Genomic DNA, 209,761 nt, shown 5'->3' with positions numbered 1-209,761 from the left:
GGGCCCTGCGCGCCCGGCGGCCGGCAGCACGGCGGCGGCGACCACGCCCCGCAGGTGCACCCGCAGGGCGGCAGGCAGCAGGGCCCGCAGCCGACGCAGCCGCCCGGCCTGCCCGGACAGGGCCAGGTCCCGGGGCAGGGTGCGCAGGGTCAGGTCGCTCAGGGACAGGGTCAGGGGCCCGGTTCGCGCGGGCAGGGCCAGGTCCCTGGGCAGGGTGCTCAGGGGCAGGGTGCTCAGGGTCAGGGGCCGCAGGGCGAGCCGACCACGACGGGCGGCGACCCGTGGCCGACGCGGCGCGTGAGCCCCGAGGAGCTGCGCCAGATGCGTGAGGAGGCCGCGTCGCACCCGTGGGACGCGCCGACCCGCGCGGCCACCGACCCGCCCGCCAGCCGTCCCTGGCCGGTGTCCGGCCAGCCCGACCATCACGCTTCGCCTCCCGGCCACGGAACGGCCCAGCCGCCCGCCGGCCAGGGCGGTGGCCACCCCGCGGGCGGCTTCCAGCAGGGAGCGGGGACGTTCCCGCCGGCCGGCGGCCAGGGCGCGCAGGGCGGCCGATCCGGCTACCAGGGCGTGCCCCCGCAGGCTCCGCCGTACCCGCACCGGGACGGCGACATCCCCACCCGCAGGGTCCGCACCGACTCGCCGGACTTCCCCTCCCCGTACGGCCAGCCGTACCAGGGGACGCCGCAGCAAGGCCACCAGCAGGGCCACCAGGCGCCGCAGGATCCGGAGACGTGGCGCGAGCCGCGCATCCCCGGCTCGCGTCCAGGAGCGGCGTTGCAGCGCTCCAAGGCGTACGGCGTCGCCGGCGGCATGCTGCTGGTCATCATGATCGTGCTGGCGGTCCTGGCTCCCGTGGTGATGACCGCGGTGGTGCTGCCGTGCGTCGTGCTGCTGCGCGCGGCCGACCTGGCCCAGCCGCAGCTCAACGCCAGACGGCCGACCAGCGCCGCGGCGGCCGACGTGATCAGGGTGTTCGGCCAGCCCGCCGCGCTGCTGAAGTCGATCGGCATCACGATCGCGCTCGTGCCGTACGCGCTCATCCTCGGCCTGCCCGTGACGCTGCTGCTGACCGTGCTGACCTGGATGCCGTTGCCCAACGCGCTGGCCTGGGGCGCGGCGATCGCGCTGTGGACCGTGTGCGCGGGTCCCGGGGTCGAGTCTCCCGGACGGCAGATGCGCAGGACGCTCGCGTCCCTGGTTCCGTCGCGTACGGTGGCCATGGGGGTCGCGGGCGTGCTCGCGGTCGGAGCCGCGCTCTCGCTGGTCCTGGCGCTCGGCACGGTGCCGAACTCAGGCAGGCAGGCGGTGTGGTCGCCGGTCGGCGTGAGTCCGGTCACGGACAGGCTTCAGGACCTCAGGGGGAAGGCGGAGCAAGGAGGGGGATGAGTAGATGAGCACCGGCAACACCCAGGCGCCCGAGCGTCTCGGACCCTACCGGCTCGTCAGGAAGATCGGCGAGGGGGGCATGGGGGTTGTCCACCTCGGGATCGACGAGGAGGGGCGCGAGGTCGCCATCAAGGTGCTGCACCCCCACGTGGCCGCCGACCTCAAGGCTCGCGACAGGCTGACCCGCGAGGTCGAGACCATGCGCAGGGTGCGCAGCAGGAACGTGGCCGAGGTGCTCGACGCCGAGCTGGTCGGGGGCCAGCCGTACGTCGTGACCAGGTTCGCGCCGGGGCGCACACTCGAGGAGACGGTGCTCACCGACGGGCCGCTGCCCGCCCAGGAGCTCATCAGGCTGGCCCAGGGGCTGTGCACGGCCCTGGTGGCCATCCACGCGGCCGACGTCATCCACCGCGACTTCAAGCCGTCCAACGTCATGCTGGTCGACGGCGAGCCGCTGGTCATCGACTTCGGCATCGCGCACCTGGTCAACGCGACCAGGCTCACGCAGACCGGGATGTTCGTCGGCACGCCCGGCTATCTCGCCCCCGAGATCATCCGCGACTCGGAGATCACCCAGGCCGCCGACGTGCACGCGCTGGCCTCCACGGTGTTCTTCGCGGCCGTGGGGGCGCCGCCGTTCGGCACCGGCACGTTCGAGGTCGTCTGCTTCAACATCATGGAAGGCAGGGCGCAGCTCGACAAGGCCCCGGCGTGGCTGCGCGGCTGGCTGTCCAGGGCGCTGTCGGTCGACCCGCAGGCGCGGCCGAGCGCGCAGGACCTGCTGCGGATGGCGCGGCAGCTCGACCCGACGGTGACCAGCTTCCACGAGACGCCGCCGAACGGCACGCGGACGCTGGAGCAGCCGCCCAGGACCAGGACGTTCGAGCGCGACGACAGCTACTCCGACCTGCTGCCGCCGGTGGAGTACGCCCAGCCGTCCAGGCCCGAGCCGAAGCCCCGCAAGGAGCCGAAGCCGCGCGACGAGCAGCGACGGCGCGAGCCGGCCACGCCGCCGCCGTACGTGCCCGCGAACGTGCCGCCGTACCGGCCGGCCGCGCCGTACCCCGACCAGCGTGTGGCCGGCTATCCACCACCGCCGGAGCAGGCGGCGGTCAGGCCGTACACGCCGCCGCCGCCGGCCGCCGCCCGCCCCTACACGCCGCCGCCCGCCGCGCGGCCGAAGTACCGCGTCGGGCACCCGCTCATCGCGGCGTTGCTGCTGACCCTGCTGGTCGCGCTCGCGGTCATGATGCCGGTGATGGTGGGGGCGGCCGCCGTGGTGATCGCGCTGGTGCTGCGCGTGGGCGAGTACCTGTTCGGCGACCACGTGGCCCGCCGCCAGCTGCGCGGCAGCAGCGCGGCCGACCCGGCGCTGATCCTGCTCGGCACCCCGTGGGCGCTGATCAAGTCGGCGTTGATGTCGCTGGTGCAGGTGCCGCTGTCGATCCTGTGGGGCGTGTGCGTGTGGGGCGTGCTGAACTACGGGCTGAAGGTCGAGAGCGACCAGGCGGTGGCCTACGCCGCGGGCGCCTTCGCCGCCGGCCTGTTCGTGCTGCCGGGCGGGGGAGCGCCGCGCAAGGCGGTCACCCGCACGCTGACCGGCGTCATCCGCAGCCCGGGGGCCGGGCTGGTGGTGGCCATCGCGGTCGGCACCGCGGCCCTGCTCGCGGTGATGTTCGCGATGGGCCAGGAGCCCACCTGGTATCCGTGGGAGCAGCCCTCCGACGTGGTCAGGGAACTGACCCGCAGCGCCCAGGAGAGCGTGACGGGGCTCATCACGGGGCTCATCGACTCGCTCATGACCAGCCTGGGGCTCGGCTTCCTGTCACCCTGGTCATAACGTGGTCTCCCGCCTCCGCGCGGGGCACTATGGAGACATGAGCGAGCCGGACGGTGAGCACCTTGGCCCCTACCGACTGCTGTCCACCCTGGGCTCCGGCGGCTTCGGGGAGGTGCATCTCGCGCTCGACCCCGAGGGGCGCACGGTCGCCGTCAAGCTCCTGCACCCGCATGTCGCCGCCGACGCCTCGGCGCTGACCAGGCTGGAGCGCGAGGTCGAGACCATGCGGCTGGTCGAGGGGCCGTGCGTGGCCGAGGTGCTCGACGCCTCGCTCGGCGGCGACCGGCCGTACCTGGTGACGCGGTACGTGCAGGGGCGGCCGCTCAGCGTCGTCCCGGTGCCCGTGGCCGACCTGCGGCGCCTGGCGAAGGGGCTGGCGCAGGCCCTGCTGGCCATGCACGAGGCGGGCGTGGTGCACCGCGATCTCAAACCGGCCAACGTGATGATGGCCGACGGCGACCCCGTCGTGATCGACTTCGGCATCGCCTCGGCGCTCGACTCCCTGTCGGTCACCGCCTCGGGCGCGGTCATCGGCACGCCCGGCTACCTGGCGCCCGAGGTGCTGGAGGGGCAGGAGGCGGGCGCGCCCGCCGACGTGTTCTCCTTCGCCGCCACGCTGGCCTACGCGGCCACGGGGCGCCAGCCGTACGGGACGGGGCCGCTGTCGGCCATCGCCTACCGGGTGGTCCACCACGAGCCGGACCTGGAGGGGGTGCCGGCCTGGCTGGAGCCGCTGCTGGGCGAGTGCCTGCAGCGCGATCCCGAGGCGCGGCCGACGGCCGCGCGGATCTGCGCGCTGCTGGGCGCGGACCTGCCCGCCCGGGGCCGGCACGGCGTCACCGGCGCCGGTACGGCACGCCGCCGTCCCGCGCTGAGCGAGAGCCAGGAGCCGGCGGCGCTGCTCGACGCGTCGGGCGGCGGCTTCTTCTCGCGGGGCAGGCGTCGGCAGGGGCCGGGGCCCGCCCGGCCGGTCGAGCCCGGCGTGCACGACCTGTCCACGCGCGAGTGGCGGCCGGGCGCCGACCGGCACCGCAGGCCGCCCGAGGAGGCCAGGTCCCTGCACAGGGAGAAGATCCGCAGGAGGTGGGTGATCGGGTCAGGGGTGTTCGCCGCGCTGCTCGCGGCGGCCGCGCGCACCCCGCTGCCCGAGGTCTCGCTGCTGTTGCTGGCCTCCTACGCGCTGGTCGTGGTCGCCGACGCGGGGGTGGCCCTGCTGTCGCGCGGGCTGTTCAGGACCAGGCGCATGGTGACGGACCTCACGTCCGTGGCCGGCGTGGCGGTTCTGTGGCTGGCGCTGAGCAGCTTCTTCAGCCCGGCGACGCTGGCCCTCTTCGCCGTGACCGCGCTGGTGGTGGGCGTGGTCTTCCTCCTCAACGCCTGATCGGTCCTTCGGGCGGGGGCCACGGCGGGCTTCCGGAACAAAGTTCGGTAGGGTGGGGCGAACTGCGGGTTTGCGTCAAAGCTACCCGTGGGTAACATGACCACCCGAGGGGCCGTGCAGCTGGCGCCCCGGGCAGTCTGGCAGTCTGGACAGCACCCATCCGAGCATGCGATTACGGGAGGTCGGCCACCGGCCATGAACATCGTCGTCTGCGTGAAGCAGGTCCCCGACACGGCGACCGAGCGCAAGCTCCGGTCTGATGACAAGACGCTCGACCGTGACGCCGCCGACGGCGTCGTCAACGAGCTTGACGAGTACGCGGTCGAGGAGGCCCTGAAGCTCAAGGAGGCCCACGGCGGTGAGGTGACCGTTCTCACCATGGGTCCCGGCAAGGCCACCGAGACCATCCGCAAGGCCCTGGCCATGGGCGCGGACAAGGCGGTTCATCTCAGCGACGACGCCCTGCACGGCTCGGACGCGCTCTCGACCTCCTACGCGATGGCCCAGACGCTGAAGAAGATCGGCTTCGACCTGGTCATCCTCGGCTCCGAGTCGACCGACGCCCGTACCGGCGTGCTCGCCGCCATGCTGGCCGAGCGCCTCGGTGTCGCCCAGCTCACGCTGGCCAACAAGGTGGACGTCGAGGGCTCCTCGATCTCCGTCCAGCGCCTGACCGACTACGGCTACGACAAGGTCGAGGCCACCCTGCCCGCCGTCGTCTCCGTGGTCGAGAAGATCAACGAGCCGCGCTACCCGTCCTTCAAGGGCATCATGGCGGCCAAGAAGAAGCCGGTCGCCGCGATGGGCGTGGCCGACGCCGAGATCGACCCGGCGCAGGTCGGGCTCGGTGCCGCCTGGTCCGAGGTCGTCGACTTCGCCGCCGCTCCTCCGCGCGCGGCCGGCACGATCGTCAAGGACGAGGGCGACGGTGGCGTGAAGGCCGCCGACTTCCTCGCGTCCAAGAAGTTCATCTGAGAACGGGGGTTTTGCTGATATGTCGGAGATTCTCGTTCTCGTCGAGCAGGTCGACGGCGAGGTCAAGAAGGTCACGCTGGAGCTGCTGACCCTGGCCCGCTCGCTCGGCGCCCCGTCGGCCGTCTGGGCCGGCCCCGGCTTCACCGCCGACGCCAAGGCCAAGCTGGCCGAGTACGGCGCGGAGAAGATCTACGTCGCGGGTTCCGCCGACGTGGTCGACTACGTCGTCGCGCCCAAGGCCGAGCTGCTCGCCCAGCTCGTCGGCGCGGCCTCGCCCGCCGCCGTCCTCGTCGCCGCCACGGCCGAGGGCAAGGAGGTCGCGGGCCGCCTGGCCGTCAAGACCGACTCGGGTGTCATCACCGACGCGGTCGGCGTCGGCGAGGGCCTCGTCGCCGACCAGTCCATCTTCGGTGGCGGCGTCAACGTCCAGTCGCGGGTCACCAAGGGCACGCCGATCATCGCGGTCCGCCCCAACTCCACCACGCCGTCCCCGGCCCCCGCCGCGGGTGCCGAGGAGGAGGTGTCCGTCACGCTCTCCGACGCCGCGAAGGCCTCGAAGATCGTCGACAGGGTCAAGCAGGAGAAGGGCGCCCGCCCCGAGCTGACCGAGGCGGCGATCGTCGTCTCCGGCGGCCGTGGCGTCGGCTCGGCGGAGAACTTCTCGGTCATCGAGAACCTCGCCGACGCCCTCGGTGCGGCCGTCGGCGCCTCCCGCGCCGCCACGGACGCCGGGTGGTACCCGCACCAGTTCCAGGTGGGCCAGACGGGCAAGACCGTCTCGCCGCAGCTGTACATCGCCGCCGGCATCTCCGGCGCGATCCAGCACCGGGCCGGCATGCAGACCGCGAAGACCATCATCGCGATCAACAAGGACCCGGAGGCGCCGATCTTCGAGCTGGCGGACTTCGGTGTCGTGGGCGACCTGCACCAGGTCGTCCCGCAGCTCGCCGACGAGATCGGCAAGCGCAAGTAGGTCCATGCCGAAGGCGGCGGCTCCCCTGGGGGGCCGCCGCCTTCGCGTTCCTATCGCAGGGCCGCCCTGATGCGGTCGGCCAGCTCCCTCGCCTGCTCCTGGCTCCACGGAATGAGGCCGTTCTCGCTCATGAGGGCGTGAAACTGCTGCTCGTGGTACGGCGTGCCGGGCGGGAGCGGCGCCACGTGCCAGTGCAGGTGCGCGTTGCCCTGCTGGCTGCCCAGCGTGAGCAGGTAGGTCCGCTCCGACGGCACGACCGCCTCGACGGCCAGCGCCACCCGGCGCACCACGGCCATCAGGGCCAGGTAGGCGGCCTCGTCCAGGTCGCGCACGGCGTGCTCGAGGTGCGCCTTGGGGGAGACGAGGGTGTAGCCCGGCATGGTCGGGTACCTGGCCAGGAAGGCCAGGTGCGCGTCGTCCTCGTAGAGGATCTCCTCCAGGGCGTGCGCGGGATCGCCGGCCACGATCGCGCAGATGAAGCAGGGGCCGGTTCTGGTGCGCTCGACGTAGGCGTCCAGGTCCATGCGCTCGGTGCGGTTCATGATCCTTTTTCCCCTGCCGGACGGCCCCGCGTCCAGCGGACGGCACCGCGCGCCTGGTTTCCGCGTGCGCGGGTTCTGCGGGCGGCGGTGGTGCGTGGCGGAGGGGGCATGGCGGGGAGCCCCGGGAGGCGGGGCGCACGCCGTTCGGGAGGACGGGCGGGCGCCCCGCCGGGAGGTCAGGCGGCGAGCTCGGCGGGCTCGCGTCGCTCGACCGGGGCGATCGTGATGACCTCGGGCTCGGCGCGGGGCAGGAGGCGGGCGGCCACCGTGATGAGCAGGCCGAGCGCCACGGCGATGCCCAGCGCGGTCCGCAGCGAGGTGATGTCGCTGAGGAAGCCGATCACCACGGGGCCGAGCAGCAGGCCCGCGTACCCCATGGCGCCGGCCTGGGCGATGGCGGGACCGGGGTTGTCGGTCGAGGTACCGGCCAGCGATAGCGTCATCGGGGAGATCGTCGCCACGCCGAGGCCCACGAAGAACATGGTGAGCACGGCGATCAGCGGCGTGGCGGCGGTCAGCACGATCGCGAACGTCGCGGCCGTGGCCAGGCCCGAGACGGTCATGATGCCCCGCACGCCGAAGCGGGTGCGCAGCCTGTCGCCGCCGAGCCTGGCGACCAGCATGCCGATCTCGAAGATCGGGTAGCCGAGCGCGGCGACCGCCTCGGTGGCGCCCAGCTCGTTACGCATGAACAGGCCGTTCCAGTCGGCGACCGTGCCCTCGACCATGAACGCGAAGAACATGATCGCGCCCAGCAGGTAGACGATCGGCGGCATCCGCCTGCGCGCCCTGGTGGCAGTCCCGGTCACGGGGGCCTCGGGCAGATAGGTGCGTCCGGTGATCATGATCAGCGGGAGCGAGACGAGGGCGACGAGGGCGAGGTTGGCGGTGAAGGACAGGCCCAGGGCGATCGACAGGCTGCCGACGCCGCCCGCGGAGATCGCGCCGACGCACCAGCCCGCGTGCATGCCGTTCATCAGCGGCCTGCCGTAGGCCTGCTCGACCGTGGAGCCCTGGGCGTTCATCGCGATGTCGACCGTGCCGAACGCCAGACCGAACACCGCGACCGCGACCAGCAGCGACGGCAGGTTGGGCGCGCAGGCGACGCCGAGGAGCGACAGTGCCGTGGCAGGGCCGCCGACCCGCAACACCGTCCTGCTGCCCACGCGGTTCATGATCCCGCGCATCGCCTGCATGGTGATGAGCGCGCCCAGACCCCACACGAGCAGGATCACGCCGATCGTCGCCTCGGACAGGCCGAGTTTGTCGGTCAGCGCCGGGATGCGCACCGTCATCGTGCCCACCATGAAGCCAGCAAGGACAAAAGTGAGGATCGACCCAAAACGGGCAGTCCTCAGGTCGCGGGTCATCGTCAACACCTCTCAGGGTCGTCACATCGCACGCCGGCGCGCACGCGGGCGTCGTGGGGAAAACGGGTTGGGAAATGGGGGGATGGGGAGAATGGGTGGCGCGACGGGGGCGCGCTACAGCAGGGCGAGCAGGCGGGCCTCGAGGGCCCGTAGGTCGCTCTCGGAGTTGAGGGCGGGGTCGTGGCTCGCCACGTCCCACAGGCCCTCACACGCCAGCCGTACGATCTGGGAAGCCACGGGGTCGGGCTCGTCGGCCAGCCCCTCGCGGTGCCACCTGGCCATGGCGTCGCGCAGCGGCGCGAGCAGGTACAGGTTGCCGGAGGCGCTCGTCACGACCGCCCATCGTCGCAGCCGGCCCGTGCGGACGGCCGCCAGCGTGGCACCCAGGTACCGTTTGGTGTAGGTGTCGTACGGCTGCGCCGCCACCAGGTCGTCGAACTCCGCGATGAGCCGCTCGACCATGCCCTTGATGAGGGCTTCCTTGCTGTTGAAGTGGTAGAGAAGTCCGCCCTTGCTCACGCCGGCCCGCTCGGCGACGGCGGAGAGGGTGAGCGCGGCCGAGCCCTGGTCGCAGAGGAGCTCCTCCGCGGCATCCAGCAACTCGTCACGCCTCATGGTTCTACTGTACCGTCCGGACGGTACAGTTGCAAACGAGATACCCTGAGCGGGTGAGCCCGGCCTACCTAGATCACGCGGCGACCACTCCGATGCTCCCCGAGGCCATCGAGGCGATGACCCGGCAGCTCGGCCGCGTGGGAAACGCTTCGTCGCTCCACGCGGCAGGACGGCAGGCCCGCCGGGTGGTCGAGGAGTCCCGCGAGGCGATCGCCGACGCCCTCGGCGCGCGTCCCAGCGAGGTCGTCTTCACCTCCGGCGGCACCGAGGCCGACAACCTCGCCGTCAAGGGCCTCTACTGGGCCCGCGAGCCGCGCCGGCGCATCTTGATGAGCTCGGTCGAGCACCACGCCGCGCTCGACCCGGCGACCTGGCTGGCCGACCGGCAGGGCGCCGAGGTCGAGCTGCTCGAGGTCGACGCCGACGGCAGGGTGCACCCCGACACGCTGCGCGCCGCCATCGAACGCGACCCCGCGGGCGTCGCCCTGGTCAGCGTGATGTGGGCCAACAACGAGGTCGGCACCGTCCAGCCGATCCACGTGCTGGCCGCGATCGCCCACGACCACGGCATCCCCTTCCACACCGACGCCGTCCAGGCGGTCGGCATGCTGCCCGTCTCCTTCGCCGACTCCGGCGCCGAGGCGCTCACGCTGAGCGGCCACAAGGTCGGCGGGCCGATGGGCGTCGGCGCCCTGCTGCTGGCCCGCGGCATCACGCCCGTCTCCGTCCTCCACGGCGGCGGCCAGGAACGCGACGTGCGCTCCGGCACCCTCGACGCCCCCGCCATCGCCGGGTTCGCCGCCGCCGTCACGGTGGCCGTCGGCAACCAGCAGGAGCAGGCGCGCCGCCTCGCCGCCCTCCGCGACGACCTCATCAAGCGGGTACGGCAGGCCGTCCCCGACGTGATCCTCAACGGCGACCCGGACGACCGGCTGCCGGGCAACGCCCACTTCTCCTTCCCCGGCTGCGAGGGCGACGCGCTGCTGATGCTCCTCGACGCCAAGGGCGTGGAATGCTCGACCGGATCGGCGTGCTCGGCCGGCGTGGCCCAGCCGTCCCACGTGCTGCTGGCGATGGGCGCGGACGCCGCGACCGCCCGGGGGTCGCTGCGGTTCACGCTCGGGCACACCTCGACGCAGGAGGACGTCGACCGGCTCGTCGAGGTGCTTCCCGCGGCGGTGGAGCGGGCCCGCCGGGCCGGCCTCAGCTGACGGGGGCACGGGCCTGGGGCCCGGCGCAGGTCCGGCGTGGGCATCAGGCGAGACGACCGGGCCCACGCCGGTTGGAACGGCGCCGAAAGGGCAGGTGAGAAGGTAAGCGAGCGGTGAAATGGCCACCTCATGAAGGAGGCCGTCGTGGAGCTTTCACAGCGCGAACGCCGGATCCTGATCGAGATCGAACTCGGCCTGCAGCGGGACCGGAGATACGCCCATCTCTTCGATGTGCTCGACGCCTCGCCGAGGGTGGGGCCGCAACGTTTCGCCTGCCAGGTCAGCGCCACCGAGCTGGCGGTCGTCGTCGTGGTGGCGCTCGCGCTCGCGGCACTGCCGATGCTGGCCGTCCTCGCCCTGTGACCCGCGCCGAGGCGGACCCGGCCGGCGCCCCGGGTCACCGCGGGTACGGCGCGTAGATCATCTGTGGCTGGGTCGCTGACCTGGGCTGACGTCCGAAGGCGGGCGTTGGGAGGCGCCGGCCGGTGGGTAGGGCGGTCGATACGCAACGTCAGGAGACATGATGTCGGACCGCGATCAGGCCGATGTGCGCTTCATCGGCAACGCCACCACACTCATCCGCTACGACGGCTTCACCGTGCTGACCGACCCCAACTTCCTGCATCGCGGCCAGCACGCCTATCTCGGTTACGGCCTCACCAGCAGGCGGCGCACCGAACCGGCGCTGGATGTCGACGAGCTGCCGCCGCTGGACGCGATCGTCCTGTCCCACATGCACGGCGACCACTGGGACCGGGTGGCGCGCAGGGGCCTGGACAGGAGCACGCCCGTCATCACCACCCGCCATGCCGCGCGCCGCCTGCGACGGCAGGGGTTCGGCGCGGCCGTGGGTCTCGACCTGTGGCGCGAGCACCGGCTGACGGCCGGCGACCGTACGCTCACGATCACGGCCCTGCCCGCCAAGCACGCGCCGGGCGTCGCGAACCTGCTGCTGCCTCCGGTCATGGGCAGCATGCTCGAGTTCGGCGACTCCTCGGGACGGACGGACCTGCGCCTGCACATCAGCGGCGACACGCTGATGGACCACCGGGTCCTGTCGGGCATCCCGATCCGGTTCCCGGCCATCGACCTGGCGATCGTGCATCTGGGCGGCACCAGGCTGCTCGGGACGCTCCTGGTGACCATGGACGGCGAGCAGGGCAGCCGTTGGGTCCGCCTGATCGACCCCCGAGAGGTGCTGCCGGTCCACTACGACGACTACACCGTCTTCACCTCGCCGCTGGACGACTTCCTGCGTCACATCGACAGGTCGGGGCTGTCCGAGCGGGTGCGCCGCCTCGCCCCGGGCCAGAGCCTCCCGCTGCCCCTGCGCCCGGCGAGCCGTGAGCGCAGGGGGCGCGCGTAAGCGAGGCTAGACCACGCTGGTCGGCGTCTGATGGCGTGAGCGGCTCAGCAACGTGTCCAGTGCCCACACTCCCGGGCCGAGGACCGCGATCAGCAGGAACGACCAGCTGTAGACCGCGGCCAGCTCGCCCTGGTTCTGCAGCGGCCACAACGCCTTCGGCTGGTGGACGAGGAAGTACGCGTAGGCCATCTCGCCGGAGCAGATCAGCGCCGCGATCCGGGTGAACAGGCCGACGATGAGCAGGCTCCCGCCGACGAGCTCGATGATGCCGGCGTACCACGCCGGCCAGCTACCGGCCGGGACCACTTCGCCGCCGAGCACGCCGAAAAGCTTGGCCGCGCCGTGGCAGGCGAACATCAGCCCCACGACGATACGGAACAGCGACAGGACGTACGGTCCGGCCGCGTCGATGTTTTTCATAATGGCTCTCCTCTACAGCAGTGCTCTGCCCGCGTGGTGAGGAGCGCCCGGCAACTCAAGACATTTTTGGTACGGATTTCACCTACCTGCGAAGCTCCCCGCGGGAGCCGCCCGTGGCAGGGCCGAGGACCGGGTCGAGCCGGGCGTCGTTCAGGCCGCGACTGCCTTCCGCAGCGAGCGCAGGCACAGCCCCAGCGCCTCGTGCTTGGAGGCGCCCGAGTCGCGGATGTGCTGCCACGCGCTGTAGAGCAGGGACCACACGACCTGCTGCATCCAGTCGGCGGGCAGCTCGGCGTCGATGGCGCCCTCGGCCTGCCCCCGCTCGATCAGCTCGATCAGCGCCCGGTCGGACGGGGTCTCCTCCTCCCACATGTCGCTGGCCACGAGCTGGGGTTCGGTGAAGGCGAGCATGAGCCCGTCGCCGAGTTCGAAGTACTCCTGGCAGAGCCGGTCGAGCGCCTGGAGCGCAGGCCCCTCGGTGGGTCTGGCCCGCGCGGTCGCCGCCGCGATCCTCTCCAGCACGTCGTTGCCGATGGCCGTGATCAGGTCGGACCGTTCGGGGAAGTAGCGGTGGATCGTGGTGCGACCCACGCCCGCGGCGGCGGCGACGTCGCTCAGCGACGCGCCGGGGTCCTTGGAGAGCGTGGCGACCGCCGCGTCGAGGATGGCGCGCCTGGTCCGTGCGCGCATGCCGGTCTCAACAGCAGTCATGTGTCCCACGGTAGCGCACCGTGCCCCATCGTGGAACAAGCTTGACCGCTATGGAACACATATGTTCCACTAGAGAGCATGCGTGTTCCCGTCTTTCCGCGGCTGCGTGTCCTGTGGTCTTTCGCCCGGCCCCACTGGGGCAAGCTGGCGATCGGCCTGCTGCTCGCGCTGATCGGCTCGGCGCTGGGCCTGGCGACCCCCATGGTGACCAAATGGGTGCTCGACTCGCTCGGCGCCGCCACCTCGCTCGCCGGACCGGTCGTGGCGCTCCTCGTGCTGCTGCTGATCGGCGCGTTGATCTGGTCGTGCCAGTGGATCGTGCTCGGCGCGCTCGGCGAACGCGTCGTGCTGGAGGCGCGCGAGTCGATGGTGCGCAGGCTCTTCAGGGCGAAGGTGCCCGAGGTGACCAGGCGGCCGACGGGCGAGTTCGTCACGCGCGTCACCTCCGACACCGTCCTGCTGCGCGAGGCCGCCTCCTCCAGCCTGATCGGGCTGATCAACGGCGTGGTCATGCTGGCCGGCACGCTCGTCCTCATGGGCGTGCTCGACCTTGTCCTACTCGGCACCACGGTCGCCGCCGTGGTCGTGGTCGGCGTGCTGTTCGCCGTGCTCATGCCGGCCATCGCGAAGGCGCAGGAGCAGGCGCAGGAACACGTGGGCAGGCTCGGCGGCGTGCTGGAAAGCGCGCTGCGCGCCATCAGGACCGTCAAGGTCAGCAGGGCCGAGGACCGCCAGGCCGAGCGGATCATCGCCGACGCCCGCGCGTCCACCCGGCACAGCGTCAGGGCCGTGCGCAGGGAGGCCGTCGCATGGACCCTCGCATGGTCGGGCATCCAGCTGGCGATCATCCTCATCCTCGGCATCGGCGCCTGGCGGGTCGCGGCCGGCCACCTGGAGGTCTCCAGCCTGATCGCGTTCCTGCTGTACGCTTTCGCGCTGATGGAGCCGGTCACCGAGCTGAGCCAGAACGTCACCGCGCTCCAGTCGGGCATCGCGGCGGCCGAGCGCATCCGCGCGGTCGACGACCTGGAGCTGGAGAGCGACGTGCCGGTGACACGGCATGGACCGCCCGCCACGCCCTCCGGGCCGGTCCTGGAGCTGCGCGGGGTCTCGGCCGCCTACGGGCCGGGCGCCGAGCCGGCCGTACGCGGCGTCGACCTGGTGATCCCGCGCACGGGCCACACGGCGATCGTCGGGCCGTCAGGCGCGGGCAAGACCACGCTGTTCTCGCTGCTGCTGCGCTTCCTGGAGCCGCAGGAGGGGCAGATCCTGCTGGACGGCGTGCCGTACACGGGGCTCACGCACGAGCAGGTGCGCGAGCGGCTCGCATACGTCGAACAGGACACGCCGATCGTGCCCGGCACGATCCGCGACAACCTGTTCTTCTCCCACCCCGACGCGACGGAGGAGGAGCTGGAGCGGGTCCTCGCCGAGGTACGGCTGGCCGGCATGGTCGACCGGCTCGGCGACGGGCTGGACACGCCGCTGTCCTCCACGTCGGTGTCGGGCGGCCAGCGGCAGCGGATCGCGCTGGCCAGGGCGCTGCTGCGCACGCCGGACGTGCTGCTCCTCGACGAGGCCACGGCGCAGCTCGACGGGCTGACCGAGGCGGCCGTCCACGAGTGCATCGCGGCCCGGGCCCGGACGGGCGCCGTGGTCACCGTCGCGCACCGGCTCTCCACGGTGATCGACGCGGACACGATCGTGGTGATGGAGGACGGCGGCGTTCGCGCCCAGGGCACGCACGAGGAGCTGCTGGAGTCCGACGAGCTGTACCGCAGGCTGGTCGAGGCGCTGCGCATCGCCGCGGAGGAGGTTCCCGCCAAAGCGGCGTGAACCGGTCGACGGCCTTCGGCGAACAAGGGGTGGATCTTTTCCTTGTGACCCGTGAGGTGGCTGATGACCTTAGGTAAGTCGTTCGTCGCCGCTCTGCTCGCCGGAGCGGTCGGCTTCACACCGGCACCGCGGCAACCGTCGGACGCGGTCGGCTCCACGCCGGCACTGCGGCAACCGGCGGACACCGAGAAGGCAGTCGGCGGCGCCGCCCAGACGGGCAGCGTGACCCTGATCACCGGCGACCGCGTGGTGGTGACCGGCCATGGCCACCGCGTGGAGCCGGGTGCGGGCAGGGAGGTGAGCTTCACCAGTCAGGTGCGCGGGGGCCATCTGTACGTGATCCCCTCCGACGCCCGTCCGCTCATCGCCGAGGGCGTGCTGGACCGGCGGCTGTTCGACGTGACCCAGCTGCTGGCCTGGCGGTACGGCGACGCCGACACCCCGGACATCCCGGTGATCTCGCAGACGACGGGTGGCCAGGCCGCCCTGGTGCCGCAGGGGGCGCGGCAGACGCGGCAGCTGTCCGGACTCGGGATGAGCGCCTCGCGGGTGCCCAAGGCGGGCGCGGCGCAGGCGTGGAAGGGCCTGGTGGGCGGGGGCGCCCGGCCGGCGGCAGGGAGGACGAAGTTGTGGCTGGACGGCCGCCGCTCCTTCTCGCTGGACCAGAGCGTCAAGCAGATCGGCGCTCCGCAGGCCTGGCAGCAGGGCCTGACCGGTAAGGACGTCACGGTCGCCGTGCTCGACTCCGGCTACGACCCCGACCACCCGGACCTGAAGGACGCGGTGGTGCAGGCGCGCAACTTCAGCGAGGACCCCGACGTCCGCGACACGCTCGGCCACGGCACCCATGTCGCCTCGATCGTGGCGGGCAGGGGCGAGAAGTACCGCGGGGTGGCGCCGGAGGCCAAGCTGGTCATCGGCAAGGTGGGCACCGCCGCCGGACCCGTCGACTCGGCCATCCTGGCGGGCATGGAGTGGGCCGCGATGGAGGTCAAGGCCAAGGTCGTCAACATGAGCCTCGGCGACGTCGACTCCATGGAGCTCGACCCGCTGGAGCAGGCGGTCGACACGCTGTCGGAGCGCACCGGCACGCTGTTCGTCGTGGCGGCGGGCAACGACGCTCCGCACGGCGTGGTGAGCAGCCCGGGCAGCGCCGACGCGGCGCTCACGGTGGGCGCCGTGGACAGGCAGAACCGGATGGCGGACTTCTCCAGCCCCGGGCCACGGGTGAGCGACCACGCGATCAAGCCGGACGTCACCGCGCCCGGCGTGGAGATCGTGGCGGCGGCCGCGTCCGGCACCGCCGACGGCCCCTACGTGGCCTACAGCGGCACGTCGATGGCGTCCCCGCACGTGGCGGGAGCGGCGGCGATCCTGGCCCAGCGGCATCCCGAGTGGACCGGCGCGCAGCTGAAGGCGGCGCTCGTCGGCAGCGCCGCCCCGCAGCAGGGGGCCGGGCCGTACCAGCAGGGGGCGGGACTGGTCGACCTGGTCCGCGCGCTGAAGCAGCCGGTCGCGGCGACCACCGGCAGCGTATGGGCGGCCTTCCCGTGGAACGGCACCGGCGAGCGGGTGAGGACCAGGACGATCACCTACGCCAATGCGGGCGACACACCGGTCACCCTGGACCTGGCGGCCGAGGGCGAGGTGCTGAAGCTGTCGGCCGACCGGCTCGAGGTGCCCGCCAAGGGCCAGGCGTCGGTCACGCTGACGATCGACGCGACCGGCAAGGCGCCGGGCGACTATCCCGGGACGGTCACCGCCCGCTCCGGCGAGACGGTGGTCCGCACGCCGGCCGGCGGCTACGTCGAACCGGAGTCCTACGACGTCACCATCACGCTGGTCGACAGGCAGGGCCGGCCAGCCAGGCCATGGGTCGCCGAGCTCTACGACGCCGACACCGGCGACGTCCGCATGCCGGCCGTCAAGGACGGCGTGGCCAAGCTCCGCCTGCCGAAGGGCGACTGGAACTTCTACAGCGAGGTCCCCGAGCGCGACGCGTTGACGATCGCCGCCACCCCGGTGAAGGTCGACAACGGCGACCAGCAGGTAACGGTGGACGCGCGCCAGGGCAGGCCGATGCGGGTCACGATCGATGACCCCACCGCCGCCACCGGGCCCGCGCTCGAGATCAGCATCGGCCATGGACCGTGGACCACGCAGTCCGGCGTCCACGGCTGGGACCCCAACACCGAGGTGTACGTCGTTCCCACCCGCCAGCCGGGGCTGACCGCCAGGTTCAGGACGGTGTGGCGCAGCAAGGACGTGTCCCCCAGCCCGTACGTCTACGACCTCGTCGACCAGCGGACCGGCGGCTTCCCCGACGACCTGTCCTACCACGCCAGGAAGAACGACCTGGCCAAGGTGACGGCGACCTACCGGGCCTCCGGCGTGGCCGCGAAGGGCCGGCCCGCGACCGGGCCGCGGTTCCGTGGCCGGCCGGGCATGGTGACCCCGGTGACAGGCGCGATCGACCTGCCCGGCACGATCACCCACTACCGGACCCCCGGGCTGGTGTGGGACAGCATGCTCGACGTCGGCACCGCCGTCGTCGCCGACGCGGGCAGGCTCATGGGTCGCGGCCAGACCAGCGAGGTCTGGAACGCGGCGGTCACCGGGCCGTCGTTCCCCGCCCCCGGCGGCAGCCGAACCGGCGACCAGCTGACCTTCTCCGGCGCCGGGCTGTTCGCCGACGGCGGCGCGGGCCGGACCGGCTCCGACAGCGCCGCCACCGGCAGCGCCACCCTCACCAAGGACGGCCAGGTCATCGCCAGGACCGACCTGACCGGCTGCGTGTTCTACCTGTCCGAGCCGTGCCGGCTCCACGCCGGTCTGCCGGCCGGGCAGGCCACCTACACGCTGACCGCCTCGGCGCGCCGGCAGGTGCCGTACACGACCCTCTCCACCGGCGTGGACGCCACCTGGACGTTCCCGTCCTCGACCGCCACCACGGAGCAGCCGCTCCCGCTGATGGCCGTGCACTACACCCCCGCCGGGCTCGACGACCACAACCGCGCCAGGCCCGGGTCCCTGACCCGGCTGCCGCTGTCCGTCGAGCGCAACCCCGGCGCGGCGAAGGCGGAGGTGACGTCCGTCCGGCTGGAGATGTCCACCGACGACGGCACCACGTGGCGCCGCATCCCCGTGGTCCGCACCGGATCAGGCTGGACCGCCGCCGTGCCCAACCCCGGCACGGCGGGGTTCGTCTCCCTCCGGGCGAGCGCGCATGACAGCGCGGGCGCGAGCGTGACCCAGACGATCACCCGCGCGTACGCCGTGGGCTGACCCCTCACGCTCTGGTACGGCCGGCCGCAGCCGTACCAGAGCACCGAGGTGGCGGCCCCGCACCTCCGCCCGCAGACTGCTGTGCCCCGCGTTCTAGGACAGGAAGGGGGCGACCGCCGTCCAGCCGGGGTCGGTGACCACGTCGACGAGCGGCTGGCCCTCCTCCCAGCTCACGATCAGTTCCTTGGCGTGGATGGCCGCCTCGCCCGTCGGGTCGGCGTAGACGTGGATCACCCTGGCGCCCTCCGCGCTCAGGTGCGCCGCCAGCACCCCGTCGGCGTGCTGCCTGCCGAGCCTGGCCGCCAGCCGTTCCTCGAACTCCCGCAGCGCCGTCAGCGACTCGCCCACCGGCAGGCCGTTCTCGTCGGCGTGGGCGTAGGGGAGGGTGATCTGGATGTGCTGGTCGTAGAGCGGGTGGTCGACGGGACGCAGCGGGAAACGGGCCGTCGCGATCAGCGGCGCGCCGCCCGCGGTCTGCCCTTCGAGCAGCACCCACTGCTCCTCGGCGAACTCGGTGGCCAGGTCGGCGATCACCGCGGGCAGGTGCACGGCCTCGACCGAGTCGATCGGCTGGAACGTCGCCGGAGTGATCTCGCCCACCCACCTGGCCACGTCGTCCTCGCCGAGCAGCCAGTCGAGGGACAGCAGGGTGGCCTCCATGCGGGTGTCCTCGTCCAGCATGACGAAGACGGGGTGGAAGGCCGCGATGTCGATGCGCGGGTTGCCCCTCGGCACCCGCAGCCCGAGCAGCAGCTTGTCGAGCGCGAACTCGTAGCCGCCGACGTCGAGCGTGAGCTCCATCGCCTCGGGGTTGGCCTGGCGCGAGGGGTGGTACTCCCACAGCGCGTCGGTCTCCGGCGCGCCCTTCGACCACCGGTGGGCGAGCGAGCGCAGCTCGGGGTCGCCCGCGGCGGTCACCACCAGCGCCTGCTGGGCCTGCCTGCCCGGCGCGACCTCCCAGACCAGGCCGGGATGGATCGCGGTGACCGCGGGCGCGATCAGCTCCGACAGCCGCTCGGCCTCGCCGGCCTCGACCAGCGCGTCGATCTGGGGCCTGGTCTCCCGCCACCACTCCCAGAACTCGGCCAGCGCGTCGCCGGTCTCGCCGGTCTCGCCGGCCTCTTCCTCGTCGTCCTTGCGCCCGAACAGTCGCATAACCCAGCATTCTCGCACCTCGCGGGCGCGTAACTCGCCGATCTCCGCCCGCCCGGCGAGCCGATCTACGCCGGTGTCAGCCCGCCGGTATCCGCTCCCGCCGGTGTCGCCCCGCTGCTCCGGTGGCCGGCCGCCCGGCCCACCCCGCCCCACCCCTCGCCGTCCCTCCGCCGCGAGGTCTCCCCGGAGGGTCGAGAAGCCGCTCGTGGACGGTAGTCTCGAAACGTCATGGGACTGCGTGTGCTTGCCGCCATGTCGGGCGGCGTCGATTCCGCCGTGGCCGCCGCTCGGATCGCCGAGGCCGGTCACGATGTCACCGGTGTGCATCTGGCGCTCTCGGCCAACCCGCAATCCCACCGCACGGGCGCCAGGGGCTGCTGCACGATCGAGGACTCCCGCGACGCCCGCCGCGCCGCCGACGTCATCGGCATCCCGTTCTACATCTGGGACATGGCCGAGCGTTTCCAGCGCGACGTGGTCGAGGACTTCGTGGCCGAGTACGCCGCCGGCCGTACCCCGAACCCGTGCCTGCGCTGCAACGAGAAGATCAAGTTCGCGGCGGTGCTCGACAGGGCGCTGGCGCTGGGGTTCGACGCGGTGGCGACGGGCCACCACGCCAAGCTCGAGGACGGCGTGCTGTCCAGGAGCGTCGACCAGGGCAAGGACCAGTCCTACGTGCTCGGCGTGCTCACCAGGGAGCAGCTCAGGCACGCGATGTTCCCGCTGGGCGGCTCCACGAAGGCCGAGGTGCGCGAGGAGGCGGCCAGGCGCGGCCTGACCGTCGCCGACAAGCCCGACAGCCACGACATCTGCTTCATCGCCGACGGTGACACGCGCGGCTTCCTCGCCAAGCGGCTCGGTCAGGAGCCCGGCGCCATCGTCGACCAGCAGGGCGCGGTCGTCGGCACGCACGAGGGCGCCTACGCGTTCACGGTCGGCCAGCGCAAGGGCCTGCACCTCGACCGTCCGACCGTCGACGGCAGGCCGCGCTACGTGCTGTCGATCGAGCCGGTGTCCAACACGGTGACCGTCGGGCCGAGGGAGGCGCTGCAGGTCTCCGAGATCGTCTGCGTCCGGCCGGTGTGGAACGGGCCCGACCGGTTCGACGACCTGTCGGTGCAGCTCCGGGCGCACGGCGAGGTGTACGGCTGCCGCTACGAGGAGCGCGACGGCACGCTCGTCGTCTCGCTCGACCGGCCGGCGACCGGAGTGGCGGCGGGGCAGGCGGCCGTGCTCTACTCGGGCGACACGGTCATCGGCTCGGCCACCATCTCCACGGCCGCCTGACGGCCCGGCGGGAAGACCCGGGTCAGGACAGGGTGGCGGAGTCGCCGACCGCCAAGCGGCGGATGTCGGCGCCCTGCTTCTCCGCCTCCATCCTCAGCCAGTTGTCCACCAGCCCGAGCCCCGCTTCGCTGTACAGCGCGTCATGCGTGGAGTACGCCCGGGCGGGCTTCACCGTGCGCAGGTACTCGATCACCTCCGCCAGCTTCAACCACGGCGCACCCGTCGGCACCAGCAGCGTCCCGACCGGCACCGGCGGCACGGTGAACGCGTCGCCCGGGTAGAACACCTCCCCGTCCACCAGGAACCCCACGTTGTCCACGACCGGCAGGTCGGGGTGGTTGGCGGCGTGCCACTCGCCGAACACCTTCATCTCGAACCCGGCGGCCTCGAAGGCGTCGCCGTGCCGTACGACGTGGGCATCGAGCCCCTCGGCCGAGCCTGAGGCGACACCCTCGCACGTCCAGATCGACACCTCGGGCGCGAGAGCGGCCAGCTTGTCGCGGTCGGCGTGGTCGAAGTGGTCGTGTGTGACAAGGACGACGTCGGCCCCGTCGAGGGCGGAGGCGTCGGTGAAGACGCCCGGATCGATGACCAGCACTTTGCCGTTCTTCTCGATCCTGACGCAGGCGTGGCCATATTTGGTGAGTTTCACCTTCCCACGATAGTTCAGGGCCCTTTACCCGGATCGGCGCGGGCGCCGCGTGGAGCGCGACACCTGGGAGTGCCGGGCGGGGTGGAGATGGCGGCTCGGCCGCCGCTCTAGGCTTGGAGCCATGTCTTTTGGCGCAACCGGTGTCGGATCCCATCCCGGCGAGGACCATCTCGAGGCCCTCAGGACGGTGTTCGGAGAGCTGCCCGACCTGCCGTACCTGCCGGAGCTGCCCGCCAGGGGCGTGGGCGCCGACATGGCGGGCCGTACGGCGGCGCTGCTGGTCGACCTGCCGGTGGAGGTCCAGCCTTCGGGCTGGCGGCTGGCCTCGCGTCCAGGCCGCGACCACCGCAGGGCCGTCGACCACCTGGCGCGCGACCTCGACGGCCTCGAAGAGGTCGCGCAGGGCTACACCGGGCCGCTGAAGGTGCAGGTGTGCGGGCCGTGGACGCTGGCGGGCGCGATCGAGCTGCGCCACGGCGACAAGATGCTGTCCGACGCGGGCGCCGTCAGGGACCTCACCGCCTCGCTCGCCCAGGGGGTGGCCGACCATGTGGCCACCGTGCGCCGCAGGGTGCCAGGGGCCACCGAGATCCTGCTCCAGCTCGACGAGCCGGGCCTGCCGGGCGTGCTGGCGGGCACCGTGCCGACGGCCTCGGGGTTCGGCAGGCTGCCCGCGGTGGAGGAGTGGCGGGTGGAGGAGTCGCTGCGGCTCTTCCCCGGCGCGATCGTGCACTGCTGCGCGCCGAGGGCCCCGATCGCGCTGCTGCGCAGGGCCGGCGTGCGGGCGATCTCGCTGGACGCCGCGCTGCTGTCGCGGCGCGACGAGGACCCGATCGGCGAGGCGGTCGAGGCGGGCGTCGACTTCTTCCTGGGCGTGGTGCCGGGCGTCGACACCCGGCTGCCCGACCTGAAGGTGATCGCCAAGCCGGCCGTGGAGCTGTGGGAGCGGCTCGGGTTCGCCGCCGAGGAACTGCAGCGCCGGGTGGTTCTCACACCCGCCTGCGGGCTGGCCGGCGCCTCGCCGGCCTACGCGCGTCTCGCCTTGTCGAAGTTGAGGGAGACGGCAAGGGCGCTGCAAGCCGGCTGAGCTATCCAGGAGGGATGAGGCGCCACCTCCGCCCCAGAGGGGCCGACGCGTGACGGCCGGAGACTTCGCCGGCGCGAGCGCGCTGCTGCTGGGCACCGGCACCCACGGCTCCGGCTCCGACCTGCCCGACCTGCCGTCGGTGGCGCGCACGCTCGCCGACCTGCGCGAGGCGCTGCTGACCAGGTGCGGGCTGGCGTCGGTGCGGGTGGTGCTCGATCCGGCCTCGCCCCGCGAGATGGGCGACGCGATCGCCGCCGCCGCGTCGGCCGAGGGGCCGCTGATCGTCTACTACGTCGGGCACGGCCTGGTCAGCAGGCGGGGGGCGCTCCACCTGGCGACGGCGGGGACCGTCTCGGGGGTCCTGGGCCTCGAGCACACGGCGCTGCCGTACGACCTGTTACGCCGCTACCTGCTCGACAACGTCGAAGGCCCGCTCGTCGTCGTCCTCGACTGCTGCTTCTCGGGCCGCGCGATCGACGGCATGTCGGACCCGTGGGACGTGGCGGAGATCTCCGGCGCCTTCGTGCTGACCTCGGCCGGGCGCAGCGAGCCGTCCTTCGCGCCCGAGGGCCTGCGCCACACCGCCTTCAGCGGCGCGCTGCTGCGGCTGCTGGCCGCGCCGCCGCCGGTGCTGACCCTCGCCGGCCTGCACCGCCGGCTGAGCAGGGAGCTGCCCGCCGCGGGCTTTCCCGTGCCGCGCGTCCGCACCACCGGGCGGGTGGGCGAGCTGGTGCTGCTGCGCGCCGCCCACACCGCGGGCGTCCCGGGACGGCGGGAGCGGCCGCCACCCTTCGACGGCCCGCCGTACAAGGGGCTGGAGGCGTTCGGGACGGCGGACGCGCCGCTGTTCTTCGGCCGCGAACGGCTGGTGGAGACCCTGGTCAGGCGCCTGGACGACCCGGCGCCGCTGATCGTCACGGGCGCGTCGGGCTCGGGCAAGTCGTCCTTGTTACGGGCCGGGTTGGTGCCCGCGCTCCGGCAGCGCGCGGCGGGCACCTCGGTGGCGGTGATCACACCGTCGGAGCCGGTTCCCGCCGACGTGGACGTGCTGGTGGTCGACCAGTTCGAGGAGGCGTTCACCGCGGGGAGGATCCCGGACCTGCGCGGGCGGGTCGTGCTCGGCGTGCGGGCCGACTTCCTCGGCCGGTGCGCCGCCGTACCCGAGCTGAGGGCGGGTCTGGAACGCGGGCCCGTCGTCGTGGGCCCGATGAGCGCCGCGGGGCTGCGCGAAGCGGTCGAGCGGCCCGCGCTGGCGGCGGGGCTGACCGTGGAGCCCGGACTGGTCGAGCTGCTGCTGCGCGACCTGGGCGAGGAGCCGGGGCGGCTGCCGCTGCTCTCCCACGCCCTGCTGGTCACCTGGCAGCGGCGGCGCGGGGCCGCGCTGACCGTGGCGGGTTACCAGGCCACGGGCGGCATCCACGGCGCGCTGGCCGCCACCGCCGACGCCGTCCTGGACGCCCTGCCGTCGAGGGAGCAGGCCCGCGCGGTGTTCACCCGCCTGGTCCACGTGGGGGAGGGCACCGACGACACCCGGCGGCGGGTGGAGCTGGACCGGTTGCTGGCCGAGGTGCCCGACGCGCTGGCGGCCTGCGAGGTGATCGACGCCTTCGCCTCCGGCGGCGCCCGGCTGATCACCATCGACGGGCCGGCGGTCACCATCACCCACGAGGCCCTGCTGGAGGCCTGGCCCGCGTTGCGCGGCTGGCTCGACTCCGACCGGGCGGGCCTGCTCGTCGAGCAGCACCTCGTGGCCGCCGCCGCGGCGTGGGAGGGCGACGACTCGGGGCTGTACCGGGGGTCCAGGCTCGCGCTCGCCCGCGAGTGGGCCGAGGGCAGGCGGCTCGGCGCGGCCGCCCGCGCCTTCCTCGACGCCTCCGCCGCCGCGGAGGAGCGCGCGGCACTGGCCGCCCGCCGCCGCGCCAGGCGCAGGGTGCTGCTGTCGGCCGTGCTGGGCGTCCTGCTGGTCCTGTCCGTGGCCGCCGGCGGCATCGCCCTCCACCTGTACGGCAGCGCCGACGCCGCCCGCCGGAGCGCCACGGCCAGGGCCCTGGTCCTTCAGGCGAACGCCCAGGTCCAGACGGACCCGCCGGTCGCGCTCCGCCTCGGGCTCGCCGCGCTCGCGATCGAGCCGGGCGAGCGGCACCGGGCCGCGCTGGTCGGGCTGCTGGCCGGCACCCTCTACTCGGCCAGGCTCGAGGGCGCCGGCCCCGGTCTGCTGGGCCTGGCCTTCAGCCCACGGGGCCGGATGGTGGCGACCGTGGGCATGGGCGGGACGGCCGAGGTGTGGGACACCTCCAGGCCGCACGCGCCCGTGCGGGTCGCCTCGCTGCGCGGCCACACGGGACACGTGCGGACCGCGGCCTTCAGCGGTGACGGCCGCACGCTCGCCACCGGCGGCGACGACGGCACGGTGATCATCTGGCAGGTGGCGGGCTGGGCACGGACGGCCACGTTCGAGTCTGGCTTCGGCAGGATCTACGCGCTGGCCTTCAGCCCCGACGGCAGGCGGCTCGCGCTCGGCACGGCCGCGGGCGCGCACGTGTGGCCGGTGGGCGACGACCAGCCCGCGACCACGCTGCCGACGCACCAGGACGATCCGGTCAGATCCGTGGCCTTCACGAAGGACGGGCGGCGCGTCGTCGCCTGCGCAAGGTTCACCGCGTGCCTGCTGTGGACGCCGGGAAAGGCCGCCGGGAGCTTCACCACGCCGGCGTCCGCCGAGGGGGAGCAGGCGCAGGTCACGTGGGCGGTCGCGGTCAGTCCCGACGGCAGGACGATCGCCACCAGCGGCCGGCGCTCGCGCGCCTACCTGTGGAACATCGAGGGCGCCCGGCCGAGGCCGCTGGCCGACCTGGCGGGGCACGCCTCCGGGGTGAAGGCGGTCGCCTTCAGCGGCGACGGCAGGCTGCTGGCCACGGCGGGCGGCGACGGGCGCACGATCGTGTGGGAGGTGGGCGAGGGCGCTCCGGTGCAGCGGGCCGTGGTCGGCGCGGGCACGGGCGGGATCGTGGCCGCCGCCTTCGACCCCGTCACCTCCGACCTGGTGACGGCCGACAGCGACGGCAGGACGGTGCTGTGGGGGACCGCGCGGCTGCGTCCGCCCGCCGTCCTGGCGAGAGTGCCGCGGCCGGACGTCGGGCGCGGGGTGCTCGCCCGAGACGGCAGGCGGCTGGTGACGGTGACGGCCGAGCACGCGGTCACGTTGTGGGAGATGGGGGCCGGCCGGCTGACCGAGGCGGCGGCGCTCGCCGAGGACGCCGGGCAGGTGTCGGCGCTGGCCCTGGACGGTACGGCGGTGCTGGCCGGGCGGGTGGACGGCGGCGCCGTACGGTGGACGGAGGGCGCCGCCGCGCGGCTGCTGCCGCCGGGCGCCAGGGTCACGGCGGTCGCCTCGGCGGGCGGACGGGCGCTGGCGGGCACCGAGGACGGCACCACGACGCTGTGGCCCGCCGCGACCTCACCCCCGGTACGGCTGCCGCCGATCGCGAGCCCGGACGACCCGGGCGACGCCCCTGCCCCTGCGGACGTCCCCGCCTCCGTCGGGGCCCCGGCCCCGGCGGGCACTCCGGCCCCTGCGGACGTCACGGCCCCGGGAGGCGTCCCGGCCTCCGTTGGCGTCCCGGCCTCCGTTGGCGTCCCGGCCTCCACCGGCGCTTCCGCCTCCGTCGACGCCGCGGTGATCAGCGACGACGGGCGGCTGGCCGTCACGGGCGACGCCCGGGGCGTGGTGCGGCTCTGGACCCTGGCGGACCCGCGCAGGCCGGTGCCCGCCGCCGCCTTCGCCGCCGACCCCTCCGGGATCGTCTCGGCCGCCCTGTCGCCCGACGGTCGCCGGCTGCTCACCGGCGGCAGCGCGAAGCTGGCCAGGCTCTGGGACGTCTCCGACCCGGCCAGGCCGCGTCACCTGGCCGACCTGGGCAACGACGGTCCCGTGGTGTCGTCCGTCGGTTTCGCCCTCGGCTCGGCCGTGGCGTACACGGGGGCGGGCGGCGGCCCCGTCACCCTGTGGCACGTGGAGGGGTCGGGCCAGGCCCGCAGGTACGCGGCGCTGCCGGCGGCCGACGAGGTCACGATGAGCGCCGACGGGACCCGGATGCTCGCCGTCGGGCCGGGGCCTGAGGCCGTCGTGCGGGACCTCGCGCCGCACATGGCCGTGCTGCGCGACCCCGTGGCGGCCGCCTGCGGCATCGTCCGTCGCGGGCTGGACGAGAAGGAGTGGATGCGGCTGACCGACGGACTGGCCTACCAGCGTTCGTGCCCCTAGGAGATGACCTTGAGACGTCCCATCGCCACCGCCGTCCTGCTGACCTCACTCGCGCTCCCGCCGGCGCCCGCGTACGCGGGCTCGGCCGTCACGGTTTCCGGACCCGGAGGCAACTGGGCCGCGGTCACCGCCACCATCAGGGACGGCAAGCTGACCGTCACCGTGCCGACGGTCACCGACAAGCACAACGACCGCAACTGCACCTGGGTGATCCTGCTGCTCAGGCTCAGGGGCGACGCCGACCGGCGGGTCGTGGCACGGTGGGAGGCGGCCACCAACCGCAACTGCGGGAACAGGAACCGCTCGCTGCCGGTGTACGAGAGGGGCGGCGGCGTCGAGCGCGTGTCGGCCCAGCTGTGTCTCAGCCCCGCGAGCTCGCCGCCGAGGGAGGCGTGCTCGGCCACGTGGAAGCGGGTGGCGTGAGAGGCGGACGGCGAGGCGGACGGCAGGGCCCGTCGGGAGCCGAATGTCGGTGCCGCGAGATAGCGTTCTCTCAGGTTTGACGGAGGGAGTAAGCGATGAGCGCCGAGGTCGAGGGCGTGCCCGTGGACGCGCTGAAGCGCCACGCCGAGCTGAGCGAGCTGGTGGAGGAGGCGCGCTGGCGCTACTACGTCCTCGACCAGCCGACGGTGAGCGACGCGGAGTTCGACGGCTGGTTCAACGAGCTGCTCGCGCTCGAGGAGGCCCATCCGAAGCTCCAGACGCCCGACTCGCCGACGCAGAAGGTCGGGGCGCCCGTCTCGGGTGACTTCGAGAAGGTCGAGCACCTGCAGAAGATGGAGAGCCTCGACAACGCCTTCACCGACGCCGACATCGCCGCCTGGCAGGTCAGGGCGGAGCGGCTGGCCGAGGGCGACCCGGGCCCCTACCTGTGCGAGCTGAAGATCGACGGGCTGGCCATCGCGCTGGTCTACCGGAACGGCAGGCTGGAGCGCGGCGCCACCAGAGGCGACGGGCGCACCGGCGACGAGGTGACGGCCAACGTCCGCACGATCACCGGCATCCCCCACCGGCTCGTGGGCAGCGACATCCCCTCGCTGGTCGAGGTGCGCGGCGAGGTCTACATCCCGGTCGAGGAGTTCGAGAAGCTCAACGAGCAGTTGGTCGAGCAGGGCAAGCCGCCGTTCGCCAACCCGCGCAACGCCGCCGCGGGCACGTTGCGGCAGAAGGACCCGCGCATCACCGCGCAGCGACCGCTGCGGATGCTGGTGCACGGTGTCGGCGTCTGGGAGGGCGCGGCCGAGCCGCAGGCGCAGTCACAGGTCTACGACCGGCTGCGGGAGTTCGGGCTGCCGGTCAGCGACCTCTACCGGGTGGTGCCCGACGTGCGGGGCATCGACGACTTCATCGAGCACTACCGCAAGCACCGCCACGACCCCGCCTACGAGATCGACGGCGTGGTCGTCAAGGTCGACAAGATCAGGACCCAGCGGGAGCTCGGCTCCACCTCGCGGGCGCCGCGCTGGGCGATCGCCTACAAGTACCCGCCGGAGGAGGTCAACACCAAGCTCCTCGGGATCGAGGTCGGCATCGGGCGCACCGGTCGCGTCACGCCGTACGCGGTGATGGAGCCCATCGTGGTGGCCGGGTCCACGGTCGAGCGGGCCACCCTTCACAACGCCGCGATCGTGGAGAAGAAGGGCGTGCTCATCGGCGACACCGTCGTGCTGCGCAAGGCGGGCGACGTCATCCCGGAGATCGTCGGGCCGGTGACCGCGCTGCGCGACGGCTCCGAGCGCGCGTTCGTCATGCCGACCCACTGCCCCGAGTGCGGCACCGAGCTGGCCTACGAGAAGGAGGGCGACGCCGACCTGCGCTGCCCCAACGCCCTGGGCTGCCGCGCGCAGCTCCGCGAGCGCCTCTACTTCGCGGCGGGGCGCAAGGCCCTCGACATCGAGGGCCTGGGCTACGTCGCGGCCACGGCGCTGAGCCAGCCGGTGGCCGAGCAGGAGCCGGTGGTGCGCACCGAGGCCGACCTGTTCGACCTCACGCTGGAGCAGCTGGTGCCGATCAGGTCGGTGGTGCGCGACCAGGAGACCGGCCTGCCCAAGATCGACCCCAAGACCGGCGAGCCGAAGGTCGTCTCGTTCTTCTCCAACGTCAACGGCCAGCCGAGCCAGAACGCGCTGAAGCTCATCGACGAGCTGGAGCAGGCCAAGCAGGTCCCGCTCTGGCGGGTCCTGGTCGCGCTGTCCATCCGCCACATCGGCCCGCCGACGGCCCAGGCGCTGGCCGGGGCGCTGCGCTCGATCGACGAGGTCATGAACGCCTCCGAGGAGGAGCTGAGCGCGGTCGAGGGCATCGGCCCGCGCGTGGCCGCCACGGTCCGCGAGTGGTTCGAGGTCGACTGGCACCGGGAGATCATCGAGCGCTGGCGGGCGGCCGGGGTCCGCATGGCCGACGAGCCGGCCCCGGAGAAGGGCCCGCAGATCCTGGAGGGCCTCACCTTCGTCGTCACCGGCACCCTCGAGGGCTTCACCCGCGACTCCGCCGCCGCGGCCATCACCGGCAGGGGCGGCAAGGTGGCCGGGTCGGTGTCGAAGAAGACCGCCTTCGTCGTCGTGGGGGAGAACGCCGGGTCGAAGTACGACAAGGCGGTCAGCCTCGGGGTGCCCGTCCTCGACGAGGCCGGATTCCATGTCCTCCTCGACAAGGGCGCGGAAGCGGCTGCCGAGGTGGCGGTGAAGCCGGAAGAATAGCCCTCTCCACGGAAAGGGTTCACATATGTCGGATCTCAGCCCCGAGCGGCTGGCGGAGCTGCGCCAGACCTTCGACGCGATCGACGCCAGCGGCGACGGCTTCATCAGCCAGGCGGAGCTGGTTCGCCACTTCCCCGGGCTTCCCGGGGAGGCGCTCGGTTCGCTCGAGCAGAACGCCGACGCCGACGGTGACGGCCGCATCTCCTTCGAGGAGTTCGTCAGGCTCGTGGGGTGAACGCGGGGCGGGAGCGGCTGCGGTCACGGCCGCCCCTCGCCGGCGTGACGGGGAGCCCCTGAGGGGGCGGCAGTGACCAGGGGGAACCACTGTCGAGCAAAAACGTACAAAAGATGCTTCTTGCCGATAAATCTGGGCAAGTGGTGTGACGGAACGTAGGCGGGTGGTTTCGGGAAGTGGGGTGGAGGTCGTACCCTCCCATAGTGACCTCTTGGGGGTTCTGTTACCGATGACCGACCCAACTGACACGCGCGACACGGGACCACGTGTGGGAAGCCCGCTCTGGGCCTTCCTCCTGGCGGTCTCCGTGATCGGCTTCACCGCGCTCCTCGTGGCCGAGCTACGACTCGACCTGGCGGGCCTGGCCGAGCTGGCCAGGACTCCGCTCTTCTGGGTGCTCGCCGTGCTGGTGGTGCTGGGCGAGCTGCGTCCCGTCATGGTGTCCTCGGCGACCGCCGTGGGCGGCACCTACCCGGCGACCATGTTCACCTTCGCCGTGTTACTGCACTACGGCCTGCCGGTGGCGGTGCTCATGCAGGTGGTCGGCATCGCGGTCAACGGGATCGTCACGCGCAAGGCGTGGCATCGGGTGATGTTCAACATCGCGCAGGCGACGCTGGCGTTCACCGCGGCGGCGGTCGTGCTGGGGCTGTTCGGCATCGTGCCGACCCCGTCGGCGCCCTGGGTGCCGGCCGGGTTCGCCATGGTGCCCATCGCGCTGTCGGGTGTCGCCTACTTCGCCGCGCGGGCGCTGCTGGTGTGCGGCGCGGTCGCCCTGCACGAGCGGCGCTCGCTCAGCAGGGTGCTGCGCGCGACCGTGGGGCCGCAGGCGCTCGTCTACGCCGGGCTGCTCGGGCTCGCGCCGCTGGTCGTCGTCGTCATGCAGGACTCTCCGGGGCTGGTGCCGCTGTTCGTGGCGCCGCTGGCCGCCGTCTACTTCACCGCCACGCTGTCCATGCGCCGCGACCACCAGGCCCTGCACGACGAGCTGACCGGCCTGCCCAACCGCAAGATGCTGATCGTCTCGACCGAGGAGGCGCTGGCCGAGTGCCGCCCCGACGAGCGGGTCGGCCTCTTCCTGATCGACCTCGACCGGTTCAAGGAGGTCAACGACACGATGGGCCACCCGGTCGGCGACCGGCTGCTGCAGATGGTGGCCCACCGGCTGACCCACTCGGTACGGCCGGGCGACGTGGTCGCGCGCCTCGGCGGCGACGAGTTCGCCGTGCTGTTGCCGTCCATCAGGGACACGCACGCCGCCAGGGAGGTCGCAGCCCGGCTCAGGGCCGCCCTCACCGAGCCCGTGCGCCTGGAGGGCATGACCTTCGACATGGACGGCTCGGTCGGCATCGCGCTCTTCCCCGACCACGCGCCCGACTTCGAGCTGCTGCTGCAGCGTGCCGACGTGGCGATGTACCTGGCCAAGGAGGGCCGCACGGGCGTCGAGCTCTACCAGCCCGACAAGGACCGCAACTCGCCCGAACGTCTCGGCCTGCTCGGCGATCTGCGCCGCGCGGTCGACAACCGCGAGCTGCGCCTGCACTACCAGCCCAAGGTCGACCTGGCCACCGGCGAGGTGCGCGGGATGGAGGCGCTGCTGCGCTGGCGCCACCCCGTGCGGGGGCCGATCTCGCCCGCCGACTTCATCCCGCTGGCCGAGCAGTCCTACCTGATGCGCCAGATCACCGAGTACGTCATCGACGCGGCCATGGAGCAGGCCGCCCGCTGGTGGCACACCGGGCTCCAGGTGCAGATCTCGGTCAACGTCTCCGCCCGTGACCTGCTCGACTCCGCGCTGCCCGACCAGCTGGAGGCGGGGCTGTCCCGCTTCCGGCTGCCGCCGGAGGCGATCCAGCTCGAGGTCACCGAGCGGATCCTGATGGGCGACCAGGCCTACACCCACGACACCATCAGGGCGCTGGCCGCCCTCGGCGTGCCCCTGGCGCTGGACGACTTCGGCACCGGCTACTCGTCGCTGATCCGCCTGCAGCGGCTGGCCGCCTCCGAGGTCAAGATCGACGCCTCGTTCGTGCAGCGGATGTCGTGCTCGGAGGACGACGAGCGGATCGTGCGCTCGATCGTCGACCTGGTGCGCTCGCTCGGGCTGCGGTCGGTCGCCGAGGGCGTGGAGTCCGACGAGCTGGCGCTCCGGCTGGCCGACATGGGGTGCGACATGGGGCAGGGCTGGCTGTTCGGCCGGGCGATGGCGCCGGCCGACGCGACGGTCTGGCTGCGGGAGCGGGTCGGGGTGGAGGAGATCGACTACGTGGAGATCTCGCAGACCGTCTGACGCCCGCCTGCGGGCCGCGTCGACGCCGAACGGCCCGCTTCCGGCCGCCGCCACGCCACAGGCGTGTTAACGGTTCGGCCACCCTGCGTCAAGAGCCCTAGGATGACACTGTCCAAACTCCATCCATGAAACGGGTTCAACGACTCATGTCCGCCATAACCCGCGACGAGGTCGCGCACCTGGCCCGGTTGTCCCGGCTGGCGATCTCCGACGACGAGCTCGACCACTACGCCACCCAGCTCGATGACATCATCGCCGCGGTCGCGAAGGTGGCAGAGGTCGCCGCTGAGGACGTCCCGCCTTCGTCGCACGCGCTTCCGCTGACCAATGTGTTCCGTGCCGACGAGGTGCGACAGTCCCTCACGCCCGAGCAGGCGCTCTCGGGCGCGCCGGCCGTCGAGGACGACCGCTTCCGGGTTCCGCGCATTCTCGGGGAGGAAGCATGAGTCTGATCCGCAAGACCGCCGCCGAGCTGGGCGCGCTGATCGCCGCGGGCGAGGTGAGCGCGGTCGAGGTCGCCGAGGCGCATCTCGACCGCGTCGAGCAGGTCGAGCCCCAGGTCCAGTCGTTCCTCCACGTCGACCGCGAGGTCACGCTGGAGCAGGCGCGCGCCGTCGACGCCAGGCGGGCGGCCGGCGAGAAGCTCGGCCCGCTCGCGGGCGTGCCGATCGCGCACAAGGACATCTTCGCCACCAAGGACATGCCGACCACGGCCGCGTCCAAGATCCTCGAGGGGTGGCGCCCGCCGTACGACGCGACGGTGACCGCGCGGCTGCGCCAGGCGGGCCTGGTCATCCTGGGCAAGACCAACCTCGACGAGTTCGCGATGGGCTCCTCCACCGAGAACTCCGCCTACCACGCCACGCGCAACCCGTGGGACCTCAGCAGGATCCCCGGCGGCTCGTCCGGCGGGTCGAGCGCGGCGGTCGCCGCCTACCAGGCGCCGCTGTCGACCGGCACCGACACCGGCGGCTCGATCAGGCAGCCCGCCGCCGTCACCGGCATCGTGGGCATGAAGCCGACCTACGGCGGGTCCTCCCGCTACGGCCTGATCGCCTTCGCCAGCTCCCTCGACACCCCCGGGCCCTTCGCCCGCAACGTCATGGACGCGGCCCTGCTGCACGCGGCCTTCTCCGGGCACGACCCGATGGACTCCACCTCCATCGACGCGCCCGTGCCCGACGTCGTCGAGGCGGCGCGCAACGCCGACATCGCGGGGATGCGCATCGGCGTCGTCAAGGAGTTCGACGGCGAGGGCTACCAGCAGGGCGTGCTCAACCGCTTCCACGACACCGTCGCGCTGCTGGAGTCGCTGGGCGCCAAGGTCGTCGAGGTCTCCTGCCCGTCGTTCACGACGGCGCTGCCGGCCTACTACCTGATCGCGCCCTCGGAGTGCTCGTCCAACCTGGCCCGCTTCGACGCCATGCGCTACGGCCTGCGCGTCGGCGACGACGGCACCCGCAGCGCCGAGGAGGTGATGGCGCTGACCAGGGCCGCGGGCTTCGGTCCCGAGGTCAAGCGGCGCATCATGCTCGGCACCTACGCGCTGTCGAGCGGCTACTACGACGCCTACTACGGCCAGGCGCAGAAGGTCCGCACGCTCATCGCGCGCGACTTCGAGGCCGCCTTCCACCAGGTCGACGTGCTGATCTCGCCGACCACGCCGACGACGGCGTTCCCGATCGGCGAGCGCGCCGACGACCCGATGGCGATGTATCTCGCCGACCTGTGCACGATCCCGTCCAACCTGGCCGGCAACGCGGCCATCTCGGTGCCCTGCGGCCTGGCCGACGAGGACAACCTGCCGGTCGGCCTGCAGATCATGGCCCCGGTCCTGGGCGACGACCGCTGCTACCGGGTCGGCGCCGCGGTCGAGAAGGCCCTGGAGAGCCGCTGGGGCGGCCCGCTGCTGAAGGAGGCTCCCGAACTGTGAGCGTCATGGCATACGACGAGGCCCTCGACCGGTTCGAGCCGGTCCTCGGCCTGGAGACCCACGTCGAGCTCGGCACCGCGTCGAAGATGTTCTGCGGCTGCCCCACGGCCTTCGGCGCTCCGCCCAACACACAGACCTGCCCGACCTGCCTCGCGCTGCCCGGCTCGCTGCCGGTGGCCAACGCCGAGGCGATCGAGTCGACGATCAGGATCGGCCTGGCGCTGAACTGCTCCATCGCCGAGTGGTGCCGCTTCGCCCGGAAGAACTACTTCTATCCGGACATGCCGAAGAACTACCAGATCTCCCAGTACGACGAGCCGCTCTGCTCCGACGGCTACCTCGACGTCGAGGTCGACGGCAAGATCGTGCGGATCGAGATCGAGCGCGTCCACCTGGAGGAGGACACCGGCAAGTCCACCCACGTGGGTGGCGCGACCGGCCGCATCCACGGCGCCGACTACTCCATCGTCGACTACAACCGCGCGGGCATTCCGCTGGTCGAGATCGTCACCAAGCCGATCCCGGGCGCCGACCGCCTCGCCCCCGAGGTGGCTCGCGCCTACGGCGCCGAGCTGCGCGAGCTCATGCGCTCGCTGGGCGTCTCCGACGTCCGCATGGAGGAGGGCTCCATGCGCTTCGACGTCAACGTCTCGCTCATGCCGCGCGGGTCGTCGGAGTGGGGCACCCGTACCGAGACCAAGAACGTCAACTCGCTGCGCAGCGTCGAGCGGGCGGTCCGCAGCGAGATCCAGCGGCAGGCGGCGATCCTCGCCGACGGCGGCCGGATCACCCAGGAGACCCGCCACTTCCACGAGGACACCGGCACGACCACGTCAGGCAGGTCCAAGGAGGAGGCGCAGGACTACCGCTACTTCCCCGAGCCCGACCTGGTGCCGATCGCGCCGGATCCCGCCTGGGTGGCCAAGCTCAAGGCCGAGCTGCCCGAGCTGCCGTCGGTCCGCCGCAAGCGCCTGCAGACCGAGTGGGGCGTGACCGACCACGACATGGAGTCGATGTACAACGCCGGCGCCATCGAGATCGTGGAGGCCACGATCGCGGCGGGCGCTCCCGCGGCCGACGCCCGCAAGTGGTGGATGGGCGAGCTGGCCCGCAGGGCGAACGAGGCCGGCGTCTCCCTGGCGGAGCTGCCCATCACCCCGGCGCAGGTCGCCAGGGTGACCGAGCTGGTCGCCTCCGGCGCGCTGAACGACAAGCTGGCCCGCGAGGCGCTCGACGGCGTGCTGGCCGGCGAGGGGGACCCCGACGAGGTCGTCGCGGCCCGCGGCCTGCAGATCGCCGACGAGGGCGAGCTGGTGGCGATCATCGACGGCGTCCTCGCCGGCAACGCCGACGCGGCGGAGAAGGTCCGCTCCGGCAAGATCGCCGCGGTGGGCGCGCTGGTCGGCGGCGTCATGAAGGCCAGCCGGGGCAAGGCCGACGCGGCCAGGGCCCGCGAGCTGATCCTGGAGCGGCTCGGCGTCTCCGAGTAGCCGACGCCCAGGCACGACGACCCCGGCACGCAACCCGTGCCGGGGTCGTCGCGTTCCCGCCCTGCCGCCCTGCCTGCTCCCCACCGCGCCCCTCCGCCGGAACGCCGGAAAGCCGGAATGCCGGAAAGCCGGCATCCGGGAATCCGGGAATCCGGGAATCCGGAAAGCAGGGATGCCGGGAAGCCGGGATGCTGGGAAAGCCAGGATGCCGGGATGCTGGGAAAGCCAGGATGCCGGGATGCTGGGAAAGCCAGGATGCCGGGTGGCCGGGAGGGCCGAAAACGGCCTCGCCGGGTGCCTAGGGCGATGTACGGAGGAGGGCCTAGGACCAGCGCACGATGTGCGGGCGAGGGCCCGTCCGTAGCGTCGGTGGCATGTCGCGCAAATCTCTGACAGCGGGTCTGGTGGCGTTGGTGTCGCTGGTGGCCTTCGAGTACATCGCGGTGGCGATCGCCATGCCGGTCGTGGCGCGCGAGTTCGGCGGTCTCCACCTGTACGGCCTGGCGTTCAGCGGCGCGATGGCGGCCGCGGTGGTCGGCACGGTCCTCGGCGGCCGGTGGGCCGACGTGAAGGGCCCGAGCGCACCGCTGTGGACGGGGGCGGCGGGGTTCACCGGCGGCCTGCTGGTGGCCGGGCTGGCCACCTCCATGGAGATGCTGATCGCCGGACGACTCGTGCAGGGTTTCGGCGGAGCGCTGGTCAACGTGGCGCTCTACGTGGTGGTGGCCAGGGTCTATCCGGAGGAGTCACACCCGAAGATCTTCTCCTTGTTCGCCACCGCGTGGGTCGTGCCGTCCATGGTCGGCCCGGCGGTCGTCGGGCTGGTGGTCGGCACGCTCGGCTGGCGCTGGGTGTTCCTCCTGGTGCCCGCGCTGACGGTGGTCGCGGCGTTGATCCTGATGCGTGGACTGGCGGGGCAGCCGGTCACGGGCGGGCAGGCCGCGCCCGCTCCCGGCCTGGGCGGGAAGGTGGCGTGGGCGGCGCTGACGGCCGTGGGCGCGGGCCTCATGCAGTACGGCAGCGACGGCAGGCTGGCGCTGCTCCTGGCGGGTCTGGCGCTGCTGCTGTTCGCGTTGCCGAAGCTGCTGCCCGCGGGGACGCTGCGCGCGGCCAGGGGCCTGCCCGCCGTGGTGGCGCTGCGCGGGCTGACCGCCGCGGCCTTCTTCGCCGCCGAGGTGATCGTCCCGCTGATGCTGATCAACGAGCGCGGCATGTCGCCGCTGCTGGCCGGGTTCGCCCTCACTGGGGGCGCGCTGACCTGGTCGTTCGCGTCGTGGCTGCAGGGGCGTGAGGTGTTCGGCAGGTCGGTGAACCTGTTCGGCGGCACCGCCGCGGTCGCGCTCGGCATCCTGCTCATGGGCGCCGTCACCTTCGACGCCGTGCCCGTCGCCCTCGCCTACCCGTCGTGGATCATCACCGGGTTCGGCATGGGCCTGGTCTACCCGACGCTGTCGGTGCTCACGCTGGAGCTGTCCAGGCCGGGCGAGCAGGGCGTCAACAGCTCGGCGCTGCAGGTGGGCGAGTCGGTGTTCTCCGTGGTGTCCGTGGCGGTGACCAGCGCGCTGTTCACCGGCGTCGGTCAGGGCTACTGGGCGGTCTACGCGGCGACGCTGGTCATGGCGCTGGCGGGCCTGTGGGTGGCACCCCGGTTCCGGGCGAACCCGACGTCCTCCGCGGCGGTCGTACCCATGTGATGACTTCCGCCGGCGCGGGGGACGGTCACCGTCCCCCGCCCTTCCGCGTCGAGAGCTGGGACGGCGGCCGTGAAAGCGGATCGGCCGATCGGGTGATACCTCTGGACAGCCTCGTCCACGGAGGGCCACCCATGACCGTTACCGCGGTGCGCGAGCCGGATCTCGCCCGACCCGAGGGGTTCCGCGAGATCTTCGACGCCTACTTCGAGGAGATTTTCAGGTACGTCGCGCAGCGCCTCGGCCCCGACGACGCCGAGGACGTGGTCGCCGAGACCTTCCTCACCGCCTTCCGCAAACGCGACCGCTACGATCCCGAGCGGGCCGGCGTCAGGTCCTGGCTGTACGGCATCGCCACCAACCTCATCGGCAAGCACCGGCGGGCCGAGGTCAGGGCGCTGCGCGCCAGGGGCCGCATGGCGGCCGACCGCGACGTCTCCGGCCTGGCGGACGTGGTGGCGATGCGGGTCAGCGCGCAGAGCCTGGGGCCGAGCCTGGCCGGCGCGATCGCCCGCCTGGGCAAGGGCGACCGGGACGTGCTCCTGCTGGTGGCGCTCGCCGGGCTCTCGCACGAGGAGATCGCCACCGCGCTCGGCATCCCGTACGGCACGGTCGGCTCCCGCCTGAACCGCGCCAGGAAGAAGCTGCGCAAGGCCCTTGGCGGCACCAACCCGATGGAGGGCGACCATGGATGACCTGCGGCGGATCAGGGAGCTGTACGGCGAGCCCGCGCCGGACCAGGCGGCCAGGAACAGGGTCAGGGCCAGGCTCGAGGCCGAGCGCGGCCCCGCCCCTGTCTCCAGCCGGCGTCCGCGCTGGACGCCGCTGCTGGCCGGGCTCGCCGTCATGGTCGTCGCCGCGGTGGCCTTCGTCGTGCCGAGGCTGCACGCCGACCACACGGGCACCGACAAGGCGAGTGTCCTGCTCGCCGCGGCGGGCGCGGCGGCGGCCGTCCCTCCGGCGAAGGGCGCCTACTGGTACGTCAAGCGCGTGGTGAACGGCTCCGACGTCAAGGAGCTGTGGGCGGGAAGGGACGGCCGCGCCTGGACGAGGGAGCACAAGGGCACGACCACTGTCACCACCAAGACCGACGAGCCGTTCACCCTGAACGGGCACCCCATGACGATCGCCCAGATCGAGGCGCTTCCCGCCGACCCCGGCGCGCTGCGCGCCCACGTGACCGACATGCTCGGCGGCGTGCCGGAACGGGACCGCGGCGGCGTGGTCGCCGACGCGCTCACCGGCCTGCTGTGGAGCAAGCCCGCCCCGCCCGGCGTGCGCGCCGCCGCCTACCGGGCCCTGGCCGACCTGCCCGACGTGCGCTACCTCGGCAGGTCGACCTTCGGCTACACGGTGCGCGGGGTGGAGCGCGAGCTGGTCATCGACGCGCGCACCAGCCAGGTGGTGAAGGCCAGCACAGCAGGCAGGACGGAGGTCGTGCTGGTGGCCGGGTGGACCGACGAGAAGCCGGCGATCTCCTGATCGGCCTCCTGATCGGCCTCGCGATCGGTCTCCTGATCGGCCTCGCGATCGGTCTCCTGATCGGCCTTCCACTCGGCCTTCTGATCGGCCTCCTGGTCGGCTCGGGGCGCGGCCCCGCGGGGTGGACGGGCCGGCGGGGCCGTGACGTTCGCGTTCCCGCGGCCGTCCGGGTGACGCCGGACGGGCCCGCGTTCAGTCCTCCGGCGGCCGATGCGTGCTCGCCGCCACGGCGGGGTGGCGGCGTGCCCACAGCCGCCGGAACAGCGGCGTCAGCAGGGCGAGCGCGGCCAGCGTCAGCAGGACGGCCGCGATCGGGCTCCTGACCAGCGTGGTCACGTCGCCCGCGCTGATGGCCAGCGCCCTGCGCAGCTGCTTCTCCGCCATCGGGCCGAGGATCATGCCGATCACCGCGGGGGCGATCGGCAGGCCGAAGCGCCGCATGGCGTAGCCGAGCAGGCCGAGCACGAACAGCACCACCAGGTCGACGGCCGAGGAGTTCAGCGCGTAGACGCCGAGCGCCGCGAACAGCACGATGCCCGCGTAGAGGTAGGGGCGCGGGACGCGCAGGACGCGGGCCCAGAGCGGGGCCAGCGGCAGGTTCAACACCAGCAGCATCGTGTTGCCGATGAACAGCGAGGCGATCATGCCCCACACCAGGGCGGGGTTATGGTCGAACAGCTGGGGTCCTGGCTGCAGGCCGTACTGCTGGAAGGCGGCCAGCAGGATCGCCGCGGTGGCCGAGGTGGGCAGGCCGAGCGTGAGCAGCGGGACGAGCGTGCCCGCCGCGGACGCGTTGTTGGCCGCCTCGGGGCCGGCGACGCCCTCGATGGCGCCCTTGCCGTACTCCTCCCTGGCCGCGCCGCGGGCGAGCTTCTTCTCCGTGGCGTAGGACAGGAAGGTCGGGATCTCCGCCCCGCCGCCGGGCAGCGCGCCGAACGGGAAGCCGAGCGCGGTGCCGCGCAGCCACGGCTTCCAGGAGCGGCGCCAGTCGGCGCGGCCCATCCACGCCGCCCCCACCGGGACCACCTCGGGGCCGGCGTGCCGCAGCCTGGAGGCCACGTAGAGCGCCTCGCCCAGCGCGAACAGGCCGACCGCGACGATCACCACGTCGATGCCGTCCAGCAGCTGGTCGATGCCGAAGGTGAGGCGGGCCTGCCCGGTCTGCTCGTCGATGCCGATCAGGCCGATGACCAGCCCCAGGCCGAGGGAGGCCAGGCCACGGATCATCGAGCGCGACAGCACCGAGGAGACCGCGGTGAAGGCCAGGACGGCCAGCGCGAAGTAGTCCTCGGGGCCGAAGGAGATGGCGAAGTCGACCACCGCGGGAGCGGCGACGACCAGCAGGCCGGTGGCCAGCGTGCCGGCGACGAACGAGCCGATCGCGGCGGTGGCCAGCGCCTGCGCGGCCCTGCCCCGCCTGGCCATCTTGTTGCCCTCCAGCGCGGTGATCATCGAGGACGACTCGCCGGGCGTGTTGAGCAGGATGGACGTGGTGGACCCGCCGTACATGCCGCCGTAGTAGATGCCGGCGAACATGATGAACGCGCTGGCCGGAGGCACGGTGAAGGTGATCGGCAGCAGCAGCGCCACGGTCATGGCGGGGCCGATGCCGGGCAGGACGCCGACCAGCGTGCCGAGGGTGACGCCGACGAGCGCGTAGAGCAGGTTGACGGGCGTGAGCGCGGTGGCGAAGCCCTCCAGGAGCGCCTGGAGCGAATCCACTCAGATCACCCCCTGCAGCAGGCCGCCCGGCAGCGAGACGCCGAGGCCGTTGACGAAGACCACGTAGGACAGCACACCGAGGACCACGGCGATGACGGCCGCCTTGACCTTGTTCTCGGCGCCCAGGGCGACCGACAGCCCGAAGAACAGCAGCGAGGCCGACAGGACCCAGCCCAGGGTGGACAGGACCGCGGTGAAGCCCAGGAAGATGCCGCTGACCAGGCCGACGCTCTTCCAGTCGGCGGGGGCGTCGGCGTCGACGTCCTCGCTCTCCTCGGGGTCGCCCCGGCCGCCGCGCACGACGTCCAGGGTGTAGAAGGCGCCGATGAGGATCAGCGCGCCGCCGATGAGGATGGGGAAGAAGCGGGGGCCCAGGCCGAGGCGGGACGTGGCGGCGGAGACGTCGAGCGTGCCGACGATGACCAGCACGCCGAGCGCGAGGACGGTGACCGACAGCCCCATCTCGGGCCGCCACCACCCGCGCTTCCCGGCCTCGCCGACCGGCGCCCGGTCGTCAGGGGGAGGGCCGGCCGGGCCAGGACGCGGATCCTGAGCCGCGGGGACGGCGCCACGGGCCGTGGCGCCGTCCTGCTCGTGCGGGGCGGACATCAGGAGACGAGCCCCATCTCGGCGATGACGGCCTTGACGCGGGTCTGCTCGGCGGTGAGGAAGTCGGCGAACTGCTGGCCGGTCTGGAAGGCGTCGATCCAGCCGTTCTTGGCCACCGCGTCCTTCCACGCCTTCGAGCCGTGCATCGTGGTCACCAGGTCGGTGAGCGCCTTCTTGTCGGCGTCGCTCAGCCCGGCCGGCGCCACGAAGCCGCGCCAGTTGGCCAGCGCGACGTCGAGCCCGCCCTCCTTCAGCGTGGGCGCGTCGACGGTGTCGATGCGGGTGGGCGCGGAGACGGCCAGCGCGCGCAGCTTGCCGGACTTCACGTGCTCGGCGAACTCGCCGACACCGGACACGCCGATCGTGACCTTGCCGCCGAGCAGCGCGTTGAGCGCCTCACCGCCGCCGGAGTGGGCGATGTAGTTGACCTGCTTGGGGTCGACGCCGCCCGCCTTGGCCATCAGGCCGGCCAGGATGTGGTCGGTGCCGCCCGCCGAGCCGCCCGCGACCGACACCTTCGCCGGGTCGGCCTTCCACGCGGCCACCAGGTCCGCCAGCGTCTGCAGCGGCGAGTCCGCCGGCACGACGACGATCTCGTACTCCTCGGTCAGCTTGGCGATCGGCGTCGTCTCCGCCAGCGTGACCTTGGACTTGTTCTGCTCGATCGCGCCGACCATGACCAGGCCCATGGTCATGAGCATGTTGCCGTTGCCCTTCTCGCCGGCGAGCTGGGCCAGGCCGATCGTGCCGCCGGCGCCTGGGACGTTGAAGACCTCGATGGCGCGCTGGGAGTCGACGGACTTGATGGCCTGCTCGGCCGTACGGGAGGTCTGGTCCCAGCCGCCGCCCACGGCGGCGGGAGCCATGATGCGCAGCGTGCCGGAGCCACTGCCGCCCGCGCCCTGGCCGCAGCCGGTCAGGGCCGCCACGGCGACGGCGGCGAGTATGCGGAGTCGCATGATCACTCCAATGTGGGGGGTGTCACAATCTCGAATACTGGATAGTGAAACGCACATTTCCTGGCGTCGACCATTTACGCGTTTCCCGTCGTAAAGGTCATATTGGTCGCGACCCTCGCGTGACCTGCCGGTGCTTCCATGGCCCTGTGAGACTCGGCACGCAACTCTTCGTGCTGCAGATGGTGATCGTCGTGCTCGCCGTCAGCGGCACGGCTGTCGTGTGGGCCCAGCACACCCGCAGGCAGCTCGACTCGCAGTACCAGCAGCGGGCGCTGGCGATCGCCGAAGCGGTGGCGGGAATGCCACAGGTGCGTGCCGCCTTCGCCACGGGGGATCCGGCCGTCCTGCTGCAGCCGATCGCCGCGGGCGTCCAGCTGGAGACCGGGGCCGACTACGTCGTGATCGCCAACAGGGAGCAGAAGCGCTACGCCCACCCCAACCCCTCGCTCATCGGCAAGCAGCTGTCCACGGACGGCTCGGCCGTCCTGCGCACCGGCCAGAAGTGGGTCGGCGTCGAGACGGGCACGATCGGCACCACCGTGCGCGGCAAGGCCCCGATCTTCGACGAGTACGGCACCGTCATCGGGCTCGCCTCGGTCGGCGTGCTCGTGGAGCGGGTGGACGCGCAGGTCGGCTCGGTGCTGGCGCCGCTGCTGTGGACGGCGCTCGCCGTCCTGGTGGCGGGTTCGGCCGGCGCCGCGCTCATCGCCCGCCGGGTGCGCAGGCAGATCTTCGGCCTGGAGCCGGGCGAGATCGCCAAGCTCCTGGAGCAGCGCGAGGGCGTCCTGCACGGCGTGAAGGAGGGCGTGCTCGCGCTCGACATGCGGGGCCGGGTGACGCTGGTCAACGACGCCGCCCGCGAGCTGCTCGGCGAGGTGGGCGACGACCTGACCCAGATGCCGGTCTCCGAGCGCATGCGCGACGTGCTCGGCGGCGCCGACCCGGGCGAGGACAGGATCGTGCTGCACGGCGAGCGCGTGCTGGTGCTCAACCGCACGCCCGTGTCCGTACGCGGCCGGCAGCGCGGCTGGGTCATCACCCTGCGCGACAGGACCGAGCTGGTCCGGCTGTCGCGCGAGCTGGAGTCGGCCAGCTCCACCACCGGGGCGCTGCGGGCCCAGGCCCACGAGTTCGCCAACCGCATGCACACCGTCGTCGGCCTGCTGGAGCTGGGCGAGCACGAGGCGGCGATCAGCTTCATCACCAGGACCACCCGCAACACCTACGCGACCGGCATCCGCGAGCGGGTCGCCGACCCCACGCTGGCCGCCCTGCTGCTGGCCAAGTCGGCGGAGGCCGCCGAGCGCGGCGCGACGCTCGTGCTCGCCGACGACACCTGCGTGCCGCAGGACGCGGTCGACGACCCGCAGGACGCCGTGCTCGTCGTCGGCAACCTGGTGGCCAACGCGCTCGACGCGCTCGACGGCGCGCCGGGCACGATCGAGGTGTCCGTCCGGGCCACGCAGGAGGGCCTGCGGGTGCGGGTCGGCGACTCAGGCCCCGGCATCACCCCCGACCTGGTCGACGAGGTCTTCAGGGAAGGGTTCACCACCAAGGCCGCCCGCTCGGGCCCACGCGGGCTCGGCCTCGCCCTGACCAGGCAGGCGTGCCTGCGCAGGGGCGGCTGGGTGCGGGTTCACAACGCGGGAGGCGCCGTGTTCACGGCGCTGCTGCCATGACCGTCAGGGTGCTCGTCGTCGACGACGACTTCATGGTGGCCCGCATCCACAGCGGCTACGTGGAGAAGGTGGAGGGGTTCGAGGTCGTGGGGGCCGTCCACACCGGCGAGGCGGCGCTGGAGGCGGTGGCCGGGCACCGTCCCGACCTGGTGCTGCTCGACATCTACCTGCCGGACATGTCGGGCCTCGAGGTGCTGAACCGGCTGCGCGGCGTCGACGTCCTCATGATCAGCGCGGCTCGCGACCTGCCGACGGTCAGGGCGGCGATGCGCGGCGGCGCGTTCAGCTATCTCATCAAACCGTTCACCGCCGCCGCGCTGGCCGAGCGGCTGGCCCAGTACGCCGACACGCGCAGGCAGCTCACCGCCATCGGCCCCGAGGTGCGCCAGGACGACATCGACCGCCTGTTCGGGGTGACGAAGACGCCGCTGCCCAAGGGCCTGTCGTCGGCGACCTGCGCGCTGGTGGCCGACGCGCTGCGCGAAGCGGGCGGCGACCTGTCGGCCAGCGAGGCCGCCACGCTGACGGGGCTGTCGAGAGTCAGCGCGCGCCGCTATCTGGAATACCTTTGTGCGGCGGGCAAGGCGGAACTGCGTCCGCGGTACGGCACGGCGGGCCGTCCCGAGCACCGCTATCGCTGGATGTCCTGATTCAAGGTACATATCGCACCAGCAGTGCCTTAGTGTTTCCTGAGGAAAGGCAGCGGATTGGGAGGAGCTTGAGGCGTGGCGAACGCCCGACCGATGGACCCACCGACCGACCCGTTCGCCTCGGTGCCCACGCCCCCGCCGGGCGGCGGCAGGAAGCCGCGCGTCGGCGGGCTGCCGCCGGGAGTCTCGCCCGACATCTACGGCCCCACCGGCGGCCAGGCTCCGCCCTCCGCCGGATCAGGCGCGCTGCCTCCCGTCGCCCCGCCGCCACAGCCGTGGCCGATGGCCGACGGGCAGCACCACGAGCCCCCGCCCCCGCCGCCGCCCGTCTTCGGCCTGCAGGAGCGCCAGCCCTCCGCCGAGCCGCCGCCACCTCCTCCGCCGCCCAGGCGCCGCCGCGTGCTGCCCGCGATCGCCATCGCGGTGGTGGTGCTGCTGGCCCTGGCGTACGTTGTCCCTGCGGTGATCATGTCGGGGTCGGTCCTGCGCGGCACCGAGGTCGGCGGCGTCGACATCGGCGGGCTGACCGTGACCGAGGCCGCCGACAAGCTCCGTGACGAGCTGGCGCCCACGATCGAGCGGCCGCTCCAGGTCGAGGTGAACGGCCGCAAGGAGACCGTCCAGCCCGACGAGGCGGGCGTCGAGCTCGACGTCGTCGGCACGATCGAGCAGGCGCCGAGCGGCTTCCCCAGCCCGGTCGAGGTGTGGCGGGCGCTGACCGGCACCACGGCGATCGAGCCGAAGGTCACCGTCGAGTCGGCCCAGCTCTCCAGGACGGTCGAGGCGCTGGCCGCCAAGGTCGACCAGAAGGCGCGGGAGGGCAAGGTCGCCTTCAAGGGGCTCGAGCCCGTCACCGTCGCCCCCCGCGAAGGCCGCGTCCTCGACCAGGCCGCCGCCGCCAAGCTGATCAGCGCGGCCTTCCTCGGCCCGCGCAAGAGCGTGACGCTGCCCGTCGAGACCGACAAGCCCACGACCACGCCCGCCGCGGTCAAGGCCGCCGCGGCCACCGCGACCCGCGCCGTCTCCGGGCCGATCACCCTGACCAGGGACGGCAAGCAGGCGCAGATCCCCGCCGCCGTCATCGCCGCCAACCTCACCTTCGTCGCCGACGGGGAGGGCGGGCTCGAACCCCGCTTCGACGCGCGCGAGGCGATCGCCGGCATCGAGAGCCAGCTCGTCGACGCCGCGCAGGCCCCCCGCGACGCCACCTACGACGTGGTCGGCGGCAAGCTCAAGCTCGTCAAGGCCCGCAAGGGCAAGGGCGTCGACGACAAGAAGCTGGCCACGGACGTGGCCGAGGCGCTGAAGACGGGCGGCAGCCGTACGATCCCGGTCGAACTGGCGGTCGTCTCCCCGCGCCTGACCGACAGCGAACTGCGCGCCATGGGCATCAAGGAGAAGGTCGGCTCCTTCACCACCCAGCATCCCTGCTGCGCCGCCCGGGTCACCAACATCCAACTGATGGCCAGGACCCTCAACGGCTACATCGTCAAGCCCGGCGAGACCTTCTCCATCAACGGCATCGTCGGCGAGCGGACCGCGGCCAAGGGCTACGTGCCGGCCGGGCAGATCGTCGCCGGCAAGATGGAGGACGGCGTCGGCGGCGGCGTCTCGCAGTTCGCCACCACGATGTACAACGCCGCCTACTTCGGCGGGTTCCAGGACGTCGAGCACCTGGCCCACATGTACTGGATCTCCCGCTACCCCGCCGGGCGCGAGGCGACGGTCTTCTGGCCCAGCGTGGACCTGAAGTGGAAGAACGACTCCGAGTACGGCGTGCTGGTGAAGACCTCCTACACCGGCACCTCGATCACCGTGGACCTGTGGAGCACCAAGCGGTACGACAAGGTCGAGTCGATCTCCTCGCCGAAGCGCGCCTTCGTCGCCGCCACGGCCAAGGAGGACGACAGCCCCGGCTGCACGCCGCAGGATCCGCACGACGGGTTCACCGTCGACGTCACCCGGGTGATCACCAAGAACGGGGCCGAGGTCAAGCGGGAGACGAAGACCACCGTCTACCGCATGGGCCCGAAGGTCACCTGCGTGAAGCCCGCCTCGGACGACACGGAGTGACGCCGCTCAGCTCAGCGGCACCGACAGGATCCGGTCGTCGCCGTCGCGCGGGTCGCCCCTGCTGTCGTGGTTGCTCGTGCCCACCCACAGGGTGCCGTCCGGCGCCGTGGTGACCGCCCGCAGCCTGCCGTAGGTGTCGTCGAAGTGGGCCACGGGCGTGCCCGCCGAGCCGTCCTGGCCCAGCGGCACCTGCCACAGCCGCCTGCCCTGGAGCGCGCCCACCCACAGCGAGCCCTTCGCGTAGGCCATGCCCGAGGGGGACGCCTCCGAGGTGCTCCAGGTGACGATGGGGTTGATGAAGGCCGGATCGGAGCCGACGCCCTCCACCTCGGGCCAGCCGTAGTTGCCGCCGGCCTTGATCAGGTTCACCTCGTCGTAGGACTGGGCGCCGAACTCCGAGGCGTACAGGCGGCCGGCCGGGTCCCACGCCAGGCCCTGCACGTTGCGGTGACCGTAGCTGTAGACCAGGGTGCCGAACGGGTTGCCGGGGGCGGGCGCGCCGTCCTCGGTCATGCGCAGGATCTTGCCGCCGAGCGAGTCGCGGTCCTGCGACAGCCGCCGGTCGCCGGTCTCGCCCGTGGTGGCGTACAGGAAGCCGTCGGGGCCGAAGGCGAGCCTGCCGCCGTCGTGGATGCCGCCCTTCGGGATGCCGTCGACGATCACCTTGGCGTCGGTGAGCCGGTCGCCGGTGAGGCGATAGCGGACGATCCTGTTGTCCTCGGCCGCGGTGAAGTAGAGGAAGACCCGCTCGCCCTTCACCGCCACGCCCATGAGCCCGCCCTCGCCGTCGGGCTCCACCCCCTCGACCCGGCCCAGCGAGGTGACCCCGCCCGCCGCCGTCACGCGCAGCAGCCTGGCGCGGTCTCGCTCGGTGACCAGCGAGTCGCCGCCCTCCAGGAACGCGATCGCCCACGGCACCCGCAGGTTCCGCGCGATCGTGCGGGGTTCGCCGGGCGTGGTCGACGGCGTGGCCGTGCCGGCCGGGCGCGCGCCGCCGCCGACCTCGGCCGGCGCCGCCGCGCATCCCGCGGCGAGTGCCATGACGATCATGATCTGGAAGATGGACCTCATGTGCCCCATACTCGTGCCTTCCCCATAAAGTTCCGCGTATGAAGATCTGGGTGCCGTCCGAAGAAGCCGCAGGAGTGCTGGCCGATCTGCCCGATGTCGAATGCGTCGTCCACGACGGCCGCGGGCCCGTCCCCGACGGGGCCGACGAGGTCGAGGTGTGGATCCCGCCGCTGATCCCCGTGCCGGACACCCCCGGGCTCATGGCGAGCATGAAGCGGCTGCGGCTGGTGCAGACCGTGACGGCGGGCGTGGACCCTTACCAGCCGTACCTGCCCCCGGGCGTCACGCTGTGCAACGCCCGCGGTGTGCACGACGCCGGCACGGCCGAGTGGGCGGTCGGGGCGATGATCGCGGCGCTGCGCGACTTCCCGGCCTTCGCCGACGCCCAGCGCAGGGGCGAGTGGACCTACCACCACACCGGGGTGCTGGCCGACGCCCGCGTGCTGATCGTCGGCTACGGATCCATCGGCGCGGCGCTCGAGCGCAGGCTCGCCGGGTTCGAGGTCGAGATCGTCAGGGTGGCCAGGACGGCCCGCGAGGGCATCCACGCCATGGAGGATCTGGACGCCCTCCTTCCCGAGGCCGACGTCGTGGTGCTGCTCGTCCCCGCGACGCCCGTCACCGCGGGCATGGTCGACGCCGGCTTCCTGGCCCGCATGAAGGACGGGGCGCTGCTCGTCAACGCCGCCAGGGGCACGGTCGTCGACACCGGCGCGCTGGTCGCCGAGCTCGTCTCCGGACGGCTGAGGGCCGCGCTCGACGTGACCGACCCCGAGCCGCTGCCCGAGGGGCACCCGCTCTGGAACGCGCCAGGGGTGTTCATCACACCGCACGTGGCGGGCAGCACGCCCGCCTCCACGCGCCGCGCGCTGCGGCTGATCCGTTCCCAGCTGCTGCGATACCTGGCGGGCGAGCCGTTGAAGAACGTCATCACGGAGTCGTACTGACAAAGGGAATCCCGAACGTGTCTGCGTCGTGACCTTCGGTGCGTACGGTGGTCGTCATCGATGATTCCACGACAGCCATCCATGACCCGTTGTCAAGGCGATCTTCGGAGCAAAGTGGTCCTCATGGTTATCAGATCGGTGACGACTCCCCGGTTGTCGCCCCCCGCGCGCCCGCGAGAGCACACACTGGCGATGTGCGACTGCCGGACTCCGGCAGTCACGTGAGCTGACTTGACACGGGATGGGCAACGACATTGATCCGCTGGCGTGATCCACGGGCGCCGCTGGCCGCCGCAGCCGCGACAGGCGTGGCGGGGCTGGCCGCCGCCCTCGTCGCGGGCGCGCCGGCCCTGGCGACCGCCGCGGTCGCGGGAGGGCTGGCCGCGCTGCTGGCCGCCGTCTCGCTGCTGGTCGCCTCGGTGAAGATGGCGCCCCAGCACCGCACCACGGCGCGCTGGCTGGGCTCGGCGGCCGTGGTCTGGCTGCTGGGCGTGGTGCTGCGCCCCGTCGCGGGCTCCAGCCTGGCGGTCAACTTCTCCGATCTGCTCATGCTCGTCGCCACCGTGCTGCTCGCGGGTGGGTGCGTGCTGTCCGCCGGCAGGCAGATGCGGCCCCAGGTCGTGCTGAGACAGCTGACCGACGCCTACCTGTGCGCGGCCGCGCTCTTCCTGATCAGCTGGGCGGTCGCGCTCCGACCGCTCTACGTCGACGTCGGCGACTCGTCGACGTTCATGATCACGCTGTTGCCCGCGCTGATCGGCCTGCTGCTGACCTGCGCGGTGGGGCCCGTGGTCATCACCGCGAGGTCCCCGCTCTGGCCGCTCGGCCTCGCCGGCCTGGCCGTACTGGCCGCCGCGACCATCGGCGAGCTGGCGGCAGCCGTCGCCAGGCTCGGCGGCGTCGAGCCGCCCCGGTGGAGCCTCCTGCTCGCCCCCGTCGCCTTCCTGCTGCTGGCCGCGCTGCCGTGGAGCGGCAGGAGGTCGCGGATCGTCGAGGCGGGCGACGAGGCCGCGAAGGCGCCGACCGGCCAGGTCACCGCCACGCTGCTGGCCGCCGTGCCGCTGTGCCTGGTCGTGATCGCCGCGATCGCCATGCTGCTCAACCTCAAGGGCCCGCCCGTGACCGGCGTCGCCGTCATCGCCGTCTCCGCGGTGGTGATCCTGGTGGTGCGCGTCTTCGTGCTCATCGGCGCCACCGCCCGCATGCGCCATCTCGTCGCGCTCGGCGAGCGCCAGCTCCGCGAGCTGGCCGAGAGCACCGGCGACGTGGTCCTGCTGTGCGACTACGAAGGCGTCGTGCGCGAGATGGGCGCGGGCGTCGAGGCCATCTACGGCTACCAGGCCGACGACCTGGTGGGCGGCTCGATCTTCGACTACATCCACCCCGAGGACGTGCCCGGCATCCAGCTGGCCCTGCGCCAGATGGACCTCGACGACGACCAGGCGGCACCGGGCGCCTGCCTGATCGCCTGCCGGGTGCGCGCCGCCGACGGCACCTGGCGGCCCACCGAGTCCGTGGCCACCCGCCACGTGCGCGGCCAGGACCTGCTGCTGATCACCACCCGCGACATCAGCGACGAGGAGGCACTGCGCAACCAGGTCGCGCACCTGACCTTCCACGACGGCGTCACCGGGCTGCCCAACCGCTCCTACTTCGAGGAGCGCACCCGCGAGGTGCTCGAGGGCAGGCAGGCGGGCCGCACCGCGGTGATCTTCCTCGACCTCGACGGGTTCACCTCGGTCAACGACTCGGTCGGGCACGCCAGCGGCGACTACCTCCTGGGGCAGGCGGCGCGCCGCCTGCGCGGTGCCGTACGGCCCGACGACACGCTGGCGCGCTGGGGCGGCGACGAGTTCGCCGTGCTGGTCGAGACGGGGCCCGAGGCCGCGCAGGTCGCCGTCGATGTGGCCGAGCGGCTGGTACGGGCGGTCTCGCAGGAGCCGTTCAGGGTGGCCGACCGCGACGTGGCGCTGACCGCCAGTGTGGGCGTGGCCTTCGCCGAGGACGGCCTGCCGGCGGGCGACCTGATCCGTAACGCCGACGTGGCGATGGCCAGGGCCAAGGAGCTCGGCGGGCGCAGGGTCGAGGTGTTCGCCGCGCACATGCACGCCGACGTGGTGCGCAGGCTCGAGCTGGCCGCCGACCTGCACCGGGCGCTGGTCGAAGAGCAGTTCGCCATCGAGTACCAGCCCGTCGTCGACCTGGCCACCTCCAGGGTCACCGCCGTCGAGGCGCTGGTGCGGTGGTGGCGCGGGTCGGTGTTCGTGCCGCCGGAGCAGTTCCTCGGCCCCGCCGAGGACACCGGGCTGATCGTGCCGCTGAGCGAGTGGATCCTGCGCGAGGCCTGCCGCGAGGTGGCCGCCTGGCGCGCCTCCTCGTGGGACATCGGCCTGTCGCTCAACCTGTCGGCCCGGCAGATCACCGCGCCACGTTTCGTCGAGACCATCTCCGAGGCGCTGGAGGAGAGCGGCCTGCCCGCCTCCGCGCTCACCCTCGAGGTGATCGAGGAGATGCTGGTCGAGGACGCCGAGGAGACCATCAGCAGGCTGTCGGAGCTGCGCGCCCTCGGCGTACGGCTGGCCATCGACGACTTCGGCACCGGCTACGCCTCGCTGGCCTTCCTGCGCCAGCTCCCGGTCGACATGATCAAGATAGACCCGTCGTTCGTCTCCGGCCTCGGCCGCGACGAGACGCTGACGCTGCTCACCCGCACCATCGTCCGGCTCGGCCACGACCTCGGGCTGATCGTCGTGGCCGAGGGCATCGAGCGGCCCGAGCAGCTGGAGCTGCTCAGGGAGATGGGTTGCACCCGAGGTCAGGGCTACCTCGTGGCCCGGCCCATGGCGGCGCGCGGGGTCGACTCGCTCATGCGTACCAATCTCACAAGTCTCGGATCGTGAGACGCGCGTTCCACCAAATTGACACAGCAGCCCTAGGAGCGGCTATCGTGTGTTCCATGCTTCGCAGTGAGATTCTCGTAGTACTTCGCCGGCGCGCAGGCCGTTAGCGAAGCACGTCGACCTGCGCGCCGCCCCAGCCCCGCACCCCCCGTGCGGGCCGGGGCATTTTTTATGTTCTCAATGCTCAACGCCACGCAAGGAACGAGCGATGACCGAACGGATGACAGGTGCACAAGCCCTCGTGAGGGCGCTGGAGCACGTCGGAGTCGACACCGTGTTCGGGATCCCTGGCGGCGCCATCCTTCCCGCCTACGATCCCCTCTACGACTCGACCAAGGTCCGTCACGTGCTTGTACGGCACGAGCAGGGCGCGGGTCACGCCGCCGAAGGCTACGCCCAGGCGACGGGCAGGGTCGGGGTGTGCATGGCGACCAGCGGTCCTGGCGCGACGAACCTGGTGACGCCCATCGCCGATGCCTACATGGACTCGGTGCCCATCGTGGCGATCACCGGCCAGGTCGCCAGCAGCATGATCGGCACGGACGCCTTCCAGGAGGCGGACATCTCCGGCATCACCATGCCGATCACCAAGCACAGCTTCCTGGTCACCGACGCGGCCGACATCGCCCGCACGGTCATGGAGGCGTTCCACATCGCCTCCACCGGACGCCCCGGGCCGGTCCTGGTCGACATCTCGAAGGACGCGCTGCAGGCCGAGACCACCTTCGTCTGGCCGCCGGTCATGCAGCTGCCCGGCTACCGCCCGGTGACCAGGCCGCACTCCAAGCAGATCCGTGAGGCGGCCAAGCTCATCGCCGAGTCCAAGCGGCCCGTCCTCTACGTCGGCGGCGGCGTCCACAAGGCGGGCGCCTCGGCCGAGCTGCTGCGGCTGGCCGAGCTGACCGGCATCCCCGTCGTCACCACGCTGATGGCGCGCGGCACCTTCCCCGACAGCCACCCGCAGCACATGGGCATGCCCGGCATGCACGGCAGCGTGTCGGCGGTCGGCGCGCTGCAGCAGTCCGACCTCATCATCGGCCTGGGCGTGCGCTTCGACGACCGGGTCACCGGACAGCTGTCCACCTTCGCGCCCCACGCCAAGGTCGTCCACGCCGACATCGACCCCGCGGAGATCTCCAAGAACCGCCACGCGGACGTGCCGATCGTCGGCGACTGCCGCGAGGTCATCACCGAGATGATCGCGGCCGTCGAGGCGGAGAACCGCAAGGGCGACTACACCGACTGGTGGAAGACGCTCAACGGCTACAAGACGACCTACCCGCTCGGCTACGAGGAGTTCGCAGACGGCTCGCTCGCGCCGCAGTACGTCATGGAACGGCTGAGCGCGCTCGCCGACTCCGACACCTACTTCGTCGCGGGCGTCGGCCAGCACCAGATGTGGGCCGCGCAGTTCATCGACTACGAGCAGCCCGGCCGGTTCATCAACTCGGGCGGTCTGGGCACCATGGGCTTCGCCGTCCCGGCGGCCATGGGCGCCAAGATGGGCCGCCCGGAGGCGACGGTCTGGGCGGTCGACGGCGACGGCTGCTTCCAGATGACCAACCAGGAGCTGGCCACCTGCGCGATCGAGGGCGTGCCCATCAAGATCGCGGTCATCAACAACGGCAACCTCGGCATGGTCAGGCAGTGGCAGACGCTGTTCTACGACCAGCGCTACTCCAACACCGACCTGCAGACGAAACTCCGGATCCCCGACTTCGTCAAGCTGGCCGAGGCCTATGGTTGTGTGGGCCTGCGGTGCGAGCGGCCGGAGGACGTCGACACCGTCATCAAGGAGGCCATGGAGATCAACGACCGTCCGGTTATCGTCGACTTCGTGGTCCACCAGGACGCCATGGTGTGGCCGATGGTCGCGGCGGGCACCAGCAACGACGACATCAAGATCGCCCGGGACATGGCGCCGACGTGGGAGAACGAGGAATGAGCAGGCACACGCTGTCGGTGCTGGTGGAGAACAAGCCGGGCGTCCTGGCCCGGGTGTCCTCCCTGTTCAGCAGGCGCGGCTTCAACATCGACTCGCTGGCGGTCGGGCCGACCGAGCACTCCGACATCTCGCGCATGACCATCGTGGTCAGCGTCGAGGAGCTCCCGCTGGAGCAGGTCACCAAGCAGCTCAACAAGCTGGTGAACATCCTCAAGATCGTCGAGCTCGACAGTTCCCAGTCGGTCCAGCGCGAACTCATGCTGATCAAGGTCAAGGCCGACGCCGAGACCAGGTCGCACGTTCTCGAGCTGGTCCAGCTGTTCAGGGCCCGCTGCGTCGACGTCGCGTCCGACGCGGTGACCATCGAGGTCACCGGCACCCCGGACAAGCTCGAGGCCTTCATCAAGGTGCTGGAGCCGTTCGGCATCAAGGAGCTTGTCCAGTCGGGCATGGTGGCCATCGGCCGCGGCGCCCGTTCCATCACCGACCGGTCCCTCAGGGCACTGGACCGTACCGCCTGAAAGGTTTATGTAAGTGACCGAGATCTTCTACGACGACCAGGCCGACCTGTCGATCATCCAGGGCCGGGTCGTGGCCGTCATCGGGTACGGCAGCCAGGGCCACGCCCACGCCCTCTCCCTGCGTGACTCCGGCGTCGACGTCCGCGTGGGCCTGCCCGAGACCTCCAAGAGCAGGGACCTGGCCGCGGCCGAGGGCCTGCGCGTGGTCACCCCCGCCGAGGCGGCCGCCGAGGCCGACCTCATCATGATCCTCGCGCCGGACCACCTCCAGCGCGGCATCTACGAGAACGACATCAAGCCGAACCTCCAGGAGGGCGACGCGCTCTTCTTCGGCCACGGCCTCAACATCCGCTACGGCCTCATCGAGGCGCCCGAGGGCGTCGACGTCGCCATGGTCGCCCCCAAGGGCCCCGGCCACCTCGTGCGCCGCCAGTACCAGGCGGGCCGCGGCGTGCCGTGCCTCGTCGCGGTGGAGAAGGACGCCTCCGGCAAGACCCTCGACCTGGCGCTGTCCTACGCCAAGGGCATCGGCGGCACCCGTGCGGGCGCACTGAAGACGACCTTCACCGAGGAGACCGAGACCGACCTGTTCGGCGAGCAGGCCGTCCTCTGCGGTGGCGTGTCCGAGCTGATCAAGGCGGGCTTCGAGACGCTGATCGAGGCCGGGTACCAGCCCGAGGTCGCCTACTTCGAGTGCCTCCACGAGATGAAGCTGATCGTCGACCTCATGTACGAGGGCGGCGTCTCCAAGATGTACTGGTCGGTGTCCGACACCGCCGAGTACGGCGGCTACACCCGCGGCCCGCGCGTGGTCACCGAGGAGACCAAGAAGGAGATGAAGCGCATCCTGGCCGAGATCCAGGACGGCACCTTCGCCCGGCAGCTGGTCGAGGAGTTCGACGGCGGCCAGAAGGAGTTCACGCGCTTCCGCGACGAGCTGGCCGAGCACCCGATCGAGAAGACGGGCGCCAAGCTGCGTCCGATGATGAGCTGGCTCAAGTCCGAGGGCTGACCCGCTCCCGGGCGTCCCTGACCGGGACGCCCGGGCTGCGTCGCCCCCCTCACGGGAAAGCGGCACCGACGAGGGCCGCGTCGCCGCCCGCCCGGTCGCCGGTACCTGCCCGGTCGGCTGTACCGGTCCTGTCGCCGGTACGGCAGGCCCGCCCACGCGCCTCCGCGGTCACCGGCCGGCCTCCGTCCAGGGGACGCTCCTCGAGCGCGCGGGGCCGCTCGCCGTCACGGACCGCGCCCCCTCCTTCCACCAGCCGCCAGGTCAGCACGGCCGCGCCCAGCGCGAACACCACCAGCAGGGCCAGCCCCGCGCGCGCCGCGCCCGTCCAGTCGCCGGCGTCGAGCACGCCGAAGAACACCAGGCCGGTCGCCGTCACCCCGAGCACGCCGCCCACCTCCTGGACGGTTCCCAGCACACCGGCCGCCGCGCCCGCGTGCGCCTGCCGTACCGACGCCAGGACCGCCGACAGCAGCGGCGACATCACCAGGCCCATCCCCGCGCCCGCCAGGAAGAGCCCGGGGAGCAGCGCGCCCGCCGGTCCGCCGAGCGCGTGGACGTTCCACAGCAGTCCCGCGGCGAGGGTGAGTGCGCCCGCCACGGGCAACCGCCTGCCCTGCCGCGCGCCCATGCCGCGCCTGGAGCACAGCGACGCGGCGAAGAATCCCGCGTTGACCGCCGTGAACAGCGCGCCCGACGCCATCGGGGTCAGGCCCCTGCCGTCCTGCAGGTAGAGGGCGAGCAGGAACGACAGGCCGGAGGAGCCGCCGAACAGGAGCGCCACGGCGCCCAGCCCCGGCACGAACCCGCGCTCGCGGAAGACGCTCAGGTCGAGCAGGGGGTTCGCGAGCCGCTTCTGCCTGGCGACGAACGCCGCCATGAGGGGGAGCGAGGCGGCGAGGCAGGCCCATGACCAGGCCGGCCAGCCGGCTTCCTGGCCGTGGGCGAGCGGGAAGACGACGGCCACCAGGCCCGCGGCCACCAGTGCCGCCCCCAGCAGATCGAGCCTGCGCCGCTCCGGCCGGCGGTGGTCCGCGGGCGCGGCGGGTGGGCCGGGCAGGAGACGGCGGGCGCGGGCCAGGGCGAGCAGGCCGATCGGGACGTTGACCAGGAAGCAGCCGCGCCACCCGAGCCCCGCCACGTCCGCCGCGATCAGCGCGCCGCCGACGACCTGGCCGCCGACGCCCGCGAGGCCGACGGCGGTGCCGTACCAGCCGAACGCCTTCGCCCCGTCGGCGCCCTGGTAGAGCGTCCTCATCAGGGTCAGCACCTGCGGCGCCATCAGCGCCGCCGCGCCGCCCTGCGCGATCCGCGACGCCACCAGGAAGGCCGGGTCGGGGGCCGCGCCGCAGGCCGCAGAGGCCAGCGTGAACAGGGCGAGGCCGGCGAGGAAGACCCGGCGGGGGCCGTGGAGGTCGCCGAGCCGTCCCGCGATGATCACGCCGGCCGCGTACGCCAGGCCGTAGCCCGCGATCACCAGCTGGGTCGCGGACTCGCCGGCGCCGAGGTCGGCGCGGATGGCGGGCAGCGCGACGTTGGCGATGAAGAAGTCGAGGGTCGTGACGAACGCGGCCACGAGCAGGACGGGCAGCGCCCTCCACCTGGTGCCGCTCATGGCCGGACCGCGACCTGGTCGAGGCCGTCGACGGCGGGCGGGCTGGGGACGTGCGGGCGGCAGGTGCCGCATGCCTTCCTGGGGCGGTTCATGGGGATCAGCGTGGAGAGGGCGGGTTATGGAAGCCTTACGGTGATCCCGTAGCCGCCCCGAAATCGTCGGTGGCGCTTGTTAGCTTGAGCGGCATGCGATTCGGGGTGCTCGGCCCGCTGGCGGTCTGGTCGACGGAGGGGCGTTCGCTGCGCATACCCGAGGCGAAGGTCCGGGCCCTGCTGGCCGACCTGCTCGCGCACGCGGGCCGGCCGGTCCCGGCCGACCGCCTGATCGACGACCTGTGGGGTGACCGGCCGCCGGGCAAGCCGGCGGCGGCGCTGCGGGTCAAGGTGTCCCAGCTGCGCAGGGTGCTGGAGGAGGCGGAGCGGGACGGCAGGCGGCGGCTGGCCTTCGCCCCCTCGGGCTACGCGCTGCGCGTGGAGCAGGGCACGCTCGACGCCGACCGGTTCGAGGCGCTCGCCGGGAAGGCCCGCGCGAGCGACGACCCCGCCACCAAGGTCGCGCTGCTGGCCGACGCGCTGGCGTTGTGGCGCGGCGAGCCGTTCGCCGACGTCGCCGACGAGGAGTTCGTCCGGCCGGTGCGCGCCCGCCTGGCCGAGCAGCGGCTGGTGGCGATCGAGGAGCAGGCCGAGGCGAGGCTCGCCCTCGGCGAGCACGCCCAGCTCGCGGCCGAGCTGGCCGACCTGGTGGCCGAGCACCCGCTCCGCGAGCGGCTGCGGGCCGTCCACCTGCGCGCCCTCTACGGCGCGGGCCGGCAGAGCGAGGCGCTCGACGGCTACGCCGGGCTGCGCACCCTGCTGGCCGAGGAGCTCGGCCTCGATCCCGGGCCCGAGCTGGTGGCGCTCCACCAGGCGATGCTCGAGCAGGACCCCGCGCTCGACGCCCCGCCCGCCACCACTCCCACCAACCTGCCCGTGCCCATGACCGGCCTGATCGGCAGGGAGGGCGCCACGGCCGAGGTGCGGTCGCTGGTCGAGTCCCACCGGCTGGTCACGCTCACCGGGCCGGGCGGGGTCGGCAAGACCCGGCTCGCGCTGGAGGTGGCCGCGCAGCTCGAAGGAGCCCACCCCGACGGCGTGTGGCTGGTCGAGCTGGCCGCCCGACCCGCCACCGGCGGGGTCGTCGACGCCATCGCGGCGGCGATGGGCGTCCGTGACGACAGGGCGGCGGGCAAGCGCGGCGCCGACGCCACCGAGCGGCTGGCCGACGTGCTGCGGGCCAAACGCGTGCTGCTCCTGCTCGACAACTGCGAGCACGTCGTCGACCAGGTCGCCGCCGTCGCCGAGAGGCTGCTGCGGTCGGCGCCCGCGCTACGCGTCCTGGCCACCAGCCAGGAGGCGCTGGCCATCGACGGGGAGCGGCTGTGGGCAGTCCAGCCGCTCGACCTGCCCTCGGGCACGGGCGACGCCGCCGCCTCCAGCGCCGTGCGGCTCTTCGCGGCGCGGGCGACCGCGGCCGCGCCGGGGTTCGTCCTCGACGAGCGCAACGCGGAGGCGGTCGCGGCCGTCTGCCGCCGCCTCGACGGGCTGCCGCTCGCGCTGGAGCTGGCCGCCTCACGCATGCGCGTGCTCAGCCCGGCCCAGCTCGCCGATCGGCTCGACGACCGGTTCCGCCTGCTCGGCGCGGGCAGGCGGGGCGCCCCTGCCAGGCAGCAGACCCTGCGCGCGATGATCGACTGGAGCTGGGAGCTGCTCACGGAGGCCGAGCGGGTCGTGCTGCGCCGCCTGGCCGTCCATGCCGACGGCTGCACGCTGGAGGCCGCCGAGGCGGTGTGCTCAGGGGAGGGCGTGCACCCGGCCGACGTGCTCGACCTGCTGGCCAGGCTCGTCGACCGCTCGCTCGTCGTCACCGTGACGACGCCGCTGGGCACCCGCTACCGCCTGCTGGAGTCGGTGGCCGCCTACTGCCTCGAACGGATGGAGGAGGCGGCCGAGCTCGCATGCGTGCGGCGCCGCCACGCCCACCACTACCTCGCCCTCGCCGAGGAGAGCGGCCGGCGGGCCGCGGGGCGGTCGCGGTGGCTGGCGGCCATCGACGCCGAGAGCGCCAACCTGCGCGCCGCGCTCGACACCGCGGCCCGCCAGGGCGCGGCGGAGCTCGCGTTGCGCCTGGCCAACGCCATGGCTCTGCATTTCCTGATGCGCTGCCGCTTCGACGAGGGGCGCAGGGCGCTGGCTCTGGCGCGGTCCGTCGAGGGTGCGGCCGACCCGGTCCTCAGGGCGCTGGCCGAGATCCTGGAAGCGGGCCTGACGCTGCGCCTGGGGGTCGCCGTCGATCTGAGGGGGCGGGTGGAGGCCGCGCTCGCCGTGCTGGAAGCGGCGGGAGATCTCCACCTGCTGGCCAGAGCCCAGTGGTTCCTCGGGTTCAGCATGTGGGGCCACGGTGTCCAGCTCCGCAGCGAGGAGCTGATCGCCAGGTCTCTCGCGGTGTGCGAGACGGTCGGCGACCGGTGGGGCACGGCGGCCGGGCTGGTCGCCCGTGCCCTCCACGCCATGATGAGGGGCGACCTCCCCGGTGCCGAGCGGGACGGCGAGCGCAGCGCGGAGCTGTTCGAGGAGCTCGGCGATCACTGGGGGATCCTGCAGACGGTCGAGCCGCTGGCGACGCTCGCGGAGATCGACGGCGACTACGAGCGGGCCGCGGCGCTTCACTCCCGGGGCCTGGCCATGGCCGAGGAGCTGGAGCTGGGGTTCGAGGTCTCCAGGTACACGGCGGGGCTGGGCCGCATCGCGCTGCTGCGGGGCGACTACGCCAGGGCCGACGAGCTGCACGAACGGGCCAGGCGGCTGGCGGTGACGCAGGCGCATCCCTACGCCGAGCAGTTCGCCGAGATCGGGCTCGCGCTCAGCGCCCGGCGGCAGGGCCGGCTCGACACCGCGGAGAAGCACCTGCGCACCTCGCTCGACTGGATCAGGAAAGCGGGGGAGTCGGGCTCGGCCCTGCTGCTGGCGGAGCTGGGCTTCATCGCCGAACTGCGGGGCGATGCCGAGCTGGCCACGTCCCTGCACCGCGAGAGCCACGCCCATGCCAGCGCCATCGCCGATCCCCGGGCGATCGCGCTGGCGCTGGAGGGAATGGCGGGGGCGGTGTCGCTGGGCGGCGATCACCGGCGTGCCGCCAGGCTGCTCGGGGCGGCCGCGGCGGCCAGGGAGTCGGTGGGGCGACCGCTGCCGCAGGCCGAACGCGGCGACGTCGACCGGATCACGGCGCGGGTGGTGGCAGCGCTGGACGAGGAGCCCTTCCTGGCCGAGTTCCGGGCGGGCGCCGGCGACCCGGTCCCGGTGTGAGCCGTCGGACCTCGGCGGGTCCCGGAGGCGGGCATCGGGCGAGGCAACGGCGCGGGCCCGCCTGACACTCCCTTGTGAGCCGCCGGATCTGGGCGGGTTCCGGAGTCGGGTGTCCGGACAACGGAACGGCGCGGGCCCGCCTGCCGTTCCCTTGTGCGGAGGAGGAGCGGCGGCGGGCCCGCTGGGAGGCGTCGGGCGGGGTGATGGGTTGGCCCGACGCACGTGAGGGAAATCAGTGGCGGGCGAAGACCTGGGTCCAGTGCGGGCCCTTCGCGTCGTGCCCGACACCGATGTGGGTGTAGTTGCAGTTCATGATGTTCGCGCGGTGCCCCGGGCTGTTCATCCAGCCCCGAACCACGTCGGCGGCGGTGCGCTGGCCCATGGCGATGTTCTCTCCCCAGGCGCTGACGGGGGAGAAGCCCGAGGCCTTGATGCGGTCGCCGGGGCCGCGGCCGTCGGGTGAGGTGTGGCTGAAGTAGCCCTTGGCCGCCATGTCCGCCGAGTGGCCCTCGGCCGCGGCGCGCAGCTGCGGGTCGTGGGTGAGCGGCTTGCAGCCGCCGGAGGCGCGCTCCGCGTTGGTGAGCTTGACGACCTCGTCCTCGATGGTCGTGCCGCCGCCGGTCGGCGTGCTCGTCGGGATCGCCGTCGCCGTGGTGGTCGGGCTGGCGGTCGGGGTGGTGGTCGGGCTCCCGGTGGGCGACGGCGCGGGCGTCGGGGTGGTGTCGCACGAGATCGAGGCGACGCCGGAGCGGTGCGAGTCGCCCCGGTAGTCGGTCGCGGTCACGTAGAGGCGGCGCGGCACGTCGCTGCAGCGGATCCCGGCCACGACGCTGCCGTTGGTGACGAGCTGCGAACCGCTCTTGAGCAGGCGGTCCGGTCCCGGGCGCACCTCGATGACGCGGACCCGCAGGCGCGCCTGGTCGTCGCAGCCGGTCCGGGCGGCGCCGCCCCTGACGGTGCCGGTGGTGTCGAGGTATGGCTTGGCCGCGACCACGCGGCAGGAGTTCTCCGGCTGGGTCTCCGCATACGCGGCGGTGACCGACGTGCTCAATGCCGCCAGACTTCCGAGGCAGGCGAGTGCCTGGAGCTGTCTGCGCACGTTGTCCTCCGTTGGGGTTAGAGACTGGGTCGATGACGCATTCTGGTGTGACTGAAACGAAATGTCACGAAAAAACCACGAAAATCTGGGGCTCCATGTGTCCCTTTCGTAACAAAGATCTCTTCTGTCCGCGGTAAACCATGTGCCCGACCTGCGCGTCTACGTCTCTTCGATCTCTGCGCCACCAGATGTGATGTGAAACATGTCGAGTGCCGGATTCCGCCCGCGCCGAAACCGCTGATCAGCCACGGTCCACCTCGATCGCCCCTCGCCCTTTCCACGCCGATCTCATGCCGGAACCCCGGTACGCCGAACGGCCCTGCCTCTCCCGTCCGCCACCGGAGGTGGGGCGGAGGGGAGGGGCAAGGCCGGGAGGGGCAGGGCGGCGGTCACGAGCTGCGGCGGCAGCGGGCGGCGACCACGGAGATCCAGAGCATCGCGGTGATCGCCCCGATGGCCAGGGTGAGGGAACCTGCCGTGCCCCCGCTCATCGCCCAGCCGTTGCCGAGCAGGAGGGCGGTGCCGGCGACGCGGGAGGCGACGGCGCGGCCGCGGTCGCCGGCCCGGCTGAAGTGGCGGCCCAGGATGTAGCAGGCGGCGATCAGGGCGGCGAAGGCGATCGATCCGGCGGCCATGTGGCCGTAGCCGTGCCAGCTGATCGTCTGCGGCATGCCGTACGGGGTGCCGGTGGGGAAGCCGTCGCCCGGGTCCATGACCAGGACGCCGGCGGCCATCATGCCGATGCCGTTGAGGCGGACCAGCCGCGGCACCCACGTCCCGCCGGGGGTGCCGTGCATCGCACGGCGCAGGCCGGACGCGCCCACGACGGTCAGCATGCCCGCGACCAGGAAGTTGGCGATCTGCAGCCAGCCGAGTGAGCCGTTGGCCAGCGCGCTCAACGGGTGGCGGGTCAGGTCGAAGCCCTCGCGGGTGGCGGCCTGCAGGAGTGAGACCGTCGCCCACAGCGGCGCGGCCACGGTCGCGCAGGTGAGCAGGGCGCGGGTGGTGGCGGCGGGCCCGGCGGTGGCGGTGGGGAGCTGGATGGCGGTCATGTCCGGTGCCTTTCTCGGTGTCGGTTCTCATCCAGACGTCGATCCAGCGATGTGACAGGGAATTCGGGTGTTCCCTGTCGCTAGGGTGGTACGACGCGTAGGCAGCGACACGCGAACACGAGGAGGCAGGTCCATGCGCTACCTGATGATGTCCAAGGCTTCTGACACGCCCCCCGACGAGACCCTCTACGTCGAGATGGCCGCGTTCGTCGAGGAGCTGACCGCGGCGGGCATCCTGCTGGCCACCGGCGGCCTCGAGCCCGGCGGCATCCGCGTGACGTCCGCCGGCGACGAGATCACCGTGACCGACGGGCCGTTCGCCGAGGCGAAGGAGGCCGTGGCCGGGTTCGCGCTGGTCGAGGTGCGCTCGAAGGAGGAGGCGATCGAGCTGACCCGCCGCTTCCGCAAGATCGTCGGGGACGGCGAGAGCGTCATCCAGCAGGTCTTCGGGGCCTGATCCGCTGCCGGCATGTCCACGACGGACACCCATCGCAGCGTCGACGCGGTCTGGAAGCTGGAATCGGCGCGGATCATCGCCGCGCTCGCCCGGATGGTGCACGACGTCGGCCTCGCCGAGGAACTGGCCCAGGACGCGCTCGTCGCCGCGCTCGAACAATGGCCGCAGTCGGGGGTCCCGGATAATCCGGGCGCCTGGCTCATGGCCGTCGCCAAGCGCAGGGCCATCGACCACATCCGGCGCTCCGCCCGCCTGGAGAGCGGGTACGAGCGGTTGGCCCATGAGCTTCACCAGCCGCAGGACACCGAGCCGCCGGACACCGAACAGCAGGACGTCCTGCGGCTGATGTTCGTCTCCTGCCATCCCGTGCTGCCGACCGAGGCGCGGGTCGCGCTGACGCTGCGGCTCCTCGGCGGCCTGACCGCCGCGGAGATCGCGCGGGCGTTCCTCGTCACCGAGCAGCGGATCGCCCAGCGCATCGCCCAGGCGAAGCGGACCCTCGCCGCGGCGGCGGTGCCGTTCGAGCTGCCCGACGGCACGGAGACGGCCGCGCGCCTGTCGTCGGTGCTCGAGGTCATCTACCTGATCTTCAACGAGGGGTACTCGGCGACGTCGGGCGACGACCTGATGCGGCCGGGGCTCTGCCTGGAGGCGCTGCGGCTCGGCCGGCTGCTGGCCACGCTCGCCCCGGACGAGGCCGAGGTGCACGGGCTGGTGGCGCTCATGGAGATCCAGGCGTCCCGCTCGGCCGCGCGGACCGGGCCGTCGGGAGAACCCGTCCAGCTGCAGGAGCAGAACCGGGGGCGTTGGGACCAGCTCCTCATCCGCCGCGGGTTCACCGCGATGCTGCGGGCCAGGGCGATCGGCGGCGCTCCCGGCCCCTACGTGCTGCAGGCGGCGATCGCCGTGTGCCACGCGCAGGCGCGAACCCCCGAGGACACCGACTGGGCGCAGATCGCCGCGCTGTACGAAGGGCTGGCCCGCCTGCTGCCGACGCCGATCGTGCAGCTCAACCGGGCTGTGGCCGTCGGGATGGCGCACGGGCCGCAGGCCGGGCTCGCCGTGGCCGACACCCTCGTCGAGGATCCCGTGCTGCGCGACTACCACCTGCTGCCGAGTGTCAGGGGCGATCTCCTGCTCCGCCTGGGACGGCACGCGGAGGCGCGGCTGGAGTTCGAGCGCGCCGCGGCCCTCACCAGGAACGCCGCCGAGCGTGACTTCCTGCGCCGCCGCGCCGACGAGATCGCGGTCACCGGCGCGCCCGTCCGGACGCTTGGCCGGGCCGTACAGGAATTCCTGGCACGGGACGATCTCGGCGCCCCGACGATCCGCTCCTACCGGCAGACCCTGCGCCGCCTGCTCCTGGCCCTGGGCGAGCAGCTGCCGCTGGACTCCCTCACCGCCGCCCACGTCACCCGGGTGTTCCAGACGGCCTGGGGCGACGCGGCGGCCAGGACGTGGAACCGGCATCGGTCCGCCATCCGGTCGTTCGGCGCCTGGGCGTCCCTGGACGATCTCGCGGCGGGCCTCGACCGGCGACCCGAGACACGCGCACCCGCGGAGCCGATCGGCCCGGCACAGCTGGAGGCGCTGTGGAGCAGCCCCGGCCTGCCCCTGCGCGAGCGGACGTTGTGGCGGCTGCTGCACGAGTCCGGAGCCGGGGTGACCGCCGTCCTGTCGCTGAACGTGGAGGACCTGGACCTCGACGACCGCCGAGCCCGCGCGGGCGGCACCTGGGTGAGCTGGCGCTCGCAGACCGCCGGACTCCTCCCTCTCCTGGTGGCCGGCCGCACCCGTGGGCCGGTGTTCCTCACCGATCGGCGGCCGCGGCCGGCCACGACGCCGGCGGCCGACCTGTGCCCGGAGACGGGACGCCGCCGCCTGTCCTACGAGCGGGCGGAGTACCTGTTCAAGCAGGCGACGAAAGCCCTCGATCCGTCGGGCGGCGGCTACACCCTCCGCCGGCTGAAGGTCGTCTCGTAGCCGCTCCCTCCTCCCTCCCGGCCGGTACGGCACGCCGTGCCACGCGCCACCCCTGGCGCGTGGCCGGCCTCCGTCCAGGGACACGCGTCACCGAGCGCCCGTGGCCGGGCGCCGTTACGGAAGGTGATGTCCGGACGGTACGTGGCGGATGGGGCCGCGGTCCCGGCACCGAGAGCTCCCGACCTCGGTGGAGTCCGTGGCGTCGATGGCCGCGCGACCGTGGCGGTCGGAGGGCGGCCCGTGCCCCTGATGCCGGCGGTCCCGTGACACCAGCGGCTCGGTCGAGATCCGGATCCCCCGTGACTCCCGCGATTCGGTCGAGATGCGGATCCGTAGGCGGAGCCCGGGACCTGCCGAGCCTCGGGCGGGACCGGTGAACCCGGTGGACCAGGTGGGCCGTGGGCGGTGCGGGGTCGGGGGTGCGTGGGGTGCCCGGGGTTGTGCGCGGGGCGGGGGTTGTGTGGGGTGCCGGGGTGCCGGAGGTGTCAAGTGTGTGGAAAGGGGACGGCCCGCCTGGAAGGTTCCGGGCGGGCCGTGCGGGTGGCGGTCAGAGGGTCAGCACTCGACGGGCTTGAGCCACGAGCACTCCAGCTCGCCGCCCTCCGGCGCGGCCGGGCTCTCCTCACCGCGCAGCTGGGCGGCGGTGTCCGGGGTGGTGCGGCTGAACTTCGCCAGCCGTACCGCGATCTTGTCCTCGATGTCCTTGGGGGACCCGGACAGGTACTGGTTCAGCATGATCGAGAACACCAGCGGCTCGCCCTCGGCGCTCGTCACGTACCCGGACAGCGACGTGACGCTCGTCAGCGACCCCGTCTTGGCGTGGACGTTGTTGGCGGCGGGCGTGCCGCGCATCCGGCTGCGCAGCGTGCCGCCGGTGAAGCGGTCGGCGTTGCCGGCGATGGGCAGCGCGTCGTACCAGGTCTTGAACCACGGCTTGCTCCGCACCGACAGCAGCAGCTGGCTGATGGAGGTGGCGGTGACGCCGTCGCGGCGGGACAGGCCGGAGCCGTCGCGCAGGTTCAGGATCTGCACCCCGTTGGCCTTGGCGAAGTCGGAGGTGGCCTTGAGTCCGGCGGCCCACGTGCCCTGGCCGGCGACCTTGCGGCCCATGGCCTTGGTCAGGATCTCGGCGTGGATGTTGTTGCTGAGCTTCATGAACGGCACCAGCAGCTCGCTCAGCGGCATCGACTCGTGCTTGGCCAGCTCGGTCGCCCCCTCGGGCGCGCCGCTGACGGTGGGCCCGAGGACCTTGACGCCGTGGGCGTTCAACGACTTGCGGAACAGGGAGGCGGCGTAGCGGGTGGGGTCGTCGACGGCCACCCACTCGCTGTACGGCCCGGCCACGGTGCCGGTGATGACGACCGTGTTGGTGGCGTGCCGGCGTTCGACGAGCACGTCGGTCGAGGTGCCGACGGTGGCGTTGTTGACGATCTTCAGGTAGTCGGTCTCGGGGGTGGTGGAGACCTTGACCTTGTCCCCGTCGGGTGCGACCGAGACGATGACCGAGCCCGCGTCGTAGTCCTTGTCGGGTGAGGCGGTCAGCGCGGAGATCGGGGCGGCGTAGTAGGCGGTCTCGTCGTCCCAGGCCCAGTCCTGGCCGAGCCGTACCGTGTCGAACCAGGTGTCGTCGGTGACCAGCTTGCCGGTGACGAGCTTGACGCCCTTCGCGGCGACGGCGGCGGCGAGCGCGTCGTAGTCGGTGGCGAGCATCGTCGGGTCGCCGGTGCCGCGCAGCACCAGGTCACCGGTGAGCACGGACCCGACGGTACGGCCGGCGGCCAGCGCGCTGGTGGTGAACCGGTGGTCGAGGCCGAGCACCTCGGCCGCGGCCGCGGAGGTGAACAGCTTGGCGTTGGAGGCGGGGGTCATGAGCTTGCCCGCGTCGTTCGAGTAGAGCGCCTCGCCGGTGGCGGCGCTCTTGACCACGACGCCGGCGCGGGCGATGTCCAGCCGGGAGTCGCTGAGGATCTGGTTGAGGTCCTGGGTGAGGTCGGCGACGCCGGGGGAGGGGTCGGCGGCCGTGGCGGGAGCGACGGGGCCGGACGCCCACGCGAGGGCCACGACGAGTGCTCCGGCGGCGAGTGAGGCGGGGGTGCGACGCATGGAGGTCTCCAGGGTGCGTACTTGGTCTCGCAGGGATCATGGGAGCGCCGATCCCCCGCTGCAATCCGCAAATTTCCGTATCTTTCCTGGCATCCTTGCCGTGGTTGGCCATCCCGCATGTCGCCGCAGCGTGTGACGGCAGGCGAAAGCGTCTCGGCGCGGAACGGAAACCGCGGGCGCTGCGGGTCAGACGGTGGTCGCCGGGCTGGACACCAGGAAGCCCACGTCGCCGAACGAGATCTCATCGCCCGAGCGCACGCGCGCGGGCCCCACCAGCCGCCATCCGTTGAGGCGGGTGCCGTTCAGCGATCCCAGGTCGACCAGCATCCATGACCCGTCGTCGGTCCTGCGCAGCTCGGCGTGCACCCGGGAGACGGTCAGGTCGGCCAGCACCAGGTCGCAGGCCGACCCGCGGCCGACCACGTACCTGAGCCTGCTGTCGTCGGGCAGCGCCAGGCGTGGCAGGCGCGGCTTGCGCCACGCGGACTGCACCCGGGTGGTGAACTCCGAGACCGAGGCCACCGCGTCGGTCAGCCGCTGCCGGAGGGTGTTGCGCGGGGGAAGGTCGGCGACCAGTTCGTCGAGCTCGTGGCGGCTGCGCGCGCGCAGTGCCTGATCGACTCGGCCCACGAACGTGTCGTGACTCAGACGCCCCTCGACGGCGCGGTCGCGGAGCTCGTCGATGGCGCGATCACGTTCCCCATCGGAGGCGCGAAATGGGGGTTGCGTCGAGCTCATGCCCCGAGTATCGGCCCGAACCGCGTTTCCTGTCCAGAAAACCTTGAATGGGGCATACTGCGTATGCATACTCAGTATTCATGTCGATCAGACACGGGCTCCTGGCGCTGCTGAGCCAGGGGCCTCGGTACGGCTATCAGCTGCGCGCGGAGTTCGAGGCGTCGACGGGGGCGACCTGGCCGCTCAACATCGGCCAGGTCTACACGACGCTTTCGCGCATGGAACGGGACGGCCTGGTCGCCTCCGGCGAGGAGGACGAGCAGGGCCGGGTCGTCTACACGGTCACCGAGGCCGGTCGGGCCGAGATGGGGCGATGGTTCAGCACCCCCGTCGCCCAGTCCGACCGGCCGAGGGACGAGCTGGTCATCAAGCTGGCGATGGCCGTCACCGCGAAGGACGTGGACGTCGGCAAGGTCGTGCAGCGCCAGCGGACCGCCACGATGCGCACCCTGCAGGAGCTGACCCGGGCCAAGCGCGCCGGCTCGGCGGGCCCCGCCCAGCGTCTGGTGCTGGATTCGATGATCTTTCAGGCCGAGGCCGAGCAGCGCTGGCTCGACCACTGCGAGGCCGTACTCAAGGAGGCTGGAGCATGAAGCAGGTGGTGGCGTCGTTGCACGACGTGGCGCGCGTGCACGGGGAGGGCGAGGCCGCCGTCCACGCCCTGAGGGGCGTCAGCCTGCAGGTCGCGTCGGGGGAACTGGTGGCGGTCATGGGCCCGTCGGGCTCGGGCAAGTCGACGCTGCTCAACCTCGCGGGCGGCCTCGACCGGCCCACCGGGGGCACGGTGACCGTCGAGGACGTCGACCTGGCGACGGTCAGGGACCTGGCGGCCCTGCGGCGCAGGAGCGTCGGCTACGTCTTCCAGGACCTCAACCTCATCCCCTCGCTGACCGCGGCGGAGAACGTCATGCTGCCCCGCGAGCTCGACGGCGTGCGCGCCCGCGACGCCCGGCGGGAGGCGCTCGAGGTGCTGGGCCAGGTGGGCCTGGCGCACGTCGCCGACAGGTTCCCCGACGAGATCTCCGGCGGGCAGCGCCAGCGCGTCGCGATCGCCAGGTCGTTGGTGGGCGAGCGGCGGCTGATCCTGGCCGACGAGCCGACGGGCGCGCTGGACACGCCGACCGGCGACGAGATCCTCGAGTTACTGCGCAGCCGCTGCGAGGCGGGCGCGGCGGTGCTGCTGGTCACCCACGAGTCGCGCTACGCGGGGTGGGCCGACAGGGTGGTGTTCCTGCGCGACGGGCTGATCGCCGACACGACGGCCGCGCCGGTGGAGAGCGCCCGATGAGGGCCGCGCTGCGCATCTCCCGGCGTGACGCCGCCAGGGCCAAGGGGCGCACCGCGCTGATCATGGTGATGATCGGCCTGCCGGTTCTGGTGATCACGGGGTTGCTCACCGTCGTGGCGACCGCGAACGTCTCGCTCCGCGAAGGGCTGGTCAGGCAGCTGGGCGCGGCCGACCTGCGGATCACGACGACGGAGTACGCCAGGGTCGGCGAGCAGCACGGCTCCATCGGACTGCCGGGCCCCGTCGACGACGGCGGACCGAAGCGGGGCGGACCCACGACCGCGGCGCAGGCGGCCGCGCGGCTGCAGCCCGGCGCCAGGCTGATCGGCTTCGACGAGGGGAGCGTCGACGTCTGGCTCGACGACGGCTACGAGCACGTCAGCGCGGCCGAGATCGACCTGCGCGATCCCCTGGCGAAGGGCATGCGGCCGCTCGTCGCGGGCCGCTACCCCGCCGGTCCCGACGAGGTGGTGGTGGCCAACGGGCTCCCGTTCCGGCCCGGCGAGACCATCAGGGTCACCCGGGCCGACCGCCAGGTGAGAGTGGTGGGCGTGGTGGCCTACCCGTTCAGCTCCGCGCACCGCGAGATCATCGGGTTCAGGGGCGTGCTGCTGCTGAACAAGCGCGACGGCGCCGGCACCGGCTGGCTGGCCGACACCCCGGCCCCCGCGACCCTGGCCGACACCCGGCGCCTCAACGAGGTCGGCCTCGTCGGACTCTCGGCGCTCACCGCCGCCTACGACAGGCCGATGGTGCCGACGACGAGCATGGACGTGCTGGCGGTCGCGCTCGTCGTCTTCATGGTGACGGCCGAGACCGTCCTGCTGGCCGGACCCGCGTTCGCCATCGGGTTGCGCCGCCGCAGGACGGAGCTCGCGATGATCTCCGCCCAGGGCGGCTCGGCGGCGCACCTGCGGGCGGTCGTGCTGGCCGACGGTCTCGTCCTGGGCGGCCTCGCCTCCGCCGTGGGGGCCGTCGCAGGGACGGCGGGCGGGCTGCTGCTGGTGCCGTTCGTCTCGACCACCGTGGGCCCGACCGACGTGCCCTGGTGGCAGGTGGCGGGCGTGGCGGCGCTCGGGCTGGTCAGCGGCGTGGTGGCGGCGCTGGTTCCCGCCCAGCAGGCGGCCCGCCAGGACACCGCCGCCGTGCTGGCAGGACGCTCGGGCAGCACCCGGGTCAAGGCCGGCAGGCCGGTGCTCGGGCTGGTCCTGGTGGCCGCCAGTCTCGCCGCGATGGTTCTGGCGGCGAGGACCGAGGAGTTGTGGATCTTCATGGCCGCCATGCTCGGCCTGCTCGGGATGGTGGCGCTGACGCCGTGGATCGTCACGGCCACGGGGCGACCGGCCGGCCGGCTGCCGCTCGCGCTGCGGCTGACCGTGCGCGACGCCGTCCGGCATCGCGTGCGTACGGCGTCGGCCGTCGCGGCCGTCATGACCGCGACCGCCGGAGCCATCACGGTGGGCATCGGGATCTACAGCCAGCACATCGCCCACCAGGAGTCGTACCGGTCCGCCGTTCCGGCCGGCACGCTGGCGATCAGGGCGGACGCCGCGGACGACGCGGAATGGGCCAAGATCCGCACGGCCGTGGAGGAACGGCTGCCCGGCGTCGAACTGGTCGGAGGGTACCGCGCGGCGGACGACCGGGGCCGCCTGCTCGACCTGCGCGCCCGGCGGCCGGTCCGGTGTGACGGATGCGGTGTGGAGTCCTTCGACTTCTCCATCGGCGACCAGCGGCTGCTCGATCTGTTCATGGGCGGGCACGACCCGCGCACGGCCGCCGCGTTCGCGGCGGGCAAGGCGGTGGTCTTCGACCCGTCGCTGGTGCGCGACGGCAGGCTCGTCGTCGAGGCCGGCACCTACGAGTCCGGCGATCCGTACCAGACCTTCGAGCTGCCCGCGATCGTGGCGAAGGCGGCCGACCGGCACCTGGGTGCCGTCCTGGTACCGCCGTCGGTGGTAGCGGCGAAGGGGTGGAAGCGCACCGAGCGCGAGCTCCACGCGCGGCACCAGCCGAAGGCCATGGACAGGTTCAACCGGGACCTCCTGGCGATCAGCCCCCATGCCGGCGCCTACCTGGAGAGGGGATATCACCGCGACATCGGCGATGAACTGCTCGTGCTGCTGGGCGGCACGCTGGTGCTGGTGCTCGGCGGCACGTTCGTGGCCACCGCGCTGGCGGCGGCCGACATGCGGCCCGACCTCGCGACCGTCTCGGCGGTGGGCGCGCCCGCCACGACGGGCCGGCTGGTGGTGGCCGGCCAGGCCGGCTACATCGCCGGTCTCGGCGCGCTGGTGGGCGCCGTCGCCGGCGCCGCCCCCGGTGTCGCGCTGGCCTGGGTGATGACCAGCGGCGGCGGCACGACCCGGGCATACGGCTGGGTCCGCGTCATGCAGGACATCAAACCGGCGACGATCGCCGTGCCGTGGCCCCTGGTCGGCGGCCTCGTGATCGGCCTGCCGCTGCTGGCCGCGCTCGTCGCGGGAGTGTTCGCGCGGCCAGGAAGGCTGACGGTGACCCGTCGCCTCACCTGACGGCGCGGCGCACGCGGAGCTTGGACTGCTTGAGCGGCAGGAGCTCCCAGTCGTCCATGAACTCCGCCGTCAGGCCGTGCCGCTCGGCCAGACGCGCGAGCGTCTCGGTGCGGTAGTAGAAGTCTTCGCGCAGGACGTGGTGCTCCTTGCCCTGCGTCCTGTCGAAGGTGAAGTCGAACCAGCCGTCGGGCTTCATGACGCGGGTCACGTGCGCGAAGCACTCCTCGATCACGTGCAGAGGGGAGTGGGAGAAGACGCTGTGGGCGTGGACGACGTCGAAGTACTCGTCCGGCAGGAACTCGAAGCGCAGATCGCGGACGGGGATGAGGTGGGGGAGCTTGCCCTGCAGGCCGTAGTCGGCCAGCGTCCGCTGGGCGGCGAAGAGGATGTCGGGAGAGATGTCGAGCCCGTAGTAGTTGCCGGGGGAGAGGTAGTCGATGAACAGCCGCCCGGCGCGCAGGTTGCCGCAGCCGATCTCCAGCATGCGGTGCTCGGGGCGCAGGCCGTGCGTGACGAGGTAGTCGAACTGCGTCTGGCCCAGCTTCAGCCACCGCTGCCTGCTCTTGGCGCCGACGGCGCGGTCGGGGTTGCGGCCGGTGTCGGAGCGCATCACGGCCCGGTAGTAGTCGACGTGGTCACGGGTGTGCAGCCGGAACCACAGGTCTCTGGTGAGCCGCCGCGCGTGGGGGAGGACTCTGTCAGGGTGCCGGAGGGCGTATCTCGCCTGATGTAGAAGACTCGAGCGGGTCATGCAGAACATGTTCCGCTGTCAATCGGTAACGGAACGTCATGAGGACGGCAAGAAAGATAATGGAGGCTGGCACGGCTGTTTGACCGAGGAGCACGGCGGTGACGGCCGATTCCGGCTGCTCCACCGGCCTGCCCGGATCGGACGGCACGAATCCACCCAGCGACAGCACCGCGCCGAAGATCAGCGCGCCGAAGGCGCTCACCGCGCTCTCGACCGCCGTCCACAACCCGGTGAACACGCCCGCGCGCCGCATGCCGGTCGTGGCGGCGTCGAGGGCGATCACGTCGGCCAGCATCGAGAACTGCAGCAGCTGGACGCCGGCGAACCCGATGCCCACCACCAGCAGCATGAGGTGCGCGAACAGGTCGCCGAACAGGGGCGTGGCGACCGCCGCCGCCGTACCGCAGGCGAAGACGAGGCCGGCGATGAACATCGCCCCGCGCTTGTCGTACCGCTTGGACAGCTTCAGCCACAGCGGCATCGTGAGCAGGATCGGCCCGATCAGCGCGGCGAACAGCGTGCTGGTCGCCTTGGGGTCGTCGAGAACGTAGGTGGCGAAGTACGGCGCCGCCGCCAGCATCACCCCGACGGCGAGGAACTGCGTGCAGCTCAGCGCCAGCAGCCAGCCGTACGACGCGTTGCCCCGCAGCACCGCGAACTGCGACCACAGCGAGCCGCCGTCGGGCTCGGGGGCGCCGGTCATGGGGGCGCGGGCCGTACCGAAGAAGGCGCCGAGCATGGCGGCCAGCATCACGATCGCGATGGTGACGCCCATCAGCCGGTAGCCGGCCGGCGTGCCGCCGTCGCCCTGGCTGTTGACGATGGCGGGTGCGACGACGCCGCTGATCACGGTCGCCGCGCCGATGAAGACCATCCGCCACTGCAGCAACGCGGTCCGCTCGTGGTAGTCGCCGGTCATCTCGGCGGGCATCGCCTTGTACGGCACCTCGAACAGCGCGTAGGCGGTGGCGGCGACCAGGAAGACCGCCGCCACGTAGACGGCGGCGGGCGTGCCGGTGAGCGGGGGGCCCGCGAACAGCGCCGCGAAGGCGAGCGGGAGCGTGCAGGCGCCCGCCAGCATCCACGGCCTGCGCGGTCCCATCCGTGACACCGTACGGTCGGACCACCGGCCCACCAGCGGGTTCACGACCAGGTCCCACGCCTTGGGCGCGGCCACGACCAGGCCGGCGAACCACGCGGGCACGGCCAGGAAGTTGGTCATGTAGTAGAGCAGCAGCAGTCCCGGCACCGCGGCGTAGGTGGCCGTGCAGAACGAGCCCACGCCGTACCCGAGCCGCACGCCGGTGGAGACGATCACGCCGCCAGTCAAGCCGACCGAGCTCTTGCTCGGTAGGCCCAATCAGTCCGTGACGTCCGCGCTCTTGCTCGGTAGGCCCAATCAGTCCGTGACGTCCGCGCACACCACGTGCGCGCCCAGCTCCACCATCCTGCGCTCGCTACGCGCGTCGGCCACCCGGGCCATGAGGATCGGCGCCTCGCTGGCCGCCAGCTGCGGCAGCCTGGCGCGAACCCCGCGGTGCAGGTCGCGGACCACGTCCTCGGCGGCCGACATGTGGACCTTGACGTGCAGCATGATGCCGGGGGCGCCCGAGGCCGTCCGCGCCTCGGAGATCCACACGTGGTGGACCAGCGGGTAGTCGGACAGCAGCAGCACGATCGCGCCGCGCAGCGCGGGCAGGATCGGGTGGGTGCACCGGCGGTAGCCGGGATCCACCTGCTGCATGGGCCCCGACAGGTGGGGGCGCGGCGCGGGGATCCACGACTGCGGCGCGGGCGCGACCTGCACGGGCGGCGCGCTCTGCAGCACCGAGCCACCGGTCGAGACCGCGGCCATGGCCCCGGTCGCGTACGCGGTGGGCATCGCGCCGGACAGCACCGGCTGAGATCCCGTCCGCGTCGAGACGAGGAAACGCTGGAGATCCTCGATCGGTACGGCTGCCGCGGCCGGGCCTGCGGCGTCGATCACGATCTCCCGCACGCCGGTGACGCGCTGGATGTCGAGGATGGTGTCGGCGTCGCAGGCCGACAGCGAATGGCCGCCCCGGTGCCGTGCGTAGGTTTGGGGCCCGGTATAACCGAGCAGGACGCGGTCACCGACCTGGGTCGTGCCCAGGACGACGGAGCGGTCAGGGCGCACGGCGACCAGGATTCCCCTGTCGGCGAGTGCGGCCAGCAGCAGGTGCGGACTGCCGTGCTGGACGAGCACGTCGGCGAGAGCGGGGTTCCCGATGCTCATAGGGTGAACGATAGGTAGTAGCCCACGGCTTATCAGGCTAATAGCGAAGAAATCTCCCGATCAAGACAAAGTTGGCTGCGGTCGGGATGAGTTCCCGGGGGGTGGGTACCGGGCTCGCCCAGATCCTGAGACCCTCGTGAATGCGTTCACAAGCCTAGATAGACTCAGAGAGATCCGAGGGGCCCGCTGACGTGTCCCTCAGCCCGTCGCATGCCCGAAGGATCCATCACAGTGAACAAGCCCGTCGTTCTGGTCGCAGAGGAGCTGTCGGAAGCAGGTCTCGCGGTGCTCGGCGCCGACTTCGAGGTCCGTCACACCGATGGCGCCGACCGCTCGCAGTTCCTGCCCGCGCTCGCCGACGTGGACGCGCTCATCGTCCGTTCCGCCACCCAGGTGGACGCCGAGGCCATCGCCGCGGCGCCGAAACTGCGCGTCGTCGCCCGCGCGGGTGTCGGTCTCGACAACGTCGACGTCGAGGCGGCGACGAAGGCCGGCGTCATGGTCGTGAACGCGCCGACCTCCAACATCACCAGCGCCGCCGAGCAGACGATCGCACTCATCCTCGCCAGCGCCCGCAACACCGCGCAGGCCCACGCCGCGCTCAAGAACGGCGAGTGGAAGCGGTCCAAGTACACCGGCGTCGAGCTCGACGAGAAGATCGTCGGCATCCTCGGCCTCGGCAAGATCGGTCAGCTCGTGGCCCAGCGGCTGCAGCCGTTCGGCGTCGAGCTGATCGCCTACGACCCCTACCTGCCGCCGGCCCGCGCCGCGGCGATGGGCGTCAAGCTGGTCAGCCTCGAGGAGGTCATCAGGACCGCCGACTTCATCACCGTGCACCTGCCGAAGTCGAAGGAGACCCTGGGTCTCATCGGCGACAAGGAGCTGCACGAGGTCAAGCCGTCGGTGCGCATCATCAACGTGGCCCGCGGCGGCATCGTCGACGAGGCCGCGCTCTACTCCGCGATCAAGGAAGGGCGCGTGGCAGGCGCGGGCCTGGACGTGTTCGCCAAGGAGCCCTGCACCGACAGCCCGCTGTTCGAGCTGGACCAGGTCGTCGCCACCCCGCACCTCGGCGCCTCCACCCACGAGGCCCAGGAGAAGGCCGGCACCCAGGTCGCCCGCAGCGTCAAGCTGGCCCTCGCCGGCGAGTTCGTGCCCGACGCGGTCAACGTCCAGGGCGGCGTCGTCGCCGAGGACGTCAAGCCGGGCCTGCCGCTGGCCGAGAAGCTGGGCCGCGTCTTCACCGCGCTCGCCGGTGAGACCGCCACCAAGCTCGACATCGAGGTCCGTGGCGAGATCGCCGCGCAGGACGTGCGGGTGCTGGAGCTGGCCGCGCTCAAGGGCGTCTTCACCGACATCGTCGAGGACGCCGTCACCTACGTCAACGCGCCGCTGCTGGCCAAGGAGCGCAGCCTGACCGTCGAGCTGGTCACCAGCTCCGAGAGCCCCGACTGGCGCAACGTCGTCGGCGTGCGCGGTGTGCTGGCCGACGGCCGCACCGTCTCGGTGTCGGGCACGCTGTCGGGGCCGCGCCAGATCACCAAGATCGTCGAGGTCAACGGCTACGAGATGGAGATCGAGCCGACCGACCACCTGGCCTTCTTCACCTACACCGACCGGCCCGGCATCGTCGGCGTCGTGGGTCACCTGCTCGGCGAGAAGGGCATCAACATCGCCTCCATGCAGGTGGCGCGGGACGTCAAGGGCGGCAAGGCGCTGATCGCGCTGACCGTCGACTCGGCGATCCCGTCGGACGTGATGGACCAGATCGTGGCGGAGATCGGCGCCGACAGCGGGCGCTCGGTCGACCTGTCCGATTGACGCTTCCCATGGAGAACGCCCTTCCGCCGCTCGGCGGGAGGGCGTTCTTGCTTTCCGCTGTCGTCTCGCATCGTGAGATATTCGGACGTCCAACGAGACAGCCTGGACCGTGCCAGGTACTTTGGTAGGGATGCGCTGGGTACTCGTACTTATTACCTGCCGCGACGGGGCCTGTTAGGGCAGGTCGACTACCCGTCGCGGTGAGCGGCGTTGCGTCGGCCTTAAGTCCCCTTTCGTCCGGTCCGTGATCCGGACCGCACGAGACCAGGCCCGGTCGGATCCGCGACCGGGATCCGACGTCCGATTTCACTCGCGTCCGCGAAACGAGATGAGCCACGTGTACGACATGTATCCATGGAACCGCGCCGACGACCACGAGGAAGAGGCCGCGCAGGCCCTCCAGACCGCCCTGGACCGCAGGGACAACGGCGGTTCCCCCTTCCCCGGCTGAGCGGGACCGCCCCTTTCCCCGCTGGGCGGGACACCACCCTTCCCCCGCTGGGTGGGACCACCCTTTTCCCCCTGAGGGCGCCGGCCGGCTTCCCCTGTTGAGCGGGACCACCCGGTGGAGGTCCCCCTGCTCCACCGGGGAGACCCCGGATCCCCCTCCGGGCGCGCGTCAGCCCGGAAACCGCCTCCGGTTCCCGGGCTGGTGCGCGCTCCGACGGGTCAGAACGTGGCTCGTAGCCCCACGGGCGCGGACGAGGACTTCGCCTCGACGAGCCGCGCCTGCTGCTTCACGCCCTTGGGGTCGGGCCGTACCGCGCCGACGAACGCCTGGCGCCGCCACGCGCTGAGCTTCTCCTCCTTCACCACGTCACCGCTGTGCGGCGCGTGCACCATGTAGCCGGGCTTCGAGATCATCCCGACGTGGCCCAGTCCGCTGAAGAAGACCAGGTCGCCGGGCTTCAGGTTGTTCCACTTGATCTTCTTGTCGTACGCCTGGTACTGGTCGGCGGCCACGCGAGGAAGCTCGATCCCCGCCTTCTTGTAGGCCTTCATCGTCAGTCCTGAGCAGTCGTAGCCGTTCGGCCCGGTGCCGCCCCAGACGTACGGCGTGCCCCGCTTGGCCATCGCGAAGTCGAGCGCGATCTGCCATGCGGGCTTGGGTGCCTTCTCGAGCTGGGCCTTCTTGATGTCCGCTCCGGTGAGGGTCACCGTACGAGCGGGGTCGTCCTGGACGGGCCGGTCGGTGCCGGGTTCGGCCGTGACCGGCTGCTTCAGGGCGGGGACGGGGGCGGCCGACGCGGGGGAGGCGGCGGCGATACCTGTGGCGAGGAGGCCGCCGACGACGGCAGCCGTGATGATGCGAGACAGGGGAATGTCCTTCCACGGGGCCGACCGGGTTAGCTGACGGGCTCGGGCGTGGAAGCCGCCCTACGGCATGGGGGTGCCGATTCGCCCCAGGGGGAATGGGTCCCCGGCTCCGTGCGAACGTCGCACCGGATTAGGCTGGCCGAGACTCTAACGAAAGGGTCAAAAGACCGCAAACACGACAAAACGCCGTGTCCGGACAATGAGATCAGGTGTTCGCCAGCCGAGACGACCCGGTAAGGTACCGGCCATGGAGTCGCGCAACATTCGTCTGGCCGTCATCCCCGGTGACGGGATCGGCACCGAGGTCGTCGCCGAGGGGCTCAAGGTCCTGGAGGCGGTCGGCGCCAAGATCGAGACCACCCACTACGATCTGGGCGCCACTCGCTACAACGCCACCGGCGAAACCCTGACCGACGAGACCCTGCAGGAGCTGCGCGGCTACGACGCCATCCTGCTCGGCGCGATCGGCGACCCCAGCGTCCCGCCGGGCGTCCTCGAGCGTGACCTGCTGCTGCGGCTCCGCTTCGAGCTCGACCACTACGTCAACCTGCGTCCGGTGAAGCTCTTCCCCGGCGTGACGACCCCGCTGGCCGACACCCGCCCCGAAGACATCGACATGATCGTCGTGCGCGAGGGCACCGAGAGCCTCTACGCGGGCGCCGGCGGCGTGCTGCGTCGCGGCACCCCGCACGAGATCGCCACCCAGGAGTCGCTCAACACCGCCTTCGGCGTCGAGCGCGTGGTCCGCTACGCCTTCGCCAAGGCCGCCGAGCGCCCCCGCAAGAAGCTCACGCTGGTCCACAAGACCAACGTGCTGACCTACGCCGGCGACCTGTGGATGCGCACCGTCAACCGGGTGGCCGCCGAGTTCCCCCAGGTCACGACCGACTACCAGCACATCGACGCGGCCTCGATGTTCTTCGTCAGCCAGCCCGAGCGCTTCGACGTGATCGTCACCGACAACCTCTTCGGCGACATCATCACCGACATCGGCGCCGCCATCGCCGGCGGCATCGGGCTGGCCGCCAGCGGCAACATCAACCCCGACCGGACCGCGCCCAGCATGTTCGAGCCGGTCCACGGCAGCGCGCCCGACATCGCCGGCCAGGGCAAGGCCGACCCCACCGCCACGATTCTGTCGGTGGCCATGATGCTCGACCACCTCGGCCTGACCGAGGAGGCGGCCCGCGTCGAGCAGGCCGTGGCCGACGACATCGTGGAGCGCCTCACCGGACGGGCCGGCCGTACGACGCACGAGATCGGTGACGACATCACCGCACGAGTAGCCGGCGGCGCCTGACCGCCTGCCACTCCAGCACCATAGGCGGCCTGGCGCCCTTCGGCCGGGTCCATACTGTCCGGGATCCGGCGAGCGCGTAGCCGCCTGGATACCACAATCAGCGCCTGGCGGCTCGCGAGAACGCCAGGCGTTTGCTGTAAGTTCCCGTTACCCGGTTCATCGCAAAATGGACTCAGGGCAAATCTCGCGGAAAGAGAAGGATTTCTGTCATGACCACCGCTCAGAAGCTCAGCTTCGATGTGCAGCTCTCCGACCACGCTCGCACCGCTGCGGAGCGCGAGCAGGTACTGGCGAACCCGGGGTTCGGACAGACCTTCACCGATCACATGATCTCGATCGACTACACCGAGGGCAGGGGCTGGCACGACGCGCGGCTCACGCCGTACGGGCCGCTCGTCCTCGACCCCGCCACCTCCGTCTTCCACTACGCGCAGGAGCTGTTCGAGGGGCTCAAGGCCTACCGCCAGGCCACCGGGTCGATCGTGACGTTCCGGCCCTACGCGAACGCCGGCCGCTTCAACGCCTCCTGCGTCCGCATGGCCATGCCGGAACTGCCCGAGGACACCTTCGTCGAGTCGCTCGACCTGCTCGTCCAGGCCGACCGCGACTGGGTGCCCACCACCGAGGGACACAGCCTCTACCTGCGGCCCTTCATCATCGCGACGCAGGTGGGGCTGGGCGTCAACTACCCGTCCAAGAGCTACCGGTACATGGTCATCGCCTCCCCCGCCGCCTCCTACTTCAGCGGCGGCGTGAAGCCGGTGTCGGTGTGGCTGTCCACCGAGTACACCCGCGCCGCCCCCGGCGGCACCGGCGCCGCCAAGTGCGGCGGCAACTACGCGGCCGCCTTCGTCGCCCAGCGTCAGGCCGTCGAGCAGGGCTGCGACCAGGTGGTCTGGCTCGACTCCAACGAGCACAGGTACGTCGAGGAGATGGGCGGGATGAACCTGTTCTTCGTCTTCGGCAACAAGCTCTTCACCCCCGAGCTGACCGGCACCCTGCTGCCCGGCATCACCCGCGACTCCATCCTCTCCCTGGCCGCCGACCTCGGCCTCGAAGCCGAGGAGGGCCGCCTGTCCATCGAGGAATGGCAGGCGGGCTGCGAGTCGGGCGAACTCACCGAGGTGTTCGCGTGCGGCACGGCGGCGGTCGTGACGCCGGTCGGGTCGGTCAAGGGCGCGGACCGCGCCTGGACGATCGGCGACGGCACCCCCGGCCCCGTGACCATGAAGGTGCGCGAGGAACTGCTCGGCATCCAGTACGGCACCCGCCCCGACACCCACAACTGGATCCACAAGCTCTCCTGACGAGGAGACAGGCCTGCCGCCGCGGGGCTCCGGTCCGTCCTTCGGGTCGACCGGAGCCCCGCCTCGCGTAGGCCCACCCGTTGCCAGGGAATCTCCCTCGGAGACGAGAAGGCACGCTCCGCCCGGCGTTCAGAGAGACGATGGTCTTGAGCGGCGCCGCCCGAGGGGGAGCTCATGCACTGGCACTGTTACAGCTGGGTGGGGGTGGGCGACGAGCTGTGGCGGGAGGCGGAGCGCCGCCCCGTGCCGGGGACGGGCCGGCCGCCGGGGACCGCCCATCCGCTTCCCGAACCTGACCCGGCCCTGTTCAGCCGCTCGCACCTGCCGCCCATGCGGACCGGCGACTGGCTGTTGAAGCCCCGCTCGCGGATCTCGCTCACCGGCGACGAGGTGGGCCAGGTGCTGGCCTGGCTGCGCGCCCAGTACGCGCACGCGGAAGGGTCGTTCCTGCGGCCGGACCAGGAGGCGCGGATCGGCGTGGAGTACCGGCTGGAGGAGGCGGCCGACCTGCTGGCGCGCGGGGTGGACGTGCAGTGGGGGATCTGGCTGCAGGGCGGCCGCTATCTGTGTCTCGGCGTCGTCTGCTGCCCTCACGCGCAGCTGCCCCACCCCTGTCCGGCGAGGTGAGCGCGCCCTGCCCGCGGTTTCCTCATCGCTGTCCGGCGAGGTGAGCGCGCCCCACGCGCAGCTGCCCCGCCCCCTCCGGCGAGGTGAGCCCGTCACGTTTCGCTGGTGAGACCGGCGTGCGTGCCGACGAAGTCAAGCGTCCGGCGCCACGCGTCGGCCGTCGCGTCCGCGAAGTCGCGGGCGGCGAGCTCGAAGAAGCCGTGCGGCGCGCCGGGGTAGGTGACGAACTCGTGCGGGCATCCGGCCGTGGTCAGAGCCTCGGCGAAGGCGTCGACCGTGGCGGGCGGGATGGCCTCGTCCGCTCCGCCCCAGAGGGCCAGTATGGGGGCGGTCAGGTCGGCGGCGAGCTGGGTGGGGCCGGGCGCGCCGTTGATCGCGTCGGGGAACCCGTAGAAGCCGACGGCGCCCGCCAGCCCGAACCGCGCGGCGGCGGAACGGAAGGCCTGGCGCCCGCCGAAACAGAAACCGAGCGAGAAGAGCGACCGGGCCCCGATCGACCGCACGTGCTCGGCCGCCGCATTGATGTCGGCGTCGAGTCCCGCGGGGGTGAGGCGGACCAGATGCGGCATGAGGACGGCCATGTCGTCGAATTCGGCACCGCGACTGCGGTAATCGACGCCGGCGGTGCGGGCGAAATAGTCGATGGCCAGCGCGGTATGCCCTTGTTCGGCGAGCCGGATGGTGAGCGTTTCATAAAAGACGGACAGGCCCTTGTTGTCGGGCAGTACCAGCACGGCCGCCCCCGACGGCCGTTCGGGACGGGCGAGATAGGCGCCGACCAGGGCGCCGTCGGTGGCGGTGAGCGTCATCGGGCCGGCCTCGGCGACCTGGGTGACGGCGGGGCCGGGCACGGGGGGAAGGGCGGCGGCGTCATAACACATGAGAAATTCCTCGCGGTGGGAGTTGGGCGACTCGCGAGGAAGGCTAACAAGAAATACGCTGCCTATTTCTCAGCATAGCAGGCGGAAATAAATTTATCGCATCTGTTCGGGTCTGTTTTCGGTCACCGGGCCGAGCTGGAATTGCGGCCGGCTTCCCATTCGGCCTTGGTCAGGGCGTATTCGACCTCGCCCTCCTCGGACCCGTCGATGCTCTCCGGCCAGTCCTGGAAGAAGGTCCGTACGAACCGCAGCCCCGACTTCTCCATCACGCGCCTGGATCCGGTGTTCACCGACATCGTGAAGGCGGTCACCCGCTCCACGCCCTGTTCGGTGAAGCCGCGCTCGATGAGCGCGCGCGAGCCCTCGGTGCCGAAGCCCTTGCCCCATGCCGGCCTCCGCAGTCGGTAGCCGAGCTCGATCTCGCCAGGAGGGGCGTCCCGCTGCGGCCTGAAGTGGAACCAGCCGATGAACTCGCCCGTGGCCTTCTCCTCGGCCGCCCAGAAGCCGAAGCCGCCGGGCCGCTCGTAGTAGGTCAGGAGCCTGGGCAGCGTGACGTCCCTGATCTCCTCGCGGGCGACGGGCTTGCCGCCGTTGAGGAAGCGCATGACGTCGGGGTCGTTGTCGAGTTCGACGAGGTTGTCGAGGTCGTCAGGGGTGAGGCGGCGCAGGATCAGCCGCTCGGTCTCGAGAACAAGGTGCACGCCGGGCATTCTTACGGGGCCAGGTCACCCGGGCGAACCGGTTTTCGGCGTGCCTGGATCGACGAGCTTGCCGGTGTCGATGGTCAGCGCCCATGGCTGCGGCAGCTCCAGCGGCTTGCCCAGGGCGATCTGGGTTCGCTGGGCGTAGCCGCTCGCGCCCGGCAGGCTGAAGAGGACCACGACTGCCCGGGCGGGATCGATGAGGAGATAGAGCGGGACGCCCGCCTTGGCGTACTCGCGGGGTTTGACCACGTGGTCGTCGTTGACGCTGGACGGCGACACCACCTCCACGACCAGGTTGGTGTCCTGGGCGTAGATCTGGTCGTCTCCCCAGGTGCGCGGGTCGCCGGGCACGACGGTCAGGTCAGGGATGTAGCGGTCGGCCTGCGGGCCGAGGAAGAGCTTGACCAGCTCGCCGAACTCCCAATCGTGTTCGGTGATCACGCTGAAGATCAGCTTGAGCAGTCGAGAGACGATCTTGCTGTGGTCCCAGGTCGGCACGTCGCTCACCACGATCCGGCCGTCGACGACCTCGACACGGTGGTCGGGGAGCAGGTCGCAGATCTGTTGGTAGGCCTCCTGCATTGTCGGCTTCTCTGTGGTCGGTCGTTCCAGAACCTTGGCCATGGGACCATCATCCCCTCCGGGAGGTCGAGCGCAACGTGTTCAGCGCACGACGGATCGTAGCCAAGGCTTGACTGACTTTTGGCTAATTCTTTCGAATCATCGTCAGCCCGTCCGCGACCGGCAGGATCACCGATGTCACGCGAGGGTCGTTCCTGACCAGGTCGTTGAACTCGCGCATGCTCCGCGTCGCCGCGTCCTCGTAGGACGGGTCGGCGACGTGCCCGTTCCACAGCGTGTTGTCCACCATGATCACCCCGCCGGGGCCGAGCCGCTCCATCACCAGTTCGTAGTACGTCGGGTACTGCGCCTTGTCGGCGTCGATGAAGGCCAGGCCGATCTCCTCCTTCAGCTCGCGCAACGCGTCGGCCGCCGGCCCGATGGTGAGCGTGATGCGTGCGGCGACCCCGGCCTTCTCCCAGTAGCGCCTGGCGATCGACGTCCACTCCTCGCTCACGTCGAAGCAGCGCAGCCGACCGCCGGACAGCCCGCGCGCGATGCAGAGCGAGGAGTATCCGGTGAACGTGCCGACCTCCACGGCCAGGGATGGCCGCACCAGTTGTGTGATCATGGTGAGGAAGCGACCTTGGTCGGGTGAGATCTGCATACCGGCGTGGCTGCCGGTGACTTCCCTGGTCTCGGCGGCAAGCTGGTCCAGCAGGTCGTCGGGCGGGGTGGAGTGGGACATGATGTACTGCCCGACGGCGGGTGAGAGGTACGACGCCTTCATGAGGCCCATTCTTCCCACCCGGATAGGCTGACACGCGGTCGAAAACGGATCTTATGGGCGGAGCCATACGTGGAGTTGACGGAGGAGAAGCGGGGTCGTCCCCGGTTGATGGCCGCTTTCGTGGCGCTGGCCGTCCTGGCGGGACTGCTGATCATCGCCGCTCTCCCGAAGGGGAGCGCCGCGGCGGAGGTCAGGCTCGTCCGGCAGGCGGACGGATCCATGCTGCTGGCCAGGCCGGGCGTCGAGGCGCCGGTGCTCGACGTGTTCGAGGACTTCGACTGCCCGTACTGCAAGCAGCTGCACGACACCTCGGAGGCCAAGATCGAGCAGATGGTCGACGAGGGCAGGCTCAGGGTCGTCTTCCACGCTGTGACGATCTTCAGGGAGGAGCCGTCGCGCTCGAACTCCATCAGGGCCGCGGCCGCCGCGCGCTGCGTTCCCTCCGCCAGCTGGCTGGCCTTCCGCTCCCAGATGTACGCCATCCAGCCGACCCCGCACGGCCAGGCGTCGGGCTACTCGGTGGAGGAACTCGTCGAGGCGGGCAGGAAGGCGGGCGTGACCGACTCGGCGTTCGCCGAGTGCGTGACCACGCAGCGGCACGCCGACCAGCACCTCGAGGACAACGCCAGGATCAGGATCGACGGCACGCCGACGCTGCTGCTCGACGGGCGGCCCATCCGTGACCTGTCGGCCCTCGACGACCAGGGCACGTCGGTCTGATGTCTCGGAGTGTGAGATCGATGTGCCAGATGGTGAGTCCGTATGGCAGACTCGCTAGCACCATGTACTTCGGTCTGCTCATTATCGGCAGGCGCGCTGGCTGACAAAGGACAGAGCCAGCGCGCAGACCTCTCACGTCCGTGAGGGGTCTTTTTCTTTTCCTCAGGAGATCTCGATGGCCGACGACCGCTTCCACGTCTACGACACCACGCTGCGAGATGGCGCACAGCAGGAGGGCCTGAACCTCAGCGTCGCCGACAAGCTCGCTGTCGCGCGTCACCTGGACGGGCTGGGCGTCGGCTTCATCGAGGGGGGCTGGCCCGGCGCCAACCCCAAGGACACCGAGTTCTTCAGGCGCGCTCGAACCGAGCTCGACCTGAACCACGCGCAGCTAGCCGCGTTCGGCGCGACCCGCCGGGCCGGTGTGAAGGCAGCCGACGACCCATTGGTGGCCGCTCTGCGCGAATCCGGCGCGCCGGTCGTGACCCTTGTCGCCAAGAGTCACGACCGGCACGTGGAGCTGGCCCTCCGTACGAGTCTCCAGGAGAACCTCGCGATGATCCGCGACACGGTTTCTCACCTTCGTGCGGAGGGTCAGCGTGTCTTCCTCGACGCCGAGCACTTCTTCGACGGCTACAACTCCAACCCAGCCTACGCGCTGGAGGTGCTGAGGACCGCCGCCGAGGCCGGGGCCGACGTCATCGCCCTGTGCGACACCAACGGCGGCATGCTGCCCGACGAGCTCGCCGACGTGGTGCACGCGGCCGTGCAGACCGGTGCCCGCGTCGGCATCCACTGCCACGACGACACGGGCTGCGCGGTGGCCAACACGCTGGCCGCCGTCAAGGCGGGCGCCACGCACGTGCAGGGCTGCGCCAACGGCTACGGCGAGCGCTCCGGCAACGCCAACCTCTTCACCGTCGTGGCCAACCTGCAGCTCAAGCGCGGGTTCGACCTGGTGCCGGCGGCGGCGCTGGCCGACATGACCCGCATCGCCCACGCGATCACCGAGGTCACCAACGTGACCCCCAACTCCCACGCCCCCTACGTGGGCACCTCGGCCTTCGCGCACAAGGCGGGCCTGCACGCCAGCGCCATCAAGGTCGACCCGAACCTCTACCAGCACATCGACCCCGCGCTGGTCGGCAACGACATGCGCATGCTGGTCTCCGACATGGCCGGCCGCGCCTCGGTCGAGCTCAAGGGCCGTGAGCTGGGTTACGAGCTGACCCCCGAGTCCACCAAGACGCTCGTGGGCAGGGTGAAGGACCTGGAGGCCAAGGGCTACACCTTCGAGGCCGCCGACGCCTCCTTCGAGCTGCTGCTGCGCGACACCGTCCACGGCGCCCGCAGGCGCCACTTCGAGGTCGAGTCGTGGCGGGTGATCGTGGAGCGCACCAAGGGCGGCGAGGTGATCAGCGAGGCCACCGTCAAGGTCCACGCCAAGGGTGAGCGCATCGTCGCCACCGGCGAGGGCAACGGCCCGGTCAACGCGTTGGACAAGGCGGTCCGGCTGGCGCTGGAGAAGCTCTACCCCGAGCTGGCCAAGCTGGAGCTGGTCGACTACAAGGTCCGCATCCTGGAGGGCTCGCACGGCACGGGCGCCATCACCCGCGTCCTCATCACCTCCAGCGACGAGAGCGGCGAGTGGGCGACCGTGGGCGTCGACGAGAACATCATCGAGGCCAGCTGGCAGGCGCTGGAGCAGGCGGTCACCTTCGGCCTGCTGCGCTCGGGCCGCGAGCTGTAGCGAATTCTGCGAGCTGTAGTGAATCCCGCGGGCTGTTGCGAACCCGCGGGCGCCGGCGGATCCGGGACGCCGGACCCGGCCCGCGGTCCCGGCCCACCCCGGCCGAACCCCGGCCGGACTCGACCGGGATGCCGGGTGGGCCGGTGACGGCTAGAAGATCGAGGCCTTGAAGGTGACCGGGCCGTCAGCGGCCTCCACGGTCACCTTCCCCCCTGCGCACGACACCTTGGGCTGGTCCGTGCCCGGCACGATCACCGTCAGGACGGACCGCGCGGCGGGCGAGACGACCGCGGTGGCCGGGTTCTTGGACATGTACGTCGGCGACACCCAGCCGAGGGTGCCGCCCCGCTCGACCTTCTGCCCGCCGAGCGGCTTGCAGTCCGCCAGCTGCACCAGGCTGACCTTGAACTTGCCGTCGCCCAGCACCACCTTGCCGCCGGCGTTGGAGACCTGCTTGAGCGCCGAGTCGAAGCGCCAGATGCTGCTGACCTTCTTGCCGCCGCCCGCCGTGTCGAGCACGGCCATCACGTCCTGGTCGTGGTTGACGAGCACCGACCTGGTACGGCTGACGCCGTACGCCTTGTCGGTGAGCTGGTAGCGCTGCCTGTCCTTGTCGTAGGAGGTCTTCGCCAGCCTGGTGGCGGTCCTGGGCCGGAAGCGGGCGCCGACCACGGTCGGGACGTTGTGCGCCTCGGGGGACATGGTCCAGTACCTGTAGCGGGTGGACTCGTAGGAGTGGAAGCCCGCGTCGACCAGCACGTCCCTGCCGTGGGCGAAGTAGGTGAGGCCGAGGTGGTCCTCGTGGCCGTGGAATTTGGTGCCCGGACCGAACCTGATGGAGTAGTGCGCCGCTTCGGGCTTGTTCCAGGCGGTCCTGCCGTACACGTAGCCGGCCTTGAAGACCTTGACCTTCTCCGACGGGTTGGGGAAGCCGGTGGGCTCGTGGTCGGCGCCGCCGTCGCCGATCGGCACCATGTAGCCGTTGGGCCTGGTGGAGTGCATGATGAAGGTGCCCAGCCTGCCCCAGCGTCCGGCGATCTCGCCCGGCACCTTGCGACCGCAGTCCTTGAGGTTGTCCATCGCGACCTTGAGCCGGTCGTGGACGTAGATGGCGTAGCGGGGGGCCTGCTCCATCAGCGCGCCCTGCGAGTCGATGTCGAGCCGCACGGTCTTGGTCAGCCGCTTGATCGCGTGGTCCTGCCAGCGCCTGTCGCCGAGGCGGCAGCCGATGCCGAGCAGCGCGATGTCCTGGTCGATGCCGTGGTTGTGGCCCCACTCGTAGAGGCGGTCGTCGCCCAGGACCCTGGCGTGCTCGACCAGGCTCTGCCTGAGCCACGGGGCGTCGACGTGCTTGCTCAGGCACACCAGGGCCGGGGTGCGCAGGGCGATGGGGTGCTCGGCCCACGCGTAGGGGCTGGCGGGGGAGCGGCGGGGGTTGTCCTTGACCCAGTCCTTGGCGATCTCGGTGGCCCTGGCGAGATAGCGCGCGTCGCCGTTGCCCTCGTACTCGGCGACCAGGCGGCCCATCCAGCGCAGGGAGTGGAACACCATGCCCCAGGACCGGTTGCGGTAGGGGTTGGTGCGCCAGTCGACGTCCTGGCCGATCTTGACGGGCGGCAGGTCGAGGAAGGAGATCTCGCCCTTCATCACGTCACCGGCGGTCGGCGTGGCGGGCAGCCAGTCGCCCTGGCACTCGGCGGTGCGTTTCACGGCCGCGCTCGCGGGGTGGACCAGCCCTCCAAGGGCGAGCAGGAGGGCAAGGGGGAGAGCGAGGCGGCGCACGCCAGATCCTTCCGGAACGAACCGAGGGGGCGGAACATGTTGTCCGGAATAAGATCACCTGGTCAAGCTGGGATGGGACATCGTTATCGTGACGGCATGAACATCGTGATTCCCGACACGACGGCCTGCCGTATGTCGCTCGAAGTCGCCACTGCCTTCCATACGCCGGCGCTGCTCAACCACTCCGTCCGCGCCTACGTCTGGGCCGCCGCCTACGCGCGGGACCGTGGCATCTCCTTCGACGCCGAGCTGCTCTACGTGTCGGCGATGCTGCACGATCTGGGCCTCGCGAAGGCCTTCGACAACCACTCCGTGCCCTTCGAGGAGGCGGGAGGGCACGTGGCGTGGGTGTTCGGCGCGGGCGCCGGCTGGCCCCTCGAGCGGCGGCAGCGCGCGGCCGAGGTGATCGTCCGGCACATGTGGGCCGAGGTGGACGTCGAGAAGGACCCCGAAGGGCACCTGCTCGAACTGTCCACCGGCATGGACGTCTCCGGGCGCGGCACCGAGGCCATCCCCGCCGGGCTGCGCGACGAGGTGCTGGCGCGCTACCCGCGGCTCGGCCTCGCGAAGGAGTTCGTCGCCTGCTTCGAGAGCCAGGCCGAGCGCAAGCCTGACAGCCTGGCGGCGACGTTCGTGCGCGGCGGGTTCGCCGCCCGCGTGGCGGCCAACCCGCTGGACCGCTAGATCCCTAGGACTTGGGGCCCGTGCTCTGGACGACCTCGAAGGACCAGAGCTCCGAGCCCGTGGCGGCGGGGCCCTGGCCGTGACCGTGACCCTGTCCCTGGCCCTGGCCCTGCGCCTGCCCCTGCGCGTCGGCCTGGGCCTGCGCGTGCCCGGCCTCGAAGGCCCTGCTGGACTGCCAGTTCTGGAAGTCCTCCTCGCTGCGCCAGCGGGTGTAGACGAGGTAGGTGTCGGTGCCCTCGACGGGGCGCAGCAGCTCGAACCACTCGAAGCCGTCGGAGGACTCGACCATCCCGGCCCGCCCCGAGAAGCGGCGTTCGAGCTCCTCGCGCATCTCCGCCGGGACGGACAGCACGTTGATCTTCACTACGGACATGGGATCCACCCTCCCATACGTCATCTTTTTGCCCACCATTGGCGCTGAGCTTCACACTTTGGACTGCCACCTCGCGGAATGCGGGGTAGGGTCCGCAACGCAGCCTCGCGCACAGTGGCGAGGCTCATCAGAAGGAGAAGCAGTTGTCTGAAGGCACCGTGAAGTGGTTCAACGCCGAGAAGGGCTTCGGGTTCATCGCGCCCGACGACGGTAGCGCGGACGTTTTCGTCCACTACTCGGCCATCACCACCAGCGGCTACCGCTCGCTCGAGGAGAACCAGCGGGTCTCGTTCGAGACCACTCGCGGCCCCAAGGGGCTGCAGGCCGAGCAGGTCGTCCCGCTGTAACCGAATGCTGTAACCGAACGGAGGCGGGGTCCCGCGGGGGCCCCGCCTCGTCATTTCACCACCCGCTTCGGCGGCGCCGGCCGTTCCAGGTCGACCCGCGCCACCGCCGGCAGCAGGTCGGTCGCCAGCGCCTGCATGACGTGCGGCACGGTCACCGTGGCCAGCTGGTGCCGCAGCACGCTGATCGGCACCCTGTCGTCGGCGGTCACGCGCAGCCGCAGCCGGGGCCGGTCCCTGTCGCCCGCCAGCGTCGCGCGGGCCGCCTGCACCGACGGCAGCGCGCACAGCTCGGTCGAGGCGGCCTTGGCCACCGCCTGGGCGGCGACCGTGGTCTCGCCCTCCGTGCCGCTGTCCACCCTGATCTCTCCCAGCGTGTCCGTACGGCCCTGCGCCACCAGCCAGCGCATCCCGACCAGCGCCACGATCACCGCGAGCACGGCCAGCGCCCACCAGATCCACGGCGAGTACCTGGTGAAGAAGTCGATGACCGGCCGGCCGACCAGCGGCTCGGTCGCCGGCGCCCAGTCCTGCGGCAGCACGCGCAGCCCGCGCGCCAGCGCCAGGCCGCCGCCGACGACGAGCAGCAGGCCGAGAACGGCCAGCCCGGTACGGTTGCCGCGCCCCGTCGTCATCGCCGCTCCTTCATCGAGACGGACACGCGGTGGTCGGCGACAGGGTCGAGCGCCTCGATCCTGGCGGTCACCGCGTGCAGCACGGCCTCCGACAGTCTGGCGTCGTCCCAGCCGGAGGCGCGGGCGACGACGGTCACGCTGCCCCGCCGTACGGTGGCCTTGGCCGAGTGCACGCCGGGCACGTCCTCCGCCGCGCGGGCGAGCGCGGCGGCGAACCCTCTCGGGCGCAGCCCGATGACCAGGTCGGGGTCGCCGGTGTGCACGGGCACCGTGCGGACGCGCCCGCCGCGCAGGGCCAGGACCAGCAGCACGAGTCCGACGAGCACCAGCACGGCGGCCCCGGCGAGGACCGCGGGCTGGTCCCATCGCGTCGTCGTCGCCCACGACAGCAGGACACCCTGCGGGAGCCAGCTCACCGGCCGCCCGGTGAGCGTCGTGACGATCTCGACGGCCGCGACGAACCCGACCACCGCCAGCGCCAGCGCGGCCAGCGACGCCGGGATCGTCCTGCGCGACCTGAACGCGTGCCGCGCCGCCCGGTCGGCGGCCGGATAAGGCGGCGGGACGGGCTGCGCTCCGGGCGCCGCGGGATGCGGGACCGTCGGCCACCCCTCCTCCTCCGGTACGGCCGGCAGCGTCATGGCCGGACCTCCAGGCTCGTCACGCGCACGTCGACCTGCGCCACCTCGAGGCCGGTCAGCTCCAGCACCCTGCGCGCGACGTGCCCCCTGATCTCCGCGGCCACGGCGGAGATGAGCGAGGGGTACTCGAGCGCCACGTCCAGCCAGATCATGGTCAGGTCGCCGTCGACCCTGGCCACGGGGGCGTGCCGGCGGGCGACCGCGCGCACCATGTCCACCTCGCAGGCGGCCTGCAGGGCGATTCCGGAGACGACCCGCTCGCCGATGCGGGTACGGCCCCGCTGCTCGGCGGGCACCCGCTGGGCAGGGATGACGATCGAGGCGCTCGTGGTCATCGTCGCCTCGAGGTGAAGCCCGACAGGTCGATCGCGCCGGTCTCGGCCATGCGACCGACCAGGAGCCCGAGCCCGCCCAGCACGAGGACCAGCAAGAACGCGCTCAGGCCGCCGAAGGCGGCGGTGAGGCCGAGGATGATGCCGACGGCCATGCCGATGATCGGCAGCACGTGGATGGTGCTCATCAGTCCTCCAGGTCGTCGATCGCCACGTTGACGGGGCGGCTGCCGACCAGCGGCGCGACGGCCATGCGCACCTCGTCGGCGGTGATGTACAGGGGGCGGCCGCCCTTGGCGACGATGGCGATCTCCACCTGGTCGTCGCGGACGGCCACACCGGCCAGCCGCTCGCCGGGAAGGTACGTCGCCACGGTGCCGTACGGGCCGCCCGAGAGCGCCGACACGCCCGGGCAGTTCCGCACCCGCTCGGCGATGGCGTGGGCCAGCCCGTCGTCGGTCATTGGACTCGTGACTCCCGCTGGCCCGAGCTGTCGGGGAGCCTGGCCGACTCGGGCAGGTGGACGTCGTTCACGTTGACGTTCACCTCGGTCACCTCGAGGCCGGTCATGCGCTCGATGGCTGCTATCACGTTCCTGCGGACGGCGCCGGCCAGGTCGGGGATGGCCGCGCCGTACTCCACGATGAGGTCGAGGTCGACCGCCGCCTGGCGCTCGCCGACCTCCACCTGCACGCCCTGGGTGACGCTCCGCTCCGCGCCGACCATGCCGCGCATGGCGCCGATGGCGCGCCCGGCGCCGCCGCCCATGTCGTGGACGCCGGCCACCTCGCGCGCGGCGAGTCCGGCGATCTTCGCGACCACGCCGTCGGCGATGGTGGTCCTGCCCTGCTCGGTGACGAGGGTGTCGTTCTGTGTCCTCGCTCGCGGCACGGTGGTCGTCGTACTGCCGCTGTTGCTGGGCATCGCTTCTGCCACGATCGGTCACCCCCGCTCGGGAAACGACTCCCTTGTCCTGTTGCCGGGTGATTGTTGGCCATTCGCGGTTTAAAGGGGGTTTTGGCGATTAATGGAGCCGCCGAGGCATCGGGTGGACGGCACTAGCCTTGTCATGTGCGTATAGCGAGGTTCTCCACAGGCGACGAGGTCGTCTTCGGCGTGGTCGAGGGCGATGTCGTCTCGGCGATCGCCGGGCACCCCTTCAACCAGGTCCAGTTCACCGGTGAGCGCTATCCGCTCGCCGATGTACGGCTGCTGGCCCCGATGCTGCCCAGCAAGGTCATCGCCATCGGCAGAAACTACGCCGAGCACGCCAAGGAGCTCGGCAACGAGGTGCCCGAGGAGCCGCTCATCTTCATGAAGCCCTCCACCTCGGTCATCGGCCACGGCGACGCGATCGCCTACCCCACCGCCCAGTCGCAACGGGTCGACTACGAGGGCGAGCTGGCGGTGGTGATCGGCAGGCTCTGCCGCGAGGTGCCGGTCGAGCGTGCCAAGGACGTCATCTTCGGCTACACCTGCGCGAACGATGTCACCGCTCGCGACCTGCAGAAGAAGGACGTGCAGTTCACCAGGGCGAAGGGGTTCGACACCTTCTGCCCGATCGGGCCGTGGATCCAGACCGACCTCGACCCCGCCGACCTGGCCCTGACCACCACGGTCAACGGTGAGGTCCGGCAGAGCGGTCGCACCTCCCAGCTCATCAACGACATCCCCGCGCTGGTGGCCTATGTCAGCGCGGTCATGACGCTGATTCCCGGTGACGTCATCCTGACCGGCACCCCCGCGGGTGTGGGCCCGCTCGAGATCGGGGACGAGGTCAGCGTCGGCATCGAAGGCATCGGCACTCTGACGAACAAGGTGGTCTCTCGTGACTGAAGTACGGGTGCGCTTCGCCCCGTCTCCCACTGGCATGTTCCACGTCGGCGGCGCCCGCACGGCGCTGTTCAACTGGGCGCTGGCCGAGCAGTCCGGCGGCAGGTTCGTGCTGCGCATCGAGGACACCGACGCCACGCGTAACCGCCCCGAGTGGACCGAGGGCATCATCTCGGCGCTCGACTGGATCGGCATCAACGGCACCAACCCGGTCTTCGAGGGCCCCTACTTCCAGTCGGCCTTCGAGCCGCAGCATCGGGAGGCCGTCGCCAAGCTGCTGGCCGACGGCAGGGCCTACTACTGCGACTGCACCCGCGAGGACCTGGTCGCGCGCACGGGCTCCGAGCACAAGGGCTACGACGGCTTCTGCCGTGAGCGTGGCCTGACCTCGGGCGCGGTCCGCTTCCGCACGCCCGACGAGGGCGTCACGGTCGTCGACGACGTCATCCGCGGCCGGGTGGAGTTCCCCAACAGCGCGCAGGAGGACTTCGTCATCGCGCGCACCGACGGCTCGCCGCTCTACGTCATCGCCAACGCGGTCGACGACATCACCCAGAACATCTCCCACGTCGTGCGGGGCGAGGAGCACCTGGGCAACGCCGCCAAGCAGATGCTGCTGTGGCCCGCGCTCGGCGCCAGGCCGCCGGTGTGGGCGCACCTGCCGGTGATCGTCAACGAGCAGCGCAAGAAGCTGTCGAAGCGGCGCGACAAGGTGGCGCTGGAGTCCTACCGCGAGGAGGGCTACCTCGCCGAGGCGATGGTCAACTACCTCATGCTGCTCGGCTGGGGCACCGGCGAGGACCGCGAGATCATGCCGTGGGCCGACATGATGCCCAGGTTCCGCCTGGAGGACGTCAACTCCGCCAGCGCCTTCTTCGACGAGAAGAAGCTGCGGGCCTTCAACGGCGAGTACATCCGGGCCCTGCCGCTGGAGACCTTCGAGGAGCGCTGCCTGCCGTACCTCGACCCCTCGTGGGACGCCGAGCTGTTCAGCAAGGTCGCCGTGCTGGCCCAGACCCGCATCGCCGTGCTGTCGGAGATCAGGTCGAACGTGGAGTTCCTGTTCGTCGAGGAGCCGGTCTTCGACCAGGCCTCGTGGGACAAGGCGATGAAGGCGAACGCCCCCGAGATCATCGAGGCCTACCTGGAGCGGCTGGAGACGGTCAACTGGGACCCCGAGTCGCTCAAGGAGGCGCTGGAGGACGTCGGCGTCGCCCTGGGCGGGCTCAAGCTCAGCAAGACCCAGGCCCCGGTGCGCGTGGCGATCACCGGCCGGACGGTGGGCCTGCCGCTGTTCGAGTCGATCGAGGTGCTGGGGCGGGAGCGCTCGCGCGAGCGCCTGCGCGCCGCACTGGCGCGACTGCGAGGCTGAGCGTGGTCCCGGCCGCCATCGCGAGCCAGACCCCGGTGACACCGAGCCACGAGCTCAGCAGATAGGCGAGGGGCAGCTGTACGGCGAAGCCCGCCAGCGTGGCGGCGAGCAGTCGGCTGCCCCTTCCGCTCGCCTGGGCCACCCCGCCGGCCGCGACGAGGCCGCCGAAGGGCACCAGGTAGAGCGTCATCCAGCGCAGGAAGCTGACGGCGGCGGCCGGGTCGTCGGTGAAGAGGGCCGCGGCGGGCTCGGCGACGGCGTTGAGCACCAGCGCCACCAGCGCGCCGCAGGCCAGTCCCGTCACCAGTGGCGAGCCGGTCGCCTCCGAGCGGGCCGTACGGATCATGGCGGCCTGCCGCAGCGCGTAGAACGCCATCACGCCCGCCAGCATGATCTTCATGCCGATGCCGTACCCGGCCTGCGCGGCGACGCCGAAACGGGCGACGATCTCGATGAGGAGCAGCCCGACCAGGGCGCGGGCCAGGAAGTCCGCTGAGATCGGCAGGCCGGTCCTGATGATCTCCCAGGCGCCTTCGCCGCCCTCGGCGTCGCGGGGCGCCATCCTCGCGAGCGTCCGCAGGGAGACCGCCAGCGTGATGGCGCGCGCGAGCACGGTGGCCAGCGCGGCGCCCTGGACGCCCATGCCCGCGCCGTGGATGAACACCGGGTCGAGCACGATGACCAGCGCGTTGCAGATCAGCGCGTTGCGCATCGGGATCCTGGTGTTGCCGAGCCCCTTGACCACGCCGTCGGCCAGCGACTGCGCGAAGTAGATCGGCAGGCCCGCCATCGAGATCAGGAAGAAGTCGGCGGTCAGCGCGGCCGAGGCGGCGTCGGCGGTGAGCAGTCGCGCCAGCGGCTCGCGCAGCAGCAGGCCGGGAACCGCGACCGCGGCCGAACCCACCAGCCACAGCCGCCAGCCCGACCTGATCAGCGGCGCGATGGGAGCCTTGCCGTCCCTGCGGCCGACCAGCACGGTGACGCCGGTGACGAGGGACATGATCAGCCCGTAGGCGAAGTACTCGGTGGTGGTCGCCACGGTCACCGCCGCGACGGCGGCGTCGCCGAGGCTGGAGACCCAGAGCAGGTCGATGACGCTCACCGCGACGACGGCGGTGAGCAACTCCACGTAGATGGGCAGGGCCAGACGGATCACGCTTACCTCGATTCGCTGTATCTCGTTTAGAGGTATAGCGATACGATGCGCCCATGGCAAGTGGCGGGGATCTGACGCTGATGATCCTGGGATTCCTCAACCAGCGGCCGATGCACGGCTACGAGCTCAAGTCGCGGCTGGCCGCGCTCACCGGGCACCTGCGCCCGGTCAGTGACGGCGCGCTCTACCCGGCCATCGCGCGGATGGAGAGCAAGGGGCTGCTGGAACGGCACGAGGAGGAAGGCGCGGCCGCGGCGCGCAGGCAGGTGCTCACCATCACCGCCGAAGGGCGGCAGGAGCTGATGCGGCGGCTGCGGGAACCGGCCGAGCTGGACATCAGCGACCAGACGCGCTTCTTCGCGCTGCTGACGTTCCTGTCGGCGCTGGAGGACCCTTCACTCCAGGCCGAGGTGCTGCGCAGGCGTCTGGCCTTCCTGGACAGGCCGACGAGCTTCTTCTACGAGGACGGCAGGCCGCTACGGGCCGAGGAGACCCCCGACCCGTTCCACCGCGGCATGCTGCTGATCGCCCGAGCCACCGGCACGGCCGAGCGCGACTGGCTCAGGACGACCATCGCGGAGCTCACGGGCTCCGGCCGGGGCGGCGACCCGTGAGCAGGAGCCGCCCGCCGGCGAGGGCCGAGCAACGCGCGAGCGGCGGCCGCCCGGCCGGGACCGCGGGCGGCGGCTGCTAGTCGAGACCGCGGCGCTTGAGCAGCGGCTCGATGCGCGGGTCGCGCCCGCGGAAGTTGCGGAAGGCGGTCAGCGGATCCATCCCGCCACCGCGCGACAGCAGCTCCTTGCGGAAGTGGTCGCCGTTCTCCCTGGCGAGCCCGCCGTTCTCCTTGAACCACTCCACGCTCTCGGCGTCGAGCACCTCGCTCCAGATGTAGGAGTAGTAGCCGGCGCTGTAGCCGCCGGCGAAGATGTGGGCGAAGTAGTTGGTCCGGTAGCGCGGCCTGACCAGCGGGAAGGCGATCTGGGCCGCCTCCAGCGCGGCCGCCTCGAACGCCTCGGCGTCCGCCACGCTCTCGCCCGGCGCGAGCCTGTGCCATGCCCAGTCGAGCAGCGTGGCGGCCAGGTACTCGACCGTCATGAAGCCCTGGTTGAACTTCTCCGCCGCCTTCATCTTCTCCACCAGCTCGGCGGGCATGGGCTCGCCGGTCTCGTGGTGCTTGGCGTAGTTGGCGAGGATCTCCGGCCAGGTCGTCCACATCTCGTTGACCTGCGAGGGGTACTCCACGAAGTCGCGGGGCACGTGGGTGCCCGACACCCGGGGGTAGCGCACCTCGGAGAACAGGCCGTGCAGGGCGTGGCCGAACTCGTGGAAGGCGGTGTTGACCTCGTCGTAGGTGAGCAGGGTCGGGCCGCTCGCGGGCTTGGTGATGTTGAGGTTGTTCATCACCACCGGCTTGTCGCCGAACAGGTACGACTGGTCGACGAGGTTGTTCATCCACGCGCCGCCGCGCTTGGTGGCCCTGGCGTAGGGGTCGAGCGCGAACAGGCCGAGCGGCGAGCCGTCCTCGTTGAACACCTCGAAGATCGTCATGTCCTCGTGGTAGCCCTTGAGGTCGGGCCGCTCGGTGAAGGTCACGCCGTACAGCTGGGTCGCGGCGTGGAAGACGCCGTCCCTGAAGACCCTGTTGAGCTCGAAGTAGGGCCGCATCGCGTCGGCGTCGAAGTCGTAGCGCGCCTTGCGCACCCTCTCGGCGTAGAACGACCAGTCCCACGGCTCGATCGCGAACCCGGCCTGCTCGGCCAGCGCCTCCGCCTCCTTCCTGGCGTTGCGGACGGCCGGCCCGACGAGCTGGCCGAGCATCTCCTCGACCGCCTCGACGGTCTTGGCCGTCTGGTCGGCCACGACGTAGGCGGCGTGGGAGGGGAAGCCGAGCAGGGCGGCGCGCTCGGCGCGCAGGGTCGCCATCCTGACGGCCAGTTCCAGGTTGGGCCGGGCCCGCTCCACGCTGAGCGTGTAGAGCCTGCGCCTGGTCTCCCTGTCGGTCAGCTGGGCGAGCCCCGGCTGGTTGGTGAAGTTGAGCAGCGGCAGGACGTAGCGGCCGTCCTCCTGGCGGATCGCCGCGATCTGGGCCTCGTCGAAGCCGTCGAGCTCCTTGGGGTCCGTCACGACCAGGGCTTCTTCGGTGGAGGCCTTGAGCAGGTTCTGCGAGAACTCGGTGGAGCGCCTGGACAGCTCCTCGTTGAGCTCCCTCAGCCTGGCCTGCTCCTGCTCGCCCAGGTCGGCGCCGGCGCGGATGAAGTCCTCACGGTACTTCTCCAGCAGCCACGCCTCCTCGGCGTCCTCGGTGGTGACCCGTTTGATCCGCTCCCACAGGGCGCGGTTGAGCCTGACCTCGTCGCTGTGCTTGGTCAGCCGAGGGGAGACCTCGGTCTCGATGGCCATGATGCCGTCGGTCGAGTTGGACGCGGCGATGCTGAAGAAGACGGTCGCGGTCCTGTTGAGGATCTGTCCCGAGCGCTCGAGCGCCGCGATGGTGTTGTCGAAGGTGGGCGCTTCGGGGTTGTTCGCGATCGCGTCGACCTCGGCCAGGTGGTCGGCCATGCCGCGCTCGAAGGCCGGCAGGTAGTGCTCCTCGCTGATCTCCTCGAACCGGGGCAGCTGGTAGGGCAGGCTGCTGGGGGCGAAGAACGGGTTCTCAGCCAACGCTAAGGCTCCTCCACGTGGTGTTTTGTCCTCTTCAGCTTGGCACGAGCGAGCCGCGGACGCGCTGGTTGAGCAATCGTTTTGGCCTTGTGCCCCTACCTGGGCTATTCTTTCGGAGTCGCCAGCGAGCGGATCCCGACAGGGAAACGTGAGCGCGGTGGGGTATGGTGTAATTGGCAACACGACTGATTCTGGTTCAGTTATTCTAGGTTCGAGTCCTGGTACCCCAGCTCTGCAAACGGATGTCCACACATGGACATCCGTTTTTGCGTTTCCGCGACATGCCTGGTGGGTAGGCCGTCAGTTTGGCTGTGCTCCACGAGGTGCGGTACAGTTACATCCGTTGCCGGGGAGACCCGGCACATCGCTTGTGGACAGGGTCCCGTCGTCTAGTGGCCCAGGACGCCGCCCTCTCAAGGCGGTAGCGCCGGTTCGAATCCGGTCGGGACTACCACTGCCGCAAGCCGCTTCGGTCCCGTCGTCTAGTGGCCCAGGACGCCGCCCTCTCAAGGCGGTAGCGCCGGTTCGAATCCGGTCGGGACTACATCGGCAGAAACCCGGATGCCTGCTGGCATCCGGGTTTCTGCGTTTTCGGGTGGATCACCGGCCCTGGCTAGACTCCGCCTCATGCGACGATCGGCCACGACGCTTTCCCGGCGCGCGATCGGCCTGATCGCAGGCGTTCCCACCGGGCTGGCCGGGCTCGGCTGGTGCGGCCTCGCCTGGGTGGCGGGGGAGCGCCGCGCCCGCACGGTCACCGCCACCCTCGTGCGCCTGGAGCGGGCCCGCCTGGCCGCCTGGTACGACCACCACGCGGGCAGCGCCCGGGGCGGCCGCGCCTACCTGGCGCTGCGCGGCCTGACCGGCCTGCTGGGCGGCTACCTGGCCGCCATGGGGGCGTTCGTCGCCGCCCTCCTCCTGTACGGCGGCGCCGCCCAGTTGGCGTCAGGGGAGGCGGACCTGCTGCCGCTGGAGTTCCCCGGCCTCCGCCTGATCGGCAGCAGCTGGGCCTACGGGCTCGTCCTCGGCGCGATCGTCCTGGCGCTGACCGGTGCCTGGGGCGCCGCGGTGATCGGTGTCGAGCGCCACCTCGCCGACCGCTTCCTCGGCCCCGATCCGAACGAGGCCATGGCCCGCCGGATCGCGGAGCTGACCGTCTCCCGCTCCGGCATCGTCCGCGCGGTCGACGAGGAGCGCAGGCGGATCGAGCGCGACCTGCACGACGGGGTCCAGCAGCGGGGCGTGGCCCTGGCGATGCTGCTCGGCCGCGCCCGCCACACCGCCGACCCCGCCCTGCTCGACGAGGCCTACGTCGAGTCCAGGAGACTGCTCGACGAGTTGCGGAGCGTGGCCTGGCGGGTCTATCCCACCGCGCTCGACACGCTGGGGCTGCGGGAGGCGCTGACCGAGGTGGCCGACCGCTCGGCCGTACCGGTGCGCGTCGCGTACGCGGTCGACGGGCGGCCGGCGCCGGAGATCGAGACCGCCGTCTACTTCGTGGCCAGGGAGGCCGTCACGAACGCGAACAAGCACGCGGAGGCAGGCCTGATCGTGGTCGAGGTGCGTGCGCGGGAGGGGGAGGTGGCCGTGACGATCACCGATGACGGCAGGGGCGGCGCCGTACCGGGCGGTGGTCTGTCGGGGCTGGAGCGGCGGGTGCGCGCGCTGGACGGCAGCTTCGCCGTCGACAGCCCACCGGGCGGCCCGACCACGGTGACGGCGAGGCTGCCGTGCGCCTGATCCTCGCCGACGACTCCGTGCTGCTCAGGGAAGGGCTGGCCCGGCTCCTGCAGGACGCCGGACACGAGGTGACGGCCGCGGTGGGCGACGCCGACGCGCTCATGGCCGCCGTGGCCGAGCACCGGCCCGACGTGGCGGTGATCGACGTGCGCATGCCGCCCTCCCACACCGACGAGGGGCTGAGGGCGGCGCTGGAGATCCGCGGCAGGTGGCCGGAGGTGGGCGTGCTCGTGCTCTCGCAGTACGTCGAGCAGGCCTCGGCGGCACGGCTGCTGGCCGGGCCCTCGGAGGGCCTCGGCTACCTGCTGAAGGACAGGGTCTCAGAGGTGGCCGAGTTCCTCGACTCGGTCGAGCGGGTCGGATCGGGCGGCACGGTGTTCGACCCCGACGTCGTCCGGCGGCTGCTGGCGGCCGCCCCGCTCGGCACGCTGTCCCCCCGCGAGCGGGCCGTGCTCGAACACCTGGCCACCGGCATGGTGAACACCGCGATCGCCGAGCGGTTGCACGTGTCGCAGAGCACGGTCGAGAAGCACGTCAACGCCGTCTTCGACAAGCTCGGGCTCGCGCCGACGCCCGGCTACAGCCGCAGGGTCCTGGCCATCCTCCGCTATCTCAACGGCTGAGCCGCACGGCCGTCACCACCACGCCCGCGACTGCGGCCGTCACCAGCCAGAGCATGAACGTGGGGTACAGGTAGAACACCTGGATCCACATGGCGTCGCGCCCCCGGGCCAGGAACCTGAAGACGGGCGCCGCCGCCGCGCACAGCGCCAGGGGCGCCAGGAGCGGCAGCACCCACAACCGTCCCCATCCCGTACGGCGGGCCGCCCACCGCCGCGAGCGGGCCAGGCCGCGCGCCGCCAGGGCGACGGTCACCAGCGTCAGCAGCAGGAACACCAGGTCGGTGACCAGGTAAGGGTCCGACGGCGGCTCGGGGGTGCCGCCCTCGATCATGGCGACGAGACCGTCGAGGAGGGCGGAGCTGTCGCCGAAGGCCATGCCGGTGTTGGCCATGACCGCGATGCCGTAGCCGGACTCCGGCATGAGCAGTTGCTCGGCGGTCGAGGTGAACAGCTCGCCGCTGTGCCCGATGGCCAGGTTTCCGCGCGGGGTCCTACCGATCGACCAGCCCAGCGCGTAGGTGTCGTTCTGCCGGGACGGCGTGCGCAGCTCCGCCGTGCTCGCGGGCGAGACGATCCCGGAGCGTTGCGCGATCAGCCATCTGGCCATGTCGTTCGCCGTGCTGATCACGCCGCCGGAGCCGTTGCCGAAGCCGGGCGGCTCGGGCACGGCGACCGCCTGTCCGAGGACGGTGAGGTGGCCGCGCGCGCTGTCCGGCATGTCGCGCTCGGTGTCGATCGTGGTGCTGTGGCTCATGCCGAGGGGGGTGAACACGTGGGTCTTGAGGTAGGCCGCGAACGGCTCCCCGCTGACCACCTCGACCAGTCGCGCGGCCACCTGGTAGTTGGTGTTGTGGTAGCTGAAGGCGGTGCCGGGCGCGGTGGCGAGCCGGGCGTCCTTCAGTCGCGCCACGGCGCCCTGGAGGGAGTCCGGCTGGGGCAGGCTCTTCTCACGGAAGGTGGCGTCGGCCATGCCCGAGGTCTGGTTCAGCAGCTGGCGAACGGTGATCCGCGCGGCTCGTGGATCGGCCATCGTGAACTCGGGCAGGTAGCCGCGCACCGGCTGGTCGAGCCGGATCGTGCCCTTCTCCACCAGCTGCATGACGGCGAGCGAGGTGAACGACTTGCTCACCGAGGCGACGGCCATGGGGGTGTCGGCGGTCAACGGGGCGCCCGAGGCGGTCCTGCCGTACCCGGTGGCGTGGACGACCCTGGATCCCCGGGTGATCGCGACCGCCACCCCCGGCAGGCCCGTCCTCTCCTGGTAATCGGCGACGTAGGCGTCGACCTGGGCGGGGGTGATGTCCACGGCGGGTGGCGGGGCGGCGAGGAAGAGCGCGGTCAAGACGGCTGTGAGCATGCGCCGACGCTAGTGACGGCGCCCTGCCCGCGACCATGGCGAGAATCCTTCGCATTCGTTACGGGAAACCGCCAGTTGACTGGATAGTGAAGCTATCCAATAATGGAGAGTGTCACTATCCAATCAGGAGGTGCCGAATGGCGATCATCACCCCGTGGATTCCCGGCCCCGCCGCGGCCCACGACCAGCCCGTGCAGGTCATGGCGTCGCGCTTCGAACTGCGCAGCCTGTGGCACGTGCCCGGCTTCCTGTTCCAGTCGATGCGCATCCTGCTGCAGGCCCGGCGGAGCCCCGGCGCGGTCGGCGCCACGCTGAAGGCCGCCCCCCTGCGCCGGACGTTCTGGACCCTGTCGGCCTGGACGTCCGACGAGGCCCTGTCCACCTTCGCCCGCAGCCAGCCGCACCGGAGCATCATCGGCGCCTACCGCGACCGGATGGCGGGCTCCACGTTCAAGTTCTGGACCGCCGAGCGGCCCGCGGACTGGGCCGAGGCGCACACCCGCCTGAAGGAGGAGTGAGGGCCCGCCGGCCGCGCCCGGCCCTCACCCGCGGACCCCACCGGTCGCCACGGCCACCTCGCCGCCGCGACCAGGCAGGTGATCCTCCACTCGGAGACGCGCAAGCCCCCCGCCGGGCACCGGCGGGGGGCTGCGGAGGGTCAGGAGGTCGAACGGGCCTTGAAGAGCGCTCGCTTGGCCGCCTTCGCCACATGCTTGTCCGGGTGGACCTGCGAGATCAGCTCCAGCAGCTCCTCCACATGCGCGTGCGGGATCTTCCAGATCACCTCGAGCAGGTTGTTGAGCAGGTCGGGCCCGATGTCACGCAGGCTGCTCACGAACTCCGCCCGCCCGAGACCGGCGGAGATCGTCCACATGTCCAGGATGAGCCAGTGGGTGTCGTCCTGGGTGGGCTCGGGAGCGCCCTCCACCTCCAGCTGCGTCAGGTGGGTGGCCGCGTACGGACGCAGCGAGGGCTCCTTCAGCGCCGCCTGCCAGGCCGGGATCGCGTCCTCGCCGAGCGTGCCGACCACGCTCGCCGCCTGGACCCTGATCAGCGCGTCGGTGTCGTCCTCGCCGGCCGCCTCCAGCAGCTCGCGGGCGGCCTCGCCCGGCTCGCGCAGCTCCATCCACGCCGCGAACTCCGCGTCGGCCTCGTCCTCGGGCAGCTCGGCGCTGAAGGCCAGCAGTTCGAGGGCGGTCATCGCGTCGATCGCCGGGCGGGCGTCGAGCTCGATGTCGGCGTCGTCGACCAGGTGCACGACGCCCTCGGTGCCGAGGGGAGTGAGCGTGACCTCGTCGCCGGTGACGGTGAGCATGCCGTACCCGACGAGCCAGTCGAGCACCGGCGCCAGCGGGTCGCCGTAGTGGTCGCGGGCGGCGGCCCAGGCGTCGGCGCCGAGCTCGTCGATGTCGGCGGCGGCCTCGGCGAGCTCCTCACGCAGCGCGGCCAGCCCGCGCGAGCCGCCGCCCAGCAGCAGGCGGACCAGCAGCCCGCGGCTGAGGCCGCCGAGCGCCATCGTGAGGTCGTCGTCCTCCAGCTCGGGGTCGCCGTAGTCGACGGAGTGGAGGCCGAGCATCCAGGCGTCGAGCACGTCCTCGTCGTCGTCGAAGGGCCACTCGGCGGTGTCGTCGTCGACGCTGACGGTGTCGTCGCCGTCGGGTTCGAGGAACTCCAGGTCGACCGCGAGGTTCCAGATGTTCCACAGCTGGGGGACGGCCTTGGACAGCGAGCCCTCGGTCGCCGGCCTGGGCAGGCCGATGACGGCCAGCGCCTCCTCCACCTCGGCGTCGGACAGCAGGCTGTCCTCGCCCACCTCGCGCGCGTCGCCGACCCAGACCGCGAGGTCGCGGGCCTTGGCGATGAGCGGGACGGCCCGCGCCGCGGCGGCGAGCTCGGCGTCGGGGCGCAGCCGGATCGTGGGCAGGTCGGCCAGCTCGTCGGCGAAGGGCTCGAAGTCGCCGAGGTCGCCGGTCTCCTCGCGCACGTCCTCGTCGTCGTCGATGAGGTCCTCCATGGCCTCGACGAAGTCGTCCTCCAGATCGTCGAGCTCGTCGAGCAGATCATCGAGGGAGTCGGAGCCCTTGGCCAGCTTGTCGGTGTCCGACAGGAAGGTCAGATAGGCGCGCACCGCGCCGATCATCCCGTCGGCCGCCTCGTCCGGATCCTCGACGACCTTGGGCATGCGGTCGAGCAACACCGTCCTGAGGTCGGCGCGGCGCCACCGGGCGACGTCGTCGGAAGCGGACAGCCGGTGCCACAGCGCGGCAGGGCCGACCAGGTCGGGGTCGCTGGCCGGGGCGTGTTCCCGTGCCCACACGATGAACTCTTCGAGCAGGGGACGCAGCTCATCGGCGGCTAGCTCGATGCGATCTGTCACCCACTCAGGCTAGTGCGCTCCGGCCGCGGTCGGCCCACGAAATCGACGGAGCGCCGATCACGAAAAGTCGCGAAACGGGGGGACGGAGCGCGTGGGAGCGCGTCCAACCGCTCCCACACCGGTCATCCCGTACGGCACGCGCGGTCAGTTGGCCCGGCGCATCGCCTCGGTGATCCGTTCGGCGGCGGCCATGACCGGCACCGCGTGCAGCCTGCCGGGCGTGCGGGTCAGGCGCTCGATCGGTCCGGATACCGAGACGGCCGCGACCACCTTGCCGCCCGTGCCCCTGATGGCCGCCGAGACGCTGGCGACGCCCTGCTCGCGCTCGCCGACGCTGTGGGCCCAGCCGCGCCGCCGTACGGAGGCGAGGGTCGCGGCGGTGAACTTGGCCCCGCGCAGACCCCTGTGCAGCCGGTCGGGCTCCTCCCAGGCCAGCAGGATCTGCGCGGCGGACCCCGCCGTCATCGGCAACGCCGAGCCCACGGGGACGGTGTCGCGCAGGCCGCTGGTGCGCTCGGCCGCCGCGACGCAGACACGCTCGTCTCCCTGGCGGCGGTACAGCTGCGCGCTCTCGCCCGTCAGGTCCCTGAGCTGGGTCAGGACGGGCGAGGCGACCGCGAGGAGCCGGTCCTCGCCGGCCGCGGTGGACAACTCCGACAGTCGCGGGCCGAGGACGAAACGGCCCTGCGTGTCGCGGGAGACGATCCGGTGATGCTCCAGCGCGACGGCCAGCCGATGCGCCGTGGGACGGGCCAGTCCGGTGGCCTGCACGAGCTGGGCGAGCGAGGCCGGGCCCGCTTCGAGGGCGTTGAGCACGAGAACGGCCTTGTCCAGTACGCCGACTCCGCTAGAGTTGTCCATACACCGATACTGCCGTCTCGACATATGAGAAGGCAAGTCGGGGCAATCTCAAGGAGGAGATCAATGGGCCGCACACTCGCGGAGAAGGTCTGGGAGCAGCACGTCGTGCGCCGCGCCGAGGGCGAACCCGACCTGCTCTACATCGACCTGCACCTCGTTCACGAGGTCACCAGCCCGCAGGCCTTCGACGGCCTGCGCATGGCGGGACGCAAGGTGCGCAGGCCCGATCTCACCATCGCCACCGAGGACCACAACGTCCCGACCGTGCTCGGCCCGATCTCCGACCCCGTCTCCAAGACGCAGGTCGAGACGCTGCGCAAGAACGCCGCCGAGTTCGGCGTCAGGCTGCATCCCATGGGCGACGCCGGCCAGGGCGTGGTCCACATCATCGGCCCGCAGTTCGGCCTGACCCAGCCGGGCATGACGATCGTGTGTGGCGATTCTCACACCTCCACCCACGGCGCCTTCGGCGGCATCGCGTTCGGCATCGGCACCTCCGAGGTGGAGCACGTGCTGGCCACGCAGACGCTGCCCGCCTACCGCCCGAAGACCATGGCCATCGAGGTCGGCGGCGAGCTGCCGGTGGGCGTCACGGCGAAGGACCTGATCCTGGCGATCATCGCGAAGATCGGCACCGGCGGCGGCCAGGGCTACATCGTCGAGTACCGCGGCGAGGCCATCCGCAAGCTCTCCATGGAGGGCAGGATGACCATCTGCAACATGTCCATCGAGGCGGGCGCCCGCGCCGGCATGATCGCGCCCGACGAGACGACGTTCGCCTACCTGAAAGACCGCCCCCACGCCCCGAAGGGCGAGGCGTGGGACCAGGCCGTCGAGCACTGGAAGTCGCTCAGGAGCGACGACGACGCCGTCTTCGACAAGGTCGTGGAGATCGACGCCACGACGCTGACGCCGTTCGTCACCTGGGGGACCAACCCGGGACAGGGGCTGCCGCTGGGCGCGGCCGTACCGTCGCCCGAGTCCTTCGCCGACCCCGTCGAGCGGTCGGCGGCCGAGCGGGCGCTGGAGTACATGGGTCTGACGGCCGGCACGCCGCTGCGCGAGATCGAGGTCGACACCGTCTTCGTCGGCTCGTGCACCAACGGGCGCATCGAGGACCTGCGGGCCGCGGCCGACATCCTGCGCGGCCGGCAGGTCAAGACCCGCACGCTGATCGTGCCCGGCTCGATGCTGGTGAAGCTGCAGGCCGAGAAGGAGGGCCTGGACGAGGTGTTCGAGGCCGCGGGCGCGGAGTGGCGGCAGGCCGGGTGCTCGATGTGCCTCGGCATGAACCCCGACACGCTCGCCCCGGGCGAGCGCAGCGCCTCGACCTCCAACCGCAACTTCGAGGGCCGGCAGGGCAAGGGGGGCCGCACCCACCTGGTCTCGCCCGCGGTCGCCGCGGCCACGGCCGTGACGGGCCGGCTGACGGCTCCGGCGGACCTGTAACCCTCTCCGGCCTCACCACACGACTTCAAGGACAGCCACGATGGACGCTTTCACCACGCACACCGGCACGGCGGTGCCGCTGCGCCGCAGCAACGTCGACACCGACCAGATCATCCCCGCCGTCTGGCTCAAGCAGGTCAGCCGTACCGGCTTCGAGAAGGGCCTGTTCTCCGCCTGGCGCGAGGACCCCTCCTTCGTCCTGAACGACCCGGCCTACCAGGGGGCCAGCATCCTGGTCTCCGGCCCCGACTTCGGCACCGGCTCCTCGCGCGAGCACGCCGTCTGGGCGCTGCAGCAGTACGGCTTCCGCGTCGTGATCGCCGCCAGGTTCGGCGACATCTTCCGCAACAACTCCACCAAGATGGGCCTGCTCCCCGTCGTCCTGCCGGGCGACAGGGTCGAGGCGCTGCAGGCGGCCGTCGAGGCCGACCCGAACCTGCCCGTCACCGTCGATCTGGCCGAGCGGCAGGTCCGCTGGGCCGGCGAGGTCGTGGCCTTCGAGATCGACGACTACACCCGCTGGCGCCTGATGGAGGGCCTGGACGACATCGGCCTGACCCTGCGTCACGCCGACGACATCACCACGTACGAGAATGGTCGGCAGTCATGGCTGCCGACGACCGTCTAGAGGACGACGAACTGGCGCGGCGGTTGCGCGAGGCGCACCGCCGCGTCCGCCTGCTGCCCACGGCCCACAGAGAACGTTTCGCGCGCCGATACCTGGCCATCTGTGATCTCGCCAAACGTGATCCCGAACGTGCGGCGACCCGGTTGGCGACCTTCCTCGCCGAGCTGAACAGCGAATCCGACACGCCGGGTGCCCAAAAAAACGCGTCTGGTGATTGAGTTCCTTCGCAATCCCCCTTTAGATTCAACCCGTAAGGGGTTTCTCGACCGTTGGACTCGTTGCTGGAACCCCGAGCCGTAACAGGGGGAGCGAAACCTACATGAACAAGCGGGAACTCGTCGACGCCATCGCGGACCGGGTGGGCGACAAGAAGACGGCGACCGAGGCCGTGAACGCCATTCTCGACGCCATTCAGAAGGCCGTCGCGAGTGGCGACAAGGTCTCGATCACGGGCTTCGGCGCGTTCGAGATGGTCCACAAGCCGCAGCGCACGGCCAGGAACCCGTCGACCGGCGCTGAGATCAAGGTGGCCGAGAGCTGGGGGCCGAAGTTCCGTCCTGGCTCGGACTTCAAGGAGCTGGTCAACGCCGGAGGCAAGAAGGCCGCCAAGAAGAAGTAAGTAACTACGGAGCGCCCGGACACCCGATAAGGGGGTCCGGGCGTTTTATTTGCGAAATCCAGGTGTGCTATTTGCGCAAGCGGGCCGTTCAGCCGGGCACCGGGAAAGTCGACAGCGTGACATAGGTGATCTCCTCTCCGGAGACGCCGAGATTCACGCGCTGTCCCGTACGCAACAGCCGTAGCGGCCCCGCGTCGAACGCCTCCGCGCCGAACTCCAGCACACTTCCGTCGTCGAGGAACACCGACCCCGAACGGGTCTCCGGATCGAAACTCCGCACCGTCGCCTGCACGAGCCCCAGCGTAAATCGTTTGACCTCGCACAGGGAACCGGTGAGGATCCCGCTTCGTGCCCGTTGCGCAAAGCGTCTGGCGGAACTCCGCCTTCCGGCGGCTGGTCGGCGCCGACGTCCTCAGCCAGTTCGGCACCCAGGTGACGCTGGTGGCCCTGCCGCTGACCGCCCTGCTGGTGCTGGACGCGACCCCGTTCCAGCTCGGCCTGCTCACCGCCGCGGAGATGGCCGCCTTCCTGGTCATCGGCCTGCCGGCCGGCGTGTGGGCGGACCGGATGCGCCGCCGTCCCATCCTGGTCGCCGCCGACGGCGTGCGCGCGCTGGCGCTGTTCAGCGTCCCGGTGGCGGCCTTCGCCGACGTGCTGACGCTCGCCCAGCTCTACGCCGTCGCGCTGGTCATCGGGGTCGGCACCGTCTTCTTCGACGTCGCCCACATGAGCCTGCTGCCCTCGATCGTCCGCAAGGACGGCCTGTCCACCGGGATCGGCACCCTGGAGACGCTGCGCAACGCCGCCTGGCTGGCCGGGCCCGGCTTCGGCGGCTGGCTGGTCCAGGTGCTCGCCGCGCCCTTCGCGCTGCTGGCCGACGCGATCTCGTACGCCTGCTCGGCGCTGGTCCTGTCGACGATCAAAGCCGACGAGACCCCTGCCGCCCCGGCGGAGCGCAGGAGCGTCAAGGCCGAGGTCGCCGAAGGGCTCAGATACGTGCTCGGCCACCAGGTGCTGCGCCGCGTCGCCCTGGTCGGCGCGCTGAACATGCTCACCAACGGCCTGTGGGCGATCGTCCAGCCGCTGTTCCTGGTGCGCGAGCTCGACCTCGGCGCAGGAGCCTACGGCCTGATCGTCTCGGCCGCGGGCGCCGGCGGCGTGCTGGGCGGCGCGCTCGCCCCGAAGATCGTCGCCAGGTACGGCAACGGCGGCGCCATGTACGGCGGCGCCGTCCTCGCCGGGCTGTTCCCGCTGATCGGCGGGTTCGCCGGCGAGGGATGGCGGGTCCTGCTGTACCCGCTGGGGCTGTTCCTGATGCTCGTCGCCGCGGTCGTCTTCAACGTCGCCCAGAGCAGCTACCGCCAGGCCGTCACCCCCGACCACCTGCGCGGCCGGATGAACGCCAGCATGCGCTTCCTCATGTGGAGCGCGATGCCGGTCGGCGGCCTGCTCGGCGGCCTGCTGGCCGAGCGGGTGAGCGTGGGCGTGCTGCTGTGGGTGGCCTGCCTCGGCACGGCGACGGCCCACCTGCCGGTCATCGTGTCGCCGTGGATCAGGCGTCTGCGAGCCGAAGCCGGCTGACCACCTCGGCGGTGTGCGGGCCGAGGCCCAGCGCGATGGCCGCGCGCAGGTCGTCGGGGGTGTCGACGTCACGCCTGACCGACTCGATGCCCTCCAGGGTCAGCTCCTTGGCTCCGCCGGCCAGGTGCTTGGCCCTCGACTCGCCGCCGAAACGGGGGGTGAACGGCACGCCGGGCCGTACGCCGTAGAAGGTCGTGCCGACGTCGAGCGCGTCCGGCACGAACGCCTGGTCGAACTCGGCCGCCGCCTCCAGCACCGTGGCCAGCTCTGCGGGGCGCAGGGCGGGCAGGTCGGCCTGGAGGGCGCCGACGGCGTCGCCAGGCGCCAGCCGTACCGCATGGGCGGCACCCGCGCGCAGCGCGGTGTTGAGACCGCGGTCGGGGTCGGGGACCACCACGGCCCCCAGCGCGGCGAGCGGCCCTGCGGCGCCCTGGTCGGCCGTGACCACGATGACTCTGGCCACGGGCGCGGCGGCCAGCGCCGCCGACAGCGTGTCGCCGGCCACCGCGACCGCGAGCGCGGTCCGGTGCGGCCCGGTCGCCGCGGCCAGCCGGCTCTTGGCCGCTACCAGCGTCTTCACCGGGATGACGAGTGACCAGCGGATGCTCATAGGCTTAAGCATCTCGTCTCGACATCCTGAGCGGCCAACCGGGAGACTTGGGGCGCAGTCGTCTGTCTTGGAGGAGTTCATGAGCCGCCCCGGCCGACCATCCCGCCCTTGGGAGACCTTCGCGGTGGTGATCGTCAAACCGCTCTCGTGGCTGCTCGTCAAGAAGGACTGGCGCAGGGGCGAGCTGATCCCGAAGACCGGCGGGCTCATCATCGCGACCAATCACCTGTCGTGGACCGATCCCGTTCTCATCGCGCACTTCCTCTACAACCACGGGCGCTGGCCGGTCATTCTCGCCAAGGCGTCGCTGTTCAGGGTGCCGTTCCTGGGCGCCGCGGTGCGCGCGCTGCAGGCGATCCCGGTGGACCGGGGCACCGCCGAGGCCGCCCGGTCGCTGGAGATCTCCGAGCAGCGGCTGCGCGACGGGGGCGCGATCATGTTCTATCCCGAGGGGACCGTCACCCGCGATCCCGGGCTGTGGCCGATGGTCGGCAAGACCGGCGTCGCCCGCCTGGCGCTGCAGACGGGGGCGACCGTCATCCCTGTCGCCCACTGGGGTGCGCACGAGCTGTTGCCCTACGGGGAAAAGAAGCCGAGACTCTTTCCTCGCAAGACGTTCACCGTACGGGTCGGACCTCCCGTCGACCTGTCGAAGTACGAGGGGCAGCCGTTGCGAGGTCCGGTGCTGCGTGAGGCGACCGCCGACATCATGGCCGCGATCACCGTTCAACTGGCGGAAATCAGGGGAGAGAAAGCTCCGGAGACCCCCTACGACCCGGCAGGGCGGTGAATCAGATGACCAAGGCCGCCGTTTTCGGAACCGGCTCGTGGGGCACCACGTTCGCCATGATCCTGGCGCGCGCCGGCGTGCGGACCACGCTGTGGGGCCGCCGCCCCGAGATCGTCGAGGCGATCGACCGCCGCCACGAGAACCCCGACTACCTGCCGGGCGTCCTGCTGCCCGAGACGCTGCGCGCGACGACCGACCCGGCCAAGGCGCTGGACGGCGCCGACTTCGTGGTCCTCGGCGTCCCCTCGCAGACGCTCAGGGAGAACCTCACCCTCTGGAAGCCCCACCTGCCGGACGACGCGGTGCTGGTCAGCCTGATGAAGGGCATCGAGCTCGGCACCACCAAGCGGATGAGCGAGGTCATCTGCGAGGTGGCCGAGGTGCCGCAGGAGCGGGTTGCGGTCGTCTCCGGCCCCAACCTGGTCGGTGAGATCGTCAGGGGCCAGCCGGCGGCGACCGTCGTCGCCTGCCCTGACGAGCGCACCCTCGAACGCCTGCAGGAGGCCTGCCACGTGCCGCCGTGGTTCCGGCCCTACACCAACCCCGACGTCGTGGGCGTGGAGCTGGGCGGCGCGGTCAAGAACGTGATCGCGCTGGCGGTGGGCGTCGCCGTCGGCATGGGCATGGGCGACAACGTGGCCGCCATGCTGATGACCCGCGGGCTGGCCGAGATCTCCCGGCTGGGCGCGGCGCTCGGCGCCGACCCGCACACGTTCGCGGGCCTGGCCGGCATGGGCGACCTGGTCGCCACCTGCACCTCGCCGCTGTCGCGCAACCGCACGTTCGGCGAGAACCTCGGCAAGGGCATGACGCTGGCCGAGGTCGTCGCGGTCACCAAGCAGACGGCCGAGGGCGTCAAGTCCTGCGAGTCGGTGCTCGAGCTGGCCAGGAAGCACGACGTGGAGATGCCGATCACCGAGGTGGTGGTGGGCGTGGTCCACGACGGCATGACCCCCGAGGAAGCCGGGGTGCTGCTGATGTCGCGCACCCCCAAGCCGGAGAGATACGGCGTGTGAGAGAGAACACCCGGTGCGTCCGCGCGCCCGCCGGGGGCGGGTACGCCACGGCCGTGGCCGCCCTCGAGGGCGTGGCCGCGCCAGAGAACGTGGCAGGCAAGACGTTCGCCTCGGGCGATGCCGCCCTGGCCGCCGTCCTGCTGACGTTCCTGCGCGGCGGCTCGCACGTGATCGCTCCCGCGCCTGGGGCCGGCGTGCTCGCCAACGTGCTCGGCAGGTTCGGCGTCAGCGCCGACTTCGTCGACACGGGTGACCTGGCGGCCGTACGGCAGGCCGTCCGCGGCAACACGAAGATCATATACGTCGAGACGCTCTCCGACACCGCCGTGGCCGACCTGCGCGGGCTGTACCGCCTGGCCAGGGAGGCCGGCGCGATGCTCGTGGTCGACTCCACGCTGGCCACGCCGATCGTCTGCCGCCCGCTCGAACACGGCGCCGACCTGGTCATCCACTCGACCGGCACGCTCCTCGGCGACCGCGAGGGCGGCGTCGTCGTCGGCCGCCACGACCTGATGCGCAGGCTCACCGACGACCTCGGCGCGCCCCTCTCGCCCGCCGACGAGGCCGCGCTGCTCGGCGCGCTGGAGACGCTGACGCTGCGGGTCAGGCGCAGGTGCGCGACCGCCATGGAGTTCGTCGCGGCCGTGGCCAAGCATCCCGGCGTGGCCGCCGTCGACTACCCGGGCCTGCCCCACCATCCGGGGCACCACCTGGCCCGCCGGCTGTTCGACTCGGGACCCGAGGGCACGCGGTTCGGTCCGCGGGTGAGTGTCACGCCGCGCGGCGACGCCGACGACCTCGTCACGTCGCTGCGGCTGATCGGCTGCAGCACCTCCGCCGTCAGGCAGGGCGCCGCCGTACGCTTCACGATCGGGCTCGAGGACGTCGAAGATCTCGTGGCGGACGTGACACGAGCCCTTGACTCCCAAGCAGGGTAGATTCGGGCGACATGAGCAAGCCACGCGTCGCGGTCGTTTTCGGTGGTCGCAACTCCGAGCACGCCGTCTCCCTCATGGGGGCGGGCAGCGTACTCGAAGTGATCGACAGGTCCAAGTACGAGGTGATCCCCATCGGGATCGCCCAGGACGGCCGGTGGGTGCTCGCCGCGAGTGACCAGCGGTTCGCCATCGAGGACGGCGAGCTGCCCGTGGTCGACACCTCGGGCGCCGAGCTGGCCCTGCCGTCGGGCGAGGGTGCGCTGGTGACCTACGAGCAGGGCAGCATCCCGGTCGAGCTCGGCACCGTCGACGTCGTCTTCCCCGTCATGCACGGCCCCTTCGCCGAGGACGGCACGATCCAGGGCCTGCTGGAGATGGCGGGCGTGCGCTACGTCGGCTCCGGCGTGCTGGCCAGCGCCGTCGGCATGGACAAGGCGTACATGAAGGCCATCCTCGCCGCCGCCGGGCTGCCCGTCGGCCGCCACGTGGTGGTGCGCGAGCGCGACTGGCGCCTCGACAGGGAGCGCGTGGTCAAGGAGGTGGAGGAGCTCGGCTGGCCGGTGTTCGTCAAGCCCGCCCGCGCGGGCTCCAGCCAGGGCATCTCCAAGGCCCACGACCGGGCGTCGCTGGAGGCGGCCGTCGAGCACGCCCGGGCGCACGACCCGAAGGTGCTGGTAGAGGCGGCGATCGTCGGCCGCGAGATCGAGTGCGCGGTGCTGGAGTCGCTCGGCGACGAGCCGCCGGCCGCCTCCGTGCCCGGCGAGGTGCTCGTGCAGGGCGGCCAGGAGTTCTTCGACTTCGAGGCCAAGTACTACCCGGACCAGATGTCGCTCGACGTGCCCGCGGACATCCCGGCCGGCAAGGCCGAGGAACTGCGGGCGATGGCGGTACGAGCCTTCGAGGCGCTCGGCTGCGAGGGGCTGTCCAGGGTCGACTTCTTCTACACCCCTGACGGGCGGCTGATCCTCAACGAGATCAACACCATGCCCGGGTTCACGTCGCTGTCGGTGGCGCCGCAGCTGTGGGCGGCCACCGGGCTCGACTACGGGCAGCTGGTGGAGCGGCTCATCCAGCTCGCGCTCAACCGCCGCGCCGGGCTGCGCTGAGCCGTTCCGCGCCCCTGACCGGCGCTCGGGGGCTGTTCCCCGGGGCCGGCGTCCGGGGGCGCGTCTCCTGCCCCGGCCGGCCCCCCGGTCAGCCGGTGGCCTTCTTGACGGGCTCGGCCAGGTCGATCAGCACGCTGGACGCCTCGTGCGTCTTCGCGATCGTCACCTCGACGTAGGCGGTGTCGGTCACCGCCGTGAACAGCGTCGGCGTCGTGGGGTCGGCGAACCAGCCCACCCCGTCGAGTTCGAGGAGCTGGTCGGTGGCGGCCATCCGGGCAGGCCGCGGTACCCCGCAGCGCAGCGCGATCTCGGCCGAGCCCCAGACGGCGACGTACGGCGACTCGGGCGTGGACGCCACCCGCCCCGCCCCGTCGACCTGCTGGGGCAGCAGGCTGGAGAGTTTCGTGCACGCCGCCACCGCCTCCCCCTGGGGGGCGGGTGGTTCGACCTGGACGGCGCCGCCGCACCCGGCGAGCAGGACCAGCGCCAGGACGGCGACGCCTCGCTTCATATGTGGACGATAGGGCACGTCAGCGTACGCGTTATCCCCTCGACCGCCTGGATCTGGGCGACGACCAGCTTGCCGAGCTCGTCCACGTTGCGGGCCTCGGCGCGCACGATCACGTCGTAGGGACCTGTCACGTCCTCGGCCTGGGTGACCCCGATGATGCCGGAGATCTCGCGAGCCACTGCGGCGGCCTTGCCGACCTCGGTCTGGATCAGGATGTACGCCTGCACCATTACGTCCTCCCGGGCGATTGGATCAGCGCCGAAGGGCCACCGTACCCTGTGTGCCACCTCATGAGAAACGTGGGTTCTGTCCATGCCGTACGGTGGCTGGCGTTTTGGTGGGCATGTCTCTTATGAGTAGGAGGTGCGTCATCACAGTCGGAGATCTCGGCGAGTTCGGAGTTGTAGCGCGCATTGCTCGGCGCTTGCCACAGGGTGAGAGCGTGCTGCTCGGTCCTGGTGACGACGCCGCGGTGGTGAAATCGCCCGATGGGCGGGTCGTAGTGACAACGGACTTGTTGATCGAGGGTAGGCACTTTCGCCGTGATTGGTCCAGCGCGTATGACGTAGGCAGGAAGGCCGCAGCACAGAATCTTTCCGATATTGCCGCAATGGGGGCTGTTCCCACCTCGCTCGTGGTGGGGCTCGGCATGCCGGGTGACGTTCCCGTGGAGTGGGTCGACGGGCTGGCCGACGGGTTCAGGGACGAGTGCGCGCTGGTCGGCGCCAGCGTGGTCGGCGGTGACATCGCCCGCTCCGAGCGCGTGGTGATCGGTGTGACCGCGCTGGGCGACCTCGCGGGGCAGGCGCCCGTCACCCGTGCGGGAGCGCGCCCCGGCCAGGTGGTCGCCTACGCGGGGCGGCTGGGCTACGCGGCCGCGGGGCTCGCCGTGCTGGACGCCGGGATCGTTCCGGAGGCCGGGCCGCTGCTGGAGGCGGTCGAGGCGCACCGGCGGCCGCGACCGCCGTACGAGCGAGGTCCAGAGGCGGCTCGGCTGGGCGCCACGGCGATGCTGGACGTCAGCGACGGGCTGCTGCAGGACCTCGGACACGTGGCCGAGGCGAGCGGTGTGGGCATCACCCTCGATCCCGCCGCCTTTCCCATCGGCGAGCCGGTCTCAGCCGCCGCGAAGGAGCTCGGGACCGATCCACTCGACTGGGTGCTCACGGGTGGCGAAGATCACTCTCTGGCCGCGGTCTTCCCTGCGGAAGTGCGGCTTCCGCCCCACTGGACCGTCGTCGGCCACGTGACCGAGGGGGCGAAGGTGCAGGTCACCGGACGCGCGGTGGGACCCGGCGGCTGGGATCACTTCAGAGCGTGAAAGAGCCGTTCCGAGAAGATACCCTCGGGAAAGTTGTGACAAACGCGTATTAAAGATGTTATTAAGATGGGCGGCCCATGTATCCGGCAGGAAGGGCAAACATGGCCCGCCACGGCACCGGCGAACCAGAGAACGCGTGGAACCAAGGGGGACGCGACTCGGAAGACCCCCGTAAGGCGGACTTTCGCTCCTCCGACGACCCCATCACCACGGGGGCCTTCATGGCGCCCGTGGCCGATCAGGCAGGGTGGCCCGCACCGCCCGACCAGATCGACCAGCAGTTCCAGGCCGGTCCCTCGACGGGGGAGTGGGCTGTGCCGCCGCAGCAGCCCGACATGCTGGGCCGTCCCGCGACGGAGCCCATGTCGGCCCGTGACGCCTTCGGCGACCCCGTCTCCGCCTTCGGCGGCGGCCCCTCGGGCGCCGGCTCTTCCTTCTTCGGCGACCCCGGCCCCGGCTCCGGCGACCGCGGACCTCGCCCGGACTCCTTCTTCGGCGACCCCGGCCCTGGCCAGGACTCCTTCTTCGGCGACCCAGGCCCTGGTCCCGACTCAGGCTTCGGTGACCGGGCGTACGGCGGTTCGGCGTTCGGTGACGCGGGCCGGGCCGCGCCCGGCTTCGGGGAGCAGGCTCCCGGCGGCCGTGGCCCCGCTGACCCCGCATTCGGCGGGCAGGGCGACGACGCTTTCGGCGGACCCGGGCACGGGGAGACCGCCGTGTTCGGCGACCGCGTCTTCGGCGACCCCGCGTTCGGCGACCCGGTCCCCGGCGGGGCACCGTACGGCGGGCAGGGCCTCGACGACGCCGGAGGTCCCGCCACGGGCCCCCATCCCGTCACCAGCTCGCCGACCGACAGGCTCGTGGCCACCGGCCCGCCGCGGCAGCCCGTGGCCGCGTGGGAGGACGCCGCCGAGCCCAACGAGACGGCCTTCCTCTCCGGCGGCGAGTGGAGCGAGAACGCGGACTGGGAGGACGAGCGGGAGGACCGGTCGTCCCGCGGGCGGCGCGGCAGGCGCCGCCCCGCCGCCGAGGCGCGCGAGTCGGGGCAGGGCGGCAGGGGCAAGGTCGCGCTCCTGTCGGTGGCCGCCGTCGCCATCGTGCTCGGCGGTACCGTCGTGGGCGTGCGGATGGTGAGCTCCTCCGGCGAGGCGTCCAAGGCGGGCGCGGGGACGACGAGCCAGTCGGCCTCGCCCGTCTCCGAGACCTCCGAGGCCACCGAGCCCGACCCGAGCGCGGAGGAGAGCGACCCCGCCGCTGAGGAGACCGCCGAGGAGCCCACGGAGGAGCCGACGGACCAGCCGTCGGAGACCAAGGCCGCGGTCCGGCCGCGCCCGTCGGCCTCGACCGCTCCCGAGCGCGGGCCCCGCCGTACCACCACGCCGCGGCCGTCCGACCGGCCCACCAGGTCCGCCGTGCCCGAGGACCCCGAGCCCTCCGAGGAGCCCACGCCCACGGCCGAGCCGTCCGACATGCGGGAGGCGAACAACACCGGCCAGCCCGGTGTCCCCGATCCCGTGACCAGCTCCACCTCGGGCACCGGCTCCGGCTCCCAGTCCAGCTCCACCAGCAGCGGCGGCGCGGCCGTCAACGTCAGGTTCGACGTCGTACGGCAGCGCCTGGCCGGTTACACCGCCGAGGTGCAGGTGGTGAACGACTCGACCAGGTCGCTGAACGACTGGACCCTCAGCATCCCCGTGGACGGCCTGGTCTCCGCGGTCCGGGGGGCGCAGTGGGTGCAGGACGGCGGCCTGCTGGTCCTCCAGCCGCGCACCACGCTGGCCGCCGGTGAGTCCGTCGAGGTCACGTTCACCGCGACCGGCAGCGGCGACGCCCCGGTCTCCTGCGGTCTGGTCGGCGGGGAGTGCACGGTCGGCTGAGTGGTTGGATGGATGCCATGACCCCTCCTCGCGTACTCACCGTCGCCGGATCCGACTCCGGTGGCGGCGCCGGCATCCAGGCGGACCTCAAGACCATGCTGGCGCTCGGCGTCCATGGCATGAGCGTCATCGCCGCCGTGACCGCGCAGAACTCACTGGGTGTGCAGGGGTACTGGGAGCTGCCGCCCGAGGCGGTGCGCGCCCAGCTCGACTCGGTGCTCAGCGACATCGGCGCGCAGGCGATCAAGACCGGCATGCTGGCGTCGCCGGTCCTCGTCGAGACGGTCTCCGAGGCGCTGGCCGCGGCGGGGGCGCCCGTCGTCGTGGACCCCGTGGGGGTCTCCAAGCACGGCGACCCGCTGCTCGTCCCTGAGGCGATCGACACGATCAAGACGCGGCTGCTGCCGATCGCGACCGTGGTCACCCCGAACCTGTGGGAGGTCGAGCAGCTCACCTCGGTCAAGGTGGAGGACGAGGACGGCCTGCGCCGCGCCGCCGACTCCATCCTCGCGCTCGGTCCCGCGTGGGCCCTCATCAAGGGCGGCCACCTGCCCGGCGAGCCGGTCGACCTGCTGACCGACGGCACCGAGGAGTACCGCTTCAGCGCGCGGCGCCTGGACAACAGGCACACCCACGGCACGGGCTGCACGCTGGCCTCGGCCATCGCCTCCCGGCTGGCGCTCGGCGACGACGTGCCGACCGCGGTCGGCAAGGCCAAGGAGTACGTCACGGGCGCGATCGCCCGCGGCTTCCCCCTGGGCGACGGCATCGGTCCGGTCGACCACGCGTGGATGTGGCGCCAGTAGCGGTCAGATGTCGGTGATGGCGTGGGCCAGCTCGGGGTCGACGCGCACCAGACCGCCCCGATCGGCGGTGACGACCGTGCAGTCGACCCGTTTGCTCACCCGGCTCCTGCCGCACAGGGCGACGTTGACGTCGACGATGTCGTCGTGGCCGCACTCACCGATCTTCTTGCCGATCTCCTTCGCGCGCTGAGGGGTGAGCTCGTCGAGCATCACGCGTGTGGCGGCGGGCGCGTCGGCGAGCTTCACCAGTGCCGCCAGCCTGGAGTGCCGCAGGCCGGTACGGCGCACCTCGGCCAGCGCCATGCGCGGGATCGTGACGACGATCTGGCCTTCGAGGACCTGGCTGAACAGCTCGATCATCCGCTGGTCGCCTCGTTCGAGCTGGATCAGCGCGCCGGAGTCGAGAACGAAGCGCTCCGCCGGCTCCGGTGTCATCACGACTCCTGCCCGTCGGTCGGCAACCTGCCTTCGCGCGCGGCCCTGGCCCGTTCGAGGGCCTCCCGCGTCCAGGCCTTCGCCTCGGGCCCCGGCTCGCCGAACTCCTCCTTCAGGTCGGCGACCAGCATGGCCAGCTGGGCCAGCTGCCGCCGGGAGGCGAGCGTCTCGATGATGAGACCGGAGACCGAGTCGGCGTGACCCTGCTCGACCATGTCCTGCATCCAGGCGTAGAGGTCGCCGGGGAGGGTGACGCCTATCTTCTTGATCATATTGTGGCGGGGGGTTAGCGTGATCGTCACGCGCTGACCATAGAGACCACACGGAGCGTGACGCAAACCGCTCTTCGAGCAGATGTTCGTCCGGGTGTAAGAAACCTCTACCCGCGGTCTAGCTCCCTCTACAGACGCCGAAAGCCCGGCGCTCAAGAGCGCCGGGCTTTCCGGAAGTCGTGAAGGTTAGCGGGCGACCTTGCCCGCCTTGATGCACGAGGTGCACACGTTCAGCTTCTTCGGCGTGCCGCCAACGACCGCGCGCACCGTCTGGATGTTGGGGTTCCAACGACGACGGGTGCGACGGTGGGAGTGGGACACGTTGTTACCGAAGGTCGGGCCCTTACGGCAGACATCGCAGACCGAAGCCACGGTATCGCTCCTTTTCAGTCGATAAGCCCAGTCCGCTTGGATCTTTCGGGCGGAGGGCATGCCGGGACAACCGGCCAGCCAGACGAGGATATCCGATCCAGGCCCATGACCGCGAACTCACGCGGCAACACGCGGATGTTGGGGATATTCTCCGCAATAAACGCTAGCGCATCGCGGCCGCGAGGGAGCACACATGGAGGTTCTCGACCCGCCCGCGGTGCGCCGCTGGGTACGGCTGGCCGCCGACGCGCTGGGAACCGCGCGGGCCGACATCGACGCGCTCAACGTCTTCCCGGTCGCCGACGGCGACACCGGCACCAACCTGCACCTCACCATGATCTCGGCGGCCGAGGCGGTCGAGGCGCTGCCGGAGGACGTCGGGGCCGCCGTGGTGTGGCAGACCCTCGCGTACGGCGCGCTGGTCGGGGCCAAGGGCAACTCGGGCGTCATCGTCAGCCAGGCGCTCAGGGGCATGGCCGAGGTGCTGAAGGAGCGCGAGGGCACCGCCGCCGACCTGCGCGGGGCGCTGGCCAGGGCGGCGGAGCTGGCCAGGGGCGCGGTGGCCAGACCGGTCGAGGGCACCGTGCTGAGCGTGCTGGAGGCGGTCGCCGCGGACCCGGGAGACGGCGACCTCGACGCGACCGCGCGGCGGGCGGCGGCACAGGCCCGGACGGCGCTGCGCGGTACGCCTGACCAGCTCGACGTGCTGGCCCGCAGCGGAGTGGTCGACGCGGGCGGCGCCGGCGTGGCGATCATCATGGAGGCGCTCGCCGAGGTCGTCACCGACTCCTACACCCAGCGCTACGAGGTGCCCGCGCCGACACGGCGCGTGACCCCGATGACCGAGTCGGGCGCAGGCTACGAGGTGATGTACCTGCTCGACGCCGACGACGAGGCGGTCGGCAAGCTGCGCGCCGAGCTCGACGCGCTCGGCGACTCCCTGGTGGTGGTCGGCGGCGACGGGCTGTGGAACGTCCACGTGCACGTCGACGAGGCCGGCCAGGCGATCGAGGCGGCGCTGCGGGTGGGCAGGCCGCACCGCATCAGGGTGACCTACCTGGCCGCGCCCGGCCGTACGCACCGGGCCGCGGGCGGCAGGGGAGTGGTGGCGGTGGCCGCGGGCGCGGGCATCGCGGCCCTGTTCGAGGAGTGCGGCGCCGTCGTCGTACGGCGGGAGCCGGGCTCCAGCCCGTCGCTGCCGGTGATGCTGGCGGCGATCCGCGAATCGGGCAGCGAGGTCGCGGTGCTGCCGAACGACGAGGGCGTGCGGGCGGTCGCCGTCGCGGCGGCGGAGATCGCGCGCGAGGACGGCGTGGTGGTGAGCGTGCTGCCGACCAAGGCCACCGTGCAGGGCCTGGCGGCGCTGGCCGTCCACGATCCGCTGCGCCGCTTCGACGACGACGTGGTGGCCATGACGGACGCGGCCGGCCACACCCGCTACGGCCACCTGACCGTCGCCGACCGGCGGGTGCTCACCAGCGCCGGCCTGTGCAGGCCCGGCGACGTGCTGGGCATGATCGACGGCGACGTGGCCCTCATCGGCGACACGCTGGCCGAGGTCGCCGAGCGGATCGTCGACAGGATGGTGGCCGGCGGCGGCGAGCTGGTCACGCTCGTCACCGGAGCCGACGCGCCCGAACGGCTCGCCGAGGCGGTGACCGGCTTCCTGGCGCGGACCAGACCCGACGTGGAGGTCGCCGTCCACGAGGGCGAGCAGGGCGGCTACCCGTTGCTCATCGGTGTCGAGTGAATATCCTGTCGGTCTCAGGCGGTAGAACTGGTTGACGTGAGTCGATTCGACGAGCCGCTGTCCAAGGCGCTCGATCCCAAGACCGCCAAGCTCCTGGAGAGCGTCCTGGAGCTGGAGACCGTCGGCGACCTGCTACGCCACTACCCCCGCCGCTATGCCGAGCGGGGCGAGCTCACCTCGCTCGACGCGCTCGAGGTCGACGAGCACGTCACCGTGGTCGGCGAGGTCACCAGGCTGATGCGCAAGCCCATGCGCAACAGGGGCGGCACGTGGCTCGAGGTCGAGGTCGTCGACGGCACCGGCAAGAAGATCTACCTGTCGTTCTTCGGCAAGGGCTCCCACGTGGCCGAGTCGCGGCTGCGGACCGGCCGGCGCGGCATGTTCGCCGGCAAGGTCGGCCTGTTCGGCGCGCGCGGCACCCCGCGCTGGCAGCTCAGCCACCCCGAGTTCGAGCTGTTCGAGGACGAGGCCGAGGCGAGCGCGGAGGAGTTCGCGGCGGCGCCGGTGCCGATCTACCCGGCGGGCAAGGACGTCACCCCGTGGGCGATCCGCAGGGCGGTGGGAGTCGTCCTCGACACCCTCGGCCCGCTCGACGACCCGCTGCCGCTGGAGCTGCGCCGCCGCCACAAGCTGCCCGACCTGGCCGACGCGCTGGAGGCGGTCCACCGGCCGAAGGACTTCGGCGACGTGGTGCGGGCGCAGAAGCGGCTGAAGTTCGACGAGGCGTTCGTCCTGCAGTCCGTCCTGCTGCAGCGCAGGCGGGCGGCGGTCGCCTGGCCGGCCAAGGCGCGCCCGCGGGTGGCGGGCGGCCTGCTCGACTCCTTCGACGAGCGCCTGCCGTTCTCGCTGACCGAGGGGCAGGCGGCGGTCGGCGAGGAGATCGCCGCCGACCTCGCCCAGGCGCACCCGATGCACCGGCTGCTGCAGGGCGAGGTGGGCGCGGGCAAGACGGTGGTGGCGCTGCGCGCGATGCTGCAGGTCGTCGACGGGGGCGGCCAGGCGGTGCTGCTCGCGCCCACCGAGGTGCTGGCCCAGCAGCACCACCGCTCCATCACCGCGATGCTGGGCGACCTGGCCACGGGCGGCATGTTCGGCGGCACCACGGTGGCGCTGCTCACCGGCTCCATGGGCGCGGCCGCGCGCCGCGTCGCCCTCCTCGACGCCGCGTCGGGTACGGCGGGCATCGTCGTCGGCACCCACGCGCTGCTGCAGGAACACGTGCAGTTCGCCGACCTCGGCCTGGTCGTGGTCGACGAGCAGCACAGGTTCGGCGTCGAGCAGCGTGACGCGCTGCGCGAGAAGGTCTCCGGCGGGCGGCCCCACGTGCTGGTCATGACCGCCACGCCGATCCCGCGCACGGTCGCGATGACCGTCTTCGGCGACCTGGAGGTCTCGACGCTCTCGCAGCTCCCGTCGGGCCGCGCGCCGATCACCTCCCACGTCGTCCCCGCCGCCGAGAAACCTCACTACCTGGAGCGCACCTGGGAGCGGGTGCGGGAGGAGGTCGGCCTGGGCCGCCAGGCCTACATCGTGTGCCCGCGCATCGGCGACCTGGAGGGCGACGAGGGCGACCTGGCCGCCTCCGACGACGACAAGCGACCGCCGCTCGCCGTGCTCGAGGTGGCCGAGATGCTCGCCTCAGGGCCGCTCCACGGGCTGCGGGTGGAGGTGCTGCACGGCAAGCTCCCGCCCGAGGAGAAGGACGCGATCATGCGGGCCTTCTCCCGTGGCGAGGTCGACGTGCTGGTGGCGACGACGGTGATCGAGGTGGGCGTCGACGTCCCCAACTCCTCCGTCATGATCATCATGGACGCCGACCGGTTCGGCGTCTCCCAGCTCCACCAGCTCAGAGGGCGGGTCGGCCGGGGCGGGCTGCCGGGGCTGTGCCTGCTGGTGACGGAGTTCGCGACGGGCACGCCGGCCCGCGAGCGCCTCGACGCGGTGGCCGCCACGCTCGACGGGTTCGAGCTGTCGCGTGTCGACCTGGAGCAGCGGCGCGAGGGCGACGTGCTGGGGGCCGCGCAGTCGGGCAAGCGCTCGTCGCTGAAGATGCTGCAGCTGCTGCGCGACGAGGAGGTGATCGTCGCCGCCCGTCAGGAGGCGGCGGCCTTGCTGGAGGCCGACCCCTCGCTGTCGGCGCACCAGGGGCTCCGGGCGGAGATCGACCGTCTCCTGGGCGACGAGAAGGCCGACTTCCTGGAGAAGACCTGATCGGCGGCCCGGGGCGCGCCGGTGAGCTGGAGTGGCGTGAAGGACGGATGGTCACCCGTGACGGCGGTGGCCGAAACTCGGCTTCGCCATACAAGATGACCCTGAAAACGCCCAGCGCCGGGGACGGCCTCCCCCCGAATGCCGTCCCCGGCTGGGCCCACCCTCGGGTCAGGTGCCGAGGGAACCGGCGTGCGGAAGGGCTCACGATCACGCCGGTCGACCTTCATGTGGGTCACCTCGAAGGTCGCAGTCATCATCATGCTGGCCGTCACGGGGTGTGGCTACGACCCTTGCGCAGTCGAGGCAGACACTTGTCCACTCTTGACCTGCACGGACATGCGGAAGAATGGGCGGCATGACGCGGATCATCGCGGGAAGCGCGGGTGGCAGGCGGTTGGCCGTGCCGCAGGGCAGGACGACGCGGCCTACCAGTGACAGGGCGAGAGAAGGGATTTTCTCGACCCTCGACGCGCTGCACGGGCTGGAGGGCGCGCGGGTGATCGACCTGTACGCCGGTTCGGGGGCGGTCGGGCTCGAGGCGCTGTCGAGGGGCGCGGCCCACGCGCTGCTGGTCGAGGCCGATCCGAGGGCGGTCAGGGCGATCAAGGCGAACGTCAGGGACCTGGGTTTCGCGGCGGCGAGCGTGGTGGCCGACAAGGTGGAGCGGCTGCTGGCCAGGCCAGGCGAGCCGTACGACATCGTCTTCGCCGATCCGCCCTACGCCGTCACCGGCGAGGAGGTGACGAGGGTCCTGGAGTCGCTGCGCGACAACGGGTGGCTCGCGCCGGGCGCGCTGGTCGCGGTGGAACGCGAGAGCAGGGGAAAAGACCTGGTGTGGCCCCCGGGCTACGAGGAGGAGAGGGTCCGTCGATACGGCGAAGCGGCCGTTTGGTACGGTCGCGCCGCCGGGAACCCGTAAACGTGGGAGGCGATGTGCGCCGCGTAGTGTGCCCGGGGTCGTTCGACCCCATCACCAACGGACACCTCGACATCATCAGCCGGGCCGCCCGGCTGTACGACGAGGTGACGGTCGCCGTTCTGATCAACATCGAGAAGAAGAGCCTGTTCACCGTGGAGGAGCGCATCGACATCCTCCAGACGGTGACCAAGGAGTATCCCAACGTCAGGGTCGAGAAGTTCCACGGCCTGCTCGTCGACTTCTGCCGGCAGAACGACATCCCCGCCATCGTCAAGGGCATCCGCGTGGTCAGCGACTTCGACTACGAACTGCAGATGGCGCAGCTCAACTACCGGCTGTCCGGCGTGGAGACGCTCTTCATGCCGACGAACCCGGAATACTCGTTCCTGTCGTCGTCGCGGGTGAAGGAGATCGCCCGCTACGGCGGCGATGTCTCGGGGCTCGTCCCGGATCTCGTGCACAAGCTCTTGATCGAACGGCTCAGGGGCTGACCGGCGCCTGGTATCGTTTCTATCTGGCCTTGTACGACGGCGACGGTTTCGCCATGCCTAGCGAGAGCAGGATGACTCAGCACCTCGACCCCCGCGCCCCGTGGGTGATCTCCACTCATGACCTGGGCAGGCGGCCGGGTTCGATGCGGCGGATGACCCTGTCCCTCCCGGCACCGGCGAATCTCGGCGTCGACATGATCGGTGTCCCCAAGGACGCCGAAGTCGAGCTGGACATCCGGCTTGAAGCAGTGATGGAAGGCGTGCTCGTCACGGGTTCCGCACGCGCGCCCCTCGCGGGGGAGTGCGTACGGTGCCTCGACCCACTCTCCTCGGAGATCGAGGTCGGCGTGCAGGAGCTGTTCTTCTACACCGACGAGGACGCCTCGGAGGAGGACTCACTGCTCGACGGTGACCTTCTCGACCTCGAGCCGACGTTCCGCGACGCGGTGGTGCTCGCACTGCCGCTCAGCCCGGTCTGCGGTGAAGACTGCCAGGGGTTGTGCGTGGAGTGCGGGGTCAAGCTGGCCGAGGCCGGCGCTGACCACGGGCACGAGAAGATCGACGCTCGCTGGGCGTCGTTGCAAGGTCTGTTTTCCGAGAACGATAACGATCAGGAGAAGTGACGTGGCCGTCCCGAAGCGGAAGATGTCGCGGAGCAACACCCGCTCCCGCCGCGCCCAGTGGAAGACGTCTGCTGTCGCGCTGGTGAGCTGCCCGCAGTGCCGTTCGCCCAAGCAGCCGCACATCGCGTGCCCGACCTGCGGCACCTACAACCGCCGTCAGGTCATCGAGCCGTCCGCCTGATCGCACATTCCAGCAAGGAGCACGGCGCGGTCGTGCTTCTTCACGGCTGTTGACGGAGTGCCGACCGGATGCGAAAGCGCCCGGTCGGCGTCACCGTCTCAGGTGCGTGCGGCGGCGGTTCGCCCGCGGCCGTGGTGGACGCCGGGGCAGTGCCCCCGACGCCCACCACGTTTTCGGGCATCTCTCAGTTCCCTCGCCCACGCGTTCAGGAGAGATGCTCTGAGGAGGAGAGAACGTGGGCACAGGTCCCAAGCCAGTTGCCGTCGAAGTCGCGCGAGACGAGCTTGAGCGGGTGCTGTCCGTCAGGCTCGACCCCGACATCCTGGAGCGGGCGCTGACGCACCGCTCGTACGCCTACGAGAACGGCGGCCTGCCCACCAACGAGCGCCTGGAGTTCCTCGGCGACTCGGTGCTGGGCCTGGTCGTCACCGACACCCTCTACCGCAACCACCCCGACCTGCCCGAGGGCCAGCTGGCCAAGCTCAGGGCGGCGGTGGTCAACATGCGGGCGCTGGCCGACGTGGCCCGCCAGCTCGGTCTGGGCAAGTTCCTGCGCCTGGGCAGGGGCGAGGAGGGCACCGGGGGTCGCGACAAGTCGTCGATCCTCGCCGACACCCTCGAGGCGCTGATCGGCGCCATCTACGTCGACCTCGGTCTCGACGAGGCGTTCAGGGTCGTCCACCTGCTGTTCGACCCGCTCATCACGCGCTCGGCCTCGCTCGGGGCGGGCCTCGACTGGAAGACCTCGCTGCAGGAGCTCACCGCCTCCGAGGCGCTGGGCGTGCCCGAGTACCACGTCGAGGAGAGCGGTCCCGACCACGCCAAGTCCTTCACCGCCGAGGTGCGGGTCGGTGGCGAGTCCTACGGCTCGGGCAAGGGCCGCAGCAAGAAGGAGGCCGAGCAGCAGGCGGCCGAGGCCGCGTGGACCCGCATCAGGGCGCGCCGGGACCAGCGCGAGAGCCAGCCGGCGGGCTAGATGCCGGAGCTGCCCGAGGTAGAAGTCGTCCGCCGGGGCCTGGCCACCTGGGTCGCCGGGCGGACGATCGCAGCCAGTGACGTGCTGCACCCGCGGGCGGTGCGCCGGCAGGCGGGCGTCTTCGACGTCGCCGACCGCGTGATCGTCTCCGCCGAGCGGCGCGGCAAGTACCTGTGGCTGCCGCTCGACGGCGACGAGGCGATCCTGGCCCATCTCGGCATGAGCGGCCAGCTACTGGTGGTCGCGCCGGACACCGCGCCGGAGAAGCATCTCAGGGTGCGGCTGTCGTTCGCCGACGGCGGCAACGACCTGCGCTTCGTCGACCAGCGGACCTTCGGCCACGTGATGCTCACCTCGCTGGCCGGCGGCGTGCCTGAGCCCATCGCGCACATCGCGCCCGACCCGTTCGAGCCGGCCTTCGACGAGGAGCTGTTCACCCGCCGGCTGCGGGCCAGACGCACCGAGATCAAGCGGGCGCTGCTCGACCAGTCGCTGATCAGCGGCGTCGGCAACATCTACGCCGACGAGGCGCTCTGGCTGGCCCGGCTGCACTGGGCGCGTCCCACGGAGACGCTCTCCAAAGCCAAGATCGCCGAGCTGCTCGCGGCGGTGCGCCAGGTGATGAGCGCCGCCCTGCTGCAGGGCGGCACCTCGTTCGACAGCCTCTACGTCAACGTCAACGGGGAGAGCGGCTACTTCGACCGCTCGCTCGAGGCCTACGGCAGGCGTGACCTGCCCTGCTCGCGGTGCGGCACGCCGATCAGGCGCGACGCGTTCATGAACCGGTCGTCCTTCTCCTGCCCCAGATGCCAGCGTAAGCCGCGGTGAGCAGGGCGAGCGCGGCCCCGAACGCCATGGCCGCGCTCGGCGACGCGGCGTCCACGAGCCGGCCGCCGAGCAGCGCGCCCAGCGCGATGGCCGCGTTGAAGATCGACGACAGCATGGCCATGCCCGCCTCGCCGCCGTCTGCCCTGATGACCCAGAGCTGGCCGGTCACCGAGACGCCGCCGTAGGACAGGCCCCACAGCAGGATCATCAGGGCGCCCGCGAGCGGCAGCCCGGCCGTCGAGACCGCGATGAGGGCGGCGAGCGCCACCATGACCTCTCGCGGGCGGCGGGCCGCCTGGTTGCCGGCGCCGGCGTTGCCGATGACGCCGGCGACGCCGTACGCGAGGAGCAGGCCGCTGATCAGCGCGGGGCCGGCGCCCGAGACCTGCTCGAGGAACGGGCGGATGTAGGTGTAGGCGGCGAAGTGGCCGGTCACTACGAGCGCGGTGGCGACCAGGACGGTCCTGAGGGCGGGGTCGCGCCAGACGCCGGCGAGTTCGGCGGGCCGTACGGCGCGGGTGGGCAGCAGCGGCGGCAGCAGCAGGACGAGCGCGGCCAGGACCGCGACGGCGAGCACCGCCACCGCCACGAACGCCGCCCGCCACCCCGCCCACGAGAGGATCAGGGTGCCCGCGGGCACGCCGAGCACCGAGGCCACGGAGACACCACCGGCGATCATGGCGGCGGCCCTGCCGACGTGCCGTTCGGGCACCAGCCGTCCGGCCAGGCCGGCGGCGAACGCCCAGAACCCCCCGATGCTCACCCCGACCAGCACCCTGGCGGCCAGCATCACCGGGTAGGCGGGTGCCACGGCGGCCAGCAGGTTCGCGCCCACGAGCAGGGCCATGAGCGCGACCAGCACCACGCGCCGGTCGAGCCGGCCGGCCACCACGGTCAGCAGGGGCGCCGAGAGCGCGGCCACGATGCCCGGCGCCGTCATGGTCAGCCCCGCCGTGCCGGCGGAGACGCCCAGGGTCGCGGCCATGGGCGTCAGCAGGCCGACGGGCAACATCTCGCTGGTCACGATGGTGAAGGTGCCCGCCGCCACGGCGGACACGGCGAGCCAGGGCACCCTGGCGGTGTCGATCGTCGTCATGGTCACAGCCTTCGGGGGCTGGGGGTGCGGGAACAATGACGAGGATCGAACCCTTGGTTTAGTCAGGCTAAGGAGTCGTGATGGAGTTCAGGGAACTGGAGTGCTTCGTCGTGCTCAGCGAGGAACTGCACTTCGCCAGGGCCGCCGAACGCCTCTACCTGTCGCCCGGCCGGGTCAGCCAGCTCGTACGGGCGCTGGAGACGCGTATCGGGGCGCGGCTGTTCGACCGCACCAGCAGGCGGGTACGGCTGACGCCGCTGGGCGAGCGCTTCCTGGGTGACCTGCGCCCGGCCTACGACGGCCTGGCGATCGCGGTCGGCAGGGCCAGGTCGGCTGCTCGCCGGGTCGAGGGCGTGCTGCGGGTGGGTTTCCTGGGCACCCCCACGGACGTCGTCACCGGCACGGTCAGGGAGTTCGAGCGGCGCCATCCCGCCTGTGCGGTGGAGCTGGTCGAGGTGCCGATGGCCGATCCGTTCGGCAAGCTGCGCGAGGGCAGGGTGGATCTGAGTTTCACGCTGCTGCCCGTGGACGAGCCCGACCTGGTGACGGGGACGGGGCTGAACAAGGTCCCGCTGAAGGTGGCCCTCTCGCCGCGCCACCCGCTGGCGGGCCGGGCGCGCATCGGGGCGGAGGAGCTGGCCGAGCTGCCGCTCGTGGGTCTCGACGGCCCCGCGCCGCGCCGGTGGCGCGAGCTGACCGCGCCTGCGACGACGCCGCTCGGCCGTCCGATCCCCTCGGCGGGTACGGTCTCCACGAGCCAGGAAGGGCTCACGCTGGTCGCGCTGAACAGGGGTGCCATGCTGTTCTGCACCCCGACCGCGGCCTACCACGGGCGCGACGACATCACGTTCGTGCCGGTCGAGGGGTTGCCCGACTCGGTGCTCGGCCTGGTCTGGCGCAAGGAGGGGGAGACGGCGTCGGTGCGCGCCTTCCAGCAGGCAGGAGTGGGTCATGAGTGAGAACGTACGGTTGACCGCGTGGGTGCGGGGCCATGTGCAGGGTGTGGGGTTCCGCTGGTGGACCAGGGCGCGGGCGCTGGAGCTGGGGCTGGTCGGCTGGGCCCGTAACACCCCGGACGGCCGGGTGGAAGTGGTGGCCGAGGGGTCCAGGGAGGCGGGCGTCAAGCTGGTCGAGCTGCTCAAGGGTTGCGACACCCCGGGCAGAGTCGATGGAGTTGTGGAGCGCTGGAGTGAAGCACGAGGTAGTTTGAGTGGGTTTGTGGAACGGTAGGCCTTTCGTCAAACGCTCCAAATAGGGTATATTTGTATGTCGGGAGTGCCCATCGGAAGGGACATGCGGTGCGTTCGACTTGACCGCCCACACTGCCGATGCGACTCTTGTTAGGTACCACGCGCACTCCTCCCGCAGAACAACAAGTGCGCGAACCAATCTGGTCACTCAGCGTGGAGGACCCTTTACCATGGCGAAGGCTCTACTCGGCCACGTCGGCGGTCCTGATCCTCGGATGGTCTCGGAGATGCGGCGGTTGCAGCAGCGGATCCGTGACCTGGAGGCAGAACTCACCCGGCTCCAGGCACAAAACGACGCTCTTGCGGCGCAGACTCGTGACGAGGCGTTCAGCCGTCTGCAGGAGCGCGAGCCGGCTCTCACCTGAGAGATCGGGAGCGCCACATCAGGGACGTCTCGGAGAGACGTCCCTTGCTATTTTCTCCGCCGCCTTTTCTTGGCGGCGTTTTTACTGCCCGTCCCGTGTGGAACGCGCGGTGACCAGCGGCCGGGTCCGCGGCCCAGTAGGCTTTCCCGAAGTCGTTTCAGGGGAGGGCAGCGTTCGGTGTATCTGAAGACCCTCACGCTGCGCGGCTTCAAGTCCTTCGCCTCGGCCACCGTCCTCCGCCTCGAACCCGGCATCACCTGCGTGGTCGGCCCCAACGGCTCGGGCAAGTCCAACGTCGTCGACGCCCTCGCCTGGGTCATGGGCGAGCACAGCGCCAAGTCGCTGCGCGGGGGCAAGATGGAGGACGTCATCTTCGCCGGCACCTCCAGCCGCCCGCCGCTGGGCCGGGCCGAGGTGACGCTGACGATCGACAACAGCGACGGCGCGCTCCCGATCGACTACACCGAGGTCACGATCAGCCGCCTGATGTTCAGGTCGGGCCAGAGCGAGTACGCGATCAACGGCGACACCTGCCGGCTGCTCGACATCCAGGAGCTGCTGTCCGACTCGGGCATCGGCCGCGAGATGCACGTCATCGTGGGCCAGGGGCAGCTCGACGCGGTTCTCCACGCGGGTCCCGAGGACCGGCGGGCCTTCATCGAGGAGGCCGCCGGCGTTCTCAAGCACCGCAAGCGCAAGGAGAAGGCGCTGCGGAAGCTCGACGCGATGCAGGCCAACCTCACCCGCGCCCAGGACCTGGCCACGGAGCTGCGCCGCCAGCTCAAGCCGCTCGGCCGGCAGGCCGAGATCGCCCGCAAGGCCGCCGTGATCCAGGCGGACCTGCGCGACGCGCGGCTGCGCCTGCTGGCCGACGACGTGTGCATCCTGCGCGAGACCCTCGAAAGGGAGGCGGCCGACGAGGCGGCGATCCTGGCGCGCAGGGCGCAGGTGGAGGCCGAGCTGGCCGAGGGGCAGCGGCGGGAGGAGGCGCTGGAGGCGGCCGAGGCCGAGGCGCAGCCCAGGCTCACCGCCGCCCAGGAGACCTTCTTCCGCCTCGCGTCGCTGCGCGAACGCTTCACCGGTCTGGAGCACCTGGCGGCCGAGCGCCACCGGCACGCCCTCGACGCCGCCTCGATCGAGCGGCGCGGCCGCGATCCCGAGGAGCTGGAGCGGGAGGCGGCCGAGGTTCGCGAGCAGGAGCTGGAGCTGGCCGCGGCGCTGGAGCAGGCCCAGGAGCTGCTGGAGGCGGCCGTGGGCAGGCGCGAGGAGGCCGAGGCCGCGCTGAAGGCGGAGGAGCAGCGCCTGGCGATGGCCGCCAGGGCGGCGGCCGACCGGCGCGAAGGGCTGGCCAGGCTGCGCGGGCGGGTCGACTCCGCGCGCAGCAGGGCCCGCGCCGCCGAGGACGAGATCGGCAGGCTGAGCAGGGCGGTCGCGGAGGCCGACGAGCGGGCCGCCCGCGCCCGCGAGGAGCTGCAGGCCCAGGAGGCCGAGGAGCCCGCCGTCGATCCGGCGCTCACCGAGGAGCTGCTGACGGCCCAGGCGGCCGTCGAGGAGGCCGCATCGGCGGCCGACGCCGCGCGCGAGGCCGTCGAGCGGGCCAAGGAGGCGCTGGCCGTGCCGCGCGCGGAGCTGCAGGCCGCCAAGGCCGCGGCCGCCGCGGCACGCGGCGCCGACCAGGAGGCGCAGCGGTCCGTCGCGGCGCTCCAGGCCCGTCGTGAGGCGCTGGAGCTGGGCCTGGCCAAGGGCGCCGACGGCGGGGCCGCGCTGGTGGCGGCCGGCCTGCCGGGAGTGCTCGGGCCGCTGGCCGCCACGATGACGGTCACGCCAGGCTTCGAGGTGGCCGTCGCGGCCGCCCTCGGGCAGGTGGCCGAGGCGGTCGCCGTCGAGTCGCTCGGCGCGGCGGTGGAGTCGCTGGAGCACCTGCGGGCCAAGGACGCGGGACAGGCGACGTTGCTGGTGACGGCGGCCCCTGACGGGCTCGCGGGTTCGGCGGGCGGGCGGGCCGTCCTGCCGGACGCGGGCCGGTGGGCGGCCGAGCTGGTCGGCGTGCCCGAGCAGCTGCGGGCGGCGGTCGACCATCTGCTGGCGGACGTCGCGGTCGTGACCGACCTCGAGGCGGCCCGCCTCCTCGTCGAGCGGCAACCGGAGGTGCGGGCCGTCACGCGGGGCGGCGACGTCGTCGGCGCCCACCTGGCCAGCGGCGGATCCGAGGGCGGCACCTCCGTCCTGCAGGTGCGGGCCGCGCTCGACGACGCCGTCGCCGACCTGGAGGAGGCGAGGGAGCGCGCCGAGCGCACGGCGGTCGACCTGGAGGCGGCAGCGGCCGGCGAGCTGGCCGCGCAGGCCGCGCTGGAGGCCGCGCAGTCCCACGTCAACGAGGCGCAGAGCGCCGCCGGGAGCGCGCAGGCCGGGGTGAGCGCCGCGCAGAGCGCGCTCGACCGGGTCAGGGCCCGCCAGCGCGAGGCCGACCAGGCCGGCGCGGCGGCGGCCAGGCGGCTGGCCCAGCTGGGCGCCGCAGCCACGGCGGCGGCCGAGGAGTCCGAGCGCCTGGCGGCCGGCGTGCGCGCGGCGCAGGAGGCGCGCGAGGAGGGGCTGGCCGAGCTGTCGGAGCTGGAGATCGAGCTCGCCGAGGCCGAGTACGCCCAGGAGCTGGAGACCGAGCCGACCACCGAGGTGCGCGACGAGCTGGCCACCGCCTGCCAGCTGGCCAGACAGGCCGAGATGGAGACCCGCCTGCAGGTCCGCACGGCCGAGGAGCGGGTCAAGGGCATCGCGGGCCGGGCCGACGGGCTGCTGCAGGCCGCCCAGCGCGAGCGCCAGGAGCGGCTGACGGCCGCCGCGCAGCGGGAGCGGCGCAGGCGGCAGGCGGCGGTCGCCGACTCGGTGGTGCGCGGCGCCAAGCAGGTGCTGCGGGCCCTGGCAGCCTCGATCGAGCTGGCCGCGCGGGAGCGCGACGAGGCCGACCTGGCGCGGGTGGCCGTCGACGCCGAGCTCAAGCAGGTACGGCTGCGCGTCAGGGAGCTCGGCCAGGAGCTCGACAAGCTGGTCAACAGGGTGCACGGCAGCGAGATGGCCCGCACCGAGCAGCGGATGCGACTCGAGCAGATGGAAGAGCGGGCGCTGGAGGAGTTCGGCATCTCCTCCGAGGCGCTGATCGCCGAGTACGGCCCCGCCGCCCTGGTCCCCGGCGACCCGCCCGTTCCCTACGTGCGCGAGGAGCAGGAGAAGCGGATGAAGGCCGCCGAGCGGCAGATGAACCAGCTCGGCAAGGTCAACCCGCTGGCGCTGGAGGAGTTCGCGGCGCTGGAGGAGCGCCACGCGTTCCTGACCTCCCAGCTTGAGGACCTCAAGAAGACGCGGCGCGAGCTGATGACCGTCGTGCAGGAGGTCGACAACAGGGTGGAGCAGATGTTCGCCTCCGCCTACGAGGACGTGGCCAGGGAGTTCGAGCAGATCTTCACCCGCGTCTTCCCCGGAGGGGAGGGGCGGTTGATCCTGACCGATCCCAGCGACATGCTGACCACGGGCATCGAGGTGGAGGCCAGGCCGCCGGGCAAGAAGGTCAAGCGGCTGTCGCTGCTGTCGGGCGGCGAGCGGTCGCTGACGGCGGTCGCGTTCCTGGTCTCCATCTTCAAGGCGCGGCCGTCGCCCTTCTACGTGATGGACGAGGTCGAGGCGGCGCTCGACGACACCAACACGCAACGCCTGCTGACGCTGTTCGAGGAGCTGAGGGAGAATTCCCAGCTGATCGTCATCACGCACAACAAGCGGACGATGGAGATCGCCGACGCCCTGTACGGCGTGTCGATGCGCGGCGACGGCGTCACCCAGGTGGTCTCTCAGCGTCTGAGGGAGAACGTCTGATTTTGTACAGCACGTGGCATTGCGGGGCGTGACCATCCCGGACGATCTGGAAAACTGAGTTGCTGTGAGTGAATACCTCGGCATCATCGTGATCGTGATCGCCGTCGCCGTTCTGGCGGTCGGCGGCATGTTCTTCCTGTACAGACCGGGGCGTAAGGCCGTGCCTCCGCCGGTCGAGGCGCCCGAGGTCAAGCCTGCCCCCGAGCCGGAGGCCGAGCGGGCGCAGCCCGAGGAGGAAGGCGCCACGACCACGGTGCCGCCTCCGGTCAAGCCGGCTGAGCCGCTCATCAAGAAGCCCGAGGTGGAGATCCCTCCACCGTCCGCGGGCCGGATGGTACGGCTGCGCTCACGCCTCGCCCGTTCGCAGAGCGTCCTGGGCAAGAGCCTGCTGGAGCTGCTCTCCCGCGACAGGCTCGACGACGAGGTATGGGACGAGATCGAGGAGAGCCTCATCACCGCCGACGTCGGCATCGCGCCGACCCAGGTGATGGTGGAGGAGCTGCGCACCAAGGTCAAGGTCCTGGGCACCCGCACCCCGGAGGAGGTGCGCGGGCTGCTGCGCGAGGAGCTGCTCAAGCAGATCGACCCCGAGCTCGACCGGACCCTCCGGGTGGGCAAGCACGGTGAGCGCCCGGCGGTCGCGCTGGTCGTCGGCGTCAACGGCACCGGCAAGACCACCACGACGGGCAAGCTGGCCCGCGTCCTGGTCGGTGACGGCAAGAAGGTCGTGCTCGGCGCGGCCGACACCTTCCGCGCCGCGGCGGCCGACCAGCTGCAGACCTGGGGCGAGCGGGTCGGCGCCGAGGTGGTGCGCGGCCCCGAGGGCGGCGACCCGGCCTCGGTGGCCTTCGACGCGGTCTCCAAGGGCATCGACGACAAGGCGGACGTGGTCATCGTCGACACCGCGGGCCGCCTGCACACCAAGACGGGCCTGATGGACGAGCTCGGCAAGGTCAAGCGGGTCATCGAGAAGAAGGCCACGGTCGACGAGGTGCTGCTGGTCCTCGACGCCACCACGGGCCAGAACGGCATGCGGCAGGCGCAGGTCTTCGCCGAGGTGGTCAACATCACCGGCATCGCGCTGACCAAGCTCGACGGCACGGCCAAGGGCGGCATCATCATCGCGGTGCAGCGCGAGCTGGGCGTGCCGGTGAAGCTGGTGGGCCTGGGCGAGGGCCCGGACGACCTGGCGCCGTTCGACCCCGAGGTGTTCGTCGACGCGATCCTGGGCGACTGACGTTCAAACATGTTTTCGGCTGCCCCGTGCCCTGGCACGGGGCATGTCCGTTTAAGCGAGGAAATGTCCCTTATCGGACATTCTCTTGATCTCGATGATCAGCCGTGTTCACATGAGTCGGTCAATACGAGATCGCGGACGGCTGCGCGAACGTCCGCGGTCTCTTCGTGGGGTCCGACGAAGAAGGTGGACATGAAGAAGGTTGTCGTGTACAAGAGCGGCTCCGTCAAGCCGGCAGGCTCCGCCGCTCCGCGGCACAAGGGCTGATCGGCGGGTGGCCGGCGTCCCCCTGACGGGACGCCGGCCACGCTGCTGTCCGGACCACGAAACCGCCCAGGAAACCCTCAAGGGGATCGCGTACACGTGACCGTCATCGACGCCGACCGGCGCATCCACGGGCCCTACACGCTCGCCGCCGCCCTCCTCGACCTGTTCGTCCCCGAAGCCCTCGAGCGACGGCCCGACCTGGTGGCCGCGCACGACATCGAGATCGCCGCCGCCGCGCCGCACCTGAAGATCCCGAGGAGCAGGTCCTCGCTGGCCGAGGCGCTCCCGCAGGCGGAGCGCATCCTCATCCCCGGCGCCCGCCGGACGTTGCGGATCGCCAACGGGCTGGCCCAGTTCGTCCGGGCCTGCCTCGACGGCGAGCGCCGCACCGTGACCGTCGACAACCTCGAAGCGGCCGACCAGACCGACACCGAACTGGTCGAGGTCCTTCGCAGGCGGGTGCCGGAGCTGACCGTCGTCGCCGGCGCCTCACGACCGGGCGGCCCCGTCCCGCCCGACTTCGACCGCTACCGCGACGAGGGGTTCCACCACGCGATGGCCGAGGCGGGGCTGGCCGCGCTGGAGGATCTGCGCCACGACGACGACCCCGAGCGGTGGATGACGCTCATCCACCGGACGGCCGGGGCCCTGGAGGCGATCGACAGGGAGGACGCGGCGTCCGACCTGTACGAGCAGGCCAGGCGGCACACCGTCGACCCCAGGCACCGGGCGTCGGTGGCCTGCTCGCTGGCCACCCTGCTGGTGCGCCACCACGACCAGGCCGCGCGCGATCCCGAGGCGGCCGTGGCGTGGATCAACGAGGCCATCACGATCACCTCGCTGCTGGCCGACCCGCGCGAGCGCGCCTTCCACCTGGGCTTCGACCTCAACGCCAAGGCGCTGATCGAGGTGCGCAGGAAACGGTTCGGCGAGTCGGCGCGCCTGGTCCAGGCGGCCATCGACCTGGCCGAGCGGGATCTGGCCGACGTGCACCCGATCCACCGGCTCGTGCTGTACGCCAACAGGGCCCAGCTCAGGGCGATGTCGGGCGAGCCGGAGCAGGCGCTGGCCGACTACACCCGCGCCATCGAGATCGACCCCGGCTATCCCGACTACTACCTCGACAGGGGAGACCTGCTGCGCAGGCTCGGCCGGACGGAGCAGGCGCTGGCCGACTTCGAGAGCGCCATGCGGCTCAGCCCGCCGTGGCCGGAGCCCTACTACAACCGGGCGGAGCTGCGCTACGCCGCCGGCGACCTGGACGGCGCGCTCCACGACCTCGACCGCGCGCTGGAGCTCGATCCCGACTTCGCCCCCGCCTACGTCAACCGGGCCGGGCTCAGGGCGGCGACCGGGCGGTACGGCCCGGCCAGGAGCGACGTCGAGCGAGGGCTCGGCCTCGATCCCGGCAACGCGCACCTGCTGTGCGTGCTGGGCCAGATCGAGGCGGCCGAGGGCAGACCGGCCGAGGCGCGGGCGGCCTTCGACGCGGCGCTGAAAGCCGACCCCGGCCTGGTCGAGGCGTGGGCGAGCAGGGGGGCGCTGGAGTTCGACCTCGGCCGGTACGGCGAGGCGGCGGCCGACCTCGACCGGGCCGTGGCGTTGAAGGAGAACCCCGAGCTGCTGTTCAACCGGGCGATGGCGATGCGGGCCGCGGGCCGTACCGAGCAGGCCACGGCGGACCTGCGCAGGGCCGCCGAGCTGGCCCCCGACGACCAGGACATCAGAGCGGCGCTGTCGGGGGAGTGAGAGCGATGGGCGCGGGGTTCTGGCTTCTGCTGTCCGGGTTCCTGGTCTCCTCGCTCGGGACGTGGATCTACCGGCTGGCGCTGCCGCTGCTGGTGCTGGAGCTGACGGGCTCCGCGCTCGGCACCGGTCTGGTCTACGTGCTGGAGTACCTGCCCTACCTCGCCCTGGCGATGTTCGGCGGCGTGCTGGCCGACCGGCACAGCCGCAAGGTGATCCTCGTGGCGGGCGACCTCGCCGCGGGTGCCCTGGCCCTCGCCCTGGCCGTGGTGGTGACGCTCGGCGCGCCGCCGCTCTGGCTGATCTACGCGATGGCGTTCCTGCTGGCCTGCGTCGATCCCCTCTACCAGCCCGCCTTCCGGGCGCTCGTGCCGTCGCTCGTGCCCGTCGAACGGCTGGCGCCGGCCAACGCGCGCATCCACATCGGCGAGCACGCGGTCAACCTGCTCGGCCCGATGCTGGGCGGCGCGCTGGTCGTCGCCTTCGGCCACCAGGTGGCGATCTACGTGGACGCGGCCACCTTCCTGCTGTCGGCGGCGCTGATCGCGCTCATCAGGACCGCTCCGGCCGTGACGAGGGCCTACCGGTCGGTGCTCGCCGACCTCAGGGAGGGGTTCGGGTACCTGTTCGGGGCGGACCGGACGGTGCTGACGCTGGCGGTGTTCGCTTTCGCGGGCAACTTCGGGGTCTGGCTGCTGCTGGCCGACATGGTGTTCTACCTGACCGCCTACCACCACTTCAGCCCCGGGCAGATCGGCGTGGTCTACGCCTTCCAGGGCGCCGGCGCGGTGCTCGGCGCCCTGCTCGGTGGCCGCCTGCTGCCCAGGGTCAGGCCCGTCACCCTGATCAGCGCCGGCATGCTGCTGGAGGGCGTGTCCATCCTGGCGCTGATCCCGGCCCGCGGGCCGCTGCTGATCGGGCTGGCGTGGATGGGGCAGTTCGCCGCGGCGGGCGTGGGCATCGTGGCCGTCATGACCGTACGGCAGCGCCTCATCCCCGACCACCTGCTGGGCCGGGTGCTGGGCACCGCCCGCATGATCGCCTTCCTGGCCATCCCGCTGGCCGCGCTGACCGCGGGGGTCTTCGAGTCGGCCGCGAACAACGCGTACGCGCTCATGGCGTTCGCGGGAGCGGTCAGCCTCTTGATCGCCCTGGCGGCGGCGAGGTCGCCGCTCAGAAACGTGGTTCTGGAGCCAGCCGCTCCCTGACCGGCACCCTGGTGCCGATGGGGACGACGAGCGGGGTGCCGGCGACCGGGTCGTCGATCACCATCGCGTCCAGCTCGAACACCTCGCGCAGGAGGTCCTCCGTCAGCACCTCGTGCGGCGTGCCGGCGGCGACGACCCGTCCGGCGCGCATGGCGACCAGGCGGTCGGTGTAGCGGGCGGCCAGGTTGAGGTCGTGCAGCACCATGACGATGGTCCGGCCGGCCTCGGTGTGCAGGTGCCGTACCATCTCCAGCACCTCCACCTGGTGCGCCAGGTCGAGGAAGGTGGTCGGCTCGTCGAGCAGCAGCAGGTCGGTGCCCTGGGCCAGGGCCATGGAGATCCACGCGCGCTGCCGCTGGCCGCCCGACAGCTCGTCCAGCGGGCGCTCGGCCAGGTCGGCCAGGCCCGTCATCGCCAGCGCCCTGGCGACCGACGACTCGTCGTCGGACGACCACTGGCGGTACCACGTCTGGTGTGGGTGCCTGCCCCTGGCCACCAGGTCGGAGACCGTCAGGCCCTCCGGAGCGGTGGGGGACTGGGGCAGCATGCCGAGGACCTTGGCGACCTCGCGGGTGGGCATCCGGTCGATGCGCTTGCCGTCGAGCAGCACCTCACCGCCCGAGGGCTTCAGCAGGCGGCCGAGGGCGCGCAGCAGGGTGGACTTGCCGCAGCCGTTCGGCCCGATGATCGTGGTCACGGTGCCGGTCTCGACGCCGAGGTCGAGCCCGTCCACGATGACGCGCTCGCCGTAGCCGAGCCTCACGTTCACGGCCTGGAGCCTCATGTGCGTGCCCTCCAGATGAGGTGGATCAGGTACGGCGCGCCCAGCACCGCGGTCACGACGCCGACGGGCAGCTCGATGGGGGAGAAGGCGACACGGGCGATCAGGTCGGCGGCTGCGGTGAGCAGCGCGCCCACGACCGCCGAGGACACCAGCGGCGGCTGCGCCGACCTGGCCAGGCGCAGGGCGATCTGCGGCGCCGCCAGCGCGACGAAGGCGATGGGGCCGGCCGAGGCGGTGGAGACGGCGGCCAGCAGCACGGCGGCCAGGAGCATCAGGCCGCGTGCCAGGTTCATCCGCACGCCGAGCGAGGTGATCGTGTCGTCGCCGTAGCGCAGCGCGTCGAGAGAGCGGGTGCCGAGCAGGGTCAGCGGGACCAGCACCGCCACCGCGATCGCGACGGGATGGACGTGCTCCCACCCGCGGCCGTTGAGCGAGCCGGCGATCCAGACCATGGCCCTGCCGGTGTCGTTGACGTCGCCGACCGTCAGCAGCCAGAACTTCACGTTCGTGAACACCGCGGCCACACCGATGCCGACCAGGACCAGGCGGTAGCCGTCGAGGCCGCGCCGCCACGCCAGGGCGTAGACGACCGTGGCGCCCAGCAGGCCGCCCAGCAGGGCGAGCGCCGGGATGCCGATGCTGGCCAGCAGGCCGCTGACGCCGCCGTAGGCGCTGCCCGACAGCACGACGCCCGCCACCACGGTGACGGAGGCGCCGGTGGTGACGCCCAGGATCTCGGGGCTGGCCAGCGGGTTGCGGGCGATGGACTGTGTGATCGCGCCGGCGAGGGCGAGCGCCGCGCCGACGAGCGCGCCGGTCAGCGCGCGGGGCAGGCGCAGGTCCATGACGACGAAGTGGTTGGCGCTGCCGGTGTCGACCACCGCCCTGGCGACCTCGGCCAGCGTCATCGGGATGTCGCCGATGCGCATGTTCAGCGCCATGACCAGCAGGACCAGGGCCAGCCCGACGACGCTGACGGCGGCGCCGCGCAGCCGTACCCGCCAGGACAGGCCGCCGATCCTCAACGCGAGAGACGTCACAGCCGCACCGGCTTCCTGCGCCGGACCAGCGCGACGAAGAAGGGCGCGCCCATCAGCGCGAGCACCACGCCCACCTCCAGCTCGCCCGGCGGGGCGACCACCCGGCCGATCACGTCGGCCACCAGCAGCAGCGCGGCCCCCACCAGGCCGGAGAACGGCAGCAGCCACCGGTGGTCGGTGCCCGACAGCGGGCGGGCCAGATGGGGGACGATGAGCCCGATGAAGGACAGCGAGCCGCAGGCCGCGACCGTGGCGCCCGACAGCAGGGTGACGGCGGCGATGCCGACGCCCCTGGTGAGGGCGATGTTCTGGCCGAGGCTGCGGGCGACGTCCTCCCCGAGGGAGAGGGCGTTGAGCCCCGGCGCGTTGATCATCGCGAGCACGAGGCCGACGAGGATGAACGGCACGACCTGCCAGACGACATCCGCCCCTCTGGCGGCGATCGAACCGGACTGCCAGAACCGGAAGACGTCCATGGCCTGCTCGTCCACCAGGACCAGCGCCGAGGTGAGCGCGTAGAGGAAGGCGCTGACGGCGGTGCCCGCGAGAGCGAGCGTGACCGGGGTGGGGCCGCCGCGCCCGCCCACCATGCCGAGCGCGAACACGCCCGCGCTGGCGAGCAGCGCCCCGGCCAGGCCGAACCAGATGTAGGCGTACAGGCTCGTCGCGCCCAGGAAGACGATGCTCGCCACCATCGCGAACGCCGCGCCCTGGGTGACGCCGAGCAGGCCGGGGTCGGCCAGCGGGTTGCGGGTGTGGCCCTGCATCAGCGCGCCCGCCACGCCCAGCGCGATCCCGGCGAGGATGCCGAGCGCGGTACGCGGCACGCGCAGCGAGCGGATCACGATGTCGTTCTCGGTGCCGGTGGGGGACACCAGCGCGTGCCACGCGTCGGCGGGCGGGACCGGCTTGGACCCGATCGTGATGCTCATCACGGCGGCGACCGCGACGACGGCGAGAAGCCCGCAGAACACCGCACTGCGTCGTCCCACGTGGCTTTCCTTCCTTGTTGCCGGCCCCGGTGAAGTATGCCAGCTTAGGCATAGCTAATCTAAATGAGGTTTGCCTAACCTAAACCTGGAGAGATTCGATGAACGCGTTGCGCGCTGTGGCCATGGGCGTGGCGGGAGCCGTACTGAGCCTGGGCATGGCCGCCTGCGGCTCGACCACCACCCCGGCGGACCAGCCCGCGGGCACGCAGTCGGCAGGGGCCGCTCCCTTCCGCGTGATCAAGCACGCCATGGGCGAGACGAAGATCCCCGCCCAGCCCAAGCGCGTCGTCGCGCTGGACCAGAGCTTCGTCGACGCGGTGCTCACGCTGGAGACCCCGGTCGTCGGCTACACCACCTACCGCTCCATCGACGACAAGCTGCCCGACTACCTCGGCGAGGTGGCCCAGCAGTACGGCAAGGAGGCCACCCCCGTCGGCACGCTGGAGCAGCCGAGCCTCGAGAAGATCATGGCGCTCAAGCCCGACCTGATCGTCTCGGCCAAGGTCAGGCACGAGGCCCTCTACAGCAAGCTGTCGCAGATCGCGCCGACCGTGTTCAGCGAGACCACCGGCGCCATCTGGAAGGAGAACATCCGCCTCATGGGCCAGGCGCTCGGCAAGGAGGATCTCGCCGACACCAGGATCAAGGCCTTCGAGGAGCGCGCGGCCACCATCGGCGACGAGATCAAGAAGAAGGACGGCGCGCTGCCGACCGTCTCCGTCGTCCGCTTCGCCGGCGAGCCGACCACCCGCCTGTACGTCGAGAACTCCTACTCCGGGATCGTGCTGAAGGACGTGGGCTTCACCCGTCCCGCCGACCAGCCGAAGGACCCCAAGGCGATCGCCGTCGACATCAGCCAGGAGCGCATCGCCGAGTTCGACGCCGACCACATCTTCGTCTCCACCTACGCCGACCCGTCGGCCGAGGCGCCGAAGCAGCAGTTCGTGAACAACCCCCTGTGGGGCAAGCTCAAGGGGAAGAAGCACGACGTGGCCGACACCACGTGGATGAGCGCGGTCGGCATCCAGGGCGCCCACTCCATGCTGGACGACATCGCGAAGATCTTCGGCGTGGACCCGGCGCGGTCCGCCTGACCCTCCGCTCCCGCACGCGGCCCCGTGCCACCTCCGGCGCGGGGCCGTCGCGCTCTTCCGGGGCCCGTCAGGTTTCCGGGGACCCGGTCAGGTCGCGCTCTTCCGGGGACCCTGTCAGGTTTTTCCGGGGACCCCCGTCAGGAGGACAGGAACGCCCGGAAGGCGGCCAGGTCCGGCTGGATGTCGATGCCCTGGGCGGCCAGCCACGCGTCGTCGCCGTAGGTGCCGCGGTAGCGGTCGCCGCTGTCGCAGATCAGCGTCACCAGGCTGCCGTGCTCGCCCTGGGCCCGCATCTCGGTGATGAGCCGCACGGCCGCCGCCACGTTGGTGCCGGTCGAGCCGCCCACGTCGCGCCCGGTGACCTGGCACACCCACCGCATGGCGGCGATCGAGGCCGCGTCGGGCACCCTGATCATCCGGTCGATCACGCCGGGCAGGAACGACGGCTCCACGCGCGGCCGCCCGATGCCCTCGATCCGCGACCCCGGCGCGCCCTCCTCCGCGCCCGACACCCACGACGGGTAGAACGCCGAGCCCTCCGGGTCGACGACCGCCAGCCGCGTGCTGTAGCGGCGGTAGCGGATGTAGCGCCCGATCGTGGCGGAGGTGCCGCCGGTGCCGGCCCCCACCACGATCCACTCAGGCTCGGGGTAGGGCTCCATGGACATCTGCGCGTAGATCGACTCGGCGATGTTGTTGTTGCCGCGCCAGTCGGTGGCCCGCTCGGCATAGGTGAACTGGTCCATGAAGTGGCCGCCGGTCTCGGCGGCGATCCGGTGCGACTCGGCGTAGATCGCGGAGGGGTCGTCGACCAGGTGGCACTTGCCGCCGTAGAACTCGATGAGGGAGATCTTCTCCGGCGAGGTGGTCGCGGGCATCACCGCCACGAACGGCAGGCCGAGCAGCCTGGCGAAGTACGCCTCGCTGACCGCGGTGGAGCCGCTGGACGCCTCGACGATCGTGGTCAGGGGGCCGATCCAGCCGTTGGCCAGGCCGTACAGGAAGAGCGAGCGGCCCAGGCGGTGCTTGAGTGAACCGGTGGGGTGTACCGACTCGTCTTTCAGGTAGAGGTTTACCCCCCAGTGCGGGGGAAGCGGAAACACATGGAGGTGAGTGTCAGAGCTGCGGTTGGTGTCGGCCTCCACCTTCCGGATGGCCTCGGCGACCCAGCGCCGGACCCGACTGTCGTGACGGTCCACGTATTCCATGGTCCATACGCTATCTCATGTGACTCTGCCCACAGTTAGGGCGCAATTGAGTAAAGAGTGTTACGATAATGAGACTTGTCCGGCCGTGGACGTGATGGTGCACGCCGCGAGCATACGGACCGATAGGCCCCCTGACCAGGTAGAACTCCTAACACCACCCTTACGTGTGGTTCGCGAGGATGGTTACGCCTGGGCGACTGACAGGCACCGGGGGGAGAGCATGGAGGGGGAATGTACATGATCACTATGACCGAAGAGCAGCGCCAGGACTGGTTCGAGCGCGACGTCGTGCCCGTGACCTCGCAGCTGTTCGCCTCCGCGATGCGTCTGACCCGTAACACCGCCGACGCGGAGGACCTGGTTCAGGAGACGGTGGCCAAGGCCTACACGTCGTACCACCAGTTCCGTGAGGGCACCAACCTCAAGGCCTGGCTCCACCGGATCCTGACCAACAACTTCATTAACGACTACCGCAAGAAGCAGCGCTCCCCGAAGCTCTCGGCCGCCGAGGAGATCGAGGACTGGCAGCTGCACGCGGCCGAGTCGCACATGTCCAGCGGCCTGAAGTCCGCCGAGACCGAGGCGCTCGAGCAGCTGCCTGACAGCGCGGTGATGAACGCGCTGCGCGCCCTGCCCGAGGACTTCCGCGTCGCCGTCTACCTGGCCGATGTCGAAGGCTTCGCCTACAAGGAGATCGCCGAGCGGATGGGCACCCCCATCGGCACCGTGATGTCCAGGCTGCACCGCGGCCGCCGGCAGCTGCGCGGCATGCTGGAGGAGTACGCCCGCGAGGAGGGCGCCCTCCGTCTGCCCGCACAGCGCGTGGCCGCCTAGAGCTTCCCGCGCGGGCGCACCGGCACCACGCCGGACCGCCCGCCCCTGGCGCCCGACCGGCATCACGCCGTCGCCGCCCGCCCGCCTGTGGCCGCCCGACCGGCGGCCTGTCCCGAGCCCGTGTCCCCGAGGGGCGCGGGCTCCGGCGTTGGACGGCCCCCCGCGTAGATCGATACCAATAGCGTCGAACGGCTTCCCAGGAACACTCCGTGGTTCCATGATTACGGTATGTGTTGTCCCTTGCGGGCACTCGATCGCCCCCAAGCTGGGTACATCCCCCATGTGCGACACGTCCTCGACAGGGGGTTGCGCGTTGACTGAGTCCCGTGCGGCGATCGAGAAGCTTCACGCGGAGCTGACAGGCCTGGGTGTGACCAGCGCCTACGAGGTGGGCGACGACGCCACTCTCTCGGTGTGGATAGGACTTGTCGTGCGGTACCGCGACGGGTTCTACCGATGGCAAGAGGGTTCGGTGAAACGTCGGCATTTGGGTACGGATCCGGTTGGATGTGCTATCAGAGTGGCGCGTCGCCATACCGAGCTCCAGGCTGATATCCCAGTCTGGTGGCATGACCTGGCCAAGGGGCTACGGGGGGGCTCGGTCCAGGACTATCCGTGACGTGGTCCCCCGAGCGCGCTTTCGGGGGGAAGCATGCGGGTGTGGTCAGGGCTGCTGGCCATGATGCTGGTGGCGGGATGTGGCACACCTGCGGCGGTCAAGGGCGGCGGCGTCGTACGGCTCAGCGCGCGGGCTCCCGCCCGTGTCGACCCCGGCGCCCTGGCCAAGTCCCTGACGGCGGTCCAGCCCGGCTGGCCGCATCCCGACCTCACGGTCGACTGCAGGGAGGTCAAGTGCGTGGCGCTGACCTTCGACGACGGCCCGGGCAGGTACACCCCCTGGCTGCTCGACGAGCTCGACGACCTCGAGGTGAAGGCGACGTTCTTCGTCGTGGGACAGATGGTGGCCGCCGACCGCGACCACACGCTGCCCCGCATGGTCGCCGCCGGGCACGAGATCGGCAACCACTCGTGGAGCCACGCCGAACTGCCCAGCCTGTCCGACGAGGGCATCGCGCGCGAGCTCGGCCGTACCCAGGACGTGGTCGAGCAGGTCGCCGGGGTGCGGATGACCGTGATGCGCCCGCCGTACGGGTCGACGGACGCCAGGGTCGCGGCCGAGACCCGCAGGCTGGGGCTGGCCCAGATCCTGTGGAGCGTCGACACCCTCGACTGGCGTGACCGCGTCCCCTCCGTCGTGGCCCGGCGCGCCGCCAAGGCCACGGGCGGGTCGATCGTGCTGATGCACGACATCCACCGCACCACGGTCGAGGCCGTGCCCGACGTGGTCGAGAGCCTCGCCGACAAGGGCTACCGGTTCGTCACCATCTCCGAGCTGTACGGCACGACGCCCGCGGCCGGCAGGAAGTACACCGAACTATGACACACGGCTACGACTTCGAAGGCCCCACCGTCCAGCTCGGCGTCCTCGTCGCCGACGGCGAGCCGCAGGCGCAGGCGCCGATCCGCATGCCGCTGCGGATGTTCAACCGGCACGGGCTGGTCGCGGGCGCGACCGGCACCGGCAAGACCAAGACGCTGCAGCTGATGGCCGAGCAGCTGTCGGCCCAGGGCGTGCCGGTCTTCCTCGCCGACATCAAGGGCGACCTGTCCGGCATGGCGTCGCAGGGACAGCCCTCGGACGGCCTGCTGAGGCGGGTACGGGAGATCGGGCAGGACTGGTCGGGCGCCGCGTGCCCGGTGGAGTTCTACGCGCTCGGCGGGCTCGGCGAAGGGGTGCCGCTGCGCGCCACCATGACCGCCTTCGGCCCCACGCTGCTGGCCAAGGTGCTCGAACTCAACGACACCCAGGAGTCGTCGCTCGGGCTGATCTTCCATTTCGCCGACACCCACGGCCTGCCGCTGCTGGACATGAAGGACCTGCGGGCGGTCATCCAGTACCTCGTCGACAACCCGGAGGTGCTGAAGGGCGTCGGCGGGTTGTCGAAGCAGACGGCGGGAGTGATCCTGCGGGCGCTGACCAACCTGTCGGCCGAGGGCGCCGACCGCTTCTTCGGCGAGCCCGAGTTCGACACCCGCGACCTCATGCGGGTCACCCCGGACGGCAGGGGCGTGGTGTCGATCCTGGAGCTGCCGGCCGTACAGGACCGGCCCGCCCTGTTCTCCACCTTCCTCATGTGGCTGCTGGCCGACCTGTTCGCCGACCTGCCCGAGGTCGGCGATCCCGACCGGCCCAAGCTCGTGTTCTTCTTCGACGAGGCGCACCTGCTGTTCACCGACGCCTCCAAGGCGTTCCTGCGCTCGATCACCCAGACGGTGCGGCTGATCAGGTCGAAGGGGATCGGCGTCTTCTTCGTCACGCAGACGCCCAAGGACGTGCCCGCCGACGTGCTGGCCCAGCTCGGGGCGAGGGTCCAGCACGCGCTGCGCGCCTTCACCCCGCAGGACGCCAAGGCGCTCAAGGCCACGGTCTCCACCTTCCCGCACTCCGACTACGACCTGGAGGAGCTGCTCACGCGGCTCGGCATCGGCGAGGCGGTCGTGACCGTGCTGTCGGACACGGGCGTGCCCACACCCGTCGCCTGGACCAGGCTGCTCGCGCCGCGCTCGCTGATGGCGCCCTCGGACCCGGGCCTGGTAGGGGGGATCGTGGCGGCCTCGCCGCTGCTGCCCAGGTACGGCCGGCCGATCGACAGGCAGTCGGCCTACGAGCTGCTGGCCGCCAGGATGGCCCCGCCGCCGCCGCCTGCCTCGCCCCCGCCCGCGCCCGCGCCTGCGCCCGCTCCCGTCCCCGCTCCCGGTCCGCGCGCTCCGCGGGTGCCGCAGGAGCAGCCCTCGGTGCTGGAGGCGGTGCTCGGGTCGGCGGTCTTCAAGTCCTTCGCGCGGTCGGCGGCCAGCGCGCTGGGGCGGGAGATCAGCCGCTCGGTCTTCGGCACGGCCAGGCGCCGCCGACGCTGACCCCCGCCGAGCCGCACACCCCTGGGTACGGCCCTGCACTGCCCGTCCGTGACGAGCTACATCCGGGTCCGCGCGTACGCATGCAGGGCGTCGCGGACGAATGTCGCCCCGGCGGCGTCGTCGTACATGCCGGCGAAGCGGGGGTCGTCGACGTACATGTCCCCCAGGCCCTTCACCATGTCGATCGAGCGCTCCCGGTCGCCCTCGGCCGTGGGGGTACCCGGGATCTGGCTCAGCCACTCGACGTGCCGGGCAGCCAGGGACTGAGCGTGTTCCGATGTCGGAGAAACCCCGGCCTTCACTGCGGCGACCCATGCGGCGACGAGGTCCTCGGCGGCATGCTTCCAGGCCCGCTGCTGGTCAAGGGTCTTGCCGTGCCACCAGTCGTTGCTCACCTGGAATGCGCGCTCGCCCCAGCGCGAGATCACCTCGTCCTTGTAGCGGTCGTTGAACCCCGCCAACATGACGTCCATCCGCGGTTCCGCCCCCGACTGCAGGGCCTCGAGCGTGTGACGCACAGACCGGATCTGCCGTTCGATACGATCCCGTTCCTCTTCCAGCGCGGCGATGTGGGCGCGGAGCCCGTCGCACGTGTCCACCTCGTCGGCCAGGACCTTGGCGATGGCCGGCAAGCCCATGCCGAGCCGGCGCATGAGCAGGATCCGCTGTAGCCGGGCGACCGCGGCGGGGTTGTAGTAGCGGTACCCGTTCGCGCCGACCCGGGACGGAGCCAAGAGCCCGAAGCGGTCGTAGTGACGCAGGGTGCGGCTGGTGATGCCGGCCCTCGTCGCGAGTTCCTGGATCGTCCACTCCATCGTCCCAGTGTTACCCGCGGCGGAGCGTGGTGGCGATGATCTCCGAGCTGTCGGCGTGCAGGGCCTGCGCCGCCGTCTGCCCGGTCGCCGCCAGGTAGGTGTCGACCAGCCGGTTGCCCGCGGCGTACCCGGCGCCCATCGGCAGTCCGACCGGGGTGAGGCCGAAGCGTTCGGCGCTGGGGTCGCCGTGCACCCAGGCAGTGAAGTTCTGCATGCCTGTCACGTCGAGCCCGGTGAGCACCTTGCCGAAGATCTCGTCGTCGTGCAGGTGCGGCACGCCGATGCGGGTGGGGCCGAGCTCGTCGCCGTAGAGCTGTCGGGCGAACGCGTCGGCCAGGCCCTCGGAGACGATGTGATCGCCGACTGTGACGGTCATCGGGTCCCACACAACGCCGCCCGGGCCGAACCGCAGGTTGTGGTGGAGTTCGTGCACGGCGGTGGCCTCCAGCCGTTCCACGTTCTCGGGGAAGGGCCAGAGCGTGATCACGATGTGGCCCGAGATGCCGCCGAACCCGGTCACTCCTTGGCAGGGCCCCATGAAGTGCTCGTCACCCGGGTCGCCGAGCACGAACAGCACGGTGATGTCCGGGGCCCCCAGCCCCGGCGTCGCCTCCAGCAGTACGGCGAGAGCGTCGTCGAGGGCGCGTCGCATCCGCTCCCAGGCTCCGGCCGCCGCCAGGGTTTCGAGCGCGTCGAGGCAACGCTCCTCGTCACGGTCGATGGGGAACCCGGACGCTTCGAGGTGCATGGCCACCAGGTCGACCTCGTCGGGGTGGTAGCGGTACATGCCCCTGGTGGGCTCCAGCATCGAACGCAGCAGGTCAACGCGGTCCGCGACCGGGGCCAGCAGGATCCGCCGCATGGCGGAGTAGGTGTCAAGAACAGTGATCGACATGGCCCCGATGCTAGAAGTTGACGCAGCGTCAAGGTCAAACAGCTCCAGGGCTCCAGGTCGACGTACAGGCCGTCTTGCCGAGCCGTTCCAGCGACCGACGACGTTGAACAGCGGTCCGCCGAGAAGCCGGCCAGGCCCTCAGCGGTGTGAGAGATCAAGACTCGTCACAGGGCGATCCGCTGCAGGGCCGTCGATCTTCCGCAACCAGGACAGCCGGCCACTCATGTAGGCGGTGTACTCCTCGTCAAGGCTCATGGGTCTCCCAGATCGATGGCTTCACACCCCAGGAGATGCGTCCGGCCCGGGCGCCGGTCGCATGGGACGGGCAGGCTGGGGATCGCAGGGACGTCGGTTCGGGTGGCGGTGCGGTGGCTGTCGGTACCGCATGGCACCCTGTGAGGATGGGATTCACCGGCTTCCCCGACGAGGCCTTCGTCTTCTACGAGGGCCTTGAGGCCGACAACAGCAAGGCCTATTTCACGCGGCACAAGCAGCTCTACGAGGAGGCGGTCAGGGCGCCCATGCTGGCCCTGGTCGAGGACCTGGCCGCCGAGTTCGGCCCCGCCCAGCTGTTCCGGCCGTATCGCGACGTCCGCTTCGCCAAGGACAAGTCGCCCTACAAGACGCACCAGGGCGCCTTCGTCGACGCCATGCCCGGCATCGGCCTCTACGTCCAGCTGGACGCCTCCGGCCTCTACACGGCGGGCGGCTTCTACTCGACCGCCTCCGACCAGGTGGCCCGCTACCGGGCCGCCGTCGACGCGGACATCTCGGGCAAGCCGTTGCAGCGCATCGCCGACACGCTGGCGAAGGCCGGCTACGCCGCCGAGGGCGACCGGCTCAAGACCAGGCCGCGCGGGGTGCCCGAGGACCATCCGCGCCTCGAGCTGCTACGGCATCGCTCGCTCTACTTCGGGCGGCATTTCGAGCCCGAGCCGTGGGTGCACACCGTCCAGGCCGCCGACCGGGTCCGCACGACGTGGCGCGACTACGCACCGCTGGTCGAGTGGCTCTGCGCCCACGTCAGGGGTAGCGAGCTGCCGCCCCGCTGATCCGCACGCCTGTCCCGGGAGTCCGGAAAACCACCCCCCCCGGGCCCGGATCCGCCCGCCCGCCATCCCACGAAGAATGCCCGAGCGGGCCTCGCGTCCCCTGGCGGCGACCGCCGGGCACGGCGACCTCACTTTCCTGGCGGCGACCGTCGTGGCGCGCGACCTCACTTTCCTGGCGGCGACCGTCGTGGCGCGACCTCACCTTCCTGGCGGCGACCGCCGGGAAAGCGGCCTGGCTTGCTCCGGGCAAGCGGGCGGGCAGACGGGCGGGCGGGCCGGGCAGACGGGCAGACGGGCCGGGTAGACGGGCGGCGCAGACGGGCGGACGGGCGGGTCAGGGGGCGTTCTGGCTGGTGGTGGAGTCGCCCTTGAGGATCCGGTCCACCGTCTTGGTCGCCGCCGAGGTGGCCGCCGTCGTGCCGGCCGCGATCACGACGGCGACCAGCGGGGTGGCGAGGCTGCGGACGCTGCGGATGTTGCGCACCCTGGCCCACGGCTCCCCGGCCGTGAACATGATCCGCCACTCCCAGTAGAGGCCGAGGCCGATGAAGACCAGCGCGCCCTGTCCGACCACGATCGCGACCACCTGCAACTTGTCCAGGCCGCCGATGTCGGGGTCGACGAGCGACGGGACGTAGGCCGACAGCTCGGTGACCAGTGCCGCGCTCATCACGAAGAGCGCCTTGGTGACCGGCTGCGTGCCGCGCAGGCGCGGATAGAAGTACCCGTAGAGGAACCCGAAGGCGGGCAGCGTGAACATGAACCGGGAGTCGAACACCCAGCTGGTCAGCTCGACCCCGTCGGGCCAGCCGTAGATGAGGGCGAAGGGCAGCGACAGCAGCAGGCTCACCACGAACGCCGCCAGGCCGTTCTGCCAGGGCGTGCAGGCCGCCGAGGTGGCGAAGGCGGTCTCGGTGTGCGGGGGTTCGACAGTGAGCATGTGGTCGAGTTCGTGGCGCTGGCGTTCGAAGTCCTCCATCGTGAGCTCGCCGGATCCCAGTTTCCCCCTGCTCAGCCGGTAGAGCTCCTGCTCGGATCCGTGCAGCACCCGCCGGTGCAGCGCGTCCCTGACCAGCGCCCGGTGCTCGGCCCGCGAGCAGGGTTCGACGATCTGGGGCCGCGGGCCTGACAGCAGCCAGGTGGCCGCCGCCCACGCCACGAGCGAGGTGATGGCCAGCGACGGCAGCGGCAGCTCGATCACGGTGGAGTCGGGGTCGGCGCGCGGGGTGAGGTAGAGGACCATCAGGCAGACGATCACCGTGGCCTCGACCGCCGGGTCGGCCATGGCGTCGAGTGACGCACCCAGCCGCCGCAGCCGTAGCACCAGCAGCGCGAACGTCAGCAGCAGCAGGCCGAGCGCGCCGCGCGTGACCTCGTTGAGCGGCTGTCCCAGGACCAGCGGGGGCGGCGTCCGGTCGGCGATCTGGTCCGGCTGGACGCTCCACGAGCCCGCGTCGAGCCATTCGGTCGGCCAGCCGAGCAGCAGCAGGCTGCCCAGCACGGCCACCACGATCGCGACGCGCGACCACGACCGGGTGGAGACGGCGATCCCACCGATCGCGATCAGCGACCAGCACAGCGCGAGCACCAGCCGGACGCTGTCGGGAGGGAAGTAGCCGCCGCTCATCAGCGCCCGCACCCACAGCGCCAGCGCCAGGGCGCCTACCGCCACGCCAGCCGTGACCGCGGCCAGCCTGGCCACCAGGACGGCGATGCCGAGGTCGGTGCTGAAGGCCACGGCCGAGCCCGCCGCCGCCAGCGCCGCCGTCGCGGTGCCCGCGCCGAGCGTCAGCGGCGGCACCTGCCCGTGGACGAACGACCAGAACAGCATGCCGCCGGCCACCAGCACGCCGACGCCGGTGACGAGCAGCGCGTCCGTGGAGGTCCACGGCGGCCGGACGGGCACGACCCGGCGCGCGTGGCGCAGCGCCAGCATGGGCAGCGCGCCGAACAGGATCACCGGCCCCAGGTACGGCATGCCCGCCAGGAGCGTGGCCAGCAGCAGCGCCACCACGCACAGGACGGTGCCGATCGCCAGCTCGCGGTTGGGCGTCCGCCGCCACCACGAGGGGCCGAGCGCCTTGCCGAGGAAGACGGTCAGCGCGATCGCGGTGAAGACGCTCAGCACGGGCGTCCAGGAGAACGGGTCGGTCTCCTCGGCGTCGGGCCTGCCGTAGGACCGGTGCGCGAGATGGACCGAGACCGGCGCGGTGAAGGCGGTGAACGCCAGCCGGCCCGGCTGTTCCGTCTCGGGTGTCACCCGCTCGAGCTTGATCACCGTCCAGGAGGGCGCGGTCAGCGTGATCTCGCGCGCGAGGCCCGCCGCGTCCTGCTCGGTCGGGGGCAGGAAGTCCAGCCGCGGCAGCGCGTCGTCGGCGACCTGGCGCAGCATCGTGATCGTGAAGCGCGCCGTGGTCCGCGAGCCGGACGTGGTGAGCACGGGGGCGAGCCTCGTGGCGGGGATGAGGACGGCCGCGCGGTCGTCGGTCTTCACCGCTCCGAGCCGGCGGTCGGTGAAGCCCTGGATGTCGTCGGGGAAGGGCCCCTCGGAACGCAGGAGCGTCGCCAGCAGGTCGGTGCGGTCCAGGACGAGGCGGTGGACCACGGTGATCTTCAGCTGCCGGTCGCGCTCGTCGATCCTGCCCTGCGGCACCGTCGCCAGGTCGGTGTCGGTGGCGTCGGCGATCGTCACCTCGGTGGTCAGCTCGGGCGGCCTGCGGGGGGTGTGGTCCTGCGCGCCGTACACCTCGAGCAGCGAGGGGGTGTGGGGGGTGGGGGTGGGCGCCGCGTAGGTGACGGGTCTGGCCTCGACCACGCACCAGACGATGGCTCCCACGGAGATCGCGGCCAGCGCGTACGCGACGATGCTCCTCAGCCGGCCCACAACCAGCATGATCCACGCCGCTAGGTAACGGAGGGATCACCGCAGGGCACCAGCCGGAGCACGATGACAAGAAAGTCGCGAAGGATGTCAGGTTCGCCGGAAAAGTCCGGGCAGCACGAAGGCCCCCGCGCTGTCCGGTGCTCGAGAGAGACCGGACGGCGCGGGGGCCCGAGAGGCTCCGATCCGACGGACCCCGCCCACGGGGGCGGGGCGCCGGGTCAGTTGGTGCGCTTGGCGCGGGCGGCGGCGCGCCCGCGGGTGGCGGCGTCGAGGACGACCTTGCGGATCCGTACGGTCTCCGGCGTGATCTCCACGCACTCGTCCTCGCGGATGAACTCCAGCGCCTGCTCCAGCGACAGCACCCGCGGCGGGATCAGCGTCTCGGTCACGTCGGCCGTGGACGAGCGCATGTTGGTGAGCTTCTTCTCCTTGGTGATGTTGACGTCCATGTCGTCGGACCTGGAGTTCTCGCCCACGATCATGCCCTCGTAGACCTCGGTGCCCGGCGAGACGAACAGCACGCCGCGCTCCTGCAGGTTCGTCATGGCGAACGCGGTCACCGGGCCGGAGCGGTCGGCGACCAGGGAGCCGTTGTTGCGGGTGCGCAGCTCGCCGAACCACGGCTCGTAGGCCTCGAAGACGTGGTGGACCAGGCCGGTGCCGCGAGTCTCGGTGAGGAACTCGGTGCGGAAGCCGATGAGGCCGCGGGCGGGGACCACGAACTCCATGCGGATCCAGCCGGTGCCGTGGTTGGTCATGTGCTCCATGCGGCCCTTGCGGACGGCGAGCAGCTGCGTCACCGCGCCGAGGTACTCCTCGGGGCAGTCGACCGTCAGGCGCTCGACCGGCTCGTGGATCTTGCCGTCGATGGTCTTGGTGACGACCTGCGGCTTGCCGACGGTCAGCTCGTAGCCCTCGCGGCGCATCTGCTCGACCAGGATGGCCAGGGCCAGCTCGCCACGGCCCTGCACCTCCCAGGCGTCGGGCCGGTCGGTGGGCAGCACGCGCAGCGACACGTTGCCGACCAGTTCCTTGTCGAGGCGGTCCTTCACCATGCGGGCGGTGACCTTCGAGCCCTTCACCTTGCCGACGAGGGGGCTGGTGTTGGTGCCGATCGTCATCGAGATCGCGGGCTCGTCGACGGTGATCAGCGGCAGCGGGCGGGGGTCGTCGGGGTCGGCCAGCGTCTCACCGATCATGATGTCGGGGATGCCGGCGATCGCGATGATGTCGCCGGGGCCCGCCTGCTCGGCCGGCTTGCGCTCCAGCGCCTCGGTCATGAGCAGCTCAGTGATCTTGACGCGCTGGACGGTGCCGTCGGTCCTGCACCAGGCGACCTGCTGACCCTTCTTCATCGTGCCCTGGTGGATGCGGCACAGCGCGATCCTGCCCAGGTAGGAGGAGGCGTCGAGGTTGGTGACATGGGCCTGCAGCGGCGCGCTCGGGTCGTAGGTCGGCGCCGGGATCGTGCGCTTGATGACGTCGAACAGCGGCTCGAGGTCCTCGGAAGCGGGCATGCCGCCGTCCTCGGGACGCTCCAGCGAGGCCCTGCCGGCCTTCGCGGAGGCGTAGACGATCGGGAAGTCGATCTGCTCCTCGGTCGCGTCGAGGTCCATGAACAGCTCATAGACCTCGTCGACGACCTCCTTGATGCGGGCGTCGGGGCGGTCGACCTTGTTGATGCACAGGATGACGGGCATCTTCGCGGCGAACGCCTTGCGCAGCACGAACCTCGTCTGCGGCAGCGGCCCCTCGGAGGCGTCGACCAGCAGCACCACGCCGTCGACCATCGACAGGCCGCGCTCGACCTCGCCGCCGAAGTCGGCGTGGCCGGGGGTGTCGATGATGTTGAGGGTCATGTCACCGTGCTTGACGGCGGTGTTCTTGGCGAGAATGGTGATGCCCTTCTCGCGCTCCAGGTCGTTGGAGTCCATGACACGGTCGTCGACGTCCTGGTTGGCGCGGAAGGCCCCGGACTGCCAGAGCATGGCATCCACGAGAGTGGTCTTGCCGTGGTCGACGTGCGCGATGATCGCGATGTTCCGCAGGTCGTCGCGGCTGTTCAAAGGCATGATGAGGTCTCACTCTGTGTTCGTGGAGGCTGACCGCGGGACGATGCGGCGCAACCAGTTTAGTTGATCCCGTTACACCCTTGGTGTGGTGGGAGCAACAGGGCAGACTTCACCTTGTGTCCCCTCACATGCGGCATGTCCGTAGGCTGCTGGACGAGCGGCGTTACCCGTGGGCGCACGCCTACGTCGACCGGTTGATCTCGGACTCGCCCCTCGACCCGGAGCCGTGGCTGCTGCGGGCACTGATCCTCGAGCGCCAGGGCCGCCCGAACGGGGAGGCGGTGCGGCGCGCCGAGGAACTGGGTGGCGACTACACAACGCTGAGGAACAGCCTCCCTGTTCCCCGGGGGGTCCGGCGTCCGTGGTGGGACGGCTGGGGCATGGAGATCGTGACGCTGCTCGTGCTGGGCATGCTGGTGGCGCCGCTGGTGTGGCTGGGCGAGCCGGTACGCGCCGCCGGGCCGGGCGACTGGAACCTGGCCGTGTACCTCGCGGTGATCCTGGTGGTCTACGGCGTGCCCTGGGCGGTCGGGGCCAGGCGGGAACGGCTGAACATCCCGGCGGAGGCGCGGGCGCGCAGGGACGCCTCCAGGGCCTTCCACGCCGGGCTGGACGACGAGGGGCTGCGCCACCACGTGGGCGGGCCCGCCAGGTACCTGTGCCTGGCGGGCGTGCTCGGCGCCCTGGCCCCCGGACTGCTCCCGCTGGACGACCCCGCGGCGGCCGTACGGCTCGGCGCGGCCGTCCTCGGCGTGGCGGTGCCGGCCACCGCCCTGTACGTGATGGGCGCCGGACCGCTGCGCAGGGCGGTGCGGGTGAGCTGGGTCGTGTCGGTCAACGCCGCGCTGGCCGTGGTCTGGCTGGCGGTGTCGCTCGCCGTGCCCGGCTGGGATCCGGGCGCCTACCTCCTGGTGTGGGGGCTACTGGGATGGCTGGCCCCGCTGCTCCCGAAGCTCATGACGCGCCTGGCCTGAGGAACGGCACGCAGGACCGCGACGCCGTGGATCACCACGTCCGTACCACGGGTCCGGCGGGAACGGATCGAATTCCGGAAGACGGAGCCGCATGTGCGCGAAGATGAGAGCGCGCCGCTGATTGACCTCCGAACCGCTTGTGTAGCTGGGTGATCGCATGCACACTCGCGGTGACGCCTGCCCTGAATACTCCGGTTGAAGGCATGACATCGCATAACCTCCCGGTCGAACCGAATCGTTTCGTCGGCCGCACGCGTGACATGGACGAGCTGTGCGGACTGCTGCGCGATCAGCGCCTGGTCACGCTCTGCGGCGTGGGCGGCATCGGGAAGACGCGCCTCGCGCTGCGCGTGGCCGCCAGGGTGGTGCCCGACTTCCCCGACGGCGTGTGGCTGGTCGAGCTGGCCAGGATCACCAGCGCCGACCTGGTGGCGCACGAGATCGCCACCGTGCTCGGCGTGCGGGAGGAACGGTCGCGGCCCGCGCTCGACGGCCTGCGCGTACGGCTGCGCGGCGCCCGGGCCCTGCTCGTGCTCGACAACTGCGAGCAGGTCGTCGAGCGGTGCGCCGAACTGGTGTCGGAGCTGCTGGCGCGCTGTCCCGACCTGCGGATCCTCCTGACGACCAGGGAGGCGCTGCGCGTTCCCGGCGAGCTGGTCTGGCGGGTGCCCCCGCTCGACCTGCCGGACGCCCGCCATCCCGACGCCGAGGCCGTGCTGCTGTTCACCGACCGGGCGATGGCGGTGGGCACCAGGCTGGCCGGTGTCGACTTCGACGACGTGGCCAGGTTGTGCGTGGCGCTCGACGGGCTGCCCCTGGCCCTGGAACTGGCCGCCGCCCGCACCCGGGTGCTCAGTCCCGCGCAGATCGCCGACCGGATCGGCGACCGCTTCCGGCTGCTGACCAGCGGTGACCGTACGGCTCCCGCCAGGCAGCGGACGCTGCTGGCCGCCGTGGAGTGGAGCCACGACCTGCTCACCCCGAAGGAGCGGGTGCTGCTGCGGCGGCTGGCGGTCTTCGCCGGGCTCTTCGATCTCGACCTGGTCGAGCAGGTGTGCGCCGACGAGCGGGAACTGCCCGCGGAGGAGATGCTCGACCTGCTGGCCGGCCTGGCCGACAAGTCGCTGCTGCTGGCCGACGGGGGGCGCTACCGCCTGCTGGAGACGATCAAACAGTTCGCCGCCGAGCGCCTGCGCGACAGCGGCGAGGTCGCCTGGTTCCGTGACCGCCACCTGCGGGTGATCTGCGAGGTGCAGGAACGGTGCTTCGAGTCGGGCCTGGCGGCGCCGCGGGCGCCGTGGCCGGAGCGCCTGCCGTTCTTCGTCAGGGGCAGGAGCCTGCTCGACGACTGCAGGGCCGCCGTGGGCTGGGCGGTCGAGTCGGGCAACGCCCTGCTGGGGCTGCGCCTGGCGTACGTGGCCTCGGCGCTGCTGGCCGTCCACGGGCAGATCGCCGAGGGCGTCGACTGGTTCGAGCGGTTGCTGCGCCTCGACCTGACGGGCGTGCCGCCCGAGGTGATCGCGCTCAGCAAGGGCGCGCTCGCCTACGGGCTCGAGGCGAGGGACGACCTGGCCGGCTGCGAGCGGGTGGTCGCGGAGGCGCTCAAGGAGCAGGAGACGGTCCCGCACAGCCTCGGAAAGGGCGTCACGCTCAACGTGGCGGGGGTGCTGTTGCTGCGCACCGGCCAGTTCGACCGGGCGGAGCGGCACTTCGAGGAGGTCGTGGCCACCACGAGAGCGCACGACGACACCTTCAACAGGGTCATCGCGCACTCGTGCCTCGCCGTCCTCGCGGGCGTCAGGGGCCAGCTGCGCCTGGCGCAACGGCACGCGGGCGAGGCGCTGTCGGTCGCCAGGGAGAACGGCCACCCGTGGCACGTCGCGATGGCGACCAGCCAGCTCGCCGCGGTGGCCGAGTGGCGCGGCGACACCGAGGCGGCGGTGAGCCACTACCGCGAGGCCGCCGCGATCTTCGGCGACCTCGACAACAGGGTGGAGATGGAGCGCTGCCTGGTCATGGTCGCCAAGGCCGCGGTGGGCCGCAGGGACCACGCCATGGCCAGGGAACTGCTGGCCGAGTGCCTGGAACTGGCGCGGCGGACCGGTCAGCGGCTCGGCGTCGCGCGCGTGCTGCGGGTGCTGTCACGGCTGGCCGACGTCGAGGGCGACCTGGGGTCGGCCGTGCTGTGCTCGGGGGCGGCGACCGCGCTCGCCGAGGAGATGGGCGAGCCGACCGGCTCGGGCCGGATCGAGGACCTGCTCGCCCGCGCCCGCGACAAGCTCGGCGAGGGCCGTACGGCGCTGCAGTGGTCGAGGGGCAGGCAGCTCGACCCGGTCGAGGTCGCGCGCCTGGTGCTGGAGGGCGGGGGAGCGGCGGGGAGCCTGCCGGCCCCGGCCGTGGCCGAGGTGCCGCACCCGGTGCTCACCGCCCGCGAGCAGGAGATCGCCGGCCTGCTCACCCGCGGGCTGTCCAACAAGGGCATCGCCGACGAGCTGGTCATCAGCCCCGCCACCGTCGCCCGGCACATCGCCAACATCATGGAGAAGCTCGGCTTCACCTCGCGCGCGCAGATCGCGCTCTGGGCCGTGGAGCACGGCCTGGGTTCTGCATAGCGGTCTGCATATTACGCCCCATGTGCGGGCGAAGCGTGCTCCCTAGCCTGAGTCGCATGAGCACAGAAGACCTGCTCCGGCGCCGCGGGCTGCGCCCCGGCGACCGGGTGGTCGTCTGCCTGCCCCGGGGAGCGGATCTCAACGCGGCGGTGGACGGCGCGATCGCCGTGGGGGCCATCGTCACCGTGCTGCCCGCCGGCTTCGAGGTGGGCGAGCACATCCGGCAGAGCGCCGCGCGCATCATGATCTCCGACTCGGACGACGCCGTCAAGGCCGCCGAGGACTCCCGCATCAGGCAGGTCATCGGGAGCGCCGAGCTCCGTCAGTAGGCTCGCTCCATGCCTTTCGCCACCAGCTTCCCGGTCATGCTCAGGACCGCCGACGGCGTCCGGATCGACGCCGCCCACACCCCCACCCGTGGCCGCGGCGACCTCGGCATCGTGGTGGCGCACGGCTTCACCGGGTCGTGGCGCGACCGCACCGCCCGCAGGATCGTCCACGTGCTGAGCGGGTTCGGCGGCGTGCTGGCCTTCGACTTCCGCGGCCATGGCCGCTCGGGCGGCGAGAGCACCGTGGGTGACAGGGAGGTGCTCGACCTGGAGGCGGCCGTCCGGCACGCGCGGGTCGCCGGCTACTCCTCGGTGGCGGTGGCCGGCTTCTCGATGGGGGCGGCGGTGGCCGTCCGGCACGCGGCGCTGCACCGCGGCGTGGACGCGGTGGCCGCGGTGAGCGGGCCCGCCCGCTGGTACTACCGCGACACCAGGCCGATGCGCCAGGTGCACTGGGCGATCGAGCGGCCGTTCGGCAGGCTGGCGGCGCGGGTGGTCAAGCGCACCAGGATCGCCCGCGGCCAGTGGGACCCGATCCCGATGCCGCCGTACGAGGCCGCCGCGCTGATCTCGCCGACGCCTCTGCTCGTCGTGCACGGCGACGCCGACACCTTCTTCCCGCTGGAGCACGCCCACCAGATCTTCGACGGCGCCCGCGAGCCGAAGGAGCTGTGGATCGAGCCCGGCTTCGGGCACGCCGAGTCGGCCGCGACACCCGAACTCATCCGTCGCGTCGGCAAGTGGATCACCACGAACACCGCGCGGGACTAGATCGAACCTTTTCCGGATGAAGAGCGTCTACCTATGACGTAAGGAAGGAACCCGCCGGGGGACTGCCATCGGCCGCATCGGCCATCACGGCGGTAGACGCGGGACATACTTCTGTAGCCGGGTGAACGCCCAGCGTCGCGGGGGCGCGCTGGGTGCCGCCCCGCACCCTGCCCCGGTACGGCACGCCGTACCGGGGCACTTCGTCGCCGGGACTCAGCCGAGCCGGGCGATGGTCTTGTACTCCAGGTAGGCGGACAGCCCCTCGGGGCCGAGCTCGCGGCCGACCCCGCTGGCCTTGTAGCCGCCGAAGGGCACGTTGGACTCCAGCATGAAGCAGTTGACGCCGTAGGTGCCGGTGCGGACCTGGCGCGCGATGTCCATGCCGTGCTCGGTGTCGGCCGTCCACACCGTGCCGGCCAGGCCGTAGTCGCTGTCGTTGGCGATGCGGACGGCGTCGGCCTCGTCCTCGTAGGGGATCACGGCCAGGACCGGGCCGAAGATCTCCTCGCGGGCGATGCGCATGTCGTTGCTGACGCCGGAGAAGACGGTGGGCGCGACGTACCAGCCCGTGTCGAAGGGCCGGTCGAGGCCTCCCACGACGATTTTCGCGCCCTCGTCCATACCGAGCTTGACGTAGCCCTCGACGCGTTCCTGCTGCCGCTTGGCGACCAGCGGGCCGATGCCGGTGGCCGGATCGGCGGGGTCACCGACGACCTGCGAGGTGACCATGCCCGCCACGGCCTCGACGACCTCGTCGTAGCGGCGGCGGGAGGCGAGGATGCGGGTCTGGGCCACGCAGGCCTGGCCGTTGTTCATGAGCGAGGCGATGGCGAGCATGCCCATGCTCGCGCCGAGGTCGGCGTCGTCGAGCACGATCGCCGCCGACTTGCCGCCGAGCTCCAGGCTGCACCGCTTGAGCTGTTCGCCGCAGATCGCGGCGATGCGGCGGCCCGCGGCGGTCGAGCCGGTGAAGGCCACCTTGTCGACGCCGGGGTGGGAGACCAGGTGCTCGCCCGTCTCGCGGCCGGCGGGGACGATGTTGAGCACGCCGCCGGGGATGCCGGCCTCCTGCGCCATCTCGGCCAGCAGGTAGGCGTCGAGCGGGGTCTCGGGGGCGGGCTTGAGCACGATCGTGCACCCCGCGAGCAGCGCGGGGGCGATCTTCGTCATGGAGACGAACTGCGGGACGTTCCACGGCACGACGGCGGCGACCACGCCGACGGGCTCCCTGCGCACCGTCGTGGGGCCGAACAGGCCGGGGCGCTCCTCCTCCTGCTGGAAGGTCTTGCCGTACTCGGCGTAGTACTGGAGCATCCCGAGCGGCTGGGGGGCCTGGGCCAGCTGCGAGAAGGTGATCGGCGAGCCCATCTCCTCGGTGATGAGGGCGGCCATCTCGCCCTGCCGCGCGGCGTAGATGTCGGCGAGCCTGCCGATCGCCGCGGCCCGCTCGCCGAAGCTGAGCCTGGGCCAAGGGCCGTGGTCGAAGGCCTCGCGGGCGGCGGCCACAGCGCGGTCCATGTCGGCGGGCGTCCCGTCGGGGACCCGGCCGACGACCTGCTCGGTGTGGGGGTTGACGACCTCGATGATGCCGGTGCCCGCCGGAGCCACCCATTCGCCCCCGATGAACAGCGTGTCGTGCTGGCGCATGTCGTGACCCTTCTCATGTGACCGAGTGCTTGCTTCCTTTGGGAGACCGAATCATGTTCTGTGAAGGCACGCAAGAGGGGTACGGCCCACAGAGCCGTACCCCTCAGCGCCGTGCGCTAGCGGGAGTCGCCCAGCAGGTGCGCCAGCGACCGCTTCACCAGATCGGTGCGCTGTGCCTGCGTGGTGACGCCTTCGACGCCGTACCCGAGCAGGACGGTGTCCTTGGTGACGATGCCGCCGCCCTCGTCGAAGACCTTGTCCGTGCGGGCCCAGGTGTTGAGCAGCGGGCCCGAGCCGGGCGGCGGTCCACCCGCCGTCCAGCCGCCGAGGTCGGACTCGAAGGAGGTCTGCTCGGTCACCGCGCCGTCGAGCGTGACCTTCGCGTCGTCGAGGAAGACGCCCGCCTGGTGGGTGGACCAGTCGGTGATGGACGACAGCGAGATCTCGACCTGCTTGCCCGCGTAGGGCGTCAGGTCGACCTTCCACTCCTGCCAGCCTGCCGAGTTGCCGCTGGCCGCGTGCCACGCGCCGCTGCTGCCGGTCGGCTCGCAGTTCGGCCCCTGGTAACGGGTGGTGAAGGGGTGGATGGTCCGCCAGTGCTGGCCGCTGGGCGTGTTGCAGCTCGACCCGGTGGACTGGGTGGTGTGCCCGTTGGCGTCCGGCAGCGTCGTCCAGTCGTCCTGGCCGACGGTGTGCGCCTCGACGGTGAAGAAGTCCCAGTCCGCCTCGGTGTCGCGCGAGGCCCAGAACGTCAGCTCACCGCTGCTCTTCCCGGTCAGGTCGATCGTCCTGGTCAGGCGCTTCCAGGAGGCGTCGGCGATGCCGCTCTGCACGTCCCACGACCCCGTGTGCGGGTCGAACGGCCCGCCCGGCCGGTCCCAGGAGATGCCCGCCCTGCTCTCGAACTGCGGGAAGGTCTCGACCGGCAGGATCGCCGAGGTGGCCACCCACGAGTTGTTGTGGTCCTGGTTGCCTGCCGAGTCGCCGCCGTTCAGCGTGCCGGTGAAGCCGTCGAAGGCGCCCACCCTGCCCTTGAGCGCGTACGGCTCGTGCGTCTGCGGGTTGGTGCCGCCGTTGTCGAACCAGATGTAGGCCCCCAGCCAGTACTGCTGGAAGTCGTTGTTGATCTCGAAGCACGGCGGCGTGGCCGCGACCACGCACTCGCCGAGCGAGGGGTCGGGCTGGAAGAAGAAGCCCTGGTTGGCGTTGCGCGCGTAGTGGGCGTACTTGCCTGCCGACAGCAGCTTGCCACCCTCGTTGAGGTAGTCGCGCACCGCGATCTCGGTCTCGACGCTGTGCCTGGCGATGGTGCCGGGCACCTGTCCGGCCGAGCGCGGGTTGATGTCGTCACCGGTCTCCCACACCACGGCCTGGTAGTGGCTGAGCACGCCCAGCGGGTGCGGCGCCTTGCGGCCGTTCTTGTCGATGTCGTAGACGTCGGAGGTGTAGCCGGCCTCGGAGATCGCCTTGGCGTAGTCGTCGACGTACTTCGACTCCGTCACACCCTGCGCGGGGCTGATGCCCGTGACGTCCTCGGCCGCCAGGATGAGCACCTTGCCGCCGATGTCGTCGGCCACCTTGTAGGTGAAGTCGGCGCTCTTCTTGGCCAGCGACCGGAACCAGACCTTGACGCTGTCGCCGGGCTTGGTGCCGGTGATCTTGCCGCGGAGCTGGTGGTAGTAGACGTTGTAGCCCTTGCCGTACCGCTCGCCGCCCTTCCACTCGGTGGTGAGCGCGGTCCTGGTGCGGCCGCCGTTGACCTGGTACTGCACGACCACGGGGCCGAGCTTGCGCTTGGCGTTGACCTGCACGACCTGGTCGGTGCCGTGGCTGACCTCGAAGTCGTCGACCACGAAGTCGGGCGTGGTGTTGCCCAGGTGGCTGACCGGTTCGACCGGGTTGGCCGCCGATCTGGCGATGTCGAGGGCGAAGGGCAGGTTCTTGTCGAACTCCGCCTGGACCAGCGCCTCGTCGTCGGGGAAGACGAAGCCGCAGCCGTCACAGCCCTCGTTCAGCTCCGGCGTCCAGGACAGCGTGCCGTACTGGGCGTGCGCGCGGTCGTTGGTGTCGCCGTTGGTGATGTACAGCTCTCCCGCGGCGAGGCCCGGGTTGAAGCCGGGGACGGCGGGGTTGGCGTCGGTGCCGGTCAGGGCCTCGTAGACCGGGTTGTCGGCGGTCTGCGTGTACATCTGCCAGCCCATCGGGTACAGCAGCAGCGGACCGAAGGAGTGGTAGTTGAGCTGCAGCTTGAACTTGATCCGGCGCAGCAGCCCGTCCATCGCCCTGGTCTCGGGCTCGCTGGCAGGGCCGGTTCCCCGGTAGGTCTCGCTGCTCGGGACGCTGGAGGCGCCTTCCTCGTCATAGTGGAAGTTCGTGGGGAAGTTGCGGTTGGGGTCGACGCCGTCGCCCGCGGTGATCTGCCCGTCTCCGTTGTTGTCCCGCAGGTTCTTGCGCCACAGGCGGTTGCCTTCGGTGAAGGTGTAGTCGTAGCCGTCGGGGTTGGCGACGGGCACGAACCACAGCTCGGTCGAGCCCAGCAGGTCGGCCAGCGCCTTCTTGTTGGCCACCACGTGCTTCAGCAGCCGCATGTCGACCTCTGTCGCGATCCACTCGCGGGCGTGCTGGGTCGCCGAGTAGAGGGCGGCGGGCCTGGCGCCGTCCGGCAGGATCCTGGCGTGCTTGGTCACCTTGACCGCCAGGATGTCCTGCCCCTTGATCGTCTTGCCGATCGACTGCAGTTTGACGATGTCCTTGTTGGCGTCGGCGATGGCCTTGAGCTGGTCGGCGATGCCGCCCTGCTCGGAGTAGCTGCGCCAGACCGTGTAGCCGCCCGCGGCCTGCGCCTTGGCGGCCTCGAGCTGTGTCTGGCCCTGCGGGTTGCGGACAGGCTGCGGCTTGTGCCCGAGCTTGGTGATCCTGACCAGGTCGGCCTGGTCGGCGGTGAACTCGATGTGCTCCTTGCCGGCGACGGCCTGCTTCTGCACGACGTCGACGCCGTCCTCGGCGAGCGCCTGACCGGTGCCCGGCGGGCCGTCCACCTGGTAGAGCTCGATCCGGTCGGACGGGGGTAAGGCGGGGTCCTCAGCCGCGACGGCCTGCCCCGCCACCAGGGAGGTGGCCAGACAGGCGGTCACGGCTGTGACGAGGGTGAAAGTACGAGACAAGTTCTGCCCCTTTGCAGAAGACGGAATGCTCGAAATGTCACCCGGCGTCGGGGGCTCGGCAAGACCCAAGTGTTGGCCTGTTGTCGGACAAAGTGCTAGATACTTCGCCAAAGGCGCACGAGTTCCATGGTTCGGGTGGCAGCAATCAAGATCATCTTCTATAGTCGCTGCGTCTATGAGGGGAGGATGGGCGTGAGATCAGGGCGTCTTGCCGCGCTCGCCGTCATCCTCGTCGCGCTGGTCGCCGTCCCCCTGCCGCACGCGGCGACCGCCGACCCCGACAACAGGACCAAGCTGCGCCAGCTCACCAAGCAGGCGGCCGACCTCAACAAGGTCTACCGCGGCACCCTCGAGAGCCTCGAGGACACCAGGCTGGCCGCGAAGAAGGCCACCGACCGGGCGGGCAACCTCAAGGCCGCGCTCGCCGCCGCCGAGGTCGAGGTCAGCCAGATCGCGCAGACCACCTACATCCAGGGGCCGTTCGACGGCACCAGCCTGTTCTCCATCCCCGGCGAGCCGTACCAGGTGCTGGGGCAGGCGGCGAACATGACCTATCTGTCGGCCGAACGCACCTCCAAGCTCGGCCGCATCAAGGAGATGGTCGCCAACGCCAACAAGGCGAAGAAGGAGGCCGCCGCGAAGATCGACGACCTCGAGCGCGACGTCAAGAAGATGCAGAGCAAGCGACGCGACATCGAGAAGCTGCTGGCCAAGTACGGCATCCAGCAGCCCGGCAACGCCAACGGCCTCACCTCGCGCATGATCTCGGTCCGCGAGGAGGTGATGCGCAACTTCCCGATGTTCTACGGCGTCGGCTGCCTGCGCGTCGGCGACCCCGGCGAGCACGGCAAGGGCCGGGCGTGCGACTTCATGATGAGCCCCGGCGGCACCATGGCCACCGGCGCCAACCTGGTCAGGGGCGACGAGCTGGCCCAGTGGCTGATCTCCAACGGGTCGCGGCTCGGAGTCATGTACATCATCTGGAAGCAGCGCTACTACGACGTGCGCACCGGCGGCGGCTGGGACATGATGTCCGACCGCGGCGGCGTGACCGCCAACCACTGGGACCACGTGCACGTGTCGGTGTTCTGAGCCGCGCCTGATCCGTTCGAGCCGCCCGCCGCGGCCCACCCGGCGGGACCGGGCGGGCCGGGCGGCAGGTGGACCGCGCCCGCTCGGTACCGGGCACCCGTCGGGCCGGGCGGGAAGCGGGCCGTACCGGGTGGGACCAGCCGGTTCGGGCCGGGCGGGAAGCGGGCCGTACCCGGCGGGTGTCGGCTACGGGTGCGCGGTGCCGGAGAGCCGGTCCTTCAGCCAGTGGTAGGAGGCGCGGGGCGTGCGCCTGCCGGTGGCGAAGTCGACGTGGACCAGGCCGAAGCGCTGGTGGTAGCCCTCGGCCCACTCGAAGTTGTCCAGCAGCGACCACACGAAGTAGCCCCGCACGTCGACCCCCTCGTCCTGGGCGGCGCGGAGGGCGGCGAGGTGGCCGTCGAGGAAGGCGATCCTGGCCTGGTCGTCCTGCTCGGGATAGGAGCAGCCGTTCTCGGTGATGTAGATCGGCGGCAGCGCCGTGCCGTACCGGTCGCGCAGGCCCACCAGCAGTTCGCGCAGCCCGTCGGGGACCACCGGCCAGCCGAAGGCGGTGGTGGGGTAGCCGGTGATGCCGAGGTCGGTCCACGGCAGCGTGTCGTCGGTGGGGGCGCCGATCCGTGTGGGGTTGTAGTAGTTGATGCCGAGCCCGTCGAGCGGGGTGGAGATGATCTCCAGGTCGCCGTCGCGGACGCAGTCGAGGGTGACGCCGTAGGCCGACAGGTCGGGGTAGCGCCCCAGCAGCACGGGATCGTTGAACAGGCGGTTGTGCAGGGCGTCGTACGCGTCGCCCGCCGCCGCGTCCTGCGCCCACACGGGGGTGCAGTTGTTGGTCACCAGCACCTGCCGGGCGCCCGCCGCCCGCAGCGCCCCTACGGCCAGCCCGTGACCGAGCAGCTGGTGGTGCGCCACCGGCAACGCGTCGAGCATCAGCGCCCGGCCGGGCGCGTGCACCCCCATCGCGTAGCCGAACACCATGTGCACGAACGGCTCGTTGAGCGTGATCCACATCGGTACGCGGTCGGCGAGCCGCTCGGCCACGACCGCGGCGTAGTCGGCGAAGCGGTACGCGGTGTCCCTGTCGAGCCACCCGCCCCTGTCCTCCAGCGCCTGGGGGAGGTCCCAGTGGAACAGCGTGGGCACGGGGGTGATGCCGCGCTCGCCCAGGCCGTCCACGAGCCGGTCGTAGAAGTCGAGCCCCTTCGGGTTGACGGCGCCGGAGCCGTCGGGCTGGATCCTCGGCCACGCGATCGAGAACCGGTAGGCGTTGACGCCCAGGTCGCTCATCAGGTCGAGGTCCTCGGGCCAGCGATGGTAGTGGTCGCAGGCCACGTCGCCGGTGTGCCCGTCACGGGTCCTGCCGGGCTCGTGGGAGAAGGTGTCCCAGATGGAGGTGCCGCGGCCGTCCTCGTGGACGGCGCCCTCGATCTGGTAGGCGGCGGTGGCCGTACCCCAGAGGAACATAACCGGTCATATTAGGCGATCAAGGAGCCGGAGTCGCGCGGCACGGCCGCCGGAATGGGCAAGGATGGGAGCATGACGACTACTCTGCGCCGCCGTCCCTCCCAACGCCGCAGCGCCGAGCGGGTCGAGCGGATGCTCGACGAGTGCGCCTCGCTCCTGGACGAAGTGGGTTACGACGGGTTGACCACCAAGGAGGTCGCCCGCAGGGCCGAGGTGCCCATCGGCACCTTCTACCAGTTCTTCCCCGACAAGCAGGGTCTGGTCAGGGCGCTGGCCATGCGGAACCTCGACAGGTTCCTCACCCGCGTCACCGACCGCATCGCGACGGCCGATCTCGCCCACTGGTCGGAGCTGTCCGACCTGGCGATCGACGAGTTCGTGGCGATGAAGCGCAGCACAGCGGGTTTCGCGGTGGTCGACTTCGGCGAGGTGCTGCCCACACCCGGCGGTCCGGCCCTGCCGGGCACCAGCCACATGCTCGACGCGGCGACCGAGAACAGCGCCGTCGTGGCCGAGCGGCTGCGCGCCCTCGTCGTCGGCCTGTACGACAAGCCGGAGGGCGAACGGCTCGACCTGGCGCTGCGTGTCGCCGTCGAGGCCGCCGACGCCGTACTGAAGCTGGCCTTCAGCAGGAGCCCCGACGGCGACCCCGAGCTCATCGCCGAGTGCAAGCAGCTGGTCCGCCGCTACCTCGCCGGCCACCTCAGCACGGCGCGTCCAGCCGCGCCGTGAGCGTGTCGTCCAGCTTGGGCGCGGCGCCGACCTGGAGGGCGCTCCGTGTCAAGCGGTTGACCTGGAGTGCACTCCAGGTGGAAGGATCGGCCGTGTGACCGTCTACACGCCCGCTGAGGTGGTCGAGGAGACCGGCTTCAGCCTCGACACCCTTCGCTACTACGAGAAGATCGGTCTGCTGGCCCCCGTCGACCGTAACGCCGCGGGGCAGCGCAGGTTCTCCGAGGACGACCTCGGCTGGCTCGGCACGATCCGGTGCCTGCGCGACACGGGCATGCCGATCGCCCAGATGCTGCGCTTCGCCGAGCTGGTGCGCGCGGGCGACCACACCATTCCCGACAGGATCGCGCTCCTGGAGGAGCACGACATCAGGGTGCGCGGCCAGATCGACAACCTGATCGAGCGCCAGCGCTACATCCAGCACAAGATTTCCTACTACCGCAGCGTGCTCTAGCCCCCGCTTGGGATTGCGGTTGCTAAACCGGGAGGTGTGACTCCTCCGCTCCCTGAAGGGAGCGGCTTCTCGCCAAGCCGCTTCCGCAGCCTCCCGAAGGGCGAGCCCCGCCCGCACGACGCCGATCGCCGTTCTCACGTCAGGGCGCGCCTCGTGACCGCCGCCTCGGAACGCGGCCCGGGCGACGGGGTTCACCTCTCCACGGTGCCCGGTCAGCGGAAGCGGGCAGTCCCCTCCGCGCGCGTCTGATGGCCGGGCCCCGGGCGAGACGGATGAACATCCCGCTGCGTCGCGCGGCGATGGTGTGCGCGGCGATGATGTTCGCGCTCCTCGCCAACGTCACCCTCATCCAGGGGTTCAGGACGGCGAGCCTCAACGCCGACCCGCGCAACCACCGCACGGTGATCTCCAAGTTCGCGCATCCGCGCGGCAAGATCCTCGCCCGTGACGGCACGGTCATGGCCGTCAGCCGCAGGACGAAGGACCCCAGCTACGCCTACCGGCGCTTCTACCCCGGCGGCGACCTGTACGCGACCGTCACCGGCCACGCCTCCCTCTACACCACCACGGGTCTGGAGCGGGCCGAGGACGACGCCCTGACCGGCAGCGCCCCGAAGGCGCGGGTGCGGGCCCTGGTGACGGACGGCATCAGCGAGGGCGCCGACGTGCGGACCACCATCGAGCCGCGCGCGCAGCGGGCCGCCTACGAAGGACTGGCCGCGACGGGACGGCGTGGCGCCGCGGTGGCGGTCAACCCCACGACGGGGGCGATCCTGGCGATGGTCTCCTACCCCTCCTACGACCCCAACCTCTACAGCACCTTCGACCCGGCCAAGCTGAGGGAGGCCGACGCGCTGCTGCACGCCGACCCGGGCCGGCCGCTGCTCAACAGGGTGCTCAACCAGAACTATCCGCCCGGCTCCACCTTCAAGGTCGTCACCAGCGCCGCCGCGCTGAACTCGGGGACCTACGAGGCGGACTCGCCCGTCGACGCGCCCAGCAGCCTGCTGCTGCCCGGCACCTCGACGTACCTGCGCAACGCCGGGGGAGCGGCGTGCGGCGACGGGCGCCCCCCGCTGGCCTACGCCTTCCAGATCTCCTGCAACACCGCCTTCGCCGCCATGGGCCTCGACATAGGACAGGACGCGCTGCGCCAGCAGGCCGAGGCGTTCGGGTTCAACGACGACACGCTGACCGTCCCGATGCCGGTCTCCATGAGCGTCTACCCCAGCGGTCTCGACCAGGCCCAGACCGCGCTGTCGGCCATCGGCCAGTTCGACGACAAGGCCACCCCCCTCCAGATCGCCATGCTGTCGGCCGCCGTGGCGAACGGCGGCGCGCTGATGCGGCCCTATCTCGTGGACGAGGTGCGCCTGCCCGACGGCTCGGTCATCGACACGGCCGAGCCGTCGCAGTGGCGCTCGGCGATGAGCCCGCGCGAGGCCGCGCAGCTCGCCGCGATGATGGTCAACGTCACCGAGGAGGGCGGCACCGGTACGGCGGCGGCGCTGCCCGGCGTGGTGGTCGCGGCCAAGACGGGCACGGCGGAGAACGCGCCGGGAGCGCGGGACCACGCGCTGCTGACGGCCTTCGCCCCGGCCGACAGCCCGCGGGTGGCGGTGGGCGTGGTGGTCGAGCGGTCCGGCTCCGGCGGCGACGTGGCCGCCCCGATCGCCCGCCGCATCATGCAGGCCCTCCTGGCCTGACCACCCGCACCGCACACCCGCCCGGCACGACGCCCCCGGCGATACCTGGCCCCGGCGACCCCGGCACGCACGCCCCTGCGGTACTCCGCCCCGGCCCCGACCCGCACGGGCGGCCCGGTCGGTCAGCGGTAGGCCTGCGCCTGGAGGTTGTAGAGGTCGGCGTAGAGGCCGTCCTCGGCCATCAGCTGCTCGTGCGTGCCCTCCTCCACCACCTTGCCGTGGTCGAGCACGTAGATCCGGTCGGCGTAGCGCACGCTCGCCAGCCGGTGCGTGATCAGCAGCACGGTGCGCCCGTCGGAGTGCCGGCGGATGCGCTCGAACAGCGCGTGCTCGGCCCTGGCGTCGAGCGCGGCGGTGGGCTCGTCGCAGATCAGCAGCGGCGCGTCGCGGTGGAAGCCGCGCGCCACCGCGATGCGCTGCCACTGCCCTCCCGACAGCTCCTGGCCGTCCTTGAACCGCCGGTCGAGCAGCGTGCTGTAGCCGTGGGGCAGCTCGGCCACGACCTCGTCGGCGCCGGCCACCTCCGCCGCGGCGACCAGCGCGGGCTCGCCCTTGTCGGTGCCCATCGTGATGTTGTAGCGGGCCGTCAGCGGCCACCTGGTGTGGTCCTGCGCGATGACGGCGGTGGCCAGGCGCAGCTCCTCGGGCGGCACCTCCCGCACGTCGAGCCCGTCCCAGCTGACGGTGCCCCCGTCCGGCTCGTAGAGGCCCGACAGGATCTTGGCGAGCGTGGTCTTGCCCGAGCCGTTCTCGCCGACGAACGCGATGACCTCGCCCTTGCCGACCCTGATGGACACCCCGCGCAGCGCCGGGCTGTCGGAGCCCGGATAGGTGAAGGTGATGTCCTCGGCCCTGATCTCGTCGAACGATCTGGGCGCGGGCGTGGGCCTCGGGTCGGCGATCCGCCGCTCGGCGTCGGCGCAGAAGTCGAGGAAGTCGGTGAAGTACAGGCCCTCCTCGTAGAGGCGGTTGGTGGCGTACATGAGGTTGCTCAGCGACATCTGGCCCTGCCTGATCGCCAGGACGGCGGTGCCGGCCACGGCCAGCGGCAGCGCCCCGACGGCCAGCAGCACGCCCAGCGCGACGTAGACCAGGCCGGTGCCGAGGCCGCCCAGCGCCTCGCCGACCAGCCTGGCCATCGTCTGCCGCCGGGCCAGCCGCAGCAGCACCTCCTGCTCGGCCCTGGCCACCGCGTCGTACATCCGCAGCAGGAAGCCGCGCATGGTGAAGGAGCGGACCTCGGCGGCGGGGGAGCGGTCGGCGAGCAGCTCGGCGATGATCCACTTGCGCCTGCGGGCGGGGATCAGCGAGTACATGTACGAGTAGCGCATCCTGGCCGAACGCACCGCCGCCCACGCGTCCGGCAGCACGGCCAGGACCAGGAGCGGCAGCAGAACCGGGTGCAGGATGCCCAGCACGCCGGCCGCGGCGGCGATGCCGATGGCGGCGGTCATCACGTCGATCGCCGTCATCACCACCACGTCGGCCATGGCGACGCCGCGCACCCTGGCACGTTCCATCGCGTCGTGGAAGTCGGGATCGTCGTAGGCCACCAGCGGCACCCGGCTGGTCAGGCCGTACAGCCGCTCCTCGGTGAGCCGGGAGACCTGCGGGTCGAGCCGGGACTGCGCCCAGCCCGCGGCCGCCTGCGTCAGCGTGCGCAGCGCGGCGGCGCCCGCCACCACCGCGAGGCTCGGCAGCGCCGCCCACACCCGCTCGGGCGTGGGCCCCTCGCTGAACAGTGCTTCGAGGACGCCGGTGGTGGCCAGCAGCCCGAAGGCGGTGAAGATGCCGCCCGCGAGGTTGAAGCCGACGGTGGCCGCGGTGTCACGGGGGCTGGCCCGCCATGCCATCCGCATCGCCTGCCCCACGAGGGCGGGCAGCCGCCTGGCGATGGTCAGGAACCCGACCTCGGCCATCTTGTCGGTGTGGGCGTGCCAGTCGGAGAAGGAGATCTCGCCTAGTTCGAGGGGCTCGTCCGCCATACCTGGAGTGTGAACGGTGGCACCGACAATTTCCTACGGCTTTCCCGCCAGACCGTTCTGGTGCGCCGCGGGTGCCCGGGGGCGTACACAGGGGGCCGGTGCCTGACCATGCCGGAGCACATTCTCTACACATTGTTGACCCACACCGGATACATGCCCGAATGGCCATCTCGGCGCATGTGCCGGCGGCGCGCGCGGCCTAGCGTTGCCCTGTGATCGACCGGCGGCACACGCCTCGGCCCGGTGCTCCCGGGTGTACCCACACGCGGGAGAGCCGCCGGTCGATCCGTCGGGACGTCGCGTTCGCGTGAGGGTCCGGCCTCCTCGGAGGGGTGGAGGTCGTGGTCCGGCGGGCGCGGCAGCGGGCTCGAGTCGCGCAGGGCTCGAGCCCGCACAGCCTCCCTGAGCGCCCGGCGTTCCGCATGGACCGGGCGCGGCCCGAGAGAGCGCTCCCCGACTATGCCGAGCTGTTACCCGCACATGCCTTGACGTCGCGGAGTGCGAAGTGGGTTGATTGCCCTACTGACAACGTTGTCACCCGACCGTGGCAAAGGAGCGGTGTGCGATGAGACGACGGTGGTTAGCGACGATCACCATGGCGGCCGTGCTCGGGCTGACGGCCTGCGGGGGCGGAGGCGGCCCCGCGGCTCCGTCGGGCCAGGCCTCCGGCGCGGGCGGCGACGCGAAGAAGCAGGTGGAGGTCTTCTCCTGGTGGACCGGCCCCGGCGAGGCCGACGGCCTGAAAGCCATGAAGGAGATCTTCGAGAAGCAGAACGCCGGCTTCTCCTTCTTCGACGCCGCGGTCGCGGGTGGCTCGGGCGACAAGGCCAAGGCGCTGCTGCAGTCCAAACTCCAGGCGGACACCCCGCCTGACACCTTCCAGGGGCACGCGGGCGCCGAACTGCAGGGCTACATCAAGGCGGGCGACCTGGAGGACCTGACCTTCCTCTACGACGAGCTGAAGCTCAAGGACGTCTTCCCCGCACAGCTGGTCGAGCAGATCAGCTACCAGGGCAAGATCTACTCGGTGCCCGTCAACATCCACCGCTCGAACATCCTCTGGTTCAATCCGAGCGTCCTCAAGGAGGCCGGGGTCGCGGGCGCGCCCAAGACGATCGAGGAGTTCGTCGCCGCGCTGGAGAAGGTCAAGGCCAAGGGCAAGATCCCGCTGTCGATCGGCTCGGAGTGGACCGTCACCCACCTGATGGAGAGCGTGCTGCTCGGCTCCCTCGGCACCGACGGCTACAACGCGCTGTTCAAGCCGGGCGCCGACTGGGGCTCCCCCGAGGTCACCAAGGCGCTGGAGAACTTCAAGACGATCCTGTCGTACGCGGGTGACCCGCAGGACGACTGGCAGCCGGCCGCCGCGCAGGTGGCGGAGGGCAAGGCCGCCTTCAACATCATGGGCGACTGGGCCTACGGCTACTTCCACAACCCGCCGGACGGCGGTCTCGGCAAGAAGTCGAAGACCGACTTCGACTGGGCGCCCGCGCCCGGCACCGGGGGCACCTACCTGTGGCTGTCGGACAGCTTCACCCTCCCCAAGGGCGCCAAGAACAGGGACGGCGCGATCGCCTGGCTCAAGGTGGCGGCGAGCAAGGAGGGCCAGGACGCCTTCAACCCGAAGAAGGGCTCCATCCCGGCCCGCAAGGACGCCGACGCCTCCCTCTACACCGACTACCTCGGTGACGCGCTGAAGGACTGGTCGGCCGACAAGCTGGCCGGATCCATCCAGCACGGCGTGGCCGTCAACCAGCCGTGGCTCGCCGCCGTCAACGAGGCGGTCGGCCTGTTCATCGGCAGCAAGGACGTGGCCGCGCTGCAGAAGGGCCTCGTCGACGCCGCCGCCGCCAACGCCCAGTGAGGCCCTGGTGATGAGGCCTCGTGAGGCATCGTGATGGCTAGAAAAGGCGGGCCCGCCCTGCGGCGGGCCCGCGCCTGGTTGCCGGGCCTGCTGCTGGTGGCCCCCTCGATCATCCTGATCGGCGTGTTCGTGTACGGCATGCTCGGCTGGAACTTCAGTCTGGCCATGACCGACAAGCACGACGAGGTGTCGGAGGGCTCGTTCGTCGGCCTGCGCAACTTCATCGACATCTGGGACCTGCCCCGCTGGCACCTGTCGGTCAGCCACGCGATCCTGTTCACCGTCGTGTTCGTCGGCGGGGCGCTGCTGCTCGGCTGGTTCCTCGCCTTCCTGATGGAGAAGGGGATCAGGGGCGAGGGCACGTTCAGGGCGATCTACCTGTTCCCCATGGCGATCTCGTTCGTGGCGACCGGCATCGTCTGGCGGTGGCTGATGAACTCGGCCGAGGGCGAGCGGGCGGTCGGGCTGAACCGGTTATTCGACGTGCTCGGGCTGCCCCAGTGGGCCTGGTTCAGGGACCAGGACTGGGGCATGGCCGCCATGGCCGTCCCGGCGATCTGGCAGATGGCCGGGTACGTCATGGCGCTCTTCCTGGCCGGGTTCCGCGGGATCCCCGAGGAGCTGCGTGAGGCCGCCCGGGTGGACGGGTGCACCGAGTGGGGCGTCTACCGGCACATCGTGCTGCCGCTGCTGCGGCCCGTGACGCTGTCGGCGCTGATCATCCTCGGGCACATCTCGCTGAAGACCTTCGACCTGGTCATGGCCGTGTCGGGCAAGCAGATCATCACCGACGTGCCCGCCGTCTTCATGTGGGTGGCGGTCTTCGACTCCCACGACCCGGCCAAGGGCGCGACCATCGCCTCCTACATCGTGCTCAGCGTGGCGATCTTCGTGATCCCTTACCTGATCTGGTCGGTCCGCAAGGAGAGGCGCTCGTGATCGTCCGCCGTGGGTTGCTGATCGCCTTCGCGGTCGTCTTCCTGATCCCCATTTACGTGCTGCTGGTCACCAGCTTCAAGCCGCTCACCGAGGCCAATCCCGCGCAGGCGTGGAACCTGCCGCAGGTGTGGACGTTCGAGGCCTGGCGGGTGGCGTGGGAGAAGCTGGCGCCGGGCATCTGGAACAGCGTCCTGCTGGCGGTGCCGGGATCGCTGCTGTCGTGCGCGCTGGGTTCCATGAACGGCTACGTGCTGTCGAAATGGCGCTTCCCCGGCGCGGACGTGCTGTTCACGCTGTTCCTGTTCGGGATGTTCATCCCCTACCAGGGGGTCATGATCCCGCTGGTGCAGCTCATGGTGAACCTCGACATCTACGGCGGGATCCCCGGCCTGGTGCTCGCGCACGTCGTCTACGGCATCCCGATCTGCACGCTGATCTTCCGCAACTACTACGTGACGATCCCCGACGAGCTGGTCGAGGCGTCCCGGGTGGACGGCGCCGGCATGCTGCGGACCTACTGGTCGGTGGTGCTGCCCGTGTCGGGACCCGCCGTCGCCGTGGTGATCATCTGGCAGTTCACCTCGCTGTGGAACGACTTCCTGTTCGCCGTCTTCCTCACCGGGCCGACGAGCTGGCCGACCACCGTGATGCTGAACAACATCGCCGGGGCGCAGGCCACGCCGTACAGCCAGCAGATGGCCGCGGCGCTGCTCGCCTCGATCCCGACGATGCTGATCTACCTGCTGCTCGGGCGGTTCTTCATGAGGGGGTTGATGGCGGGCGCGCTCAAGGGGTGAGCTCGCCGGAGACCAGCGCGTCGCCCAAGGGGGTGCGCGCGTAGACCACGCCGCGGCCCGCGCGGGCGCCGGTGACGAGGCCGGCCCCGCGCAGGGCCCCGACGTGCTCGCCGACCGTGCCGAGGGCCAGGCCCATGACGGCGGCCAGGTGCGTCGTGGTGGCGGGCGTGGCCAGCTCGGCCAGGACGCGGGCGCGCGTGCGGCCCATCAGGCGCGTCAGCCTCTCCAGGCGCGGGCCCGCGCCGGCCTGGGTCGCGCCCACGCCGCGCGCGGGATAGACCAGCGCGTACGGCCAGGCGTCGTCGAGGTAGGCGCCGACCCGCGAGCCGAACACCGAGGGCAGGAACAGCAGCCCCCTGCCGTTGAGGTCGCGTTTGACGAAGTCGCTGGTCAGGTCGCAGTCGAGCCCGCCGTCGCGCCAGCGGATCTGCGCGCTGAGGTCGTCGAGCGCGGCCGCCCACCCGAAGGTCGCCAGCCTGCCGGCCCGCCACACCACGTCGCGCTCCATCACGGCCTGGAAGCGCGGCCACTCGGGCAGGATGATCTCCCGCCACACCGCTTCGAGGGCGTCGGCGACCAGCCGTACGACGTCGGGGCCGGTGAGGGCCGCCCGCAGCGCGCGCGGGACTGGGATCCGCGCGATCTCCTCGTGGGCGCGCGCGAGCGGGGTGGCCCTGAGCGCGGCCAGCTCCGTGTCGAACGGCACGCTCACGCCGGTCGGCGGGGGCGCGATGAAGTCCACGTTCGCCGGCCCGAGGTTGCCGGAGATCGCCTGGACCAGCGGCAGCCCCGGCTGCCCCAGCCGCCGGTACGGCTCCCGCCACCGCGCGGCCCACGCCTGCAGCGCCCCGGCGCTCTCCCTGCCTTCGAGCACCCAGGTGGCGTGGAGGGTTTCCACGAGCGGCGAGATGGCGAAGCGGCTGGCGGCGATGTCCTGCGGGCTGACCTCGATCCTGATCACCTTTCGGATATTCCCGAATAAATCGTCATTTGTCGTGCCGGTGCCCAGGGTGAGCGCATGGAGCAGGCGACATTCCGTGACGTGTTCAGGGTCAGGGAGTTCAGGGTGTTGTTCGGCAGCTTCGCGCTGCTGATCGTCGGCGACGGGGTCAAGATGCTGGCCCTGTCGGTGCTGGTGTTCGAACGGACCGGCTCGCCCGGGCTGTCGGCGGCCGCCTACATGGCGGGCTGGCTGCCCTACCTCGTGGGCGGCATGTTCCTGCTGTCGCTGGCCGACAGGCTCCCGGCCCGCGGCCTCATGGTGGCGGGCGAACTGGTCAGGCTCGTGGTGTGCCTGCTGCTGGCCTACGCCGGACTGCCGGTGTGGGCGATGCTGGCGCTGATCCTGGTCACCGGGCTGGTCCAGCCCGTCTTCGGCGCGGCGCGCAACGCCATGCTGCCGGACGTGCTGCCCGGCGACGCCTTCGTCCTGGGCCGGTCGCTGCTGGGGATGACCAGCGCGGGCGCGCAGATCGGCGGGCTGTCGCTGGGCGGCGGGATCCTCGCCGTGGCGGGGCCGGAGGGTGCGCTGGCGATCACCGCGGCCATCTCGGCGGTGGCGGCGCTCGTCCTCAGGTACGGCCTGCCCGCCGCGCCGGCGCGGGGCGGCTCCGGGCGCGGCACGGTGCGCACGACGCTGCGGGTCAACCGGACCCTGCTGGGGTCGCGTGGCGTGCGGGGGCTGCTGCTGGCGATGTGGGTGCCGCCGATGTGCCTGGCGGGCGCCGAGGCCATGGTCGTGCCGTACCTGACCGCGGCGGGGTCGGCGACGGGGGCCGGGCTGGCCCTCGCGGTGGCGGCGGCGGGAATGGCGGTGGGGGAGTTCGCCGTGGGCCGCTTCGCCGCGCCCGCGACGCGCGAGCGGCTGTCGCTTCCGCTGGCGGCGGCGATGGGGGTGCCGTGGCTGGCCTTCGTGGCGGAGCCGGGGCTGCCGGTCACCGCGCTGCTCGCGGCCCTGTCGGCGGGCTGCCTGGCCTACCAGCTGGGGCTGCAGCGGCACTTCCTGGAGGCGGTGCCGGAGCAGGTCAGGGGCCAGGCGTACGGCCTGCAGTCGGCCGGGCTGATGACCGGCCAGGCACTGGGGGCGGCGATGGTCGGCGGGCTGGCCGAGGTGGCAGGACCAGGGGCCGCGATGGCCGCCTCGGGCGCGGCCGGTATCCTCGCCGCCCTCGCCCTGTCCCGCACCCTTCGCCGCCCTGCCGAACCCCGGACCGCATCCACCCACGTCCACCGTTGACGAAGAAGGCGCCCACCGGCCTCCACCGTCAGCTCCCGCCCGGCCCGATCTCGCCCGATCCCCGCGCGATCAGCCGGACCGGCTGGATGACCCGCTCGGCCGGCCCCCCGTTCCCCGCGATCCTCCTGAACAGCAGCTCGGCCGCCATCCTCCCCAGCCCCGCCGGGTCCTGCGCCACCACGGTCACCGCGGGATCCAGCAGGTCCGCCAGCTCGAAGTCGTCGAACCCCACCAGCGCGATCCGCCGCCCCTCCAGCGCCCGCAGCGCCGTGACCGTGCACCGGCCGTTGCCCGTGAACAGGGCGGTCGGCGGGTCGTCCATCCCGAGCCACCGGTCGAGCACCGCCCGCACCCTCTCGGGAGAGGGGTGGGCCATCGAGACCAGCCGCTCGTCCATCAGGTCGCCGAGCGCCTCCCGGTAACCGCGCTGCCGCTCGTCCGCCGTGAAGATCGTCGGACTGTCGCCCAGGAAGGCCACCCTCCGGTGCCCGTGCGCGAGCAGGTGCCGTACGGCCAGCCGCGCCCCGCCCGCGTTGTCGCACAGCACCGTGTCGACCTCCGGGCCAGGGCCGGCGGGCCGGTCGACGAAGACGGCGGGCGTGCCCGCGTCGAGCTCGGCCCGCAGGTAGGAGTGGTCGTTCCCGGCGGGCACGACGATGAGGCCGTCGACCCGGCGGGCGCAGAAGGTGAGCACGAGCTCCTTCTCCCGGGCCGGGTCCTCGCCGGAGGAGCCGCTGAGCACCAGGGAGCCGTGCTTGATCGCCACCTCCTCGACCGCCCGGGTCAACCCGGAGTAGAAGGGGTCGGCGACGTCCTCGATGACCAGGCCGATGCTCGACGTCCTGCCCTGGCGCAGCACCCTGGCGCTCTCGTTGCGGCTGTAGCCGAGCCGCTCGATCGCGGCGCGTACCCGCTCGGCGGTGGCGGTGTTCACGCCCGGCTCGTTGTTGACGACCCTGGAGACGGTCTTGAGCGCGACCCCCGCCTCCGCCGCGACATCCTTCATCGTCGGTCTCACACAGGGATCCTTTCCCACGCACGCCTGCTTGACAACGTTGTCAGCCGCCCCGCGTCCGGCAGGCCGCGACGGCATGACAGAGTGGGGCCCGCTATGTCGTTGAGATCCGCCCTCGTCGTCGCCGGGCTGGTGCTGGCCGCGCTCAACATGCGGCCCGCCATCGCAGGCGTCTCCCCCCTCCTCGACCAGATCATGACCGATGTGGGCCTCACTCCCGCGGGCGGGGGTGCGATCACCACCGTCATGGTGGTCTGCCTGGGCCTGTTCGGTCCGGTCGCCCCGCTGCTCGCCCGCCGGATCGGCCTGGACCGCACGCTGCTCGTCGCCCTGCTCGTCCTGGCCGCGGGCGTGCTGCTGCGCAGCCTGGACGGCGCGCCCGCCCTCTACACGGGCGCCGCGATCGCCGGCACCGCCATCGCGATCATGAACGTGGTCATGCCGGGCGTGGTCAAGCAGCACTTCCCGGCGAAGGCCGGCCTGCTCACCTCCGTCTACGTCTCGGCCCTGGTGGCCGGCGCCGCGGCGGCCTCCGCGCTGATGATCCCGCTCCAGCACCTCACCGGGTACGGCTGGCGCGGCGTCTCCGCCCTGGTCGCGCTGCCGGCCCTGGCCGCCGCGGCGCTCTGGCTGCCCCAGGCCCTCGGCGGGCGGGCGGCGCCCGCCAACGGCCCGCGGCCGTTCATGGCGCTGATGCGCAGCCCGCTCACCTGGAAGCTGACGGTGTTCATGGGCCTGCAGTCGCTGACCTTCTACGCGATGCTCGCCTGGCTGCCCACGATCTTCCAGGAGGCGGGCGTCCCCGCCGAGCAGGCGGGCTTCCTGCTGGCCGTCTCGAACCTCTCCCAGGTCGCCGCCACGCTCGCCGTCCCCGTGCACGCCGAGCGCCGGGCGTCGCAGGCCCCGCACGTGGCCGCCGCCGCGCTGCTGACCGCGGCCGGTTACGCCGGCGTGCTGCTGGCGCCCACCACCGTGCCGTGGCTGTGGATGATCGTGCTCGGTGTCGGTCAGGGCGCCTCGCTGGCGCTGGCGCTGCTCATCATCACGCTGCGCGCGCCCGACCCGTCGTCGGTGACCGCGCTGTCGGCCGTGGCCCAGTCGGTGGGCTACGTGCTGGCCGCGCTCGGCCCCCTGGTGATCGGGTTCCTCCGGCAGGCGTCGGGAGGGTGGACCCTGCCGTTGCTGGCGGGCCTCGTCGCGTGCCTGATCCAGCTGGCCGTCGGGATCCGCGCGGGACGGCCTCTGCTATCTTAGGTAAGGCTTACCTTTACGAGGAAGGGCCTTGCCGTGCCGCTCGCGGAGTTGACCGGGGTGCTCGAGCGCGTCGCCGCCGAGCGTGGTGGTGTGCTGGGCGTCGAGCCGGGTCTCGTCATCGACCCCGACGCCTCGTGGACGCCGCTCAGCGAGCTGACGCGGGCGCCGTACACCCTGCTGGGCGGGCTGGTCGAGCAGACCGCGGGCCGCTACGGCGCGCCCAGGCACGTGGGCGCGGCGTTGCTGTGGAAGGCGCTCGGCTACTGGCTGACCTTCCCGATGGCGGTCGGCTGGGCGCTGAACCGGCAGGTGCCCGTCATGCGGTTCGAGGACACCTACTTCAAGCCCTCCGACGCGGGCGTGACGATCGCGGCCACCTCGGTGTCGGTCGTCGGCAGCGCCGCGGCGATCGGGGCCGCGCTCCTGCAGGCGCACGAGCCGCTGGTCGACGCGATCAGCGTCCAGGCCAGGGTGGGCAGGCGCACGCTGTGGGGCTCCACGGCCGAGGCGTTCGCGCACCCGATGACCGCGGTGGTCCAGGGTGACTACATGGGCCTGCTGCGCGCGATCGGGCGGCCCGTCGACGGCCTGCTCGAACAGACCGCCGACGGCTACCGGCGCAGGACCTGCTGCCTGTGGGTCACGCTCCCGGAGGCCGAGCCGTGCGCGACGTGCTGCGTGCTGCGGGAGGCGTGCGCGGCCTGAGCTCAGGCCACCTCCTCCATGACGCCGCTCGCCGGGGTCTCGTCGATGGGGCGCAGCTCGTCCGCGTAGCTCACCGAGACCCTGCGCATCAGGCCCGTGTCGTCGATGGAGTACTGCCCGAGCCGCCACAGCGGCGGGGAGTAGGCGTGGATGGACACGCTCCGGTCCACCGCCCCCGTCAGCCGGTGGATGTGGTCGGGCCCGAAGTGGAACGACTGCCCCTCGGCGACGACGGTCTCCAGGTGCTCGCCGCCGATGCGCGGGTTGCACTCCAGGAGCCCGCCCCGCACCACGTGCACCGCTCCGGAGGAGATGTCGTGGTCGTGCCAGCCCGTGTCATCCTCGGGACGCCAGCAGAGCAGCCACACATCGACATAGGCGTCGCGGTAGAGCGAGGCGTAGTGCCGGCCGCCGTCGGCCGGGAACGCCACCTGGTCCTGCCACTGGGCAGGGTTCGCGGCCAGGTCGTCGACCAGATCGCGCAGTTCCCGCCGATCGAGCGTGCGGGCGGGAAGGTTGGTGCTCACGGGCGTTTACTCCTCTCGTCCCATTCGTGAGAACGTGGCTGCTGCCGCTCTCCTGGCCGGAGGCGGCGAAGGGGCCGACGACGCGTCTCCGCACAGCAGGCGACGCGGGTTGGTGACCCTGATGGCGTGCGCGGCCGCCAGGCCGATGCCGGGGCCGTCCTGGAAGGCGGTGGCGTACGGCGCGTCCGAACCGTTCACCACCACGTCGATGCCGAGCTCGCGGATGATCGCGTCGATCGCGCGCGGGCCGTACGACGAGGTCTCCACGAACAGGTCGGGGTCGACCCGGCCGCGGCCGCCGCCCCTGGCGATGAGCCGCTCGGAGTGCAGCGGCGCGAGCCCGGCCAGCAGCGCGAAGCAGACGCGCAGGCGCGGGTGCCGCGGGCGCACCACGGAGCGGAAGTGGTGCCAGGCGGCGTGCATCTGCTGCACGTACGGCACCAGCGCGGGCCACCAGCCGGGCCGGTCCTGCTCGGCGGCCGCCGGTCCCGGGTGGACGAACAGCGGCAGGTCGCGCGCGGTCAGCACCTCGAGCAGGCGGTCGTCGGGCGCGGCGGTCGCCGGGATCTGCAGCCCGTGGAAGCCGCGGTCGAGGTCGGCGGCCAGCCGGTCGGGGTCGATCTCGCTGTGGCAGGTCGCCGCCCACGCGCCGAACGGCTCCGGCAGCTCCAGCGCGCCCTCGTGGTAGGCGTCGATGAGCGGCCATGCCTCCTCGGGCGGCAGCGACTCGATGCCGAGCGGGCTGGACAGGGACACGAGCGCGAGCTCGAGCCCCGCGGTGTCGCGCGCGGCGTGGTCGGCCGGGTTCACCTCGTAGGGCGGCTCGCCGTCGAGGATCAGCGTCCACCCGTCGAGGTACGGAGGCGTGGCGCGGGCGCGGAGCGCGTCGACGAACGACGGGGTCCACAGATGCTGGTGCACGTCAATGCTCACGGCCACACCTCCCTCTATTTCCTACTGAGAATACAGGTAAACCCTGGGTCCTGCTTGTGAAGCGATTCAGTGATGCGATTCAGTGAACCGCTTCACCCCCGTTCCTGTCAATGCTGAGTAGGCTTGGCGAATGGCCAGAAAGCGAGCGACCATCAAAGAGGTCGCGCAGGCGACCGGCCTGTCACCTGCCGCCGTCTCCTACGCGCTGCGCGGCCTCCAGGTCTCCGAGGAGACCATGGAACGCGTCCGCGCGGTGGCGGCCGAGCTCGGCTACGAGGCCGACCCCATCGCCCGAGCGCTGGCCAGCGGCCGCACCGGCATGATCGGCCTGCTCTGCGGCTCGCTCGAGGACCTGTGGCAGCAGTCGCTCGCGGTCGGCATCAGCAGGGGCCTCAGGGAGAAGGACCGCTACGCGCTGATCCTCGACGCGGTCGGCGACCCGGGCCGCGAGCGGGTGCTCGCCCAGCAGCTGCGCGACCAGCGCGTCGACGGCCTCATCGTGCAGCCCGTCGACCCCGCCGCGCCGTTCTGGGCGGACCTGTGCGAGTCGGTGCCGGTCATCGCCATCGGCGACGGGCTGCCCGGCACGGCGGGCGAGGTGGTCTTCGACAACCGGCACGGCGTCACCCTCGCCCTCGAACACCTGAAGCAGCTCGGCCACCGCAGCATCGCCGTGCTCACCCCCACGGGCGCGCGCACCCCCGACCGGCCCGCCGACGTCCACGTCAGCGCCGAGGCCGACCGGCTCGGCCTCGACATCGAGGTGGCCACCGCGCCCCACGGGCTCGCCGGCGCCACCGAGGTGGCCCACCAGGTGCTGGCCGGCGGGCGTCACACGGCCGTGTTCTGCTTCTCCGACTCCATCGCCTACGGCGTCTACGCCGCCGCGGCCGAGCGGGGCATCGCGGTGCCCGGCGAGGTGTCGGTGATGGGCTACGACGACCATCCCATGTCGGGCCTGCTCACCCCCGGCCTGACCACCGTCGACTGGGACCTCGACGGCATCGTCCGCGCCGCCGTCCGGCTGGTGGCGGCGGCGGCCGACGGCGCGGTCCGCCGCCGCAGGGTCGTCCAGCAGCCCACGCTGCGCGAACGCGGTTCGGTGCGCCGGATCACGGGCTGATCAGGCGGAGCTCCGCCCTGGCCGCCTCGAGGTCGGTGTCGAGCGGCCGGTCAGGTTCGCCGGGCGCGGCGCGCTGCGCCAGCGCGCGCTCCGCGGCGACCAGCTCGCAGGCCAGCACGATCTCCAGCGGCTCCACGCAGCGCAGCGCGGCGCGCGCCGCCTGCGTGGCGAAACCGGCGTGGTCCTCGGCGCCCCGCGAGATCACCGCCGTGCCGGACGTCACCGGCGCCGACAGCAGGCGCAGCTCGGCGAGGGCGTCCTGGGCGACGTACTCCAGGATCATCGCGCCCGACTCGCCCAGCCGCCCGGACAGGAAGGGAAGCAGCCCGGTATAGGCGGGCTCCATGAGCGTGGCCAGCCTGGCGGTCGCCAGCTGCGCGGCGGGCACCAGCGCCGCGCGCATCGCGTCGAGAGCCAGGGCGATCGGCGCGGAGTGGAAGTTGCCGTTGTGCCAGGCGCGCCCGGCGCCGACCAGGGGGTTCTCGGTGGCCGCGTTGAGGTCGACCTCGACCGCCCGTTCCGCCCGCGCCAGCGCGTCGAGCGCCGCCCCGTGCACCTGGGCGAAGGCGCGAAAGCCGTACGGATCCTGGATCCTGGCCGCCTCACGCGCGGCGAGCAGCCCGCGCAGCCGGTCGGCCACCTCCGCCTGCCGCGGCTGCGGCCTGGCCGCGTGGACGGCCGGCGCCAGCGGCTCCACCGAGGCGTCCACCGCGGCGAACGTGCGCGCCGCCACCCCGACCGCCGCCTCCAGCAGCAGCCGCACCTCGTGCAGCGCGAGCGCCGCGTCCGCCAGCGTGGCCGCCCCCGAGCTGATGAACGGCAGCGCGTCCACCGGCGAGAGCGCGAAACGCGGCCCCGGTCCGGGTCCCCGCCATTCCCGCTCGCCGAGCAGGCACAGCGCGGTGGTCGCCAGCGCGGTCAGGTCGCCGGTGCCGATCGCGCCGTACGTGCGCACCGGAGGGGTGTGGCCGGTGTTGATCGCCTCGGCGAGGACCGGCAGCAGCGCCGGATCCACACCGGAACCGCCCGCCAGCAGCTGGTTCAGCCGGACGACGAGCATCGCCCTGGCCCGCTCGGCCGGCACGAGCGGCCCGGCCCCGCCGGCATGGCTGCGCAGCAGGGCGAGCCCGCCCTCCTCCACCGAGATCTCCTTGTTGGCACCGACCCCCGTGCTCCGGCCGTACACGGGCCCGGTCAGCGACTGGGCCGTACGCCAGGCGGCCCGGGCCCGATCGAGTGACGCGATCGAGACCGGGCCGCCGGCGGCCACCCGCGCGCAGGTGAGACCGCTGCCGTCGAGCTCCATCAGTCAGGCAGGATCAGGCTGAGCACCCAGCTCACGATGGAGACCACGATCGCGGCCCAGAACGCGGGCCAGAATCCGGAGACATGGAAGGGGACGTCGAGCTGGTCGGAGATCCAGCTCGTCAGAAGCATCAGACCGGCATTGACGACAAGGGCGAACAGCCCCAGCGTCACCACGTAGAAGGCACAGCCGATGGTCTCGATGATCGGCTTGATCACGGCGTTGATCAGGCCGAAGATCAGCGCCACCACCAGCAGCGTGCCCCAGTACTGGGCCGTGCCGGGTGGTGTCGTGATCGCCACCCCGCTCACGAGCTGCGTGGCGACCCAGAGGGACGCGGCCACGACGAGAACTTTGATGATGAGCTTCACGCCACAGGATCCTCGCACTTTCTGATCGGCGATGCGATAGAGGCACAAGCAGGCGCGGCACGGCCGGTCCCACCGGCGGGCCGAAAAGGATCTCCGGCGCCGCGTCCGGGCGGACACGGACACCACGCGCCCGTCGATCGCTCCACGGAGTCTTCGGGAAGCGTTATCGAGGTGACATCGCGGGGAAGGCCCCTCCTGTGGAGGGAGTGACATGGACACGGAAGAACTCGAGACGCTGACGGCGAGCGAACTGCACGAGCGGGCGGTCCGCTATGCCGTACGCCACGGCGACTTCGCGTTCATCTGGGACCTGCTCAAGGCGATCCCCGCCGCGGAGGCGGCCACCGGTCACCATGGGGAGGTCGTCAACGACCTGAGCCACCTGTCCGCCCTGCTCAGTGATGCCATGGCCTCAGGGCAGGGTGAGCTGGGAGAGGCGCTGAAACCGCTCTACGTCGAATACCTGTCGAAGCATCCCGACGCCTAGCCCGGTCAGCCGGCCAGACTGGTCTCCATGCCGTGGCCGGTGAAACCGGGCGTCGTCGTCGCGCGCCCATCCGCCCCGACCACCATGGTCTGGTACGGCTGGGCCGCGGCGAGCTCCCCCGCGAACCGCCTGGCCCGCGCCGTCCCCATGGCGTGCATGGCACCGGCGTACGCCCCGGCGGCCGCCAGGTCGGGGCCGACCACGCACACCCACGACCTTCCCGGCCCGCTGTACTCCTCGCCGCCCGCGGTGGCCACGGCCGCGTCGTGGGCGAACAGCACCCTGGTGGTGACCCCGTCGTAGGGGTCGCGCACGCCCACGCGCCAGGAGCGTCCCGGCGAGGACGAGCCGCGCACCCGCGTCCCGCTGCCCGCGGTCACCCGGTGGTCCACCGCGCCCGCGCCGGCCAGGGCGCGGGACAGCCGCTCCACCGCCCAGCCCCGCACGTAGACCATCGGGTCCAGCCGCCCGTCGCGGCGGCTGTCGAACCAGCCGCCGGTCGCCTCCCTCAGCTCCTCGCACCGGTGCAGGACCTCGACCACCTCGGGGATCTGCGCGATGGTCCGCCCGCTGTTCAGCCGGGCGATCTGGCTGCCGTCCACGTCGGGATGGAAGGTGTCCTCCACCCAGCGCAGCCACGCGAACGCGTCGTCCATCAGGGGCGTCAGCTCGCGTTCGGGCAGCGCCGTGCGGATGTCCACGCACACCGGCAGGTTCATCACCATCTGGACTCGGGTGGCGCCAGGAAAGGTCATACAGCCACCGTCCCACGGCACGGATAACGCTCGGCTAAGCCCTTTACCTGAGCTTGGTCAGCGCGCCCCTGACATAGCGGACGAAGGCCCGCGGGCCGTACACCTGGACCGTGCGCTGGGAGATGTCCGGCACCAGGCGGCGCAGGCCCGAGGCGCTGACCGCCTCCTTCGCCCGGGGATCGTGCTCGGTCCCCTCCACGAGCACCACCGGCACGCCCAGCTCGCGCAACTCCCGCGCCTGCTCGGCCTCGCGGGGGTCGCGGGCCCGGTAGAGAACCAGCGTGCTGGCCGGATCCTTGACCCTCGCGGCGATCGCCGCCGCGCCGACCCCTTCGGCGATCAGCAGCGTCGACCCGCTGGGGGCGGGCCTGCGCTCCCACAGCAGCACGGCCAGCGCCGCGCCGTACAGGAGGAAGGCGGCCACGCGGCTCGGCCCCGTCACGGTCGCGGGAGCGGCCAGCTGGTAGGCGAGCAGCGCGCCCGACAGGTAGGCCGCCCACCTGAGGCTCGGATGCGGCCGATCCCGACGGTTCCAGCGCGCCGCCACCAGGCCGAGCCCCACCAGGACGGCGGCGCCGACATGGGCGGTCGGCAGCCACGGGAAGCTCCATGCGGGGTGAACCGCTCCGAAGTGTCCCACTATCGCGCCAGACCAGAAGAGCACCGTACTGGTAGTCATAGAAACGACGGTCTGGGACTTACATGAGAGTTGCCTGAATAAAACATGGGTAAATCCGAAGTTCTGGTGGTGGACGACGAACCCTCGGTGCGCGACGCCGTCACCAGGGCGCTGCGCGTCCAGGGCTACCAGGTGAGCAGCGCCCCAGACGGGCCGACCGCGCTGGCCGTGGCGGCCGTCGACCGGCCCGACCTGATCGTGCTCGACGTCATGATGCCCGGCATGGACGGCCTCGAGGTCTGCCGCCGCCTGCGCGCCGAAGGCGACAGGACACCCGTCCTCATGCTGACGGCGCTGTCCGGCGTGGGCGACAGGGTGGAGGGACTGGACGCCGGGGCCGACGACTACGTGGTCAAGCCGTTCGCCCTCGAAGAGCTGTTCGCCAGGGTTCGCGCGCTGCTGCGCCGTACCTCCTCCTCGGGCGGAGCGCTGGAGTTCGCCGGACTCGCCCTCAACACCGAGAGCCGCCAGGCCCGGCGCGGCGGCCGGATCTTCGACCTCACCGGCACCGAGGCGGCGCTGCTCGAACTGCTCATGCGCAACGCCGGCCAGGTCCTCACCAGGGAGGTCATCCTGGAGCGGATCTGGGGATACGACTTCACGCCCGGCTCCAACTCGCTCGAGGTCTACATCCGCTACCTGCGGCGCAAGACCGAGCACGACGGGGAGCCGCGGCTGATCCAGACGGTTCACGGACTCGGCTACGTGTTGAGGGAGACATGAGGCTGCATCTCAGGCTCGCGCTCGCGGCGGGCATCGCGGCGGCGCTGTCGGTCCTGCTCGTGCTCGGCGCCGCCTACTACGTCACCTGCCGCAGGGCCGAGAGCGTCATGGGGCAGATCGGGCGATGGCAGGCCGAGTTCGGCTGGCCGTTCCTCGCGGTGGCGGCGGGCGGGCTGGTCATCGCGGCCGTCTTCGGCTGGCTCGCGGCCCGCGCGTCGCTGCGCCCTCTGTCGACACTCACCGCCACGGCCGGCGAGATCGCCCGCACCCGAGACCTCGGGCTGCGCATCGACGTGACGCGGGACGACGAGATCGGGAAACTGGCGGCCAGCTTCAACACGATGCTCGACGCGCTCGAACGCTCCGCCAAAGCCCAGAAGCAGCTCGTCGCCGACGCCTCGCACGAGCTGCGCTCCCCGCTGACCGCCGTGCGCACCAACGCGGAGCTGCTGGTACGCGGCGACGTGCCGGCCGCCGAGCGCGACGAGGTCGGGAGGGCCGTGGTCTACGGGCTCGAGGAGCTGAGCGGGCTGGTGTCCGACCTGGTCGAGCTGGCCAGGGACGAGGAGCCGGCGGCACTGGTGGAAGACGTGAGGCTGGACGAGATCGTCACGCACGAGGTGGCCCGAGCCGGGCTGCACTGGGCCGTGACCACGTTCACGGTGGCGGTCGAGCCGACCGTGGTGCGCGGGGTGCCCGACCGGCTCGCCCGGGCGGTCGGCAACCTGCTGGACAACGCGGCCAAGTACGGCGCGCCCGACGACACGGTGGAGGTGACGCTGCGGGAAGGCGTGCTGGAGGTCAGGGACCACGGGCCGGGGATTCCCGTCGCGGACCTGCCGTTCGTCTTCGACCGGTTCTACCGGGCCGACGAGGCGCGGGCCAAGCCGGGATCGGGGTTGGGGCTGGCGATCGTCCGGCAGGTCGTGGACAGCCACGGAGGGACGGTGTCGGCGGTACCGGCGCCGGACGGGGGAACGCTGGTACGCCTCGTCCTGCCTGCCATGGCGTGACCCTGGCGCTCGCGTGCGGCACCAGGGCGTGCCGCGGCGCCCCGCGGGGGTCCCCGGGCGGCACCCTGGCGTGCCGCGGTGCCGCCGGGGTCCCGGCAGCCGATCTTGCGAACGCCGGGATCTTCCCGCACGCCCTGCGGTAAAGGGGGATCTTCCCTGGCGCCCTGCCGTACGTGAGGGCCGTCCGGAACGCCGTACGCCAGGGTCGTCCGGAACGCCGTACGCGAGGGCCGTCCGGAACGCCGTACGCGAGGGCCGTCCGGAACGCCCGTTGCGCGCGATGTCCGGATACTCCCGGTAGGTTTGCCGGCATGGCAAACGTGCGTGTTGAGCGGACAGATGACGGCTTCGTGGCGACCAACGCCCGGGGCGCGCGAGTCGAGATCGGCGGCGGCGACCAGGACGGCGTCTTCACCCCCGTCGAACTGCTCCTGGCGGCCGTCGGCGGGTGCAACATCGTGACCGTGGAGCCGCTCACGGCCAAGCGTGGGCACCGCCTGCTGCGCCTGGCGATGACGGTCGAGGCGGAGAAGATCGAGTCGAACCTGCTCGGGCCGCTGACGGTGACCTACGATGTGGAGGTTCCCTCCGACGAGGCCGACCAGGTGTTCAGGGCGGTGGCCGAACGGGTGGAGGAGAAGCACTGCACGGTGAGCCGTTCCCTCCGGGAGGGTACGGAGGTCCGCTTGGAGCTCCCCTAGCCTGATTAGGGCGATAATCGACCCTGGTATGACGCGTCCGTTGCATTCGTCTCTGTAACGTTGAAGCAGGTCAAGGGTGCTGCGACTGACTTGCAGAGCTTTTGCCGATGCGGACGCGGAGGGGGACCGTCGTCTGCTGAGCGGGACCGCCGGCACTTTGGGGGAAGGTGTCGGCCTGGACCGCGGTAGATCGGGGCCGGGTGGTTTTGGGGGAAACCACCCGGTCCCGATTCATGTGTACTGTCTTGTCGTGAAAAAGCTCCTCCTTGACTGTGACCCCGGCATCGACGACGCCCTGGCCCTCGCGCTGGCCGCCGGCTCCCCCGAGATCGACCTCGTCGGCATCACCACCGTCGGAGGGAACGTCAACCTCGACCTGACCACCGCCAACGCGCTCGCGCTGCGCGAGTTCTACCGGATCGACGACGTCCCCGTCACGCCCGGCAGCGCCCAAGCTCTGCTCGGAGTGGGAGTACGCGCCGAATCCGTCCACGGCGCCACCGGCCTGGGCGGCGTGACCCTCCCCGCGCCGGTCAACGGGATCGCCGACGGGCACGCCGTCGACTTCATCATCGAGACCCTCCGCTCGGCGCCCGGCGAGATCACCCTCGTCGCCGTCGGCCCCCTCACCAACATCGCCCTCGCCGTACGGCGGGAGCCGCGGATCGTCGAGTGGGTGCGCGACTTCGTGATCATGGGAGGCTCCTACACCCGCGGCAACCACACGCCCGCCGCCGAGTTCAACATCAAGGCCGATCCCGAGGCCGCGGCGATCGTGTTCGGCGCGGGATGGAACGTCACCATGGTCGGCCTCGACGTCACCCTGACCGCCGTGGTCACCGAGTCGATCCTGGACCAGATGCGGTCCCTGGGCCGGCTGGCCGACCTGGTCGTGCCGATCTCCCAGTTCTACGGCGTGGTCGAGGCCGACGGCGGACCGGCCATCCACGACGCGGTCGCCGTGGCGCACGTCATCGACCCGAGCCTGCTGAAGGTGGTCCCGGCGGTGGTGAACGTCGAGACTGTCGGGACGTACACGTCCGGGATGACGGTCACGGACTTCCAGCTCGACGGGAAGGTGCCGAACGCTTCGGTGGCGGTGGAACTGGACGTCGACCGGTTCTGGAAGCTGATGATGGAGGCGTACGGGAGGCTGGCGGCGGCGATCGCGTGATGTGCGAGTGGTGGTCGGCGGCTGCTACAGTTACACCTGTCGCAAGCGCCGCTAGCTCAGTTGGTTAGAGCAGCTGACTCTTAATCAGCGGGTCCGGGGTTCGAGTCCCTGGCGGCGCACCGCGCGAATCCCAGGTCAAACATGGTTTGGCCTGGGATTTTTTTGTGTGCCGTCCGGGTGAAGTCGCTGGTGGACGGCTCGACCCTCACGATCGTCTTTCGGGCGGTTTCAGGCGGATCGTGGCACGGTGATCATCGGACCGGCGTGGGCGGCGCCGGTGGCGGCGACCGCAGGAGCCGGCAGACCGGCGGGGGTCGCCAACCGGTCGCCATGCGCCCGGCGGAGACAGCAGGACGGTCTCAGCCGCGCGGCATGCGCCACCAGCCGCGGAGCGGCCCGCGTCTCCGTGCGCCCTACGTCACCGGAGGCGGAACGTCCCGCTCTGCGTCACCAGAGGGGCCGTACCCCTCCCGCCCGGTACGGCTTCGGGTGGGGCTTCGTGGATGAGACTTCGTGGGTGAGGGGCCGATCCCGGCCGGTTATCGCCGCGCGCTCCCCGGGGAAATCTGTCGGTGCTGTGCCGTAGAAATCTCGGCATGGGAACGTGGGACATCGGTCCGTTCGACAACGACACGGCCGCCGACTGGTGCGGTGGCCTCCAGGACGCGGTCGCTGAGCAGCGCCCGCTGCTGATCCGGAAGACGCTGGCCGCCGTAGCCGGTCAGGACGACTACCTGGACAGCGACGAGGCAGGAGAGGCGATCGCGGCCGCCGCGATCGTCGCCTCCCAGCGGTCGGGAACACCGATCACCTCGCCCTACGCGCCGGACTTCCTGGTCGAGGGCGGCAGCGTGGCGATCGACGACGAGCTCGTGGCGCTGGCCGTGGCGGCGCTGGACCGGGTGGTTGCGGAGGACTCGGAGTGGCGGGAGCTGTGGGCGGAGTCGGGCGCCTTCTCCCAGGCCACGGCGGTGATCGCACAACTCCGCACGGACCTGGTGACCTGATCGCCACGCGTGCCAGCCCCCTGCCGGCGCGACACCGCGTTCTCGGCGTTCCCTGTGCTCGTGTTCCACCCGCTCGTAGGGAAGGAGCATGACGTCATGGACGATGACAAGCGGGTGCTCGGGGTCGACGGGTGCAGGCGGGGCTGGGTCGGCATCGCCGTCGGCGCCGGAGCCGTGGCCGCCTACTTCGCGACGGAGCTCGGCGAACTCGTCTCCCTGGCGGCGAAGGACGGCGAGCTCGACGTCGTCGCCGTCGACATGCCGATCGGCCTGCCCGATCGAGGCCGGCGCGAGGCCGATGTCCTGGCGCGGCGGGCGCTGGGCCCGCGCTGGGCGTCGGTGTTCATGACGCCGACGCGGGCCGCGCTGGAAAACGCCGACTACGGCGCGGCAGCGCTGGTCAACCAGGAACTGGCGGGTGAAGGCATCTCCCGGCAGGCGTACGCGCTCAAGGAGAAGCTGCTGCAGGCCGACCGGTGGGTACGCGAGACGAGCCTCAGGGTCGTCGAGGTCCATCCCGAGGTCTGCTTCGCCGAGCTCGCGGGGGCTCCGCTACAGGTCCGCAAGACGACCTGGGCGGGCGCGGAACGCCGGTACGCGCTCCTGGAGGGCGCCGGCATCGCCGTTCCCCGGCTACTCGGTACGGCGGGCGCGATGGCGGGCGTCGACGACATCCTCGACGCGGCGGCCGCCGCCTGGACCGCGCGGCGCGTCGCCGCCGGCCACGCCCGCTCCATGCCCGACCCACCGCAAACCTTCAGCGATGGCGTAGCCTGCGCGATCTGGGTCTGAAGGTCACCGGTCCGTTTAGACGGCTCAAAGCCCCTTCGGATGACAGCTATCGAGCACCCGAGGCGGCGAGCGCGTCGAGCCAGGCCGGGCAAGCGGAGCCACCAGACCTGGATATGTTGTACCTGGTGGCCGAGCTTTCCAGCATGGCTTCAACCGGGTTCATCCACACACCGATCTTGGTCAGTAGTCGGGGCGGCGCGTGGCCACTTCGATAACCTTCCTCGTCGGTGGCCGGGTCTCCCAGATGGCGTGCGCCTCGATGAGCTCCCCCAGGAGCTTGTCGATTAGTTCCTCGGTGTTGCCAACCCCCTCGCGGATGAGTTTGGTGTAGCGCACTGTGTGCACGATCGCGGTCTTGACCTGCTCCTGAGCGAGGTATGCAGGGAGATCGGCCTGCCATCCTTGCGTTGCCTCGCCAGGCATGGTGGTCAGCCACTGGAGCTGCACGGCCTCGCGCTCGTCGACATGATAGGCCATCTTGTGAAAATGGACGGCGAGGTCGTACACCGGGTCGCCCCAGAGAGCGAGCTCCCAATCGAGGAAGAACGTGCGCCCTGCAGTAACGATCATGTTTTTGCGATGGACATCGGCGTGCACCAGGCCAAAGCGGCGCTCCGTGAGCAAGGGCCAGCGGGCGCGTATCGCAGCCAACGGGTCGGCGGGGAAGGACAAGTCAGCGAACACCGATCCGAACTCGCCCACAAAGGTGTCGTAGACGCCCTGGACGGACGCCGTAAGCACGTTGGCGAATGCCGAAACAGTTGCAGGCCAGTCCGCAGGTAAGGCCGGCAGATATTCCAACGGTACGTCGGCGAGCTGTCTGAACAGGACTGTGACGTCGCGACAGACATGGACCGGGGTGCGCTGTCCGCAGGGGGCGACGTCCTCAAGAACGTGTCCGCCGATAAATTCGTGCACCTGGAAAACGGGAGACGGCGACACATGCAGCAGCCGAGGCACCTGCGTGACGTACGGAGCAATGGCGGCCATGACTTCGTCCTCGCGCCAGATCCGCAAGTCCATGGCGTCAGTGTTCTGCATAGGAATCCGGACAATCACCGGCCCTGAGGCAGTGTCGACACGGACGTTCTTGTTGTAGGAGCCGCTCAAGGAGTCAGCAGAGTGGAGTGCAGTCTGGTAGAGGTTTGCTGTCATTCTCAAGAGTCCCCTTAGAAAGCGATGCAATGCGCTGTGGGAGTGGATCTGTTAAGAATGGCGACTCAGTGGCTGCCCTTGATGCGATTGGAGGCCCTCCGCAGAAGCCTGCTTCGGCCCCTTTCTCCTATTTCGGGGATGTTGAGTGGCTTCGAGTGGTTTTCGATTAGATGTCTCATGGAAGTCATGGAACGGGTTCTCGCGATAGACGAACCTTCGGAGCAAGGCTGGAGTGCGCCGGAATCGGCTGGGCTGGCAGTCTGACCTCTCTCGGCGGGGAAACCGTGGGAAGTTCATGGGCCTATCAAAGATGGGGGACTGGCCTCGGTCAACGGCTTTCGAGCGATTGAGGTTCCCTAGCGGAAACGGTCGGCCCGGCGATGGATGATCGTCCATCGCGGGACGCGATGTCGCACCAGCCAGTGCGCCCATTGGCCGGACGTATGGGGAGCTCGACGCCAGGCAGAGGTGGTCATCTTTGGCGCAGACCAGAGCCAACAGGAATTGGTCTGGAGATGAGACACCGCTCAGCCGGGTTTCTCGGAAGGTCGGGGCGGCGGTTTGCGAGCCTGGCGCATGGGGAGGAGCTTTCCCAAGAGTGGACTGAACCCATCGGTTCACGGTCAATCTCGCACCTATGCGGTCGGGTGTGTCGCTGGCGGAGTACGGGCGGAGCTCCTGCCAAGGGGGGTGCCTCAGGCCGTCCACCGGTAGTGGGCGTCGGGAAGGCCTTCCTCGTTGTCGTCGCCCGTCGCGACCAGGCTGAACCCGTGGCGCTCGTAGAAGCGGATCGCACCGCCGTTCGCCTGGAAGACGTGCAGGTCGAGCGCGGGCCTGACCTGTTTGGCCCGCGTGAGCAGTACGCTGCCGACCCCTGCGTTCTGGGCGGAGGGCGCGATGTAGAGGTGTTCGAGCCACTCCTCGCGCAGTGCGGCGAATCCGACGACGCGTCCGCCGTCGTCGCAGGCCACCCACACCTCGTGCGAGGGGAGGACCACGGCGGTGATCCACCGGCGAGTCTCCTCGTCGGTGTGCAGCCGCGGCAGGTAGGCCATCCCGGCTCGGGCGGCCAGGAAGACGTCGGCGATCCGACCGGCGTCCACCGCGGACGCCCGCCTGACGGTCACGGGAACGCCTTCCGGGCGGTCATGACTCCCGGCCGTCATGTGAGAGCCTCCGAGCGGCCACGGGCCGCGGCTGTCATGGGAGCGTCTCCCGGGCGGGCAAGAATTCTGGTCCATGCGGGCGCCCTGGTGTCGTGAGCTGTCGTACGGGCGCCGTGGTGGTCGTGAGCCGTCGTGCGGGCGCCGTGGTGGTCGTGAGTTGTCGTACGGGCGTCGTGGTGGTCGTGAGCGGTCGTGTAAGCGCCCTGATGGTCCCGGGCGGTCATGCCAGCGTGTCCCGGGCGGTCATGAGGGCGAACCCGAGCAGGTTCAGCCCCTGCCAGGTCGAGGGGGTGGCGGCTCTGGGGTCGTCGGCGGTCAGCCCGATGCCCCAGATCCTGTCGTACGGGCTGGCCTCGACCAGCACGCGTCCGGAGGTGCCGAGCAGGAACTCCTTCAGTGCGGCGTCCCCGCCGAACTTGGCGATCGAGCCGCGCACGACGATGTCGAACCGGTGCGCCTTCCACGTCTCCTCGTCGAAACCCCTGACGGTCCGGCCGAGCTTCTTGGCCTCGCCCGGGTGGTCCGCGGACAGGACGGCCGCCGCGGCGGCGTCGTCGCCGAACAGCCATGCCTTGTGCGCCATCATGTAGTGCTCTGCGGAGGCGAACGTGTGGCTGTCCTCGGTGAAGGTGACGGGCCACCACTGGCTGAGGCAGCCGGTGCCGATGCCGCCGTCGCGGGCCGGCCGGTGGCCCCAGAAGTACAGGTGGCGAAGGGGCTGGCCGGCCTGTTCCGCGGCGATGGCCGCGTCGAGGGTACGGGGGAGCACTCCCACACCGTGCCACAACGGGCGAAGGGGGCGCCACCTGATATCCCGGACACCGGCCACGAGAAAAAGGAGTTGCCGACAATTCGTGAATCCCGGGATGCTTTCTCCGTGAACGTCCGCCGAGTGCGGAAAAGGCTCGCGCGCGACATCAGGACGTCGGTGCGCGAGCCGTACGGAAATGTCCGAGCGGGTGAGGGTGCTGGTGTGCCCGGCGGTTTCATAAGCCGCACCAGGCGGGTTCGATTCCCGCACCCGCTACAGATCAGCAGTGCGGGCAGCGGGTACGGCGGCGCCGGGCGTGGACCGGCCGCGGCGCGCACGGCGACAGCGAGGCGTCGCTGGTGAGGATGGCGAGCTCGAGCCGGCGCAGTTCCGCGCCTGGTTCGAGGCCGAGGTCGCGGGCGAGGATGTGCCTGCCGGCGCGGTAGACCTCCAGCGCTTCGGCCTGGCGTCCGGCGCGGTAGAGGGCGAGCATGAGCTGCCCGCGGAAGCGCTCCTGCAGCGGGTGCTCGTCCACCAGGACCGACAGCCTGCCGATGAGGTCGGCGTGGCGGCGCAGGCGCAGGTCGGCGTCCATGCAGTCGCCCAGCGCGGCGAGGCGTTCCTCGTTGAGCCTGGTCGCCTCCTGGTGGAGCGGCGGCAGGTCGTCGAGGCCCGACAGGGCGGGCCCGCGCCACAGCGACAGCGCGGCGTGCAGCAGCTCGCTGGCCTGGGTGACCCGGCCCGCCGCCAGCGCCTGCCTGCCCTGGTGGGCCAGGGTCTCGAAACGGCGGGCGTCGAGGGCGGCGGGCGGGATGTCGAGGGCGTAGCCCTGGACGCGGTGGACGATGGCGTCGGCGGCGCCGAGGGTGCGCCGTAGCCGGTGCAGGTGGAGCCGGAGGCGCCGGACGCCGTGGTCGCCGGCCTCGTGACCCCACAGCGATTCGATCAGCACGTCGCTGTGGACGACCCTGCCCGCCTGGCACAGCAGGAGGGCCAGCAGGGCCTGCTGTTTGCCGGACCTGACCGGTAAGGGGCGATCGTCCTTGATGACATCAAGCGCCCCCAGAATGCGAAATTCCATGGCGCTCAAGAGCTTTTCCACGAAGGGAGGATAGAAGCGCGGATCGAGAAATGAAGGAGAAACCGAAGAGAAATCCGCTGAACCCACACTCAAGCGAGAAGTCACCGGCCTCGCGGGCTTTAAACCCACAAAGAGAGGGAATGTCATGAAAAAGGCCTGGTTAGTGCCGGTCGCGGTCGGCCTCGTCGCCGCCCTGCCCACCCCGTCGACCGCCGCATCCCACCCCGCATCCCACCCCGCATCCCACCCCGCATCCCACCCCGCATCCCACCCCGCATCCCACCCCGCACACCACCCCGCACACCACCCCGCACCACGCCCGGCATCCCGCCCCGCCCACCTTGCCCACCTCACCTCCTCGACCACCGCACCCCGCCCCGCGGCCGCCACCCCGTCCCCGCAGCCGTCCGTTTCCCCGCAACCGTTCGGGGCACATCAGCTGTCCGCATCCCCGCAGTCGTCATCAGGGGAGCAGTTCCCGCAGCCGTCACCGGCACAGCAGTTCCCGCAGCCGTCCCCGGCGCAGCAGTCTCCGCAGCCGTCCCCGGCGCAGCAGCCGTCCGTGTCCCCGCAGCCGCACGCTCACGCCGCACCCCTTCGTGCCGACGTCGACCGCCCCCGGCCGGGCAAGGCGCGCCCGCTTCCCAAGGCGCCCACGAGCGCCATCGAGGTCGAGGGCACCGCCAGGGCGCTGGCCGCGGCGAGCGGGAAGGTCGCGCTCAGGGCGCTGGTCGTCGGCGTCGACGGCGACGACTTCGGCCTGGCCACCTGGAAGGCGGTCCTCGACCGGGTCGGCATGCCGTACGACGTGGTGGAGAGCCGGTCGCAGCCGCTGCCCGCGCTGGTCAGGGAGGACGGCACCGGCAGGTACGACGCGGTCCTGCTCACCGACAACGCGCTGCTGTACGACGACGGCGGCGGGTTCGTCAGCGGGCTCGACGCCGGCGAGTGGAACGCGCTGTGGGCCTACGAGCGCGACTTCCAGGTCAGGCAGGTCTCGCTGTACACCGCCTACGGCGCCTTCCCCGAGGACTACTGCCTGCGGCCGGGCAGCGAGGGCGGGGTCGGCGCGACCCCCGTGACCGCCACGCTCACGCCGGCCGGCGCGGCCGTCTTCGACGATCTCAAGGGCACGGTCCCGATCAGCCAGTCCTACGTCTACCGCGCCGTGCTCGGGCAGGGCTGCCAGGCCGAGCCCATCCTCACGGTCGGCAGCGACGTCGTGGGGGTCCGGAGCACCTCGGCCGACGGCCGCGAGCGGATGGCGCTGACGTTCACCTCGAACCAGTACCTGCCGCAGGCCGACCTGCTCACCTACGGCCTGCTGCGCTGGGCGACCCGCGGCGTGATGCTGGGCGAGCGCCGCCACTACCTCAACGTCGACGTGGACGACTGGTTCTCGCACACCTCGCACCTGCGGACCGACGGGACGGTCGACGACGACCCCGGCTTCAGGATCAGCCGCAACGACGCCGACGGCACCTACAACCAGCAACAGAACTTCCGCACCGCCCACCCGCTCGCGGCGGGCTTCCGGCTCAACGTGGCCCACAACGGCGAGGGCGCCAACCCGAACGCGCCCAAGACGTGCATCCTCACCCTGCTCAGCCCCGACCCGCTGACCAGCTACTCCAGGTGCAGGGCGAGCGCGTTCTCGTGGATCAACCACACCTTCAGCCACCCGAAGATGAACACCACCGACTACCAGACCAGCTACAAGGAGATCGTCGACAACCTCACCAGGGCCCAGCAGCTGGGGCTGGCCGTCGACAGGACGGTGCTGAAGACGGGTGAGTACTCCGGTCTCGGCGTCTACCATCCCGACCCGGCCAACGACATCGACCCGCCCACCGACCACGGCCTGGCCGCCTCCAACCCCGCCCTGCTCCAGGCGGCCAAGGCGGCGGGCGTGAAGTACCTGCACGGCAACATGTCGTTCGCCAGTCACCGGCCGGCCTGCTTCAACTGCGGGACCCGCCACCCGCTCGAGCCGTCGCTGCTGGTCGTGCCGGACTGGCCGACCAACGTGGCCTACCACGTGACGACCCCCGCCGAGCAGACCGTGTTCTACAACTCCTACTACGGCCCTAACGGCAGGTTCCCCTACTGGCCGACGAACCAGACCTACACCCAGATCGTGGGACATGAGAGCGACGTCGCGCTTCAGCACGTCATGTCCGGCTCGGTCTACACGCACACCTTCCACCAGGGCAACCTGAGAGGCACGCCCAACCTCGTCTTCGACTGGCTCAACGCGGTGATGACGAAGTACAGGGGCTACTACAAGGTGCCCGTGCTCACCCCGACCTGGGCCGAGCTGGCCGGCCACGTCGAGGCGCGCACCGCCCACTTCGCCGCGCTCCAGCAGGTGGACGCCGTGTTCGACAGGCAGGCGGCGACGGTCACCTTCACCTCCTCCGCGGCGGGAGCGGTGTTCGCGACCAACGCCGGCGCGAACGCCACGCCGTACGGGACCGACAGGATCGCGCGGATCACGCTCACGCCGGGCGCGCCGGTGACGGTTCCCGCGAGCGTGCGCCCGTGAGGGTGACGCTCGTCTCCGAGGGCACCTACCCGTTCGCCATGGGGGGTGTGAGCGTCTGGATGGACCAGCTCATCCGCGGCATGCCGGACTACCGCTGGGACGTCGTGACGCTCACCGTGGACGGGGCGGAACGTCCGATGTGGGACAGGCCGAGCAATCTGGACAAGGTGACCGCGGTGCCGCTGTGGCGCCCGCAGGCCAGGCGGCCCGCGCCGGTGCCCCCGGCGTACGAGGAGTTCCTGCGGCTCATCCTCACCCCCGCGGTGATGGGGGAGGGCAGCCGGGCGTTCCTCGCGGTCCTGCGCGAGCTGTCCGGCTGCGAGGACCTGCTCGGCGCGCTGACCGGCTCGCGGGCGCTCACCCTGCTGATGGACCGCTGGTACGGCCACCGCATGGACGGCATCAACCTGGCCGACGCCATCACCGCGGCCCACCTGCTCGGCCACATGCTCCGCCCGCTCACCGAGCCGCCCGCCCGCTCCGACCTGACGCACGTGGCGATGAACGGGCTGTCGATGCTCGTCGCGATGGCCGCCAAGTGGCGGTACGGCACGCCGATCGTGCTGTCCGAGCACGGCGTGTACCTGCGGGAGCGGTACCTGCAGTACCTCACGGAGCCCGCCTCGCACGCGGTGCGGGTGCTGCTGCTGAGCTTCTTCAGGCGCCTGGCCGGCGCGTCGTACGCGATCGCCGACCGGATCGCCCCGCACTCCTCCTACAACAAGCGCTGGCAGCTCAGGGGCGGCGCCGACCACGAGCGGATCAGGGTGATGTACAACGGCGTCGACCCCGCCGACTTCCCCGTCGCCGCGGGCGAGCCCGACCGGCCCACGCTGGTGTTCATGGGCCGGATCGACCCGCTCAAGGACATCCACACGCTGATCCGCGCCTTCGCCGTCGTCCGCGACAAGCTGCCCGAGGCGCGCTTACGGATCTTCGGCGGGGTGCCGGAGGGCAACGAGTCGTACCACGCCGGCTGCGTGTCGCTGGTCGAGGAGCTCGGCCTGGAGGCGTCGGTCGTCTTCGAGGGCCGGGTCACGCTGCCGCTTGAGGCCTACCACGCCGGCCACGTGGTGGCGCTGACCAGCATCTCCGAGGGTTTCCCCTACACCGTGGTGGAGGCGATGGCCTGCGGCAGGCCGGTGGTGTGCACGAACGTGGGCGGGGTGGCCGAGGCGGTGGCGGACGCGGGCCTCGTCGTCGCGCCGCGCGACCACCTGGCCGTGGCCGGGGCGGCGCTCACGCTGCTGACCGACGGGCCGCTCAGGCGCAGGCTCGGCGCGCTGGCCCGGCTGCGCGTCATGGACAGGTTCACGCTGCGGCAGTCGCTGGCCGACTACCGGGGCGTCTACCGGGAAGTCGTGGCATGAAGATCATCATTGCGCCGCTCGACGAGCTGGTCGAGCATCTGCGCCCCCGCCTCTCCCAGGCGGTGGAGCCTCTGCAGGTGGCCGCCGCGCTGGAGTCGGAGGGCCTCAACGACAAGGTGGCGCGGGAGCGCTACGGCCATCCGGATGTCTTCGCGCTGGCCGAGGCCGTGTACGCCCGGCTGAGCAGGGACGAGCCCGAGCCCGCGGCGCCCGCCTTCCCCGTCGCGGCGTGGCGGTCTCTCGTGCACGGTCCGCTCTACGCGATGCCCGCCGCCCTGCTGCCTGCGGTGAGCGCGCTGGTCGGCGTCCGCTGGCTGATGCCCGGACTGGTCGTCACGACCGGGATCGGCTGGGTGCTCGGCTCGGTGCTGTCGCGGATGGCCTACGGGCTGACCGGGCGCGGCTCGCCGGGCTCGGCCGCCAGGACGCTGCGCTGGGGGCTGGCCGCCGGCGTGGTCCTCGCGGGCGGTACGGCGACGCTGTGGGACGGGCCCGCCGCGATCGTCCTGGTGGCCGTCGCGCAGCTGACGTTCCAGATCGGCTCGGGGATCCTGCTGTTCCACCGCCGCGAGGGCCTGCTGGCCGTCCTCATGCTGCCCGCCACGGGAGCGGGGGTCCTCTACGTGGCCGTGGGTCACCCGCCGGTGGCGCTGATGGCGGTGGCGCTGGGCGCGGTGTCGATCGGGGCCGTCGCGTGCGCCGCGGTCCTGCTGACCAGGCCGTCGCGGGCGGACGGCCGGCCGCGCCTCGACGGGGAGCTCGGCGTCGCGGCCCTCTACAGCGGGCTGACCGCCGCCTTCCTGCTCCAGGCCGAGGCCGCCTACGTCGTGGCCAGGCCCGACCTGGCGATCACCGGGGCGGGCCTCGTGCTGGGGATGGGCGTGCTGGAGTGGCGGGCCCATCGGTTCGAGTGGGCGGTGCGCCGCGTGATCAGGCAGGTCTGCTACCCGGCCGAGTTCACCGCCCAGGGGCACCGGCTGCTGGCGCGCGGGCTCGGCGGGTGCCTGGCGGCGCTGGCCGTCCTCACCGCGGTGCCGGTGGCCTTCACGCAGGTGAGCCCGCCGGTCGTGGTGATGGCCGCGGCGCACGTGCTGCTCGGCGGCGCCTACTTCGTGGCCTTCCTGCTGGCCAACCAGGGCAGGCTGACCGAACTCTGCCTGGCCCAGGGCGCCGCGCTGCTGCTGCACCCCGGCCTGGGCCTGTTGCTGCCCGGGAACGTGCTCGCCGACGTGCTGCTGTTCCTCGCGGCCTGCCTGCTGTTCCTGTCCGCCCTGCTGGCCCTCATGTCGCGTGGCCTCGGGGACGTCTGGCACTACCGCTGAGAAGGAGCGCCCGTGAAACCCATCTGCTTCTACTACGGCGACGGCCGGCTCGACCGGCTCGCCGGCTACGACAAGGTCGTCCTGCAGGCCGGCTTCTACGGCGCGGCGCAGCTCGACGTGCTGAAGCGCCAGGGCGTGCACACGCTCGGCTACCTGTCGCTGTCGGAGGACGTCGGGCCGCCCGCGCCGTGGCAGCGGCCCGAGCGCAACCCGGACTGGGGCGGCGCGTTCGTCCACGTGGGCGATCCCGGCTGGGTCGCCCACGTGGTCGACCAGGCCAAGGCGGCGATCGCGACCGGCTTCACCGGGCTGTTCCTCGACACGCTCAACCTGGAGCAGACCTACCCCGAGGACCTGCCGCACCTGCTCGCCCTCATCGCGGCGATCAGGGAGGAGGCAGGGCCCGACTACCTGCTGGCCAACCGGGGCTTCGGGCTGCTTCCCCGGATGGCCGAGCTGGTCGACGGCATCCTGTTCGAGTCGTTCTCCGCGCGCTGGGTCGACGAGCACTCCTACGCGCCGTGGCCCGACGACGTGCTGGAGGTGCACGCCGCGGTGGCCGAACGGCTCCTGGAGCACGACCTCGACCTGTACGCGCTGGACTACGCCGACACCGACGAGCTGGCCGACTTCGCCCACCGGCGGGCCACGGAGTACGGCATGCTCTGCTTCGTCAGCGACCGCGTCCTGTCGCGCGCCTAGCCCGGGTCCGCCGCCCGAGCGGGCTGTCCGGCCGGGGTGAGCGTGATCGCCCCCGACGGGCAGAGGGTCGCCGCCCTGCGGACGGCGGCCTCGTGTTCCGGCGGCGGCACCGGTTCGAGCAGGATCACCCGGCCGTCGTCCTCGCTCTGGTCGAACACCGTCTCGACGGTGAGCGCGCACATGCCCGCTCCGCAGCAGCGCTCCCTGTCCACGTCGATCCGCATGGGCTACTCCTCGTCCCAGGTCACGGGGAGCCGGTGCACGCCGTAGATCATCATGTCGGTGCGCAGCGGCACCTCCTCCGGCGGTACGGCGAGCCGCAGCGTCGGGAACCTGGCGAACAGCGCGGGCAGGCCGACCCGCATCTCGACCCTGGCCAGCTGCTGGCCGAGACACTGGTGGATGCCGTGGCCGAAGGCCACGTGACCGGCGGTGGCCCGGCCCAGGTCGAGCGTGTCGGGGTCGGCGAAGTGCGCGGGATCGCGGTTGGCGGCGGGGATGGAGACCGTGACCGACTGCCCCGCCTTGACGAGTTGCCCGCCGATCTCGACGTCCTCGAGGGCGGCCCTGACAGTGCCGGGGACGATGCTCAGGTAGCGCAGGAGCTCCTCGACGGCCTTGTCGGCGAGGTCGGGGTCCGCGCGCAGGGCGGCGAGCTGGTCGGGGTGGTCCATGAGTGCGTAGGCGCCGAGCGCCAGCATGTTCGCGGTGGTCTCGAATCCGGCGCCCATCAGCACGCCGCCGATGTTGGTCAGCTCCTCGTCGGTCAGGTCGGTGCCGCTGATCAGGTCGCCGAGCAGGTCGTCGGTGGGCTCGGCGCGCTTGGCGCGCACCAGCTCCGCCATGAAGGACTGGACCGCGCCGAAGGTGGCGATCTTCTCCTCGGTAGGGACCTCCAGGCTCATCAGCTTGGACATGTCGCTCTGGAAACCGGCACGGGCCGCCGTCGGCACGCCGAGCAGCTCGCAGATGACCAGGCCGGGGATGGGCAGCGCGAACGCCTCCATCAGCTCGGCCGGCGGGCCCTGCCGCTCCATGGCGTCGAGGTGCTCGGTGGTGATCTCCTCGATCCGCCCGGTCAGCCTGCGCATCCGGCGGACGGTGAACTGGCCGGTCAGCAGGTGCCGGTAGCGGGTGTGCTCGGGCGGGTCCATCGAGGTGAAGATCCCGGGCGGCGCGGGTTGCGCCGGGCCCCCTCGGGTGCCGGCCAGCGGGTTGTGGATGAGGTCGGACCGGTGGCTGAAACGGGGGTCGGCCAGGACGGCCCGCACCAGGGCGTGGCTGGTGACCAGCCAGCCGACGTGGCCGTCGGGGTAGGTCATGGGGCTGATCGGATGGTCCTGGCGCAGCCCGGCGAGTTCCTTCGGCGGGTCGAAGGGACAGCCGGCGGCGCGGGTGACCGGCATCGGCGCCGGCTCGGGGGACGAAGGTCCTGACATGTCATTCCTTCCCAGACTTGGCGGATACGTGACGGAGGAGGCCTCAGCCGGCCGGGATGTCGCGACGGCGCAGGCCGAGGAGGCCGAGCAGCACGAGCGCCGCGGCCATGACCGTCAGGACGGCGAGCGGCGGCACCGCGAACTCCCCTCCGGGAAGCTGCGGGATGTGGTTGAACACCGACAGGTCCAGCACCCACCGGCTCAGCTGCAGTTCGCCGCCCAGCCAGCCGAGCAGCAGGCTGGCGAGCAGCACCGCGAACGCGCCCGCCGCCAGGCGGGGCCACAGGCCGAACAGCGCGAACCCCAGCCCCGCGAACAGCCACACCGCGGGCAGCTGGACGAGCGCGGCGGCCAGGATCCGAGGCAGGTCGCGGCCGAGATCGCCGGTGTTGAGCCCGTGCGCGAAGCCGGCGGCCGCCCCGAAGGCGGCCAGCCCCAGCACCGGGCCGAGCAGGACGAAGACGAGGTGGCCGCCCGCCCACCGCAGCCGGTCGACGGGCGCGGCGAGCAGGGGTTCGGCGCGCCCGCCGCTCTCCTCCGCCCTGAGCCGCAGCGCGGTCTGGATCGCGAACCCGGCGTTGATCACGGCGAACATGGTCATCATGCCGACCAGGTACTGGTCGACGACCGTGCCAGGGCCGCCCAGCCGGGCCAGGACCTCGCGTGCGGCGGGGGAGCCGTTGTTCATGAGCTCGCCGATGCTCTCGGCGATGCCGCCGAGGCCGAGACCGACCACTGCCAGGCCCGCGGTCCTGCCGGCCAGCGATCCGCGGTGCAGCCGCCAGGCCAGCCCCAGGGGCGAACGCAGTCCCGGCGGGGCGACGGCGGGGCCGACCCTGGCCGCGAGCAGCCCGTTGCCGAGGTCTCGCCGTCCGGACAGGGCGACGGCCGCCGCGGTGAGCGCGACGGTGGCGCCCACGGCGAGCGCGATGATCCACCAGCGCTCGCCGTGGAAGGGCTGCAGCCGGTGCGCCCAGCCGATCGGCGACAGCCAGGACAGCCAGCCCAGCCGGCCGCCGGACAGCCCGCTGACGTCGCCGATCCCGCGCAGCAGGAAGGCGACGGCCAGGACGACGACGGCGATGCCCCGGGCGGTGCCCGCGCCCGCGCTGAGCTGGGCGGCCACCGCGCCGATCGCGGCGAACACCCATCCGGCGGTGGCCAGCTCGAAGCCGTAGGCGAGCGATCCCGACGCGGGCAGGCCCTGGCCGATCATGGCCAGCGCCGAGACCGCGCCCAGGACCAGGCAGGCCCCGCAGGTCATGAGGAGAGCGGCGGCGATGGTCGCGTGCCGGGAGACGGCGGTCGAGCCGATCAGCTCGAGTCTGCCGGCCTCCTCCTCGGTCCTGGTGTGCCTGACGACGGTCAGGAGGGCGACGAGGCCGATCATGACGGGGACGAAGCCGGAGCGCCAGGTGACCATCTCGCCGAGGGTGGAGCCGTGCAGCGGGCCGTACGCCACGGTGAAGGCGGTGTTGTGCAGGCTCGTCTCCATGTACTCATGGCGGGCCTGCGCGGTGGGGTAGGCGCCGTTGAAGGCGGCCACGAACACCGGTGGGACCATGCAGGGGAACAGCACCCACAGCGGCAGCAGCCACCGGTCGCGGCGCACCGCGAGGCGGATCAACCGCCCTGTACCGGTCAGCGCCGTACCGGTCAGGGCGGTCATCGGGCCGCCCCCGAGTGCTTTCCGTTGCCCGCCGCGGCCCGGTCGTAGTGCCGAAGGAACAGCTCCTCCAGCGTGGGCGGGTGGCTGACGAGGCTGCGCACCCCGGCCGCGGAAAGGCGGCTCAGCGCCGGGCCGAGCGCGGCGGAGTCGACGTCGAAGCGGATCCTGCCGTCGTCGGCGCGCACGTCGTGGACGCCCGGCAGGCCGGCCAGCCCGTGCGGCGGGCCGTCGAGCTCGGCCTGGATGGTGGTGCGGGTCAGGTGCCGCAGCTCGGAGAGCGTGCCGGTCTCGACGGTACGGCCGTCGCGGATGATGGTGACCCTGTCGCACAGCGCCTCGACCTCGGACAGGATGTGGCTCGACAGCAGCACGGTCCTGCCGCCGCGCCGTACCTCCTCCCTCACGGTCTCGCGGAAGACCTCTTCCATCAGCGGGTCCAGGCCGGAGGTCGGCTCGTCGAGGATGAGCAGGTCGACGTCGGAGGCGAAGGCCGCCACGAGCGCCACCTTCTGCCGGTTGCCCTTGGAGTAGGCGCGCCCCTTCTTGCGGGGGTCGAGGTCGAAGCGCTCCAGCAGGTCGGCGCGGCGGCGCGGGTCCAGCCCGCCGCGCAGCCGGCCGAGCAGGTCGATCACCTCCCCGCCCGAGAGGTTGGGCCACAGCGTGACGTCGCCGGGCACGTAGGCCAGCCTGCGGTGCAGCGCCGTGGCGTCGGCCCACGGGTCGCCGCCGAGCAGGCGGGCGGTCCCCGCGTCGGCGCGCATCAGGCCCAGCAGGATCCGGATCGTGGTGCTCTTGCCGGCACCGTTGGGCCCCAGGAAGCCGTGGACCTCTCCGGTGCGTACGGCGAGGTCCAGGCCGTCCAGTGCCGTGGTGGAGCCGAACGTCTTGACCAATCCCGCCACCGAGACGGCGTCAGTCATGGTGATGCTCCTCGTGTTGGCGGAGCGTTTTCTGGGGAGCTCCGCGCTCTGTCGTGGTCCGCTCGGGCTGGAGCCGGTCGAGCGCCGCTCTGGCCTCGGCGGCTTCCTCCAGGCTGAGCATGGGGTGCGAGTAGAGGTCGATGAGGGCCCGGGCCAGCAGCAGGTCGCCCTCGGGGGTGGACAGGTCGACGCCCATGCCCCTGGAGACGTGCTTGCGCAGGACCGCGACGGCCAGCGCCATGGCGGTGCCGATGGTGGCCCTGACCTTCCTGTCGACGTCGGGGACGTCGGGACGCCTCGCGTCGGCGTCGGCCAGCCACTGCTCGCTGAGCTCGACCATCTCGTCGAAGACGACCTCGGCCGATCCTTCCACCAGCGCGCGGGCCAGGTAGCGCTGGTAGGGGCCCATCGCGGTGTTGGCGGTGGCGACGGGGTTGGACCTGTCGAGCGCGTAGCCCGATCTGACCTCGTCGTTCAGCCTGCGGATCATCTTGGTCAGGTACGCGTCGCAGGCCTCACGCAGCGCCTGCTTGGAGCCGAAGTGGTGGCGCACCAGGCCTGACGACACGCCGGCGGTCTCGGCGATGCCTCTGATCGTGGCCCGTTCGAACCCGTGCTCGGCGAAGTGCTGCATCGCGGCGTCCCTGATGCGGGCGCGCGCGGTGAGGTCCTCGGGGTCGGGTCCGGTGGTGGTCACGCTCATCCATTCCTATCCATGTGTATAGGTCACTACTCGCTCATGTAAAAGGCTACACATGCGTGTAGTCAATGTCCAGCCACCGTCTTCTCAAGGTGGTCCGTACCGGTATTGACCGGGATGCGGGCGGGTGATCTTATGTGTCCAAAGCTGCACCCTTGTGGGGTGGAGTGCTCAAAGGAGGACGCGTGCCCCCCAAACGTCCCGTTCTGATTACCCTTGTGACAGCCCTAGCCGCCTCTTCTCTCCTTACCGTCATGCCTGCCCAGGCAGCTCCCGTCGATCTCGCCGACCGGCTCTACCCCACTCCGCAGGAGGTCACAGCCGGCGGGGACGACTTCCCCCTCACCCCCGTCGTGGGGCTGGTCCGTACCAGCAGAAGTGACCCGCAGGCCGAGACCGTCGTCAGGAAGGCGCTACAGGCGGCGGGGGTCAGACGGATCGAGACGACCGACGGCGCGGACCCGAAGACGCCCGTCACGCTCTGGGTGGGCGGCGGCAGCGACCGGCTGGGGGTGAAGGGCCCCGAAGGGCTTCCCGCCGAGGGGTACGTGCTGGCGACGGGCAAGGGCGCGGGCGGCGGCACGCACATCGCGCTCGACGGCGTCGACGCCGACGGCACCTACTACGCCGCGCTGACCTTCGCCCAGCTCGTCCGCAAGCGCCGCGGTACGGACCGGGTGCCCGGCGTGGTCGTGCGCGACTGGCCGTCCATGGCCTACCGGGGCTCCATCGAGGGCTTCTACGGCACGCCGTGGTCCCACCAGGACCGGCTGGACCATCTCGACCACCTCGGCGCGCACCGGATGAACACCTACGAGTACGCGCCCAAGGACGACCCCTACCACCGCGACAAGTGGCGGGAGCCGTACCCGCAGGACAAGCTGGCGCAGCTCGGTGAGCTGATCACGCGGGCCCGCGCGAACCGGGTCGACTTCACCTTCGCGATCTCGCCGGGCCTGTCCATCTGCTACACCTCGGCCGGCGACGTGAACAGCCTGCTGGCCAAGTTCGACGCCATCTACGCGCTCGGCGGCAGGTCGTTCAACGTCGCGCTGGACGACATCGACCCCAACCGGTGGAACTGCGAGGGCGACCGCGCGAAGTACGGCGCCAAGGGGCCGGGCTGGGCGCAGACCGACCTGCTCAACACGGTGCAGGGCTGGGCGCGGGGCAAGGGCGACGTGGCGCCGCTGCAGACCGTGCCGACCGAGTACTACGACGCCACCGACACGCCCTACAAGAAGGCGTTCAGGGACAACCTCGACCCCGAGGTGATCGTCCACTGGACAGGCTGGGGCGTGGTCCCGGCCGCGATACTCAAGCGGGAGGCCGCCGCGGCGCGGGCGGTGTACGGCCACAAGATCCTGGTGTGGGACAACTACCCGGTCAACGACTACATCCCCGGGCGGCTGCCGATGGCCGCCTACACCGGCCGCGAGAACGGCCTGTCCGAGAGCCTGACCGGCATCATCTCCAACCCGATGAACCAGGCGGCCGTCAGCAAGGTCGCCCTCTACTCCTTCGGCGACTTCGGATGGAACGACCGCGCCTACGACGCCGAGCGGTCGTGGCTGCGCGCGCTGTCCGAGGTGGCCGGCGGCGACCAGGCGACCGTCCAGGCGCTGCGTGACTTCGCCGACCTCAACACCTTCGACGGCACGCTGCACGCCAGGCAGGCGCCCGTCCTGGCCGCCGCGATCGCCAAGGGCGAGGGGCTGCGCGCGCTCGCCGAGCGGTACGCCAAGGCCGCCGACCTGATCGCCCGAGGGGTGGCCGACCGCGCCTTCCTGGAGGAGGCGAAGTCGTGGCTCGACGCCGCCAGGCTGTGGACGACGGCCATGGTCAAGGCCCTCGACCTGACCGACGCCGTCCGCGCCGACGACGGCGGGCGCGCGCTGGCCCTGCGCGGCGAGATCGCCAGGCTCGTCGCCGACGCCAAGGCCATCAGGGACGTACGGCAGCCGCACGCCACCACCTTCCCCAAGGTCGGCGACGGGGTGATCGACAGGTTCGTCACCGACGCCCTCAAGGCCCACGACGCCTGGGTCGGGGTCGACGCCCGGCGCCCGATCGCCTCGAGCACCCTCGCCGTCTACTCCGGGCACCTGCCCGAATTCATGACCGACCGCGACCTCGGCACCTTCTACTGGAGCACCGCCCCGCCCGGCCCCGGCGACGCGGTGACCGTGGACCTCGGCTCGGCCAGGACCATCGGCGACGTCGCGGTGCTGATGGGCAAGAGCTCGAGCCCGGACGACTACATCCACGCGGGCGTCCTGGAGCACTCCCTCGACGGCGTGGGCTGGACCGAGCTGACCACCGGCACCACCGCCGAGGTCAGGGCCAAGGCGCCGGAGGGCACCCTGGCCCGATACGTCCGCTACCGCTCGACCGGCGGGCAGGACAACTGGCTGGTCGTCCGCGAGTTCGAGGTCGCCACGCTCGACGAGAGCGAGACCAGGCTCACCGCGAGCGGCGCGCCCGCGGGCAACCTGGCGGCCACCGTCGACGGCGACCTCGACACCGTCTACACCGCGCCGGCGGCTCCCGCCGGCGGCGAGGCCCTGCAGGTGACGCTGTCCAGGACGCGGCAGATCGACAAGGTGATCGTCGTCGGCACCGGGTCCGCCGAGGTGCAGGTCAGGACGGACGACCAGTGGCGGGGGATCGGCGCGCTGGCCGGGCCGTACACCGAGCTGGACGCCGCCGGCGTGCGGGGCGACGCCGTACGGCTGGCCTGGACGGCGGGGAGCGCGGCGCCGCGGATCGCCGAGGTCGTCCCGCGCTACGCCGACGTGCCGGCCGTCGACCTCACGGTCGCACCCGCCGCTGTGGCGGCCACGGCGGGCGGGAAGGCGAGCGCGGCCGCCGTGCTGACGTCGCGCCTGGCCAGGCCGGTCGAGGGGACGCTCGCGGTGAGCGCGCCCGACGGCTGGACCGTCGCCCCGGCGGACAAGCGGCTCACCGTGCCCCGCGGCGGGCAGGTCACCGTCCCGCTGGAGATCACGCCGCCGGCCGGGGCGGCGGGCCGTACCGAGACGGTGACGGTGCGCTTCGGCGAGGTGAAGACCGAGGTGAAGGTGGCCGTCCACCGGCCGGTGGCGCAGGCCAACCTGGCGCTCGGCAGGCCCGTCACCGCCTCCAGCGTCGAGAGCGGCACGGCGTTCGAGGCGGCCAAGGCGGTGGACGGCGACGCCGGCACCCGCTGGTCGTCCAAGGCCGCCGACGGCGAATGGCTGCGGGTGGAGCTGGCCCAGGCGACCGACATCGGCAAGGTGGTGCTGCGCTGGGAGACCGCGCACGCCGCCGCCTACCGCGTCGAGGTCTCCGCCGACGGCACCACCTGGCAGCCGGTCGCCGACGTGAGCGCCGGCGACGGCGGGGTGGACGAGCTGTGGATCGACACGCCGAACAGCGCGCGCTTCGTGCGCATGCAAGGGGTACGGCGGGCCACGGGCTTCGGCTACTCGCTGTGGGAGATGGAGGTCCACGCCGCCACCTGACCGGCGGGGGTGCGGGCCGCGCCGGCCCCCCCCCCCCCCCCTGTGACGCGGCGGGAGGTGCGCTATGGGGTGAGGGGGCGTCGCGCGGGC

At 71.6% G+C, this 209,761-nt stretch carries 184 protein-coding genes, 5 tRNA genes, 2 pseudogenes and 1 riboswitch; of the genes and pseudogenes, 117 read left to right on the top strand and 74 right to left on the bottom strand.

Annotated features, from left to right (window positions below):
* The 5 genes and pseudogenes from ACWEVS_RS19835 to ACWEVS_RS19815 form a co-directional block, all read left to right on the top strand.
* A pseudogene (locus ACWEVS_RS19835) lies at positions 1-1,389 on the top strand (hypothetical protein); the annotation flags it as partial.
* A 4-nt stretch (positions 1,390-1,393) separates the two neighbouring features.
* Positions 1,394-3,229: a serine/threonine-protein kinase gene (locus ACWEVS_RS19830; protein ID WP_452552680.1), complete on the top strand. Its 1,836-nt coding sequence runs from the start codon at positions 1,394-1,396 to the stop codon at positions 3,227-3,229.
* Between the two features lie 37 nt (positions 3,230-3,266).
* Positions 3,267-4,610 carry a serine/threonine-protein kinase gene (locus ACWEVS_RS19825; RefSeq protein WP_452552678.1) on the top strand — a complete coding sequence of 448 codons (1,344 nt, stop codon included), beginning with the start codon at positions 3,267-3,269 and terminating at the stop codon, positions 4,608-4,610.
* A gap of 195 nt (positions 4,611-4,805) precedes the next feature.
* Positions 4,806-5,585 (top strand): electron transfer flavoprotein subunit beta/FixA family protein, encoded by a 780-nt coding sequence (locus ACWEVS_RS19820; RefSeq protein ID WP_452412421.1) that lies wholly within the window; start codon positions 4,806-4,808, stop codon positions 5,583-5,585.
* Between the two features lie 19 nt (positions 5,586-5,604).
* Positions 5,605-6,558 (top strand): electron transfer flavoprotein subunit alpha/FixB family protein, encoded by a 954-nt coding sequence (locus ACWEVS_RS19815; RefSeq protein WP_449928839.1) that lies wholly within the window; start codon positions 5,605-5,607, stop codon positions 6,556-6,558.
* Positions 6,559-6,608: 50 nt separating this feature from the next.
* On the opposite strand, the gene ACWEVS_RS19810 is transcribed toward ACWEVS_RS19815, so the two are convergent.
* The 3 genes from ACWEVS_RS19810 to ACWEVS_RS19800 all read right to left on the bottom strand — a co-directional run bounded on the left by ACWEVS_RS19810 (position 6,609) and on the right by ACWEVS_RS19800 (position 9,085).
* Entirely contained in the window at positions 6,609-7,100 is a 492-nt protein-coding gene (locus ACWEVS_RS19810) for an HIT family protein (RefSeq protein WP_449928837.1), read from the bottom strand.
* Between the two features lie 176 nt (positions 7,101-7,276).
* Positions 7,277-8,395 (bottom strand): MFS transporter, encoded by a 1,119-nt coding sequence (locus ACWEVS_RS19805; protein ID WP_449928835.1) that lies wholly within the window; start codon positions 8,393-8,395, stop codon positions 7,277-7,279.
* A gap of 189 nt (positions 8,396-8,584) precedes the next feature.
* Complete coding sequence (locus ACWEVS_RS19800; protein ID WP_354909797.1) at positions 8,585-9,085, bottom strand: TetR/AcrR family transcriptional regulator; 501 nt, start codon at positions 9,083-9,085, stop codon at positions 8,585-8,587.
* Positions 9,086-9,138: 53 nt separating this feature from the next.
* On the opposite strand from ACWEVS_RS19800, the gene ACWEVS_RS19795 reads away from it, so the two are divergent.
* The 3 genes from ACWEVS_RS19795 (at position 9,139) to ACWEVS_RS19785 (ending at position 11,662) form a co-directional block, all read left to right on the top strand.
* Positions 9,139-10,296: a cysteine desulfurase family protein gene (locus ACWEVS_RS19795; protein ID WP_449928832.1), complete on the top strand. Its 1,158-nt coding sequence runs from the start codon at positions 9,139-9,141 to the stop codon at positions 10,294-10,296.
* A gap of 144 nt (positions 10,297-10,440) precedes the next feature.
* On the top strand, positions 10,441-10,659 hold the full coding sequence (locus ACWEVS_RS19790) for a hypothetical protein (protein ID WP_452412426.1): 219 nt from the start codon (positions 10,441-10,443) through the stop codon (positions 10,657-10,659).
* A gap of 160 nt (positions 10,660-10,819) precedes the next feature.
* A complete protein-coding gene (locus tag ACWEVS_RS19785; RefSeq protein WP_452552676.1) occupies positions 10,820-11,662 on the top strand; it encodes an MBL fold metallo-hydrolase in 843 nt (280 codons plus the stop codon).
* A 6-nt stretch (positions 11,663-11,668) separates the two neighbouring features.
* Here ACWEVS_RS19785 and ACWEVS_RS19780 read toward each other — a convergent pair whose 3' ends face one another.
* Both ACWEVS_RS19780 and ACWEVS_RS19775 read right to left on the bottom strand, forming a co-directional pair.
* Positions 11,669-12,082 carry a DoxX family protein gene (locus tag ACWEVS_RS19780; RefSeq protein ID WP_449928826.1) on the bottom strand — a complete coding sequence of 138 codons (414 nt, stop codon included), beginning with the start codon at positions 12,080-12,082 and terminating at the stop codon, positions 11,669-11,671.
* Positions 12,083-12,232: 150 nt separating this feature from the next.
* A complete protein-coding gene (locus ACWEVS_RS19775) occupies positions 12,233-12,793 on the bottom strand; it encodes a TetR/AcrR family transcriptional regulator (protein ID WP_449928824.1) in 561 nt (186 codons plus the stop codon).
* Positions 12,794-12,871: 78 nt separating this feature from the next.
* On the opposite strand from ACWEVS_RS19775, the gene ACWEVS_RS19770 reads away from it, so the two are divergent.
* Positions 12,872-14,629: an ABC transporter ATP-binding protein gene (locus ACWEVS_RS19770; RefSeq protein ID WP_452552675.1), complete on the top strand. Its 1,758-nt coding sequence runs from the start codon at positions 12,872-12,874 to the stop codon at positions 14,627-14,629.
* 63 nt (positions 14,630-14,692) lie between these two features.
* Entirely contained in the window at positions 14,693-17,914 is a 3,222-nt protein-coding gene (locus ACWEVS_RS19765) for a S8 family serine peptidase (RefSeq protein ID WP_452552674.1), read from the top strand.
* Positions 17,915-18,007: 93 nt separating this feature from the next.
* On the opposite strand, the gene ACWEVS_RS19760 is transcribed toward ACWEVS_RS19765, so the two are convergent.
* Complete coding sequence (locus ACWEVS_RS19760; RefSeq protein ID WP_449928818.1) at positions 18,008-19,069, bottom strand: DUF695 domain-containing protein; 1,062 nt, start codon at positions 19,067-19,069, stop codon at positions 18,008-18,010.
* A gap of 228 nt (positions 19,070-19,297) precedes the next feature.
* Between ACWEVS_RS19760 and mnmA the strand changes: the two genes are divergently transcribed.
* Positions 19,298-20,356: a tRNA 2-thiouridine(34) synthase MnmA gene (mnmA, locus tag ACWEVS_RS19755; RefSeq protein WP_354909772.1), complete on the top strand. Its 1,059-nt coding sequence runs from the start codon at positions 19,298-19,300 to the stop codon at positions 20,354-20,356.
* A 22-nt stretch (positions 20,357-20,378) separates the two neighbouring features.
* On the opposite strand, the gene ACWEVS_RS19750 is transcribed toward mnmA, so the two are convergent.
* Entirely contained in the window at positions 20,379-21,008 is a 630-nt protein-coding gene (locus ACWEVS_RS19750) for an MBL fold metallo-hydrolase (RefSeq protein ID WP_354909770.1), read from the bottom strand.
* 121 nt (positions 21,009-21,129) lie between these two features.
* On the opposite strand from ACWEVS_RS19750, the gene ACWEVS_RS19745 reads away from it, so the two are divergent.
* The 12 genes from ACWEVS_RS19745 (at position 21,130) to ACWEVS_RS19690 (ending at position 38,179) form a co-directional block, all read left to right on the top strand.
* Positions 21,130-22,095 (top strand): methionine synthase, encoded by a 966-nt coding sequence (locus tag ACWEVS_RS19745; protein ID WP_354909767.1) that lies wholly within the window; start codon positions 21,130-21,132, stop codon positions 22,093-22,095.
* A 49-nt stretch (positions 22,096-22,144) separates the two neighbouring features.
* Positions 22,145-26,359, top strand: coding sequence for a caspase, EACC1-associated type (locus tag ACWEVS_RS19740; RefSeq protein ID WP_452552671.1), 4,215 nt, complete (start codon positions 22,145-22,147; stop codon positions 26,357-26,359).
* A 9-nt stretch (positions 26,360-26,368) separates the two neighbouring features.
* Positions 26,369-26,782, top strand: coding sequence for a hypothetical protein (locus ACWEVS_RS19735; RefSeq protein ID WP_449928811.1), 414 nt, complete (start codon positions 26,369-26,371; stop codon positions 26,780-26,782).
* A gap of 95 nt (positions 26,783-26,877) precedes the next feature.
* On the top strand, positions 26,878-29,058 hold the full coding sequence (gene ligA / locus ACWEVS_RS19730) for an NAD-dependent DNA ligase LigA (protein WP_449928809.1): 2,181 nt from the start codon (positions 26,878-26,880) through the stop codon (positions 29,056-29,058).
* Positions 29,059-29,083: 25 nt separating this feature from the next.
* Positions 29,084-29,293 carry an EF-hand domain-containing protein gene (locus ACWEVS_RS19725; RefSeq protein WP_449928807.1) on the top strand — a complete coding sequence of 70 codons (210 nt, stop codon included), beginning with the start codon at positions 29,084-29,086 and terminating at the stop codon, positions 29,291-29,293.
* 229 nt (positions 29,294-29,522) lie between these two features.
* Positions 29,523-31,583 (top strand): putative bifunctional diguanylate cyclase/phosphodiesterase, encoded by a 2,061-nt coding sequence (locus tag ACWEVS_RS19720; protein ID WP_354909754.1) that lies wholly within the window; start codon positions 29,523-29,525, stop codon positions 31,581-31,583.
* Between the two features lie 146 nt (positions 31,584-31,729).
* Positions 31,730-32,029, top strand: a complete 300-nt coding sequence (gene gatC, locus ACWEVS_RS19715) for an Asp-tRNA(Asn)/Glu-tRNA(Gln) amidotransferase subunit GatC (RefSeq protein WP_354909752.1) — start codon at positions 31,730-31,732, stop codon at positions 32,027-32,029.
* A complete protein-coding gene (gatA, locus tag ACWEVS_RS19710; RefSeq protein ID WP_354909750.1) occupies positions 32,026-33,516 on the top strand; it encodes an Asp-tRNA(Asn)/Glu-tRNA(Gln) amidotransferase subunit GatA in 1,491 nt (496 codons plus the stop codon). Before gatC ends, gatA begins: the two co-directional genes overlap by 4 nt.
* 5 nt (positions 33,517-33,521) lie before the next feature.
* On the top strand, positions 33,522-35,006 hold the full coding sequence (gatB, locus tag ACWEVS_RS19705; RefSeq protein ID WP_452412973.1) for an Asp-tRNA(Asn)/Glu-tRNA(Gln) amidotransferase subunit GatB: 1,485 nt from the start codon (positions 33,522-33,524) through the stop codon (positions 35,004-35,006).
* A 374-nt stretch (positions 35,007-35,380) separates the two neighbouring features.
* A complete protein-coding gene (locus ACWEVS_RS19700) occupies positions 35,381-36,700 on the top strand; it encodes an MFS transporter (protein WP_452552669.1) in 1,320 nt (439 codons plus the stop codon).
* A gap of 131 nt (positions 36,701-36,831) precedes the next feature.
* Complete coding sequence (locus ACWEVS_RS19695; protein ID WP_449928802.1) at positions 36,832-37,392, top strand: RNA polymerase sigma factor; 561 nt, start codon at positions 36,832-36,834, stop codon at positions 37,390-37,392.
* On the top strand, positions 37,385-38,179 hold the full coding sequence (locus ACWEVS_RS19690) for a hypothetical protein (protein ID WP_452552668.1): 795 nt from the start codon (positions 37,385-37,387) through the stop codon (positions 38,177-38,179). Before ACWEVS_RS19695 ends, ACWEVS_RS19690 begins: the two co-directional genes overlap by 8 nt.
* A gap of 192 nt (positions 38,180-38,371) precedes the next feature.
* Here the strand turns inward: ACWEVS_RS19690 and ACWEVS_RS19685 are convergent, their stop codons facing one another.
* From ACWEVS_RS19685 to ACWEVS_RS19675, 3 genes are read right to left on the bottom strand one after another with little or no spacing between them, the layout of a single operon-like run.
* Entirely contained in the window at positions 38,372-39,901 is a 1,530-nt protein-coding gene (locus ACWEVS_RS19685) for a tripartite tricarboxylate transporter permease (protein WP_452552667.1), read from the bottom strand.
* Complete coding sequence (locus tag ACWEVS_RS19680; protein ID WP_452412442.1) at positions 39,902-40,510, bottom strand: tripartite tricarboxylate transporter TctB family protein; 609 nt, start codon at positions 40,508-40,510, stop codon at positions 39,902-39,904. It lies immediately after the preceding gene.
* Positions 40,510-41,469, bottom strand: a complete 960-nt coding sequence (locus tag ACWEVS_RS19675; protein WP_452552665.1) for a tripartite tricarboxylate transporter substrate binding protein — start codon at positions 41,467-41,469, stop codon at positions 40,510-40,512. The genes ACWEVS_RS19680 and ACWEVS_RS19675 overlap by 1 nt, the downstream gene beginning before the upstream one ends.
* A 146-nt stretch (positions 41,470-41,615) precedes the next feature.
* Here ACWEVS_RS19675 and ACWEVS_RS19670 point away from each other — a divergent pair, with 146 nt between their 5' ends.
* From ACWEVS_RS19670 to ACWEVS_RS19660, 3 genes are all read left to right on the top strand, one after another.
* Positions 41,616-43,148 (top strand): ATP-binding protein, encoded by a 1,533-nt coding sequence (locus ACWEVS_RS19670; RefSeq protein ID WP_449928794.1) that lies wholly within the window; start codon positions 41,616-41,618, stop codon positions 43,146-43,148.
* Positions 43,145-43,798: a response regulator gene (locus ACWEVS_RS19665; RefSeq protein WP_449928792.1), complete on the top strand. Its 654-nt coding sequence runs from the start codon at positions 43,145-43,147 to the stop codon at positions 43,796-43,798. The genes ACWEVS_RS19670 and ACWEVS_RS19665 overlap by 4 nt, the downstream gene beginning before the upstream one ends.
* Before the next feature lie 75 nt (positions 43,799-43,873).
* Positions 43,874-45,871, top strand: a complete 1,998-nt coding sequence (locus ACWEVS_RS19660) for a VanW family protein (protein WP_354909728.1) — start codon at positions 43,874-43,876, stop codon at positions 45,869-45,871.
* A 6-nt stretch (positions 45,872-45,877) separates the two neighbouring features.
* Here ACWEVS_RS19660 and ACWEVS_RS19655 read toward each other — a convergent pair whose 3' ends face one another.
* Positions 45,878-46,942 (bottom strand): PQQ-dependent sugar dehydrogenase, encoded by a 1,065-nt coding sequence (locus ACWEVS_RS19655; protein ID WP_452552663.1) that lies wholly within the window; start codon positions 46,940-46,942, stop codon positions 45,878-45,880.
* Between the two features lie 38 nt (positions 46,943-46,980).
* Here ACWEVS_RS19655 and ACWEVS_RS19650 point away from each other — a divergent pair, with 38 nt between their 5' ends.
* From ACWEVS_RS19650 to ilvC, 5 genes are all read left to right on the top strand, one after another.
* Positions 46,981-47,889 (top strand): 2-hydroxyacid dehydrogenase, encoded by a 909-nt coding sequence (locus ACWEVS_RS19650; protein WP_452552662.1) that lies wholly within the window; start codon positions 46,981-46,983, stop codon positions 47,887-47,889.
* 257 nt (positions 47,890-48,146) lie between these two features.
* Positions 48,147-50,789: a putative bifunctional diguanylate cyclase/phosphodiesterase gene (locus ACWEVS_RS19645; RefSeq protein WP_452552688.1), complete on the top strand. Its 2,643-nt coding sequence runs from the start codon at positions 48,147-48,149 to the stop codon at positions 50,787-50,789.
* Positions 50,790-50,997: 208 nt separating this feature from the next.
* The gene (locus tag ACWEVS_RS19640; RefSeq protein WP_449928784.1) at positions 50,998-52,734 is read left to right on the top strand and encodes an acetolactate synthase large subunit; all 1,737 of its coding nucleotides are present in this window, start codon (positions 50,998-51,000) and stop codon (positions 52,732-52,734) included.
* Positions 52,731-53,255 (top strand): acetolactate synthase small subunit, encoded by a 525-nt coding sequence (ilvN, locus tag ACWEVS_RS19635; protein WP_354909714.1) that lies wholly within the window; start codon positions 52,731-52,733, stop codon positions 53,253-53,255. Before ACWEVS_RS19640 ends, ilvN begins: the two co-directional genes overlap by 4 nt.
* Positions 53,256-53,277: 22 nt before the next feature.
* Positions 53,278-54,267, top strand: a complete 990-nt coding sequence (gene ilvC, locus ACWEVS_RS19630) for a ketol-acid reductoisomerase (RefSeq protein ID WP_354910059.1) — start codon at positions 53,278-53,280, stop codon at positions 54,265-54,267.
* Between the two features lie 49 nt (positions 54,268-54,316).
* On the opposite strand, the gene ACWEVS_RS19625 is transcribed toward ilvC, so the two are convergent.
* Positions 54,317-55,879, bottom strand: a complete 1,563-nt coding sequence (locus ACWEVS_RS19625; RefSeq protein ID WP_452552660.1) for an MFS transporter — start codon at positions 55,877-55,879, stop codon at positions 54,317-54,319.
* A 185-nt stretch (positions 55,880-56,064) separates the two neighbouring features.
* Between ACWEVS_RS19625 and ACWEVS_RS19620 the strand changes: the two genes are divergently transcribed.
* Positions 56,065-59,220, top strand: coding sequence for a BTAD domain-containing putative transcriptional regulator (locus ACWEVS_RS19620; RefSeq protein WP_452552658.1), 3,156 nt, complete (start codon positions 56,065-56,067; stop codon positions 59,218-59,220).
* Between the two features lie 232 nt (positions 59,221-59,452).
* Here the strand turns inward: ACWEVS_RS19620 and ACWEVS_RS19615 are convergent, their stop codons facing one another.
* Together ACWEVS_RS19615 and ACWEVS_RS19610 are read right to left on the bottom strand one after the other, a co-directional pair.
* A complete protein-coding gene (locus ACWEVS_RS19615; protein ID WP_452552657.1) occupies positions 59,453-60,319 on the bottom strand; it encodes a CAP domain-containing protein in 867 nt (288 codons plus the stop codon).
* A 389-nt stretch (positions 60,320-60,708) separates the two neighbouring features.
* Positions 60,709-61,371 carry a DUF998 domain-containing protein gene (locus tag ACWEVS_RS19610; protein WP_452552655.1) on the bottom strand — a complete coding sequence of 221 codons (663 nt, stop codon included), beginning with the start codon at positions 61,369-61,371 and terminating at the stop codon, positions 60,709-60,711.
* 133 nt (positions 61,372-61,504) lie between these two features.
* Here ACWEVS_RS19610 and ACWEVS_RS19605 point away from each other — a divergent pair, with 133 nt between their 5' ends.
* The 3 genes and pseudogenes from ACWEVS_RS19605 (at position 61,505) to ACWEVS_RS19595 (ending at position 63,811) form a co-directional block, all read left to right on the top strand.
* Positions 61,505-61,828, top strand: coding sequence for a YciI family protein (locus ACWEVS_RS19605; RefSeq protein ID WP_449928773.1), 324 nt, complete (start codon positions 61,505-61,507; stop codon positions 61,826-61,828).
* A gap of 12 nt (positions 61,829-61,840) precedes the next feature.
* Positions 61,841-63,064, top strand: a pseudogene (locus ACWEVS_RS19600) (RNA polymerase sigma factor); the annotation flags it as partial.
* Positions 63,050-63,811, top strand: a complete 762-nt coding sequence (locus tag ACWEVS_RS19595) for a site-specific integrase (RefSeq protein ID WP_452552686.1) — start codon at positions 63,050-63,052, stop codon at positions 63,809-63,811. The pseudogene ACWEVS_RS19600 and the gene ACWEVS_RS19595, both read left to right, overlap by 15 nt.
* A gap of 555 nt (positions 63,812-64,366) precedes the next feature.
* On the opposite strand, the gene dacB is transcribed toward ACWEVS_RS19595, so the two are convergent.
* On the bottom strand, positions 64,367-65,914 hold the full coding sequence (dacB, locus tag ACWEVS_RS19590; RefSeq protein ID WP_452552654.1) for a D-alanyl-D-alanine carboxypeptidase/D-alanyl-D-alanine endopeptidase: 1,548 nt from the start codon (positions 65,912-65,914) through the stop codon (positions 64,367-64,369).
* A 186-nt stretch (positions 65,915-66,100) separates the two neighbouring features.
* Positions 66,101-66,652, bottom strand: a complete 552-nt coding sequence (locus ACWEVS_RS19585; RefSeq protein ID WP_354909694.1) for a DUF1707 and FHA domain-containing protein — start codon at positions 66,650-66,652, stop codon at positions 66,101-66,103.
* Positions 66,653-66,732: 80 nt separating this feature from the next.
* Between ACWEVS_RS19585 and ACWEVS_RS19580 the strand changes: the two genes are divergently transcribed.
* Genes ACWEVS_RS19580 through ACWEVS_RS19570 form a run of 3 tightly spaced genes read left to right on the top strand, consistent with a single transcriptional unit; the run spans position 66,733 to position 70,474 of the window.
* Complete coding sequence (locus tag ACWEVS_RS19580) at positions 66,733-67,245, top strand: PadR family transcriptional regulator (protein ID WP_354909692.1); 513 nt, start codon at positions 66,733-66,735, stop codon at positions 67,243-67,245.
* Complete coding sequence (locus ACWEVS_RS19575; RefSeq protein ID WP_452552651.1) at positions 67,242-67,940, top strand: ABC transporter ATP-binding protein; 699 nt, start codon at positions 67,242-67,244, stop codon at positions 67,938-67,940. Before ACWEVS_RS19580 ends, ACWEVS_RS19575 begins: the two co-directional genes overlap by 4 nt.
* Positions 67,937-70,474 carry an FtsX-like permease family protein gene (locus tag ACWEVS_RS19570; RefSeq protein ID WP_452552650.1) on the top strand — a complete coding sequence of 846 codons (2,538 nt, stop codon included), beginning with the start codon at positions 67,937-67,939 and terminating at the stop codon, positions 70,472-70,474. The genes ACWEVS_RS19575 and ACWEVS_RS19570 overlap by 4 nt, the downstream gene beginning before the upstream one ends.
* Here the strand turns inward: ACWEVS_RS19570 and ACWEVS_RS19565 are convergent.
* From ACWEVS_RS19565 to ACWEVS_RS19555, 3 genes are all read right to left on the bottom strand, one after another.
* A complete protein-coding gene (locus tag ACWEVS_RS19565) occupies positions 70,467-71,234 on the bottom strand; it encodes a class I SAM-dependent methyltransferase (protein WP_449928763.1) in 768 nt (255 codons plus the stop codon). The two genes, ACWEVS_RS19570 and ACWEVS_RS19565, sit on opposite strands and share 8 nt — an antisense overlap.
* Positions 71,173-72,543 (bottom strand): MFS transporter, encoded by a 1,371-nt coding sequence (locus ACWEVS_RS19560; RefSeq protein ID WP_452552647.1) that lies wholly within the window; start codon positions 72,541-72,543, stop codon positions 71,173-71,175. Before ACWEVS_RS19560 ends, ACWEVS_RS19565 begins: the two co-directional genes overlap by 62 nt.
* A gap of 81 nt (positions 72,544-72,624) precedes the next feature.
* On the bottom strand, positions 72,625-73,482 hold the full coding sequence (locus ACWEVS_RS19555; protein WP_449928759.1) for a hypothetical protein: 858 nt from the start codon (positions 73,480-73,482) through the stop codon (positions 72,625-72,627).
* A 231-nt stretch (positions 73,483-73,713) separates the two neighbouring features.
* On the opposite strand from ACWEVS_RS19555, the gene serA reads away from it, so the two are divergent.
* Both serA and ACWEVS_RS19545 read left to right on the top strand, forming a co-directional pair.
* On the top strand, positions 73,714-75,303 hold the full coding sequence (gene serA / locus ACWEVS_RS19550; RefSeq protein WP_449928757.1) for a phosphoglycerate dehydrogenase: 1,590 nt from the start codon (positions 73,714-73,716) through the stop codon (positions 75,301-75,303).
* Between the two features lie 328 nt (positions 75,304-75,631).
* The gene (locus ACWEVS_RS19545; protein ID WP_354909674.1) at positions 75,632-75,754 is read left to right on the top strand and encodes a hypothetical protein; all 123 of its coding nucleotides are present in this window, start codon (positions 75,632-75,634) and stop codon (positions 75,752-75,754) included.
* A gap of 218 nt (positions 75,755-75,972) precedes the next feature.
* On the opposite strand, the gene ACWEVS_RS19540 is transcribed toward ACWEVS_RS19545, so the two are convergent.
* Positions 75,973-76,461, bottom strand: a complete 489-nt coding sequence (locus ACWEVS_RS19540; protein ID WP_452552645.1) for a C40 family peptidase — start codon at positions 76,459-76,461, stop codon at positions 75,973-75,975.
* 162 nt (positions 76,462-76,623) lie between these two features.
* Positions 76,624-76,767: riboswitch (cyclic di-AMP (ydaO/yuaA leader) on the bottom strand.
* 100 nt (positions 76,768-76,867) lie between these two features.
* On the opposite strand from ACWEVS_RS19540, the gene ACWEVS_RS19535 reads away from it, so the two are divergent.
* The 3 genes from ACWEVS_RS19535 to ACWEVS_RS19525 all read left to right on the top strand — a co-directional run bounded on the left by ACWEVS_RS19535 (position 76,868) and on the right by ACWEVS_RS19525 (position 79,854).
* Positions 76,868-77,920 (top strand): 3-isopropylmalate dehydrogenase, encoded by a 1,053-nt coding sequence (locus ACWEVS_RS19535; RefSeq protein ID WP_354909669.1) that lies wholly within the window; start codon positions 76,868-76,870, stop codon positions 77,918-77,920.
* 209 nt (positions 77,921-78,129) lie between these two features.
* Positions 78,130-79,227, top strand: a complete 1,098-nt coding sequence (locus ACWEVS_RS19530) for a branched-chain amino acid aminotransferase (RefSeq protein ID WP_449928753.1) — start codon at positions 78,130-78,132, stop codon at positions 79,225-79,227.
* Between the two features lie 174 nt (positions 79,228-79,401).
* Positions 79,402-79,854 carry a hypothetical protein gene (locus ACWEVS_RS19525; protein ID WP_452412451.1) on the top strand — a complete coding sequence of 151 codons (453 nt, stop codon included), beginning with the start codon at positions 79,402-79,404 and terminating at the stop codon, positions 79,852-79,854.
* A gap of 92 nt (positions 79,855-79,946) precedes the next feature.
* On the opposite strand, the gene ACWEVS_RS19520 is transcribed toward ACWEVS_RS19525, so the two are convergent.
* The 4 genes from ACWEVS_RS19520 to ACWEVS_RS19505 all read right to left on the bottom strand — a co-directional run bounded on the left by ACWEVS_RS19520 (position 79,947) and on the right by ACWEVS_RS19505 (position 82,790).
* Complete coding sequence (locus ACWEVS_RS19520) at positions 79,947-80,735, bottom strand: dienelactone hydrolase family protein (RefSeq protein WP_452412453.1); 789 nt, start codon at positions 80,733-80,735, stop codon at positions 79,947-79,949.
* A 122-nt stretch (positions 80,736-80,857) separates the two neighbouring features.
* Positions 80,858-81,445: a GNAT family N-acetyltransferase gene (locus tag ACWEVS_RS19515; protein ID WP_452552643.1), complete on the bottom strand. Its 588-nt coding sequence runs from the start codon at positions 81,443-81,445 to the stop codon at positions 80,858-80,860.
* Between the two features lie 15 nt (positions 81,446-81,460).
* Positions 81,461-82,021, bottom strand: a complete 561-nt coding sequence (locus ACWEVS_RS19510) for a Uma2 family endonuclease (RefSeq protein WP_449928745.1) — start codon at positions 82,019-82,021, stop codon at positions 81,461-81,463.
* 124 nt (positions 82,022-82,145) lie between these two features.
* On the bottom strand, positions 82,146-82,790 hold the full coding sequence (locus ACWEVS_RS19505; RefSeq protein ID WP_452412456.1) for an O-methyltransferase: 645 nt from the start codon (positions 82,788-82,790) through the stop codon (positions 82,146-82,148).
* Between the two features lie 69 nt (positions 82,791-82,859).
* Here ACWEVS_RS19505 and ACWEVS_RS19500 point away from each other — a divergent pair, with 69 nt between their 5' ends.
* Positions 82,860-83,510, top strand: coding sequence for a DsbA family protein (locus ACWEVS_RS19500; protein ID WP_354909652.1), 651 nt, complete (start codon positions 82,860-82,862; stop codon positions 83,508-83,510).
* A gap of 175 nt (positions 83,511-83,685) precedes the next feature.
* Positions 83,686-85,260: a citramalate synthase gene (cimA, locus tag ACWEVS_RS19495; protein WP_354909650.1), complete on the top strand. Its 1,575-nt coding sequence runs from the start codon at positions 83,686-83,688 to the stop codon at positions 85,258-85,260.
* Positions 85,261-85,410: 150 nt separating this feature from the next.
* Here the strand turns inward: cimA and ACWEVS_RS19490 are convergent, their stop codons facing one another.
* Positions 85,411-87,042 (bottom strand): heparinase II/III domain-containing protein, encoded by a 1,632-nt coding sequence (locus ACWEVS_RS19490; RefSeq protein WP_452552641.1) that lies wholly within the window; start codon positions 87,040-87,042, stop codon positions 85,411-85,413.
* 96 nt (positions 87,043-87,138) lie between these two features.
* On the opposite strand from ACWEVS_RS19490, the gene ACWEVS_RS19485 reads away from it, so the two are divergent.
* Positions 87,139-87,726, top strand: coding sequence for an HD domain-containing protein (locus tag ACWEVS_RS19485; protein WP_449928736.1), 588 nt, complete (start codon positions 87,139-87,141; stop codon positions 87,724-87,726).
* A gap of 4 nt (positions 87,727-87,730) precedes the next feature.
* Here ACWEVS_RS19485 and ACWEVS_RS19480 read toward each other — a convergent pair whose 3' ends face one another.
* On the bottom strand, positions 87,731-88,099 hold the full coding sequence (locus ACWEVS_RS19480) for an antibiotic biosynthesis monooxygenase family protein (RefSeq protein WP_452552639.1): 369 nt from the start codon (positions 88,097-88,099) through the stop codon (positions 87,731-87,733).
* A 143-nt stretch (positions 88,100-88,242) separates the two neighbouring features.
* Between ACWEVS_RS19480 and ACWEVS_RS19475 the strand changes: the two genes are divergently transcribed.
* Complete coding sequence (locus ACWEVS_RS19475; protein ID WP_449928732.1) at positions 88,243-88,446, top strand: cold-shock protein; 204 nt, start codon at positions 88,243-88,245, stop codon at positions 88,444-88,446.
* Between the two features lie 50 nt (positions 88,447-88,496).
* Here ACWEVS_RS19475 and ACWEVS_RS19470 read toward each other — a convergent pair whose 3' ends face one another.
* The 6 genes from ACWEVS_RS19470 to ACWEVS_RS19445 are packed head-to-tail and all read right to left on the bottom strand — an operon-like array spanning position 88,497 to position 90,975.
* Entirely contained in the window at positions 88,497-89,078 is a 582-nt protein-coding gene (locus tag ACWEVS_RS19470; RefSeq protein ID WP_452552637.1) for a hypothetical protein, read from the bottom strand.
* Positions 89,075-89,719: a DUF6286 domain-containing protein gene (locus ACWEVS_RS19465; protein ID WP_452552635.1), complete on the bottom strand. Its 645-nt coding sequence runs from the start codon at positions 89,717-89,719 to the stop codon at positions 89,075-89,077. Before ACWEVS_RS19465 ends, ACWEVS_RS19470 begins: the two co-directional genes overlap by 4 nt.
* On the bottom strand, positions 89,716-90,054 hold the full coding sequence (locus ACWEVS_RS19460; RefSeq protein WP_449928726.1) for an Asp23/Gls24 family envelope stress response protein: 339 nt from the start codon (positions 90,052-90,054) through the stop codon (positions 89,716-89,718). Before ACWEVS_RS19460 ends, ACWEVS_RS19465 begins: the two co-directional genes overlap by 4 nt.
* Positions 90,051-90,239, bottom strand: a complete 189-nt coding sequence (locus tag ACWEVS_RS19455) for a DUF2273 domain-containing protein (RefSeq protein WP_449928724.1) — start codon at positions 90,237-90,239, stop codon at positions 90,051-90,053. Before ACWEVS_RS19455 ends, ACWEVS_RS19460 begins: the two co-directional genes overlap by 4 nt.
* Entirely contained in the window at positions 90,239-90,514 is a 276-nt protein-coding gene (locus tag ACWEVS_RS19450; RefSeq protein WP_354909634.1) for a hypothetical protein, read from the bottom strand. The genes ACWEVS_RS19455 and ACWEVS_RS19450 overlap by 1 nt, the downstream gene beginning before the upstream one ends.
* Positions 90,511-90,975, bottom strand: a complete 465-nt coding sequence (locus tag ACWEVS_RS19445; RefSeq protein ID WP_354910057.1) for an Asp23/Gls24 family envelope stress response protein — start codon at positions 90,973-90,975, stop codon at positions 90,511-90,513. The genes ACWEVS_RS19450 and ACWEVS_RS19445 overlap by 4 nt, the downstream gene beginning before the upstream one ends.
* 147 nt (positions 90,976-91,122) lie before the next feature.
* Here ACWEVS_RS19445 and ACWEVS_RS19440 point away from each other — a divergent pair, with 147 nt between their 5' ends.
* Positions 91,123-91,887, top strand: a complete 765-nt coding sequence (locus ACWEVS_RS19440; protein WP_354909632.1) for a fumarylacetoacetate hydrolase family protein — start codon at positions 91,123-91,125, stop codon at positions 91,885-91,887.
* Complete coding sequence (gene gltX / locus ACWEVS_RS19435) at positions 91,880-93,256, top strand: glutamate--tRNA ligase (protein ID WP_452552634.1); 1,377 nt, start codon at positions 91,880-91,882, stop codon at positions 93,254-93,256. Before ACWEVS_RS19440 ends, gltX begins: the two co-directional genes overlap by 8 nt.
* Here the strand turns inward: gltX and ACWEVS_RS19430 are convergent.
* Positions 93,150-94,412, bottom strand: a complete 1,263-nt coding sequence (locus ACWEVS_RS19430) for an MATE family efflux transporter (protein ID WP_452412465.1) — start codon at positions 94,410-94,412, stop codon at positions 93,150-93,152. The two genes, gltX and ACWEVS_RS19430, sit on opposite strands and share 107 nt — an antisense overlap.
* Positions 94,413-94,465: 53 nt before the next feature.
* Between ACWEVS_RS19430 and ACWEVS_RS19425 the strand changes: the two genes are divergently transcribed.
* Positions 94,466-95,026 (top strand): PadR family transcriptional regulator, encoded by a 561-nt coding sequence (locus tag ACWEVS_RS19425; protein WP_449928716.1) that lies wholly within the window; start codon positions 94,466-94,468, stop codon positions 95,024-95,026.
* Positions 95,027-95,102: 76 nt separating this feature from the next.
* Here ACWEVS_RS19425 and ACWEVS_RS19420 read toward each other — a convergent pair whose 3' ends face one another.
* Positions 95,103-97,073, bottom strand: coding sequence for a M3 family metallopeptidase (locus tag ACWEVS_RS19420; protein WP_449928714.1), 1,971 nt, complete (start codon positions 97,071-97,073; stop codon positions 95,103-95,105).
* Positions 97,074-97,231: 158 nt separating this feature from the next.
* On the opposite strand from ACWEVS_RS19420, the gene ACWEVS_RS19415 reads away from it, so the two are divergent.
* The 5 genes from ACWEVS_RS19415 to ACWEVS_RS19395 all read left to right on the top strand — a co-directional run bounded on the left by ACWEVS_RS19415 (position 97,232) and on the right by ACWEVS_RS19395 (position 99,436).
* Positions 97,232-97,303, top strand: a tRNA-Gln gene (locus ACWEVS_RS19415).
* Positions 97,304-97,451: 148 nt separating this feature from the next.
* A tRNA-Glu gene (locus tag ACWEVS_RS19410) sits at positions 97,452-97,527 on the top strand.
* A gap of 17 nt (positions 97,528-97,544) precedes the next feature.
* Positions 97,545-97,617: transfer RNA gene (locus ACWEVS_RS19405), tRNA-Glu, on the top strand.
* An 83-nt stretch (positions 97,618-97,700) separates the two neighbouring features.
* Positions 97,701-98,813 carry a sensor histidine kinase gene (locus ACWEVS_RS19400; RefSeq protein WP_452552632.1) on the top strand — a complete coding sequence of 371 codons (1,113 nt, stop codon included), beginning with the start codon at positions 97,701-97,703 and terminating at the stop codon, positions 98,811-98,813.
* Complete coding sequence (locus tag ACWEVS_RS19395) at positions 98,804-99,436, top strand: response regulator transcription factor (protein ID WP_452412469.1); 633 nt, start codon at positions 98,804-98,806, stop codon at positions 99,434-99,436. Before ACWEVS_RS19400 ends, ACWEVS_RS19395 begins: the two co-directional genes overlap by 10 nt.
* Here the strand turns inward: ACWEVS_RS19395 and ACWEVS_RS19390 are convergent.
* Complete coding sequence (locus tag ACWEVS_RS19390; protein WP_452552630.1) at positions 99,426-100,793, bottom strand: serine hydrolase domain-containing protein; 1,368 nt, start codon at positions 100,791-100,793, stop codon at positions 99,426-99,428. The genes ACWEVS_RS19395 and ACWEVS_RS19390 overlap by 11 nt on opposite strands.
* A 137-nt stretch (positions 100,794-100,930) precedes the next feature.
* Here ACWEVS_RS19390 and ACWEVS_RS19385 point away from each other — a divergent pair, with 137 nt between their 5' ends.
* Complete coding sequence (locus ACWEVS_RS19385) at positions 100,931-101,311, top strand: hypothetical protein (protein WP_452412471.1); 381 nt, start codon at positions 100,931-100,933, stop codon at positions 101,309-101,311.
* Positions 101,312-101,451: 140 nt separating this feature from the next.
* Here ACWEVS_RS19385 and ACWEVS_RS19380 read toward each other — a convergent pair whose 3' ends face one another.
* Together ACWEVS_RS19380 and ACWEVS_RS19375 are read right to left on the bottom strand one after the other, a co-directional pair.
* Entirely contained in the window at positions 101,452-103,170 is a 1,719-nt protein-coding gene (locus ACWEVS_RS19380; RefSeq protein ID WP_449929278.1) for a hypothetical protein, read from the bottom strand.
* 144 nt (positions 103,171-103,314) lie between these two features.
* Positions 103,315-104,031: an IclR family transcriptional regulator gene (locus ACWEVS_RS19375; protein WP_354909607.1), complete on the bottom strand. Its 717-nt coding sequence runs from the start codon at positions 104,029-104,031 to the stop codon at positions 103,315-103,317.
* 63 nt (positions 104,032-104,094) lie between these two features.
* Between ACWEVS_RS19375 and leuC the strand changes: the two genes are divergently transcribed.
* The 4 genes from leuC (at position 104,095) to ACWEVS_RS19355 (ending at position 106,727) form a co-directional block, all read left to right on the top strand.
* On the top strand, positions 104,095-105,480 hold the full coding sequence (gene leuC / locus ACWEVS_RS19370) for a 3-isopropylmalate dehydratase large subunit (RefSeq protein ID WP_449929280.1): 1,386 nt from the start codon (positions 104,095-104,097) through the stop codon (positions 105,478-105,480).
* A 40-nt stretch (positions 105,481-105,520) separates the two neighbouring features.
* A complete protein-coding gene (gene leuD, locus ACWEVS_RS19365) occupies positions 105,521-106,108 on the top strand; it encodes a 3-isopropylmalate dehydratase small subunit (RefSeq protein ID WP_354909601.1) in 588 nt (195 codons plus the stop codon).
* Positions 106,087-106,326 carry an SCO5555 family protein gene (locus ACWEVS_RS19360; protein ID WP_354909598.1) on the top strand — a complete coding sequence of 80 codons (240 nt, stop codon included), beginning with the start codon at positions 106,087-106,089 and terminating at the stop codon, positions 106,324-106,326. Before leuD ends, ACWEVS_RS19360 begins: the two co-directional genes overlap by 22 nt.
* Positions 106,327-106,427: 101 nt before the next feature.
* Positions 106,428-106,727 carry an HU family DNA-binding protein gene (locus tag ACWEVS_RS19355; RefSeq protein WP_354909596.1) on the top strand — a complete coding sequence of 100 codons (300 nt, stop codon included), beginning with the start codon at positions 106,428-106,430 and terminating at the stop codon, positions 106,725-106,727.
* An 88-nt stretch (positions 106,728-106,815) separates the two neighbouring features.
* Here the strand turns inward: ACWEVS_RS19355 and ACWEVS_RS19350 are convergent, their stop codons facing one another.
* Complete coding sequence (locus ACWEVS_RS19350) at positions 106,816-107,019, bottom strand: hypothetical protein (protein WP_354909594.1); 204 nt, start codon at positions 107,017-107,019, stop codon at positions 106,816-106,818.
* A gap of 56 nt (positions 107,020-107,075) precedes the next feature.
* On the opposite strand from ACWEVS_RS19350, the gene ACWEVS_RS19345 reads away from it, so the two are divergent.
* Positions 107,076-108,308: an MFS transporter gene (locus tag ACWEVS_RS19345; RefSeq protein ID WP_452412472.1), complete on the top strand. Its 1,233-nt coding sequence runs from the start codon at positions 107,076-107,078 to the stop codon at positions 108,306-108,308.
* On the opposite strand, the gene cofC is transcribed toward ACWEVS_RS19345, so the two are convergent.
* On the bottom strand, positions 108,280-108,918 hold the full coding sequence (cofC, locus tag ACWEVS_RS19340; protein WP_354909589.1) for a 2-phospho-L-lactate guanylyltransferase: 639 nt from the start codon (positions 108,916-108,918) through the stop codon (positions 108,280-108,282). The two genes, ACWEVS_RS19345 and cofC, sit on opposite strands and share 29 nt — an antisense overlap.
* A 79-nt stretch (positions 108,919-108,997) precedes the next feature.
* On the opposite strand from cofC, the gene ACWEVS_RS19335 reads away from it, so the two are divergent.
* Genes ACWEVS_RS19335 through ACWEVS_RS19320 form a run of 4 tightly spaced genes read left to right on the top strand, consistent with a single transcriptional unit; the run spans position 108,998 to position 112,768 of the window.
* Positions 108,998-109,708, top strand: a complete 711-nt coding sequence (locus ACWEVS_RS19335) for a lysophospholipid acyltransferase family protein (RefSeq protein WP_354909587.1) — start codon at positions 108,998-109,000, stop codon at positions 109,706-109,708.
* Positions 109,709-109,713: 5 nt separating this feature from the next.
* Positions 109,714-110,724, top strand: a complete 1,011-nt coding sequence (locus ACWEVS_RS19330) for an NAD(P)H-dependent glycerol-3-phosphate dehydrogenase (protein WP_449929286.1) — start codon at positions 109,714-109,716, stop codon at positions 110,722-110,724.
* A complete protein-coding gene (locus ACWEVS_RS19325) occupies positions 110,721-111,662 on the top strand; it encodes a trans-sulfuration enzyme family protein (protein WP_449929288.1) in 942 nt (313 codons plus the stop codon). The genes ACWEVS_RS19330 and ACWEVS_RS19325 overlap by 4 nt, the downstream gene beginning before the upstream one ends.
* 11 nt (positions 111,663-111,673) lie before the next feature.
* Complete coding sequence (locus ACWEVS_RS19320) at positions 111,674-112,768, top strand: D-alanine--D-alanine ligase family protein (protein WP_449929290.1); 1,095 nt, start codon at positions 111,674-111,676, stop codon at positions 112,766-112,768.
* 88 nt (positions 112,769-112,856) lie between these two features.
* Here ACWEVS_RS19320 and ACWEVS_RS19315 read toward each other — a convergent pair whose 3' ends face one another.
* Positions 112,857-113,279 (bottom strand): DUF3515 family protein, encoded by a 423-nt coding sequence (locus ACWEVS_RS19315; protein WP_452412476.1) that lies wholly within the window; start codon positions 113,277-113,279, stop codon positions 112,857-112,859.
* The gene (locus tag ACWEVS_RS19310) at positions 113,276-113,509 is read right to left on the bottom strand and encodes an Lrp/AsnC family transcriptional regulator (protein ID WP_449929292.1); all 234 of its coding nucleotides are present in this window, start codon (positions 113,507-113,509) and stop codon (positions 113,276-113,278) included. The genes ACWEVS_RS19315 and ACWEVS_RS19310 overlap by 4 nt, the downstream gene beginning before the upstream one ends.
* Before the next feature lie 113 nt (positions 113,510-113,622).
* Here ACWEVS_RS19310 and ACWEVS_RS19305 point away from each other — a divergent pair, with 113 nt between their 5' ends.
* The 3 genes from ACWEVS_RS19305 to thiD all read left to right on the top strand — a co-directional run bounded on the left by ACWEVS_RS19305 (position 113,623) and on the right by thiD (position 117,283).
* Positions 113,623-114,600 carry a thiamine-phosphate kinase gene (locus tag ACWEVS_RS19305; protein ID WP_452552684.1) on the top strand — a complete coding sequence of 326 codons (978 nt, stop codon included), beginning with the start codon at positions 113,623-113,625 and terminating at the stop codon, positions 114,598-114,600.
* 230 nt (positions 114,601-114,830) lie between these two features.
* A complete protein-coding gene (locus ACWEVS_RS19300) occupies positions 114,831-116,477 on the top strand; it encodes a cellulose binding domain-containing protein (protein ID WP_452552627.1) in 1,647 nt (548 codons plus the stop codon).
* A 17-nt stretch (positions 116,478-116,494) separates the two neighbouring features.
* A complete protein-coding gene (gene thiD, locus ACWEVS_RS19295) occupies positions 116,495-117,283 on the top strand; it encodes a bifunctional hydroxymethylpyrimidine kinase/phosphomethylpyrimidine kinase (protein WP_452552626.1) in 789 nt (262 codons plus the stop codon).
* Positions 117,284-117,286: 3 nt separating this feature from the next.
* Here the strand turns inward: thiD and ACWEVS_RS19290 are convergent, their stop codons facing one another.
* The 3 genes from ACWEVS_RS19290 to rpmB all read right to left on the bottom strand — a co-directional run bounded on the left by ACWEVS_RS19290 (position 117,287) and on the right by rpmB (position 118,362).
* Complete coding sequence (locus ACWEVS_RS19290; RefSeq protein ID WP_449929298.1) at positions 117,287-117,718, bottom strand: hypothetical protein; 432 nt, start codon at positions 117,716-117,718, stop codon at positions 117,287-117,289.
* Positions 117,718-118,020: a hypothetical protein gene (locus ACWEVS_RS19285; RefSeq protein ID WP_354909563.1), complete on the bottom strand. Its 303-nt coding sequence runs from the start codon at positions 118,018-118,020 to the stop codon at positions 117,718-117,720. Before ACWEVS_RS19285 ends, ACWEVS_RS19290 begins: the two co-directional genes overlap by 1 nt.
* 156 nt (positions 118,021-118,176) lie before the next feature.
* A complete protein-coding gene (rpmB, locus tag ACWEVS_RS19280) occupies positions 118,177-118,362 on the bottom strand; it encodes a 50S ribosomal protein L28 (RefSeq protein ID WP_354909561.1) in 186 nt (61 codons plus the stop codon).
* 193 nt (positions 118,363-118,555) lie between these two features.
* Between rpmB and ACWEVS_RS19275 the strand changes: the two genes are divergently transcribed.
* The 8 genes from ACWEVS_RS19275 to mutM all read left to right on the top strand — a co-directional run bounded on the left by ACWEVS_RS19275 (position 118,556) and on the right by mutM (position 126,341).
* Positions 118,556-120,112 (top strand): DAK2 domain-containing protein, encoded by a 1,557-nt coding sequence (locus ACWEVS_RS19275; RefSeq protein WP_452552624.1) that lies wholly within the window; start codon positions 118,556-118,558, stop codon positions 120,110-120,112.
* 36 nt (positions 120,113-120,148) lie between these two features.
* Positions 120,149-122,323, top strand: coding sequence for an ATP-dependent DNA helicase RecG (gene recG / locus ACWEVS_RS19270; protein ID WP_452552622.1), 2,175 nt, complete (start codon positions 120,149-120,151; stop codon positions 122,321-122,323).
* A gap of 355 nt (positions 122,324-122,678) precedes the next feature.
* A complete protein-coding gene (gene rsmD, locus ACWEVS_RS19265) occupies positions 122,679-123,242 on the top strand; it encodes a 16S rRNA (guanine(966)-N(2))-methyltransferase RsmD (RefSeq protein WP_452552621.1) in 564 nt (187 codons plus the stop codon).
* A 14-nt stretch (positions 123,243-123,256) separates the two neighbouring features.
* Positions 123,257-123,733: a pantetheine-phosphate adenylyltransferase gene (gene coaD, locus ACWEVS_RS19260; RefSeq protein WP_354909550.1), complete on the top strand. Its 477-nt coding sequence runs from the start codon at positions 123,257-123,259 to the stop codon at positions 123,731-123,733.
* Between the two features lie 53 nt (positions 123,734-123,786).
* Positions 123,787-124,356, top strand: a complete 570-nt coding sequence (locus ACWEVS_RS19255; RefSeq protein WP_452552682.1) for a YceD family protein — start codon at positions 123,787-123,789, stop codon at positions 124,354-124,356.
* A gap of 1 nt (position 124,357) precedes the next feature.
* Positions 124,358-124,537 (top strand): 50S ribosomal protein L32, encoded by a 180-nt coding sequence (rpmF, locus tag ACWEVS_RS19250; RefSeq protein WP_183656428.1) that lies wholly within the window; start codon positions 124,358-124,360, stop codon positions 124,535-124,537.
* Between the two features lie 235 nt (positions 124,538-124,772).
* Positions 124,773-125,513: a ribonuclease III gene (rnc, locus tag ACWEVS_RS19245; protein WP_449929308.1), complete on the top strand. Its 741-nt coding sequence runs from the start codon at positions 124,773-124,775 to the stop codon at positions 125,511-125,513.
* Positions 125,514-126,341 carry a bifunctional DNA-formamidopyrimidine glycosylase/DNA-(apurinic or apyrimidinic site) lyase gene (gene mutM / locus ACWEVS_RS19240; protein ID WP_354909548.1) on the top strand — a complete coding sequence of 276 codons (828 nt, stop codon included), beginning with the start codon at positions 125,514-125,516 and terminating at the stop codon, positions 126,339-126,341.
* Here the strand turns inward: mutM and ACWEVS_RS19235 are convergent.
* On the bottom strand, positions 126,289-127,437 hold the full coding sequence (locus ACWEVS_RS19235; protein WP_452552619.1) for an MFS transporter: 1,149 nt from the start codon (positions 127,435-127,437) through the stop codon (positions 126,289-126,291). The two genes, mutM and ACWEVS_RS19235, sit on opposite strands and share 53 nt — an antisense overlap.
* An 80-nt stretch (positions 127,438-127,517) precedes the next feature.
* On the opposite strand from ACWEVS_RS19235, the gene ACWEVS_RS19230 reads away from it, so the two are divergent.
* The 7 genes from ACWEVS_RS19230 to ACWEVS_RS19200 all read left to right on the top strand — a co-directional run bounded on the left by ACWEVS_RS19230 (position 127,518) and on the right by ACWEVS_RS19200 (position 137,374).
* On the top strand, positions 127,518-128,396 hold the full coding sequence (locus tag ACWEVS_RS19230; protein ID WP_449929313.1) for a LysR substrate-binding domain-containing protein: 879 nt from the start codon (positions 127,518-127,520) through the stop codon (positions 128,394-128,396).
* The gene (locus ACWEVS_RS19225) at positions 128,389-128,667 is read left to right on the top strand and encodes an acylphosphatase (RefSeq protein WP_354909542.1); all 279 of its coding nucleotides are present in this window, start codon (positions 128,389-128,391) and stop codon (positions 128,665-128,667) included. Before ACWEVS_RS19230 ends, ACWEVS_RS19225 begins: the two co-directional genes overlap by 8 nt.
* A 190-nt stretch (positions 128,668-128,857) precedes the next feature.
* Entirely contained in the window at positions 128,858-129,052 is a 195-nt protein-coding gene (locus ACWEVS_RS19220; RefSeq protein ID WP_183656443.1) for a hypothetical protein, read from the top strand.
* A 177-nt stretch (positions 129,053-129,229) separates the two neighbouring features.
* A complete protein-coding gene (gene smc / locus ACWEVS_RS19215; RefSeq protein ID WP_452552617.1) occupies positions 129,230-132,916 on the top strand; it encodes a chromosome segregation protein SMC in 3,687 nt (1,228 codons plus the stop codon).
* A gap of 64 nt (positions 132,917-132,980) precedes the next feature.
* Positions 132,981-134,153 carry a signal recognition particle-docking protein FtsY gene (gene ftsY, locus ACWEVS_RS19210; RefSeq protein WP_449929318.1) on the top strand — a complete coding sequence of 391 codons (1,173 nt, stop codon included), beginning with the start codon at positions 132,981-132,983 and terminating at the stop codon, positions 134,151-134,153.
* A gap of 363 nt (positions 134,154-134,516) precedes the next feature.
* Complete coding sequence (locus ACWEVS_RS19205) at positions 134,517-136,169, top strand: tetratricopeptide repeat protein (RefSeq protein ID WP_452552615.1); 1,653 nt, start codon at positions 134,517-134,519, stop codon at positions 136,167-136,169.
* 5 nt (positions 136,170-136,174) lie between these two features.
* Entirely contained in the window at positions 136,175-137,374 is a 1,200-nt protein-coding gene (locus tag ACWEVS_RS19200) for an MFS transporter (RefSeq protein ID WP_452552613.1), read from the top strand.
* On the opposite strand, the gene ACWEVS_RS19195 is transcribed toward ACWEVS_RS19200, so the two are convergent.
* The 3 genes from ACWEVS_RS19195 to ACWEVS_RS19185 are packed head-to-tail and all read right to left on the bottom strand — an operon-like array spanning position 137,340 to position 140,190.
* Positions 137,340-138,158 (bottom strand): ABC transporter ATP-binding protein, encoded by an 819-nt coding sequence (locus ACWEVS_RS19195; RefSeq protein WP_452552611.1) that lies wholly within the window; start codon positions 138,156-138,158, stop codon positions 137,340-137,342. The two genes, ACWEVS_RS19200 and ACWEVS_RS19195, sit on opposite strands and share 35 nt — an antisense overlap.
* Positions 138,155-139,198, bottom strand: a complete 1,044-nt coding sequence (locus tag ACWEVS_RS19190; protein WP_452552609.1) for a FecCD family ABC transporter permease — start codon at positions 139,196-139,198, stop codon at positions 138,155-138,157. The genes ACWEVS_RS19195 and ACWEVS_RS19190 overlap by 4 nt, the downstream gene beginning before the upstream one ends.
* Positions 139,195-140,190 (bottom strand): FecCD family ABC transporter permease, encoded by a 996-nt coding sequence (locus ACWEVS_RS19185; protein WP_449929327.1) that lies wholly within the window; start codon positions 140,188-140,190, stop codon positions 139,195-139,197. The genes ACWEVS_RS19190 and ACWEVS_RS19185 overlap by 4 nt, the downstream gene beginning before the upstream one ends.
* 98 nt (positions 140,191-140,288) lie before the next feature.
* Here ACWEVS_RS19185 and ACWEVS_RS19180 point away from each other — a divergent pair, with 98 nt between their 5' ends.
* Positions 140,289-141,284 carry an ABC transporter substrate-binding protein gene (locus tag ACWEVS_RS19180; protein WP_449929329.1) on the top strand — a complete coding sequence of 332 codons (996 nt, stop codon included), beginning with the start codon at positions 140,289-140,291 and terminating at the stop codon, positions 141,282-141,284.
* A 137-nt stretch (positions 141,285-141,421) separates the two neighbouring features.
* Here ACWEVS_RS19180 and ACWEVS_RS19175 read toward each other — a convergent pair whose 3' ends face one another.
* On the bottom strand, positions 141,422-142,492 hold the full coding sequence (locus ACWEVS_RS19175) for a PLP-dependent cysteine synthase family protein (protein WP_452552608.1): 1,071 nt from the start codon (positions 142,490-142,492) through the stop codon (positions 141,422-141,424).
* 237 nt (positions 142,493-142,729) lie between these two features.
* Between ACWEVS_RS19175 and ACWEVS_RS19170 the strand changes: the two genes are divergently transcribed.
* The 3 genes from ACWEVS_RS19170 to ACWEVS_RS19160 all read left to right on the top strand — a co-directional run bounded on the left by ACWEVS_RS19170 (position 142,730) and on the right by ACWEVS_RS19160 (position 146,302).
* Positions 142,730-143,326 carry a sigma-70 family RNA polymerase sigma factor gene (locus ACWEVS_RS19170; RefSeq protein ID WP_354922027.1) on the top strand — a complete coding sequence of 199 codons (597 nt, stop codon included), beginning with the start codon at positions 142,730-142,732 and terminating at the stop codon, positions 143,324-143,326.
* A 652-nt stretch (positions 143,327-143,978) separates the two neighbouring features.
* Positions 143,979-144,767: a polysaccharide deacetylase family protein gene (locus tag ACWEVS_RS19165; protein ID WP_449929333.1), complete on the top strand. Its 789-nt coding sequence runs from the start codon at positions 143,979-143,981 to the stop codon at positions 144,765-144,767.
* Complete coding sequence (locus ACWEVS_RS19160) at positions 144,764-146,302, top strand: helicase HerA-like domain-containing protein (protein ID WP_452412489.1); 1,539 nt, start codon at positions 144,764-144,766, stop codon at positions 146,300-146,302. The genes ACWEVS_RS19165 and ACWEVS_RS19160 overlap by 4 nt, the downstream gene beginning before the upstream one ends.
* Positions 146,303-146,358: 56 nt before the next feature.
* Here ACWEVS_RS19160 and ACWEVS_RS19155 read toward each other — a convergent pair whose 3' ends face one another.
* Entirely contained in the window at positions 146,359-147,117 is a 759-nt protein-coding gene (locus ACWEVS_RS19155) for a MerR family transcriptional regulator (protein WP_452412491.1), read from the bottom strand.
* 10 nt (positions 147,118-147,127) lie between these two features.
* Positions 147,128-148,012, bottom strand: coding sequence for a DUF2268 domain-containing protein (locus ACWEVS_RS19150; protein ID WP_452552606.1), 885 nt, complete (start codon positions 148,010-148,012; stop codon positions 147,128-147,130).
* Positions 148,013-148,413: 401 nt separating this feature from the next.
* Between ACWEVS_RS19150 and ACWEVS_RS19145 the strand changes: the two genes are divergently transcribed.
* Positions 148,414-149,064, top strand: a complete 651-nt coding sequence (locus tag ACWEVS_RS19145; RefSeq protein WP_354921982.1) for a DUF2461 domain-containing protein — start codon at positions 148,414-148,416, stop codon at positions 149,062-149,064.
* A 334-nt stretch (positions 149,065-149,398) separates the two neighbouring features.
* Here the strand turns inward: ACWEVS_RS19145 and ACWEVS_RS19140 are convergent, their stop codons facing one another.
* Together ACWEVS_RS19140 and typA are read right to left on the bottom strand one after the other, a co-directional pair.
* Complete coding sequence (locus ACWEVS_RS19140) at positions 149,399-151,957, bottom strand: hypothetical protein (RefSeq protein WP_452552604.1); 2,559 nt, start codon at positions 151,955-151,957, stop codon at positions 149,399-149,401.
* A 209-nt stretch (positions 151,958-152,166) separates the two neighbouring features.
* Positions 152,167-154,020, bottom strand: coding sequence for a translational GTPase TypA (gene typA / locus ACWEVS_RS19135; RefSeq protein WP_449929343.1), 1,854 nt, complete (start codon positions 154,018-154,020; stop codon positions 152,167-152,169).
* Between the two features lie 128 nt (positions 154,021-154,148).
* On the opposite strand from typA, the gene ACWEVS_RS19130 reads away from it, so the two are divergent.
* The 4 genes from ACWEVS_RS19130 to ACWEVS_RS19115 all read left to right on the top strand — a co-directional run bounded on the left by ACWEVS_RS19130 (position 154,149) and on the right by ACWEVS_RS19115 (position 158,706).
* The gene (locus tag ACWEVS_RS19130) at positions 154,149-154,994 is read left to right on the top strand and encodes a hypothetical protein (RefSeq protein ID WP_452552603.1); all 846 of its coding nucleotides are present in this window, start codon (positions 154,149-154,151) and stop codon (positions 154,992-154,994) included.
* A gap of 203 nt (positions 154,995-155,197) precedes the next feature.
* Positions 155,198-157,606 (top strand): LuxR C-terminal-related transcriptional regulator, encoded by a 2,409-nt coding sequence (locus ACWEVS_RS19125; protein ID WP_449929347.1) that lies wholly within the window; start codon positions 155,198-155,200, stop codon positions 157,604-157,606.
* Positions 157,607-157,662: 56 nt separating this feature from the next.
* Positions 157,663-157,935, top strand: coding sequence for an AMP-binding protein (locus ACWEVS_RS19120; RefSeq protein ID WP_449929349.1), 273 nt, complete (start codon positions 157,663-157,665; stop codon positions 157,933-157,935).
* Positions 157,936-157,944: 9 nt separating this feature from the next.
* The gene (locus ACWEVS_RS19115; RefSeq protein ID WP_449929351.1) at positions 157,945-158,706 is read left to right on the top strand and encodes an alpha/beta hydrolase; all 762 of its coding nucleotides are present in this window, start codon (positions 157,945-157,947) and stop codon (positions 158,704-158,706) included.
* Positions 158,707-158,919: 213 nt separating this feature from the next.
* On the opposite strand, the gene ACWEVS_RS19110 is transcribed toward ACWEVS_RS19115, so the two are convergent.
* Positions 158,920-160,353 (bottom strand): aldehyde dehydrogenase, encoded by a 1,434-nt coding sequence (locus ACWEVS_RS19110; protein ID WP_452552600.1) that lies wholly within the window; start codon positions 160,351-160,353, stop codon positions 158,920-158,922.
* Positions 160,354-160,469: 116 nt separating this feature from the next.
* Positions 160,470-163,517, bottom strand: coding sequence for a M14 family zinc carboxypeptidase (locus tag ACWEVS_RS19105; protein WP_452552598.1), 3,048 nt, complete (start codon positions 163,515-163,517; stop codon positions 160,470-160,472).
* A 186-nt stretch (positions 163,518-163,703) separates the two neighbouring features.
* On the opposite strand from ACWEVS_RS19105, the gene ACWEVS_RS19100 reads away from it, so the two are divergent.
* On the top strand, positions 163,704-164,609 hold the full coding sequence (locus tag ACWEVS_RS19100; protein WP_449929433.1) for a coiled-coil domain-containing protein: 906 nt from the start codon (positions 163,704-163,706) through the stop codon (positions 164,607-164,609).
* A gap of 186 nt (positions 164,610-164,795) precedes the next feature.
* Here the strand turns inward: ACWEVS_RS19100 and ACWEVS_RS19095 are convergent, their stop codons facing one another.
* The gene (locus tag ACWEVS_RS19095; RefSeq protein WP_449929357.1) at positions 164,796-166,070 is read right to left on the bottom strand and encodes a GH1 family beta-glucosidase; all 1,275 of its coding nucleotides are present in this window, start codon (positions 166,068-166,070) and stop codon (positions 164,796-164,798) included.
* Between the two features lie 72 nt (positions 166,071-166,142).
* Between ACWEVS_RS19095 and ACWEVS_RS19090 the strand changes: the two genes are divergently transcribed.
* The 3 genes from ACWEVS_RS19090 (at position 166,143) to ACWEVS_RS19080 (ending at position 168,962) form a co-directional block, all read left to right on the top strand.
* Positions 166,143-166,802, top strand: a complete 660-nt coding sequence (locus tag ACWEVS_RS19090) for a TetR family transcriptional regulator (RefSeq protein ID WP_449929359.1) — start codon at positions 166,143-166,145, stop codon at positions 166,800-166,802.
* A 94-nt stretch (positions 166,803-166,896) separates the two neighbouring features.
* Entirely contained in the window at positions 166,897-167,256 is a 360-nt protein-coding gene (locus ACWEVS_RS19085) for a MerR family transcriptional regulator (protein ID WP_354921949.1), read from the top strand.
* Positions 167,257-167,528: 272 nt separating this feature from the next.
* On the top strand, positions 167,529-168,962 hold the full coding sequence (locus ACWEVS_RS19080) for a peptidoglycan D,D-transpeptidase FtsI family protein (protein ID WP_452552596.1): 1,434 nt from the start codon (positions 167,529-167,531) through the stop codon (positions 168,960-168,962).
* 122 nt (positions 168,963-169,084) lie between these two features.
* On the opposite strand, the gene ACWEVS_RS19075 is transcribed toward ACWEVS_RS19080, so the two are convergent.
* Positions 169,085-170,947 (bottom strand): ABC transporter ATP-binding protein, encoded by a 1,863-nt coding sequence (locus ACWEVS_RS19075; RefSeq protein ID WP_354921943.1) that lies wholly within the window; start codon positions 170,945-170,947, stop codon positions 169,085-169,087.
* A 565-nt stretch (positions 170,948-171,512) separates the two neighbouring features.
* On the opposite strand from ACWEVS_RS19075, the gene ACWEVS_RS19070 reads away from it, so the two are divergent.
* From ACWEVS_RS19070 to ACWEVS_RS19060, 3 genes are read left to right on the top strand one after another with little or no spacing between them, the layout of a single operon-like run.
* Positions 171,513-172,811 (top strand): extracellular solute-binding protein, encoded by a 1,299-nt coding sequence (locus ACWEVS_RS19070; protein ID WP_449929364.1) that lies wholly within the window; start codon positions 171,513-171,515, stop codon positions 172,809-172,811.
* A gap of 33 nt (positions 172,812-172,844) precedes the next feature.
* Positions 172,845-173,750: a carbohydrate ABC transporter permease gene (locus ACWEVS_RS19065; protein WP_452412499.1), complete on the top strand. Its 906-nt coding sequence runs from the start codon at positions 172,845-172,847 to the stop codon at positions 173,748-173,750.
* Entirely contained in the window at positions 173,750-174,547 is a 798-nt protein-coding gene (locus tag ACWEVS_RS19060) for a carbohydrate ABC transporter permease (protein ID WP_354922019.1), read from the top strand. The genes ACWEVS_RS19065 and ACWEVS_RS19060 overlap by 1 nt, the downstream gene beginning before the upstream one ends.
* Here the strand turns inward: ACWEVS_RS19060 and ACWEVS_RS19055 are convergent.
* Positions 174,537-175,508, bottom strand: a complete 972-nt coding sequence (locus ACWEVS_RS19055; RefSeq protein WP_354921938.1) for a winged helix-turn-helix domain-containing protein — start codon at positions 175,506-175,508, stop codon at positions 174,537-174,539. The genes ACWEVS_RS19060 and ACWEVS_RS19055 overlap by 11 nt on opposite strands.
* A 57-nt stretch (positions 175,509-175,565) precedes the next feature.
* On the opposite strand from ACWEVS_RS19055, the gene ACWEVS_RS19050 reads away from it, so the two are divergent.
* Positions 175,566-176,783 carry an MFS transporter gene (locus tag ACWEVS_RS19050; protein WP_449929368.1) on the top strand — a complete coding sequence of 406 codons (1,218 nt, stop codon included), beginning with the start codon at positions 175,566-175,568 and terminating at the stop codon, positions 176,781-176,783.
* A 28-nt stretch (positions 176,784-176,811) separates the two neighbouring features.
* Here the strand turns inward: ACWEVS_RS19050 and ACWEVS_RS19045 are convergent, their stop codons facing one another.
* Entirely contained in the window at positions 176,812-177,801 is a 990-nt protein-coding gene (locus ACWEVS_RS19045; protein ID WP_452552594.1) for a LacI family DNA-binding transcriptional regulator, read from the bottom strand.
* A gap of 93 nt (positions 177,802-177,894) precedes the next feature.
* Here ACWEVS_RS19045 and ACWEVS_RS19040 point away from each other — a divergent pair, with 93 nt between their 5' ends.
* On the top strand, positions 177,895-179,052 hold the full coding sequence (locus ACWEVS_RS19040; RefSeq protein ID WP_452412501.1) for an MFS transporter: 1,158 nt from the start codon (positions 177,895-177,897) through the stop codon (positions 179,050-179,052).
* Between the two features lie 33 nt (positions 179,053-179,085).
* A complete protein-coding gene (locus ACWEVS_RS19035) occupies positions 179,086-179,757 on the top strand; it encodes a hypothetical protein (protein WP_452412503.1) in 672 nt (223 codons plus the stop codon).
* A 2-nt stretch (positions 179,758-179,759) separates the two neighbouring features.
* Here the strand turns inward: ACWEVS_RS19035 and ACWEVS_RS19030 are convergent, their stop codons facing one another.
* Both ACWEVS_RS19030 and ACWEVS_RS19025 read right to left on the bottom strand, forming a co-directional pair.
* Positions 179,760-180,284 (bottom strand): cysteine dioxygenase, encoded by a 525-nt coding sequence (locus ACWEVS_RS19030; protein WP_449929375.1) that lies wholly within the window; start codon positions 180,282-180,284, stop codon positions 179,760-179,762.
* A 6-nt stretch (positions 180,285-180,290) separates the two neighbouring features.
* Positions 180,291-181,217: an amidohydrolase family protein gene (locus ACWEVS_RS19025; RefSeq protein ID WP_452552592.1), complete on the bottom strand. Its 927-nt coding sequence runs from the start codon at positions 181,215-181,217 to the stop codon at positions 180,291-180,293.
* Between the two features lie 130 nt (positions 181,218-181,347).
* Between ACWEVS_RS19025 and ACWEVS_RS19020 the strand changes: the two genes are divergently transcribed.
* The gene (locus ACWEVS_RS19020) at positions 181,348-182,340 is read left to right on the top strand and encodes a LacI family DNA-binding transcriptional regulator (RefSeq protein ID WP_452552590.1); all 993 of its coding nucleotides are present in this window, start codon (positions 181,348-181,350) and stop codon (positions 182,338-182,340) included.
* On the opposite strand, the gene ACWEVS_RS19015 is transcribed toward ACWEVS_RS19020, so the two are convergent.
* Together ACWEVS_RS19015 and ACWEVS_RS19010 are read right to left on the bottom strand one after the other, a co-directional pair.
* A complete protein-coding gene (locus ACWEVS_RS19015) occupies positions 182,330-183,646 on the bottom strand; it encodes an aromatic amino acid lyase (RefSeq protein ID WP_449929381.1) in 1,317 nt (438 codons plus the stop codon). The two genes, ACWEVS_RS19020 and ACWEVS_RS19015, sit on opposite strands and share 11 nt — an antisense overlap.
* Positions 183,646-184,017 carry a phage holin family protein gene (locus ACWEVS_RS19010; protein ID WP_354921916.1) on the bottom strand — a complete coding sequence of 124 codons (372 nt, stop codon included), beginning with the start codon at positions 184,015-184,017 and terminating at the stop codon, positions 183,646-183,648. The genes ACWEVS_RS19015 and ACWEVS_RS19010 overlap by 1 nt, the downstream gene beginning before the upstream one ends.
* Positions 184,018-184,228: 211 nt before the next feature.
* Between ACWEVS_RS19010 and ACWEVS_RS19005 the strand changes: the two genes are divergently transcribed.
* Entirely contained in the window at positions 184,229-184,504 is a 276-nt protein-coding gene (locus ACWEVS_RS19005) for a hypothetical protein (protein ID WP_354921913.1), read from the top strand.
* 5 nt (positions 184,505-184,509) lie between these two features.
* Here the strand turns inward: ACWEVS_RS19005 and ACWEVS_RS19000 are convergent, their stop codons facing one another.
* Complete coding sequence (locus ACWEVS_RS19000) at positions 184,510-185,259, bottom strand: FAD:protein FMN transferase (protein ID WP_452552589.1); 750 nt, start codon at positions 185,257-185,259, stop codon at positions 184,510-184,512.
* 43 nt (positions 185,260-185,302) lie between these two features.
* On the bottom strand, positions 185,303-185,938 hold the full coding sequence (locus ACWEVS_RS18995) for a hypothetical protein (protein ID WP_452552587.1): 636 nt from the start codon (positions 185,936-185,938) through the stop codon (positions 185,303-185,305).
* 45 nt (positions 185,939-185,983) lie between these two features.
* On the opposite strand from ACWEVS_RS18995, the gene ACWEVS_RS18990 reads away from it, so the two are divergent.
* The 7 genes from ACWEVS_RS18990 (at position 185,984) to ACWEVS_RS18960 (ending at position 191,348) form a co-directional block, all read left to right on the top strand.
* A complete protein-coding gene (locus tag ACWEVS_RS18990) occupies positions 185,984-186,661 on the top strand; it encodes a response regulator transcription factor (RefSeq protein ID WP_354921904.1) in 678 nt (225 codons plus the stop codon).
* A complete protein-coding gene (locus tag ACWEVS_RS18985) occupies positions 186,658-187,674 on the top strand; it encodes a sensor histidine kinase (RefSeq protein ID WP_354921901.1) in 1,017 nt (338 codons plus the stop codon). Before ACWEVS_RS18990 ends, ACWEVS_RS18985 begins: the two co-directional genes overlap by 4 nt.
* 311 nt (positions 187,675-187,985) lie before the next feature.
* Positions 187,986-188,375, top strand: coding sequence for an OsmC family protein (locus tag ACWEVS_RS18980; RefSeq protein WP_354921898.1), 390 nt, complete (start codon positions 187,986-187,988; stop codon positions 188,373-188,375).
* 250 nt (positions 188,376-188,625) lie between these two features.
* A complete protein-coding gene (locus ACWEVS_RS18975; RefSeq protein WP_452552585.1) occupies positions 188,626-189,549 on the top strand; it encodes a nucleoside hydrolase in 924 nt (307 codons plus the stop codon).
* A 45-nt stretch (positions 189,550-189,594) separates the two neighbouring features.
* Positions 189,595-189,668, top strand: a tRNA-Lys gene (locus tag ACWEVS_RS18970).
* Between the two features lie 477 nt (positions 189,669-190,145).
* Positions 190,146-190,556, top strand: coding sequence for a DUF4259 domain-containing protein (locus ACWEVS_RS18965; protein WP_354913827.1), 411 nt, complete (start codon positions 190,146-190,148; stop codon positions 190,554-190,556).
* Positions 190,557-190,652: 96 nt separating this feature from the next.
* The gene (locus tag ACWEVS_RS18960; protein ID WP_452552583.1) at positions 190,653-191,348 is read left to right on the top strand and encodes a DUF429 domain-containing protein; all 696 of its coding nucleotides are present in this window, start codon (positions 190,653-190,655) and stop codon (positions 191,346-191,348) included.
* A 180-nt stretch (positions 191,349-191,528) separates the two neighbouring features.
* On the opposite strand, the gene ACWEVS_RS18955 is transcribed toward ACWEVS_RS18960, so the two are convergent.
* The 3 genes from ACWEVS_RS18955 to ACWEVS_RS18945 all read right to left on the bottom strand — a co-directional run bounded on the left by ACWEVS_RS18955 (position 191,529) and on the right by ACWEVS_RS18945 (position 194,438).
* A complete protein-coding gene (locus tag ACWEVS_RS18955) occupies positions 191,529-192,458 on the bottom strand; it encodes an aminoglycoside phosphotransferase family protein (RefSeq protein ID WP_452552581.1) in 930 nt (309 codons plus the stop codon).
* 740 nt (positions 192,459-193,198) lie between these two features.
* Complete coding sequence (locus tag ACWEVS_RS18950; protein ID WP_452552579.1) at positions 193,199-193,630, bottom strand: N-acetyltransferase family protein; 432 nt, start codon at positions 193,628-193,630, stop codon at positions 193,199-193,201.
* Between the two features lie 259 nt (positions 193,631-193,889).
* Positions 193,890-194,438: an NADAR family protein gene (locus ACWEVS_RS18945; protein ID WP_452552577.1), complete on the bottom strand. Its 549-nt coding sequence runs from the start codon at positions 194,436-194,438 to the stop codon at positions 193,890-193,892.
* 185 nt (positions 194,439-194,623) lie between these two features.
* On the opposite strand from ACWEVS_RS18945, the gene ACWEVS_RS18940 reads away from it, so the two are divergent.
* Positions 194,624-194,696: transfer RNA gene (locus ACWEVS_RS18940), tRNA-Met, on the top strand.
* 4 nt (positions 194,697-194,700) lie between these two features.
* Here the strand turns inward: ACWEVS_RS18940 and ACWEVS_RS18935 are convergent.
* A complete protein-coding gene (locus ACWEVS_RS18935) occupies positions 194,701-195,522 on the bottom strand; it encodes an AfsR/SARP family transcriptional regulator (RefSeq protein WP_354913813.1) in 822 nt (273 codons plus the stop codon).
* Positions 195,523-196,063: 541 nt separating this feature from the next.
* On the opposite strand from ACWEVS_RS18935, the gene ACWEVS_RS18930 reads away from it, so the two are divergent.
* The 4 genes from ACWEVS_RS18930 to ACWEVS_RS18915 are packed head-to-tail and all read left to right on the top strand — an operon-like array spanning position 196,064 to position 201,440.
* On the top strand, positions 196,064-198,046 hold the full coding sequence (locus ACWEVS_RS18930) for an Agd3-related carbohydrate deacetylase (protein WP_452552576.1): 1,983 nt from the start codon (positions 196,064-196,066) through the stop codon (positions 198,044-198,046).
* Entirely contained in the window at positions 198,043-199,416 is a 1,374-nt protein-coding gene (gene pelF, locus ACWEVS_RS18925) for a GT4 family glycosyltransferase PelF (protein ID WP_449929411.1), read from the top strand. The genes ACWEVS_RS18930 and pelF overlap by 4 nt, the downstream gene beginning before the upstream one ends.
* Complete coding sequence (locus ACWEVS_RS18920) at positions 199,413-200,738, top strand: hypothetical protein (protein WP_449929413.1); 1,326 nt, start codon at positions 199,413-199,415, stop codon at positions 200,736-200,738. Before pelF ends, ACWEVS_RS18920 begins: the two co-directional genes overlap by 4 nt.
* 12 nt (positions 200,739-200,750) lie before the next feature.
* Positions 200,751-201,440 (top strand): hypothetical protein, encoded by a 690-nt coding sequence (locus tag ACWEVS_RS18915; protein WP_452552574.1) that lies wholly within the window; start codon positions 200,751-200,753, stop codon positions 201,438-201,440.
* On the opposite strand, the gene ACWEVS_RS18910 is transcribed toward ACWEVS_RS18915, so the two are convergent.
* The 5 genes from ACWEVS_RS18910 to ACWEVS_RS18890 are packed head-to-tail and all read right to left on the bottom strand — an operon-like array spanning position 201,437 to position 206,171.
* On the bottom strand, positions 201,437-201,664 hold the full coding sequence (locus ACWEVS_RS18910; protein WP_452552572.1) for a ferredoxin: 228 nt from the start codon (positions 201,662-201,664) through the stop codon (positions 201,437-201,439). The two genes, ACWEVS_RS18915 and ACWEVS_RS18910, sit on opposite strands and share 4 nt — an antisense overlap.
* 3 nt (positions 201,665-201,667) lie before the next feature.
* On the bottom strand, positions 201,668-202,879 hold the full coding sequence (locus ACWEVS_RS18905) for a cytochrome P450 (protein WP_452552571.1): 1,212 nt from the start codon (positions 202,877-202,879) through the stop codon (positions 201,668-201,670).
* A 43-nt stretch (positions 202,880-202,922) separates the two neighbouring features.
* Positions 202,923-204,548, bottom strand: coding sequence for an ABC transporter permease (locus tag ACWEVS_RS18900; RefSeq protein WP_452552569.1), 1,626 nt, complete (start codon positions 204,546-204,548; stop codon positions 202,923-202,925).
* On the bottom strand, positions 204,545-205,468 hold the full coding sequence (locus ACWEVS_RS18895; RefSeq protein WP_452412539.1) for an ABC transporter ATP-binding protein: 924 nt from the start codon (positions 205,466-205,468) through the stop codon (positions 204,545-204,547). The genes ACWEVS_RS18900 and ACWEVS_RS18895 overlap by 4 nt, the downstream gene beginning before the upstream one ends.
* Positions 205,461-206,171, bottom strand: a complete 711-nt coding sequence (locus ACWEVS_RS18890; protein ID WP_452552567.1) for a TetR/AcrR family transcriptional regulator — start codon at positions 206,169-206,171, stop codon at positions 205,461-205,463. Before ACWEVS_RS18890 ends, ACWEVS_RS18895 begins: the two co-directional genes overlap by 8 nt.
* Positions 206,172-206,422: 251 nt before the next feature.
* On the opposite strand from ACWEVS_RS18890, the gene ACWEVS_RS18885 reads away from it, so the two are divergent.
* Positions 206,423-209,671, top strand: a complete 3,249-nt coding sequence (locus ACWEVS_RS18885; protein ID WP_452552565.1) for a beta-N-acetylglucosaminidase domain-containing protein — start codon at positions 206,423-206,425, stop codon at positions 209,669-209,671.
* The last annotated feature ends 90 nt before the right edge of the window (positions 209,672-209,761 follow it).

It is taken from the genome of Nonomuraea sp. NPDC003754, from assembly GCF_053605785.1.
Note: the sequence above shows the minus strand (reverse complement) of the source record. Positions and strands in the feature narration are given on the sequence as shown.

Coding starts and splice junctions, on each gene's coding strand:
- ACWEVS_RS19360 (WP_354909598.1), top strand. CDS start 106,087: ATGGCTGCCGACGACCGTCTAGAGGACGACGAACTGGCGCGGCGGTTG.
- ACWEVS_RS19640 (WP_449928784.1), top strand. CDS start 50,998: ATGACCGAACGGATGACAGGTGCACAAGCCCTCGTGAGGGCGCTGGAG.
- ACWEVS_RS19390 (WP_452552630.1), bottom strand. CDS start 100,793: ATGCTCACAGCCGTCTTGACCGCGCTCTTCCTCGCCGCCCCGCCACCC.
- dacB (WP_452552654.1), bottom strand. CDS start 65,914: ATGCGTCGCACCCCCGCCTCACTCGCCGCCGGAGCACTCGTCGTGGCC.
- ACWEVS_RS19175 (WP_452552608.1), bottom strand. CDS start 142,492: ATGGAATACGTGGACCGTCACGACAGTCGGGTCCGGCGCTGGGTCGCC.
- ACWEVS_RS19165 (WP_449929333.1), top strand. CDS start 143,979: ATGCGGGTGTGGTCAGGGCTGCTGGCCATGATGCTGGTGGCGGGATGT.
- ACWEVS_RS19665 (WP_449928792.1), top strand. CDS start 43,145: ATGACCGTCAGGGTGCTCGTCGTCGACGACGACTTCATGGTGGCCCGC.
- ACWEVS_RS19455 (WP_449928724.1), bottom strand. CDS start 90,239: ATGAGCACCATCCACGTGCTGCCGATCATCGGCATGGCCGTCGGCATC.
- ACWEVS_RS18995 (WP_452552587.1), bottom strand. CDS start 185,938: ATGACTACCAGTACGGTGCTCTTCTGGTCTGGCGCGATAGTGGGACAC.
- ACWEVS_RS19605 (WP_449928773.1), top strand. CDS start 61,505: ATGCGCTACCTGATGATGTCCAAGGCTTCTGACACGCCCCCCGACGAG.
- ACWEVS_RS19825 (WP_452552678.1), top strand. CDS start 3,267: ATGAGCGAGCCGGACGGTGAGCACCTTGGCCCCTACCGACTGCTGTCC.
- ACWEVS_RS19700 (WP_452552669.1), top strand. CDS start 35,381: ATGTCGCGCAAATCTCTGACAGCGGGTCTGGTGGCGTTGGTGTCGCTG.
- ACWEVS_RS19255 (WP_452552682.1), top strand. CDS start 123,787: ATGCCTAGCGAGAGCAGGATGACTCAGCACCTCGACCCCCGCGCCCCG.
- ACWEVS_RS19180 (WP_449929329.1), top strand. CDS start 140,289: ATGAACGCGTTGCGCGCTGTGGCCATGGGCGTGGCGGGAGCCGTACTG.
- typA (WP_449929343.1), bottom strand. CDS start 154,020: ATGCCTTTGAACAGCCGCGACGACCTGCGGAACATCGCGATCATCGCG.
- ACWEVS_RS18905 (WP_452552571.1), bottom strand. CDS start 202,879: ATGTCAGGACCTTCGTCCCCCGAGCCGGCGCCGATGCCGGTCACCCGC.
- ACWEVS_RS19445 (WP_354910057.1), bottom strand. CDS start 90,975: ATGCCCAGCAACAGCGGCAGTACGACGACCACCGTGCCGCGAGCGAGG.
- ACWEVS_RS19070 (WP_449929364.1), top strand. CDS start 171,513: ATGAGACGACGGTGGTTAGCGACGATCACCATGGCGGCCGTGCTCGGG.
- ACWEVS_RS19565 (WP_449928763.1), bottom strand. CDS start 71,234: ATGTTCTGCATGACCCGCTCGAGTCTTCTACATCAGGCGAGATACGCC.
- ACWEVS_RS19385 (WP_452412471.1), top strand. CDS start 100,931: ATGGCGATCATCACCCCGTGGATTCCCGGCCCCGCCGCGGCCCACGAC.
- ligA (WP_449928809.1), top strand. CDS start 26,878: ATGAGCGCCGAGGTCGAGGGCGTGCCCGTGGACGCGCTGAAGCGCCAC.
- ACWEVS_RS18885 (WP_452552565.1), top strand. CDS start 206,423: ATGCCTGCCCAGGCAGCTCCCGTCGATCTCGCCGACCGGCTCTACCCC.
- ACWEVS_RS19770 (WP_452552675.1), top strand. CDS start 12,872: ATGCGTGTTCCCGTCTTTCCGCGGCTGCGTGTCCTGTGGTCTTTCGCC.
- ACWEVS_RS19450 (WP_354909634.1), bottom strand. CDS start 90,514: ATGACCGACGACGGGCTGGCCCACGCCATCGCCGAGCGGGTGCGGAAC.
- ACWEVS_RS19375 (WP_354909607.1), bottom strand. CDS start 104,031: ATGGACAACTCTAGCGGAGTCGGCGTACTGGACAAGGCCGTTCTCGTG.
- ACWEVS_RS19080 (WP_452552596.1), top strand. CDS start 167,529: ATGAACATCCCGCTGCGTCGCGCGGCGATGGTGTGCGCGGCGATGATG.
- ACWEVS_RS19530 (WP_449928753.1), top strand. CDS start 78,130: ATGACCACCGCTCAGAAGCTCAGCTTCGATGTGCAGCTCTCCGACCAC.
- mutM (WP_354909548.1), top strand. CDS start 125,514: ATGCCGGAGCTGCCCGAGGTAGAAGTCGTCCGCCGGGGCCTGGCCACC.
- ACWEVS_RS19820 (WP_452412421.1), top strand. CDS start 4,806: ATGAACATCGTCGTCTGCGTGAAGCAGGTCCCCGACACGGCGACCGAG.
- ACWEVS_RS19460 (WP_449928726.1), bottom strand. CDS start 90,054: ATGACCACGAGCGCCTCGATCGTCATCCCTGCCCAGCGGGTGCCCGCC.
- ACWEVS_RS18985 (WP_354921901.1), top strand. CDS start 186,658: ATGAGGCTGCATCTCAGGCTCGCGCTCGCGGCGGGCATCGCGGCGGCG.
- ACWEVS_RS19830 (WP_452552680.1), top strand. CDS start 1,394: ATGAGCACCGGCAACACCCAGGCGCCCGAGCGTCTCGGACCCTACCGG.
- ACWEVS_RS19050 (WP_449929368.1), top strand. CDS start 175,566: ATGGAGCAGGCGACATTCCGTGACGTGTTCAGGGTCAGGGAGTTCAGG.
- ACWEVS_RS18895 (WP_452412539.1), bottom strand. CDS start 205,468: ATGACTGACGCCGTCTCGGTGGCGGGATTGGTCAAGACGTTCGGCTCC.
- thiD (WP_452552626.1), top strand. CDS start 116,495: ATGACCCCTCCTCGCGTACTCACCGTCGCCGGATCCGACTCCGGTGGC.
- ACWEVS_RS19720 (WP_354909754.1), top strand. CDS start 29,523: ATGACCGACCCAACTGACACGCGCGACACGGGACCACGTGTGGGAAGC.
- ACWEVS_RS19625 (WP_452552660.1), bottom strand. CDS start 55,879: ATGAGCGGCACCAGGTGGAGGGCGCTGCCCGTCCTGCTCGTGGCCGCG.
- ACWEVS_RS19305 (WP_452552684.1), top strand. CDS start 113,623: ATGTCTCTTATGAGTAGGAGGTGCGTCATCACAGTCGGAGATCTCGGC.
- ACWEVS_RS19470 (WP_452552637.1), bottom strand. CDS start 89,078: ATGACGACGGGGCGCGGCAACCGTACCGGGCTGGCCGTTCTCGGCCTG.
- ACWEVS_RS19570 (WP_452552650.1), top strand. CDS start 67,937: ATGAGGGCCGCGCTGCGCATCTCCCGGCGTGACGCCGCCAGGGCCAAG.
- ACWEVS_RS18965 (WP_354913827.1), top strand. CDS start 190,146: ATGGGAACGTGGGACATCGGTCCGTTCGACAACGACACGGCCGCCGAC.
- ACWEVS_RS19145 (WP_354921982.1), top strand. CDS start 148,414: ATGGGATTCACCGGCTTCCCCGACGAGGCCTTCGTCTTCTACGAGGGC.
- ACWEVS_RS19120 (WP_449929349.1), top strand. CDS start 157,663: ATGAGCACAGAAGACCTGCTCCGGCGCCGCGGGCTGCGCCCCGGCGAC.
- ACWEVS_RS19585 (WP_354909694.1), bottom strand. CDS start 66,652: ATGAGCTCGACGCAACCCCCATTTCGCGCCTCCGATGGGGAACGTGAT.
- ACWEVS_RS19805 (WP_449928835.1), bottom strand. CDS start 8,395: ATGACGGTGCGCATCCCGGCGCTGACCGACAAACTCGGCCTGTCCGAG.
- gatB (WP_452412973.1), top strand. CDS start 33,522: ATGGCATACGACGAGGCCCTCGACCGGTTCGAGCCGGTCCTCGGCCTG.
- rsmD (WP_452552621.1), top strand. CDS start 122,679: ATGACGCGGATCATCGCGGGAAGCGCGGGTGGCAGGCGGTTGGCCGTG.
- ACWEVS_RS19535 (WP_354909669.1), top strand. CDS start 76,868: ATGGAGTCGCGCAACATTCGTCTGGCCGTCATCCCCGGTGACGGGATC.
- ACWEVS_RS19510 (WP_449928745.1), bottom strand. CDS start 82,021: ATGCAGGAGGCCTACCAACAGATCTGCGACCTGCTCCCCGACCACCGT.
- ACWEVS_RS19195 (WP_452552611.1), bottom strand. CDS start 138,158: ATGAGGCTCCAGGCCGTGAACGTGAGGCTCGGCTACGGCGAGCGCGTC.
- ACWEVS_RS19090 (WP_449929359.1), top strand. CDS start 166,143: ATGACGACTACTCTGCGCCGCCGTCCCTCCCAACGCCGCAGCGCCGAG.
- ACWEVS_RS19515 (WP_452552643.1), bottom strand. CDS start 81,445: ATGCCCGGCGTGCACCTTGTTCTCGAGACCGAGCGGCTGATCCTGCGC.
- ACWEVS_RS19220 (WP_183656443.1), top strand. CDS start 128,858: ATGGCGAAGGCTCTACTCGGCCACGTCGGCGGTCCTGATCCTCGGATG.
- ACWEVS_RS19655 (WP_452552663.1), bottom strand. CDS start 46,942: ATGAGGTCCATCTTCCAGATCATGATCGTCATGGCACTCGCCGCGGGA.
- ACWEVS_RS19100 (WP_449929433.1), top strand. CDS start 163,704: ATGGGCGTGAGATCAGGGCGTCTTGCCGCGCTCGCCGTCATCCTCGTC.
- ACWEVS_RS19275 (WP_452552624.1), top strand. CDS start 118,556: ATGGAGGTTCTCGACCCGCCCGCGGTGCGCCGCTGGGTACGGCTGGCC.
- ACWEVS_RS18890 (WP_452552567.1), bottom strand. CDS start 206,171: ATGAGCGTGACCACCACCGGACCCGACCCCGAGGACCTCACCGCGCGC.
- ACWEVS_RS19650 (WP_452552662.1), top strand. CDS start 46,981: ATGAAGATCTGGGTGCCGTCCGAAGAAGCCGCAGGAGTGCTGGCCGAT.
- ACWEVS_RS19785 (WP_452552676.1), top strand. CDS start 10,820: ATGTCGGACCGCGATCAGGCCGATGTGCGCTTCATCGGCAACGCCACC.
- ACWEVS_RS18960 (WP_452552583.1), top strand. CDS start 190,653: ATGGACGATGACAAGCGGGTGCTCGGGGTCGACGGGTGCAGGCGGGGC.
- ACWEVS_RS19020 (WP_452552590.1), top strand. CDS start 181,348: ATGGCCAGAAAGCGAGCGACCATCAAAGAGGTCGCGCAGGCGACCGGC.
- ACWEVS_RS19520 (WP_452412453.1), bottom strand. CDS start 80,735: ATGTGTTATGACGCCGCCGCCCTTCCCCCCGTGCCCGGCCCCGCCGTC.
- ACWEVS_RS19235 (WP_452552619.1), bottom strand. CDS start 127,437: ATGACGACGATCGACACCGCCAGGGTGCCCTGGCTCGCCGTGTCCGCC.
- ACWEVS_RS19170 (WP_354922027.1), top strand. CDS start 142,730: ATGATCACTATGACCGAAGAGCAGCGCCAGGACTGGTTCGAGCGCGAC.
- ACWEVS_RS19680 (WP_452412442.1), bottom strand. CDS start 40,510: ATGTCCGCCCCGCACGAGCAGGACGGCGCCACGGCCCGTGGCGCCGTC.
- ACWEVS_RS19800 (WP_354909797.1), bottom strand. CDS start 9,085: ATGAGGCGTGACGAGTTGCTGGATGCCGCGGAGGAGCTCCTCTGCGAC.
- ACWEVS_RS19580 (WP_354909692.1), top strand. CDS start 66,733: ATGTCGATCAGACACGGGCTCCTGGCGCTGCTGAGCCAGGGGCCTCGG.
- ACWEVS_RS19690 (WP_452552668.1), top strand. CDS start 37,385: ATGGATGACCTGCGGCGGATCAGGGAGCTGTACGGCGAGCCCGCGCCG.
- ACWEVS_RS19760 (WP_449928818.1), bottom strand. CDS start 19,069: ATGCGACTGTTCGGGCGCAAGGACGACGAGGAAGAGGCCGGCGAGACC.
- ACWEVS_RS19485 (WP_449928736.1), top strand. CDS start 87,139: ATGAACATCGTGATTCCCGACACGACGGCCTGCCGTATGTCGCTCGAA.
- ACWEVS_RS19775 (WP_449928824.1), bottom strand. CDS start 12,793: ATGACTGCTGTTGAGACCGGCATGCGCGCACGGACCAGGCGCGCCATC.
- ACWEVS_RS19000 (WP_452552589.1), bottom strand. CDS start 185,259: ATGACCTTTCCTGGCGCCACCCGAGTCCAGATGGTGATGAACCTGCCG.
- ACWEVS_RS19040 (WP_452412501.1), top strand. CDS start 177,895: ATGTCGTTGAGATCCGCCCTCGTCGTCGCCGGGCTGGTGCTGGCCGCG.
- ACWEVS_RS18980 (WP_354921898.1), top strand. CDS start 187,986: ATGGCAAACGTGCGTGTTGAGCGGACAGATGACGGCTTCGTGGCGACC.
- ACWEVS_RS19130 (WP_452552603.1), top strand. CDS start 154,149: ATGCGGCATGTCCGTAGGCTGCTGGACGAGCGGCGTTACCCGTGGGCG.
- ACWEVS_RS19425 (WP_449928716.1), top strand. CDS start 94,466: ATGGCAAGTGGCGGGGATCTGACGCTGATGATCCTGGGATTCCTCAAC.
- ACWEVS_RS19315 (WP_452412476.1), bottom strand. CDS start 113,279: ATGAAGCGAGGCGTCGCCGTCCTGGCGCTGGTCCTGCTCGCCGGGTGC.
- ACWEVS_RS19815 (WP_449928839.1), top strand. CDS start 5,605: ATGTCGGAGATTCTCGTTCTCGTCGAGCAGGTCGACGGCGAGGTCAAG.
- gatC (WP_354909752.1), top strand. CDS start 31,730: ATGTCCGCCATAACCCGCGACGAGGTCGCGCACCTGGCCCGGTTGTCC.
- ACWEVS_RS19320 (WP_449929290.1), top strand. CDS start 111,674: ATGAGCAAGCCACGCGTCGCGGTCGTTTTCGGTGGTCGCAACTCCGAG.
- ACWEVS_RS19115 (WP_449929351.1), top strand. CDS start 157,945: ATGCCTTTCGCCACCAGCTTCCCGGTCATGCTCAGGACCGCCGACGGC.
- ACWEVS_RS19610 (WP_452552655.1), bottom strand. CDS start 61,371: ATGACCGCCATCCAGCTCCCCACCGCCACCGCCGGGCCCGCCGCCACC.
- ACWEVS_RS19200 (WP_452552613.1), top strand. CDS start 136,175: ATGGGCGCGGGGTTCTGGCTTCTGCTGTCCGGGTTCCTGGTCTCCTCG.
- ACWEVS_RS19465 (WP_452552635.1), bottom strand. CDS start 89,719: ATGACGCTGCCGGCCGTACCGGAGGAGGAGGGGTGGCCGACGGTCCCG.
- ACWEVS_RS19545 (WP_354909674.1), top strand. CDS start 75,632: ATGAGCCACGTGTACGACATGTATCCATGGAACCGCGCCGACGACCAC.
- ACWEVS_RS19095 (WP_449929357.1), bottom strand. CDS start 166,070: ATGTTCCTCTGGGGTACGGCCACCGCCGCCTACCAGATCGAGGGCGCC.
- gatA (WP_354909750.1), top strand. CDS start 32,026: ATGAGTCTGATCCGCAAGACCGCCGCCGAGCTGGGCGCGCTGATCGCC.
- ACWEVS_RS19335 (WP_354909587.1), top strand. CDS start 108,998: ATGAGCCGCCCCGGCCGACCATCCCGCCCTTGGGAGACCTTCGCGGTG.
- ACWEVS_RS18910 (WP_452552572.1), bottom strand. CDS start 201,664: ATGCGGATCGACGTGGACAGGGAGCGCTGCTGCGGAGCGGGCATGTGC.
- ACWEVS_RS19005 (WP_354921913.1), top strand. CDS start 184,229: ATGGACACGGAAGAACTCGAGACGCTGACGGCGAGCGAACTGCACGAG.
- mnmA (WP_354909772.1), top strand. CDS start 19,298: ATGGGACTGCGTGTGCTTGCCGCCATGTCGGGCGGCGTCGATTCCGCC.
- ACWEVS_RS19620 (WP_452552658.1), top strand. CDS start 56,065: ATGCGATTCGGGGTGCTCGGCCCGCTGGCGGTCTGGTCGACGGAGGGG.
- leuD (WP_354909601.1), top strand. CDS start 105,521: ATGGACGCTTTCACCACGCACACCGGCACGGCGGTGCCGCTGCGCCGC.
- ACWEVS_RS19160 (WP_452412489.1), top strand. CDS start 144,764: ATGACACACGGCTACGACTTCGAAGGCCCCACCGTCCAGCTCGGCGTC.
- ilvN (WP_354909714.1), top strand. CDS start 52,731: ATGAGCAGGCACACGCTGTCGGTGCTGGTGGAGAACAAGCCGGGCGTC.
- cofC (WP_354909589.1), bottom strand. CDS start 108,918: ATGAGCATCCGCTGGTCACTCGTCATCCCGGTGAAGACGCTGGTAGCG.
- ACWEVS_RS19525 (WP_452412451.1), top strand. CDS start 79,402: ATGCACTGGCACTGTTACAGCTGGGTGGGGGTGGGCGACGAGCTGTGG.
- ACWEVS_RS19110 (WP_452552600.1), bottom strand. CDS start 160,353: ATGCGCCAGCACGACACGCTGTTCATCGGGGGCGAATGGGTGGCTCCG.
- ACWEVS_RS18990 (WP_354921904.1), top strand. CDS start 185,984: ATGGGTAAATCCGAAGTTCTGGTGGTGGACGACGAACCCTCGGTGCGC.
- ACWEVS_RS19015 (WP_449929381.1), bottom strand. CDS start 183,646: ATGGAGCTCGACGGCAGCGGTCTCACCTGCGCGCGGGTGGCCGCCGGC.
- ACWEVS_RS19075 (WP_354921943.1), bottom strand. CDS start 170,947: ATGGCGGACGAGCCCCTCGAACTAGGCGAGATCTCCTTCTCCGACTGG.
- ACWEVS_RS18920 (WP_449929413.1), top strand. CDS start 199,413: ATGAAGATCATCATTGCGCCGCTCGACGAGCTGGTCGAGCATCTGCGC.
- ACWEVS_RS18900 (WP_452552569.1), bottom strand. CDS start 204,548: ATGACCGCCCTGACCGGTACGGCGCTGACCGGTACAGGGCGGTTGATC.
- ACWEVS_RS19355 (WP_354909596.1), top strand. CDS start 106,428: ATGAACAAGCGGGAACTCGTCGACGCCATCGCGGACCGGGTGGGCGAC.
- ACWEVS_RS19230 (WP_449929313.1), top strand. CDS start 127,518: ATGGAGTTCAGGGAACTGGAGTGCTTCGTCGTGCTCAGCGAGGAACTG.
- ACWEVS_RS19065 (WP_452412499.1), top strand. CDS start 172,845: ATGGCTAGAAAAGGCGGGCCCGCCCTGCGGCGGGCCCGCGCCTGGTTG.
- ACWEVS_RS19330 (WP_449929286.1), top strand. CDS start 109,714: ATGACCAAGGCCGCCGTTTTCGGAACCGGCTCGTGGGGCACCACGTTC.
- ACWEVS_RS19675 (WP_452552665.1), bottom strand. CDS start 41,469: ATGCGACTCCGCATACTCGCCGCCGTCGCCGTGGCGGCCCTGACCGGC.
- ACWEVS_RS19780 (WP_449928826.1), bottom strand. CDS start 12,082: ATGAAAAACATCGACGCGGCCGGACCGTACGTCCTGTCGCTGTTCCGT.
- cimA (WP_354909650.1), top strand. CDS start 83,686: ATGGCCGACGACCGCTTCCACGTCTACGACACCACGCTGCGAGATGGC.
- ACWEVS_RS19575 (WP_452552651.1), top strand. CDS start 67,242: ATGAAGCAGGTGGTGGCGTCGTTGCACGACGTGGCGCGCGTGCACGGG.
- ACWEVS_RS19695 (WP_449928802.1), top strand. CDS start 36,832: ATGACCGTTACCGCGGTGCGCGAGCCGGATCTCGCCCGACCCGAGGGG.
- ACWEVS_RS19555 (WP_449928759.1), bottom strand. CDS start 73,482: ATGAGCATCGGGAACCCCGCTCTCGCCGACGTGCTCGTCCAGCACGGC.
- ACWEVS_RS19150 (WP_452552606.1), bottom strand. CDS start 148,012: ATGTCGATCACTGTTCTTGACACCTACTCCGCCATGCGGCGGATCCTG.
- ACWEVS_RS19810 (WP_449928837.1), bottom strand. CDS start 7,100: ATGAACCGCACCGAGCGCATGGACCTGGACGCCTACGTCGAGCGCACC.
- ACWEVS_RS19225 (WP_354909542.1), top strand. CDS start 128,389: ATGAGTGAGAACGTACGGTTGACCGCGTGGGTGCGGGGCCATGTGCAG.
- ACWEVS_RS19725 (WP_449928807.1), top strand. CDS start 29,084: ATGTCGGATCTCAGCCCCGAGCGGCTGGCGGAGCTGCGCCAGACCTTC.
- ACWEVS_RS19745 (WP_354909767.1), top strand. CDS start 21,130: ATGTCTTTTGGCGCAACCGGTGTCGGATCCCATCCCGGCGAGGACCAT.
- leuC (WP_449929280.1), top strand. CDS start 104,095: ATGGGCCGCACACTCGCGGAGAAGGTCTGGGAGCAGCACGTCGTGCGC.
- ACWEVS_RS19290 (WP_449929298.1), bottom strand. CDS start 117,718: ATGACACCGGAGCCGGCGGAGCGCTTCGTTCTCGACTCCGGCGCGCTG.
- ACWEVS_RS19155 (WP_452412491.1), bottom strand. CDS start 147,117: ATGGAGTGGACGATCCAGGAACTCGCGACGAGGGCCGGCATCACCAGC.
- ACWEVS_RS19400 (WP_452552632.1), top strand. CDS start 97,701: ATGCGACGATCGGCCACGACGCTTTCCCGGCGCGCGATCGGCCTGATC.
- ACWEVS_RS19505 (WP_452412456.1), bottom strand. CDS start 82,790: ATGAAGGCGTCGTACCTCTCACCCGCCGTCGGGCAGTACATCATGTCC.
- ACWEVS_RS19480 (WP_452552639.1), bottom strand. CDS start 88,099: ATGTCCGTAGTGAAGATCAACGTGCTGTCCGTCCCGGCGGAGATGCGC.
- ACWEVS_RS19765 (WP_452552674.1), top strand. CDS start 14,693: ATGACCTTAGGTAAGTCGTTCGTCGCCGCTCTGCTCGCCGGAGCGGTC.
- ACWEVS_RS19125 (WP_449929347.1), top strand. CDS start 155,198: ATGACATCGCATAACCTCCCGGTCGAACCGAATCGTTTCGTCGGCCGC.
- ACWEVS_RS19140 (WP_452552604.1), bottom strand. CDS start 151,957: ATGCTGGTTGTGGGCCGGCTGAGGAGCATCGTCGCGTACGCGCTGGCC.
- ACWEVS_RS19310 (WP_449929292.1), bottom strand. CDS start 113,509: ATGGTGCAGGCGTACATCCTGATCCAGACCGAGGTCGGCAAGGCCGCC.